Annotated in this window: 217 protein-coding genes and 4 tRNA genes (2 of these 221 cut by a window edge); 118 read left to right on the forward strand and 103 right to left on the reverse strand. The window is 67.7% G+C overall.

The window, feature by feature from the left end:
- Positions 1-2533, reverse strand: partial view of an ATP-dependent RNA helicase HrpA gene (hrpA, locus tag BJ987_RS16335; protein ID WP_209890427.1) — the 5' portion only. It extends 1550 nt beyond the left edge of the window; the window shows 2533 of its 4083 coding nt (coding positions 1-2533); the start codon lies at positions 2531-2533; the stop codon falls past the left edge of the window.
- Positions 2534-2772: 239 nt separating this feature from the next.
- Here hrpA and BJ987_RS16340 point away from each other — a divergent pair, with 239 nt between their 5' ends.
- Positions 2773-3444, forward strand: coding sequence for a Pr6Pr family membrane protein (locus BJ987_RS16340; RefSeq protein WP_209890430.1), 672 nt, complete (start codon positions 2773-2775; stop codon positions 3442-3444).
- Positions 3441-4664 carry an aminotransferase family protein gene (locus BJ987_RS16345; RefSeq protein ID WP_209890433.1) on the forward strand — a complete coding sequence of 408 codons (1224 nt, stop codon included), beginning with the start codon at positions 3441-3443 and terminating at the stop codon, positions 4662-4664. Before BJ987_RS16340 ends, BJ987_RS16345 begins: the two co-directional genes overlap by 4 nt.
- A 7-nt stretch (positions 4665-4671) precedes the next feature.
- Here BJ987_RS16345 and BJ987_RS16350 read toward each other — a convergent pair whose 3' ends face one another.
- Positions 4672-5631: a DUF1152 domain-containing protein gene (locus BJ987_RS16350; protein ID WP_209890436.1), complete on the reverse strand. Its 960-nt coding sequence runs from the start codon at positions 5629-5631 to the stop codon at positions 4672-4674.
- A gap of 43 nt (positions 5632-5674) precedes the next feature.
- A complete protein-coding gene (locus tag BJ987_RS16355; protein WP_245365990.1) occupies positions 5675-6187 on the reverse strand; it encodes a GNAT family N-acetyltransferase in 513 nt (170 codons plus the stop codon).
- A 128-nt stretch (positions 6188-6315) separates the two neighbouring features.
- On the opposite strand from BJ987_RS16355, the gene BJ987_RS16360 reads away from it, so the two are divergent.
- The gene (locus BJ987_RS16360; protein ID WP_209890439.1) at positions 6316-7947 is read left to right on the forward strand and encodes an acyl-CoA synthetase; all 1632 of its coding nucleotides are present in this window, start codon (positions 6316-6318) and stop codon (positions 7945-7947) included.
- Positions 7948-7956: 9 nt separating this feature from the next.
- Here BJ987_RS16360 and BJ987_RS16365 read toward each other — a convergent pair whose 3' ends face one another.
- Positions 7957-8685, reverse strand: coding sequence for an SDR family NAD(P)-dependent oxidoreductase (locus BJ987_RS16365; RefSeq protein ID WP_209890442.1), 729 nt, complete (start codon positions 8683-8685; stop codon positions 7957-7959).
- A gap of 315 nt (positions 8686-9000) precedes the next feature.
- Between BJ987_RS16365 and BJ987_RS16370 the strand changes: the two genes are divergently transcribed.
- The 8 genes from BJ987_RS16370 (at position 9001) to BJ987_RS16405 (ending at position 17308) form a co-directional block, all read left to right on the forward strand.
- A complete protein-coding gene (locus BJ987_RS16370; RefSeq protein WP_307869633.1) occupies positions 9001-10035 on the forward strand; it encodes an AraC family transcriptional regulator in 1035 nt (344 codons plus the stop codon).
- 124 nt (positions 10036-10159) lie between these two features.
- Entirely contained in the window at positions 10160-11197 is a 1038-nt protein-coding gene (locus BJ987_RS16375; RefSeq protein WP_209890444.1) for an AraC family transcriptional regulator, read from the forward strand.
- A gap of 66 nt (positions 11198-11263) precedes the next feature.
- Positions 11264-12304: an AraC family transcriptional regulator gene (locus BJ987_RS16380; RefSeq protein ID WP_307869634.1), complete on the forward strand. Its 1041-nt coding sequence runs from the start codon at positions 11264-11266 to the stop codon at positions 12302-12304.
- Positions 12305-12372: 68 nt separating this feature from the next.
- On the forward strand, positions 12373-13431 hold the full coding sequence (locus tag BJ987_RS16385) for an AAA family ATPase (protein WP_209890447.1): 1059 nt from the start codon (positions 12373-12375) through the stop codon (positions 13429-13431).
- Between the two features lie 58 nt (positions 13432-13489).
- Positions 13490-15310 carry a vWA domain-containing protein gene (locus tag BJ987_RS16390; protein WP_209890450.1) on the forward strand — a complete coding sequence of 607 codons (1821 nt, stop codon included), beginning with the start codon at positions 13490-13492 and terminating at the stop codon, positions 15308-15310.
- 131 nt (positions 15311-15441) lie between these two features.
- Positions 15442-16200 (forward strand): DUF5134 domain-containing protein, encoded by a 759-nt coding sequence (locus BJ987_RS37280; protein WP_209890453.1) that lies wholly within the window; start codon positions 15442-15444, stop codon positions 16198-16200.
- A 62-nt stretch (positions 16201-16262) separates the two neighbouring features.
- Positions 16263-16676 (forward strand): phage holin family protein, encoded by a 414-nt coding sequence (locus BJ987_RS16400; protein WP_209890455.1) that lies wholly within the window; start codon positions 16263-16265, stop codon positions 16674-16676.
- Positions 16673-17308: a DUF3618 domain-containing protein gene (locus BJ987_RS16405; protein ID WP_209890458.1), complete on the forward strand. Its 636-nt coding sequence runs from the start codon at positions 16673-16675 to the stop codon at positions 17306-17308. The genes BJ987_RS16400 and BJ987_RS16405 overlap by 4 nt, the downstream gene beginning before the upstream one ends.
- Positions 17309-17328: 20 nt before the next feature.
- Here the strand turns inward: BJ987_RS16405 and BJ987_RS16410 are convergent, their stop codons facing one another.
- The 3 genes from BJ987_RS16410 to BJ987_RS16420 all read right to left on the reverse strand — a co-directional run bounded on the left by BJ987_RS16410 (position 17329) and on the right by BJ987_RS16420 (position 19427).
- A complete protein-coding gene (locus BJ987_RS16410; RefSeq protein WP_209890461.1) occupies positions 17329-18003 on the reverse strand; it encodes a PhzF family phenazine biosynthesis protein in 675 nt (224 codons plus the stop codon).
- 241 nt (positions 18004-18244) lie between these two features.
- Positions 18245-18784 carry an alkylhydroperoxidase, AhpD family gene (gene ahpD, locus BJ987_RS16415; protein ID WP_209890465.1) on the reverse strand — a complete coding sequence of 180 codons (540 nt, stop codon included), beginning with the start codon at positions 18782-18784 and terminating at the stop codon, positions 18245-18247.
- Positions 18785-18839: 55 nt separating this feature from the next.
- A complete protein-coding gene (locus BJ987_RS16420; protein ID WP_209890468.1) occupies positions 18840-19427 on the reverse strand; it encodes a peroxiredoxin in 588 nt (195 codons plus the stop codon).
- A 122-nt stretch (positions 19428-19549) separates the two neighbouring features.
- Between BJ987_RS16420 and BJ987_RS16425 the strand changes: the two genes are divergently transcribed.
- From BJ987_RS16425 to BJ987_RS16445, 5 genes are all read left to right on the forward strand, one after another.
- Complete coding sequence (locus BJ987_RS16425; protein WP_209890471.1) at positions 19550-20455, forward strand: hydrogen peroxide-inducible genes activator; 906 nt, start codon at positions 19550-19552, stop codon at positions 20453-20455.
- A 40-nt stretch (positions 20456-20495) separates the two neighbouring features.
- A complete protein-coding gene (locus tag BJ987_RS16430; protein WP_209890474.1) occupies positions 20496-20918 on the forward strand; it encodes a gamma-glutamylcyclotransferase family protein in 423 nt (140 codons plus the stop codon).
- Between the two features lie 45 nt (positions 20919-20963).
- Positions 20964-21554 carry a TetR/AcrR family transcriptional regulator gene (locus tag BJ987_RS16435; protein ID WP_209890477.1) on the forward strand — a complete coding sequence of 197 codons (591 nt, stop codon included), beginning with the start codon at positions 20964-20966 and terminating at the stop codon, positions 21552-21554.
- Between the two features lie 75 nt (positions 21555-21629).
- Entirely contained in the window at positions 21630-22367 is a 738-nt protein-coding gene (locus BJ987_RS16440; RefSeq protein ID WP_209890480.1) for an SDR family NAD(P)-dependent oxidoreductase, read from the forward strand.
- Positions 22367-22570: a tautomerase family protein gene (locus BJ987_RS16445; protein WP_209890483.1), complete on the forward strand. Its 204-nt coding sequence runs from the start codon at positions 22367-22369 to the stop codon at positions 22568-22570. The genes BJ987_RS16440 and BJ987_RS16445 overlap by 1 nt, the downstream gene beginning before the upstream one ends.
- A gap of 73 nt (positions 22571-22643) precedes the next feature.
- On the opposite strand, the gene speD is transcribed toward BJ987_RS16445, so the two are convergent.
- The 4 genes from speD to BJ987_RS16465 all read right to left on the reverse strand — a co-directional run bounded on the left by speD (position 22644) and on the right by BJ987_RS16465 (position 28617).
- A complete protein-coding gene (gene speD, locus BJ987_RS16450; protein ID WP_209890486.1) occupies positions 22644-23846 on the reverse strand; it encodes an adenosylmethionine decarboxylase in 1203 nt (400 codons plus the stop codon).
- An 11-nt stretch (positions 23847-23857) separates the two neighbouring features.
- Positions 23858-24958: a type III PLP-dependent enzyme gene (locus BJ987_RS16455; RefSeq protein ID WP_209898514.1), complete on the reverse strand. Its 1101-nt coding sequence runs from the start codon at positions 24956-24958 to the stop codon at positions 23858-23860.
- A 170-nt stretch (positions 24959-25128) separates the two neighbouring features.
- Positions 25129-27627 (reverse strand): DEAD/DEAH box helicase, encoded by a 2499-nt coding sequence (locus BJ987_RS16460; RefSeq protein WP_209890489.1) that lies wholly within the window; start codon positions 27625-27627, stop codon positions 25129-25131.
- A 54-nt stretch (positions 27628-27681) separates the two neighbouring features.
- Positions 27682-28617, reverse strand: coding sequence for a PAC2 family protein (locus tag BJ987_RS16465; RefSeq protein ID WP_209890492.1), 936 nt, complete (start codon positions 28615-28617; stop codon positions 27682-27684).
- Positions 28618-28882: 265 nt separating this feature from the next.
- On the opposite strand from BJ987_RS16465, the gene BJ987_RS16470 reads away from it, so the two are divergent.
- From BJ987_RS16470 to BJ987_RS16480, 3 genes are all read left to right on the forward strand, one after another.
- Positions 28883-29029, forward strand: a complete 147-nt coding sequence (locus BJ987_RS16470) for a hypothetical protein (protein ID WP_209890496.1) — start codon at positions 28883-28885, stop codon at positions 29027-29029.
- On the forward strand, positions 29026-29730 hold the full coding sequence (locus BJ987_RS16475; RefSeq protein WP_307869635.1) for a sensor domain-containing protein: 705 nt from the start codon (positions 29026-29028) through the stop codon (positions 29728-29730). The genes BJ987_RS16470 and BJ987_RS16475 overlap by 4 nt, the downstream gene beginning before the upstream one ends.
- Positions 29731-30092: 362 nt before the next feature.
- Positions 30093-31346 (forward strand): DUF4192 domain-containing protein, encoded by a 1254-nt coding sequence (locus tag BJ987_RS16480; protein WP_209890499.1) that lies wholly within the window; start codon positions 30093-30095, stop codon positions 31344-31346.
- A gap of 5 nt (positions 31347-31351) precedes the next feature.
- Here the strand turns inward: BJ987_RS16480 and galE are convergent, their stop codons facing one another.
- Together galE and BJ987_RS16490 are read right to left on the reverse strand one after the other, a co-directional pair.
- Entirely contained in the window at positions 31352-32335 is a 984-nt protein-coding gene (gene galE, locus BJ987_RS16485; RefSeq protein WP_209890502.1) for a UDP-glucose 4-epimerase GalE, read from the reverse strand.
- Between the two features lie 3 nt (positions 32336-32338).
- Positions 32339-33025, reverse strand: a complete 687-nt coding sequence (locus tag BJ987_RS16490) for an iron-dependent transcriptional repressor DtxR (RefSeq protein WP_209890505.1) — start codon at positions 33023-33025, stop codon at positions 32339-32341.
- Between the two features lie 207 nt (positions 33026-33232).
- Here BJ987_RS16490 and BJ987_RS16495 point away from each other — a divergent pair, with 207 nt between their 5' ends.
- Positions 33233-34471: an acetoin utilization protein AcuC gene (locus BJ987_RS16495; protein WP_209890508.1), complete on the forward strand. Its 1239-nt coding sequence runs from the start codon at positions 33233-33235 to the stop codon at positions 34469-34471.
- Entirely contained in the window at positions 34464-37226 is a 2763-nt protein-coding gene (locus BJ987_RS16500; RefSeq protein WP_209890511.1) for a bifunctional acetate--CoA ligase family protein/GNAT family N-acetyltransferase, read from the forward strand. Before BJ987_RS16495 ends, BJ987_RS16500 begins: the two co-directional genes overlap by 8 nt.
- A gap of 223 nt (positions 37227-37449) precedes the next feature.
- Here the strand turns inward: BJ987_RS16500 and BJ987_RS16505 are convergent, their stop codons facing one another.
- The 4 genes from BJ987_RS16505 to BJ987_RS16520 all read right to left on the reverse strand — a co-directional run bounded on the left by BJ987_RS16505 (position 37450) and on the right by BJ987_RS16520 (position 42718).
- Positions 37450-38418, reverse strand: a complete 969-nt coding sequence (locus tag BJ987_RS16505) for a sigma-70 family RNA polymerase sigma factor (RefSeq protein ID WP_209890514.1) — start codon at positions 38416-38418, stop codon at positions 37450-37452.
- Positions 38419-38611: 193 nt separating this feature from the next.
- Positions 38612-40129, reverse strand: a complete 1518-nt coding sequence (locus BJ987_RS16510; protein ID WP_209890516.1) for a DUF7782 domain-containing protein — start codon at positions 40127-40129, stop codon at positions 38612-38614.
- A gap of 652 nt (positions 40130-40781) precedes the next feature.
- Positions 40782-41531: a VOC family protein gene (locus BJ987_RS16515; protein WP_209890518.1), complete on the reverse strand. Its 750-nt coding sequence runs from the start codon at positions 41529-41531 to the stop codon at positions 40782-40784.
- Positions 41532-41710: 179 nt separating this feature from the next.
- On the reverse strand, positions 41711-42718 hold the full coding sequence (locus BJ987_RS16520) for a GlxA family transcriptional regulator (RefSeq protein WP_209890520.1): 1008 nt from the start codon (positions 42716-42718) through the stop codon (positions 41711-41713).
- An 89-nt stretch (positions 42719-42807) separates the two neighbouring features.
- On the opposite strand from BJ987_RS16520, the gene BJ987_RS16525 reads away from it, so the two are divergent.
- Positions 42808-44100: an MFS transporter gene (locus BJ987_RS16525; RefSeq protein WP_307869636.1), complete on the forward strand. Its 1293-nt coding sequence runs from the start codon at positions 42808-42810 to the stop codon at positions 44098-44100.
- Here BJ987_RS16525 and BJ987_RS16530 read toward each other — a convergent pair.
- Entirely contained in the window at positions 44097-44450 is a 354-nt protein-coding gene (locus BJ987_RS16530) for a DUF3099 domain-containing protein (protein WP_245365993.1), read from the reverse strand. The two genes, BJ987_RS16525 and BJ987_RS16530, sit on opposite strands and share 4 nt — an antisense overlap.
- Positions 44451-44620: 170 nt before the next feature.
- On the opposite strand from BJ987_RS16530, the gene BJ987_RS16535 reads away from it, so the two are divergent.
- Positions 44621-44857 (forward strand): DUF3039 domain-containing protein, encoded by a 237-nt coding sequence (locus BJ987_RS16535; protein ID WP_209890524.1) that lies wholly within the window; start codon positions 44621-44623, stop codon positions 44855-44857.
- A gap of 67 nt (positions 44858-44924) precedes the next feature.
- On the opposite strand, the gene BJ987_RS16540 is transcribed toward BJ987_RS16535, so the two are convergent.
- On the reverse strand, positions 44925-45914 hold the full coding sequence (locus tag BJ987_RS16540) for a YihY/virulence factor BrkB family protein (protein WP_372446942.1): 990 nt from the start codon (positions 45912-45914) through the stop codon (positions 44925-44927).
- Positions 45915-46230: 316 nt separating this feature from the next.
- Here BJ987_RS16540 and BJ987_RS16545 point away from each other — a divergent pair, with 316 nt between their 5' ends.
- Entirely contained in the window at positions 46231-47994 is a 1764-nt protein-coding gene (locus BJ987_RS16545; protein ID WP_209890528.1) for a DEAD/DEAH box helicase, read from the forward strand.
- A 72-nt stretch (positions 47995-48066) separates the two neighbouring features.
- On the opposite strand, the gene BJ987_RS16550 is transcribed toward BJ987_RS16545, so the two are convergent.
- A complete protein-coding gene (locus BJ987_RS16550) occupies positions 48067-48645 on the reverse strand; it encodes a TetR/AcrR family transcriptional regulator (RefSeq protein ID WP_209890529.1) in 579 nt (192 codons plus the stop codon).
- A 123-nt stretch (positions 48646-48768) separates the two neighbouring features.
- Here BJ987_RS16550 and BJ987_RS16555 point away from each other — a divergent pair, with 123 nt between their 5' ends.
- Positions 48769-50469 carry a nitroreductase family deazaflavin-dependent oxidoreductase gene (locus BJ987_RS16555; protein ID WP_209890532.1) on the forward strand — a complete coding sequence of 567 codons (1701 nt, stop codon included), beginning with the start codon at positions 48769-48771 and terminating at the stop codon, positions 50467-50469.
- A gap of 63 nt (positions 50470-50532) precedes the next feature.
- On the opposite strand, the gene BJ987_RS16560 is transcribed toward BJ987_RS16555, so the two are convergent.
- From BJ987_RS16560 to BJ987_RS37285, 3 genes are all read right to left on the reverse strand, one after another.
- On the reverse strand, positions 50533-51081 hold the full coding sequence (locus BJ987_RS16560; RefSeq protein WP_209890534.1) for an SWIM zinc finger family protein: 549 nt from the start codon (positions 51079-51081) through the stop codon (positions 50533-50535).
- On the reverse strand, positions 51081-52832 hold the full coding sequence (locus BJ987_RS16565; RefSeq protein WP_209890536.1) for a DEAD/DEAH box helicase: 1752 nt from the start codon (positions 52830-52832) through the stop codon (positions 51081-51083). The genes BJ987_RS16560 and BJ987_RS16565 overlap by 1 nt, the downstream gene beginning before the upstream one ends.
- 186 nt (positions 52833-53018) lie before the next feature.
- Positions 53019-53213, reverse strand: a complete 195-nt coding sequence (locus tag BJ987_RS37285) for a DUF7455 domain-containing protein (RefSeq protein WP_033087939.1) — start codon at positions 53211-53213, stop codon at positions 53019-53021.
- A gap of 273 nt (positions 53214-53486) precedes the next feature.
- Between BJ987_RS37285 and BJ987_RS16570 the strand changes: the two genes are divergently transcribed.
- Positions 53487-53846 carry a DUF952 domain-containing protein gene (locus BJ987_RS16570; RefSeq protein WP_307869637.1) on the forward strand — a complete coding sequence of 120 codons (360 nt, stop codon included), beginning with the start codon at positions 53487-53489 and terminating at the stop codon, positions 53844-53846.
- Positions 53847-53882: 36 nt separating this feature from the next.
- Here BJ987_RS16570 and BJ987_RS16575 read toward each other — a convergent pair whose 3' ends face one another.
- Entirely contained in the window at positions 53883-54530 is a 648-nt protein-coding gene (locus BJ987_RS16575) for a response regulator (RefSeq protein WP_209890540.1), read from the reverse strand.
- 59 nt (positions 54531-54589) lie between these two features.
- Positions 54590-55681 carry a calcium:cation antiporter gene (locus tag BJ987_RS16580; RefSeq protein WP_372446867.1) on the reverse strand — a complete coding sequence of 364 codons (1092 nt, stop codon included), beginning with the start codon at positions 55679-55681 and terminating at the stop codon, positions 54590-54592.
- 259 nt (positions 55682-55940) lie between these two features.
- On the opposite strand from BJ987_RS16580, the gene BJ987_RS16585 reads away from it, so the two are divergent.
- Positions 55941-56354, forward strand: coding sequence for a hypothetical protein (locus tag BJ987_RS16585; RefSeq protein WP_209890543.1), 414 nt, complete (start codon positions 55941-55943; stop codon positions 56352-56354).
- A gap of 28 nt (positions 56355-56382) precedes the next feature.
- Here the strand turns inward: BJ987_RS16585 and BJ987_RS16590 are convergent, their stop codons facing one another.
- Complete coding sequence (locus BJ987_RS16590; RefSeq protein WP_307869638.1) at positions 56383-57567, reverse strand: sensor histidine kinase; 1185 nt, start codon at positions 57565-57567, stop codon at positions 56383-56385.
- A gap of 108 nt (positions 57568-57675) precedes the next feature.
- Between BJ987_RS16590 and BJ987_RS16595 the strand changes: the two genes are divergently transcribed.
- From BJ987_RS16595 to BJ987_RS16605, 3 genes are all read left to right on the forward strand, one after another.
- Entirely contained in the window at positions 57676-58371 is a 696-nt protein-coding gene (locus BJ987_RS16595) for a GAP family protein (protein WP_209890546.1), read from the forward strand.
- Between the two features lie 70 nt (positions 58372-58441).
- On the forward strand, positions 58442-58924 hold the full coding sequence (locus tag BJ987_RS16600) for a cation:proton antiporter regulatory subunit (protein ID WP_209890549.1): 483 nt from the start codon (positions 58442-58444) through the stop codon (positions 58922-58924).
- 4 nt (positions 58925-58928) lie between these two features.
- Positions 58929-60107 (forward strand): cation:proton antiporter, encoded by a 1179-nt coding sequence (locus BJ987_RS16605; protein ID WP_209890552.1) that lies wholly within the window; start codon positions 58929-58931, stop codon positions 60105-60107.
- Here BJ987_RS16605 and BJ987_RS16610 read toward each other — a convergent pair.
- The 4 genes from BJ987_RS16610 to ppgK all read right to left on the reverse strand — a co-directional run bounded on the left by BJ987_RS16610 (position 60104) and on the right by ppgK (position 64612).
- Entirely contained in the window at positions 60104-60853 is a 750-nt protein-coding gene (locus BJ987_RS16610; RefSeq protein WP_209890555.1) for a rhomboid-like protein, read from the reverse strand. The genes BJ987_RS16605 and BJ987_RS16610 overlap by 4 nt on opposite strands.
- Positions 60854-60901: 48 nt before the next feature.
- Positions 60902-62044 carry an MHYT domain-containing protein gene (locus BJ987_RS38015; RefSeq protein ID WP_307869639.1) on the reverse strand — a complete coding sequence of 381 codons (1143 nt, stop codon included), beginning with the start codon at positions 62042-62044 and terminating at the stop codon, positions 60902-60904.
- 203 nt (positions 62045-62247) lie between these two features.
- On the reverse strand, positions 62248-63606 hold the full coding sequence (locus BJ987_RS16620; RefSeq protein WP_209890558.1) for an RNA polymerase sigma factor: 1359 nt from the start codon (positions 63604-63606) through the stop codon (positions 62248-62250).
- A gap of 247 nt (positions 63607-63853) precedes the next feature.
- Positions 63854-64612 (reverse strand): polyphosphate--glucose phosphotransferase, encoded by a 759-nt coding sequence (gene ppgK / locus BJ987_RS16625; protein WP_209890561.1) that lies wholly within the window; start codon positions 64610-64612, stop codon positions 63854-63856.
- A 109-nt stretch (positions 64613-64721) separates the two neighbouring features.
- Between ppgK and BJ987_RS16630 the strand changes: the two genes are divergently transcribed.
- Positions 64722-65633, forward strand: a complete 912-nt coding sequence (locus tag BJ987_RS16630; RefSeq protein ID WP_209898530.1) for an inositol monophosphatase family protein — start codon at positions 64722-64724, stop codon at positions 65631-65633.
- A 4-nt stretch (positions 65634-65637) separates the two neighbouring features.
- Here the strand turns inward: BJ987_RS16630 and cei are convergent, their stop codons facing one another.
- The gene (gene cei / locus BJ987_RS16635; protein WP_209890564.1) at positions 65638-66312 is read right to left on the reverse strand and encodes an envelope integrity protein Cei; all 675 of its coding nucleotides are present in this window, start codon (positions 66310-66312) and stop codon (positions 65638-65640) included.
- A 424-nt stretch (positions 66313-66736) separates the two neighbouring features.
- On the opposite strand from cei, the gene BJ987_RS16640 reads away from it, so the two are divergent.
- Complete coding sequence (locus BJ987_RS16640) at positions 66737-67039, forward strand: DUF4193 domain-containing protein (RefSeq protein ID WP_194814294.1); 303 nt, start codon at positions 66737-66739, stop codon at positions 67037-67039.
- 50 nt (positions 67040-67089) lie between these two features.
- Here the strand turns inward: BJ987_RS16640 and BJ987_RS16645 are convergent, their stop codons facing one another.
- Complete coding sequence (locus BJ987_RS16645) at positions 67090-67638, reverse strand: DUF3093 domain-containing protein (protein WP_307869640.1); 549 nt, start codon at positions 67636-67638, stop codon at positions 67090-67092.
- A 186-nt stretch (positions 67639-67824) separates the two neighbouring features.
- On the opposite strand from BJ987_RS16645, the gene dut reads away from it, so the two are divergent.
- A complete protein-coding gene (gene dut, locus BJ987_RS16650; protein ID WP_209890567.1) occupies positions 67825-68301 on the forward strand; it encodes a dUTP diphosphatase in 477 nt (158 codons plus the stop codon).
- A 9-nt stretch (positions 68302-68310) separates the two neighbouring features.
- Positions 68311-69153 (forward strand): DUF3710 domain-containing protein, encoded by an 843-nt coding sequence (locus BJ987_RS16655; protein ID WP_372446943.1) that lies wholly within the window; start codon positions 68311-68313, stop codon positions 69151-69153.
- Between the two features lie 36 nt (positions 69154-69189).
- On the opposite strand, the gene BJ987_RS16660 is transcribed toward BJ987_RS16655, so the two are convergent.
- The gene (locus BJ987_RS16660) at positions 69190-69933 is read right to left on the reverse strand and encodes an alpha/beta fold hydrolase (protein ID WP_209890573.1); all 744 of its coding nucleotides are present in this window, start codon (positions 69931-69933) and stop codon (positions 69190-69192) included.
- Between the two features lie 213 nt (positions 69934-70146).
- Here BJ987_RS16660 and BJ987_RS16665 point away from each other — a divergent pair, with 213 nt between their 5' ends.
- The 3 genes from BJ987_RS16665 to BJ987_RS16675 all read left to right on the forward strand — a co-directional run bounded on the left by BJ987_RS16665 (position 70147) and on the right by BJ987_RS16675 (position 72068).
- On the forward strand, positions 70147-70524 hold the full coding sequence (locus BJ987_RS16665; RefSeq protein ID WP_194814291.1) for an OB-fold nucleic acid binding domain-containing protein: 378 nt from the start codon (positions 70147-70149) through the stop codon (positions 70522-70524).
- A gap of 202 nt (positions 70525-70726) precedes the next feature.
- Positions 70727-71311 (forward strand): DUF3159 domain-containing protein, encoded by a 585-nt coding sequence (locus BJ987_RS16670; RefSeq protein WP_245367119.1) that lies wholly within the window; start codon positions 70727-70729, stop codon positions 71309-71311.
- A gap of 112 nt (positions 71312-71423) precedes the next feature.
- Complete coding sequence (locus tag BJ987_RS16675) at positions 71424-72068, forward strand: sigma-70 family RNA polymerase sigma factor (RefSeq protein ID WP_209890576.1); 645 nt, start codon at positions 71424-71426, stop codon at positions 72066-72068.
- A 34-nt stretch (positions 72069-72102) separates the two neighbouring features.
- On the opposite strand, the gene BJ987_RS16680 is transcribed toward BJ987_RS16675, so the two are convergent.
- A complete protein-coding gene (locus BJ987_RS16680; RefSeq protein ID WP_209890578.1) occupies positions 72103-72774 on the reverse strand; it encodes a potassium channel family protein in 672 nt (223 codons plus the stop codon).
- A gap of 2 nt (positions 72775-72776) precedes the next feature.
- The gene (locus BJ987_RS16685) at positions 72777-73442 is read right to left on the reverse strand and encodes a potassium channel family protein (RefSeq protein WP_209890581.1); all 666 of its coding nucleotides are present in this window, start codon (positions 73440-73442) and stop codon (positions 72777-72779) included.
- A gap of 204 nt (positions 73443-73646) precedes the next feature.
- Between BJ987_RS16685 and BJ987_RS16690 the strand changes: the two genes are divergently transcribed.
- Positions 73647-75659: an APC family permease gene (locus BJ987_RS16690; protein WP_209890584.1), complete on the forward strand. Its 2013-nt coding sequence runs from the start codon at positions 73647-73649 to the stop codon at positions 75657-75659.
- Positions 75652-77064 carry a class I SAM-dependent RNA methyltransferase gene (locus BJ987_RS16695; RefSeq protein WP_209890587.1) on the forward strand — a complete coding sequence of 471 codons (1413 nt, stop codon included), beginning with the start codon at positions 75652-75654 and terminating at the stop codon, positions 77062-77064. Before BJ987_RS16690 ends, BJ987_RS16695 begins: the two co-directional genes overlap by 8 nt.
- Here BJ987_RS16695 and BJ987_RS16700 read toward each other — a convergent pair.
- On the reverse strand, positions 77061-77822 hold the full coding sequence (locus BJ987_RS16700; RefSeq protein ID WP_307869641.1) for an SIMPL domain-containing protein: 762 nt from the start codon (positions 77820-77822) through the stop codon (positions 77061-77063). The genes BJ987_RS16695 and BJ987_RS16700 overlap by 4 nt on opposite strands.
- Positions 77823-78055: 233 nt before the next feature.
- Here BJ987_RS16700 and dxs point away from each other — a divergent pair, with 233 nt between their 5' ends.
- Entirely contained in the window at positions 78056-79954 is a 1899-nt protein-coding gene (dxs, locus tag BJ987_RS16705; RefSeq protein WP_209890590.1) for a 1-deoxy-D-xylulose-5-phosphate synthase, read from the forward strand.
- On the opposite strand, the gene BJ987_RS16710 is transcribed toward dxs, so the two are convergent.
- Positions 79955-80287 carry a hypothetical protein gene (locus BJ987_RS16710; protein ID WP_209890593.1) on the reverse strand — a complete coding sequence of 111 codons (333 nt, stop codon included), beginning with the start codon at positions 80285-80287 and terminating at the stop codon, positions 79955-79957.
- Between the two features lie 161 nt (positions 80288-80448).
- Here BJ987_RS16710 and BJ987_RS16715 point away from each other — a divergent pair, with 161 nt between their 5' ends.
- Positions 80449-80850, forward strand: coding sequence for an SRPBCC family protein (locus tag BJ987_RS16715; RefSeq protein WP_209890597.1), 402 nt, complete (start codon positions 80449-80451; stop codon positions 80848-80850).
- Here BJ987_RS16715 and BJ987_RS16720 read toward each other — a convergent pair.
- On the reverse strand, positions 80847-82124 hold the full coding sequence (locus BJ987_RS16720) for a ribonuclease D (RefSeq protein WP_209890600.1): 1278 nt from the start codon (positions 82122-82124) through the stop codon (positions 80847-80849). The two genes, BJ987_RS16715 and BJ987_RS16720, sit on opposite strands and share 4 nt — an antisense overlap.
- A 22-nt stretch (positions 82125-82146) precedes the next feature.
- Positions 82147-82698, reverse strand: coding sequence for a DUF3000 domain-containing protein (locus BJ987_RS16725; protein ID WP_245367123.1), 552 nt, complete (start codon positions 82696-82698; stop codon positions 82147-82149).
- Positions 82699-82904: 206 nt separating this feature from the next.
- On the opposite strand from BJ987_RS16725, the gene hemE reads away from it, so the two are divergent.
- From hemE to hemQ, 3 genes are all read left to right on the forward strand, one after another.
- A complete protein-coding gene (gene hemE, locus BJ987_RS16730; protein ID WP_209890606.1) occupies positions 82905-83975 on the forward strand; it encodes a uroporphyrinogen decarboxylase in 1071 nt (356 codons plus the stop codon).
- 69 nt (positions 83976-84044) lie between these two features.
- On the forward strand, positions 84045-85391 hold the full coding sequence (locus BJ987_RS16735) for a protoporphyrinogen oxidase (protein ID WP_209890608.1): 1347 nt from the start codon (positions 84045-84047) through the stop codon (positions 85389-85391).
- A 169-nt stretch (positions 85392-85560) separates the two neighbouring features.
- Complete coding sequence (gene hemQ, locus BJ987_RS16740; RefSeq protein ID WP_209890612.1) at positions 85561-86256, forward strand: hydrogen peroxide-dependent heme synthase; 696 nt, start codon at positions 85561-85563, stop codon at positions 86254-86256.
- A gap of 93 nt (positions 86257-86349) precedes the next feature.
- Here hemQ and msrB read toward each other — a convergent pair whose 3' ends face one another.
- The 4 genes from msrB to BJ987_RS16760 all read right to left on the reverse strand — a co-directional run bounded on the left by msrB (position 86350) and on the right by BJ987_RS16760 (position 90555).
- Positions 86350-86781, reverse strand: a complete 432-nt coding sequence (gene msrB / locus BJ987_RS16745) for a peptide-methionine (R)-S-oxide reductase MsrB (RefSeq protein WP_209890615.1) — start codon at positions 86779-86781, stop codon at positions 86350-86352.
- Positions 86778-88112 carry a glycosyltransferase family 87 protein gene (locus tag BJ987_RS16750; protein ID WP_209890618.1) on the reverse strand — a complete coding sequence of 445 codons (1335 nt, stop codon included), beginning with the start codon at positions 88110-88112 and terminating at the stop codon, positions 86778-86780. The genes msrB and BJ987_RS16750 overlap by 4 nt, the downstream gene beginning before the upstream one ends.
- 51 nt (positions 88113-88163) lie before the next feature.
- Positions 88164-89726 (reverse strand): alpha/beta hydrolase, encoded by a 1563-nt coding sequence (locus BJ987_RS16755; protein WP_209890622.1) that lies wholly within the window; start codon positions 89724-89726, stop codon positions 88164-88166.
- Between the two features lie 67 nt (positions 89727-89793).
- Positions 89794-90555 (reverse strand): pyrimidine reductase family protein, encoded by a 762-nt coding sequence (locus BJ987_RS16760; RefSeq protein ID WP_209890625.1) that lies wholly within the window; start codon positions 90553-90555, stop codon positions 89794-89796.
- A 35-nt stretch (positions 90556-90590) separates the two neighbouring features.
- On the opposite strand from BJ987_RS16760, the gene zapE reads away from it, so the two are divergent.
- The 3 genes from zapE to BJ987_RS16775 all read left to right on the forward strand — a co-directional run bounded on the left by zapE (position 90591) and on the right by BJ987_RS16775 (position 93258).
- Entirely contained in the window at positions 90591-91610 is a 1020-nt protein-coding gene (gene zapE / locus BJ987_RS16765; RefSeq protein WP_209890628.1) for a cell division protein ZapE, read from the forward strand.
- Positions 91611-91652: 42 nt separating this feature from the next.
- Positions 91653-92438 (forward strand): tyrosine-protein phosphatase, encoded by a 786-nt coding sequence (locus tag BJ987_RS16770; RefSeq protein WP_209890631.1) that lies wholly within the window; start codon positions 91653-91655, stop codon positions 92436-92438.
- A gap of 64 nt (positions 92439-92502) precedes the next feature.
- Positions 92503-93258 (forward strand): alpha/beta fold hydrolase, encoded by a 756-nt coding sequence (locus BJ987_RS16775; RefSeq protein WP_209890634.1) that lies wholly within the window; start codon positions 92503-92505, stop codon positions 93256-93258.
- Between the two features lie 8 nt (positions 93259-93266).
- Here BJ987_RS16775 and BJ987_RS16780 read toward each other — a convergent pair whose 3' ends face one another.
- Complete coding sequence (locus BJ987_RS16780; RefSeq protein ID WP_209890637.1) at positions 93267-93806, reverse strand: GNAT family N-acetyltransferase; 540 nt, start codon at positions 93804-93806, stop codon at positions 93267-93269.
- Positions 93803-95032: an MFS transporter gene (locus BJ987_RS16785; protein ID WP_209890640.1), complete on the reverse strand. Its 1230-nt coding sequence runs from the start codon at positions 95030-95032 to the stop codon at positions 93803-93805. The genes BJ987_RS16780 and BJ987_RS16785 overlap by 4 nt, the downstream gene beginning before the upstream one ends.
- Before the next feature lie 189 nt (positions 95033-95221).
- Here BJ987_RS16785 and BJ987_RS16790 point away from each other — a divergent pair, with 189 nt between their 5' ends.
- Together BJ987_RS16790 and BJ987_RS16795 are read left to right on the forward strand one after the other, a co-directional pair.
- Positions 95222-96523: a cytochrome P450 gene (locus BJ987_RS16790; RefSeq protein WP_209890643.1), complete on the forward strand. Its 1302-nt coding sequence runs from the start codon at positions 95222-95224 to the stop codon at positions 96521-96523.
- Positions 96524-96605: 82 nt separating this feature from the next.
- Positions 96606-98150 (forward strand): flavin-containing monooxygenase, encoded by a 1545-nt coding sequence (locus tag BJ987_RS16795; protein WP_209890646.1) that lies wholly within the window; start codon positions 96606-96608, stop codon positions 98148-98150.
- Positions 98151-98586: 436 nt separating this feature from the next.
- Here BJ987_RS16795 and BJ987_RS16800 read toward each other — a convergent pair whose 3' ends face one another.
- Complete coding sequence (locus tag BJ987_RS16800) at positions 98587-99882, reverse strand: hypothetical protein (RefSeq protein ID WP_209890649.1); 1296 nt, start codon at positions 99880-99882, stop codon at positions 98587-98589.
- A 554-nt stretch (positions 99883-100436) separates the two neighbouring features.
- Between BJ987_RS16800 and BJ987_RS16805 the strand changes: the two genes are divergently transcribed.
- On the forward strand, positions 100437-101393 hold the full coding sequence (locus BJ987_RS16805; RefSeq protein ID WP_307869643.1) for a hypothetical protein: 957 nt from the start codon (positions 100437-100439) through the stop codon (positions 101391-101393).
- Here the strand turns inward: BJ987_RS16805 and BJ987_RS16810 are convergent.
- From BJ987_RS16810 to BJ987_RS16820, 3 genes are all read right to left on the reverse strand, one after another.
- Positions 101359-102612 (reverse strand): sigma factor-like helix-turn-helix DNA-binding protein, encoded by a 1254-nt coding sequence (locus BJ987_RS16810; RefSeq protein WP_209890652.1) that lies wholly within the window; start codon positions 102610-102612, stop codon positions 101359-101361. The two genes, BJ987_RS16805 and BJ987_RS16810, sit on opposite strands and share 35 nt — an antisense overlap.
- Before the next feature lie 151 nt (positions 102613-102763).
- Complete coding sequence (locus BJ987_RS16815; RefSeq protein WP_209890655.1) at positions 102764-103522, reverse strand: SDR family NAD(P)-dependent oxidoreductase; 759 nt, start codon at positions 103520-103522, stop codon at positions 102764-102766.
- Positions 103523-103590: 68 nt separating this feature from the next.
- Complete coding sequence (locus tag BJ987_RS16820; protein ID WP_209890658.1) at positions 103591-104430, reverse strand: helix-turn-helix transcriptional regulator; 840 nt, start codon at positions 104428-104430, stop codon at positions 103591-103593.
- A gap of 122 nt (positions 104431-104552) precedes the next feature.
- On the opposite strand from BJ987_RS16820, the gene bla reads away from it, so the two are divergent.
- Entirely contained in the window at positions 104553-105446 is an 894-nt protein-coding gene (bla, locus tag BJ987_RS16825) for a class A beta-lactamase (RefSeq protein ID WP_209898545.1), read from the forward strand.
- 84 nt (positions 105447-105530) lie between these two features.
- Positions 105531-106439: a type II CAAX endopeptidase family protein gene (locus BJ987_RS38020; RefSeq protein WP_209890661.1), complete on the forward strand. Its 909-nt coding sequence runs from the start codon at positions 105531-105533 to the stop codon at positions 106437-106439.
- Here the strand turns inward: BJ987_RS38020 and BJ987_RS16835 are convergent.
- On the reverse strand, positions 106421-109072 hold the full coding sequence (locus BJ987_RS16835) for a tetratricopeptide repeat protein (protein WP_209890664.1): 2652 nt from the start codon (positions 109070-109072) through the stop codon (positions 106421-106423). The genes BJ987_RS38020 and BJ987_RS16835 overlap by 19 nt on opposite strands.
- Positions 109073-111753: 2681 nt before the next feature.
- On the opposite strand from BJ987_RS16835, the gene BJ987_RS16840 reads away from it, so the two are divergent.
- The gene (locus BJ987_RS16840; RefSeq protein WP_209890667.1) at positions 111754-112293 is read left to right on the forward strand and encodes a hypothetical protein; all 540 of its coding nucleotides are present in this window, start codon (positions 111754-111756) and stop codon (positions 112291-112293) included.
- A 240-nt stretch (positions 112294-112533) separates the two neighbouring features.
- Positions 112534-114270, forward strand: a complete 1737-nt coding sequence (locus BJ987_RS16845; protein ID WP_209890670.1) for an ATP-dependent nuclease — start codon at positions 112534-112536, stop codon at positions 114268-114270.
- Between the two features lie 277 nt (positions 114271-114547).
- On the opposite strand, the gene BJ987_RS16850 is transcribed toward BJ987_RS16845, so the two are convergent.
- From BJ987_RS16850 to BJ987_RS16875, 6 genes are all read right to left on the reverse strand, one after another.
- Positions 114548-114763, reverse strand: coding sequence for a hypothetical protein (locus BJ987_RS16850; protein ID WP_209890673.1), 216 nt, complete (start codon positions 114761-114763; stop codon positions 114548-114550).
- A 75-nt stretch (positions 114764-114838) separates the two neighbouring features.
- Positions 114839-115156, reverse strand: a complete 318-nt coding sequence (locus tag BJ987_RS16855; RefSeq protein ID WP_209890675.1) for an HNH endonuclease signature motif containing protein — start codon at positions 115154-115156, stop codon at positions 114839-114841.
- A 363-nt stretch (positions 115157-115519) separates the two neighbouring features.
- Positions 115520-115702: a hypothetical protein gene (locus tag BJ987_RS16860; protein WP_209890678.1), complete on the reverse strand. Its 183-nt coding sequence runs from the start codon at positions 115700-115702 to the stop codon at positions 115520-115522.
- Between the two features lie 372 nt (positions 115703-116074).
- Positions 116075-116149, reverse strand: a tRNA-Val gene (locus BJ987_RS16865).
- A gap of 1 nt (position 116150) precedes the next feature.
- Positions 116151-116221, reverse strand: a tRNA-Cys gene (locus BJ987_RS16870).
- Between the two features lie 37 nt (positions 116222-116258).
- Positions 116259-116330 (reverse strand) — tRNA-Gly (locus BJ987_RS16875).
- A 458-nt stretch (positions 116331-116788) separates the two neighbouring features.
- Here BJ987_RS16875 and BJ987_RS16880 point away from each other — a divergent pair.
- The 9 genes from BJ987_RS16880 to BJ987_RS16920 all read left to right on the forward strand — a co-directional run bounded on the left by BJ987_RS16880 (position 116789) and on the right by BJ987_RS16920 (position 127258).
- Positions 116789-116860, forward strand: a tRNA-Val gene (locus BJ987_RS16880).
- A 624-nt stretch (positions 116861-117484) separates the two neighbouring features.
- The gene (locus tag BJ987_RS16885; protein ID WP_209890681.1) at positions 117485-119500 is read left to right on the forward strand and encodes a TerD family protein; all 2016 of its coding nucleotides are present in this window, start codon (positions 117485-117487) and stop codon (positions 119498-119500) included.
- 332 nt (positions 119501-119832) lie between these two features.
- On the forward strand, positions 119833-120522 hold the full coding sequence (locus BJ987_RS16890; RefSeq protein ID WP_245365995.1) for a class I SAM-dependent methyltransferase: 690 nt from the start codon (positions 119833-119835) through the stop codon (positions 120520-120522).
- A gap of 48 nt (positions 120523-120570) precedes the next feature.
- Entirely contained in the window at positions 120571-121386 is an 816-nt protein-coding gene (locus BJ987_RS16895) for an NAD(P)H-binding protein (protein WP_209890687.1), read from the forward strand.
- Positions 121387-121458: 72 nt separating this feature from the next.
- Positions 121459-122550: a serine hydrolase domain-containing protein gene (locus tag BJ987_RS16900; RefSeq protein ID WP_209890690.1), complete on the forward strand. Its 1092-nt coding sequence runs from the start codon at positions 121459-121461 to the stop codon at positions 122548-122550.
- Positions 122551-122629: 79 nt separating this feature from the next.
- A complete protein-coding gene (locus tag BJ987_RS16905; RefSeq protein ID WP_209890693.1) occupies positions 122630-124294 on the forward strand; it encodes a bifunctional 3'-5' exonuclease/DNA polymerase in 1665 nt (554 codons plus the stop codon).
- A gap of 75 nt (positions 124295-124369) precedes the next feature.
- Positions 124370-125344 (forward strand): DMT family transporter, encoded by a 975-nt coding sequence (locus BJ987_RS16910; RefSeq protein ID WP_209890695.1) that lies wholly within the window; start codon positions 124370-124372, stop codon positions 125342-125344.
- Between the two features lie 94 nt (positions 125345-125438).
- Positions 125439-126047 carry an Rv1733c family protein gene (locus BJ987_RS16915; protein WP_209890698.1) on the forward strand — a complete coding sequence of 203 codons (609 nt, stop codon included), beginning with the start codon at positions 125439-125441 and terminating at the stop codon, positions 126045-126047.
- Positions 126048-126118: 71 nt separating this feature from the next.
- Positions 126119-127258, forward strand: a complete 1140-nt coding sequence (locus BJ987_RS16920) for a serine hydrolase domain-containing protein (protein WP_209890700.1) — start codon at positions 126119-126121, stop codon at positions 127256-127258.
- A gap of 8 nt (positions 127259-127266) precedes the next feature.
- Here the strand turns inward: BJ987_RS16920 and BJ987_RS16925 are convergent, their stop codons facing one another.
- Together BJ987_RS16925 and BJ987_RS16930 are read right to left on the reverse strand one after the other, a co-directional pair.
- The gene (locus tag BJ987_RS16925) at positions 127267-127908 is read right to left on the reverse strand and encodes a response regulator transcription factor (protein ID WP_245365996.1); all 642 of its coding nucleotides are present in this window, start codon (positions 127906-127908) and stop codon (positions 127267-127269) included.
- On the reverse strand, positions 127908-128507 hold the full coding sequence (locus BJ987_RS16930) for a TetR/AcrR family transcriptional regulator (RefSeq protein WP_209890703.1): 600 nt from the start codon (positions 128505-128507) through the stop codon (positions 127908-127910). Before BJ987_RS16930 ends, BJ987_RS16925 begins: the two co-directional genes overlap by 1 nt.
- An 88-nt stretch (positions 128508-128595) precedes the next feature.
- Between BJ987_RS16930 and BJ987_RS16935 the strand changes: the two genes are divergently transcribed.
- Positions 128596-130065 carry an alpha/beta fold hydrolase gene (locus BJ987_RS16935; protein ID WP_209890706.1) on the forward strand — a complete coding sequence of 490 codons (1470 nt, stop codon included), beginning with the start codon at positions 128596-128598 and terminating at the stop codon, positions 130063-130065.
- A 168-nt stretch (positions 130066-130233) separates the two neighbouring features.
- Positions 130234-131643 carry a glyceraldehyde-3-phosphate dehydrogenase gene (locus tag BJ987_RS16940; protein ID WP_372446944.1) on the forward strand — a complete coding sequence of 470 codons (1410 nt, stop codon included), beginning with the start codon at positions 130234-130236 and terminating at the stop codon, positions 131641-131643.
- A 65-nt stretch (positions 131644-131708) separates the two neighbouring features.
- Here BJ987_RS16940 and BJ987_RS16945 read toward each other — a convergent pair whose 3' ends face one another.
- On the reverse strand, positions 131709-132518 hold the full coding sequence (locus tag BJ987_RS16945; protein WP_209890712.1) for a class I SAM-dependent methyltransferase: 810 nt from the start codon (positions 132516-132518) through the stop codon (positions 131709-131711).
- Between the two features lie 43 nt (positions 132519-132561).
- Between BJ987_RS16945 and BJ987_RS16950 the strand changes: the two genes are divergently transcribed.
- A complete protein-coding gene (locus BJ987_RS16950) occupies positions 132562-133416 on the forward strand; it encodes an alpha/beta hydrolase family protein (RefSeq protein ID WP_209890715.1) in 855 nt (284 codons plus the stop codon).
- 18 nt (positions 133417-133434) lie between these two features.
- Here the strand turns inward: BJ987_RS16950 and BJ987_RS16955 are convergent, their stop codons facing one another.
- Positions 133435-133860: a hypothetical protein gene (locus tag BJ987_RS16955; RefSeq protein ID WP_209890718.1), complete on the reverse strand. Its 426-nt coding sequence runs from the start codon at positions 133858-133860 to the stop codon at positions 133435-133437.
- Positions 133861-134114: 254 nt separating this feature from the next.
- On the opposite strand from BJ987_RS16955, the gene BJ987_RS16960 reads away from it, so the two are divergent.
- Entirely contained in the window at positions 134115-135857 is a 1743-nt protein-coding gene (locus tag BJ987_RS16960) for an N-acyl-D-amino-acid deacylase family protein (protein WP_209890721.1), read from the forward strand.
- Positions 135858-136475, forward strand: coding sequence for a TetR/AcrR family transcriptional regulator (locus tag BJ987_RS16965; RefSeq protein ID WP_209890724.1), 618 nt, complete (start codon positions 135858-135860; stop codon positions 136473-136475).
- Here the strand turns inward: BJ987_RS16965 and BJ987_RS16970 are convergent.
- The 3 genes from BJ987_RS16970 to rox form a co-directional block, all read right to left on the reverse strand.
- The gene (locus BJ987_RS16970) at positions 136456-137598 is read right to left on the reverse strand and encodes an acyl-CoA dehydrogenase family protein (protein WP_209890727.1); all 1143 of its coding nucleotides are present in this window, start codon (positions 137596-137598) and stop codon (positions 136456-136458) included. The genes BJ987_RS16965 and BJ987_RS16970 overlap by 20 nt on opposite strands.
- A gap of 103 nt (positions 137599-137701) precedes the next feature.
- Entirely contained in the window at positions 137702-138712 is a 1011-nt protein-coding gene (locus BJ987_RS16975; RefSeq protein WP_209890730.1) for an AraC family transcriptional regulator, read from the reverse strand.
- A 36-nt stretch (positions 138713-138748) separates the two neighbouring features.
- A complete protein-coding gene (gene rox / locus BJ987_RS16980; protein WP_209890733.1) occupies positions 138749-140179 on the reverse strand; it encodes a rifampin monooxygenase in 1431 nt (476 codons plus the stop codon).
- A gap of 606 nt (positions 140180-140785) precedes the next feature.
- Here rox and BJ987_RS16985 point away from each other — a divergent pair.
- Together BJ987_RS16985 and BJ987_RS16990 are read left to right on the forward strand one after the other, a co-directional pair.
- A complete protein-coding gene (locus BJ987_RS16985) occupies positions 140786-141982 on the forward strand; it encodes a glycosyltransferase family 4 protein (protein ID WP_209898552.1) in 1197 nt (398 codons plus the stop codon).
- Between the two features lie 187 nt (positions 141983-142169).
- Positions 142170-142745 (forward strand): dihydrofolate reductase family protein, encoded by a 576-nt coding sequence (locus BJ987_RS16990; RefSeq protein ID WP_209890736.1) that lies wholly within the window; start codon positions 142170-142172, stop codon positions 142743-142745.
- Here the strand turns inward: BJ987_RS16990 and BJ987_RS16995 are convergent.
- A complete protein-coding gene (locus BJ987_RS16995; protein ID WP_307869644.1) occupies positions 142727-143437 on the reverse strand; it encodes a helix-turn-helix domain-containing protein in 711 nt (236 codons plus the stop codon). The two genes, BJ987_RS16990 and BJ987_RS16995, sit on opposite strands and share 19 nt — an antisense overlap.
- A gap of 103 nt (positions 143438-143540) precedes the next feature.
- On the opposite strand from BJ987_RS16995, the gene BJ987_RS17000 reads away from it, so the two are divergent.
- Positions 143541-144212, forward strand: coding sequence for a lysophospholipid acyltransferase family protein (locus BJ987_RS17000; protein ID WP_209890739.1), 672 nt, complete (start codon positions 143541-143543; stop codon positions 144210-144212).
- Positions 144213-144231: 19 nt separating this feature from the next.
- Here the strand turns inward: BJ987_RS17000 and BJ987_RS17005 are convergent, their stop codons facing one another.
- Together BJ987_RS17005 and BJ987_RS17010 are read right to left on the reverse strand one after the other, a co-directional pair.
- Positions 144232-144867 (reverse strand): hypothetical protein, encoded by a 636-nt coding sequence (locus tag BJ987_RS17005; protein ID WP_209890743.1) that lies wholly within the window; start codon positions 144865-144867, stop codon positions 144232-144234.
- Between the two features lie 275 nt (positions 144868-145142).
- On the reverse strand, positions 145143-145610 hold the full coding sequence (locus BJ987_RS17010) for a MarR family winged helix-turn-helix transcriptional regulator (protein WP_209890747.1): 468 nt from the start codon (positions 145608-145610) through the stop codon (positions 145143-145145).
- 112 nt (positions 145611-145722) lie between these two features.
- Here BJ987_RS17010 and BJ987_RS17015 point away from each other — a divergent pair, with 112 nt between their 5' ends.
- Positions 145723-146919, forward strand: a complete 1197-nt coding sequence (locus BJ987_RS17015; protein WP_209890751.1) for an MFS transporter — start codon at positions 145723-145725, stop codon at positions 146917-146919.
- Positions 146920-146922: 3 nt separating this feature from the next.
- Here BJ987_RS17015 and BJ987_RS17020 read toward each other — a convergent pair whose 3' ends face one another.
- On the reverse strand, positions 146923-147309 hold the full coding sequence (locus BJ987_RS17020; RefSeq protein WP_209890754.1) for a VOC family protein: 387 nt from the start codon (positions 147307-147309) through the stop codon (positions 146923-146925).
- Between the two features lie 73 nt (positions 147310-147382).
- On the reverse strand, positions 147383-150535 hold the full coding sequence (locus BJ987_RS17025; RefSeq protein WP_209890757.1) for an ATP-binding protein: 3153 nt from the start codon (positions 150533-150535) through the stop codon (positions 147383-147385).
- A 122-nt stretch (positions 150536-150657) separates the two neighbouring features.
- Here BJ987_RS17025 and BJ987_RS17030 point away from each other — a divergent pair, with 122 nt between their 5' ends.
- Positions 150658-151869 carry a cytochrome P450 gene (locus BJ987_RS17030; RefSeq protein WP_209890760.1) on the forward strand — a complete coding sequence of 404 codons (1212 nt, stop codon included), beginning with the start codon at positions 150658-150660 and terminating at the stop codon, positions 151867-151869.
- Between the two features lie 28 nt (positions 151870-151897).
- Positions 151898-152089: a ferredoxin gene (locus BJ987_RS17035; protein ID WP_209890763.1), complete on the forward strand. Its 192-nt coding sequence runs from the start codon at positions 151898-151900 to the stop codon at positions 152087-152089.
- A gap of 5 nt (positions 152090-152094) precedes the next feature.
- Here the strand turns inward: BJ987_RS17035 and BJ987_RS17040 are convergent, their stop codons facing one another.
- Both BJ987_RS17040 and BJ987_RS17045 read right to left on the reverse strand, forming a co-directional pair.
- A complete protein-coding gene (locus BJ987_RS17040; RefSeq protein WP_307869645.1) occupies positions 152095-152664 on the reverse strand; it encodes a hemerythrin domain-containing protein in 570 nt (189 codons plus the stop codon).
- Positions 152665-152900: 236 nt separating this feature from the next.
- On the reverse strand, positions 152901-153413 hold the full coding sequence (locus BJ987_RS17045; RefSeq protein WP_209890766.1) for a DUF488 domain-containing protein: 513 nt from the start codon (positions 153411-153413) through the stop codon (positions 152901-152903).
- A gap of 63 nt (positions 153414-153476) precedes the next feature.
- Here BJ987_RS17045 and BJ987_RS17050 point away from each other — a divergent pair, with 63 nt between their 5' ends.
- On the forward strand, positions 153477-154496 hold the full coding sequence (locus BJ987_RS17050) for a helix-turn-helix transcriptional regulator (RefSeq protein ID WP_209890769.1): 1020 nt from the start codon (positions 153477-153479) through the stop codon (positions 154494-154496).
- On the opposite strand, the gene BJ987_RS17055 is transcribed toward BJ987_RS17050, so the two are convergent.
- From BJ987_RS17055 to BJ987_RS17065, 3 genes are all read right to left on the reverse strand, one after another.
- Positions 154481-154888 (reverse strand): hypothetical protein, encoded by a 408-nt coding sequence (locus BJ987_RS17055; RefSeq protein WP_209890771.1) that lies wholly within the window; start codon positions 154886-154888, stop codon positions 154481-154483. The two genes, BJ987_RS17050 and BJ987_RS17055, sit on opposite strands and share 16 nt — an antisense overlap.
- A 148-nt stretch (positions 154889-155036) precedes the next feature.
- A complete protein-coding gene (locus tag BJ987_RS17060) occupies positions 155037-155519 on the reverse strand; it encodes a hypothetical protein (RefSeq protein ID WP_209890774.1) in 483 nt (160 codons plus the stop codon).
- Between the two features lie 96 nt (positions 155520-155615).
- The gene (locus tag BJ987_RS17065) at positions 155616-156206 is read right to left on the reverse strand and encodes a TetR/AcrR family transcriptional regulator (protein ID WP_209890777.1); all 591 of its coding nucleotides are present in this window, start codon (positions 156204-156206) and stop codon (positions 155616-155618) included.
- Positions 156207-156269: 63 nt separating this feature from the next.
- Here BJ987_RS17065 and BJ987_RS17070 point away from each other — a divergent pair, with 63 nt between their 5' ends.
- On the forward strand, positions 156270-157112 hold the full coding sequence (locus BJ987_RS17070) for a class I SAM-dependent methyltransferase (protein ID WP_209890780.1): 843 nt from the start codon (positions 156270-156272) through the stop codon (positions 157110-157112).
- Between the two features lie 190 nt (positions 157113-157302).
- Entirely contained in the window at positions 157303-157671 is a 369-nt protein-coding gene (locus BJ987_RS17075) for a hypothetical protein (protein ID WP_245365999.1), read from the forward strand.
- Between the two features lie 31 nt (positions 157672-157702).
- Here BJ987_RS17075 and BJ987_RS17080 read toward each other — a convergent pair whose 3' ends face one another.
- A complete protein-coding gene (locus BJ987_RS17080; RefSeq protein ID WP_307869646.1) occupies positions 157703-158686 on the reverse strand; it encodes a cyclase family protein in 984 nt (327 codons plus the stop codon).
- 288 nt (positions 158687-158974) lie between these two features.
- Between BJ987_RS17080 and BJ987_RS17085 the strand changes: the two genes are divergently transcribed.
- Positions 158975-159394 carry a hypothetical protein gene (locus BJ987_RS17085; RefSeq protein WP_209890783.1) on the forward strand — a complete coding sequence of 140 codons (420 nt, stop codon included), beginning with the start codon at positions 158975-158977 and terminating at the stop codon, positions 159392-159394.
- A 3-nt stretch (positions 159395-159397) separates the two neighbouring features.
- Here BJ987_RS17085 and BJ987_RS17090 read toward each other — a convergent pair whose 3' ends face one another.
- The 9 genes from BJ987_RS17090 to BJ987_RS17130 all read right to left on the reverse strand — a co-directional run bounded on the left by BJ987_RS17090 (position 159398) and on the right by BJ987_RS17130 (position 166892).
- The gene (locus BJ987_RS17090; RefSeq protein WP_209890786.1) at positions 159398-159805 is read right to left on the reverse strand and encodes a VOC family protein; all 408 of its coding nucleotides are present in this window, start codon (positions 159803-159805) and stop codon (positions 159398-159400) included.
- Between the two features lie 83 nt (positions 159806-159888).
- Positions 159889-160419: a hypothetical protein gene (locus BJ987_RS17095; RefSeq protein ID WP_209890790.1), complete on the reverse strand. Its 531-nt coding sequence runs from the start codon at positions 160417-160419 to the stop codon at positions 159889-159891.
- A 152-nt stretch (positions 160420-160571) separates the two neighbouring features.
- On the reverse strand, positions 160572-161513 hold the full coding sequence (locus BJ987_RS17100) for a sigma-70 family RNA polymerase sigma factor (RefSeq protein WP_209890793.1): 942 nt from the start codon (positions 161511-161513) through the stop codon (positions 160572-160574).
- A 10-nt stretch (positions 161514-161523) separates the two neighbouring features.
- The gene (locus BJ987_RS17105) at positions 161524-162714 is read right to left on the reverse strand and encodes an NAD(P)/FAD-dependent oxidoreductase (protein WP_209890797.1); all 1191 of its coding nucleotides are present in this window, start codon (positions 162712-162714) and stop codon (positions 161524-161526) included.
- A gap of 79 nt (positions 162715-162793) precedes the next feature.
- Positions 162794-163516: an alpha/beta fold hydrolase gene (locus BJ987_RS17110; RefSeq protein ID WP_209890800.1), complete on the reverse strand. Its 723-nt coding sequence runs from the start codon at positions 163514-163516 to the stop codon at positions 162794-162796.
- Between the two features lie 123 nt (positions 163517-163639).
- Positions 163640-164296: an MspA family porin gene (locus tag BJ987_RS17115; RefSeq protein WP_209890803.1), complete on the reverse strand. Its 657-nt coding sequence runs from the start codon at positions 164294-164296 to the stop codon at positions 163640-163642.
- A gap of 26 nt (positions 164297-164322) precedes the next feature.
- Positions 164323-164964 (reverse strand): MspA family porin, encoded by a 642-nt coding sequence (locus BJ987_RS17120; RefSeq protein ID WP_209890806.1) that lies wholly within the window; start codon positions 164962-164964, stop codon positions 164323-164325.
- Positions 164965-165250: 286 nt separating this feature from the next.
- Positions 165251-166453: a lipid-transfer protein gene (locus BJ987_RS17125; protein ID WP_209890809.1), complete on the reverse strand. Its 1203-nt coding sequence runs from the start codon at positions 166451-166453 to the stop codon at positions 165251-165253.
- Complete coding sequence (locus tag BJ987_RS17130; protein ID WP_372446868.1) at positions 166446-166892, reverse strand: Zn-ribbon domain-containing OB-fold protein; 447 nt, start codon at positions 166890-166892, stop codon at positions 166446-166448. The genes BJ987_RS17125 and BJ987_RS17130 overlap by 8 nt, the downstream gene beginning before the upstream one ends.
- Positions 166893-167021: 129 nt before the next feature.
- Between BJ987_RS17130 and BJ987_RS17135 the strand changes: the two genes are divergently transcribed.
- Both BJ987_RS17135 and BJ987_RS17140 read left to right on the forward strand, forming a co-directional pair.
- The gene (locus BJ987_RS17135; RefSeq protein ID WP_209890812.1) at positions 167022-167741 is read left to right on the forward strand and encodes a GTP-binding protein; all 720 of its coding nucleotides are present in this window, start codon (positions 167022-167024) and stop codon (positions 167739-167741) included.
- 60 nt (positions 167742-167801) lie between these two features.
- Positions 167802-168944, forward strand: a complete 1143-nt coding sequence (locus BJ987_RS17140) for an alkaline phosphatase family protein (RefSeq protein WP_209890815.1) — start codon at positions 167802-167804, stop codon at positions 168942-168944.
- On the opposite strand, the gene BJ987_RS17145 is transcribed toward BJ987_RS17140, so the two are convergent.
- The 3 genes from BJ987_RS17145 to BJ987_RS17155 all read right to left on the reverse strand — a co-directional run bounded on the left by BJ987_RS17145 (position 168928) and on the right by BJ987_RS17155 (position 174299).
- Positions 168928-172086, reverse strand: a complete 3159-nt coding sequence (locus tag BJ987_RS17145; protein WP_209890818.1) for an acetyl-CoA carboxylase family protein — start codon at positions 172084-172086, stop codon at positions 168928-168930. The two genes, BJ987_RS17140 and BJ987_RS17145, sit on opposite strands and share 17 nt — an antisense overlap.
- A 91-nt stretch (positions 172087-172177) precedes the next feature.
- Positions 172178-173467 (reverse strand): PucR family transcriptional regulator, encoded by a 1290-nt coding sequence (locus BJ987_RS17150; RefSeq protein WP_209890822.1) that lies wholly within the window; start codon positions 173465-173467, stop codon positions 172178-172180.
- Between the two features lie 205 nt (positions 173468-173672).
- Entirely contained in the window at positions 173673-174299 is a 627-nt protein-coding gene (locus BJ987_RS17155; RefSeq protein ID WP_209890826.1) for a TetR/AcrR family transcriptional regulator, read from the reverse strand.
- A 130-nt stretch (positions 174300-174429) separates the two neighbouring features.
- Here BJ987_RS17155 and BJ987_RS17160 point away from each other — a divergent pair, with 130 nt between their 5' ends.
- Positions 174430-175803, forward strand: coding sequence for an ABC1 kinase family protein (locus BJ987_RS17160; RefSeq protein WP_209890828.1), 1374 nt, complete (start codon positions 174430-174432; stop codon positions 175801-175803).
- Here BJ987_RS17160 and BJ987_RS17165 read toward each other — a convergent pair whose 3' ends face one another.
- Positions 175804-177291 (reverse strand): multicopper oxidase family protein, encoded by a 1488-nt coding sequence (locus BJ987_RS17165; RefSeq protein WP_209890831.1) that lies wholly within the window; start codon positions 177289-177291, stop codon positions 175804-175806.
- A 176-nt stretch (positions 177292-177467) separates the two neighbouring features.
- Between BJ987_RS17165 and BJ987_RS17170 the strand changes: the two genes are divergently transcribed.
- From BJ987_RS17170 to BJ987_RS17180, 3 genes are read left to right on the forward strand one after another with little or no spacing between them, the layout of a single operon-like run.
- Complete coding sequence (locus BJ987_RS17170) at positions 177468-178640, forward strand: sensor histidine kinase (protein ID WP_307869647.1); 1173 nt, start codon at positions 177468-177470, stop codon at positions 178638-178640.
- Positions 178637-179278, forward strand: a complete 642-nt coding sequence (locus tag BJ987_RS17175; RefSeq protein WP_209890835.1) for a response regulator — start codon at positions 178637-178639, stop codon at positions 179276-179278. Before BJ987_RS17170 ends, BJ987_RS17175 begins: the two co-directional genes overlap by 4 nt.
- 52 nt (positions 179279-179330) lie before the next feature.
- Positions 179331-180569 carry an acyl-CoA dehydrogenase family protein gene (locus tag BJ987_RS17180; RefSeq protein WP_209890838.1) on the forward strand — a complete coding sequence of 413 codons (1239 nt, stop codon included), beginning with the start codon at positions 179331-179333 and terminating at the stop codon, positions 180567-180569.
- Positions 180570-180613: 44 nt separating this feature from the next.
- Here the strand turns inward: BJ987_RS17180 and BJ987_RS17185 are convergent, their stop codons facing one another.
- Positions 180614-182248, reverse strand: coding sequence for a CocE/NonD family hydrolase (locus BJ987_RS17185; RefSeq protein ID WP_209890841.1), 1635 nt, complete (start codon positions 182246-182248; stop codon positions 180614-180616).
- A 320-nt stretch (positions 182249-182568) separates the two neighbouring features.
- Here BJ987_RS17185 and BJ987_RS17190 point away from each other — a divergent pair, with 320 nt between their 5' ends.
- Positions 182569-183717 (forward strand): LLM class flavin-dependent oxidoreductase, encoded by a 1149-nt coding sequence (locus BJ987_RS17190; RefSeq protein WP_209890844.1) that lies wholly within the window; start codon positions 182569-182571, stop codon positions 183715-183717.
- Here the strand turns inward: BJ987_RS17190 and BJ987_RS17195 are convergent.
- Positions 183699-184529, reverse strand: coding sequence for a siderophore-interacting protein (locus tag BJ987_RS17195; RefSeq protein ID WP_209898573.1), 831 nt, complete (start codon positions 184527-184529; stop codon positions 183699-183701). The two genes, BJ987_RS17190 and BJ987_RS17195, sit on opposite strands and share 19 nt — an antisense overlap.
- 124 nt (positions 184530-184653) lie before the next feature.
- Between BJ987_RS17195 and BJ987_RS17200 the strand changes: the two genes are divergently transcribed.
- The gene (locus BJ987_RS17200; RefSeq protein WP_209890847.1) at positions 184654-185658 is read left to right on the forward strand and encodes an AraC family transcriptional regulator ligand-binding domain-containing protein; all 1005 of its coding nucleotides are present in this window, start codon (positions 184654-184656) and stop codon (positions 185656-185658) included.
- On the opposite strand, the gene BJ987_RS17205 is transcribed toward BJ987_RS17200, so the two are convergent.
- On the reverse strand, positions 185655-185846 hold the full coding sequence (locus tag BJ987_RS17205) for a hypothetical protein (RefSeq protein WP_209890850.1): 192 nt from the start codon (positions 185844-185846) through the stop codon (positions 185655-185657). The genes BJ987_RS17200 and BJ987_RS17205 overlap by 4 nt on opposite strands.
- 286 nt (positions 185847-186132) lie before the next feature.
- Between BJ987_RS17205 and BJ987_RS17210 the strand changes: the two genes are divergently transcribed.
- The 3 genes from BJ987_RS17210 to BJ987_RS17220 are packed head-to-tail and all read left to right on the forward strand — an operon-like array spanning position 186133 to position 187986.
- Positions 186133-186717 (forward strand): biotin transporter BioY, encoded by a 585-nt coding sequence (locus BJ987_RS17210; protein ID WP_209890853.1) that lies wholly within the window; start codon positions 186133-186135, stop codon positions 186715-186717.
- Complete coding sequence (locus tag BJ987_RS17215; RefSeq protein ID WP_209890856.1) at positions 186710-187390, forward strand: energy-coupling factor ABC transporter ATP-binding protein; 681 nt, start codon at positions 186710-186712, stop codon at positions 187388-187390. Before BJ987_RS17210 ends, BJ987_RS17215 begins: the two co-directional genes overlap by 8 nt.
- Positions 187387-187986 (forward strand): energy-coupling factor transporter transmembrane component T family protein, encoded by a 600-nt coding sequence (locus BJ987_RS17220; RefSeq protein WP_209890859.1) that lies wholly within the window; start codon positions 187387-187389, stop codon positions 187984-187986. Before BJ987_RS17215 ends, BJ987_RS17220 begins: the two co-directional genes overlap by 4 nt.
- 26 nt (positions 187987-188012) lie before the next feature.
- On the opposite strand, the gene BJ987_RS17225 is transcribed toward BJ987_RS17220, so the two are convergent.
- Both BJ987_RS17225 and BJ987_RS17230 read right to left on the reverse strand, forming a co-directional pair.
- The gene (locus BJ987_RS17225) at positions 188013-188429 is read right to left on the reverse strand and encodes a PIN domain-containing protein (protein WP_307869649.1); all 417 of its coding nucleotides are present in this window, start codon (positions 188427-188429) and stop codon (positions 188013-188015) included.
- Positions 188430-188432: 3 nt separating this feature from the next.
- The gene (locus BJ987_RS17230) at positions 188433-188717 is read right to left on the reverse strand and encodes a hypothetical protein (RefSeq protein ID WP_209890861.1); all 285 of its coding nucleotides are present in this window, start codon (positions 188715-188717) and stop codon (positions 188433-188435) included.
- Positions 188718-188927: 210 nt separating this feature from the next.
- Between BJ987_RS17230 and helR the strand changes: the two genes are divergently transcribed.
- Positions 188928-191129 carry an RNA polymerase recycling motor ATPase HelR gene (gene helR, locus BJ987_RS17235; RefSeq protein ID WP_209898579.1) on the forward strand — a complete coding sequence of 734 codons (2202 nt, stop codon included), beginning with the start codon at positions 188928-188930 and terminating at the stop codon, positions 191127-191129.
- 147 nt (positions 191130-191276) lie between these two features.
- Positions 191277-192503 (forward strand): L,D-transpeptidase, encoded by a 1227-nt coding sequence (locus BJ987_RS17240; RefSeq protein WP_245366004.1) that lies wholly within the window; start codon positions 191277-191279, stop codon positions 192501-192503.
- A gap of 59 nt (positions 192504-192562) precedes the next feature.
- On the opposite strand, the gene BJ987_RS17245 is transcribed toward BJ987_RS17240, so the two are convergent.
- Together BJ987_RS17245 and BJ987_RS17250 are read right to left on the reverse strand one after the other, a co-directional pair.
- Complete coding sequence (locus BJ987_RS17245) at positions 192563-193930, reverse strand: MFS transporter (protein WP_209898584.1); 1368 nt, start codon at positions 193928-193930, stop codon at positions 192563-192565.
- A gap of 102 nt (positions 193931-194032) precedes the next feature.
- Complete coding sequence (locus BJ987_RS17250; RefSeq protein WP_245366006.1) at positions 194033-194995, reverse strand: DUF8832 domain-containing protein; 963 nt, start codon at positions 194993-194995, stop codon at positions 194033-194035.
- Positions 194996-195182: 187 nt separating this feature from the next.
- On the opposite strand from BJ987_RS17250, the gene BJ987_RS17255 reads away from it, so the two are divergent.
- Positions 195183-196604: an MFS transporter gene (locus BJ987_RS17255; RefSeq protein ID WP_209890864.1), complete on the forward strand. Its 1422-nt coding sequence runs from the start codon at positions 195183-195185 to the stop codon at positions 196602-196604.
- Positions 196605-196677: 73 nt separating this feature from the next.
- Here BJ987_RS17255 and BJ987_RS17260 read toward each other — a convergent pair whose 3' ends face one another.
- Entirely contained in the window at positions 196678-197556 is an 879-nt protein-coding gene (locus BJ987_RS17260) for an RNA polymerase sigma-70 factor (RefSeq protein ID WP_209890866.1), read from the reverse strand.
- Between the two features lie 137 nt (positions 197557-197693).
- On the opposite strand from BJ987_RS17260, the gene BJ987_RS17265 reads away from it, so the two are divergent.
- Positions 197694-198167: a carboxymuconolactone decarboxylase family protein gene (locus BJ987_RS17265; protein ID WP_209890870.1), complete on the forward strand. Its 474-nt coding sequence runs from the start codon at positions 197694-197696 to the stop codon at positions 198165-198167.
- A 42-nt stretch (positions 198168-198209) separates the two neighbouring features.
- On the opposite strand, the gene BJ987_RS17270 is transcribed toward BJ987_RS17265, so the two are convergent.
- The gene (locus BJ987_RS17270; RefSeq protein WP_209890873.1) at positions 198210-198980 is read right to left on the reverse strand and encodes an SDR family oxidoreductase; all 771 of its coding nucleotides are present in this window, start codon (positions 198978-198980) and stop codon (positions 198210-198212) included.
- Between the two features lie 176 nt (positions 198981-199156).
- On the opposite strand from BJ987_RS17270, the gene BJ987_RS17275 reads away from it, so the two are divergent.
- The 6 genes from BJ987_RS17275 (at position 199157) to BJ987_RS17300 (ending at position 203317) form a co-directional block, all read left to right on the forward strand.
- Complete coding sequence (locus BJ987_RS17275; RefSeq protein ID WP_209890876.1) at positions 199157-200056, forward strand: helix-turn-helix transcriptional regulator; 900 nt, start codon at positions 199157-199159, stop codon at positions 200054-200056.
- A 251-nt stretch (positions 200057-200307) separates the two neighbouring features.
- Positions 200308-200754 carry an SRPBCC family protein gene (locus tag BJ987_RS17280; protein ID WP_209890878.1) on the forward strand — a complete coding sequence of 149 codons (447 nt, stop codon included), beginning with the start codon at positions 200308-200310 and terminating at the stop codon, positions 200752-200754.
- A gap of 41 nt (positions 200755-200795) precedes the next feature.
- Positions 200796-201704 carry an aminoglycoside phosphotransferase family protein gene (locus tag BJ987_RS17285; RefSeq protein ID WP_209890881.1) on the forward strand — a complete coding sequence of 303 codons (909 nt, stop codon included), beginning with the start codon at positions 200796-200798 and terminating at the stop codon, positions 201702-201704.
- The gene (locus BJ987_RS17290) at positions 201683-202303 is read left to right on the forward strand and encodes a SanA/YdcF family protein (protein ID WP_209890884.1); all 621 of its coding nucleotides are present in this window, start codon (positions 201683-201685) and stop codon (positions 202301-202303) included. Before BJ987_RS17285 ends, BJ987_RS17290 begins: the two co-directional genes overlap by 22 nt.
- A 63-nt stretch (positions 202304-202366) precedes the next feature.
- Complete coding sequence (locus BJ987_RS17295) at positions 202367-202513, forward strand: DUF1059 domain-containing protein (RefSeq protein WP_209890887.1); 147 nt, start codon at positions 202367-202369, stop codon at positions 202511-202513.
- 108 nt (positions 202514-202621) lie between these two features.
- On the forward strand, positions 202622-203317 hold the full coding sequence (locus BJ987_RS17300) for a nucleotidyltransferase domain-containing protein (protein WP_209890890.1): 696 nt from the start codon (positions 202622-202624) through the stop codon (positions 203315-203317).
- Positions 203318-203320: 3 nt separating this feature from the next.
- On the opposite strand, the gene BJ987_RS17305 is transcribed toward BJ987_RS17300, so the two are convergent.
- On the reverse strand, positions 203321-203878 hold the full coding sequence (locus BJ987_RS17305; protein WP_209890893.1) for a GlcG/HbpS family heme-binding protein: 558 nt from the start codon (positions 203876-203878) through the stop codon (positions 203321-203323).
- A 164-nt stretch (positions 203879-204042) separates the two neighbouring features.
- Here BJ987_RS17305 and BJ987_RS17310 point away from each other — a divergent pair, with 164 nt between their 5' ends.
- The 3 genes from BJ987_RS17310 (at position 204043) to BJ987_RS17320 (ending at position 206559) form a co-directional block, all read left to right on the forward strand.
- Complete coding sequence (locus tag BJ987_RS17310; RefSeq protein WP_307869650.1) at positions 204043-205200, forward strand: sensor histidine kinase; 1158 nt, start codon at positions 204043-204045, stop codon at positions 205198-205200.
- Positions 205197-205826 (forward strand): response regulator, encoded by a 630-nt coding sequence (locus BJ987_RS17315; protein ID WP_209890898.1) that lies wholly within the window; start codon positions 205197-205199, stop codon positions 205824-205826. The genes BJ987_RS17310 and BJ987_RS17315 overlap by 4 nt, the downstream gene beginning before the upstream one ends.
- Before the next feature lie 67 nt (positions 205827-205893).
- Entirely contained in the window at positions 205894-206559 is a 666-nt protein-coding gene (locus BJ987_RS17320) for a DUF899 domain-containing protein (protein ID WP_209890901.1), read from the forward strand.
- An 8-nt stretch (positions 206560-206567) separates the two neighbouring features.
- On the opposite strand, the gene BJ987_RS17325 is transcribed toward BJ987_RS17320, so the two are convergent.
- Positions 206568-207170 (reverse strand): hypothetical protein, encoded by a 603-nt coding sequence (locus BJ987_RS17325; RefSeq protein WP_209890903.1) that lies wholly within the window; start codon positions 207168-207170, stop codon positions 206568-206570.
- A gap of 478 nt (positions 207171-207648) precedes the next feature.
- Here BJ987_RS17325 and BJ987_RS17330 point away from each other — a divergent pair, with 478 nt between their 5' ends.
- The 11 genes from BJ987_RS17330 (at position 207649) to pdxS (ending at position 221469) form a co-directional block, all read left to right on the forward strand.
- Complete coding sequence (locus BJ987_RS17330; RefSeq protein WP_209890906.1) at positions 207649-209889, forward strand: SulP family inorganic anion transporter; 2241 nt, start codon at positions 207649-207651, stop codon at positions 209887-209889.
- Positions 209890-210055: 166 nt separating this feature from the next.
- Complete coding sequence (locus BJ987_RS17335; protein ID WP_209890909.1) at positions 210056-212299, forward strand: SulP family inorganic anion transporter; 2244 nt, start codon at positions 210056-210058, stop codon at positions 212297-212299.
- A 76-nt stretch (positions 212300-212375) separates the two neighbouring features.
- Positions 212376-212801 carry a TIGR02611 family protein gene (locus tag BJ987_RS17340; protein WP_307869651.1) on the forward strand — a complete coding sequence of 142 codons (426 nt, stop codon included), beginning with the start codon at positions 212376-212378 and terminating at the stop codon, positions 212799-212801.
- A complete protein-coding gene (locus BJ987_RS17345; RefSeq protein ID WP_209890915.1) occupies positions 212795-213403 on the forward strand; it encodes a (2Fe-2S)-binding protein in 609 nt (202 codons plus the stop codon). The genes BJ987_RS17340 and BJ987_RS17345 overlap by 7 nt, the downstream gene beginning before the upstream one ends.
- 151 nt (positions 213404-213554) lie before the next feature.
- Positions 213555-215612: a threonine--tRNA ligase gene (gene thrS, locus BJ987_RS17350; protein WP_209890918.1), complete on the forward strand. Its 2058-nt coding sequence runs from the start codon at positions 213555-213557 to the stop codon at positions 215610-215612.
- Positions 215609-216205, forward strand: a complete 597-nt coding sequence (locus BJ987_RS17355; protein WP_372446870.1) for an ATP adenylyltransferase — start codon at positions 215609-215611, stop codon at positions 216203-216205. The genes thrS and BJ987_RS17355 overlap by 4 nt, the downstream gene beginning before the upstream one ends.
- 5 nt (positions 216206-216210) lie before the next feature.
- Positions 216211-216879, forward strand: coding sequence for a phosphatidylinositol phosphate synthase (gene pgsA / locus BJ987_RS17360; RefSeq protein WP_209890921.1), 669 nt, complete (start codon positions 216211-216213; stop codon positions 216877-216879).
- Positions 216880-216893: 14 nt separating this feature from the next.
- The gene (locus BJ987_RS17365) at positions 216894-217832 is read left to right on the forward strand and encodes a phosphatidylinositol mannoside acyltransferase (RefSeq protein ID WP_209898590.1); all 939 of its coding nucleotides are present in this window, start codon (positions 216894-216896) and stop codon (positions 217830-217832) included.
- Complete coding sequence (locus BJ987_RS17370; protein ID WP_209890923.1) at positions 217829-218953, forward strand: glycosyltransferase family 4 protein; 1125 nt, start codon at positions 217829-217831, stop codon at positions 218951-218953. The genes BJ987_RS17365 and BJ987_RS17370 overlap by 4 nt, the downstream gene beginning before the upstream one ends.
- Positions 218953-219975, forward strand: a complete 1023-nt coding sequence (locus BJ987_RS17375) for an NUDIX hydrolase (protein ID WP_209898593.1) — start codon at positions 218953-218955, stop codon at positions 219973-219975. Before BJ987_RS17370 ends, BJ987_RS17375 begins: the two co-directional genes overlap by 1 nt.
- Before the next feature lie 591 nt (positions 219976-220566).
- Positions 220567-221469: a pyridoxal 5'-phosphate synthase lyase subunit PdxS gene (pdxS, locus tag BJ987_RS17380; RefSeq protein WP_372446871.1), complete on the forward strand. Its 903-nt coding sequence runs from the start codon at positions 220567-220569 to the stop codon at positions 221467-221469.
- Between the two features lie 461 nt (positions 221470-221930).
- On the opposite strand, the gene BJ987_RS37300 is transcribed toward pdxS, so the two are convergent.
- Positions 221931-222470, reverse strand: a complete 540-nt coding sequence (locus BJ987_RS37300; protein WP_245366008.1) for a hypothetical protein — start codon at positions 222468-222470, stop codon at positions 221931-221933.
- On the reverse strand, positions 222467-223087 hold the full coding sequence (locus BJ987_RS17390) for an RNA polymerase sigma factor (protein ID WP_209890929.1): 621 nt from the start codon (positions 223085-223087) through the stop codon (positions 222467-222469). Before BJ987_RS17390 ends, BJ987_RS37300 begins: the two co-directional genes overlap by 4 nt.
- A 960-nt stretch (positions 223088-224047) precedes the next feature.
- On the opposite strand from BJ987_RS17390, the gene BJ987_RS17395 reads away from it, so the two are divergent.
- Positions 224048-224890, forward strand: a complete 843-nt coding sequence (locus tag BJ987_RS17395) for an MHYT domain-containing protein (protein ID WP_209890932.1) — start codon at positions 224048-224050, stop codon at positions 224888-224890.
- Here the strand turns inward: BJ987_RS17395 and BJ987_RS17400 are convergent.
- Entirely contained in the window at positions 224853-225686 is an 834-nt protein-coding gene (locus BJ987_RS17400; protein WP_209890935.1) for a helix-turn-helix domain-containing protein, read from the reverse strand. The two genes, BJ987_RS17395 and BJ987_RS17400, sit on opposite strands and share 38 nt — an antisense overlap.
- Positions 225687-225773: 87 nt before the next feature.
- On the opposite strand from BJ987_RS17400, the gene BJ987_RS17405 reads away from it, so the two are divergent.
- Together BJ987_RS17405 and BJ987_RS17410 are read left to right on the forward strand one after the other, a co-directional pair.
- Positions 225774-226175 (forward strand): hypothetical protein, encoded by a 402-nt coding sequence (locus BJ987_RS17405; protein ID WP_245366010.1) that lies wholly within the window; start codon positions 225774-225776, stop codon positions 226173-226175.
- Positions 226176-226179: 4 nt separating this feature from the next.
- Complete coding sequence (locus BJ987_RS17410; protein WP_209890941.1) at positions 226180-226587, forward strand: SgcJ/EcaC family oxidoreductase; 408 nt, start codon at positions 226180-226182, stop codon at positions 226585-226587.
- Here the strand turns inward: BJ987_RS17410 and BJ987_RS17415 are convergent.
- Positions 226584-227198 carry a nucleoside/nucleotide kinase family protein gene (locus tag BJ987_RS17415; protein WP_209890944.1) on the reverse strand — a complete coding sequence of 205 codons (615 nt, stop codon included), beginning with the start codon at positions 227196-227198 and terminating at the stop codon, positions 226584-226586. The two genes, BJ987_RS17410 and BJ987_RS17415, sit on opposite strands and share 4 nt — an antisense overlap.
- Before the next feature lie 109 nt (positions 227199-227307).
- On the opposite strand from BJ987_RS17415, the gene BJ987_RS17420 reads away from it, so the two are divergent.
- Positions 227308-227805 carry a WKL family lipoprotein gene (locus BJ987_RS17420; RefSeq protein WP_209890948.1) on the forward strand — a complete coding sequence of 166 codons (498 nt, stop codon included), beginning with the start codon at positions 227308-227310 and terminating at the stop codon, positions 227803-227805.
- A gap of 489 nt (positions 227806-228294) precedes the next feature.
- Here BJ987_RS17420 and BJ987_RS17425 read toward each other — a convergent pair whose 3' ends face one another.
- Positions 228295-229110, reverse strand: a complete 816-nt coding sequence (locus BJ987_RS17425; RefSeq protein ID WP_209890950.1) for a methyltransferase domain-containing protein — start codon at positions 229108-229110, stop codon at positions 228295-228297.
- A 172-nt stretch (positions 229111-229282) separates the two neighbouring features.
- Between BJ987_RS17425 and BJ987_RS17430 the strand changes: the two genes are divergently transcribed.
- A protein-coding gene (locus BJ987_RS17430; protein ID WP_209890953.1) for an acyl-CoA thioesterase crosses the window boundary here: on the forward strand, positions 229283-229577 show its beginning. Its footprint extends 527 nt past the window's final position; only the first 295 of its 822 coding nucleotides appear in the window; it begins with the start codon at positions 229283-229285; its stop codon lies beyond the right edge, outside the window.

Below are 229577 nucleotides of genomic sequence, written 5' to 3' on the forward strand. Positions count from 1 at the left end.
GGGCCCGATGCTCCAGGTCGGCGACATCGTCGAGCAGCTCCCGATTGCGGTGGAAGAACTCGTGTTTCGTCTGCCACTCGCCCTGGACGAGGGCGTGCCGGATGAACAGCTCACGCGAGAGTTCGGGGTCGATGCGGCCGTAATCCACCGGTCGGCTCACCACCAGCGGGATCCCGTACAGCGTCACGCGTTCGTAGGCGCGCGCCGCGCCGCGCTTGCTGGACCAGTGCGGCTCAGAGTAGGTGCGTTTCACCAGATCGCCGGCGAGCTGCTCGGCCCACTCCGGTTCCACGCGCGCGGCCATGCGACCCCATAATCGCGAGGTCTCCACCAGCTCCGCCGCCATCACCCAGCGCGGCGGCTTCTTCGCCAGCGAGGAGCCGGGAAAGATCATGAACTTGGCGTTGCGCGCCCCGAGGAACTCCCGCGATTCCGCTTCCCGCACACCGATATGCGAGAGCATGCCCGCCAGCAGCGATTGATGGATCGCGGTGGAATCCCACGGCAACCCGTCGGATTCAGTGGTGCGCGGGGGATTCTTGCGCCGGTCGGCCGATTTGCCTTGGCCGGAGTCGGATATCCGCGCCGGCCGCCCGCTGTCACTCGACGTGCTCTCCGCCGACCAGCCGAGTCCCCGGGTGATCGTCCGCAACTGGCCGTGCAGATCCTGCCATTCCCGGATGCGCAGGTAGTGCAGGAATTCGTCCCGGCACATCCGGCGGAATTGGTTGGACGACAAGGACTTACGCTGCTCGGTCAGATAGTCCCACAGCCGCAGGTATGCCAGGAAATCCGAGCCCTCCACCACGAACCTGGCATGTTTGGCATCGGAAGCCTGCTGATGCTCGGCCGGGCGCTCGCGCACATCCTGAATCGACAGTGCCGCGACGATGATCAGCACCTCGGCCAGGCAGCCATTGCGCTGCGCCTGCACCAGCATGCGCGCCATCCGCGGGTCGACCGGCAGCTGTGCCATCTCGCGGCCGATGGGCGTGAGCGTCAGCGACGCATCGGCCGCGGCACTGCCGGACTCACCCTCCGGTGCGGAATCTTCTTGTCGCACAGTGCGCGTCGTGTGCCTGCCGAGCGCGCCCAGTTCCTCGAGCAGCGCGATACCGTCGCGGATCGCGCGCTTGTCCGGCGCCTCCACGAACGGGAAGTTCTCGATATCGCCCAGCCCGAGCGCCGTCATCTGCAAGATGACCGCGGCCAGGTTGGTGCGCAGGATCTCCGGTTCGGTGAAGGCGGGCCGGGATTCGAAGTCCTCCTCCGAGTACAGCCGGATGGCGATACCGTCGGCCACTCGACCGCATCGACCGGAACGCTGCCGCGCCGAAGCCTGCGACACCTCCTCGATCGGCAGCCGCTGCACCTTGGTGCGCATCGAATACCGGGAAATGCGAGCGGTGCCGGGATCGACGACATACCGGATGCCGGGCACGGTGAGCGAAGTCTCGGCCACATTGGTGGCCAGCACGACACGTCGTCCGGTGTGCGGCTGGAACACTCGGTGCTGTTCGGCCGCCGACAGCCGCGCGTACAGCGGCACGATCTCCGTGCGCGCCAGATTCAGGTCACGCAAAGCATCGGCGGTGTCCCGGATTTCGCGTTCACCGGACAGGAACACCAGCACATCGCCGTCGCCCTCGTCGAACAATTCGCGCACCGCGTCGCCGATGGCGTCGACCGGGTCGCGATCCACCACACGGGTGTCTTCGTCGTCGTCCGCCGAGGCGGCGGGCAGTTCGAGCGACAGCGGCCGGTAGCGGATCTCCACCGGATAGGACCGCCCCGACACCTCGACAATCGGTGCGGGCGTGCCCTTCGCATCAGCGAAATGCCGGGCGAACAGCTCCGGGTCGATGGTCGCGGAGGTGATGATCACCTTGAGATCCGGCCGGCGCGGCAGCAGCTGCTTGAGGTAGCCGAGCAGGAAGTCGATATTGAGACTGCGCTCGTGCGCCTCGTCGATGATGATCGTGTCGTAGCGGCGCAGCAGGCGGTCGCGCTGAATCTCGGCCAGCAGGATGCCGTCGGTCATCAATTTGACCAGGGTGCGATCGGAGGCGTGATCGGTGAACCGCACCGTGTAACCGACGACATCGCCCAACTCGGTGCCCAGTTCCTCGGCTATCCGCTCGGCCACGGTGCGGGCCGCCAGCCGGCGCGGCTGCGTGTGGCCGATGGTGCCGCGAATACCGCGCCCGAGTTCCAGGCAGATCTTGGGAATCTGAGTGGTCTTGCCGGAGCCGGTCTCACCCGCCACGATCACCACCTGGTGTTCGGCGATCGCCGCGGCGATATCGTCGCGGCGCTGGGTGACCGGTAGTTGCTCGGGGTATCGGATCGGCGGCACCGCCGCCCGGCGCGCCTCGACCCGTAGCTCGGCGGACTCGATTTCCGCCGTCACGCTCGCGAGTTCCTTGCCGCGGGCGCGGTCCAGCTTTCGGCGCAGCCGATATTCGTCGCGGAGGGAGAGGTTCGCCAGTCGGGTGCGGAGCTCGCGCGTTGCGGGGTCGGCTGTCCTGGTCATGGCATCGTCAAGCGTAGCGAACCCCGCATACGTCCCGGTCGTCAGCGGGTGCATGGGCAGTCGAGGGTGGGGCTGGTCGTCCTCGCGGTGGTGTTTGCGCCGCCGGCGGCGGCGGTCGTCGGAGTGGGCGGGGGTGGGCGCTTCGTTGTCATGAGCCGACCGCGTTCCCAGTCTGAGCAATCGCTGAGCGAATCCGGCGACGGGTTACCCGTCGGCAATGTCCGTGGAAGAATCGCCGGATGCACGCCGTCGAGGTGTCACCCAGTTCGGTGCGCTCGCCGCACTGGCTACGGGCGCTGCGGATCGCCTTCGCCGGACTGGGTCTGCTGGCGCTGATCGCGGGGTCCGTGCAGCAGGCCGGGACATATGGCTACACCACGGCGAACTATTTCAGCTACTTCACCATCCAGGCCAACATCCTGGCCATGGTGATTCTGCTGCTCGGCGGCCTGCGTGATCCGAGTGGGCGACGCTGGCAGCTGTGGCGCGGCGCCGCGACCCTCTATCTCGTGCTCACCGGGATCGTGTACGCGGTGCTGCTGTCGCATATGACGCCCCGCGCGCAAGATCCGTGGGTCGACGATGTACTGCATCGGGTGTTGCCGATTGTCATGGTCGCGGACTGGACGGTGGCGCCGTATGCCCTGGGTCTCAGCGCGAGACTGGTCGGGACGTGGCTGGCGTACCCGGCCGCGTACGGCGCGTATACCCTGTTCCGCGGGCCGATCGTGAACTGGTATCCGTATCCGTTCCTCGACCCGCGCGGCCAGGGATACGTCTCCTTGACGATCGGTCTGGTGGTTTTGGGTGTGGCGTTCGCGCTGCTCGCCGTCGCCGTCCTCGCCCTGGGCGAGTTGGCCGGCCGGTGGTGCGGCGCGGCGGAGTCCGACAAGCAGAGGTGGTTGGAATGACAGCGTTGTGGCACGGGTTCGCGGATATGGGCGCCGTCGAGCGGGACGGTGCGTTCGTGGTGGCGCGCGGCGAGGGCGCCTACGTCTACGACGAGGCGGGCACCCGTTATCTCGACGCCACCGCCGGTCTCTGGTTCACCAACATCGGGCACGGCCGCGGCGAAATCGCCGACGCCGTCGCCGCGCAGCTGCGCCAGATCGCGCACTACTCCAACTTCGGTGACTTCACCGCGCCCGCCACGCAGCAACTGGCGGAGAAGCTGGCCACCATCGCGCCCGTCCCGGGCAGCAAGATCTTCTTCACCTCCGGCGGCTCCGATTCGGTCGACACCGCCGCCAAACTGGCCCGCCGCTACTGGCAGGAAATGGGCAAACCGTCCAAGAAGATCCTCCTCAGCCGGCAGAAGGCCTACCACGGCATGCATGTCGGCGGCACCGCGCTCGCCGGTATTCCGGTCAACGCCGAGGGCTACGGCGAGCTCATGGCCGACACTCGCGTCATCGCCTGGGACGACGCCGCGGCGCTGCGCGCGCAGATCGACGACCTCGGCGCCGACAACATCGCCGCCTTCTTCTGCGAACCCATCATCGGCGCGGGCGGCGTCTATCCGCCGCCGGAGGGTTACCTCGCCGAGGTTCGCCGCATCTGCCGCGACAACGACATCCTCTTCGTCGCCGACGAGGTCGTCACCGGTTTCGGCCGCATCGGCGGATCATGGTTCGCCTCCTCACGTTTCGACCTCCAGCCGGATCTGATGACCACCGCCAAGGGCCTGACCTCCGGCTATCTCCCGATGGGCGCCGTCTTCGTCGCCCCACACCTCGCCGAACCGTTCTTCAGCGGCGGCGTCTGGTGGCGGCACGGCTACACCTACGGCGGCCACGCCGCGGCCGCCGCGGCTGCCCTGGCCAACCTCGAGATCATCGAACGCGAGAATTTGCTGGAAGAGTCCCGGCGTCTCGAGTCGACCCTGCACCGCAAGCTCGCCCCGTTGGCCGAGCATCCCCGTGTCGCCGAAATCCGTAGCGGCCTGGGCGCGGTCGCCGCCGTCCAGCTCGCCGACCCCGCCGAAGGGCTTCCCTTCGTGAAAACCCTCCGCGCCCACGGCATCTCGAGCCGCGCCGCCGGCCAGGGCGCCATGCAGATCTCCCCGTCCTTCGTCATGACCGACGACCAGGTCGACGAACTCGTCGAAGGCTTCACCAAAGCCCTCGGCTAGCGGCGGTTCAGTGCGGAAACACCCGCGGCTCGCGAAGCTGGATCCCGGCGCGGTAGCGGCCGATCCGGTGCTGGACGTCGATCATGCCGAGGGTGTCCTCGAGCATCGGCAGATAGGCGTTGTGGGCGGCCAGGCCGGGTAGGTCGAAGGTGAAGTACATCGCCATCAGCGGGTTGACGAAAAGGTTGTCGACGCGTCGGCCGCCGACCCGGACGTGGCCGTGCCGGCCGAGCGTCGCGGCGGCGATCTGCCCGTTGACCAGGCTCGGGCGCAGCGGGGTGAGCGCGGCGGCGTGTTCGACGGCATCGCGATAGCGCCGGGCCTCCGACGACGAGCCCGGTATCGAGAACGCGCCCAAATAGGCTCCGGCGGCATCCAATTCGGCGATGTTCTCCAGGACATGCACGTGGTTCACGCCATGGAACGCGTCGATCCCGAACCCGATGCCGGCGACCAGGCGGACCGGCACCTCGTCCAGACCGGCCACCGCGGCCAGGCTCGTCGCGTCTTCCTCCGGTGTGCCGAGCGTCTTCTCGTCACCGCGCAGCAGGATGTCGGTGCCGCCGTCGACCAGCACGATGGCGTCGATGCCCAGGGTCGTCAGCAGCGTGCGATAGCCGGCTCGCAGTCCGCGTACCCCGGTGCGCGGGAAGGCGTAGACGGTCGAGGGCAGGTCGTGCTCGTCCAGCCAGATCGACAGCGCTCGTTCCGGAAAGTAGCACTCCGGTCCGTCGAGGTGCGGTGTCACCGCGACGACGTGCTCGTCGATCCATCCGTAGGGATCGACGTCACCCAGCTCGGTGAACGACAGGTTCGCCAGATGCACCGTGACGCCCGCGTCGAGCAGCGCGAAAGCCACCGGGAGCCCGGCATATACGTCGAACCCACCGCCTGCCCCGGCGATCAGGACCGAGGCGCATCCGTCGAGTCGCCGGAAGATCTCCGGGCCCCGCATCAGTTCGCCCATGTCGATTCACCGGGGATGCAGGTGTGCCACGTCATGCGCCGGACTATAGGTCGGCCTGCGCCGCAACGGGATTCGCGCAGTTCAGAGGGTGCGGGTCAGGAAGATGCTGTGGGGGTCGTCGGTGTAGTCGGCGAAGGGACCGCACGGTTCGAAGCCGTGGCGCTGGTAGAGGCGCAGGGCGGGGGGCGAAGAAGTCGGCGGTGCCGGTTTCCAGACTGAGGCGGGTGTAGCCGCGGGTGCGCGCCTCGGCGATGAGGTGGGTGAGCAGGGCGGCGGCGATGCCTCGGCCGGTGTGGCCGGTGGCGGTGCGCATGGACTTGATCTCACCGTGGGTGGGGTCGAGCTCCTTGAGGGCGGTGCAGCCGACCAGGGTGTCGCCCGCGCGGGCGGCCCAGAAGGTGATCTCCGGTTTGCGGAGTTCATCCAGGTCGAGCGCGTGCACGCTGTCTTCGGGGGAGTTGGCGTACATATCCGCGAGATGCTGGGTGAGCAGGGCGGCGATGTCCGGTCCGCTGAGGTCGTCGACGGAGATGCGCAGAGGTGAATGGCTGGACATCGGTCCATCATCGCCGAATCCGGGGGACCGGTCGCGCCGGGGCATCCGGTCGACGAATCGATGTGACAGACCATACTCTGAGGGCACATGCCCGCAGGGTGGCCGTGGACAGCAGAGGAGGCCGGGTCATGCAACTCGCCAACCCGATCGGTGCCGCGGTGGGTGCCGCGCGCCGGGTGGCCGACGAAGCATATTACGCGGCGTTGGCGGTGCGGGCGGGGCTGGTGACGCCGGAGCGACCGGACCGGCTCGCGAAAATGGGTGTGGCGGTACTGCGTTCGGGCATGATGGGCGGTCTGGTCACCGTCGCCGCGCAGCGCTACCGCGATCGCGCCGCCGTCATCGACGAACTCGGCGCCGTCACCTTCCGCGAACTCGACGAGCGCACAACGGCTTTGGCGAACGCATGGCGGGCTCGCGGCCTGCGTGACGGTGAAGGTGTCGCGATCCTGGCGCGCAATCATCGGGGATTCCACTACGCGGTATTCGCCGCCGCCAAATGCGGTGCCCGAATCGTCTTGCTGAACACCGATTTCGCGGGCCCGCAGCTGCGCGAGGTGGTCACCCGCGAGGGCGCCGATCTGCTGGTCTACGACGACGAATACGCCGGAATCCTGGGCGATCTCACACCCCTGCGGGGCCGTTACCGGGCCTGGACCGACAAGCCGGGCGTCGACACCCTGGACAACCTGATCGCGAGCGGGGCGCGCACCCCACCCCGGCGCGCCACCACCTCTGCGCGCATCATTCTGCTGACCAGCGGCACGACCGGCACCCCAAAGGGCGCGCCGCGTAGTGAGCCGAGTTCCCTTGCCCCGCTGGGCGCGATCCTCGGCCGAGTTCCCTTCCGCGCGCGGGAAACCACCGAATGCCCCGCGCCCCTGTTCCATACGCTCGGTTTCGCGCACCTCATGATGGCCGTCGGATTCGGTTCCACGCTCATCATCCGCCGCCGCTTCGACCCGCAGACCGTCCTCGACAGCCTCGACAAGCACGGTGCGACGGCCCTGATCGCGGTCCCGGTGATGTTGCGGCGACTGGTCGACCTGCCCCCGGAATCCCGGTCGGAAAAGGATCTTTCGCGCCTGCGCATCATCTTCGTCGCGGGCTCGCAACTGGGCGCGGATCTGTGTCAGCGCGTCACCGAGGTGTTCGGCCCGGTGGTCTACAACGTGTACGGCTCCACCGAGGTGGCCTACGCGACTATCGCCACCCCCGCCGATCTCGCGGCGGAACCCGGCTGCGTCGGCACGCCCGCGCCGAGCACCACCGTGAAGATCCTGGACGAGAACGGTTTCGAGCTGCCTCCGGGCCGGACCGGGCGCATCTTCGTCGGCAACACCTACCAGTTCGAGGGCTATACCGGCGGCGGTGACAAGGATCGCGTCGGCAATCTCATGTCGACCGGCGATGTCGGCCACTTCGACCGCGCCGGAAGGCTTTTCGTCGACGGCCGGGACGACGACATGATCGTCTCCGGCGGCGAGAACGTCTTCCCGGGCGAGGTGGAGGAACTGCTCGCGGCACATCCGGCCGTCGAGGAGGTCACCGCCTTCGGCGTCGAGGACGCCCGGCACGGACAGCGGCTGCGCACGGTTGTGGTTGTGCGGGAGGGCCATTCGCTCACCGAGGACGAGGTGCGCGACTACGTGCAGCAGAACCTGGCCCGGTTCAAGGTGCCGCGCGATGTGCTGTTCGTCGATGAACTGCCGCGCAACCCGACCGGGAAGGTGCTCAAACGCGTCCTGCGCGATCTGTGAAGCGCTGCCTCACACCATGCCGAGCATCCGTCGCATGGTGTGCCTCAGCTGAACCGGGTCCGGAACTGCCGTACGAAACCATCCGGTGGGCGGCACGACGACCAGCCCGGCCCGCTGATGCTCGACACAGTCGACGATGGCATCGGCCACCGCCTCCGGGTCGGGCGCGTATCCGGGCGCGATGGTGCTGACGATGACGCCTTCTTCGGCCAGGCCACGGTGCAGGGCCGTGCCGAGGCCGACCACCGCGTGCTTGGTCGCCGAATACACCGCCGCGCCCAGGGATGCGGTGACCCCGATGGCCGACCCGATATTGACGATGTGACCGTGCCCCTGCTCGACGAATCGTATTCCCGCCAAGCGAGATCCGGTGATCACCGCGCGCAGATTGCAATCGATCTGCCGATCGGACTCGTCCTGCGATTCGGTGAGGAAGGTTCCGGCCGGCCCGACGTCGGCGGCGTTCACCACCACATCGAGTCCACCCAATCTGCGTTCGGCGTGCTCCAGGAATTCCGCGAACCGGCCGCTGTCGGTGACATCCACCGGCAACCCGACCACGTCGGCGCCGTGGATCCGATTCAGCTGCGCGGTGATCGCGCGTACCTTGCCCGGGTCCGGATCGCCGATGGCAACTTCGGCGCCCGCGGCCAAGAAGGCCAGTGCGGCCTCCTTGCCGATCCCGTAGGTGCCGCCGGTGATCGCGACTCGTGTTCCAGCAAGCGTCTTTTTCGGCATGTTGTTTCGCCTACCTTGGTCTGCTCGACGATAGCTACAACGTTAGGCGCGCGGGTGCGCGGTGGCCATGCGATTACAGGTCATGACCTTGCGCAAAGCGGTCACAAAGCGCGCTTTCGAACGAAATAGCTTGGCAATCAGGGGTTTAGGCCAGGAAGATACGATATTCGGCCACACCTTTCCGGCCACATTTTCGAACTTCGGCCACCCGCCGCCCCGGGTTCGCGAAAGGTTGCCGACCTGCCCAGCTCTCGACGCATGCGATGTTCGGCCAATGGCTTGCGGAAAGCGGCCATCCGCGACCACGATGTAGGCGTGACAGGGGAGCGGCGGCGGTCCGTGGCGAATGTGGCGATCCTTGCGGACGTCGCCCACCTGCACGGCCTCACCGCGAGCGATTGCCTGCGCGGCACCGGCATTCCGCCGGAGGCGATCCGTACCCCGGGCGCGGAAATCGATGCCGCTCGAGAGCTCGCGGTGATCCGCAATGTCGTGACCAGGCTCGGCGACCCGCCGGGACTCGGCCTGGAGGCGGGCTTGCGCAGTCCGGCCACCGCCCACGGCGCCTTCGGGCTGGCGATGGTGAGCAGCCCGACGGTGCGGGCGGCGCTCGATATCGCGGTGCGCTACCACCGGTTGTCGTCCTATATGCATTACTGGCACACCTACCGCGGCACCGAGGTGGTCGTCTGCCTGGACGACAGCGACGTGCCCGAGGACCTGCGCGGATTCCTGGTCGAGTGGGAGATTTCGGCGATCCTGATGAACTGGATGATCGCGCTGGGTACGCCGCCGCAGATCTTGCGCATCGAGCTGTCGGGCGGGCTGCGTGCCCGGCTCGGGCCGTTGCTGTCCGACCAATTCGAGATTCCCGTGGTGGACGGCGCGGGCCCGCACACCGCCGTCATCGACGCCACCGACTTCGACCAGCCGATGCCGTTCGCCAATCCGATGACCGCGATCCTGGTCGAGGAGCAGTGCGCGGAGCTGCTGGAACGGCGGGGCCTGCGGCAAGGATTCGCCGGATCGGTGCGTGAGGTGCTGATGCGCCGCATCAATGGCCGCGTCACCCAGGAGGAGGTGGCCGCGGTCTTGAACCTGAGCCTGCGCACCATGCGCCGGCGACTCGCCGAGGAGGGCACCTCCTATCGGCGGCTGTGTGTCGAGACCTATGGCAGCTTGGCCGAGGATCTGCTGTCGACGGGGCTCACGGTCGAGGATGTCGCCTATCGGATGGGTTATGCGGGGGCGCCGAGCTTTTCGAACGCGTTCAAGCAGTGGCGTGGTATCTCACCAGGGCGTTTCGCGCGCGACGCGGTCAGTGCGCGCTCGCATGCGGCGTGGCGCTGACGGTTCGGAAAGCCTTGCCGCGGTGCGTGATCAACTGTAGGCGGACAAGGAGGACGACACCGTGTCCTTACTATGTCCGGCCAGAAACTTGCGTGTCCCGGCCAACCGCGCGAAATCATGAGGTGTGGCCCTATGGGAATGGCAGCGTTCCGTCGCGCACGCGGCGATCCTCGTCGACGTCGCTGACGACCATCAGGTGACCCGCGCCGATCTGCTGCGTGACACCGGCATCGATCCGGTGGTGCTGAAGACACCGGGCGCGGAGATCACCGCCGCCCAGGAACTCGCGCTGGTGCGCAATCTCGTGACGCTGCTCGGCGATCCGGTCGGGCTGGGTTGCGCGGCGGGCACGCGCACCCGAGTGACAACGCATGGTGTGCTGGGCATGGCGATCCTGAGCAGTCCGACCATTCGCTCCGCCCTGGACATCGGCCTGCGCTACATCAGTTTGATGACGTCCTTCGCCCGGTTGTGGCATATCGATCGCGGTGACGAGATCTGGCTCTATTTCGACGATACCGACGTACCGGCCGACCTCCGCGACTTTCTCGCCGAACGGGATGTCTCCGCGGTGCTCACGAACTGGTATCTGCTGCACGGCGAACCGCCCCAGATCACCCGCGCCGAACTCACGCCCGAACTGTTACCCCGGATCAAGCCACTGCTCGACGACTTCGGAATCCCGTGCAGCACAGCCGAAGAGGTGACGATGGCGGTGATCGACACCAGCGATGTCGACAAGCCGATGCCGCACGCGAGCCCGATGAGCGCGCTGCTGTTCGAGGAGCAGTGCGCCGAAATGCTGCAACGCCGGGGCCTGTGCGAGGGCGTGGCGGGGTCGGTGCGGGAAGTGCTGCTGCGTCAGATGAACGGCCGCATCACCCAGGAGGACGTAGCCGACCGGTTGCACATGAGCCTGCGCACGATGCGCCGCCGTTTGTCCGAGGAGGGCACGTCCTATCGGCGGCTGTGCGTGGAAACCTACGGCGCTCTGGCCGAGGAACTGCTGGCCACCGGGCTCACCGTCGAGGATGTCGCCTATCGGATGGGCTACTCCGGGGCGCCGTCCTTCTCGAACGCGTTCAAGCAGTGGCGCGGTGTACCGCCCGGACGGTACGCACGCACGTTCAGCGATCGGCAGCGGCCGGCCGTGCACCACTGATCCCGGCGCCTACGAACTTCGGCCAAAGCCTTGCGAATATCGGCCACAGGCGAGAAGTATCGTCACGTGGCCTCATGGGAGTGGCGGCGCACGGTGACGAACTCGATCGTTCTCACCGAGGTCGCTCAGGAGCACGGCGTCGGCCGAGACGAGATCCTGCGTGGCACCGGAATCGACCCCGCGCTGTTCGCCGAACCGGACGGGGAGGTCACCGCCGCACAGGAACTCGCGCTGGTCCGGAATCTGGTCACCCGCTTCGATGATCGGCCGGGGCTCGGGATCGAGGCGGGGCTACGTACCCGCCTCACCATGCACGGCGTATACAGCCTGGCTTTGATGAGCAGCCCGACCTTGCTCGAGGCGCTCGGAGTGCTCACTCGGTACTCCGCCTTGACCACCTCGTTCGGGCGGGTATGGCACGAGATCGAAGGTGCGGAGTACTCGCTGTTCCTCGATGACACCGAGTCGCCCCGGGACTTGCGAGCGTTTCTGCTGGAGCGGGATATGGCTGCGGCACTCACCAATTGGCTGTTGGTGATGGGCGCCAAGCCGCCGCTGCTGCGGGTCGCCTTCGCGGGCGGGCTCAGCGCCCGGATGGCTCCCGTCTTCGAAAGCATCGACGTGCCCCTGCTCGACCGTGCCGATCCGCATCAGCTGGTACTCAATCTCGCCGAGCTCGGTGTGCCGATGCCGTTGGCGAGCCCGCTGACCGCGGCGCAGTTCGACAGGGAATGCGCGGAACTGCTGCAGCGCAGGGGTTTACACAAAGGCGTGGCGGGCTCGGTGCGCGAGGTCCTGATGCGCCAGATGAACGGCCGGGTCAGCCAGGAGGAGGTGGCGGCACAGTTGAATGTCAGTCTGCGCACCATGCGTCGCCGCCTGGCCGAGGAAGGTACCTCCTATCGGCAACTGTGCAGCGAGACCTACGGCAGTCTGGCCGAGGACCTGCTGTCCGCCGGACTCACCGTCGAGGACGTCGCCCACCGCATGGGCTACTCGGGCGCACCGGCGTTCTCGACCGCCTTCAAGCAGTGGCGGGGCATCTCGCCGGGCCGGTTCGCCCGCGAGGTGGCCGCGCAGAGTCACCGGTCCGGCACCCTCCGGTAGAAAATCGCTGTCCAGGCCGTGGCCGCCGCGGGTACCGTCCTCCCGGATGTCGAACGGGGAGGACAAGGATGGAGGCAACGGTCTCGGTAACACCGGACCAGCTGCCGGAATTGCTGCTGCACGTTGCCGTGGTGCGCCCGGTATTCCTGTGGGGCGCACCGGGTATCGGCAAGAGCTCGCTGGTGCGGGCCTTCGCCGAATCGCTGGGGCTGGAATGTGTCACGCTGCTGGGGACGCAGCTGGCACCCGAAGACCTGATCGGTGTACCGCAGATCATCGGGAATCGCAGCCGTTTCGCGCCGCCCGAGCTGATCGCGCGACCCGAACCGTACTGCCTGTTCCTGGACGAGTTGAATGCCGCGTCACCGGAAGTGCAGAAGTCCTTCTATTCCCTGATCCTGGATCGCCGCATCGGTACCTACGAGCTGCCCGCCGGCTCGGTGGTGATCGGCGCCGGCAACCGGGCCACCGACAACGCGCTCGCCCGGCCGATGGCTTCGGCCCTAGTGAACCGCCTGGTTCATTTGCACCTGCGCGCCGATGTCGACGACTGGCTGAAATGGGCTGCGCTCAACGACATGCACCCCTGGATCGTGCGCTACCTGACGCAGCGCCCCGACCATCTGTGGTCCAAGCCGCCCAAGACCGAGGCGCCGTTCTCGACCCCGCGCGGATGGCACATGCTCTCTGACGCTCTGCACTCGTGCGGCGACGACCTCGACGACACCATGCTCGAGGTGCTGTCCTCGGGGACGCTCACCGCCGGGCACGCGTCCGGTTTTCGTGCGTTCGTGAAGACGATCCGGCACGCCTACGATCTGGATGCCGTGCTGAAGGGGGACGCGCAGTGGCCGCGTGAGCCCGGTGACCGGGATCTGCTGTACTTCCTGTCCGAAGCCTTCCGTGCGCGGTTGCGCAAAGAGATTCCTGGTGCGCGCGAACATGTTTCGCCCGCGGTGCATCGATTCGTGTTGCGTGCCAAGACCATGCTCGTCGAACTCGCCGAGATCTCGGTGGAATGCGCGCAGTTGGTGATCGCCTCCGATGACGACGGCCGGCCGGTTCTGCCCGCGTGGTTTCTCATCGAAGTCAGCCGCGACCTGCCTCGCTTGGCGGCTCGGCGCTGATGCTGCTCGGTGGGAATCGCGCCCGAGCGACCCGGCCGCGGCCGGGCGAGCGGTACTGATGGCGCAGCGCGGAAAGAAGCCCGGCAAGATCGATCCGTGGCAGGAGGCAGTGCGCGCGGGTTGGGCGGAAGCACATGCGCACCTGGCGTTCCGGCACCTGCCGGCGTCGCTGTTCGTGCTCGATGAACACACGCCGCACGAGGTGTGGGCACGGATAGCGGACGGCAGCGTGGCCTACCATCCGAAACGACGCGCGGAAGCGGCGGAATGGGCGTGGGTGTTCGCACACTGTCTGCTGCACGCCGGGTTCGGTCATCTGGATCCGCGCACCACTGTGCCCGCCAACATCATCGGCGCGCAGGATGCTGCGCGCCGTACGGGCAGCCCGGCCGAACCGCATCCGGCTTACCGGGCGGCCTGCTGTGCTGTGGTCGACCAGTATCTCGCCACGATGAAAATCGGTCGCAGACCACTGGATTACCCTGCGGGACCGCCCGTTTCCGACGAGCACGAGACAGCGGTCCGCTGGCGCGAATCCGCCGTGCCCGCCGCCTATCAGCGCGGCGATCGGCCGGACTTCCTCCTCAGCGGCGCCGAAGCCGCCAAGCGGGCCGACTATCCGGCCCGGTTCGCCGCCGGCCTCGGTGACGCGGCCCGCGCCGCCCTGGACACCGCGGGCGGTCAGCACACGAAAGCTGGTCTGCGCCCGAAGGATCCGTGGGACAAGGCACTGGGCTGGTTCGTGTCCTCGTTCCCGCTCCTCGGTGCACTGGCCGCCGGGATGCGGGTCGTCGCCGAGGTGGATGTGGCTCGGGGCTGGAATATCTCGATCGCCGCCGTCAACGCCGAAGCGGGGGAGATCTATATCAATCCGCTCGCCGGTTTCGACACCGAGCAATGGCGGTTCATCCTCGCCCACGAAATGTTGCATGCCGCACTGCGACACGGCGAGCGGACGAATTGGCGTGATCCCTATCTGTTCAATATCGCTTGCGACTACGTGGTCAACGGGTGGCTGGTGGAGATGAATGTCGGTGTGATGCCCGAGGGCCTGCTCTACGACCCAGCCCTGAAAGGCTGCTCGGCCGAAGAGGTCTACGACCGGATCGCCACCGATATGCGGCGCTTGCGCAAACTCGCGACGCTGCGTGGCCGTGGCCTCGGGGACGTGCTCGGCGAACCCTTGCCGCACCGCGGCAGCGTCGGCCGCTACCTCGATCTCGACGAGTACTACCGCAACGCCCTCGTCACCGGACTCGCCTACCACCAGACCAGCGGCCGCGGCTACGTGCCGGCCGGCTTGGAGCAGGCGATCCGGGCCCTCGATCATCCGCCGCTGCCCTGGGACGCCGCGCTGGCCCGCTGGTTCGACGAACACATCCCCGCCGTCGACAAGAAACGCAGCTATGCCCGCGCCTCCCGCCGCCAAGCCGCCACCCCGGACATTCCGCGCCCGGCCTGGGTGCGCCCGGAGGAGAACGTGCGGCTGCCCACCTTCGGTGTCGTGCTCGACACCTCCGGTTCGATGGATACCCAGCTCCTCGGAAAGGCTCTGGGGGCCATCGCGTCCTACGCCACCGCCCGTGACGTCCCGCGCGCTCGTGTGGTCTATTGCGACGCCGCCGCCTACGACGCCGGATACCTTCCGGTGGACGATATCGCCCGAGGCGCGCGCATCCGTGGCCGCGGCGGGACGGTGCTCCAACCCGGTATCCGCCTGCTCGAACGTGCCGACGACTTCCCGGCCGACGGGCCCATCCTGATCATCACCGACGCCGAGTGCGACGTCCTGCGTGTTCGCCGCGAACACGCCTATCTCATCCCCGCCGGAGCCTCACTCCCGTTCCACCCGCGCGGGCCGGTCTTCCGCCTCCGCTGAGGGAGGCAGTCCTGCCAAGGGCGACAGAAAGGCAAGCGCGGGAGCGGGTTACGAGGAAAGGTCGGCCGATGCGTACCTGGGGTGCGAGCATGGTGAGGGGACCTCGATCGTTGCGATGAGAGGTGGTGGGCGTGACTCGATTCGTGCAGGACTACGCCGTGTTGCGGTGGTCGGTTGTCGCGGCGTTCCTGGCAGCCGCGGTGATCGTGGTCGGGCGATTGGCGGCTCCCCTCCGGCATCCGGCGAGTGCGCGATCGGCGGGAGATCTCCTGGATGACAGGGGATTCGGAAATGAGCGCGTCGTAGTGCGGGGCGGGTCGGGCTCGCCGGCTGAAATGGGGTCCCACTCGGGCGGGCGGCACGGTGGTGCCGATTGTGGGTCCGCGCAACGGGATTGGGATGCGGCCTCCGTGTTCGGTTCGGACGGCTGGGCGGGCGCGGCGCAGCACGAATCCGATGCGGCGCACCTGCTCATGTGCCTGGTGATGCTGACGATGCTGGTATTTCCGTCGAGTGCGAATCCGGAGGCGTTGCGCGGCGTGCTGATCGCCATGACCGTCGTGTTCGCGGCATTGCTCGTGAGCCGGATGACAGAGGGGCGCCGCGGTTCCCGTGCTCAGCGGGTGGCGCTCGGATATCACCTGTTTGCCGCCGCGGCCATGTGGTACGCGATGTCCGGTCATTCCGCGGCCGGGCATACCGGGCCGGTGCCGGCGGTGGCGTCCGGGCTCGCGGCGTTGTTCCTGATCGATGCTCTCGCGGTGGTCGCTACCGGCGGCCGGCAATGGCTCGGCCATCCCGGCGGGCCGGTGCTGTCCGCGGCGCTGGTGCCGCATGTGGTGATGGACCTGGGTACCGCCTATATGTTGGCCGCCGCGGTGATCACGTGAGACCGGGCGGCGTTTACCTGGCCCGACGCCGGGTAACCGGCCGACGATTGGGAGGTACCACCATGACGGAGACACAAAGTGTGCCACCGACCGAACGGCGGTCGGTTGCCGAACTGGTCAACGATGCCACCGAACAGCTGAGCCGGTTGATCCGCGACGAAATCCAGCTGGCCAAGCTCGAGCTGCAAAGCAAAGGGAAACGCGTCGGGCGGGGCGCGGGACTGGCGGGGGCCGGAGCCGTGCTCGCCTTCTACGGTGGCGCCGCGCTGATCGCGGCGATCATCTGCGCGCTGGCGATCCCGTTGGACGCATGGGCTGCCGCGTTGATCGTCGGCGCGGTGCTGCTGATCGCCGGCGCCGTGCTCGCCTTGCTGGGCAAGAAGGACGTCCAGCAGGCGGTGCCGCCGGTGCCCGAGGAAGCGGTGGCGGGCGTGAAACGCGATATCGAAAGTATCAAGGACGGGAGCAAGCGATGAACGACAAACGGCCGCACCCCAGCGAAGCCGAGACCACCCCGGCGCAGCCGGTCGTCAGCGTCCCCGCGGACGCCGAAACGGTCCGTGCCGACCGTGACCAGGCGCGCGAGGAGCTGGGCCAGACCGTTTCCGAGCTCACCGACAAACTCGACGTGAAGGCCAACGCCCAGCGCAAGGCCGCCGAGGTGAAGGACAACGCGCGCGACAAGGCCGTCGAAACCAAGGAGGCCGCGCGCGCCAAGGCCGCCGAGGCGAAGACCACGGCACAGGTGAAGGCCGCCGAGGCGAAGACCACCGCCCAGGTGAAAGCCGCCGAAACCAAGGACGTGGCCGCCCAGAAGGCGGCCGAGGCCGCCGAAGCGACACGCGCGAAGGCAGCTGAGGCCAAGGAGGCCGCGCGCCAGCAAGCCGCCCAGGCGCGGGTCGCGGTGGAGGAGAAGACCGAACAGGCCAAGGCTCAGGTGCGTCAGCTCACCGAGAAGGCCGAAGCCGCCGCACCGGAACCGGTCGTGGAACGCGGCAAGCAGGCCGCCGACTTTGCCCGCCGCCGGCCGGCGGCCCCGGTTACCGCGGCCGCCATCCTGACCGCCCTTATCGTCTGGCTGATCCTGCGCCGCAAGCAGCAGCGCTGACTAGAGGTCGACGGCGCTGACTAGAGGTCGACGACGGTTTCGGAGACGACGCGCCCGCCCAGGCGAACCCAGCCGTCGGAGTCCCACTCGGTGAAGATGTGTGAACCAGCACCCTGAGTGATGGCGAGGCCCCGGCGCAGCCGAGCGGTGATCGCGACCGCGGCCGCGCCGGTGGCCTCGTCCTCCGCGATGCCCATAGCGGGTGCGAACATCCGCGATCGCAGATGGCCGCGGTGCTCGTTGGTCCAGGTCCAGAAGTAATGCTGGCCGACGGCATAGTCCTCGGGGCGCAGCGCCGCCAGCTCGTCGGCGTCACCGACCTCATGGAAGGTGAAATCGGGCGCCCATTCGCCTCGGGCAGTGACCCAGGTCAGCGTGTCGGCATAGTCGACCGCGACGGCTCCGGCGGGCACGTCCAACGCCCGCACCGGTGTCCCCTGCTGGGCGAACCACCACGCGGTGCCCACCGACGGATGGCCCGCGAACGGAAGTTCGACAGCGGGGGTGAAGATTCGCACCGTGGCGACCTCGTCGACCGGGTCCTCGAGGAATACGGTCTCGCTGTAGCCGGCCTTGGCCGCCAGCGCCTGCCGGTCCGCGTCGGCGACCTCGGCCGCTCGGGCCAGACCGAGCTCGTTGCCGAATCGTCCCGTCGAATCGGTGAACACCCGCACGACCTCGACCCGCACGCCCATAGCCCTAACTCCTCCCGGTGCACTACTCATTCGGAGCCTACCGGGCTGCGCGGAACCACTCGAGGAGGTCCCGGGCCCGTGGTGGATAGCGCGGCCCGCCCAGCCGTGAGATCGGACAGGATGTCGGTGGCGTTGCTGTCCGGTTCGCCTGTGTGGCTCCAGCCAGGCGGGACGACAAGCGCCGACCGCGAAAACGACTCCGGCCCCGTCCCTTTCGGAACGAGGCCGGACACCGGAGCGACTACACCGTCGCCACGGCCAGGGTCTCGGTGGACTCCACCGCCTGACCGACACCGGCGACGATCGCGGCCACGCGCAGCGATTCGAAGATCACCTCGCGTGCGACGCCCGCCTCGCGCAGCGTCTTCTCGTGCGCCTCCAGGCAGTGCGCGCACCCGTTGATCGAGGACACGGCGAACGACCACAATTCGAAATCGGCCTTGTCGACGCCCGGGTTGCCGATGATGTTCATCCGCAGGCCCGCGCGCAGGTCGTCGTAGCGGCCGTCCAGAAATGCCTTGCCGCGGTAGAAGACATTGTTCATGCCCATGATCGAGGCAGCGCCGAGCGCGGCGTTGTACGCCTCCGCCGACAGGGTGTCGGCGGCTTCCTCGGCGATCTCACGCAGCGTGCTCGCCGACCGGGTCGCGGCCGCCGAAGCGAGCAGGGTGCCCCACAGCTGCTGCTCGTTCAGCACGGTGGTGCGGCTGATCGAGGACAGATTGAGCTTGAGGTCCTTGGCGTACTCGGGGAGGGAGTTCTTCAGGTTCTCAATGCTCATTCGTAGTTCATTCCTTTGCGGTTCACAGACTTCGGATCAGGTTGTGCGGACGGACTCAGACGCCGGCCGTCATGAGCTCACCGGCGTTGATCGTCGGGTCGCCCTTCTTCCAGTTGCAGGCGCACAGCTCGTCGGACTGCAGCGCGTCGAGCACCCGCAGCACCTCGTCGACGTTGCGGCCGACCGAACCGGCGGTCACCGAGACGAACTGGATCTCGTTGTCCGGGTCGATGATGAAGGTGGCGCGGTCGGCGACACCGTCGCTGTTCAGCACGCCACAGGCGGCGGCGAGTTCCCGCTTGAGATCCGAGAGCATCGGGAAGGGCAGCGTCTTGAGATCCTCGTGCTGGGCGCGCCACTGGAAGTGCACGAACTCGTTGTCCACCGAGGCGCCCAAAACCTGCGCGTCGCGGTCCTCGAACTCCTCGTTCAGCTTGCCGAACGCGGCGATCTCGGTGGGGCACACGAAGGTGAAGTCCTTCGGCCAGAAGAAGACGATGCGCCACTTACCGGCGTGGTCGTCGGAGGTGATCTGGGTGAAGTAGTCGTCAGGCTGCTGAGCGTCGACCTTCGACAGGTCACCGCCGATAACCGCGGTGAGGTTGTATGCCGGGAACTGGTCGCCAATGGTCAGCAAAGCCATGCTTGTCTCCTCGTCCTTTGTGGGGTGGGTTGAACAAAGATGTTTCAGAAGCGTGTGCTCCAGCGATCTTGCCTACGGGCCTGCGAAAGGTAAAGGTGATCAGTCGCACTACACTGATAGGCGTGACTGATCAGACTTATCAGCCCACACTGTCACAGCTGCGTGCGTTCGTAGCTGTCGCGGAGTATCGCCATTTCGGCACCGCGGCCGCCCGGCTCGGTGTGAGCCAACCCACGTTATCGCAGGCATTGGCCGCGCTCGAAAACGGACTGGGCCTGCAGCTGATCGAGCGCAGCACCCGCCGCGTGCTCGTCACCGCGGACGGCACCCGTCTGCTGCCGCAAGCGATGGCGACACTGGAGGCCGCGGACCGATTTGTCGCCTCCGCCACCGGAGATGGGCTCGGCGGGACCCTGCGCATGGGCATCATTCCGACTGTCGCACCCTACGTGCTGCCGACATTGCTGCCGGAGTTGCGGCGGCGGGTGCCGACCCTGGCGCCGCAGGTCATCGAGGACCAAACCGCCCGGCTGCTGGACGGATTGCGCACCGGAGTGCTGGACGTCGCGTTGCTCGCGCTGCCCACCGGCGCTCCCGGCCTCATCGAAATCCCTTTGTACACCGAGGAATTCGTTCTGGTGACAGCTCGCGGACATGAATTGGCGGGACGCGAGGACATCGCCGCGTCGACACTGGACACGCTGCCGCTGTTGCTCCTCGACGAGGGCCACTGCCTGCGTGACCAGACGCTGGAGTTCTGCCGTTCGAGCGACACACACCCGGGCTCGGTCGGCGATACCCGCGCGGCCTCGCTGACGACCGTAGTCCAGTGTGTCGCAGGGGGATTGGGGGTAACACTGATTCCGGAAATGGCCGTCCCCGCGGAGACGGCTCGCGGCACCCTGGACACCGCGCGCTTCGCCGACCCCGCCCCCGGCCGCACCCTCGGTCTCGCATTCCGCGCGTCGACCGCGCGCACCGAGGACTATGCGCAACTCGCGGAAATCATTCGCGACCAACGCCCCTGATGCCTCGGGGATTCCGCGCAACGGTGGACAGGCGGTGGAAATGGGCCGACGATTGGATCGGTTGCGCGGCGACGGTGACGTGCTGTTCGTCTATGGGACGCTGCGATTTCCGGAGGTCCTGACGGCGTTGCTCGGTCGCTGTCCCGAGTTGGTGCCCGCCGGACTGCCGGGCTGGCGGGTGGCGGCGCTGCCGGATCGGGTGTATCCGGGTCTGGTTCGCGAAGCGGGCGGGCTGGCGCGTGGGATGCTGCTCTACGGGCTCGATCCAGCGGAATGGCTGGTCCTCGACAGGTTCGAAGACGATGAATACGACTTGTGCCCAGTGATTCTCGATGCCGGGACTGCCTGGACATACGTCTGGACCGCTGCGGCGTTGCCGGAGGAGTGGTACGCGGCCGACTTCGCTGCCACGCACCTGGCCGCATTCCTTCCGCGCTGCGCGCAGTGGCGTCGAGTCGAGTGATCGCGGGGGGTTGAGTTTTGAGACGACCGGTCGTATATTTCAAGGATGGCCCGCCCTCGACGTAGCGACGACACCCGCCAACTCCTGGTGGAAGAGGGCGCGGCGGAGTTCCTGGCCAACGGCTATCACGGCACCGGCATCAAGCAGGTGCTGGATGCGGTCGGTGTCCCGAAGGGGTCGTTCTACAACTATTTCGACAGCAAAGAAACCTTCGGCCGAGCTGTGATCGACCATCACTCGCTGTGCATCCAGCGCAATCTGGCCGCCGCCCTGGGTCCCGCGCCGGATCCGATGACCGGTTTGAAGACCTTCTTCACCCGGCAGATGGACGAGTTCGTCGAATCCGGTTACACCGGTGGATGTTTGATCGCCAACCTCGGCGCGGAACTGGAGGGCAGCGAGGTCCTGCGTGAGTCGCTGTCGGCCGCGTTCGGAATCTGGCGCGACGGGATGGCCGAGGCGTTGCGTCAGGCGCAGGAACTCGGCACCGTTCGCGCGGATATCGATGCCGCCGAACTGGCCGACCTGCTGATCGAATCCTGGGAGGGCGCGGTGATCCGGATGAAGATCGATCGCACCCTCGAGCCGCTGCACAAGTGCCTGCGGCGATTACTGGACGACTACTTCCGGCCCTGAAAATTCCCGGCCCATCGGGCGGGGTAGACCACCTCATTCCAAGACGACCGGTCGTATACAACTAGGGAGAGCGCCATGTCAATCAAAACGGTCATCGTGACCGGGTCCTCGAGCGGAATCGGGCGCGATATCGCCCGCGGGTTCGTCGCCCGCGGCGACAACGTCGTGCTCAACGGTCGAGATCCCGCAAAGCTCGCCGCCGTCGCCGAAGCCCTGGACGCGCCGGATCAACTTGCTCAGGTGATCGGCGATATCGGTTCCGCGACAACCGCATCGGAGCTGGTGCGCACCGCCGTCGAACGGTTCGGACGCGTCGACGTCCTGGTCAACAACGCCGGAATCTTCGGCGCCAAACCCTTCGTCGATGTTACCGAGGCCGAACTCGATCGCTACCTCGACAGCAACCTGAAAGGCACCTATCGCACCACCCAGGCGGTCGTCCGCCAATTCCTGCGCCAAGGTGACGGCGGCAGCATCGTCAACATCGGCACCGTCCTGATCGATCACGCGCTCGCCACCCTGCCCGCCTCCGCGGCCCTGGTCAGCAAGGGCGGGGTACACGCCCTCACCACCAGCCTCGCCGCCGAACTGGCCGCCGAGCGGATCCGGGTGAACGCCGTCGCCCCGGGCATCATCCGCACACCCTTGTTCGGGGACGGCGACGAAAAGTCTTCCGGCCGAATGGCATTGCTGAACCGCATCGGCGAGGTATCGGAAACCACCTCGGCCGTCCTCTATCTCGCCGACGCCGAATTCGTCACCGGTCATATTCTTCCGGTAGACGGCGGATACATCTCCGGAAGGGCCGCGTAATGCCGTACGTCAACATCAAAGTCACCGACGAGGGCGTCACCCGCGAGCAGAAGGCTCAGCTGATCAAAGGTGTCACCGACCTGCTTCAGGATGTGCTCGGGAAAGACCCCGACACCACCTACGTCGTGATCGACGAAGTCGCCTTGAGTGACTGGGGAGTCGGCGGCGTCGATGTCGAGGAGTGGCGCCGGCGCAGGTCCTGATCTGCCCGTTGACCCCCGGGCGGTGGGAAAAGCGAAAGGCCCGCACCGAATCGGTGCGGGCCTCGAGCCGGGCTTACTTGCGCAGTGCGTACGGTTCGATCGAGCCGCGCAGCAGCGCCCGCGCGTCCAGGGTTTCCGGACGGTACGGCAATGTCGCCAGGCGCTCGGTCATCTGCGCGACCGGATCCGCGATCGGCTTGGCGACACCGAACAGGAACGTCCACTCGTGCTCGTCGCTGGCGTAGGGCACCACCGTGTCGAACAGGGCGTGGAAGCGGTCCCAGGAACGCTTCAGAGTTTCGTTGCGCCACATGGTCTGGCAGCCGGCCTGCGCGGCGAGCACGCCGCCCTCGGCCAGCAGCGACTTACAGCGCCGCAAGAACTCGTCCTCGTAGAGGCGGTTGTGCTGAGCGTCCTCGACCCGCTCGTCCGGCAGATCGATGATGATCATGTCGTACCGGGTGCCCGCCGCCTCCGCCTTCGCCAGGAAGTCCCAGCCGTCGGCGTAATGCATCTTGATCGGGCCCTCGTGGGCGACGGCCGCGGCCAGGTCGGCCTCGGTGTAGCCGTAGGGCAGGTGCTCGGCGCACAACTCGACCTCGAGCTGATCGATGTCGACATGATCGACGAGCGAGGCGCCCGCCGCCGCCGACATCTGCGAGGCGACACCTTCACCGGAACCGATGATCAGCACCTTGTCCAACTTCTCGGCCAGCACATACCCCGGCACGAGCATCGCCTCGTGGTAGGTGAGCTGGGAGAACTCGGTGGACTGGCGATCCTCGTCGGAGAACAGGCTGACGCCCTGATCGGTTTCGGCGATCACCATGTGCTGGTAGGGCGTGTGCGTGTCGACGATGACCTTTTTGAGATCCCAGATCCGGGTCAGCCCCTCGCCGACCGGCTCGTGGATCTTCTCGGCGCCGTGCCCGCGCTGGATGACCTGCATCCGCACATCTTCGGGCTCGAGTTTGTCTCGTAGTAGTTCGACGGCCTTCGTCGCGCCCGCACCGATGCTGCCGCAGGTGAAGACGTCGACGAAAATGTCGCCGGACTCCGGATAAGTGTGAATCGAGGCGTGAGACTCCGACAACAGCGCGAGGACGGTCACCCCCTGCGGATCGAACTTCTTGTGTACGACTTCGCAGATGGTGACGCCCGCCGCGATCAGAGACTCGGTCAACGCCGATTCGAGTCGTTCGAGATCGTCGCACAGTGCTGTGTCGACACCACCGAACTCGGCCAGCACATGCCAGCCGGTGAAATCCGCCGTCATATTTGGCAAACTCACTCTCGCTCAGCGCCCGAGACGTGAACGGTCAAGGGCGGAAAACCATTGAAGGACACCGACGAGTAACTCGCGGTATAGGCGCCGGTATCGAGGATCTGGATACGATCACCGGCACGCAACGAGGTCGGGAGTAGGACCTTCGTGCGTTGATACAGCACATCGTCGCCGTCGCAGGTCGGACCGGCGACTACCGCCTCGTCGACGGGATCTCCGTCGCGTTCGGTGACGAAGCGGTAGGCGATGTACTCGTTCTCTGTCTCGGCCATGCCGTTGTAGCGGCCGATGTCGAGATACACCCAGCGCCGGCCATCCGGCGCGTTGCGAATGCCGATGACCTCGGCATGGATGGTGCCCGCGTTGCCGACCAGGGCGCGGCCCGGTTCGACCACGACGCCGGCCCCGGCGGGCAGGAACTCGGCGACCGCGGTGTTCACCACGGTGGCGATCTCGCCCAGTTCGGGAGCGGCGGTGGCGTACGAAATCGGCAGCCCGCCACCGATGTTCACCGAGCGAACCTCGATATCCTTGTCCACCAAGGCTTTCGAGATCTCCGCGGCCTGCTCGATGCCGATCCGCCACGCGGTGGGGTCGGTTTGCTGGGAGCCGACATGGAAGTACGGGCCCGCGACGATCAGCCCCAGATCCCGGGCGCGCACCAGCAGGCGGAACGCCTCACCCGGCGTGCACCCGAACTTGGTGCCGAACGGAGTGATCGAAGCCGGGGTCGAGGCCAGGAAACGGCACTCGACCTCGACGCCCGGCGCGTGCTCGACGATGCGCAGCAGATCATCTTCGGTGTCGAAGGCGTAGCGGCGCACACCGAGCGCGTAGGCGCGGGCGATGTCGGCGGCCTTCTTGATCGGGTTGCCGTAGCACAGGACGGCCGGATCGACGCCGTGCACGAGGCAGAGCTCGATCTCACCGATGCTGGCGACGTCGAACTCGGCGCCCTCGTCGTTCAGGAGCCGGATGATCTCCGGCACCGGACTCGCCTTGACGGCGAAGCGAATTCGCGCCGCGGGTAGCGCGGCTCGCAGTGCGCGATAGTTCGCGCGGACCCGGTTCAGCTCGATGACCAGACGGGGCGATTCGAGCACGTTTCGATCGGTCAATCTAAGGGAACTCTTTTCGATCGGGCGCAGGGCGGGGAGAAGGCAACAGTCCGCGACACTACACAAGGTTGGCCTGGAAAAACTAACCGGACGCCGGTCGTCTGCGTCACTGTGCCGACGGGTATACCGGCGGGCCGGTCCGCGACGGCCGGCGCTCAGCCTGCCGCGACCGTGACCTCGTCGAATACCACTTCACCGGCGGCGTCGGACTCGGCCAGATCGACCACCGCCTCCAGTGCCCAGCCGTGATCTCCGGCCGGGTCGTCGAGGGTTTGCCGGACGTGCCAGAACCCCGGGCGTGCTTCTATCCGGAACAGTTGCGGGCCGCGCGCGTCCGGCCCGGTCCCGATGCGTTCGTACTCGCGGAAGTACGGCTCGAGATCGGCTTCCCAGTCCGGACCGGTGCCCAATGCCTCCAGGTCGTGCCAGCGGCGCAGCGCGGCCAGCTCGACCCGGCGGAACATCGAGTTGCGCACCATCACGCGGAAGGCGCGTTCGTTGGCGGTGATCGGACGGATCGATTCCGCGCCGAAGGCCACCTGGTTCGCGTCGGTCTCCGCACCGGGGCCGGTGAGCTGCTCCCACTCGTCGAGCAGGCTCGAATCTACCTGCCGGACAAGCTCACCCAGCCACTCGGTGATGTCGTCGAGTTCCTCGGTGCGCGCGGAATCCGGGACCGTGCGGCGCAGCGCGCGGTAGGCGTCGGCGAGGTAGCGCAGCACGACGCCCTCGGAACGAGCCAGCTCGTAGTGCGAGATGAGTTCGGCGAAGGTCATGGAGCGTTCGATCATGTCGCGCACCACCGACTTCGGGGACGGCGCGTACTCCGAGATCCACGGATGACCCACGCGATAGGTCTCATACGCCGGTTCGATCAGCTCGGCCAGCGGCTTGGGCCAGGTGACATCCTCGAGCAGTTCCATGCGCTCGTCGTACTCGATGCCGTCGGCCTTCATCTCGTTGATCGCCACACCACGCGCCTTGTGCTGCTGGGCCATCAGCAGCTGACGCGGATCCTCCAGGGTGGACTCGATGAGCGAGATCACGTCCAGGGTGTAGCTCTGGGACTCCTTGTCCAGCAGTTCCAGGGCGGCCAGCGCGAACGGCGACAGCGGCTGGTCGAGGGCGAAATCACGTTGCAGGTCGACGGTGAGCCGGGCACGGCGGCCCTGCGCGTCGGGCTCCGGAAGCTGTTGCACCACACCGGCATCGCGCAGCGCGCGGTAGAGCCGGATGGCGCGCAGGATGTGTTTGCGCTGGGCCGGGCGGGGCTCGTGATTGTCTTCCAGCAGATGGCGCATGGCGTCGAAACCATTGCCGGGACGGGCGATCACGTTGAGCAGCATCGAGTTGGTGACATGGAACCGCGACACCATCGGCTCCGGCTGGGCCGTCACGAGACGGTCGAAGGTTTCCTCGCTCCAGGACACGAAACCGGCCGGCGGCTTCTGGCGCTGCACCCGCTTCTGCTTGACCGGGTCGTTGCCCGCCTTCGCCATCCGCTTGGTGTTCTCCACCTCGTACTCTGGAGCCTGCACCACCACCGTGCCCATGGTGTCGTAGCCGGCCCGGCCCGCACGGCCGGCGATCTGGTGGAACTCGCGGGCCTTGAGCCGGCGGGTGCGCACGCCGTCGTATTTGGTGAGGCCCGTGAGCAGTACGGTGCGGATCGGCACGTTGATGCCGACACCGAGCGTGTCCGTACCGCAGACGACTTTGAGCAGACCCTCCTGGGCCAGGCGTTCCACCAGGCGGCGGTACTTGGGCAGCATGCCCGCGTGATGCACGCCGATACCGTGGCGGATCAGCCGCGAGAGCGTCTTGCCGAAGCCGGAGGCGAAGCGGAAATCGCCCAAAGCCACCGCGATCGCGTCCTTTTCGGCGCGCGAGGAGAAATTCACACTGGTCAGCGCCTGAGCGCGTTCCAGGGCGGCGGCCTGGGTGAAATGCACGACATACACCGGCGACTGGTTGGTGGTGACCAGGTCTTCCAGCGTCTCGGTGATCGGGGTGCGGGCGTAGGAAAAACTCAGGGGCACCGGACGTTCGGTGCCCGCGACGATCGCGGTCGGATTGCCGGTGCGACGCTCGAGATCCTCGGCGAAGAAGTCGACCTCGCCCAAAGTGGCCGACATGAGCAGGAATTGGGCATTCGGCAGCTCGATCAGCGGAACCTGCCAAGCCCAGCCGCGATCGGGGTCGGCATAGAAGTGGAACTCGTCCATCACGACCTGACCGACGTCGGCTGCCGCGCCTTCGCGCAGCGCCAGATTCGCCAGGATCTCGGCCGTGGCGCAGATGATCGGCGCGTCGGGGTTGACCGCGGCGTCGCCGGTGACCATGCCGACTTTGTCGGCGCCGAACACCTCGCACAGCGCGAAGAACTTCTCGCTGACCAGAGCTTTGATCGGAGCGGTGTAGTAGGTGCGCAGTCCGCGGGTCAGCGCGAACAAGTGCGCGCCGACCGCGACGAGCGACTTACCGGACCCGGTGGGAGTGGCCAAAATGACATTGGAGCCCGAGGCCAGCTCCATGATCGCCTCGTCCTGAGCGGGATACAGCGGGGTGCCCTGCTCGGCCGCCCAGAGGGCGAACGATTCATAGAGCGCGTCGGCGTCGGTCCCCGGTATCTCGAGCAGTTCGGTCAGATCCACTCGTTCCACCCTACGGGCCACCCGGCGGGTGGCCCGATCAGGGACGGATGGACGCTACTTGGAGCCGTCTCCGTCGTAGCCGCCCTGCTCGGCGAGGAACTTCTCGAACTCGGCGCCCAGCTCGTCACCGCTGGGCAACTCCTCGTCGCTGGCCAGCAGGGAAGTCTGCTGCTCCTGCGCCGAGACGAAACTGTCGTACTGACGCTCCAGGGCGTGCACCACGGTCTCGACTTCGACGTTGCCGGAGACATGCTCGTTGACCTGCTCGCGGACCCGCGCCGCCGCCTCGCCGAGCGCGGCCAGCGGAATCGACAGGCCGGCGTTGTCGGCGACGCTCTCCAGCAGCGTCTGCGCGGCCTCGGGGTAGGCGGTCTGTGCCAGGTAATGCGGCACATGCACCGAGAACCCGACCGACTCGTGCCCGTGCTGGGCCATCCGGTACTCCAGCAGCGACGACGCGCTGCCCGGCACCTGCAGCTCGCCCGGCCAGCGCTGATGGTCGCCGATCAGCGAACGATCCGAGGAATGCGCCGTGATACCCAACGGACGGGTGTGCGGAATCGCCATCGGGATCGCCGACAAGCCGATGCTGCGGCGCACGCCGAGCTGTTCGGCGAGCAGGCGTACCGCGGTGGTGAACTTCTCCCAGCGCAGATCCGGTTCGATACCGGCCAGCAACAGGAACGGCGTGCCGTCGGTGTCCTTGACCGCCCACAGGTTGAGCTCGGGCTCGGCGTAATCACTGAAATGATCGGTCTTGAACGTCATCAGCGGACGACGTGAGCGGTAATCGAGCAACTCGTCGACATCGAACGAGGCGACCAGTTCACTCTCCAGGCTTTCGCGCAGATGCGTGGTGGCCAGCCGCACCGCGTGCCCTGCGTCGGTGAAACCCTCCAGCCCGTGCACCAGAACCGGACCGGAGCCGTCGTCGGACGACAGCTGCGGAGCGGGGAACTCCAGTTCGTACATTCGCGACTCGTGCTCCATCGCGTACTCCTTCCTGCGCGGTCCGCTTTCCGGCTTTCCGAGTAGCTCGGACATCGGTGTCCTGGCGTTACCCGTTGTTGCACTGCGCGGTGCGTCAACCATGTCCATTGTCCCCCATGCCGGTGACAAGCACCGCGCACGGTAGTGGACACCGATCCCTACGTCGAGGCAACAGCGAATTCACCTGCGGCATTCCCGCGTCACGCGATCGGCGGTGTGCAAGGTGCGCCACAGCGTTCCCTGAGCGGGGAATTCGGATCTTTGAATGAAGGGGTTCCCGATCGGGCACCGATTCATGCGTGCATCGGCGATCCGGCCGCGAGAGACGCATCCCGGCGGCCTGCTCGCGCCCGCGACGGTCGGCGTGGCGACGATGCGCGAGCGGGCCGGTTTGGCACAGTGGGCCGGGTGAGTGTGCCGGAGTCGTCACGCACGGGGTGGTTCGGAGCCGCGTCGGTGGGCTGTGCGCTGGTGCTCACGGCATGTGGCGACACCGTGGCCGGGCATCCGGTCGCCGGCGAGGCCACCACCGTACAAACGCAGGTGGCCGCCGGTCTCGAGGATCTGCTGCCCACGCAGGAGCAGTTTCCCGCTGGATACTCGGTCGTCGTATTGCCGCCGGAAGCCGCCGCGCAGGCCGCGGGTGACCTGACCGGAATCGCGCGCGGCGCGACGGTCACGCCGACTGGTTGTGAGCCGCCCGAGCAGCGATTCGGCCCCGATCAGACCGCGGTCGCCGTCGGAACGGATGGCGATGCCCGCGCCACGGTCACCGTCGAACTGGCCCGCACTCGGCAAGCGCTGTCCGCTCTGCGCGAACAGCTCAGTGGTTGCTCGCGAATCCGGGTCAGTCAAGGCGGGGCGATCACTACGGTGGCGACCCATCTGGACCCGGCGCCGCCGGTCGACGCGGACGATTCGATCGCCTTGCGGCGCACCGTGATCCCCGATCTGGGCGGCCTCGGATCGAACCAGTCGATGCGGACGCTGCTCGGGCAGATCGGCGATGTGCGAATCACGGTCACGTACATGACATTTGGGGCGTCGAAGCCGGATACCGCGGCGCTGGACCAACTCTTCACAACGACGGTGCGACAGGTGCGGAAAGGCTGATCCGCCGGGGATCGATGGCGTGGAATGATCCCGGCGGCGGGCGATTCGCAGCGCATGGCACGCGCCGTCACGGTGCGAACAGCAACTCAATTCGTGCGCCGATTCGTGGCGGCGAGCCTGCGAGGAACGCATGCGGCGCAACCGAATTCGGGCAGCTTTGTCGTGCGGGAGTCGTGAGCGCCGCAGGACGAGGTTTACGGCGTAGAGGGCGCACCACGGTTATATCAGCGGCTACTGACAAGTGCGGGGCGGGCACGTCGGTCCCCGGTCGGTCTATCCCCAGGTTCCGGCCTATCCCCAGGTCAGCTCGAAGCCCAGGTCGCCGGGACGGTCGCCGTGCCCCTCGGGCGCATGCTCGGCCCATGACCACTTCAGCCGAACTTCCCAGCACCCTCGGGCACAGTGCCCCGAACCCCTACTGCGCCACCGGGCTGCCACGCCGCCGGGCCCGCACACCGTTGGCGAACTGCTCTGATCCGAGTCCGTTCTATCGAGGCGGAGATTGGGCGCGATCGCCGCTGCGGATCGACGACCCGGGTGAACTGATCGTGGCGTTGCCGCCCATGCTCGGGTTCGTTCCCGAACGGTCGCTGGTCGTCGCGGTCCTGCGGGCCGGTCTGGCACCTGGCATCAGCCCGGTGATCGATGCGGTCGTACGGTTCGATCTGGAACCGCCGGGCGGCAGGCGCGGGATGGCCGCGCGGGTCGCCGAGTGCCTGTCCCGGATCTGTGCCGCCGAACATGCCGAGGAAGTCCTGGTGGTCGTCGTCGATGACCGCATGGCCGAGCCAGGGCCACGGGAAGCGCATCCCCGACAGGTCGCGCGGGCGAAGTCGCACACCGCGTTGGTCGCCGCGCTCGACAAACGCCTGGCCACCCACGAGGTGATGCTGGCGGGCGCGTGGGCGGTGCCCGCGATCGACACCGGCGAACACTGGTGGCCGCTGCTGGGCGGCCCCGACGGGGGCGTGCTGCCCGATCCGGCGAACTCGCCGGTGGCGCTGGCGAGTGTGCTCGATGGACGGCCCATTCATCCCTCCCGCACCGAGTTGACCGCCGTGCTCGCGCCGGAGCCGGAACTGTGCCGGCGAGTGGCGGCCCACCTCGACGGCGCGTCCGAACGCGTCCGGGATCGATACGTCCGGGCCGTGCGGCACGGGGAACTGGACACCTACCATCGCGGGCTGCTGGAGCACGTGCTCTGGCAGATCGCGCACACCGCGTCCGGCACGTTGCCGGAGGCGCCGGAGATCGCGGAACTGGTTGGCGCCCTGCGGGAGCCGGTGGTGCGCGGCGCGCTGTACGCCTTGGCCTACACCGACCACGACGCGGCGGCCGAGCGCCTGTGGGTCCGGATGGTCCGGGCGCTGCCGGGCCCGGACCGCGCCGATGCCGCGACGCTGCTGGGGTATGGCGCCTACGTGCGCGGGGACGGCCCGTTCGCGGGTGTGGCCCTGGACGTCGCGCTGGCCGCGGATCCGGCCCACAACATGGCGGGATTGCTGGAATCGGGGCTGCGGTCCGGAATGCGGCCGGAGCCACTGCGCCGGGTGGGGCGCAGTGGCCACGCCATTGCCGCGGACCTCGGTATCGATCTCGGACCGCTGGTCCGATGAGGCCGCTACTTCGCGCTGTGCGCCCGCGCGCCCAGCGATTGGGTGAACTTCCAGGCGTCGCTGACGATCTCCTCGAGATCGTTGTGCTCCGGGCGCCAGCCCAGTTCCGCGACGGCCCGCTCGCTGGAGGCGATGAGCACCGCCGGGTCGCCGGCCCGGCGGGGCGCGTCCACCGCGGCGATCGGCAGCCCGGTGACGCGCTCGCAGGCCGAGATCACCTCGCGCACCGAGAATCCGGTGCCGCTGCCCAGGTTGTAGATGCGGTGCGCACCAGGTTCGGAAGCGGCCAGCGCCAGCACGTGCGCCTGCGCGAGATCGCGGATGTGGATGTAATCGCGGACCGCGGTGCCGTCGTGGGTGGGCCAGTCGGTGCCGAACACCGCGATGGACGCCCGGTGGCCGAGCGCGACTTGCAGCACCAGCGGGATCAGATGGGTTTCCACCACACGGTTTTCGCCCAGCCCGCCGTAGGCGCCGGCCACATTGAAGTACCGCAGACTGGTCGCGGCCAGGCCGTGCGCGATGGCGTAGGAAGTGATGGCGTGGTCGATGGCCAGCTTGGACGCGCCGTAGGGGTTCGTCGGTTTGGTCGGCGCGTCCTCGGTGATCGGCACCTGCTCGGGCTCGCCGTACACCGCGGCGGTGGAGGAGAACACCAGCCGGGCGGTACCGGTCTCGCGCATCGCCTCCAGCAACTGCAGCGTCTTCACGACATTGCCCTGCCAGTACTTCTCCGGCTTCTGCACCGATTCGCCCACCAGCGACTGCGCCGCGAAATGCAGGACGCCGTCGAAGGATTCGGAGCGCAGCAGCCGGGTGCCGGCCTCGGCGATGTCACCCTCGACGAACCGGGCCGCCGACGGCACGCCGTCGGCGTTGCCGGTGCTCAGGTCGTCGACGACGACAACGTCATGGCCCGCTTCGAGCAGCACCTGCGCGCAGACGCCGCCCACGTATCCGGCTCCGCCGGTCACCAAGAATTTCGGCACGCCTCAGACCAGCTTTACCTGGACGGCGTGGGCCATCTCGTCCGACAGCTCGAAACCGGCGTGGCCGGGCACGGTGATGACCACCGAGCCGGGCTTGGTCTCGACCGTGACGCGCGCGTCCGGCACCACACCCGCCTCGCGGAGCTGGCTGATCACCTCGGGGTCGGTCTGGATGTGCTCGGCGAGCCGGCGCACCACGACCGCGTGGCCCTGGCCGTGCGGCAGATCCGACAGCCGCACCAGCGTCTCCTCCGAGGCCGGGGGCGCGGTGATGCCCAATTCGTCCAGGCCGGGGATCGGGTTGCCGTAGGGCGAGGTGGTCGGGTGGTTGAGCACCTCGACCAGGCGCCGCTCCACCTCCTCGCTCATCACGTGCTCCCAGCGACACGCTTCGGCATGCACGTTCTGCCAGTCCAGGCCGATGATGTCGACGAGCAGACGTTCGGCCAGGCGATGCTTGCGCATCACCGCGATGGCCATACTGCGGCCCTTGTCGGTCAGTTCGAGATGGCGGTCACCGGCGACCAGCAGCAAACCGTCGCGCTCCATCCGCGCGACAGTCTGGCTCACCGTCGGACCGCTCTGCTCGAGGCGCTCGGCGATGCGGGCGCGCAGGGGCACCACGCCCTCCTCCTCGAGGTCGTAAATGGTACGGAGGTACATCTCCGTGGTGTCGACAAGATCCTTCACCTGTTACCCCTTCGTCGGCACGAATTCTACCCACGCACGGCAGCCGCACCGTGGCCGCGTCACCTGGTGTGGCGCGTCCACGATGCGATGCCGGACTTGTGGGAATCGACTTCGGCGCACGGCGTCTGGCCGTGTTCGCACGTGCTCTCTTTCTACTGCATAGGAACGTCGCACGGGTGCCACAGCTTCCCAAGTACCGTGGCAAATATGGCCACACCCGTCACTCGGGCTTCGGGAACCGTTGTCTGGACCGAGAAGTTCCTGGATTACGCCTGGACGCCGGAGCACCCCATGAAGCCGGCGCGCCTGAAGTTCACCATGGCATTGGCCGAAAGCCTGGGATTGCTCGAAGGTGTCGAGCCGGTGCGCCCGCCGCCCGCCGCGCCCGGAGATCTGCTGCGCGTGCACACCGCGGCCTATATCGAAGCGGTGGAACACGCGGTGCAGCCGCCGGGCGCGCCACTGGCGCCACCGCACGGGCTCGGATCGCCGGACAATCCGGTCTTCCCCCGGATGCATCAGGCGGCGTCGGTCATCGTCGGCGGCACACTGGCCGCGGCCCAGGCGATCGCCGAGGGCCGGACCAGGCGCGCGGTGAGCATCGGTGGCGGCATGCACCACGCGATGCCGGACGCGGCTTCGGGCTTCTGTATCTACAACGACGCGGCGATCGCCATCTCGTGGTTGCTCGACCACGGTTTCGACCGCATCGCCTACCTCGACGTGGACGTACATCATGGCGACGGCGTGCAGCGCGCCTTCTACGGCGACCCGCGCGTGCTCACCTTCTCCATCCATCAGCATCCGGCGACGCTGTGGCCGAACACCGGTTGGCCGGAGGAGACCGGGATGGGTGCCGCCGAGGGCACTTCACTCAATCTCGCGATGCTGCCCGGCACCCGGGATGCCCAGTGGCTGCGCGGATTCCACGCGGTGGCGCCCGGTGCGCTCGCGGCGTTCCGGCCGCAGATCGTGGTGAGTCAGTGCGGCGTGGACACCCATCGCGAAGATCCGCTGGCGGATCTGGAGCTCACCGTGGACGGGCAGCGGGCGGCCTTCCTCGCCATGCGCGAGCTGGCCGATCGCTACGCCGAGGGCCGTTGGCTGGCGGTCGGCGGTGGCGGATACGGCCTGGTCCGCGTCGTGCCGCGGGCCTGGACACATCTGCTGGCCGCCGCGCTGGATCGGGAGATAGCCCCGGAGACGGCGATTCCGCGGGATTGGATCGAGAAGATCCGGACCGAGGCGCCCGCCGTCGCGCCGCCCGAGACCATGGGTGATGGGGGCGATGTCACATTCCGCCCCTGGGACGGGCCGGGCGGCACGGTGGAGACTGGAGACGCACACTTCGACCGCGCCCAGCGCGCCGTCGATACGGCCGTATTGGCCACGCGCCGAGCCACTTTCGGGCTGCTCGGCCTGGATCCGGAGGACCCCCGTGACTGAGCCGACCCCCCTGCCGGATACCCCCGACACTCCCGCGGTGCCGCCGCCTCCGCCGCAGCACTGGTTCGCCGACGTGCTCGCCGCCGACGGCGGCGTGGTGCGGCTGCGGCCGGTCACCCCCGACGACGCCGAGCGGATGCAGCAATTCCACGCCGAGCTGTCCGACCGTACTCGGTACCTGCGCTATTTCGGCCCCTACCCGCGCATTTCGCCCAAGGATCTGTATCGCACCACCCATGTCGACTACCACGACCGGGTCGGTCTGGTGGTCGAGCTGGGGGAGGCGATCATCGGGGTCGGCCGCTACGAGCTGCTCGATCGGACCGGTCCGCGGGCGGCCGAGGTCGCGTTCGTCGTCTCCGACCACCATCAGGGGCGTGGTCTCGGCTCGATCCTGCTGGAGCATCTGGCCGGGGCCGCCGCGGAGAACAAGATCGAAACCTTCGTCGCCGAGGTACTCGCCGAGAACTCCGCGATGGTCACGGTGTTCCGCGACGCCGGCTACCAGGTCGAACGCAGCCGTGACGGTTCGGTGCTGCATCTGGAATTCGACATCGACCCGACCGAAGCGCTTGTCTCGGTGCGTGATTCCCGCGAGCGCGCCTCCGAGGCGCGCAGCGTCGGCAATCTGCTCGCACCGCGCTCGGTGGCCGTCATCGGCGCGACTCCCGGCGCGCGGGTCGGTGGTGTCGCGCTCGCGAATCTGCTCTCCGGTGGATTCCAGGGCCCGGTGTTCCCGGTGAATCCGAACCGGCAGTCGGTGCGCGGAGTGCGGGCCTATGCGACGGTGCGCGATATCCCGGACGAGGTCGATCTCGCGGTGGTCGCGGTGCCCGCCGCGTCGATCGATTCGGTGCTCGACGACTGTATGGCCAAGGGCGTCAAAGGCTTGGTCGTGCTGACCGCCGGATTCGCCGAGACCGGCGCCGACGGTGTGGCCGCCGAACGCGCGCTGGTCGCGGCCGCCCGCGGGCACGGTATGCGGGTGGTCGGGCCGAGCGCGCTCGGTATCGCCAATACCGATCCGGCGGTGTCGATGAACGCCACCCTGGCCTCGGTGCTGCCGGGGCGTGGGCGCATCGGATTCTTCTGTCAGTCCGGGCCTTTGGGCGCGGCGATCCTCGGTGAGGCGGCGGGCCGCAACCTGGGTCTGTCCACGTTCGTGTCGGCCGGTAATCGTGCCGATGTGTCGGGTAACGACCTGTTGCAGTACTGGGATACCGATCCCGCGACCGACGTAGTCCTGCTGTATCTGGAGAGCTTCGGTAACCCGCGTAAATTCTCCCGGATCGCGCGGCGGGTGGCGCGCACCAAGCCGATTGTCGCGGTGAGCAGCGGCCGGTTGGCCGCGCGCACGCAGCCGAGCGGCGATATGGATCGCTCCATCGTGCGGGATCTGTTCGCCCAGGCGGGAATTGTTCAAGTCGATTCGATTTCGGAGCTGTTCGACTGCGCCGCCCTGCTGGGCTATCAGCCGCTGCCCGCGGGCCGGCGGGTCGCGGTGATCGGCAACAGCGCGGCGCTGAACTGGCTGGCCGTCGACGCGTCACACGGTGAGGGCCTGGAAGTGCGCCGGCCCGCGGCGATACCGATCCCGGGAGTGCGGCAACCGCGCCCCACCGAGCGGGCGGTGGACGACGCGCCGGTCGGCGAACCGGTGGATCTCGGGCCGGACGCGACGCCGGGGGTGTACCTGGACGCCGTCGTCGCCGCCCTGCGCTCGGACGAAATCGATGCGGTCATCGTGATTTTCGCCCCGCCGGTGCCGCTGCCCATGGCCGGCTTCGCCGACGCCATCCGCGAAGCGGAGCTGGCGGTGCCCGACTCCGGCAAACCCATCCTCACCACATTCATCGCCGAACAGGGAATTCCGAACCTGCTGGCGGTGCGTGGCGTGGGCGGCACCGCGGCGCGCGGTTCGATCCCGTCCTATCCGGATCCCGAACGCGCCGCGCGGGCACTGGCTCGGGTGCAGCGGTACGCGCAATGGCGCACCACGCCGGTGTCGACGGTGGTCCGCCCGGAGGGCATCGACACCGAACGCGCGCAACGGTTGATCGCCGACTGGACGCGGGCCGATGAGGGCCGCTGGCTGACCGATCTGGAAGCCGTGGAACTGCTGGACTGCTACGGCATTCGGGTCGTCGAATTCCGTGAGGTTCGCAGTGCGGATGAAGCAGTGGCCGCCGCGGAGGAACTCGGTTATCCGGTCGCGGCCAAGGCCACCGGCGAGATGTGGCGTCGCCGCCCCGATCTAAGCGGGGTGCGGTTGGACCTGTGGCGTCCGGAGGCCGTTCGCCAGGCCTACACCCACCTGGTCGACCTGTGCGGCGACCCTGCCGTGCACATCCAGAAGATGGCCACCCCCGGCGTCGGCTGCGTGCTGCGCGTACAGGACGACCCGTCCTTTGGCTCGGTCATCGAATTCGGGCTCTCCGGCATGATCATCGAACTGCTCGGTGACCGTGCCTACCGCGCCCTCCCGCTGACCAGCGCCGAAGCCACCGCCCTCATCGACGCACCCCGCGCGGCCCCCCTTCTTTCCGGCACCCCCGCCAGCCCCCGGGTGGACAAGGCCGCCCTCGCCGAGCTCGCGCAACGCGTTTCGGCCATGTTCGACGACCACCCGGAAATCCGCGAATTGACCTGCGACCCGGTCCTCGCCTCGCCGACCTCGGCCGCCATCCTCTACGCGCGCGCCCGAATCGGCCCCGAACCCAGCCGCTTCGACATCGGCCCACGCCGATTGGCTTGAGCGGTAGATGCCGAGCGGCTCGAGCGCCACACGGTTCGGAGCGGTTCAGGCCACACCGGTTCGGAGCGGTTCACAGTGAAAGGGTTCAGATACAAGCAGGCCGACCGGTTCGCGCGAGCCCGGAGGGGACAGGACGCGCGGGCACCGGTCGGCGTGTGCAGGTGCCCCGGTGAGTGGGGTACCCGAGTTCGTGCTGCCGAGACAGCTGGGAGGTGGGGTCAGGTCAGCTGGCGTAGGCGCGCAAGCGGTCGGCCCGCTCGCCCTTGCGGAGCTTGGACATGACTTCGCGTTCTATCTGCCGAACGCGCTCACGGGACAGGCCGAAGAGCTTGCCGATCTGGTCCAGGGTGCGCGGCTGGCCGTCGTCCAGGCCGAAGCGCAGGCGGATGACCTGCTGTTCGCGTTCGTCCAGGGTGGCGAGCACGCTGCGCACGTCGTGGTGCAGCAGGCCGGCGATCACCGCGGATTCGGCGGAGGTGGCCTCGGAATCCTCGATGAAGTCGCCGAGCGGGGCCTCTTCGTCGTTGCCGACCGGCATATCCAAGCTCACCGGGTCGCGGCTGTGGTCGAGCAGATCGGAGATCTTGTCGACCGGGATGCCGGACTCGTTGGCGAGCTCTTCGTCGGTGGCTTCGCGGCCCAGCTGCTGGTGCAATTCACGCTTGATCCGGGCCAGCTTGTTGACCTGCTCGACCAGATGCACTGGTAGGCGGATCGTGCGACTCTGATCTGCCATGCCACGGGTGATGGCTTGCCGGATCCACCAGGTGGCGTAGGTGGAGAACTTGAATCCCTTGGCGTAGTCGAACTTCTCCATCGCGCGGATGAGTCCGAGATTGCCTTCCTGGATCAGGTCCAGCAGCGGCATGCCGCGGCCGGTGTAGCGCTTGGCGAGCGAGACCACGAGGCGGAGATTGGCTTCGAGCAGATGCGAGCGGGCAGCCTGGCCTTCGCGAACAACGATGGCCAGATCGCGCTTACGGGTGGCCGACAGGCGTTTGCCGGTCTCCAGCAGATGCTGCGCATAGAGGCCCGCCTCGATGCGCTTGGCCAGCTCGACCTCGTCGGCGGCCGTGAGCAAAGCGGTCCGGCCGATCCCATTGAGGTACACGCGTACCAAGTCGGCGGCGGGGCTCTGGGCGTCGAGGTCGGAATCGCTGGGGCGCACACGAGTGGTGGCGGGGCTGGTCATGACTTGCCTCCTGTCGGTGGTGTCTCATCCCGAACAACGGACCCGACATAGAGAAAGTTCCCGTTTCGGCCTGCGGTAAACCGCCCTGAGCTGCGCGTTTACCGACTTACGGCTGAGAAGTTCCTGAGAAGCATCCGTGGTCGGAACACCGGTGTCCTGATCCGGTCGCCGACGCCCACCCGTAGCTCAATGTCTATACGGGCCGCACCAATCCGTGCCGGACCAGGTCGGCCACCACGGACAACGCGTCGGCCGCGAACTCCGGTGAAACCGCTTCGGAACCGTGGGCGAGCGCCAGCAGTTCGATCAGTTCGTACAACGGCAAACCGTCGGCGCGCATTCCCGCGACCAGGGAGATCGTCGACTCATCCACCTCGTGCTGCCAGCGCGGACCGTCGCCGCGATGCAGCCGCGCAACCCGCTGATCCCAGCCCTCGGCACCGGGGAGATACACCCGTTCCAGCGCGGTCGACGGGCCGACGGTGAACCGGGCGTTCCAGGCCAGGTCATTGTCCGCCGCGGCGGCGCGCAACCAGGCCGAGCGTTCGAAGTATGCGGTGGCCTCGTCGCCGAGCGGGTCGTCGAATCCGTGGGTGAGGTCCTCGGCGAGCAGTTCGGTGGGGCCGTCGATGGCGCGCAGATAGACGAAACCAAACCCGATGCCCGCCACCTCGGCGGCCTCGAACGCGTCGAGCCACTGCTCGGCACGGGCCTGGGCGGCGGGATCACGCGGATCCAAGCCGGCATCGCGCAGCCAGGTTCCGACATAGAGGGCGGGGTCGGCGACGTCGCGCTGCACCACCCAGGCGTCGACGCCGTGCGCCGGGAGCCAGGAGGACACCCGTTGCCGCCAGTCGCCGTCCGCGGTGTGCACCCAGGCGGCGAGCATGGCCGCGGTGCCGCCGGGCGCGAGCAGATCGCTCGCCTGCGAGATGACCAGTTCGCTCGCGCCGTCCAGCGCCAGACCGGAATCCCGGTAGGTGTGTTCGATGCGCGCGGGCCCGACCACGAACGGCGGATTCGCGACGACCTGATCGAAGCGCCGCCCGGCGACCGGCTCGAACCAGGAGCCCTCCAGCAACTCGATGTCGAGCCCGTTCAATGCCGCCGTGGCCTCGGCCAGCCACAGCGCGCGTGGATTCACATCGGTGGCGGTCACGGCGCGCGCGTAGGACGCCGCGTGCACGGCCTGCACGCCGCAGCCGGTACCGAGATCGAGCACCGTGCCCACCGGGCGGGTCGGCGTGGCACGCAGCAGCGACAGCGACGCGTGGCCGACACCGAGCACGTGCTCCTCGGTCAGCGTCCGCCGCTGCATCGAATCGTCGAGATCCGACAGTATCCATCGCGTACCCGCACCCGCGTCCAGCGGCCGCAGATCCAGCGCCGCGCGAATGTCGTCCCCGGCCCGGGCGAGCAGACCTGCCGCGATCGCCTGATCGATCCGCACCGGCGCCAACGCCGCCGCCACCTCCCGTTCGGGCATCGCGTCACCGAGCAGCAGCAGCCGCACCAGCGTCCCCAACTCACCCAACTCCCGGGCGGCTCGGCGCACCGGCACCGGCTCCGAACGCCCCAGCGCCGCATGCACATCCATGCCCAGCGCCTCCACCAGCGTGTCGGCGTCATAGCCGACCCTGCTCAGCGCCGCCCGCAGATCAAAGCACAGCGCGGTCAACAGCGATTCGGTCCTCGTCGGGTTCGTAGGCACGCGGATACTCTGCCACCGCGACCCCGGAACGTCCGCACCCGCTCCGAAGCGCCCCGGGTGGTCTACCGCTGCGAAGCGCCCTGGGGCGGGAGCCGGGGCCGGGGCTGCTTGAAGCGCCCGGGGTCGGACTTACCGCGCTGAGGTGCCCAGGGCCGGACTTACCGCGCTGAGGTGCCTAAGACTGGGCCTACCGCACGGCAGCGCCCAGGGAGCACCACAGTGAGGTGCCCCGAGGCTGGGCGTCCGTACTGACAGCACCTTGGGCCGGGCGCGCTGCATCGAAGTTCTCGGAGGCCGCGCGCACCGCACGGCAGTGCCCGGGCCTACCGCACTGAAGTGTCCTGGGGGCGGCGCACCGCACTGAAGTGTCCCGGGGCGCACCGCAGTGAAGTGACACGAGGCCGGGCGCACCGCACTGAAAATTCCTTTGGGTCGGGCGCACCGTACTGACAGCGACCTGGGCCGGGCGCACTGCATCGAAGTTCTCAGAGGCCGGGCGCACCGCACGGCAGCGCCCGGGGCGCACCAAGTGAAGTGCCCCGAGGCCGGGTGCACCGTGCTGACACGCCCTGGGCCGGGCGCACTGCATCGAAGTTCTCGGGGCCGGGCGCACCGCCCTGAAGCGCCCCGGGTTGGCCTACCGCACCGAGATCTAGGCGGGGAGGCCGTTGTTGGGGTCGCGGGAGGTGACGCAGTAGTAGGCGCCGCCCGGGTCGTTCATCACGATCCAGAAGGAGTTGCGGTCGACGACGGTCGCGCCGAGGGTTTCGTGCCAGGTGGCGGTGGCTTCGATGTTGCTCGATGCGAGGTCGATGTGGGCGCTGCCGGGTCGGTCCTCGCCGAGCCGCTGGAGCAGAAAATGCACGGGCAGAAGCTCTTTGGGGCGCAGACGGGAGAACTCCGGCAGCCGGGCCGCGGAATGGTCCCAACCGGTGAGGGCGGTCCAGAAGCGGGATTCGGCATCGTAGTGGGAGCCGCCGATATCGAGACAGACCTGGTCGAGACGCGAGAGGGTGCCGTCGGGCGCGGCGACGGCCGGGGCCGGACGACTCTTGGCCGGGCCGGCGGGGGTGAAGCAGAACAGCTGGCCGGAGGGGGAGCGCAGGACCGCGTAACCGGGATGGTTCGCGACGAGTTCGGCCCCGAGGCCGAGCGCGTAGCGCACGGCGGACGGAATGTCGTCGACGTCGAAGTCCAGGTGCACGCCGCTACGGCCGGTGACCGCCTGCATCTTGATACCGGCCGCGGCGAACAGGGCGGGATCCGGGAGCAGGGTGAGGAATTCGCCGTTTTCACCGCGGCGTTCGGAGGGCTCCGTGCCGGTGATGGTGGACCAGAAGGTCACACACTCGTCGAAACGCGCCGCGGGACGGTCGAGAAACGCCCAGACCCACCTGATCATGTTGTCTCCTGAGTACTGCGGGAAGCGGGCCCGCATCCCGGCGCGACGCTCGAGGCGAGAGGACCGTCCCCGGCTGCGCATGTCGGTTTCCCGGCACACAGTAGGGGGCGCCGGTGTGGCTGTCGAGCATATTGGGGTCGGCCCGGAGGAGGTCCGGCCGGGCCGCAGCGCCGTTCGCGTCAGTGTGCGGAAGTGGTTGCGAGCGTGCTCGGTTCGGTGGGGCGGGCGCGGAAGGTGCGACGGTAGGCCATCGGTGCGATGCCGAGTTCGCCGCGCATGTGATGACGTAACGCGTGTGCGGTGCCCAGCCCGGAGGCGTGCGCGACGGCGTCGATCGGGAGGTCGGTGGTTTCCAGCAGGTGGCGGGCGTGACGTAGGCGCTGCTGCAGAATCCAGGTGCCGGGGGCGAGACCGGTTTCGGCTTTGAAGCGGCGCGTGAAGGTGCGCACGCTCATTCGCGCGTGGGCGGCCAGCGTCGCGAGATCCAGTTCCGCGTCGAGGTTGCGCAGCGCCCATGCGCGGGTGGGGGCGGTGCCGTCGGAGCCGGGGTCGGGGACTTGGCGGTCGATGAATTGGGATTGACCACCCTCGCGCCATGGCGGGACCACGCAGTAGCGGGCCGCGCGGTTGGCGATTTCGCTGCCGTGGTCGCTGCGCAGGATATGCAGGCAGAGATCGATGCCCGACGCGAGACCGGCTGCGGTGCAAAGTTTTTCGTCGTCGGCGATGAACAGCTGATTGTCGTCGAGGTCGACTCGGGGATAGAGGGCGCGGAAGTTCTCGGCGAAGTGCCAGTGCGTGGTGGCGCGGCGGCCGTCGAGATAGCCGGCGGCGGCGAGGACGAACGCGCCGGTGCAGATGGAGACGATCCGGGCGTCCGGGCGGATCAGCGCGAGTGCGGCGGCGAGATCGGCGGGCAGGGTGCCTTCGAAGCGCGGACCGGGGATTTGCGTGCCGGGGATGATCACGGTGTCGGCGATCGCCAGGAAGTCCGGGCCGTGTGCCGGGGTGATGGCGAATCCGCCGGTCGACTGGACCGGATCGGTGGACAGACCGCAGACCCGCACGTCGTAGAGCTTTGTGCCGTCCGCCGTTTTCGCCGCGCCCAGCACCATTGTCGGGATGCACATGTCGAATCCGACGACGGGTTCGAGTGCGAGTACGGCGACCAGATGCGGTGCTGTCATGACTGCCTTTCCGGGCATTGGCTAGATCTTTACGTATTGTGGCATTCAGGCCACTCGTTCGGAACCCGCGATTCCCGCACTCTGTTCCGGTGACCGAATTGCGAGACTCCCTGGCTTCCACCGAGATTCCGCCCCGCCGCAGGCTGCACCCGGCCTGGCTCGTCGCCGGGGTGACGTTCTGCACGCTGATCGGCGCGGCCGCCTTCCGATCCGTTCCCAGCGTGTTGATGACCCCGCTGCACGAGGAGTTCGGCTGGTCGCACGGCACGATCGGCACCGCCGTCTCGCTGAATCTGCTGCTCTTCGGCCTTATCTCACCGTTCGCGGCCGCACTGATGGATCGGCTGGGCATCCGGAAGGTGGTCGCTTCCGCGCTGGTGCTGGTCGCCGCGGGCAGCGGCTTGACCGTCTTCATGACCCAGGCCTGGCAGTTGGTGGCGACCTGGGGCTTGATGGTCGGTGTCGGCACCGGCTCGATGTCGATGGCGTTGGTGGCGACGGTGACCGGGCGCTGGTTCGTGCGCCAGCGCGGCCTGGTCACCGGTGTGCTCACCGCCGCGGGGGCGACCGGTCAGTTGATCTTCCTGCCGCTGGTCGCCGCCGTCGCCCATGATCACGGCTGGCGGCTGCCGTCGCTGATCGTGGCCGGGACGGCGCTGACGGTGGTGCCGCTGGTGTTGCTGTTCCTGCGCGACTACCCGAGCGACGCGGGCGTCACGGCCTATGGTGCGGAACCGGGCAGCAAGGTCGGCGTGCGGACCCCGCCGGTGGGCGGGGCGTTCCGGGCGCTGACGGTGCTGGGCCAGGTCGCGCGCACGCCGGGATTCTGGCTGCTGGCAGGCGGTTTCGCGGTGTGCGGCATGTCGACGAACGGATTGGTCGGCACGCATTTCGTCAGCGCCGCGCATGATCACGGCATGCCGCAGACGATGGCGGCGGGCCTGCTCGCGCTCATCGGCATCTTCGATGTGGCGGGCACCGTCTTCTCCGGCTGGCTCACCGACCGGGTCGACCCGCGCTACCTGCTGCTGGGTTACTACTCGCTACGCGGGCTGTCGCTGCTGATCCTGCCGTCGCTGTTCGCGCCCGAGACCGAGCCCAGCATGTGGGTGTTCATCATCTTCTACGGTCTGGACTGGATCGCCACCGTCCCGCCGACGGTGATGCTGTGCCGGGAACTGTTTGGTGACGACGGACCGATCGCCTTCGGCTGGGTCTTCGCCTCGCATCAGGTGGGCGCCGCCATCGCGGCCACCGGCGCGGGCGTCATCCGCGACCTGCAGGGCACCTACGATATGGCCTGGTACATCGCGGGCGGCCTGTGCGGAATCGCGGCGCTGATGTCCTTCGTCATCCGGCGCCCGAAAGTGCCGGCCGCCTAACCGTCGATCGCTTTGTGCGGCCGGGATTCCAACGCTGTCTGTTTACGACCGTCCCAGCGGCTGGGTTCGTCCTTGCTGCGCGGGGGACGGTCGTTGGCGATGAGCACCGCGATCCAGGGCAGCGGTACGGAGACGCCGATGATGAGCAGCGCGATGACCCAGTTCTCCCACAGGCTGTAGGCGACCGCGGCCAGTACCAGGCAGGGGATGCGGAAGGCCATGATGATCGTGTAGCGGCGAACCCGCGCGCGATGCTGGTCTTCCAGGGAGACCGCGGCCTCGGTGATCAGCACCGGATGTTTCTCGTCGTTGCCGGGGAAGAAGCCCCGCGAAGCTTTCGAATCGGGCATGGAGACATCTGGGCGAGCTGAGCTTGCCCGCCCCGTCGACTCCGTCGATCCCCCATGGCTACCGATGTCGTCGGCGTCCGAAGTGTCGCCGTACTGCTGCATACCTCGAGTCTTCCACAATCGGCGGCCGCGCTGAGCCGACCCCAACCGGATGCGGCATCATGGAATGCGTGAGTACCGACACCCTGGTTCGTCCGGATACGACGACCGACGAGACGACGGATGACGACACCCCGAAGTTCTTCCACTACGTGAAGAAGAACAAGATCGCGGAAAGCGCCGTCATGGGCACCCACGTGGTCGCCCTGTGCGGCGAGGTCTTCCCGGTGACGCGCTCGGCCAAGCCCGGTTCGCCGGTGTGCCCCGCGTGCGAGGAGATCTACAAGGGCCTCCGCAAGGGCGACTGAGCGCCGTCGAACCTAGAGCACGGCCCCGCCGTTCGGCGCGGTCGTGCTCAGTGCTGTGTGGGGTTTCTCACGAGGTGCTCCACTGCGGCGCCGGTTTGTCCGGCATGCGCGCTTCACGGTTGCCGGTGGCCGGTGCGTCCTCCTCGACGGTTTCCGAGTCGGGGTTCTCGGAGTCGTCGCCGCGCACCTGATTGGCGAGCCATTCCTTCATCTGCTCGAGCCGGGTCGCGCGCGCGGGCCAGAATTCTTGCACCGTGGCATTGAATTCGGCGCCGAGGATCACCGCGAACCCGAGGAAGTACGTGAACAGCAGGAACGCGATCGGCGTCGCGAGCGCGCCGTAGGTGACGCCGGTTTCGTTGATCCAGGACAGGTACCGGCGCAGCGCTTCGCTGGCGGCCATGAAGAACACGCCCGCGACCACCGCGCCCCAGAACAGCCGGTGCCAGGGCAGCGTCCGGTGCAGCGCGAGCTTGTAGAGCGTGGCCAGCGCGATGATCAGCAGCAATCCGACGCCGGGGTAGTAGAAGCCGTCGAGCAGTCGCATACCCGGCTCGGTCCAGGCGTCGGGCAGCACCCGTCCGGCCAGCCGCGGACCCAGCGCCACCAGTGGCAGCAGAAACACCGACGCGATGAGGAATGCCACGTACAGCAGTAGCGCGAAGATGCGCTGCCATACCGGATGTCGCGCGTCCTGCTGACCGTGCGCCTCGACGATCGCGTCGACAAAGGTCGCCATCGCCGAGGACCCGGCCCACAACGAGAGCAGGAAACCGAAGGAGACGACCGCGCCGCGCCCCTGCCCGAGTACGTCGTTGACCGTCGGTTCGATCAAATCGCTGACCACGGTGGGACTGAACAGTTCCCGGCTGAAGCTCAGAATCTTGGCTTCGACGATGGCGACGGTGTCGGGCCCGAACAGGCCGCCGACATAGCCGAGGCTGCCGAGCACTCCGAGCAGCAGCGGGGCCATCGACAGCGTCTGCCAGAACGCGGCGGCGGCGGACTTGGCGAAAATCGAGCTGTCCCAGGCCTTGTCCGCGACGCGCCGGAGCACCCGCCAGCTCAGGCGGCCATAGCGGATCACCGGCCGCGAGAGCGCTTTCGAGCGGGACGGACGCGCGCCGGCGCCACCGCTGTGGATCGGTGGTGGATCGGTCTCGGCAAGGGGGACGTCGTTCATGCTGCCTACAGCATCGCGCATGAGCCGCCGCAGCACTGCTTTGTCGGGCAGGCGACGCGGACGCGCTGAGGGCAGACACGCCGTGCCGACCGGCGGAACGGAGATGTTGTGGCTGGTCGGCATGTGATGCCTATCGCCCCCACCGCGTCGGTTTGGCAACACGCCGAGTACGCCCGCTAGGGTCTTCTGCGTGACTGGGTCGGGTGGCGCTGCGGCGGGAACTGAAGCTTCGCCGGGCGATTCGGGAGCATCGGGTAGAGGTGGCGCACCACTCCGCGCCTGGCAGCGGCGGGCGCTGACGAAATATCTGGCGACCAAGCCGCGTGACTTTCTCGCCGTCGCGACCCCGGGTGCCGGTAAGACCACTTTCGCGCTGCGCGTCGCGGCAGAACTGCTGGCCGATCGCACGGTGGACCAGATCACCGTGGTCGCGCCGACCGAGCACCTGAAGCATCAGTGGGCGCAGTCCGCGGCGCGGGCCGGGATCGCGCTGGACTCGCGCTTTTCCAACGCCACCGGTGGCACCTCCGGCGATTATCACGGCGTCGTCGTCACCTACGCGCAGGTGGCTTCCCATCCGTCCCGGCATCGGGTACGCACCGAAAACCGGCGCACGCTGGTAATTCTGGACGAGATCCATCACGCGGGCGATGCGAAGAGCTGGGGCGACGCGACCGCCGAGGCGTTCGGTGACGCGACCCGGCGGCTGGCGTTGACCGGTACGCCGTTCCGTTCCGACGACAGCCAGATCCCGTTCGTCACCTATGAACCCGGCGAGGGCGGCCTGCCGCAGTCGCGCGCCGACCACACCTACGGCTACTCCGAAGCGCTTGCCGACGGCGTCGTCCGGCCGGTCGTCTTCCTGGCCTACTCCGGTGAGGCGCACTGGCGCGACAGCGCGGGCGAGGAATACACCGCGCGCCTGGGTGAGCCGCTGAGCGCCGAGCACACCGCGCGCGCGTGGCGCACCGCGCTCGACCCGGCCGGGGACTGGATCTCGGCGGTGCTGCGCGCCGCCGACACTCGCCTGCGCCAGCTACGTAGCACCGGTATGCCCGACGCGGGCGGTCTGGTCATCGCCACCGATCAGGAACGGGCCCGCGATTACGCCGAACTGCTCGAACATATTTCGGGCGAGCGGCCCGCGGTGGTGCTCTCCGACGATCCGTCGTCCTCGGACCGGATCGGGGAGTTCGCCAACAGCACTCAGCCGTGGATGGTCGCCGTCCGCATGGTGTCCGAAGGTGTCGACGTCCCGCGTCTGGCGGTCGGCGTCTACGCCACCAGCGCCTCCACCCCGCTGTATTTCGCGCAGGCCATCGGCCGCTTCGTGCGTGCTCGCAAGCCCGGTGAGACGGCGAGTGTGTTCCTGCCCTCGGTGCCGGTGCTGCTCGACTTGGCCGCGCAGCTGGAACTACAGCGTGACCACATCATCGGCAAGCCGCATCGCGAAAAGAACGCGCTGGACGATGAATTGCTCATCGACGCGAACAAACAGAAGGACGAACCCGGCGAAGAGGAGCGCGCGTTCGTCGCCTTGGCCGCCGACGCCGAACTCGACCAGCTGATCTACGACGGCAACTCCTTCGGCACCGCGACCATCGCCGGCAGCGACGAGGAAGCCGACTATCTCGGCATCCCCGGCTTGCTCGACGCCGACCAGATGCGTGCCCTGCTGCGCGAACGCCAATCCAAGCAGGTCTCCGAACGCAGTGCCGCCGCCGCCGAACCCTCCGCCCATGTCGCGACCGCCACCGAACGCGTCGCCACGGCGGACAGACTCGGCGAGCTACGGAGAGAACTGAACAGTCTCGTCGCCATGCACCACCATCGCACCGGCAAACCGCACGGCGTCATCCACGGCGAACTCCGCCGCGAATGCGGCGGTCCTCCCACCGCCCTCGCGACCGCCGACCAACTCGCCGAGCGCATCACCGCCCTGCGCCGCCGGTAGCTTCGTTCGTGTCCGCTCGGCGGACGGGCGCGCTGTGCGCAAACGGCGAGGGCAGCCGCACGCCGCTGACGGTCAGCTCGTTCGCATCGTCCGGCCGGTGTGCTGGTTGACGAGTTCCACCAAGTGCTTGCCGGTGCGTTCGAGCGGGGCGGCGGAGCGTTCCGCGAGCGACAGCACGACCGCGCCCTCTACCGCGGCGACGATGGTCGTCGCGAGGGAGCGGGCGGTTTCGGGTTCGACCTGCTCGGCGCGTAGCCGTTCGGCGAGGATCTCTTCCCATTCCGCGAAGGTCCGTCCTGCCATGTCCGCGGCGGCGGGGGATTCGGCGCGGCCCAGGGCGGCGGCCACGATGGGGCAGCCCGCGCTGAAATCATTGGCGAGCACGGCTTCTCGCCACATGGCCGGATAGGCCGCGATACACGACGCCACATCGGCGCCGGCGGTGAAGGTGCGCATGAGGGCACTGGACGCTTCGCCCGCCACCCGGGTGGCCTCCGCGACGAGTTCCGCTTTGCCGCCGGGGAAGTTCAGGTACACCGAGCGGCGGGAGATGCCGCTGTGGTCGAGCAGTTGCGCGATGCCGGTGCCGGCGATGCCGTAGCGGCGCATGAGGTCGATAGTGCTGGCCACCAGTTTGTCCTTGGCTCCCATCGATAACCCCTTCCCGCTTCGCTGGTCCGGATCAGTCTACGGCTTGTTGTAGACCGTTCGGTGTACTACCGTCGCGGTACACCGATCGGTTTACTTCCCTCGACTTCGACGAAGGGCTCAGTGATGACAACCCTGTCCGACCCGCTACCGCTCGCCTGCGGTCAGGCGCTGCCCAACCGGATCATGAAATCGGCCCTGAGCGAGGGGCTCGCCAATTCCGGCCTCGCTCCCGACGAACGCCTGGAACGGCTCTACCGCCGGTGGGGCGGGGGCGGTTATGGGCTCATCGTCACCGGCAACGTGATGGTGGACCGCCGTCACCTCAGCGAGCCCGGCAATGTCGCCATCGAAGACGAACGACACCTCGAAGCGCTCACGCGTTGGGCGAAGGCCGGTAAAGAGGGCGGTACTCCGGTCTGGGTACAACTCAATCACCCTGGCCGCCAAGCCAATCCGATCGTCACCCGGCATCGCCCCGTCGCGCCCTCGGCGGTCGCGCTGACCATTCCGGGTCTGCCCGCGCCCCGCGCGCTCACCGAGGACGAGATCCACGAGATCATCCGGCGCTTCGGCGCCGCGGCCCGGGTGGCGCAGGCCGCGGGCTTCGACGGCGTGCAGATCCACGGTGCGCATGGATATCTGGTGTCGCAGTTCCTGTCGCCGCACTCGAATCAACGCACCGACGCGTGGGGCGGCGACGCACAGCGTCGGGCGCGCTTCGTCCTGGAGGTCGTCGAATCAGTTCGGGCGCAGGTCGGTCCGGGATTCGCGCTCGGGATCAAGCTGAACTCGGCCGATTTCCAGCGCGGCGGTTTCACCGAGGACGAATCACGGCAGGTCATCGCCCAGCTGGCTGCCGCATCCGTGGATCTGATCGAGATCAGCGGCGGCAGTTACGAATCGCCCGCCATGATGGGCCGCCCCCGGACGGCCGCGGCGAGCACGCGGGCGCGCGAGGCGTACTTCCTGGACTATGCCGAAACCGCGCGCCGCGTGGCAGGCTCCACCCCGCTCGCGGTGACGGGCGGGTTCCGGACCGAGGCGGGCATGGCCGAAGCCATCGGCGCCGGTCGCTGCGATGTCGTCGGGCTGGGCCGCCCGACCGCTGTATTCCCCACGGCGGCAGCCGATCTGCTCACCGGGCGCACCCAAGTGCTGCGGCCACCGCACATCACGCTCGGCCTGCCGCCCCGGCTGGCCGCCAACGGCAACCTGAAAGCTGTCGACGGCGCGCTCGACTTGCAATGGCACACCGACCAATTGCATCTGATCGGCGCCGGCGCGGAACCCGATCCCGCGCGGTCGCCATGGCGCACCGCGGTCCGGATGGTCCGGCACCACGGGCTGGACGCCTTGCGCGGCAAGCGAACCGCGGCACCGGTCACCGCCGACAAGGCCGCGCGGAAGTTCCGCCGCGAGCGCGCCGTGGGCCGGTACCTCATGAATCCCACTGTGCGCGTACTGAACCGAGTAGGTGTGCGCACCACTCTCGCCACCGAGATCGAAACCATCGGCCGCAAATCAGGGCAGCCGCGCCGGGTCCCGGTGTCGGTACTGTTCGACGAGGACGGCGCGTGGATCATCTGCCAGCACGGTATGCGCTCGGGATGGGGACTGAACATCGCCGCCAACCCGACGATCGCGGTGCGCCAGGGCGACCGGTGGCGCAGTGGTACCGCCGAATTCCTTCCGGACGACAATGTGGCCGCCCGCGCCGCCACCTTCGCACCCCACCCCACGCTCGCGCCCCTGGCCCGATCGATGTTCGCCGCCCTGGAGACATCACCCGTCACGGTGCGGGTCACCTTCACTGACGCGAACTAGGTTGCTTCCCTGCCGGACTCGGCTCATTCGGTAGCGGTGTTTCTCGGGACGAACTGGGCCTGGTCAGGCCGGTTCGAAATAGGCGGCCGGGTCCAATGTGTTGATCGGTGTCCAGCGCGGGATTTCGGCCGGGGCCGCCGGATCCTGGTGGGCCGCTTCGAAATAGCCCTGGAGTTCGAGGGCGACGCGGGGGTTCTCGTCGACGCGGCGGGTCAGGTCGTAGAGCACTGCCAGCAGATGGACACAGCGGGGGTTGCGGGCCGAGCAGGAGCAATCGGTGGCCGCGAGCACCGGGGTCGGGGTCAGGCCCGCGTCGGCCAGAGCGCGGTGCATTTCGTCGGTCAGGACGGTGGCGTCCGGGATTATCGCGGCGATGGCGGTGACCGCGGGGCGGGTCAGCGGTGCTACCTCGACGTGGGTGACCGAGGCCTGGCCGCCGCGATGGATGGCGGCGCGGACGTCGCGGCCCTGGATGGTGGTTTGCACGCCGTTGTTGCGCGCGATGCTGCGGGCGCGGGGGAGCAGCGGGTCCGGGCGGGTCTGGCGGAGGGGTTCGGCCAGGCGGAGCCAATCCTTGCCCCAGGCGGTGTATCCAAAGTCGTTGTCCGGCATCAGTTCTCTCGCTTCCGGCGCAGGATTTCCACGAGCTGGTCATCGTCGAGGCGGGCCAGGGCGGCGATGCCCGCGGTGTCGGACAGGTCGGTGAGGGCGGATTTGCGGTCGTGCATGCCCGCGATGTGCTCCTCCACGGTGGTGCCGGAGGTGAGGGTGGTGACGGTCACGGTGCGGGTCTGGCCGATGCGGTGGGCGCGATCGGAGGCCTGCGCCTCCACCGCCGGATTCCACCAGCGGTCGAAGTGGATGACATCCGCGGCCCGGGTGAGGGTGAGACCGGTCCCCGCGGCGCGCAGACTCAGTATCAGCACCGGCGGGCCGTCGGCGGATTGGAAATCGGTGACGATCCTGCCGCGTTCGTCCTGGTTCAGCCCGCCGTGAAAGAACGGGGCGGTGACGCCGAACTGTTCGGCCAGATGCCGGACCAGCAGCTCGCCCGTCTGCCGGTACTGGGTGAATATCAGGGTGGGAGCGTCGTTTTCGAGGTTGGTGCCGACGATGTCGGTGCACAGGTCCAGTTTGCCGGAGCGCCCGGCGAGTTCACCCAGATCGCCGGTGATCAACCCGGGATGGTTGCAGACCTGCTTGAGCGAGGTCAGCGCGGCCAGCACCCGGCCCTGCCGCTGCATGCCGGAGCCGAAGCCGTCGTCGATCGCGCGGTCGAGCAGTTGGTCGTAGAGCTTCTCCTGCTCGGGGGTGAGGTCGCACAGCAGGTCGGTGTGAATCTTCGCGGGCAGCGACGCGGCCACCTGAATCTTCTTGCGGGCCAGCACGACCGGTTCGATGGAATCGCGCAGGCGGGCCGCGGCGGCGGCCGAACCCTCCTGGATCGGCCGGACGAATCGGCGGCGGAATTGGGTGCGGTGCGCGAACAAACGCGGGGCGACCAGGTTGAGCAGCGCGAACAGCTCCTCGAGGTGGTTCTCCACCGGCGTGCCGGTGAGCGCGATCTTGGCCGACGCGGTCAAGCCGCGCGCCGCCTTCGACACCTGGGTGCGTGGGTTCTTCAAGGCCTGTGCCTCATCGAAAACGACCGTCGCCCAAGAGGACCCGGTCAGGTGCTGCCCGTGCAGGCGCAAGGTCGGATACCCGGCCACGATCACCGTGCCCGGCTCCGCGCTCACCGCGCCGCCACGCCACACGACCGGCCGCAGTTCCGGCGCGAACCGGGTGATCTCGTGCGCCCAGTTGCCGACCAGCGAGGTCGGGCAGACCACGAGCTGTGGCCCTTGCGTCGCGCGACCGACCAGGAAGCCGATGGTCTGCACCGTTTTGCCGAGGCCCATCTCATCGGCCAGCACCGCCCCGCCGAACGCGTCGGTGGTCTCCCGCAGCCAGCTGACGCCGCGCGCCTGGTACGGCCGCAACTCCGCGTGCAGCGACGAGGCCAACTCCGTAGCGACTGCCCGGGTTTCGCGCAGCACTCGCACCGCGCGCTCGGCCGAGACAACCGACGTGCCGACCGCGTCGGGGACGGCATGGGCGGCGATGGGTAGCTCGTGGACTACGTCGCCCTCGCGCATGACGGCCTGCCAGGTGCGCAGTGAGGCGCCCGCGGGCGCTGTCTCACTGGTCGAACCGGGCAGGTCCCCGAGTTCGTCGGGGGTCACCAGCGCGCAGTCGACGTCGACGATCTCGATCGCGTCCAGCGTGCTCGTCGGCACCGCGATCGGCAGCGTTTCCCGTTCGCCGACTCCGGTGGGCGCCCGCCCCGTGGTCCGCCCGCTCCATGTCCACAGCGCGAACATGTGCCGGTCGGGCAGGTAGGTGGCCTGGGTGGAAGACAGATCGATCCCCTCACGTGCAATGTGTTGTGCGGCACAAAAATTGTCCAGGGACGCCGACAGCGGGCGACTGGTGTCGCCCGCTGCCGGTGAAGACTGTGTTCTGTTGTTCGATGCTGTTGTGTCGGGACGCGAGGTCTGAACTGGTGCTTACAACGCGGGAGCGGACTCCGTGTCGATCACGGCTTCCAACTCACGCAAGCGATCCATGTGCTCGTTCGCGTGGTGCTGGCAGAAGAGCAACTCTCCACCTGCGGGAAGGGTGGCGCGCACGCGCGCTGCCGCCCCGCAACGGTCGCAACGATCGACCGCGGTCAGTGGGGTGCTTGTCAGGGTTCCTGGCATGACTCCTCCGTCCTGGCTCCCGGCACTACAGTCCGTTCACCTGGTGTGGGGCCCGTGGTCACTCCGCGGGCTCGCTACCGCTACTTCCCAGCAGTGGTATGACTACTCTGTCAGACGTTCGGGACGGGGGCTTTGTTCCCGTAAACGATTCAGTGTGTTTTCCCTAACATGACCTGGTATTTCGCTAACGGCGAACAGCTCTGCTCAGGTGCCGCACACGTCTTCGCTCACTTCTCGAACTCACCTATCCAGTTGTCTACCGGGAGATTACCCGTGATCCACGACACTCACACACTCGTTCACATTTGTGACCTGACGGAATGGACGAACGCCCGGCAAATCGGGGAGTACCGCCCGGCGTCGCTGACCGAGGCGGGCTTCATCCATCTGTCCACCCCGCAGCAGGCGCATCTGCCCGCGAACCGGCTGTTCCGGGGGAAGCGGGATCTGGTGCTGCTGCGGATCGACCCGGCCCTGGTCGAGGCCGAGGTGAAGTGGGAGCCGGGGGTACCGACCGATCCCGCGTCCATGCTGTTCCCGCACCTGTACGGCCCGTTGCCGGTGACCGCGGTCACCGCGGTCGAGGAGTTCCGGCCCGGCCCGGACGGCTCGTTCGCGCCGCTGGCGCAGTGATCACCACCCACGCCTCGAGCACCACCTACGCCTGGATCACTGCTCGCGGGATTCGCGGGCCACGATCGCGGCCTGCACCCGGGAACGCACCCCGAGCTTGGTAAGTACCCGCGAGACATGGGTTTTCACGGTCGTCTCACCGATGAACAACCGCTCGGCGATCTGCGCGTTGGACAGGCCGTCGCCCAGGCAGTCCAGCACTTCCCGTTCCCGATCGGTGAGGTCGGCGAGACCGGCGGGGGCCGGTGCCTGAGTATCGGCGGCCGAGGAGGCGAACGCGGTGATCACCGCCTTGGTCACCTCCGGCGCGAGCACGCCGTCGCCGGCGGCGACCGCGCGCACCGAATCGACCAGCGCCGCACCCGAGGTCGACTTGAGTACGAAACCGGCCGCGCCCGCCCGCAACGTCCGGAAGACGTACTCGTCCAGATCGAACGTGGTGAGAATCAGTACCCGGGCCAGGTTGCCGGCGGTGATGCGCTCGGTCGCGGTGATGCCGTCGACGCCGGGCATGCGCACGTCCATCAGCACCACGTCCGGGCGCAGCGCCTTCGTCTGCGCGACCGCGACGTCCCCGTCGGCCGCCTCGCCGACCACTTCGATGTCCTCGGCGCTGTCCAGGATCATCCGCAGCCCAGCCCGGATGGCGCCGTGGTCGTCGGCGATGAGCACGCGAATCGTCACCGAATCATCAGATCACAGGCCGGCCCGCGGGTGGATCCGCCGAAGGAATGACCGCGCGGCTACGGGCTCACCGCGAGGAACACGAAGGCGGCGAACAGCACCAGGTGCACCCCGCCCTGCAGCAGCGTCGCCCGTCCGGGGACGACGGTGAGCGCACCCACCACGACCGTGAGCGCCAGCAGCACCATCTGGGTCGCGCCCAGACCCAGGGTCAGCGGCCCGGAAATCCAGAGTGTGGCGATCGCGATGGCGGGGATGGTCAGGCCGATGCTGGCCATCGCCGAACCCAGCGCCAGGTTCAGGCTGATCTGGACGCGATCACGGCGCGCCGAGCGCACCGCCGCCAAGGTCTCGGGAAGCAGCACCAGCAGCGCGATGACCACGCCCACCGCCGAGCGGGGCAGACCGGCCGCGTGCACGCCGTTCTCGATGGCGGGGGAGACCATCTTCGCCAGCCCGACCACACCGACCAGCGCGACGACGAGCAGGACCAAGCTCAGCACGGTGGAGCGCAGGGAGGGCGGTTCGTGGTGTTCGTCGTCGTCCTCGGCCTGCTCCACCGGGCGGAAGTCGTCGGGGTGCCGGATGGTCTGCACGGTCACGAACAGGCCGTAGAGCAGCAGCGAGGCCACAGCCGCGAAAGCCAGCTGCGACCCCGAGAACTCTGGGCCCGGCTTGCTCGTGGTGAACGTCGGCAGTACCAGGCTCAGCGTGGCCAGGGTCGCCACCGTCGCCAGCGCGGCACCCGTACCTTCGGCATTGAACACCGCCACTCGCCGCCGCAACGCCCCCACCAGCAGCGATAGCCCGAAGATGCCGTTGCAGGTGATCATCACCGCCGCGAAGACGGTGTCCCGGGCCAACGACGACGCCTCGGGACCGCCGGAGGCCATCAGCGTCAAGATCAGCCCGACCTCGATCACGGTGACGGCGACCGCCAGCACCAGCGACCCGAACGGCTCGCCGACCCGGTGTGCCACCACCTCGGCATGCTGCACGGCCGCGAGGGTCGCCCCCGCCAGCGCCAAGACCAGCACGATCACCACCGGACCGGAGGGATGAGTGAACCACGCGATTGCCAGGACCACGAGGGCGATCAGCGGAACAAAGGTCGTCCAGTGTCGGGTCAGCAGTCGCATCATGACTTCCATGATTCCAGCGAATCGGCAGCGTCCAGGGTGGAGGAGACGTGGATCGCCCTCCGCACCAGCGCGAAAGCAACCGGTGGGTGGCGCGCGGCGACCGCACCCGGTAATACTGAAAGGTTAACGCTCACGCCAGAATACGGGGGGAATCATGTCGAGACGATGGCTATGTGTGGCGGCAGTGGCGGCGGCGATGGTGGTCGGCGGGTGCGGGTCACCGGACGACTCGACCGCTGGCGCGACAACGAGTCCGCAAACGAGCCGGGTGACAGCCGCCACGAGCTCGACCACAACGACCCCGCCCGCTCCGCTGCTGAATCGTCGCGCCGAGAACGGGCAGGTCGTGCAGCAGGACGGCTTGGTGGGCGCGGGCAGCCTGACCATCATCAACGACGACAAGTCCGACGTCGCGGTGGTGGTGACCAACGGCGATCCTAAGAATCCGCAGGCGACGATCTATGTCCAGGCCCACTCCAGAGCCACACTCGACGGCATCGCCGGCACCTACTTCGTGTACCTGAAGTTCGGCGTCGATTGGGACGAGACCACGCTCATGTTCACGCGCGACCGCCAGTTCCAGAAGTTCGACGACCCCTTCGACGCGGCGAGCGATTGGGAAGTCACCCTGAAGCCGTCGATCGCCGGCAACGCCAGCACCAGCGACGTGCCCGCTTTCTGATCCGGCCGGGCATACCGGTTCCCGGCGGTCAGATCACCGAAAGCGGCAGTAGCGCACGGACTTCCCAGTGGCCGTCCGACGGCTCGGCGGTGAAGCTGCCGCCCAGGGCGGCCGCGCGTTCGCGCATGTTCATCAGGCCGCGCCGCGCCGTGGTGTCGACCGGTTCCCCGGCCCGGCGGACCGAGGTCGGATTGCGCACGGTGACAACGAGACTCGCTTCCTGGGCACGCACGTCGATGTCGACGGGCTGGCCGGGAGCGTGTTTCATCGCGTTGGTCAGCGCCTCCTGGACGATGCGGTAGGCGGCCTGGTCGACCGCGCTGGGCAGCGGCGTCCCGTTCAGCGAATCCTGAACGCGCACACTGATTCCGGCGGCGCGGGCGGCGTCGATCAGGATGGGCAGCTGAGCGAGTTTACGGGGCGCGGCGACGTCCTCGTCGGCGCCGTCGTCGCGCAGCAGGCCGATCATGGTCCGCATTTCCTGGAGCGCGCTGACGCTGTTGGAGCGGATCGAGGCGATGATCCCGGCGACCTTCGGATCGCGGTCGCTCTTGCCGAGGACGCCCAGGGCGGCTTCGGACTGGATGGCGATGGCCGAGAGGTGCCCGGCGATGACGTCGTGCAGATCGCGGGCCATGGTTTTGCGTTCGTCGGCGATCGCGGCACGCCGGTCCAGTTCGGCGACCAGCGCCATGGCTTGGGCGCGGGTGTGCTCGGCGGCCGCTATCTCCTTGTGCTGGCGTACCTGGAACGCCCACCACACGGGCGTCCCGACGAAGGCGAACGACGCGGCGATGGCGACAGCGAAAGCTCGCCAGTCGCCGACGCCGATCCACACCGCCACCCCGATCACCAGCGTCCCGGCCGCACTGACCGCGGCGGTACCGCGGGACACCGCGCGGGAGCCGTACAGCACCGCGGCGTAGATCAGGTCGGAATACACCAGCCAGACCGGCAGGGTCGAGCCCAGCAATGTGTCGGCCACCAGGGGGAGGACACCGACCGCGAGCGCGGTGCCGGGAAGTCGCCGCCGGAACAGCGACGCGCAGCACAGCACCGCGAGAATGGCGAACCGCAGGGGGAGTGCGACCTGGGTGCTGGCCCCGGCCATCGGATACAACCCGGACAGGTACAGCACCACGCTGATGGTGAACAGGAACAGCGCGATCAGCACGTCCTGAGTCGTCGAGGACAACGCGTGCCACTGTCTCACCGGTCCATCACAGCACACGCTCGCCGGGCCGGGGTCCGTCGAAGTGATGACACCCGGTCGATCCGATGGCCGACGCCGCCGGAGCCCCGGTTACGCGACGCTCGGCGGGTGATACTGATACCGGCCCTGATCGGATTGGCGCTGGTGGACTCCACCAGCATAGGCACCCTGGTTCTGCCGATCTGGCTACTGATGTCCCCGGAGCGGCCGCCGGCACGCCGGCTGCTGACCTACCTGGCGGCCATCACCGTGTTCTACTTCGCCGTCGGCGTGGCGCTGCTGACCGTGGTCGGCTCCGCCCTCGACCGGTTCGCCGACCTGGCTCGCAGCCCGATAGTGCTGGTGCCGCAACTGATTCTCGGCATCGCTTTGTTCGCGGTGTCCTGGCGCTTCGACTCCAAGAAACGGCGGGAACGCGGCGAACCGGACCGCACCGCCGCCTGGCGCACCCGGGCGCTGAACTCGCAGTCGTCGGGGACCGGTTTGGCGGTCCTCGCGGTCAGCGCGGGCACGCTGGAACTGTTTTCGATGCTGCCGTACCTGGCCGCGATCGGCCTGCTGATCTCCAGCGACCTGCCCACGGTCACCTCGATCGGGCTGCTCGCCGGCTACTGCCTGATCATGGTCACCCCAGCGCTGGCGTTGATGGGCGCGCGAAAGCTGTTGCACGCGCGGATAGAACCGCTGCTGGCGCGCATCGACGCGTTCCTGTCCCGGCACGCCGACAGCGCGACCGGCTGGGCACTGGCGATCGCGGGCATCCTGCTGGTGCGCGGCGCCGTTCCCGGGCTGTTCGGAAATTGAGTTCGAGTCGACGCGATCCGGGGTGCTCGGATACGGGGGAGCGCGGCGCGGTTGGCGCTAGTGTGGACCGGTGAACATCGATGTCACCGCCCTCCCGGGTATCGGGGTACGCAAGGATTTTCAGGCGCGCTCCGGCCGCCGCATCGGGGTGGTCGACCACCGGGACGGCGGCATCGATCTGATCGTCTCCAAACTGTCCGACCCGGACGCGTGCGCGGCGCAGGTCCCGCTGAGCACCGACGAGGCCGCCGTCCTGGCCAATCTGCTCGGTGCCCCGCAACTGGTGGCGCAGTTGCAGGAAGATCATCGAGACCTGCCCGGCATCACCACCCGGCAGATTCCGCTGGAAGCGGAGTCGCCGTACGCGGGCCGCACCCTGGGCGAGACCGGAATGCGCACCCGCACCAAGGTGTCCATCGTGGCGGTGATGCGCGGCGGGCAGCTCCATCCCTCGCCGGGGCCGGATTTCCCGTTCACGCCCGGCGATGTGCTCGTGGTCGTCGGCACCCCCGAAGGCCTGGACGCGGCCGCGAAGATTCTCGTCCACGGGTGAGCCCGTGACCACTACCGCGCTCGCGCTGGTAGAACTCGGAGCGGTGCTGTTCGCCCTGGGCATGCTGGGGCGGGTCGCGGTGCACTTCGGAATGTCACCGATCCCGCTGTATCTGCTCGGCGGACTGGTGTTCGGGCACGGTGGTGTCATCGAACTGGAGACCGCCGTCGAATTCGGCCATGTAGCAGGCGAAATCGGTGTGGTACTGCTGTTGCTGCTGCTCGGTCTGGAGTACACCGCCGCCGAACTGGTGACCGGGATGCGCCGATCCTGGGCCGCGGGCCTGGTCGACCTCGTCGCCAACGCCACGCCCGGCGTGCTGGTCGCGTTGCTGCTCGGCTGGGGTGCGATCGGCGCGGTCACCCTGGGCGGCGTCACCTACATCTCCTCCTCCGGCATCATCGCGAAGGTGCTCGACGACCTCGGTCGCCTCGGTAACCGGGAGACGCCGGTGATTTTGTCGATCCTGGTGTTCGAGGATCTGGCGATGGCGGTCTATCTGCCGATCCTCACCACCATGCTCGCGGGCCTGAGCCTGTTCGCCGGGATGAAAGCGCTCGCCGTCGCTCTGGTGACGGTGACGGTGGTGCTCGTGGTCGCGCTGCGCTACGGGCGCCACGTCTCGGCCCTGGTGGAAAGCCCCGACAACGAGATCTTCCTGTTGAAGTTGCTCGGCGCTGCGCTGTTGGTAGCGGGTGCCGCTTCCTCGCTGAATGTCTCCGCGGCGGTCGGCGCGTTTCTGCTGGGCATCGCGATCTCCGGATCCACCGCGCAGGACGCCGCGAAACTCCTGGAGCCGCTGCGGGATCTGTTCGCCGCCATGTTCTTCGTCGCCTTCGGATTGAGCACCGACCCCACCGCGATACCGCCCGTGCTGGGCTGGGCGATCGCGCTGGCGTTGACCACCACGGCGACGAAGGTGGCCACGGGCTGGTGGGCGGCGAGCCGGCAGGGTATCGCCCGGATGGGCCGGGCCCGCGCGGGGGCCGCGCTGGTCGCGCGCGGTGAATTCTCCATTGTGATCGCGGGTTTGGCGGTCGGGATGGCCGCCGTCGACAAGGAGCTGGCCGCGCTCGCCTCGGCCTATGTGCTGCTGATGGCGGTGCTCGGTCCGGTGGCGGCGCGGGTGGTCGAACCTGTCGTCACGTTCGCGACGCAGCGGATATATCCAGCGCCGGGTTAACCCGTCCTGGCTCGCCGCTGTTCGATCCGTCCCCAGAACATGGTCGCGGCCGCGCCGGCGAGCAACCCGATCAGGCCCGCGCAGAGGTGGCCGTAGGCGGTGAAGCTCCGATGCGTGACGCAGGCGGCGACGAGGCTCCCGAGCACCAGCGCCGCCCACGCCGGTCGCACGACGCCGCGAAACCGGAACGCCATCGCGGCAAGCACCGCGAAGAACCCATAGCTGGTACCGACATCGGGAGCGATCGCGACCCGCAACGGAATCAACTTGTCATCGATGGCGCGTGAGATGCCGTAGACGGTGAGCAATGTCGCCCCGATGTGACCGGTGGCGAACAACAGGATCCAGCGTCCGGAGCCCAGCCAGCGTTCGGCGTAGGCCATCACGATCAGGAATTGAGCGATGATCAGCCACGGAAATCCGCCCTCGGTCCAGAACGCCGAGGCGACCAGCACCTGCACCGGATTGTGCTGCATGTTGTATAGATTGGTGGAGGCGGACAGGATCAGCCGGCGCTCCTCGACGGGGCCGAGCCCACGCAGCGTCCACCACGTGACGAACAGCGTGAAGGCGTACGCGGTGCTGGCCGGGGCGTGGGCCGGATGCGCACGCAGGGCCGGATAGATCCGGTACAGCAGACGCGGACTCCGCAACCACGTCCACGCCGCGCGGAGTTCGGCACGCGGATCGACGGTCCGGGTCCACGGTGCGTGGTAGCGACCGTCGTCCGCGGTGGAGGTAACCACAGGGCAAGTGTGCCGGGTGCGGCACTGCCGCCAGGGCTGACGCGCCGTCTACGACAGGTTCTGCCACCGCAGCCATCGGTCGCCCGGCTCGCGGGGGAGTTCGTAGCCCACCTCGGACGACTCGTGCTCGACCGGCTCGTCCTCGATGCCGGCGGCGTTGGCCAGCAGGCGTTGCCGGTCGGCTCGGGCCAGGGCCTTGCGGGTGTTGTGTGACTCGGTGATGCGGGGGCGGTCCGTCTCGTCGCGCGCGAGCGCGGGCCACTGGCCGGTCGTGGTGCCGGGCTGTGGCGGCCAGTAGGAGTTGGTGATTTCCGCGGGCGAAGGCTCGTAGGGTTTGCGGTTCGGTTGTGGCCGTTGGGGTTTCAGGCCGACCGGAGCCGGCTCGATGGGCGTGATCGCCGCGCGCGTCTCGAGCCGGCGCGCGGCCCGTCGCAGCCGCGGCAGGTCGACGATGCTGTCCTCGACCGTGGTCAAGCTGACGCTGATCAGCAGCAGCATGGTGGCGATGCTGATCACCACCAGCAGCGGAGCCAGCAGTTGCCCGGGCTCCGCGCCGGCCGGTGTCGCGGTGTGGCCGGTGTGGTGCGCGCGCATCGAGGCCATGCCGGTGTAGTGCATCCCGCATACCGCCACACCCATGATCATCGCCGCGGCTACCGTCGCGCCGACGCCTTTGACGCGCAAGGTGAACCACAGCGCCACGGTCGCCGCGACCACCGCGATCAGCATCGACACCCCGACGATCGGCAACTCGTAGCGAATGTGCGCGTTCGACTTCATCGCGTACATCCCCGTGTAATGCATGGTGCCGACGCCGATGCCGGTGATCGCGCCGCCGGAGAGCAGCGCGAACACCGTCGGTTGCGGCCGGATGACGATGAACAACCCGATCCCCACCACCACGACGGCGGTCAGCGCGCTGAACAGGGTGAGCAGGACGTCGTAGCGGATCTCCGCGCCCTCGATCGAAAAGCCCAGCATGGCGATGAAGTGCATGACCCAGATGCCGGTGCCGCCGATGGCGAGCGCGGCGGCGAACAGCCATCCGGCGCCGGCCTGTCCTTGCCGGCGCGCGCGAACCGCGCACTGCAGGCCGAGCAGTGACCCGATGACAGACATGACGTAAGCCATGAGGGGAGTGATCCACCCGTAGCTGAAGTGGTAAATATCGAGCACGAGCACCCCACCCACCGAGGCCGATTCGCCTCGTGATTGAACAAGTGGGTCGAACGATACGGCAGCGCCAGCTGATTTATACGGTGAAAGAACTCGTCGGCGAAGTGGGCTCGATCACTATTTGTTTAGTCACCGGCCGCAGTGCCGAAGGGGATTGCCCCACAACGACGATGGGCACGCGAGCCGGAGCTCGCGTGCCCATCGTCGAAGTGCCGTGCCTAATCCAGGTAGTCGCGCAGCACCTGCGACCGGCTGGGATGGCGCAACTTGCTCATGGTCTTGGACTCGATCTGGCGGATGCGCTCACGAGTGACGCCGTAGACCTGACCGATCTCGTCCAGGGTGCGCGGCTGACCGTCGGTGAGGCCGAAGCGCAACCGGACCACGCCCGCCTCACGCTCGGACAGCGTCTCCAGCACCGACTGCAGCTGATCCTGCAGCAGGGTGAAGCTCACCGCGTCCACCGCGACGACGGCTTCGGAATCCTCGATGAAGTCGCCGAGCTGGCTGTCGCCCTCGTCGCCGATGGTCTGGTCCAGCGAGATGGGCTCACGCGCGTACTGCTGGATCTCCAGCACCTTCTCCGGCGTGATGTCCATTTCCTTGGCCAGCTCCTCCGGCGTGGGCTCACGGCCCAGATCCTGGAGCAGCTCGCGCTGGATGCGACCGAGCTTGTTGATGACCTCGACCATGTGCACCGGGATACGGATGGTGCGAGCCTGGTCGGCCATGGCGCGGGTGATGGCCTGCCGGATCCACCAGGTGGCATACGTGGAGAACTTGTAGCCCTTGGTGTAATCGAACTTCTCGACCGCGCGGATCAGACCGAGGTTGCCCTCCTGGATCAAGTCCAGGAACGCCATACCGCGGCCGGTGTAGCGCTTGGCCAGCGAGACGACCAGTCGGAGGTTGGCCTCGAGCAGGTGGTTCTTGGCGCGGTTGCCGTCGCGGATGATCCAGTTGAAGTCGCGGCGGGTGGCCACGGGCAGCTTCTCGCCCGCCTCGGCCCACTCGCGCATCTTCTCCGCCGCGTACAGACCGGCCTCGATCCGCTTGGCGAGCTCGACCTCCTCCTCGGCGTTGAGCAGCGCGACCTTGCCGATCTGCTTGAGGTAGGCGCGCACCGAGTCGGCGGAGGCGGTGAGCTCGGCATCCTTGCGGGCCTGGCGCAGCGCCTCGGATTCCTCTTCGTCCCAGACGAAATCGCCGGAGGCCTTGTCGGCCGCGGTGGGCTCCTCGGCCTCGGTGGTTTCCTCGGCGGCGTCGGCGACCAGTTCCTCGGCGTCCTCGGTGAGGTCGTCCTCGGAGACTTCGAGATCCTCGAGGTCTTCGATATCGAGCGACTCGTCTTCGACGGCCTCGTCGGTGCCGGGTTCACCCTCGGCCCCGGTGGCCTTCTTGGCCCCCTTCTTCGCCGGAGCCTTCTTGGCGGCGGCCTTCTTGGCGGGGGCCTTCTTCGCCGCAGCCTTCTTGGCCGGAGCCTTCTTGGCGGCAGCCTTCTTGACCGGCCGTGCTTCGGTTACATCTGCGGAGTCGGCCTCGGCCGAGTCGGCGGTCTGACGGGTCGTGGCTACCACGTACGCCCTTTCGTGACGGTCTCGTGCGGCGTCACGCCAGAGTGGTGTTCCGGCGGAGCGGTCTGTCGGGTTGCACCGGCGAAGAGCCGGTCGGGTTTCTCCGGCTCACGACTGTGTCGCTCGCCGGTGGCGCTGTGCCTGCTGTTCACTCGCTGCGCTCCTGAACGGGCCGGCCACGTTCCATTGTAACGATCCTGCCAGGGTACTCATGCCCGCCTTGGCTTGGACGCACGACGCGCAGATTCTGTCAGGGCACCAACCCCGCTTCGATCGCCATGGCCGCGCCGACGATCCCCGCGGTGTTTCTCAGATGCGCGGGTACGACCTGAGTTCGGTTGGTGAGCAAGGGAATCCAGAGATCGGCGTCCCGGCTGATACCGCCGCCGGCGACGATGACATTCGGCCAGAAAAGATTCTCCAGCCCGATCAGCACGGTGGAGACCTCCGCCGCCCACTGTTCGAAACTCAGCCCCAGCCGGTCCTTCACCGACGCGGCGGCCCGGTGCTCGGTTTCCATACCGCCGATCTCGAGGTGCCCGAGCTCGGTGTTGGGCACCAGCGCGCCCTGATGGATCAGGGCCGAGCCGATGCCGGTGCCGAAGGTCAGCAGCAGCACCATGCCCGCGTAATCCTTTGCCGCGCCGTAGGTGTCCTCGGCCATGCCCGCGGCGTCGGCGTCGTTCAGCACGGTCACCGGGCGGCCGCCGAGTGCCGCGGAGAACAGCGCGCGGGCGTCGGTGCCGATCCAGGCCTTGTCGATGTTCGCCGCCGTGCGGGTGACGCCGTCCAGGACGACCGCCGGGAGCGTGATCCCGACCGGCCCGTCCCAGTTCGCCTCGGCGACCACCTCGGCCGCGGCCGCGGCCACCGCCTGCGGTGTCGAGGGATTAGGTGTCGCGATCTTGATCCGTTCGTGCACCAACTCGCCTGTGGCCAGATCCACCGCGGCGCCCTTGACACCGCTGCCCCCGATATCGATTCCGAACGCGTGCCCCCGAACGGACATGACTTTCCCTCGTTCCGTGTGTGATATGCGATGTGCTGGCCAGATGACGACAGTGCCCGACAAGAGTAAAGGCAGCCCGTTCCGCGCTCCGGAGAGTATCTGTGATGCGATGGACGACGTGCCCGAAACCACGAGCTCCTCTGCCCGCTCCGCCACCCTGCCACCCGAAGAAGTAGCCGAGCTGCGCCGCATCGCGGTCGATCTCGCCGAGACCGCCGCCGCCCATGTACGCACTCGCCGTCCGGAGGTGTTCGGCCCGGCCGGCGCCCAGGCCGACGACGCCGTCCAGGCCAAGGGGCATCCCACCGACCCGGTGACGGTGGTCGACACCGAAACCGAGGACCTGATCCGCACGCTGCTGGCCGAACAGCGCCCCGGCGACCCGATCCTCGGCGAGGAGGGCGGTGGCGCCCTGGCCGCCGCCGACGACGTGGTGACCTGGGTGGTCGACCCGATCGACGGCACCGTCAACTTCCTCTACGGCCTGCCCGGTTACGCGGTGTCGGTGGCCGCGATGCGCGGCGGCCGCTCCATCGCGGGCGCGGTCGTCGATGTCGCGCGGGCGGCGACCTACAGCGCCGGCGTCGGGCTCGGCGCGATGCGGGTGGACGGCGACGGCGTCGTGGAACACCTGCGCTGCAACCCGGTGGACACGCTGTCGATGTCGTTGGTGGCCACCGGGTTCGCCTACGGCGCGCATCGGCGGGCCCGGCAGGCCCAGCTGGTCGCCCAGCTGCTGCCGCGGGTCCGCGACATCCGACGGTTGGGCGCGGCCGCCCTGGACCTGTGCCATGTCGCCGCGGGACAGGTCGACGCGTACTACGAACACGGTTTGAACGCCTGGGATTTCGCGGCCGGTGCGCTGATCGCGTCGGAAGCCGGTGCGCTGCTGGCGCTTCCGCCCGCGACCGTGCCCGGGTCGGCGGGCGACCTGGTGGTCGCCGCCGCACCCGGGATCGCGGAGGAACTCGGGAAGCTGCTCACGGATATCGGTGCGACGGACTCGCTGCCGGATCAGTAGGAGCTCAGCACCTGGCCGAGCGCGCGGCGTTGAGCAGCTTCGGGTCGATGGAGCTGCCCGGCACCGGGTTCTTCAGTGACCGCAACACCTCCTCGGCGTCGGTGCCCGGCTGCAGATCGCTGCCGAACAGCGAGCCGAGTACCAGGTCGACGGTGTCGTCGGTGCGCTGGTCCTCGATCAGCTCGGCGCAGGGCGCGACCAGCTGCACCGACGCGGCCGCCGGGCGGCCCTTCACGCCGAAGCGGATCTGACCGGTGCATTCCAGGTCACCGTTCACATAGACCGGATCGTTGCCGGCCTGGGTCCCCGGCGCGCTCGCGAAACCGAGGTCTCCGAGCTGGGAGGCGATGTGGTTGGCCTGGCCACGCTGGCTGCTCGCGTTCAGCACCCGCACCTTGCTGGCCGCCAAGCCCGCCGGTTCCACGTCCTGCAGTCTGGACGCCGCGACGCGCTGCCCCAGCGGCGCGGCGGGAGCCGTGCTGTTGCCGGTGGCGGGGCTCGGCGAGTTGCACGCCATCGCGCTGCCGCTGTTGTCTGCCGTCGTCAACGCCTTGATCCACACAATCGCGCAGATCAGCGTCATGACGCCGAGCAGGATGAGCCAGGGCCGGGGGCGCCGTCGGACCCAGGGCCGACCCTGGGGATCGGTGGGGCTGCCTTCGGTGATCAGTGAAACCACCAGCACACTCTACGAAAATGTCCCGGCTATCGGGGACGGCAGGCCGACGGAGCGGGCCGGAGAGGGCCGAATATCGTGGGTAAGGTCTCGGCGAGTTCGACGGGAGGTGTCGATTCGCCCTCGATTTCGAATCGTCTGGGTTTTGATTGCGACTTTTCCCCCGTGGTCCGCTATTGTCTGGCGGCCCAGATCGAATCACCAGCGGCGAAAAACGGTGGTCGGTCGCGGGAACAAGTAGGGCATGTCCTGCGTTTACCGAGCGCTATCCCAAGTGGATCTACCACGATCCGCCCTGATAGAGCACCGGTGCACGTGTGATGTGCACCACCGGCGGGGCGGTGCATGCCACCTCGGTTCCTCCCCAGGAATCGGTGTAGCGCGAGCCGGTCCGGGATATACGGAGTAAGGACGAGGGGAAGACGACATGGCAACCGACTATGACGCACCGAGGCGTACCGAAACCGACGATGTGTCGGAAGATTCGCTGGAGGAGCTGAAGGCTCGTCGCAACGAGGCACAGTCCGCCGTCGTGGATATCGACGAATCCGATACCGCGGAGTCGTTCGAGCTTCCCGGCGCGGACCTGTCCGAGGAAGTCCTGACCGTTCGGGTCATTCCGAAGCAGGCGGACGAGTTCACCTGTTCCAGCTGTTTCCTGGTACACCACCGGAGCAGGCTGGCGGAGGAGAGTGGCGGGCAGTTGATCTGCATGGATTGCGCCGCCTGAACAAATCCCTGCGGCGGCCGGACACTACGGTCCGGCCGAGGCGACTTCTGTCAGCCCGCGCTCGGCTGCTGGCGACCGCTCGGCAGGTCGCTCGAAACAGTCGGCCCGAGCGCGGCTAGAACCTTCTCTGGTCGCCGGGTGCTCACCAGCCAGTACGGCGTGGGGTCATCCGGATCATCCAGAACCAGCAGCACCATCGCCCCGATCCAGGCGCGATGTTGGACATAGGCGGCGGGGTCGAGCTGGCGCCCCAGCGCCGCGCTCTTCGCGGTCTTCGGCACTATCGCCGCGCGGGCCACGAAATTCACCGGCAAGTGCGCGCGGTCGGCCCGCAGTTCCGGTGTCGAACTACCGGACGCCACAGTCACTTCGACCCGATGGCGGCTCAGCCACAGCAGCACCCACACCGGGACCGGCAGCATCAGCGCGTACGGCAGCCAGGCCCGCAGACCCGGTGCGCCCATATGAATTTCGGCCGCCAGCAAGCCGGCGATACCCAGTGCGACCGGCCACCACCACAGCGGCACCCACAGGCGCTCGGAATAGATCCGGGTGGTCTGGTTTTCGTGTTCCGTCACGGGGCTGGGCTGGTCCGACACGACTCAACACTAAGTCACGAGCGCAAAGCGGCTGCGCGTAGGCTCTCGCATTGTGAGGGAGCATCGCGAGCGAACCAATTACGCAGCCGCCCGTGCGGTCACGGCGGAGCCGAGCGGCAGCGAGGCGCAGGTTGACGCAGCCGCCCGTGCGGTCATGGCGGAGCTGAGCGGCAGTGAGGCGCAGGCATGAGCGCACTTTCACCTATCCCGTTGCTGCGGCTCGATTCCGGCATCCCCATGCCCGTGCGCGCCCATCATGGTGACGCCGGCGTGGATTTGTGCACTACCCAGGACGTCATTTTGGAGCCGGGGGAGCGAGCGCTGGTCGGTACCGGCATCGCCGTCGCACTGCCGGTCGGCACCGTCGGCCTGATCCATCCGCGATCGGGATTGGCTGCCAAAGCCGGGCTCTCGGTGGTCAACACTCCCGGCACCGTCGACGCGGGGTACCGGGGTGAGATCAAGGTGTGCCTGATCAATCATGACCCGCGCACACCCATCGAACTGCGCCGCGGCGACCGGATCGCGCAGCTGCTGGTGCAGCGGGTGGAACTGGTCGATTTCGTCGAGGTGGACACGCTCGACGAGACGGCGCGTGGTGCGGGCGGGTACGGGTCGAGCGGAGGCCACGCGATCCTGGCCGACGCTGGCAAGGAGGCGTGACAGATGGCTATTTTCGGCAGAAAGAAAAACTCGGACCGCTACGCGTCCGACGACTACGCGGACGCCGGCTACGACGAGCTCGACTATGACGAGCCCGTCGACGAATACGACGACGCCGCGGACGACTACGACACGGACGTCCCGCAGAGCGGCCCCTACGACTACGACGCCGTGGCCGATCTGCTGGCCGGGGTGGCCGATCAGCGGCTCGACCTCGGTTCGGTGATCGTGCCGGTGCCGCCGGGCGGTCAGTTACAGGTCGAGATGACCCCGGAGGGCACCCCGCAGGCGGTGCACCTGGCCACCGAGCACGGCCGGATCACTGTGGCCGCCTACGCCGCGCCCAAGTCGAAGGGGCAGTGGCGCGAGGTGGCCGCCGATCTGGCGGACTCGCTGCGCACCGACGGCGCCCGGGTCTCGATCGAGCAGGGTCCGTGGGGCCGTGAGGTGGTGGCACTCACTGAGAGCGCGGATCTCCGGTTCATCGGTGTCGACGGTCCGCGCTGGATGGTGCGTTTGGTCGCGGCCGGTCCGCAGGGCGCGGCCACCGACGGCGCCCCGCTGGTCGCGGCGGCTCGCGCGATCATGAGCGAGACCGTGGTCCGGCGCGGCTCCGATCCGCTGCCGGTGCGCGATCCGCTGCCGGTGGTGTTGCCGCAGGAACTGGCCGATCAGCTGGCCGCGGCGCACCAGGCTCAGGTCGAGGCGCAACAGCAGCAGATGCTCGCCGCCCAAGCCGCGCAGGCCGCGGCGGCGCAGGGGATTCACCCCGGCGTCATTCCGCCCCGGATGCCGGATGAGCCGCGTCGTAACGCAGGCGGTTCCGCTATGCAGCAACTCGGCTTGAACTGACACCGGGTCGGTCGCGTAGCCGGAACCCGGTGTGCCTCAAGGGATTCGGTCGAACGCGGCCAGCCCGAGGTGGCCCAGGACAGCGGGGTCCGCGCCGAGTTCGCCGAGCGTGATCCGGCCCAGGCCGGATCGGGGAATCAGCGCGGCCCACTCCTCGGCGACCGCGGTCGGATGCACCGGGTCGTCGACGGCGGTGATGACCACCACGGGAACCTCGACGGTGGCCAGGCGCTCGGGATCCGGCCACTTGTACTCGGCCGCCTCCCGCAGTGCCCGGGGCAGGTCCGGCCACTGGGACCGCCAGGACTGGGTGAGCGCGGTGGCGAGCCATTCCGGGCTGCCACCGCGCATTTGCTCGATGACCGCCGACAGGCCGTGGGTTCGGAGCTGTTCGGCGGTGTAGGCCGCGCTCTGCGCCGCCGGGCAGTCCGCGGTGTCGGCTCCGGTCCACGCGGGCAGCGCCGCGATGACGCCGGTCACGTCGTCTGGATGCTCGGCCGCCCATTCCAGGGCGACCGCCGCCCCCAGTGAGATGCCGGCCGCCAGCACGGGTCCGCGCGCGGCTGCTTCGTCCAGCGCGGCGCGATAACTGGCAACCACCGCCAGCGGGTCCGGTTCTACGGCGATGAGTTCGAGATCACGTTCCTGGCAGGCGGGTTCGAAACCGCGCCGTGCGAAATCGGCATCCGAACCCGTCCCCGGCAACGCCACAGCAACCCGTGGCGGGGTGAAAGGTTTCAAGCCGGCGGGTTCTGGGGATTTCCAAATAATGGGCAGCATCGCGCAGCGACTCCGTGGGGGGTGGTGGTCGGGCGACGGGTGGGCGGATCGGCGAGCAGTCACCACCGCATGTGGGGAGTCGAACACCGGGCCGAGCGTAGCGGGGCCGGGTGCGGAGGCCTACAGTGGCGGTGTGCGGCCAACAGCCGGTCGTTCGTTGGAAAACACGCTGGCGTGGGACCCACGCCACGTGCTGTAGCAGGAGAGCGTGTAATGCCATCCGCAGCCTCAGGATATTTTCGCCGACTGGGCCGCAGACTGACCGAGGATCTCGATCAGTTGGACGCCGAGGAACTGGCCGAGACCGCAGAGGCATCGGGAGCTTGCCGGGCCTCGGAGTGTCGCCGCGGCGACGAAGCCACCATGCTGGGCCGTTTGCGCAGTGTCGAAGCGTGCCCGAAATCGTCGGGCGCTAGTGTTCAAGCGGAATTCTTCGACGGCACCGACGCCATCACCCTGGTGTGGATCGGGCGCCGCCGGATCCCCGGTATCGAACCCGGCCGCCGGATCCTCGTGCGCGGCCGCGTCGGCGACCGGGACGGCCGTAAGGTGATCTTCAACCCCTACTACGAATTGCGCGGGAACAGCTGACTTTATGCCGAGCAACGACAACGGCGCCGAATTGGGCAAGCCGACCGAGATCGGGCGCCGTGCGCCGCTCGATGCTGATCAACCCCGGGAATCCGACCCCCGTCACGCGCTCGGCGCGGAGCTGCGCGAGATCGAAAACGATCTGCGCACGCCACACGCGGGTGTAGGCGCCGCCGTCACCGACGAGCCTCGTGAGCAGACCATGCTCGAGCAGATGGGCGGTTTCAGCGGCCTCATCTACTCCACGCTGCCGGTTCTGGTGTTCGTGCCCATCAACACCATCTGGGGTCTCACCGCGGCGATCTGGTCCGCGCTGGGCGTCGCCGCGGCCATCCTGGCGTGGCGGCTGTTCCGGCGCAGCCCCGTGCAGCCCGCCATCTCCGGTTTCCTCGGCGTCGGAATCTGCGCGTTCATCGCCTACCGGATGGGCGAGGCCAAGGGCTTCTTCCTGTTCGGCATCTACACCAGCCTGGTCTACGCCGGCGCTTTCTTGATCTCGATCCTGGTGCGCTGGCCGCTGGTCGGCATCATCTGGGGTTTCCTCAACGGGCACGGCAAGGAATGGCGCGGCGATCGCCGCGTGATCCGGCTCTACGACATCGCCACCGCGACCTGGGTGCTCGTCTTCGGTGCGCGCTACCTGGTGCAGTCCTCGCTCTACGACACCGATCACACCGGCTGGCTCGCTTTCGCGCGCATCGCGATGGGCTGGCCGCTGACCGCCGTCGCCTTCGGGGTCACCGTGTGGGCGGTGCGCCGCGCGGGACATATGCCCGTCAAGGGGTGATATTCACCAGGCAGGTGGGGTAGCACCCACCCCTGGGGTGTCTGGTTGGTGCGGCGTTTTCCGCCGACGATCGTTGCAGAACGAAAAATCGCAACGATCGAAAGGCCCGAAGTTGCCTACCGAGCACAAGATTTCGGCAACGAAGTCGCCCGCCCACCCCAGTCCCGCGCTTTCGGAGAGCAAGCGGGTCGCCGCCGAGCTGGACAAGCTGATCGGCGCCGCCGCGGCAGGCGACCAGCGGGCCATGTCGGAGATCGTGCGACTGGTCAGCCCGCTGGTCCGCCGCTATTGCGGTGCGCGCCTGGGCAATACCTCGCATCTGCACGTCACCGTCGACGACGTGGTGCAGGAAGTTCTCATCGCGACCGTGAAATCCGTTCCGCGCTACCAGGATCAGGGCAAGTCGTTCCTGGCGTTCGTGTACGGGATCTCGGCGAACAAGGTCGCCGACGCGTTCCGCCGCTCTCAGCTGCACCCGGCGTACCCGACCGCGGACATGCCGGACGAGGCCTGCACCGAAGCCGGACCCGAGGAGTGGGCGCTGGCCTACGAACGCCGCGCCGCCACCCGGGAACTGATGAAGATCCTGGCGCCCGCGCACCGCGAGGTGCTGGTCATGCGGATCGTGCTGGGCTGGAGCGCCGCGCAGACCGCCGAAGCCATCGGCACCAGCCCCGGTGTGGTGCGCGTGATGCAGCACCGCGCGCTGAACAAGCTACGCGCGAGAGTGCACGAGCATCGCGCGGCGATTCAGTGAGGGGTGGTGGTCGGGCGACGAGGCGGGCATGTGGTCAGGGCTTGACGCCGTGCTGGGCCAGCGCGATCCGCAGATCCTCCTCGGCCTCGAGCGAGGTGACGAACAGCAGTTCGTCCTCACCCTCGAACGGATCGTCGGCCTGCGGGACGATGACCCGGCCGCCGCGCAGGATCGTCACCAGCGCGGCGTTGCGGGGCAGCGTGAGCGCGCGCACCGGTTTGCCCGCCAGCCCCGTGTCCGTGGGCAGCGTGATCTCGACCAGGTTGGCCTGACCCTGGCGCAGCGTCATCAGGCGCACCAGGTCACCGACCGATACCGCCTCCTCGACGAGGGAGGCCAGCAGCCGCGGCGTGGACACCGCGACGTCCACGCCCCAGGACTCGTCGAACAGCCATTCGTTGCGCGGATCGTTGACGCGCGCGACCACCCGCCGCACCCCGAACTCGGTTTTGGCGAGCAGACTGTGCACCAGGTTGGCCTTGTCGTCGCCGGTGGCGGCGATGACGACCTCGTAGCTCTCCAGTCCCGCGTCCTCGAGCAGTGCGAGTTCACAGGCGTCCGCGTGCACCCAGACGGCGTCCGGGATGGCGGCCGGGTCGATGTGATCGAGCTTGCGTTCCAGCAGCATCACCCGATGCCCGCTGCGTAGCAGTTCCCGGGCGATGGATCGGCCGACGGCGCCGGCTCCGGCGATGGCCACCTTCATGATCAGTCCTCGCTCGCGGGGGGCTTGCCGGCCAGCGCGACGGCCTCGCCGACACTGCCGGAGGTCGCGGCCACGTAGACGATGTCGTCGGCCTGAATGATGGATTTGCTGTCGGGCAGCAGGCCGTTGCCGAACCGCAGGATGAACGCCACCCGGACACCGAGGCCGCGTTCCAGATCACGCACGGTCCGGCCGTACCAGTCCTCGTGCAGATTCAGCTGGGTCACCGCCACCGCGCCCGTGGGGTCGCGCCAGTTCGTGGTGCTGGAATCGCCGATCAGGGTGCGCATGAACCGATCGGTGGTCCACGGCACGGTGGCGATGGTGGGGATGCCCAGGCGTTCGTAGACCGCGGCGCGTTTGGCGTCGTAGATGCGGGCCACCACACGCTCGATGCCGAAGTTCTCCCGCGCGACCCGCGCGGAGATGATGTTGGAGTTGTCGCCGGAGGAGACCGCGGCGAACGCGTCGGCGCGCTCGATGCCCGCGCGCGTCAGCACATCCCGGTCGAACCCGACGCCGATGACGCGCTGGCCCGGGAAGTCCTGGCCGAGTCGCAGAAACGCGCTGGGATCACGGTCGATCACGGTGACCTCGTGCCCCACTCGGACCAGGGCGCGGGCCAGCGACGATCCGACGCGGCCACACCCCATGATCACTACGTACACCGTGCAACCCCATTCTCGGAACCCTGGTGTTCGGTCTGCCTGCTGCTGTCGGCAAACCGTACCGCCGATTCGTGGCGGCCTGTGCCCTAGGGATGGCCCAAGCCCCACGTTCCCCGTCCGGCTCGATGTCAAACCTGGTCCGCCGCGTGGCGCGTATCCGAACCCGGCGCGTAATCCGGCCTGCGGGGATCTATGCTCGCTCCAGTGTCCAAGTTGACGACGGCAGCCAAACGCATGCTGCTGGGCAGGCCCTTCCGTAGTGATTCACTGGGGCATACCCTGCTGCCGAAGCGCATCGCCCTGCCGGTCTTCGCCTCCGACGCCATGTCGTCGGTCGCGTACGCGCCGGAGGAAATCTTCCTGACCCTGGCGGTGGCCGGTATCTCGGCCTACATGTACGCGCCGTGGGTGGGGCTCGCGGTGGTCGCCGTGATGATGGTGGTGGTGGCCAGCTACCGGCAGAACGTGCACGCCTACCCGTCCGGCGGCGGCGACTACGAGGTCGCGACCACCAATCTGGGCCCGACCGCGGGCTTGACCGTCGGGTCCGCGCTCCTGGTCGACTACGTGCTGACGGTGGCGGTGTCGATCTCCTCGGCCGCGTCCAACATCGGCTCGGCGATCCCGTTCGTGGCCACGCACAAGGTGCTTTTCGCGGTGGTGGCGATCGCGCTGCTGACCGCGGTCAACCTGCGCGGTGTGCGGGAATCGGGCACGGCGTTCGCGATTCCGGTGTACGCGTTCATCTTCGGCATGATCGGCATGCTCGGCTGGGGGTTGATCCAGGTCTATGTCCTCGGCGAGACGCTGCACGCCGAGTCGGCGGGTTTCGGCATCGAAGCCGAGGACGAGCACCTCTACGGGCTGGCCTTCGCGTTCTTGATCGCGCGCACCTTCTCGTCCGGCTGTGCCGCGCTGACCGGCGTCGAGGCGATCAGCAACGGGGTGCCCGCGTTCCGGAAACCCAAGTCCCGCAACGCCGCGACCACCCTGCTGATGCTGGGCGTCATCGCGGTCGTGCTGCTGATGGGCATCATCATCCTGGCGCAGAAGATCGGCATCGTCTTCGCGCACGACACCTCCCATCTGATCGGCGCGCCCGCGGACTATCACCAGAAGACGCTGATCGCCCAGATCGCCGAGGCCGTTTTCCAGGGCTTTCCGATCGGGTTCTTCTTCATCCTCATCGTGACCGCGTTGATCCTGGTGCTCGCGGCGAATACCGCGTTCAACGGGTTCCCGGTGCTGGGTTCGATCCTGGCGCAGGACCGTTACCTGCCGCGGCAGTTGCACACCCGCGGCGACCGGCTGGCGTTCAGCAACGGGATCTTGTTCTTGTCGGGTGCGGCGATGGCGTTCGTGGTGGTCTTCGGCGCGGAGGTGACCAAGCTCATCCAGCTCTACATCGTGGGCGTGTTCGTCTCGTTCGTGCTGAGCCAGACCGGCATGCTGCGGCATTGGACGCGGCTGTTGCGCACCGAAACCGATCCGGCGCACCGGGCGCGGATGAAGCGTTCGCGGGTGATCAACGGGATCGGGCTCACCATGACCGCGACGGTGCTGGTAATCGTGCTCATCACCAAGTTCCTGGCCGGGGCGTGGATCGCTATCGTGACCATGGTGGCGATCTTCATCGTGATGAAATCCATTCGCCGCCATTATGATTCGGTGTCACGCGAGTTGGACTCGCAAGAGTGGGACGGAGTGCTGCCGAGCCGTTCGCATTCCATCGTGCTGGTCTCCAAGCTGCACCTGCCGACTCGGCGCGCCCTCTCCTACGCCCGCGCCACCCGGCCGGACACCCTCGAAGCGGTGACCGTGAACGTCGACGAGGCCGACACCCGGGCACTGGTGCGCGAATGGGAGCGCAGCGATATCACGGTGCCGCTCAAGGTGATCGAATCGCCGTACCGGGAAATCACCAAGCCGGTCCTGGACTACGTGAAGCGGGTCCGCAAGGACGCGCCCCGCGATGTGGTGACGGTGTTCATCCCGGAGTACGTGGTGGGCCACTGGTGGGAGCAGGTGCTGCACAACCAGAGCGCGCTGCGGCTGAAGGGCCGACTGTTGTTCGAGCCGGGAGTGATGGTGACCAGTGTGCCGTGGCAGTTGAGTTCGTCGACGCGCGCGCGTCAGCCGGGTGACATCAACGCGCCGGGCGCGGTGCGCCGCGGATACGAGGATCGGTCGATGCGCTCCGGGGCCCGCGATGAGTGACTGGCGCGGCGATACTTTCGAGATCCGGCTCGGCGCGCCGGGGCACGGCGGGTTCTGTGTCGGCCGGCACGAGGGCCGGGTGGTGTTCGTGCGGCACGGGCTACCCGGCGAGCTGGTGCGGGCCGTGGTCACCGAGGACCGCGGCGGTTCGTTCTGCCGGGCCGACGCGATCGAGATCCTCGAGGCCGCGCCCGACCGGATACCCGCGACCTGCCCGGTATCGGGGCCGGGCGGCGCGGGCTGCTGCGACTTCTCTTTCGCCACGCCGCGCGCGCAGCGGGCGCTGAAGGCGACGGTGGTCGCGGAGCAGCTGCGCAGACTGGCCGGAGTCGAACGGGACATCGTCGTCGAGCCGATCGCCGGATATCCGGCGGATTCCACCGCCGGATGGCGCACCCGGGTGCGCCTGGCGGTCGACGCGCGGGGGCGGGCCGGCGTGCACCGTCATCGCAGCACCGGCGTGATCACGGATCTGCGCTGCCCGCAACCGGTTCCGGGCGCGGTGGACGGTATCGGCGAACGCGACTGGACGCCCGGCGCGGAATTGGTGATCGCCGTCGACGGTGACGGCGTGCGTCACATCGTCGAACTGGCCCCCGTGGACGTGGAGCCGCGCGAGGGGTCGCGCCGCGGCCGGGGCCGCGCCGATTCCGACGGACGCGCGCGCGGCCGTGACGCTCGTGGCCGCGGCGGCCGACCGGGCCGCGGGCCGCGCGCGTCGGCCGCCGAGCTGTCCGGCACGCAAGGCCTGGCGAGTGCGGGGACCGAACGTCGCAACGCCGCCGCGCGCCGGGCCGCCACGCACGCGCCGCGCGAGGAATGGGTGCTGGCGGGCAGCGGTCGCGCGGTCGAATACGTGTCCGGCCGACGCTGGGAAATCGCGGCGACCGGTTTCTGGCAAGCGCATCGCGGTGCGGCGCAATGCTATTCCGATCTCATCGCGGAGTGGTCCGGGCTGGAGCCGGGTGACCTGGCCTGGGATCTGTACAGCGGCGCCGGGGTTTTCGCGGCGCGGCTCGCCGAGCAGGTCGGCGCGGACGGTGCGGTGCGTGCGGTGGAATCCGCGCGGTCCGCGGTCGCGGACGGCACCGCGGCGCTGCACGATCTGCCCTGGGTGGATCTGCGCGCCGACCGGACCGAACGCTGGATCGTCGAACACGCCTCGGGTGCGGCGCCGGCCGCCGTCGTCCTGGACCCGCCGCGTGCGGGTGCGGGCAAAGAGGTCATCGCGACCCTGACCGAGGCCGGCCCGGCGCGCATCGTCCACATCGGTTGCGACCCGGCCGCTTTCGCCCGCGACCTCGGCCTCTACCAGAACGCCGGTTACACCCTCACCGACCTGCGCGCCTTCGACGCCTTTCCCGGCACACACCACGTCGAATGTGTGGCGCTGTTGCGGCGTTAGCGCTCGTTCAGCTGCCAGGTGACGCGCACGCAGGCCGAGATCTCGCTCTCTCCGAGTTCCACCGGCATCGACGCCATTTCGGCGATCATGCCGACCGCGCCCTTGGCGCGGCCGCCGGATCGTGGACGTGCGCCCGTTTCCTCGGAGATCGTCAGCACCGGCCCGACAGCGCCGCCGGCGCGGGCCGCGTACTGCTCGGCCTTGGCCAGCGCGTTGTCCCAGGCGGCGTCGCGAGCCTGACCGAGCAGGCTCTCCTCGTCGGCGAAACCGAGGGTGAGTCCGTTGAGCCGGACTACGTCCCCGCCCGCCTCCACGCAGTGCGCGATGATGTCGGCGGGGCTGGGGTCGGCGTTCTCGCCGATGTCGCGCAGCGCCACCGTGAGGTCGGTGCCGGCGACGTAACCGGTGATCCGCTGGCCCTTGCCCTCGGTCCATTCGGTCTCGGTGCGCACCGACAAACCCGTGGTCGCGATATCGGCGCCGGGCACCCCGTCCCCGCGCAGCGCTCCCGTGATCGCGGTGACGCGCGCACCGGCCTCGGCATAGGCCGAGGCGACCTTGCCGGCCTTGGCCTCCACGGTGATGGTGACCCGCATCAGGTCGGGCGCGGCGCTCGCGGTGCCCACGCCGAAGGTGGTGATGGTGCCCGCCACGGCGTCCGGTTCCGCGAAGCCGCAGCATCCGGCGCCGCAATCCGCGATGGCTATGTCCTTCTGCTTGTCGTCCCTCTGCTTGTCCTTCTTCTTGGCTTTGCTCACAGCGCTCTCCTTACCGTCGAGGATCACGGTTCTCTCGCTCAACGGATGAGATCGCGTGATCGTCCCCGAGCGAAGCGAGTACCGTGTGGGCCGGGCCGCAGCGCGTAGATTCGTGTGGAGACTCACATTTCGCGGCCGTGACCGCTGGTGACAGGCTGATGTGGAGCGAGGGCACCGCTACTGCTCCGTAGACTGATCGGATCAGATGCGCTATCCGGAGGGAGCGAGTTCAGGTGGGAGTGCTTTCCCGGGTCGATACGCCCGAAGATCTGCGTGAGCTGACCGTGCCGCAGCTACGCGAACTGGCGGCGGAGATCCGTGAGTTCCTCGTCCAGAAGGTCGCGGCCACCGGTGGTCATCTCGGGCCGAATCTCGGTGTGGTGGAACTGTCCATCGCGCTGCACCGGGTCTTCGACTCGCCGGCCGACCCGCTGATCTTCGACACCGGGCATCAGGCCTACGTGCACAAGATCCTCACCGGCCGCAAGGACCAGTTCGATTCGCTGCGCAAAGAGGGCGGGCTCTCGGGTTACCCGAGCCGCGCCGAGAGCGCGCACGACTGGGTGGAGTCCTCGCACGCCTCGGCCGCGCTGTCCTACGCCGACGGGCTGGCCAAGGCCTTCGCGCTGACCGAGCAGGACCGCCACGTGGTCGCGGTGGTCGGTGACGGCGCGCTGACCGGCGGAATGTGCTGGGAGGCGCTGAACAATATCGCCGCCGGGACGGATCGTCCGGTGGTCGTCGTGGTCAACGACAACGGGCGCTCCTACGCCCCGACCATCGGCGGCCTGGCCGACCGGCTCACCGCCCTGCGCACCCAGCCCGCCTACGAGCACGCCCTGGACGCGGGCAAGCGCTTCATCAAGAGCATCCCGCGGGTGGGAGAGTCGGCGTACTCGATGGTGCACGCGGTCAAGGCCGGGATCAAAGATGCGGTCAGCCCGCAAGAGCTGTTCAGTGATCTCGGGCTCAAATACGTCGGCCCGGTCGACGGCCACGACATCGTCGCGGTAGAGGCCGCGCTGCGGCGCGCCAAGGATTTCGGCGGCCCGGTGGTGGTGCACGCGGTCACGCAGAAGGGCCGCGGCTACGAGCATGCCGAGAATCACGTGGCCGACCAGATGCACGCTTGCGACCCGATCGACCCGCTCACCGGCCGGCCGCTCGCCGGGAAGAAGAAGCTGGGCTGGACCGCGGTGTTCTCCGACGAGCTGATCGCCCATGCCGAACGCCGCGACGACATCGTGGCGATCACCGCCGCCATGCCCGGCCCGACAGGTCTCGCGCCGTTCGGGGAGCGTTTCCCGGAGCGCATGTTCGACGTCGGTATCGCCGAGCAGCACGCCATGACCTCGGCCGCCGGCCTGGCGCTGGGTGGCTTGCACCCGGTGGTCGCCATCTACTCGACCTTCCTCAACCGCGCCTTCGATCAGCTGCTGATGGACGTGGCGTTGTTGAAGCAGCCGGTCACCGTGGTGCTGGACCGGGCGGGCATCACCGGCCCGGACGGCGCCAGTCACAACGGCATGTGGGATTTCTCGCTGCTCGGCATCGTGCCGGGTATCCGGGTGGCCGCCCCGCGCGATGCCGCCACCCTGCGTGCGGAACTGTCCGAGGCGCTCGCCGTCAATGATGGGCCCACCGTCATCCGGTTCCCGAAGGGCAGTGTCGCCGAGGACATCTCGGCGATCGAACGGCTCGACGGCGTCGATGTGCTGCGCCTGGCCGCCACCGACGGCGGTTCCGCGCAGACCGCGCGCGGTGACGTGCTGCTGGTAGCGGTCGGTCCGTTCGCGGAGACGGCGATGCGCGTCGCGGAAGTGCTGGAGCCGGAGGGCATTTCGGTGACAGTCATCGATCCGCGCTGGGTGCTGCCGGTGTCGGACACCATCGTCAAGCTCGCCGAGAACTACCGGCTGGTGGTCACCCTCGAAGACGGTGGCCTGCACGGCGGTATCGGTTCGACCGTGTCCGCCCGCATCCGCGCCGCCGGAATGGACGTGCCGACGCGGGATCTCGGTGTGCCGCAGCAGTTCCTCGACCACGCGTCCAGGGATTCGGTGCACCAGGAGCTCGGCCTGACCGCTCCCGATATCGCACGGCGGATCAGCGGCTGGCTCGACGCGAGCTGATCAGGCCACGGCCGGTATGGCGTCCCAGAGCACCGGTTGCCGCAGCATGGAATTGACCGAGGTGCAGTAGACATAGGAGGTGGCGCCGGCTGCCGCCGGCGCGCCGCTGAGCAATTGGCCGTTCGCGCAATGGGCTGTCGGCAGGAACGATCCGCCGTCGCACCGGATACCGGCGGTGTTCTGGTCGTGCCACACCAGGGAGCAATTCAACCAGGCCGGGGCGACGCCATCCAGGCCGAAGTCACCGGCTTGCGCGATGCCGGGGTTGCCCAGGGCTATGGTCAATCCGATTGTGGCGGCGGCGATTCCGGTGAATCGTGGGATTCGTATCATGGGCTCGAAATTAACGCGGACCGGACTCGCGGGCGACCCCCAGGATTCTGGGGCATAAACGGCGATGCGATGGCATAATAGTCCGAACGATCGTTCGGAAACGCTGCGCGTGGCGTCTCGACGCCGTACCGTTTCTGCTACCTAGTGGAGGAGAAACGGGCATGGCTTGGGTCAAGAAGGAAATCGTCATCGAAGCACCGGCCGAGGAAGTGTGGGCGGTCATCGCGGACTTCGAGAAGGGGCCGGTGCTGATGGGACCGGGTTTCGTGACCGACAGCAGGCTCGCCGAACCCGACGTCCGCGTAGTCACTTTCGCCACCGGCGCGGTGGTGCGCGAGCGGCTCATCTCCTACGACGCCGCTGAGTATCGGTTCGCCTTCTCGGTGATCGGTGACAGCGTCACCCCGGCGCACGACACCGCGAGCATGCAGGTCTTCCCGCTGGACAACGGGCACAGCCGGTTCGTATGGATGCACGATGTGCTGCCCGCCGAGCTCGCCGCTGCCTTCGCCCCCATCATGGAGCGCGGGATCGCGCTGTTCAAGCAGACGGTGGAAGGCTAGTCGGCCTGCTGCGGCGTCAACGCGACGGTCAGCACGGGCACCGACAGCTCGCGCTGCCACGGCCGCGCCCCACCGGACTTGAGGAAGCCGTCGATCGCGGCGGCCAGGTCGTCGGGGGTGCCGACCCGGTCGTAGGACGGCAGCCCGTCCCAGCACAGCCGCCGCACCAGGTCGGGGGACAGCAGGTTCTCCACCGGAATGGCGTGCTCGGTGGAGAGTTCACCCATCGCCGCGCGCGCCCGAGTCAGCCGGGCGGCGGCGATCGGGTCGCGTCGCTCCCAGCGGTTCACCGGGGGCGGGCCCTCGAATGCTTGGGTGAGCGAGGGTAGCTCGTCATCGGGGAGCGCGCGGGCGCGGTCGATGGCGGCCAGCCATTCGCGGGAGTAGCGGCGCTGGCGCGGGCCGCCGAACACCGGCAGGGTGCGTAGTTGCGCGATGGTGCGCGGGTCGGCCGTCGCGGCGGACACGATGGCCGCGTCCGGCAGGATGCGGGCCGGGGCGACGTCGCGGGCGCGGGCCAGAGTGTCCCGCGCGATCCATAGCTCCCGCACCACGGCGAGTTGCCGAGCCTTGCGCAGGGTGTGGATGCCGGAGGTGCGCCGCCATCGATCGGCCTTGGGGGCGGCCGGTTCACTGGTCCGGATGTGCTCGAACTCCTGTGCCGCCCAATCGGTCTTGCCCTGCGCTTCGAGCGAGGCGGCGACCTCGTCGCGCAGTTCCAGCAGCAGTTCCACATCGAGAGCCGCGTAGTTCAGCCACTCGTCGGGTAGTGGGCGGGTGGACCAGTCGGCGGCGCCGTGACCCTTGCGTAGCGCTCGTCCGAGTAGCTTCTCCACCATCGCGGCCAGCCCGACTCGCTCGAATCCGGCGAGTCTGCCGCCCAATTCGGTGTCGAACAAGCGGGCCGGGCGCAAACCCAGCTCGGCCAGGCCGGGTAGGTCCTGGTCGGCGGAATGCAGCACCCATTCGAGGTCGTTGATCACCGCGGCGAGCGGGCCGAGCGCGTCGGTCACCGGAATCGGATCGATGAGGAAGCTGCCCGCACCGGCCCTGCGCAACTGGATCAGATAGGCCCGAGCCGAATAACGGAAGCCGGAAGCGCGTTCGGCGTCCACCGCCAGCGGGCCGGTGCCCGCGGCGAGCGACGCCGCGGCCTCGGCCACCTGCTCGGGAGTCACGAGAACCGGCGGCACACCATCGGTGGGAGCGAGCAGTGGTTCCGCTGTATCTTCTTCCACACTGCGCCCCTCGATGGGCTCGTCAACAACCGGCATAGACGTGCACTTTACGTTGCTGTCAGCTCTGTTCGTCGCTGGTGTGCGAGTCCGGTCGAAGATCTGTGATTCCGGCCGGGGGCAGACCCGCCGAGTAGGCCAGAACTTCGCAGAACGCCTCGACATGCGGAGCCATCTCGGTGGAGGTCGCGGTCCACGACGCGCGCAACTCCAGTTGGTGCGCGCGCGGCGGGCCCGCGATATCGCCGTAGCGGACCGAACTGGTCGAGGTGACGGTGCCGCCGAGCGCCGTGAACGGCTCGGATCGGGACTCGAGCGCGTCCACCAGCCAGCTCCACGCCACCTCCGGCAGCAAGGGGTCGCCGGCCAGGGAAGCGTCGATGTCGGCCTGGATGTAGGCCACCAGCCGGAAGACGCCGTGCCAGGCGTCGTCACCGTCGGGATCGTGCAGCAGGATCAGCCTGCCGAACGCGTCGCCCTCGGAATCGACCGGCACATTGGGGGTTTCGGCGTGTTTGACTTCGGCGCCGACGGCATAGGAGTACGGGGCGAGCCGCTGCGGCGGCCGGATCGGCGCGAGCTCGATTCGGGGGTGCACGGATGCGGTGCCCATCGCAGCGACCGCGGCTCGAAATCCAGCTGGTTCGGCGGGGGAGCCCTCGGTCGATGCGGCGCCGTCGCGGAAGTCGAGCGGTGTCACGGAAGCGACGGTAGACCGTGTGCCCCCAACCCCGAGGGAGGCGCGCCGCACAGGAAGCGGTTCGCGATAGGGCGTTCGCGTGGTGTGAGTGTTCGGCCGGATGGATATCATTCGCGGTGATGACTACCTACACCCGCCGCCGATTGACCGATGCCCCGTTCTTGGCCGCCGCCACCGGCGCCACGCCCAGCCGGCGGCCGGTGTGGTTCATGCGCCAGGCCGGTCGTTCCCTGCCCGAGTACCGCGAGCTGCGCAAGGGCATCGGGATGCTGCAGTCCTGCTTCGATCCGGAACTGGTCTGCGAGATCACCATGCAGCCGATTCGCCGGCACGACGTGGACGCGGCGATCCTGTTCTCCGACATCGTGGTGCCGTTGAAGGCCGCGGGGATCGATCTGGACATCGTGCCCGGCGTGGGCCCGGTCGTCGCCGCACCGGTCCGCACGTCCGCGGATGTCCGAGCGCTGCCCCGGTTGCGCCCCGAGGATGTCGGCGCGGTCACCGAGGGCGTCCGGTTGCTCACCGCCGCGCTCGGCGACACCCCGCTGATCGGATTCGCGGGCGCTCCCTTCACCCTCGCGTCGTATCTGGTCGAGGGCGGGCCGAGCAAGCATCACGAGCGGACCAAGGCGATGATGCACGCCGACCCCCAGACGTGGCATGAACTGCTCGGCGCGCTCACCGACATCACCATCGCGTTCCTGCAAGCGCAGCTGGCCGCCGGTGTCGACGCGATGCAACTGTTCGATTCCTGGGCCGGTGCGCTGTCGCTGGCCGACTACCGCACCTTCGTGCTGCCGCATTCCGAGCGTGTCTTCGCCGAGCTCGCCGACGCGGGCGTCCCGCGGATCCACTTCGGTGTCGGCACCGGCGAACTGCTGGGTGCGATGGGCGAGGCGGGCGCGGATGTCGTCGGCGTCGACTGGCGGGTGCCGCTGAACGAGGCCGTGCGCCGGGTCGGTCCCGGAAAGGCGTTGCAGGGCAACCTCGATCCGGCCGTCCTGTTCGCGGGTGCCGCGGCGATCGAGTCCGAGGTGCGCCGCATCTGCCGCGAAGCCGACGAAGCGGTCACCCTGGGCGCGACGGGGCACATCTTCAATCTGGGTCACGGCGTCATGCCGGAGACCGACCCGGGCGTCATCACCGCGACCGTCGAACTGATCCACAGCCTGCCCGCGCCGACCGCGTGATGTGAGCCGGACAACGCTGATGCGGACCGGACGGCGGCGCCCGGCCGGGCGAGGGATACCGTCGCAACCATGAGAATCGCGGTCGTCGGCGGGGGAATCACGGGGCTGGTGGCCGCGTACCGGCTACGGGCGTCGCTCGGTCCCGGACCCGACATCGTGGTGACCGACCGGGCCGACCGGGTCGGTGGGGTGCTGCACACCGGTGAAGTAGCCGGGGAGCCTTTGGATCTGGGTGCCGAGGCCTTCGTCGGCCGTCGCCCGGAGGTGCCGCAGCTGCTGCGCGAACTCGGACTGGAAACCCAGCTGGTGCTGCCCGCGGGTAAGCGCCCGCTGCTCTGGTCGGGCGGTGTCGCGCATTCGCTGCCCGAGCGCACGCTGATGGGCATTCCGACTCGGGCCGAGCAGATGCGCGGACTCGTCGACGAGGACACCCTCGCGTGGATCGACGGTGAGACCAAGCGCCCGTTCGCCTGGTACGCCGACTCCGATATCGACGTCTACAGCCTGATCGCCGACCGCTTCGGGGCCCAGGTCGCCAAACGCAGCGTCGACCCGCTGCTGGGCGGGGTCTACGCGGGCAGCTCGCGTTCCATCGGTGTCCGTGCGGCGCTGCCGACGCTGGCCGCCGCCCTGGACGCGGGCGCGCCCAGTCTCACCCACGCGGTGGCCGCCGCGACACCGCCGCCGTCGAACGCGCCGGTGTTCGGCGGCATCCGGGACGGCTACCGGGTGCTGATCGACGCGTTGATCGCCAAGTCCGGCGCGCGCGTCGTCACGGGAACACCGGCCACCCGCTTGGCGCGGTCGAGCTACGGCTGGGTGCTCGATCCGTTCGGCACGGTCGACGCGGTCGTGCTCGCGACACCCGCCCCGGTGACCGCCCGGCTGTTGCGCACTCTCGCCCCCGCCGCCGCGGCGGCCGCGGGGGGTATCGAACTGTCGTCCTCGGTGGTCGTCGCCCTGGCGCTACCCCGCGACACCCCGCTTCCCGACAATTCCGGCATTCTCGTCGCCACCGGAGAGTCCTTGCGCGCCAAGGCTTTCACGCTCTCCAGCCGCAAGTGGCCGCATCTGGCCGCGCGTGCCTCCGCGCTGGTCCGGGTCTCGTTCGGCAAGTTCGGCGACGACGCCACGCTGTCCTGGCCCGACGACAAACTCGCCACCGTCGCCGCCGAGGATCTCGCCCAGGTCACCGGTATCCCGATCGAGCCGCTCGGCGCGACCGTCCAGCGCTGGCCCGGCGGCCTGGCCCAATACGCTCCGGGCCACACCGACCGCGTCGCCGAAATCGAAGCCGCCACCGCCGAACTCCCGAATTTCGCCGTGGCCGGCGCCTACCTGCGCGGCGTCGGCGTGCCCGCCTGCGTCGCGTCCGGCGACGCCGCCGCCCGCCGGATCGCCGCGCGATTGTCCTAGCCGCGCGCGTCAGCCTCGGGTGGCCAGCAGGACCGACGTCGGCCGCCCGGACCAGAGGTGCTTCCGCGGGGACCGCTCGCGTGCGAGCACTCGGCGGACTGGATACGCCGCCTGGGAAACCCGGGGAGCCGGGAACTGTCGCCAGGTGGCGCAGTGGCACGATGGGGGTATGGCGCGACTCGATTTCCAGGCCCTCAATTCCAGCATCCGGTATCTGATGTTCTCGGTGTTCCAGGTGAAACCGGGTGTGCTCGGGGAGGATCGGGCCAAGGCGATCGCCGACGCGCAGGCGTTCTTCGACGGGCTCGAGGACAAGGGCGTCGTGGTGCGCGGGCTCTACGACGTGGCCGGGATGCGAGCCGACGCCGACTTCATGATCTGGACGCACGCCGAGCGCGTCGAGGACCTGCAGGCCGCCTATGCCGATTTCCGGCGCACCACCGAACTCGGGCGGGCCAGTAACCCGGTGTGGAGCAATGTGGCGCTGCATCGCCCGGCCGAGTTCAACAAGAGCCACATTCCGGCGTTCCTCGCGGGCGAGGACGCGGGTAACTACATCTGCGTGTACCCGTTCGTGCGCTCCTACGAGTGGTACCTGCTGCCCGATGACGAGCGCCGCAAGATGCTCGCCGATCACGGCAAGGCCGCGCGCGGCTACCCCGATGTGCGCGCCAACACCGTGAGCTCGTTCGCCCTCGGCGACTACGAGTGGATCCTGGCCTTCGAGGCTCCGGAACTGCACCGCATCGTCGATCTGATGCGCGACCTGCGCGCCACCGAGGCGCGGCTGCACGTGCGTGAAGAGGTCCCGTTCTACACCGGGCCGCGGGTCGAGGTGGCCAAGCTCATCGAAGCCCTGCCCTGACCGTCGGTCGCGAAATCAGGCATGCCCCGAAATCCCGGGGCATGCCTGTTTCGTGTCGCTAGCCGTACGCTGCACGCAGCGCGGACGGCCGGTTCAGTCGGCTGCGGTGTCCGAGGGGTGCAGCCGCAGCGAGATCGAGTTGATGCAGTAGCGCTGGTCGGTGGGCGTGTTGTAGCCCTCGCCCTCGAAAACGTGTCCGAGGTGGCTGTGGCAGTTCGCGCACAGCACCTCGACCCGGTGCATGCCCAGCGAATCGTCCGGACGCAGGATCACCGCGTCGGACTTGGCCGGATCGAAGAACGACGGCCAGCCGCAGTGCGAATCGAACTTCTCGCTGCTGCGGAACAGTTCGGCGTCACACGCCCGGCAGGTGTAGACGCCCTCGGTCTTGGTGTCGGTGTACTCGCCGACGAAGGGTCGTTCGGTCCCCGCCTCACGCAGGACCCGGTACTCATCGGGGTTCAGCTTCGCCTTCCACTCCTGGGGCGTCAGCTGAATCCGCGGCTCAGGAAGATCGGAACTCATGGCTCCACGCTAATACGTTTCTCGCTAGAGGCGGTTGACCCGTTAGCGGCACCCCGAACAGACTCGGAATCCTCGGCTTGGTCCCGGGAGTCCGGAGCGTGCTTCATCCAGGCCGGATCCAGGCTCTGCCCGACGACCAACCGCCCTTCACGGCGTGCGTTGAGGTATCGGTCACCCAGTACGCAGAACACCACGAGCAGCATCAGCCCCCAGCCGAAGGTGATGCGCAGGTATTCGAGATCGCGTCCGATGCTCTGCCAGCGGTCCGACAGCCATTTGTCGTAGGACAGGAACCCGAAGGCCGCCAGCCAGGCCGGCCAGTTCCGCAGCACTGAATTGCGCAAGACCACCGACATCATGAACGGGAACACCATCATCGAGTAGTACATCTGGCCCAGCGAGGGCAGCAGCCACGACGCGATCAACAGCACGCCGGAGGACGTGGTGATGAAGAACAGCTCGTCCTCGCGGTAGTACCGGTACAGGATCCACAAGGTGAGCGCGACGACGACGCCCATGGCCAGCCGGATACTCCAGGTCAGCCAGACGGGCAGGCCATAGTAGGCCGCGTTGCCCTCGATGGCGCTGTTGAAATAGTCCCGGGTGTGCCCGATATAGGGCAGGGTGCGCCGGACGAAGTCCATCGGGTCTTTGATCAGCGGCCAGGCGATCGCGTTCAACACCAGTGGCACGCCGATCGCGGTGAGGAACACTTTCCACTGACCGCGCACCAGTGCGATCAGCAACATCGGGGCGAGCGTCGGTTTCACCGCGATGCTCAAACCCATGATGACGCCGGCCCACAGATCGCGGCGTGCCAGCAGCAAATGGATGAACAGCAACTCGCACAGCAGCAGACAGCCGTTGACGTTCGTGAAGACCAGCGTGTTGGTGACCGTCTCGGACATGAACATCGCCAGCAGCAACACCGGCGCGGCAACGGATTTCACGCTGTACTTGAACAGCCGCAACAGCAGATACCAGGCGAGCAGGATGGCGATGACGTTCAACAGGATGAACAGCCAGCGCGCCTTCTCGTAGTCGATGATCGCGACCGGCGCGAACAGCAACGTACCGCTCGGGTAGTACAGGTAGTGCGGGTCGACAGAGTCGAAGTTCGCGGTGTAGACCGGGCGGCCGTTGAGGAACGCGAAGGAAGCGTCGTACACGGGCCGGAAATCATCGGTGACGAATCCGTTGACAGCCTTGATGAAGACCCGGTTCAGCACGGTCATGACCGCAATCGGCCACAATGCGAACTTGATCACCTCGGCGGTAGTACGAGCGGTGCGTGGCTCGATCTGTCGAAGTAACACTGGCGCACCGTACACCGGATTCGGCGGCGAGCAATTGCCGGGCGGCTGTTCGAGTCTGCCCGAAGATCAAGCCGGGCAGGCGGTACCGTCCGCGGGCAGCTTGGCCTCGGCCAGGTATTCCAGCAGCGACCGCTGCGCGCAACCGGAGTGGGTGAACACCGGGTGCCCCCAGCCCTGCCAGTTCACGGTGGCGTGCCGCGCGCCCGCCGCGCCGAGCGCGCCGGTGACCGAGGCCGTGCCGCCGTTGCCTTTCACCGGATCGGCGACCGAATTCAGCACCAGCACCGACAGATCCAGCTTCTCCGGCATGGGCGCGGGCGAGGGCACCGGCCATGCCGAGCAATCCAGCAGACTCAGGGCCGCGGTCTTGCCGAACACCGGGTACTTCTGCGCCCACAACATGGCGAGCTCGGTGGCCTTGCCGGGTGTCGGCGGCTGCTGGGTGTCGGTGCAGCGGTTGACGAATTGCCCGTCGCTCGCGGTGGCCGCGGATTCCCGCAGGATCAGATTGCCGAGCGCGGCGCCGTCACCGCGGCCGGCGGCCGACAGCGCGTCGGCGAGTTCGGTGACGCGGTTGGACTGATCGGCGCGCGGACTGCCCAGGAAACCGGTGATCGCGGTGAGCAGCGCTTTAGCGGACACATCGCCGAGCCCGCCCGTGCTCGCCTTGTTCACCAGGTCGGCGATGGCGGCGCGCGGGTCCGCGCCGAGCGAGCAGTTCATCGCCTTGCAGCGTTGCGCGAACGCGGTCAGCGCCGCTTCGGCGCCTTGCAGCCGCTGTTCCTCGCGGGTGACGGAGTCGGTGTTGACGGCTTCGGGGGAGTCCAGCACCAGCCGGGACAGGTGATCACCGAATTTGCGCGCGTAACTGAGCGCGACCTTGGCGCCGTTGCCGGTGCCGAGCAGATCGATGTTGTCGACCTGCCACTGTTTGCGCAACTGCTCGATGTCGTCGGCCGCGTGCGGTGCGTCGAACAGGCCTTCGTAGGGCTGCAGGAAGTCGCGGCACGAAATGGTGGCTTCTTGACTGAGCGCCGAAATCGCCTCGGCGGGATTGCCCGCGCCCGCGTCGAATTGGCCGTTGTCGGCGAGTCCGCGGCGGATTTCGGCGGGCAGGCAATCGACCGGCTGCGAGGTGCCCAGGCCGCGCCGGTCCACCGCGACGATGGGCCGCGTGGTGAGCAGACCGGCGCCGCCGCTGCCGACCGCCAGCCCGGCCAGGGTCGCGGTGGAGGAGCGGTCGGTGCCCGAGGTGAGGACCAGCGGCGCCGCGTCGGGCGGGGTCTGCGGCACCCGCGCGCGCATGGCGCCGGTGCGGAAACTGCCGATCACGGTGCCCTGGGTGTCGATCGGGGTGGAGTACTCGGCGCACTCCAGCACCAAGCCCGCGGGAGCCGGACCGAGGCCGAGCAGGTTCAGCGTCGGGGTGGTGCATTCGCGCCAGCTCAGATCGGTTTTGGGCACCGTGGCCTGTTTCGGCGGTGCGACCGGAGCTTTCGAGGTGGTCGCCGCATCGCCGACGGCCGGACGCTCGACGGCGACACCGGGGCGGTCGGAGGGGCCCGCCCCGCACCCGGTCAGAACGATCGACAGTGTCGAGGCCACTACGGCGGCTCGAGTCCAGCGCATGCGATACAGCCTGCCACAGGCGGTATCCGGTGGCGGTGTGCGCTACGGCCTGAGCGCGCACCGCGGGTCAGCGCCGGACCCACCGGGTGAGAATGGTGCCGTCCTCGTCGAGCAGGAGATGGCGGCGGCTCATCGCGCACTGGAACTCGTGCGCGGACAACGCTATTCGCCGCGCGGTGCCGCCGATCAGCAACGGCGCGGTGGTCAGGGCGAGCTCGTCGACCAGGTCGGCTTCCAGGAGTTGACCGAACAGATGCGGCCCGCCCTCGCACAGCACCCGATGCAGTCCGCGCTCGGCCAGCACGTTCAGCAGCGCCTTCGGAGTGATGGCCACACCCCCCGCTTCGATCACCTCCGCGCCCGCGTCGGCGAGCGCGCGTTTGCGGTCGGCGGGCGCGGTGGCGGTGGTGATGATCAACGGCGGTACCTCGGTGTCGGTGAACAGCCGGCAGCCGGGTTCCAGCGCGGCGCTCGCGGTGACCACGGCGATCGGCGGCGGCGACCCGTCCCGGTGCCCGCCGAAGCTTCGACCGTGGAGCGCGCGCCGGCGTCGCGCGTCGGTGCGCGCGCCGCCGTAGTTCTCGGCGCGCACCGTGCCCGCGCCGACCAGGATCACGTCGGCCAGCTCGCGCAGCAGCAGGAACACCTGTTTGTCGGCCGGGGTGCCCAAGCCCGCGGACTTGTCGCCCGCCGTGGCGGCGCCGTCGATGCTGGCGACGAAGTTCGCCCGCACCCAGGGCTCATCGAGGCTGGTCGGGTAGGCGTAGAGCTCCGCTAAGCCGTCGGGGTCGAGTTCTGTGAGCTGGATCGCATTGGGGATACGCTGCATGACTACCGATCACACCACGTCCGTACGCTTTGTCCATGCAGGAACGCCTCGTCGACCGTCACCCTGAGGTGCCGGCGGACCAACTCGTCGCCCAGATGGTCCCGCCCCCGATGTTCGATGAGGTCAGTTTCGCCTCCTACATTCCCGACCCGAACGAGCCCAGCCAGGCCGCCGCGGTTGCCAAGGCCGAGCAGTTCGCCGGTCAGGTGGCCGCGATTCACAAGGCGGCCAACAAGAAGAGCCTGTTCGGGAAGAAGAAACAGGTCAGCGGCGCGGGACTGTATCTCGACGGCGGGTTCGGCGTCGGCAAGACCCACCTGCTCGCGTCGATCTTCCACAGCGCACCCGCGCCCAAGTCCTTCGGCACCTTCGGCGAGGTCACCAACCTGGTAGGCGCGCTCGGCTTCAACAACGCGGTCGAACGCCTGTCCGCCAACAGCGTGCTGTGCATCGACGAATTCGAGCTCGACGATCCGGGCGACACCATGCTGGTCTCGCGTCTGCTGACCGAACTGTCGGCGCGCGGCGTCTCCATCGTCGCGACCTCCAACACGTTGCCCGGCCAGCTCGGGGAAGGTCGTTTCGCCGCACAGGATTTCCTGCGCGAGATCAAGAAGCTGGGCGCGATCTTCGAGTCCGTGCGGGTCGACGGGCCCGACTACCGGCACCGCGATCTGCCGCCCGCCCCGGAGCCGACCTCGCCCGAGACGCTGGCCGAACGCGCCGGCGCCACACCGCATTCCACGCTCGATGATTACGACGAACTGCTGAAGCACTTGAGTACGCTGCATCCGTCGAAGTACGGCGCGCTGATCTCCGGTATCTCGGCGGTCTACATCAACGGCGTGCATCCGGTCACCGACCAGGCCGTCGCACTGCGCATCGTCGTGCTCGCCGACCGGCTCTACGACGCGAGCATTCCGGTCACCGTGTCCGGCGCCAAGTTGGACGAGATCTTCTCCCAGGAGATGCTGGACGGCGGTTACCGTAAGAAGTATCTGCGCGCGATCTCCCGGCTGCTCGCGCTGTCCCGGTTCGAAGCCGCGAAGGCGTGAATCAGCGGCTGCCCCTGCCCGACTCGACGTAAGGACTCCCGCGTGTCTCGAGATCGTGTTCTCCGCGGCTGTGTCGCCGCAGCCACCGGCCTCGCCATCGCCTTCGGGCCGGTCGCCGGAACTACGCTGGCGGCGCCGGCCGCGGCCACCGAGTTCGACCGCTCGCTGCACCTGACCGGTGTCCAGAACGGTCGCGACGTGGGCGGCTACCGCACCGTCGACGGGCGTCTGGTGCGCACCGGCTCGGTGTTTCGCACGGGGCAGCTGAACAACGCCACCCCGGCGGATCTGGCCGCGCTGGGCACGGTGCGCGTCGTCGAGGACCTGCGCACGGTCTACGAGCGGGCCCTGGCGCCGGACCGGGTGCCCGCGGGCGCGACCGAACGCTGGGTCGACGTCATCGGCCAGGCTCCGCCGCAGACCATGATGAGCACCCTCACCGGCGGTGACGACCTGTACCGCGCGTTCATCACGGCCCCGGGGGCGAACACCGCCTTCGCCACGGTGCTGCGCGACATCATCGACACCGCCGACGGCGCGGTGCTGTTCCACTGCACCGCGGGCAAGGACCGCACCGGCTGGGCCGCCGCGGTGCTGCTGACCATCCTCGGCGTGGACCGCGAGACCGTCACCCAGGATTACCTGTTGTCCAACGTGTATCGCGGCGCCGCCGAAGGCGACGGACTCAACGGCGTGCAGCAGGCTTGGCTGGACGGCGCGTTCGATCAGGTCGACCAGTCCTACGGCAGCTTCGACAACTATGTGCGCGAGGGCCTGCGGCTCAGCGACGCCGACGTGGCGGCGCTGAAAGCGAAGTTGCTCGTCTGAGTGGCGGTTTCGCGGTAGCACTCGGTGCGGAACGCGACGAGATCGCCGTCACTATGCTGCGGACATGACGAAGTTCGAAACCTGGGACGGGCTGGAGCTCAGCTATCGCGTGTGGGACGGCGACGGCACCCCGGTTGTGTTGCAGCACGGCATAGTCGCCGATACCGGCGCCAACTGGATCGGGATGGGCGTGGTCCGCGCATTGCGGGCGGCTGGACACACCGTGGTCTCCCTGGACGCACGCGGGCACGGCCGTTCCGCGAAACCGCACGACGCGAGCCGCTACTCCTGGGCGGCCATGGCCAAGGACGTGCGCGCGCTCTATGACGAGCTGGGACTGGATCAGGTTGCGCAGGTGGGCTATTCGATGGGCGGGGTGATCTCGCTGCTGGTCGCCGCCTCGGACGCGCGGGTACGGAAGCTGGTCGTGGGCGGTATCGGGTCGGGTGTCATCGATTGCGGTGGCGTCGACCGGCGCGTCGTCGATGTCGCGGACCTGCAGGAAGCGATGACCGGGGACGGAGCCGGGGCGCCGCCCGTCGCCCGGATGTTCCGAGTGCTCGCCGACGCGGTGCACGCCGATGTCGACGCGATCAAAGCGGTCGCGCGGGGACTCGACGAGGAGCCGATCAAAACACTGGACGACATCACCGTCCCCACGCTGGTTCTCGCCGGTGACGCCGACCCGTTCGCCGCCGAACCCGAACGTCTCGCCGCGGCCTTACCCGACGGTCGCGCCGTCGTCGTGCCGGGCGATCACCTGATGGCCGTAGCGGATCCGGGCTTCTCCGCGGCGCTGGTCGACTTCCTGAAGAACTAGCGCCGCTGTCAGAAAACGAGCCGCAGCACGAAATCGTGGTGCACCTGCCGCCCGACCATGAACGTCTTCGTGCCGACACGCTGGAACCCGTGCTTGGTGTAGAACCGCTGGGCGCGTTCGTTGCTCTGGTTAACCCCGAGCCAGACCCCGGCCGCGCCCTCTTCCCGGGCCCGCTCCAGCGACGCGCGCATCAGCGCCGTGGAGATGCCGCTGCCGTGGTGTCCGGGCAGCACATACATTTTGCTGATTTCCACCACCGGGCTCAGGTTCACCGCGGCCGCGACCTCCGGGTCGGCCGGGACGCCCGCGTGCAGCATGGCGTAACCGACGATGTTCCCGTCCGCGCAGGCTTTGAGCACGGTGTGGGCGGGATCGGTGAGGTATTCGCCGAACCGTTCCCCGGAAAGCACTTCGGTGATGAAGATGTCGATATCGTCGGCGGTGGCGTCGGGCGGGCACGCGAGCGGAAAGGTCGCGGCCGCAACGTCACTGAGGGCTTCCGCGTCCCACAGTCCGGCCCGGTCCACGATGACCGGTGAGTGACTCATTCCTCCAGTACAGCACGTCCGTGATCGTCATCGAGACGCTCGGTCCCTTCCGGACGAGAATGGAACACACTCGCCAGCACGATCAGGATCGCGGCGAACACCGTCGGGATGACGAATCCGGCGCGGTGCCCGAACCCGGCCGCGACCGCTCCGATGACGCCGCCGCCGACCAGTGTGCCCGCGTAGTTGAACAGGTTGAGCCGCGCGATGAGGGAATCCAGCGCGCGCCCGCTGGTCAGCCGTCCGGCCTCGCTGAAGCACAGCGGCGCGAGCACCGGCAATCCGAGGCCGGCCACGAAGAATCCACCGATCGCGGTGGCGGGGTTGGGTGCGACAACCGCGACGGCGAGCCCCACGACGCCGACGCACGCCGCGACCCGCACGACACTGCGTGGTCCGAAGCGGCGCACCCAGATGTCACCGGTGAGCCGGGCCAGCAGCGACGCGCCCTGATAGGCGGCCAAAGCCAGCGCCGCGGTCGCGGAGCTGGACTTCAGGTCGTCGCCCTCCAGATACAGCGCCGACCAGTTGCCGACGGAGAAGTCGATGGCGAACACCAGCGCCATCACGATGCCGATGGCCAGATAGGCCCGCAGCGCGACGGATTCGGCCGCGGCGCGCACACCGGCTGCGGACTCTTGCGGGCCTGTCTCGGCCCGATCGGCGTCGAGCAGGCGCGGGCCGAGCGCGAGTCCCAGTACCAGCACCACGCCCACCGCGCTCAGCAGTGACGTCCGCAGTCCCACCTCGAGTGTCTCGAAGCTGGAAACGAACAGCGCACCGGCGATCGACCCCGCACTCCAGGCCGCGTAGAACGACGCCAGAATGAAGCGCCCATATCCGTGCTGGATGAAGACCGCCTGCATGTTCGTGCTCGCGTCGACCATGCCGAGTGCGATCCCGTAACAGCACAGCGCCACCAGCAGTCCTGGTGTATTGGGCGCCAGGGCGATCGCGGTGCCGGTGCCGGCGATCAGCAACAGGCCGATGCGCAGCGTGGTCCGGCTCGACCACCGCAGGGCCAACTGCTCGGCCGCCACGCTGCCCGCGCCCGCGAGCAACGAGACCACCACCACCGATCCGACGATCAACCCGTCCGACAGGCCGAATTTGTCCTTCTGCTGCGGCAATTCGGTGAGCACGACGGCGAAGAAGAAACCCTGCAGCGCGAACGCGAACGAATTCGCGATTCTGGCACCCCGCAGGATCGGGGCGATGGAGCTCATTTCCGGAGGGTAGCGGCCGATACCACGCACTGCCGCGGAATCGGCAGACCTCTCCCTGTGCGCGGCGTGGACTACGTCGCCGGGGCTGGCCGCGCTTCCCAGCGCATGCCAGTATCGAAGGGGCACGGCCCGATCCGGCTACGGAGCGGCCGAGGAGTGCCGACAGTCGTCGGACAGCAGGGAGGCTCGATGACCGTGACCTATCCGCCCGGACCGCCACTGCCCCCGTTCGTCCAGACCGCTCTTTATCTGCGTCGTCGCCCGCTGTTCCTCGGTGCGTTGCGGCGGCGCTACGGCGATGTCTTCGCGGTGCGGGTGCCGCCGTTCAACGACAACGTGGTGGTGTTCTCCCGTCCCGAACACATCAGGGAGGTCTTCGGCGGCGACCCGCGCACCATGCACGCGGGGGAGGCCAACAACATTCTCGGGCCCGTCATGGGCGCGCACTCGGTGCTGCTCACCGACGAGGCCGAGCACGCACGCACCCGGAAGTTGCTGCTGCCCGCGTTCAACAACGCGTCCCTGCGCGGCTATCGAGAACTGGTCGCCGAGATCGCCGCGGCGGAAGTCGCCGCGTGGCAACCGAATTCCACGGTGACCACGCTGGACCGGATGAACGCGCTCACCCTCGAAGTCATCATGCGTGTGGTGTTCGGCGTCACCGACGCGGCCGTCCGCGCCGAACTGGTGCCGCGCCTGCGTCGCATCGTCGATGTCGGAGCGCTACAGTACGCCGGGCTGCGTACGCCCGCGCTGCGGCGCTATCAGCCGTGGAAGGCGTTCCACGCCAACCTGACGGCCGTCGACGATCTGCTGTATCGAGAGATCGCCACGCGCCGGGCCGCACCCGATCTCGCCGACCGCGCCGATGTGCTCTCGCGTCTGCTGCAGGTCGGTTCCGCGGGCGCCGACCCACCGCTGACGGACGCGGAGCTGCGCGATCAACTCATCACCTTGCTGCTGGCCGGACACGAGACGACGGCCGCGGCATTGTCCTGGGCGCTGCACGAACTCGCCACGCACCCGGCGGTCCAGCGGGCGGCGTTCGAGGCGGCGCGCGACGAGGACGACAAAGCGCTGGAGGCCGTGCTGAAGGAGGCGATGCGCCTGCATCCGGTGATCCCCGGCGCGGTCCGCCGCCTCACCACCGAGACCACTGTCGCCGGGTGGACGCTGTCCGCGGGCACGACCGTCAGCTGTTCCATCACCCTGGCGCACCGCAGTCCGGAGAATTACACCGATGTCGAGGTCTTCCGCCCGGCGCGGTTCCTCGAAGGGGAGGTCGAGCCGCACACCTGGCTGCCGTTCGGTGGCGGCGTGCGCCGGTGCATCGGCGCGGGCTTCTCGATGATGGAGGGGACGGTGGTGCTGCGCGAAATTCTCACCCGCTACGCGCTCACCCCGGCCACCGGGAAGCCGGAACGCGCTCGGGTGCGCAACATCACCACGGTGCCGCGCGGCAAGGCTCGAATCGTTGTGACCGCGCGGTAAACGCCGTTCTAACCTGTTGGTATCCGCCGAAATCGGGCGCGCGGGCATTACGGGTGCCCGCATACGGGTAATCTCGGTGCCCATGACGAGCGGGAACCGCATCGCGATCGTTGGTGCGGGTGTTGCAGGCCTGGCCAGCGCGAAGGTTTTGAGCAGGGAAGGGTTCCCGGTCGAGGTGTTCGACCGGGCCCCGGACGTGGGGGGTGTGTGGAGCGCCACCCGGCGCTACCCGGGGTTGCGTACGCAGAACAGCCGCAACACCTACCACTTCTCCGACTTCCCCATGCCCGAGGACTACCCGCGCGTCCCCGACGGGGCGCAGATGCAGGCCTACCTCGAACGATATGTCCAGCAGTTCGGTCTGCGCGAGAATCTGCGGTTGGGCACCGAGGTGGTCGCCGCGGACCCGGTCGACAGCGGCTGGCTGCTCGAGATTCGCGACGACACCGGGATCCACCGCACCTCCTGCGATCACCTGGTGATCGCCAACGGCGTCTTCAACGAACCCGCCATGCCCGACTACCCGGGCGCCGACAAGTTCCAGTCGGCCGGCGGCTACCTGTGTCACTCGACCGATTTCCACGACGCCGAATGGGCCCGCGGCCGCAACGTCGTGGTCGTCGGCTACGGCCAGTCCGCCTGCGATATCGCCGAAGCCGTCAGTCATGTCGCGGCGTCGACGACGGTGGTGGCGCGCCGGCTGCTGTGGAAGCTGCCGCGCAAGGTCGCGCCCGGTTTCGACTACGAACGTCTGATGCTGACCCGCATGGGCGAGGCGCACTTCCGCTACCAGCGGCTCGGCTGGTTCGAACGTTTCCTGCACGGCGGCGGCGTCTCCTTCCGCGACAGCAACTTCGATCTGCTGCGCGAACTCGCCACCAAGCAGACCCGGCTACGCGAGCTCGACCTGATGCCGGACACCCGTTTCGAGGAAATCGCGCAGAGCACCTTCTCCCTGGCCACCGAGGGCTTCTACGAACAGGTCCGCGACGGTCGCATCTTCGTCGCCCGGGACACCTCGATCACCGAAATGTTCGGCACGCCACAGGGTCCCGCGGTCCAGCTCGACACCGGCGAGCAGCTGCCCGCCGACATCGTGGTGTGCGCCACCGGTTTCCAGCAGCGCGTCCCCTTCCTCACCCCCTACATCCAGCGCCAGCTCACCGACGACGACGGCAATTTCCGCCTCTACCGCCACATCCTCCCCGTCACCGTCCCCAACCTGACCTTCGCCGGCTACAACGCCTCCACCGTCGCCACGCTCAACGCCGAAGTCGGCGCCCACTGGACCGCCGCTTTCCTGCAGGGCCGCATCCAACTGCCCGCCCCCGAGGACATGGCCGCCAAGGTCGACGACCGCCTGCGCTGGATGGACGCCGGTACCGCGGGCCACCACGCCCACGGCACCGCCATCACCCCCTTCTCCCTGCACAACATCGACGAAATGCTGTCCGACCTGCGTTTCCGACTACCGTTGCGAACCCGCCTCGTCCAATGGTTCCGCCCCGTCAAGCCCTCGTCCTACCGCGGCCTGGGCGAACGCCGCCACTCCAGCACCGAAAAGCGAACCCCACCCACCGAACCCCTCTACCCCCAACCCCAGCGCCCCCACGCCGACCACCGCTGACCGAGCCGGGCGAATCTCCGTTCGGAGAACCCCGGCGCGGGGCTGAGACGGGTCTCGCTACGACTGGTCGTCTGGCGGGGCAGGTCTCTCGGCAGGACCGGTGGTCTTGCCGGAATCGTCGTCCGACTCGAACGGGTCGCTCGCTGGAGCCGGTCGCGTCACTGAAACCGCATTGCCTGGCTGAGGGCCGGTCGTCGCGCTGGAACCGTGGCTTCGCTGGAACCGGTCGGCGCGATGTGCCATCACCCTGCCGGAACTGGCTACGCCACTGGACGAGTGTGGTCGACGCGAAGTCCTCGAACCCCGCCCGTCCGGAATAGCTGCTGCCCGCAGGACGCGGCTCCAGTTCCCTTGCGCCGCTGTGCGAGTAGTGGCTCTGATCGGAACCGCTGCAAGGTCGGTGAACTCGACTTTCCGGGTTCCGCCGGGCCTCCGGTCAGGGTAGGTCGCCGGGCGGGTTGCTCAGGGGGCGGCCGAAGGGGCCGTGGGGGTTTCGCTTGAGTTCGTCGAGCATGGCTTGGAGTTTGTCGACGTGGGCGTTGTCGTCGATGGTCGGCCGTTGCGGGGCGGTGGTCGAGATGTCGGGGTCCGGGCGGGGCGAGGTGAGGCTTGATTCGTTGCGGCCGTTGGTAGTTGGGTTGGGCGAGTCGAAGCTGATGCTGGGTGGGGGTTCGAGACGGCCGCTACCGGTGATGTGGGTGGAGGTGTCCGCGCGGCCGGTGAAATGGGAGTTTTCGGGTCGGTCGGCGGAGTTGGTGAGGTTTTCCAATCGGCCGTTCAAGCCGGTGGAGGTAAAGGTTTCGGAGCGTCCGGTGATCTCCGTGCGCCCGTTGATTTCCCCGCCGCGTCCGTTGAGGTTCGCGGGCGACTGCGGTGTGCGCGTCGGAAGATCGGTGAGACCTGGCGGGCGTGCTGTTTCCTGGTTTTCGTTGCGGGCGCGCAACGCGGCGTAGTCGATGCCCTGCGGAGTGGTGTTCGGCGCGGCCTCGGTGATGCCGGAGGGGGTGAAGCGTTCGTCGCGCGGGGTGATTCCGACCGGCTCGAGGCGTTCGGAATGGCCTGCGGGCGCGGCGGATTCGGAGCGCGGGGTGGGCTCGGGTGTGGGCTCGACCCAGTCGTTCAGGGCTGCGGGCACTGTCGGCAGCCGCCGTTCGCTGCTGAAAGCGGTGTCGGCGACGGGCGCGGTACCGCGCCCACCGACCGGCTCGGGCTGGTCGGCGCGGGCCGGGGGCTGCGAGCGGTTGGCCACGGCTCGCGGTAGCGGACGCTCGGCGGATTCTCCTTCGGCGCGCGCGGGTGTGGCCCCGCGCTGCGGCATGGCGGTGCGTTGGGGGAGGTCGTTCTGGGCGGGTGCCGGCGCGGGATTCTCGGCGCGGGCCCGCTCCCGGCGTTCGGCCCGGGTCGCGGGTTCCTCACGAGCGGGTTCGGGCCGGTTGACCGGTTGGGCGTGCGGTGCGGGTTCCGTCGGAGCGGATTCGGTGCGCGTGACCGATTCGGCACGCGTGCCGCTCTCCACGCCGTCGATTCGCGACCCCAGCTTCGAAATGTCTTGGTCGGTACGGAAAGCCCAGGCTTCCAGCTTCGCCAACCGCGCGGCCACCGAACTCTCGTCGCGAGCTTCGTCGACCCGGGCCGCCACCGCGTCCAGCTTGTCGCTGACTTCACGCAAAATCTCCGCGATGCCCGATATGATCTCGCCGATCGACTCGCCGCCCTGCTGGCCGTGCTCCATCCGTACCTTCTTCCCCGTCGAGTGCGCGATCACGCCCGTGGCCCGGGCGATTCTATCCGCGAACCCAGGGGTGTGCGGGGCGAGAGCCCAACCTCACGTGCCCCCTGGGCCTTTCGCGCGGGCGCAAGTTCTCCAGTTACTTGCCCGTCTGGCCGGATTGTCCGGATTCGCGCGCCAATGATCCTGTCGGCGATGTCGGCCGGGCCATGCCGGGGTTGCCCGGAATTGGCTGGCGCGCTTACCCGGGCTGGACTGGGCGTTCGCCCGCGAAGAGCGCCGGTCGGGGGCGGTTTGGTCTCGAAATCATCACTGTGCCGTTTCCTGCGATTGGCTGGAATTGTCAATCCGGCGGAATTTCTGTGGCGATGATCTCGCATGTCGCTGCGAAAACCCTTGTGATGCACCACACATCGGCTGGTCGAACGGTTTTCAGCAGTTGTGGCGCACCCGGGCGCGGGGTATAGGGGGCTGGCGAGCGGCGCGCATCTGACGCACTCTTGATCTATGGATTAGGTCGCAAGACCAAGGTGTTTATTGGGCAGGGGAGTGATCGCGTGCGAACCAAGCAGCGTGCGGACAAGGCTTGTGGGCGTCGAGCGGTGCTCGCCGAACTCGGGATCGGCGACGCCCCCGAGGACACCGGTGGAACTTCCGTGGGTATTTCCCGGTACAGCTGCCGATGCGTGGAATGCGCTGACGCCCAGTGGGATATCCAGCGCCTCAAATACTGGCTCTGCGCCCGCCTGCTCGCGTTGGGCGTCGACGAGGCCGAAGTAGATCGCCGCATCGGCGACCTCCCGGTCGACATCTACTACCGGATCGGCGAACGTCAGTTCGCCATCGAGGTGCGTTCCGGGCCGCTGGATCGCGCCGGCGCGGTGGAGCACATGCAGCGGTTGCGTGCGGCGGGCTGCGAAAGCGTGCTGTGGCTGTGCCAGCCCGGCTACTGGGTCGCGCACCTGCCCGCACTCGGCATCGCCAATTTCGCGCCACCGGCCTGCGATTATCTGATCGAATCCGGCATGCTCACCTCGGATGGCCGCGCCCTGGCCGCGCCGCGCTCCACCCCGTTCGAGCTACGCGATTTCTTGGCCGGTTTTCTGTCGGGCACGATCGTCTGGGGATACCGCGACGAACTGACCGGAGGCTGGGGCACCGTGACCGACTGGACGCACCATACGCACGCGCAAGCGATGGTGATCGCCCGTCAGCGGCAGGAGCTGGTAAACCAGCGCACCTCGCTAGCCCTTTCCCGGAAATCCGTGCGGGACAAGCAGAAACAGATCATGAAGCTCACCTCGCGGTTGGAGCGCGCCGAACTCGACACCGAGGAGCGAGCCGACTCCCTGGCCGAAGCGAACCGCAAACTGGCCGACCATCACCGCGTCGACGCCTCGCTGCGTGCCACCATCAAGGGCCTCCAGGACACCATCAGCCACTGGCAACTGGTCACCTATTGCTCGATGATGCTGATCGTCACCTTTGTCGCCGGGGCGATGGTGGTGCGCTGAGGGCGGCGGTTGTCGTCGCGCTGTCGCCGGGGCGGAGCAGGAACGGCGCGCGGTCCCAGCGCCATTCGTTGCGGAGCACCAGAGCGGTGAAATCCAGCAGATCGAGGTCGGTTTCGTCACGGAGTTGACGGACCGCGGGCCAGAACACCGGTCCGCGGTCCAGCAGCTCCTGTAGTCGCGCCCCGAGGTGTGCGTCTACCTTGCGGTGCAGCAGTTCCGGTATGCCGATATGGCTACCTGTCCACACGAGCCAGCCCCACCCGTTGCCGTGCGCGTGCGCTCGGGCCGCCGCCGACGCAGCACGGTTGACGTGGAATCCGACGTGCCCCAGCGGCTGCACATCGATCAGCGCTACCCGTCCGTCGGTGAACCGCGCGGCGATCGTCGGATAGGTAACCTGTTCGGCCCCATCGAGGTCGAACGTGATCGCGCTGGGATGCTCCTGGAAGGTGTCGACGAGCGCGCTGGCGTTGAGCGTCTGCAACAACCGCGCCTGCAATGCCGAATCGAACCGCACGTCCCGCCCCACCTTGTCCAGGTAGAACCGGCCGCGTCCGTCGTCGTCCCCGTCGATGGTGCGTGCCGACCGTATCGGCAACGCCGCGGCTTTCCCGCCGGGCCAATCGACGTGCCCGAGCCAGGAGTTCACCTGACTCGTCGCCAGTGCCCCGGCGTCGTGCAGCTTCGCCAGCCGCCGATTCGTCTTCTTCTGCCACGCCATGATCCGCTGCATGACGTAGCCCGCGACCCGCTTCGCGTCCTCGGGCGGATGCCCGGCGAGCCGGAGTTTCAAATACGCCAGCTCGTTGCCGACGAGGTCGGTCTCGGTCGCATACGTTTCCACCAGCAGCGCCCGGGTCAGCGCCGGATCTCGCGCCCGCAGCGGATACCGTCGCGTGAATGCCGCCAGCCGCGATCCGCTGAGCTGCGTTTCCCGCAGCATCTGCCCGACGGACCGGGTGTGCAACTGCCGCACCCGGTCTCGCGCCAGGTCGTACCGTGCTCCGATTCGAGCGAGTGTCTCCGGCCGGGCCCCGCTCACCCCTAGCCGCAACCTGAGGATGTCGGCGTCGCGTCTACTGCGCTCGGCTTGTCCGTCGATCAATTCGGCCAGCACCTCGTTGATCTCTTCCAGCCCGAAGGACACGTCGGTTTCGAGATCGTCGGCGAATTCGGGGTCCGCACTCGCCTCGGGCGCTGCCTGCGCATCAGCCGTCACCGGTGCCCCTTCCCTCGACTTCGCCTCTGTCCGGCAAAGCCTAGTCGCGGACACCGACAACTCCCGGTTGTACGCGTCTCCTCGACCGGTTCGATGCCCAGCACCCGGCGACAGCACCGACTTGATTCCCCGCGCGCTCCGAGTCGGGCCGCTACACCATCGCGGACGGAATCACCGTGGTCAGACCGCCGTCGACGAGCAATTCGTGCCCATTGATGTAGGAGGCCTCGCCGGACGCGAGGAAGGCGACCGCGGCGGCGACCTCCTCGGGCGTCCCGACTCGCCCGGTAGCGACGCTGGAACCCGCCGCCGCCCGGATTTCGGGCGAGGCTTCGGCGCGGAACGCCGGGGTGTCGATATAGCCCGGGCTGATCGAGTTGACCCGGATGCCGCGGGGCGCCAATTCGGCGGCGAGGGTGCGTGTGAGGTTCTGCACCGCGGCTTTACTGGCGGAATACAGAGCCGCGCCGGGCGATCCCCGATGAAGGGCGAACGACGCGTTGATGACGATGGCTCCGCCGTCGGACAGCAGCGGCAGCGACTTCTGAATAGTGAAGAACGCTCCCTTGAAGTTGCTGTCGACCACCCGGTAGAACTCGTCCTCGGTGACCGCGTCGAGGGGTTGGAACGCGCCGATCCCCGCGTTGGCGAAGACGACGTCCAGTCGCCCGAACCGATCGCGCACCGCCGCGACGAGGTTGTCGAGATCGGTAAGGTTCGTCACGTCTCCGGGCACGCCCAGCACCCGGTCGCCGAGTTCGGCCACGATCGCGTCGAGCCGGGCCTTGTCCCGCCCGGTGACCACCACGTGCGCGCCCTCGGCAACGAGTCGCCGCGCCGCGGCCGATCCCATGCCGCTGGACCCGCCGGTGACGAGGGCGATCTTGTCGTGGAATCTGTTGTGCGTCATGGCTTCAGCGTGCCGAGCCCGGTTCACGGCAACCAGAGCTCGCTTATCGTAGGTCCGCCAGCACCAGGCTAGGCCGACAGCCGAAGCCGATGCAGTCGTTCCAAACGCCCGGCGGTGTCGGTGCCCGCCTGCGGGTTGTAGAGAATCAGCGACCATTCCGGATGGTGGGCGACCGTCAGGGTGGTCGTCTCGAAATACAGCTCGCCGACCTCGGGATGTCGCAGCGCATTCACCGCCTGCTCCGGCGCGGCCACCTCGTGCCGCTCCCACAACTCCTCGAATTCAGGGCTCGCCGCTTTGAGTTTCGCTACCACTCTGGCGAAATCGCTGTCACCCGAGAAATGTGCCGCATCCGCTCGATAGGCCCCCGCCACCGCGGGTGCGGCCGCGGCCCACACCTCGGGCATCGCGCGATAGCGCGGATTGGTGAAGAAGGTCTCGAGGCAATTGTGCTGTCCGCCATCGAATCCGAACACCGCACGCGCGGAGTCGTTGAACGCCAAGATATTCCAGGAACGGTCGCGCAACACGGCCGGTCGCTGCCCCCACGCCTCGAGCAGGCGCAGTACCTCCGAGCTCACCTCCTGCCGCGAATGAGATACCGCGACAGGCGGATTCAGCCCCGCCAGCAGATACAGATGCGCTCGCTCCGCCTCGCTCAACAGCAGTGCGCTCGCCACAGCGTCCAGCACCTCGCCCGAGACCGAGATCTCGCGCCCCTGTTCCAACCACGTGTACCAGGACACCCCCACCCCGGCCCGCATCGCGACTTCTTCCCTCCGCAGCCCCGGCGTCCGCCGCCGCCCCGCCACCGGCAATCCGACCTCGGCCGGAGAGATCCGTGCCCGGCGAGCACGCAGGAACTCTCGGAGCCGTTCGCGGCGGTGGGCCGTGTCCTCGCTGGTCATAGCAACGTCAACAAGCTGTCGTACCGATATCGTCCCGCGCCGCGTTGCGTGCGTAGCGGGTGGCTGGGAGAGTGCGTCCGGTGCCCATCGGGACGATCGACAGCATGACGGGAGAGGGAATCATGCCGCAGCCGTGCATCAACCGCCGGACCCTGCTCAGCGCGGCACTGCTATCGCTGGCGGCATGCGCGACCGAGACCGCGCCCACCGAGGTGCGCCACGACAGCCCCGCAGAGGTGCCGCACGACGACCTCGTCGCCCTGGAACAGAAATTCGACGCCCGCCTCGGCGTCTACGCCCTGTCCACCGCGACCGGTCGCACCATCACCCACCGCGCCGACGAACCCTTCGCATTCTGCTCGACCTTCAAAGCCCTCGCCGCGGCCGCGATCCTGCACCGAAACCCGCTGTCCCACTTGGACACCGTCCGCGCATACACCCCCGCCGACCTGATGAAAAGCTCCATCATCACCCGCGACCACGTCGGTACCGGCATGACCCTCCGTGCCCTGTGCGACGCCGCCGTCCGCTACAGCGACGGCACCGCCGGCAACCTCTTGCTCCGCGAACTCGGCGGCCCCGCCGAACTCACCGCGTTCGCGCGCACTCTCGGCGACACCGTCACCCGGATGGACCGCACCGAACCCTTCCTCACCGAGGCCACGCCCGGCGACCCCCGCGACACTTCCACCCCCCGCGCCCTCGCCGCCGATTTCCACACCCTGCTCCTCGGCGACATCCTGCCCATCGACAAACGCGCCTTCCTGCTCGACCTCCTCGAACGCAATCGCACCGGTGACCAACGCATCCGAGCCGGCATCCCCCCGGAGTGGCGTGTCGCCGACAAGACCGGCACCGGCGACTACGGCACCCTGAACGACATCGCGGTTCTCTGGCCCCCGAGCACACCACCCATCGTCCTGGCGCTCATGTCCAGCAAGTCCGCCAAAGACGCACCCTACGACCAAGCCCTGCTCGCCGAGGCTGCCGAGTACGTCGCGGCAACACTGGCCTGACGGTCATCGCGCGGATTGTCACCGCTGCGTATGAGGCGAATTCGATACTGCGGTCTGAGTTGCGACGAGGCCGCGCTGCATACGGTGCCAGCATGGCAACACATCGAGCGACAGTCGCAACACGACAAGGGGCTCCGCCCCGTCCTCGTCTTCTTCGCGCTGGCCTTCGTGCTCACCTGGATGTGGTGGATACCGGCCGCCTTGATCGAGCGCGGCACCCTGCCCCTGGACCTGCCCTGGATCGTCCTGATGATCCCCGGCGGCCTCGGCCCGCTGCTCGCGGCTCTGATCTGTTCCAGCACAGCCTCCGGCGGTCCCGGCGTCCGGCCGTTCCTGCGGCACGCCTTCCAATGGCGTTCCGCCCCAGGGTTTTACGTCCTGGCCACCTTCGGTATGGCCGCGATGGTGCTGGGCACCGTCCCCGTCCATTTGATCGCCGGAGCGACCTGGGACTCCTCCGGCGCCCTCGCCGGGCTGATCGCCCTCGCCCCGATGTTCGTGTTCACCTTCATCCTGGGCGGCGGCATCGACGAAGAATTCGGCTGGCGTGGCTACGCCCTCCCGCGCCTGCAAGCCGAACTCCCACCCTGGTCGGCCAACCTCCTCCTCGGCGTCGCCTGGTCACTGTGGCATCTACCCCTCTGGTGGAATCCCGCTGTCGCACAATCGAACCTGAACTTCCCCCTGTACCTGCTGTCGACGACCGGCTTCAGCCTCGTCCTCGGCTGGCTGTACAACACCTCGGGCGGCAACGTCATGCTCATCGTCACCGCCCACACCTGCTCCAATCTCGCCTACGGCCTCCAATCCGCCGCCATCGACCCGGTCTACCAGTGGATCAACGTGGCCGTCATGGCCGGTTCCGGCCTGCTCGTCCTCGTTCTCACCCGCGGGCGGATCGGCTACGCCCGTGACACCACTTCCGAACGACGCCGCAATCGGTATGTGACGGTGCCGGAATGGCGACGTCGTTCTCAGTCGGGGGATCGCTGACTACGCAGCCGGTCGATTGCGTTGCGCGAGCTGACGGTGTCCGGATGGTCAGTGCCCAGAATTCGGGTGCGGTCGGTGAGGTTGCGCTCGTGCAGGACAATGGCTTCGGCCGTTCGCCCCGTTTTGTGGTAAGCGCTGGCGAGGTTGTTGCGGCAGGTGAGCGTGTCGGGGTGGTCGGGACCAAGGATTCGTTCGCTATCGGCGATAGTCCGGTCGTAGAGGGGGATGGCGTCGGTGGCCCGGCCCGCTTTGCTGTAGGCGCTGGCGAGGTTGTTGAGCGAGGACAGCGTGTGCGGGTGGTCGTCGCCCAAGATCCGTTCGCGGTCGGCCAGGTTCCGCTCGTGCAAGGCAATGGCTTCTGTGGACCGTCCGGCCCTGCTGTAGGCATCGGCGAGGTTGTTGCGGGAGGTGAGGGTGTCCGGGTGGTCGGGGCCCAGGATCCGTTCCCGGTCCGCGAGATTGCGTTCGTAGAGCGGGATGGCCTCGATGACTCGTCCCGCCGCGCCGTAGAGGCTGGCGAGGTTGTTGCGGGAAGTAAGGCTGGTCGTGTGGTCCGGGCCCAAGATCCGTGCGGTATCGGCGAGATTGCGCTCTAGCAAGGCAATGGCTTCGGTGTTTCGTCCGGTTCTGCGGTAGGCGCTGGCCAGGTTGTTGCGAGCGGTGAGGGTGTCGGGGTGGTCGCTGCCCAGAATGCGTGCGCGGTCGGCGAGGTTCCGCTCGAGCAAGTCGATGGCTTCGGTGAAGCGCCCCGCTGATTCGTAGGCGCCGGCGAGGTTGTTGCGGGAGGTGAGAGCACTCGGGTGGCCAGGGCCCAAGACCCGTTCGATATCGGTGACAGTGCGTTCCAGGACCGGGATGGCCTCGAGGGTTCGCCCCGCCGAGCCGTAGACGCTGGCCAGATTGTTGCGGGAGGCGAGCGTGTCTGGGTGGTCGGAGCTCAGGATTTGTTCGCGGTCGGTGAGGGTGCGCTCCAGCAGGGGGATGGCTTCGGCAATTCGTCCCGCTTTGCTGTAAGCCTCGGCGAGGTTGTTCTGGGAGGTGAGCGTGTCGGGATGGTCGGTGCCCAGGACCCGTTCGCGGTCGGCGAGATTGCGTTCGTAGCGTGAGATGGCTTCGGTCGTTTCGCCCGCTGAGCCGTAAGCGCTGGCGAGATCGTGGCGGGAGCCGAGCGTGTCCGGGTGGTCGTTGCCCAGGATTCGCGCACGGGCGGCAAAGGCGCGGTGCGCGTACGCGATGGCCCGATCATGTCCGCCCTGACCCTCGAGAAACTTGCCCGCCCGGCTGAGGATCTCCGCTGTGACGACCGTGTCGTCGCCGGAGCGGGCGAGCAGCACATCGACATGCGGCAGCAGAAGGCGCCACGTCGGCCAGGTCGCCGGATCTCCCCAGTCCGGCAACGCTTTCCGCAGCATGACGGCAGCGCGAGCGTGTGCGTGCTCGATCACCGCCGGCATCCGTTCCCCATCGTCGAGATCCGGCGTCCGAGCCACGGCCTGCACCAGCCGATGGATGGCCAGGGTGCCCCTTTCGGGGTTCGGGGTGATCATGTTGTACGCCACCAGGGCACCGAGTGCGGAGTGCAACGCGGGCGGGTCTGCCAAACCTTCGAGCAGCGTGACCGGGATGGTGTCGGGGGCATACCAAGCCAGTATCCGCAGCACGTCCGCGGCTAATGGATGGTCCGTGATGATCCGGTCCAGCGTGACGCGCCAGATCCGGGCGATCGTGCGATCCGGATCAGCGGCCTCCCCGGTCTGCCGATACATATCCCCGGGATACTGCGACAACAGGTCGAGATAGCCACGTGGAGTGATGAACGGGTTCTGCGCGAGATACGCGCCCGCCTGCTCGACGGCCAGCGGCAAATGCCCTAGGACCGCGCACAATTCGACGACTCCGTCGAGCGAGCGCGGCCCGTCCGCGGTGACGAGGCCGGTGAGCAAAGCCTCCGAGTCGGAGGACTCCAGGACATCGACCCGAACAATGGCGGCCCCGACGCTTTGCCATCCCGTGCCGAGGCGACTGGTGATCACGATCCTGCCACCGCCGTGAGCGCGAGCGAGCACGTCCGCGATATCGGCCGGGTTGTTGACGTTGTCCAGCACCAGCAACCACCCGCTGTGGGTGGCCAGCCATTGCAGAGTCCGTTCGGCGAGTTGCTCCACGGTCAAGACTTGCGCCAACGCCGGTTGCAGAGCACCGGCAAACTCCGCCAGCCCCCGCTCGACGCCCGCGGACGTATCCGCGGTAACCCACCGGACCGGAGCACGCCCACCCCTCGCAGCCCACTCCGCCACCAACGTCGTCTTGCCGATCCCACCCAAACCATGGACCGCCAGCACCACTGGCCCCGCCCCGGACAATGCCGAATCCAAGCGAGCCAGCTCCCGCTCACGTCCCACGAAATGAGCCGAGCGCGCGGGCACATTATCGATGCCCGGCGGTGCCTGAACCTGTGCGATCGGCCGGAACGCCTCTACGGGCAGCTGTATGGCGCGGGCGTTGTCCCCGGTAAAGGCGGCACCGACAAACGAATGCTCGCCGATCGCGATCGACCGCTCACCGGAAGCGTGCGTGTCGGTCACCGAGTCCGTGGTCTTCGCGGACCGGCCTTCCCAGCGCCAGCGGGGCATCCGTCCCGCCTTATCAGCTGCGGTCGCCGGTTGAGATGTCCCCGCCCGTGGCGCCTTCCACAGCCACGGACCGACTACCTGACGCTGTCACGCTTGCCTGCGCCGTTGTCCCGGAACCACCCGGCGAAGCCGTACTCGTGCCGTTGATATTTCCAGTACTGATAGAGCCAGCGGTATCGCCCCGTACAGCCACACTCCGTTCGCCCGATGCGACAACCGCCGATGTCGTTGCCCTAGTGCTGTTTTGGCGCACGAACTGCCACAATGACGCCACGAACCCGAGCACCGTCAACGCGCCGACAAACAGCCACCACCACCACTGTGCCTCAGCACCTGTGGCCATATTCACCGCGATAGCCGAAGCAGTCGCGACGACCGCCACCAGCGCCGTCGGCGCTGCTACCCGAACCAGCACTGCCCCCGTGGAAGCCACCTCGAATCCTTCCTGAGCACTTCCGCCACGCGCGAATCCCGTATGTGACAAGGCTAAACCGCCATCCACTCCGGTACCGCGATATAGAACATGCTTGGGGCGGCACGAGGGATCGGTTACTGGAACTGTCGTCAGGTCTTGCTCGCCGATGGGCCAGCTGGGCCGCGTCAGGGTGACTCTTTGGTCGGGCAGCGGTGGGCACAAAAATCAGCCCCCAGTGAGAGCGAGGAGCAATTCCGGTGAACTCGGTACGGATTCACGGTGCGGGATCGGTTGAACCCACTCATGAAGTCCCCCCGGCTACGGTCCAGGAGCTCGCGATCATCGTGTCGAAAATGCCTGCGCGACTATAGCTTATGGTCGAACTCGCGGCTTGGTGCGCGCGCTTCTGTTTGGCGAGCTGACCGAACTGCGGCGGGAAACGTCGTAGTGGCGAAGGATCGAATAACGCTCAAGATCCGTCTTGGCGTCGTGAGGACGAAGGAAGACGGACGGAAGGTCGAGACCACCAAGTCCCGCGCTGGCGTGCGACCGGTAACCGTGCCACCGCTAGTTCATCTAGCTGAACCCATAACCGCCTGGAATCAGCTATCCGGTTGGTCACTCCGCCGCAATCCGTACAGGATTCTGTAGCCAAACATCGGCTGGTGTATCTGATCGAGGATGACGGGGATGCGGTTGTGGTGCATGCCTGCGGCATCACTACCGATGACGCGATCAACCTCGCGACAAGTGGCACCAGCCTCATGGGATGGCACAGCTAGTCGAGGAGAGCCAGACCTGGTTCCAGCGATTCTTGCCGCGGTGTGAGTACCGCTCGGCGGTTTGACCAAGGCCTGACCGAGGAGCTGGGAGACCTCATCGATCGGCACTCCTTTTTCGAGCAGCCTACGGGCGTACGTTGGCCCGTTGCAGTAACCGGACATCCGGCCAGTATCTTTCGAGACCAACGATGCGCACGAGGTTGTTCAGAATTGTCGGGTATAAAGCTGTACAACCGTGCCGGAATTCGCTGTGGCTATGTCCGTGAAACGCGAAAAGGCGAACCCGTCGATAACGAAGCTATGGTCACTGTCGAGCAGTAACGACGCACTGTAACCTCTACATACTCAGTCTGTAGTGGTTTGAACGCAATATTGCGAATGCAATGTCTGTAATGAGGGTAAGTTGATTCGTAACGGTCAGGGGATCGGGGGCAGCGAATCCATTGTGTCCCATGGAATCTTTCGGCCGAAACGCACTGTTGCGAATTCACTCCACGGCGGCGCTTGATGAGTACACTCATCACCGTTCGATCACAGTTGCTCCGAACCTGCTGTGGCACCTCCACTTTCGTCGTCCTCGCTCTCGGGGGACGGCGGGGTTCGTCAGGGTTGTGGTGGCCGAAGCCGCTCCACGCTATGTGGGGCTGCTTCGGCCGCCGCAACCAATCGGCGGGTCCTACAAGTGAAGAGCGAGGTATTGGTGCAATCACGTGAACCGGACGCGTCCCGGCAGCTTGACCGGTGGGGCGGGAAGAAACGCTGGCTGGAGTGGCTTCTGTGGCTGCGAGCCGGAGTGACCGGGACAGACCTGGCGGTGCGGGTAATTCCGCATATGAAAGAAGCCGCCAGCTCGCTGGTCATGACGACCAAAGAGCTGGCGGCTTGGTTGCTGCGCACGTAGGTCCCTGAAAGATCAACCGTGTCAGCTGTTTCGTGGTAGGAGGCTTGGATCGTGCTGCGCAACAGCCGGTTCCGGCCTCCTATCACGCTCAGGCTTCACCTGAGTGGCGTGCGGAACGATGTCCAGCACGACTCCGCACTCTACAGTCGGCATGTTCCATATGGACTGATTTGTTGCCATATGGCAAGCGGACCGCGGTCACGAACCCTCGCAGACAGAAGTCCGGACTGGCTAACGCGTCCTGGATGTGCGATCGAGAGCGTCCACCCTGGCCTTCGCTACCCGGGCGTAGGCGCGCCAGGACGGTCTGCCGCTGCGGATGAAGGCCGGCGGGCTCATTGTCCGGGCAGTCCCAGGGCTGCTGTGTACGTGGGTTCGCGCCAGTGACCGGGGGCTCGCGTGGTGTCTTCGATCACCTAGATAGCCGACGGCCGCGGTCGAGAGGAGGCTCGCCGGTGGCTGAATTGGTCGGGACGGTTCGCCCGAAAAGGCGATGTCTCAGGTGCTCGGTTCCGCCCGGTCCGAAACGCGCCGCCGACTGTCGAACCTCGGTTATCGAGCAGGCCGTGCCGATACTGGACCGATGAGCGAACCGAACCATGGTTGTGAGATTCGGCGGTGCCTCCTGAAACCTGAAGGGCTGCGGCAGAAACATGCTTGGGTCGCCGTGGATGATCAAAACAATGCCCTATCGGTCTTTGTTGCGATCCAGGCCGGCAAGCTGGCGATGGTGGATTGCGCCCTGTACACCACTCCGTCGCGACGAGGACTGAAGCTGGCCCGGGATCTGGTATCTCAAGCACGCAGGGACCTCGCTGCCGAGGACCCCTCGATGGCTCTGCGCTGGAGCGGTAAAGCAACGCCGGACGGTTATCGGATAGCCGCGTCGTTTGGATTCAGTATCGGTGACGAGGAGTCCGCAGAGTTGGGTGCGCGGCTCGATAAAAAGCTTGCTACAAAGCCTAACGACGATAATCTTCTAGCGTTCGCGGCGCTCCGCGCGCAATACGATGGTCGGCTACCCTGCGACCCGGTCAGGCAGGAGAGGGCGGACCATGATGGCCGGGAAGCGCTTCGAGAGGCTGCCCATGTCCTCGGGGCGCAGGTGATCGAGGAGGGGTAGCGCGGTGGTCAGCTCGCATAACTAGACCGATTGAGCCTCTGGCGCGCGAACTGTGTCGATGATGCCCCCACAAGCACCATCATTCGCACCTACAGAATATAACTTGAGTCGAACGCGTGTTCGATATCGAGCGTCCCTTCGGATGCGCCGTAGCAAAAGGTCCCGTTCGTACGAATGCTATTAGACAGGATGCTCGTCGACACCTTGCTCGAAATGGGTCACTCGGAAGAAGGCGGTTAAATGAGGTATTCGCAGGCAATCACGACCAGCGGTGATGCGATCGAGCTTGACGGTCTTACTGTTCTAGTCGGGCCAAACAATTGCGGAAAGTCGACTACGCTCCGAGATATTCGCCATATCATCACTGGAAAACTCGAAAACATATTTCACGCGGTCCAAGAGTTGAGTACGGAGTTTTCCCCTGGATCATCCCTTTACGATTCTATACAAAATGACAAGGCTCGTTTCAGTGGAAACGGTTTGAACTATGTCGGTCTCGGGGTTGACTTGAATTCTCGGGCTGAATTTACGGTCGACGACGGCTCCGCGCATATATGGGCAGCGAACTCTATACTCGGTAAATCGAGTGCTTCTCGGGAACAAACTACTTATAGCCAAAACTTCGGGCAGCTTCACGTTGCGCACCTTACAGCGGGAAGTAGGCTCGACCTCGCGAATTCTTGCCCGTCAGTAGATATTCAAGACGATGCGGCATCGCCAGCAAAGCTCCTCCAGTGGCTTCTTCCTCGGAGGGAGGTGCGGGCTGAGCTCGCTGCTGCATTCAAGGAAACCTTCGGGTTGGATCTCGAATTTGACCCCTACGGGTTGGCGAAGGTTCGACTGCGAGTTTCTGAAAGCTTCCATGCGGCTCCTATACAGGTCGATGAGGCGGCGCAGTATTATCGGATGTTTCCTGAACTCGAGGAGCAGGGCGACGGGATGAGGAGCTTTGTGGGCATTGTGCTCGGCCTACTGCTCGCAGGCGATCGTCTGATTTTGATCGACGAACCGGAAGCTTTCCTGCATCCTGAACAGGCTAGGCGACTGGGCTTATGGATCGCGCGCAATTCCGGCAAGCGGCCCGGTCAACAGATCATGTTGGCTACTCATAACGCACACTTTCTGCAAGGGTTGATTTCCGAAAACGCGGCTGTGAAGATTATTCGACTTCGCAGAGATGGCGTTGGCCCGATACGGTTCTCGCCGATCAGTGGGAAAACTGTTAGCCAACTCGCCAGGGATCCGCTCCTTTCAAGCCAGCGGGTAATTGAAGCTATCTTTCACAATCACACGGTAATTTGTGAGGCGGATAGCGATAGGATAATATACCAGGCAGTCGCAGCGAAGATATTCAATGTCACTGACACTCTTTTTGTAAATGCTCAAAATAAACAAACATGCGGTCGCATAGCATCGGTGCTGATCGAAGCAGGCGTAGTACCTCGAACGGTTGTGGATATTGATATACTTCGCGATGCTGTGGACCTCAAGAAGCTCATGGAAGCTTATGGAGTAGATGATCCGGCGCAGGCTGAGATACTCGAATTGCGCAGCAGGATCGCAGCGGAAATTGAGGATTCAATCTCGGAAGGGGAAATATTTCAAAGTAGAACGGAAGCATTTCGTAAGCTGGCGGAAGAATCCGCAACCCTAAGCAAGGGTCAGCTACGATCAAAGGTGGATGAAATCCTTGGATTAAGTAAATGGTCCGCACTTAAGAAGTGCGGGATTGCGACGCTATCCGGGCCAGCTAAAGAAGAATTTCAGGAACTGCTGAACAAATTAACAAAAAGGGGTATCGACATTGTGCCAGTCGGTGAACTGGAAAGTTGGATAGAGCTCGGGAGGAGCAAAGGCCGGTGGGTCGAACCCGCCCTTGAAATAATTTACGCGAAGCAGGCAGGAAAACCGTTGGAAGACTTCGTCGAGCGCATTCTGCAACCAGTTACCGCCGATCCGGGAGCCGCCACGATTTAGTCTGCGGGCTGCTTTGAGCCGACCAGCTCTATAGCTGATCGCCGAGCTTGGCTGGGCGGTGCGCATCGAGTGCGCTCATCAGCGACCGAGGATCCGTACCGGCCGACCATTTGCCGTAAGTGCCAGCCTGCCAGGCGCATAAGGTCGTTGTCTTGGCGCAGCCGGACAGCACCACGGTGGCCTGGCGGGCGTGTAGCGCGGGCAGCCAGCTCCCGGTGCTCGGTCTCGCGTGGCGGTAGTTGCGGTCACGGATGCTGGCCAGGTGGGGGCGGATCCACTACAGCAGCGCGCTGCGGTGACGACCGTATGCGGTGATCAGTTCAATACCGGCCGCGATTCCAGGAGACCGCGGCAGTCGTTCGGCGGCGGGCAGCATGCGGCCGAGGTAGGCGGCGAGGTAACCCGGCATGGAGACATTCGATCCGTTCGGTTCGACGTAGTAGCGCCAGCCAGTGCGGCGCAGGGTTTCGTTACGGTACTGGGTGATCCGCACCCATGCGCTGGCTCGTCCACGAGACCGCCGAGTTATCAAGTGGTCCGGTGGCACCAACCCTATGAGATGGCACAGCTAGTCAGCGGTGCGGTGCAGTGCCCAGTGCATCCGGAACCATTCTCGCTGCGCTGGTTCCATGGCGATGGTCAGTGGTTTGCCGTGCAGGTCGCCGTAGAGCGGAATGTCCCGGAACGGTTGGCGCACATTGATAGGGTCGTCGGGATCCACGGCCAGGTCGCCGCTGTCGAACAAGGTATGCAGGTCGCGACGCAGCAAGATGCCTCCGTGGTCGTGATGTTGACCGACCTTGGCGTAGCTATAGAGGTGACAGGCGTCGAGTACCGAGGGATGCAGGTCGCCGGAGAAGGCACACCGTTCCTGATACTTGGCCAACAGGAGCTTCCGGAACTTCGTTTGTCCCAACCGTGCTCGCACCGTCTGCTGTGTATGCCCGCCCTGGATCTGTATTTGGGTTGCATCCAACGGCGCCAGCTGGGCACCGCCCGACTTGGCAGCGACTGCGGCTCGGAAACCCGCCCAATCGATCTCACGGATACTAAGTTGCGACTTGGGCTGCCTGCACAACGCTCGAACTCACTGCCGCCGAGCATTCCGTCCAGGTCGACCCAGCCTTGCTCATGGCTGGATCGGAAATGCGTCGCAGGGACTTCCTCGATCACCGGGTCCTCGAAGATCGCTCCGCAATCGCATCGAAACGTCGGCTTTGCCTGGACGCGTCGTTTAGAACCCGTGTCGTCAGCCCGGACAGCGACCACGGGGTTTGGTGCCCTCCCACGAGTCGATCGTCTCGATCACCGACGCGCCGACCAGCTCTTCGTTGTCCCACACCGCGATCGCGTCCCCGACGCGGATCTGGCGGAAGTTCGGAACGTAGTTGTCCCAGTAATAGTGCCGTGAGGGGTGGTCGTCATATTTCAAGCCTCGACCCAGTCTCGAATACACAGCCTTCGAGAGCACCAACCACGCCCTCTACCCCTCTCCCGTCACCGACAGACCGGAACCATCGCTATCGATCATCGCTCTCTGCACTTCCCGACCACCACATCCACCGACGTCCGGGACAGTATGACCTCACCCACCGACATGTCGCTTTAACGCACATCAACGGCGTCCGGAACGCATACTCGGGCCGTCGGGGGAGAGGTAGCTCTCGCCGTCCACCACGTTGGATCCAGTGGGACGAGTGACCTTCGAGGGGGTCGTCACATGCTGAGTTGCATCTGATTGGGCACACGTTGGGCACAAACAAAATCAGCCCCGGTGAAAACCGGGGCTGATCAAGTAATACGGTGGTGCGCGATACTGGGATTGAACCAGTGACCTCTTCCGTGTCAGGGAAGCGCTCTCCCGCTGAGCTAATCGCGCGAGGTGGAGACGGGAATCGAACCCGTGTGCACGGCTTTGCAGGCCGTTGCCTCACCACTCGGCCACTCCACCGTACATAAAGGGGGAAGGCGTACTGCCCTACCTCTCGAGCGGATGACGGGATTTGAACCCGCGACCCTCACCTTGGCAAGGTGATGCGCTACCACTGCGCTACATCCGCATTTCGCCTCGGGTGCCTTTCGGCTGTCCCTCCGACGAGAGAGAACATTAGCCGACCATCGCCTCGAGCGACAAATCGCCTGGTCAGCCGGGGTGAATTACACCTTTGTAGTTCGTATTGCGACTGCTCTGCGTCGCTGGAAACGGCCCGCGCCGGCCGTGCAAGCACTCGCCGTCCCAGCCGTCGAACCGTCATCCCTTGCATCGCTAGCGGTCGTCGCCACGGTGACCGAGGTCGACCTGCGCGCAGTGTCGACCTGCGCGCAGTACTGGCACTACGTCGGCTGGCTGCCGCCGCGACGCTGTGTCGCCTCCTTTGGTCGCCCGGGATCCCACGCGCTCGCTTGCACCGCACAGCGTTTCGCCACGTCCGGATGGCGATTTGGTGACTCCCCAGAGGTGCGTGCTAAAGTTCCATCTCGTTCGGAACGACCGTAAACGCCGCCCGAACGCCCGTCAGGTCCTATAGCTCAGCGGGAGAGCGCTCGCCTCACACGCGAGAGGTCGCTGGTTCGAAACCAGCTAGGACCACCTCCATATCCCTTAGAACCGCCGAGCACTCTAGTGTCGGCGGTTTTTTTATTTGCCGTTGCCTGCATCGATTGAGACGTAGGTCTGCGAGGAACCCACTGCGTGGGTGCTCGCGACATCTCGGAGTCGTTCGGCTACTGCGGCGGATGACCGACTCTGCGCAGCTTTGGCGAGTGTGCGCCCGACGTATGAGCGGCGAACAACGTGGTGATGGTTGGCTGCGGTTCGATCGCCGAGGTGACCCGCGCTAGTTTGTCGGCCTCGCTGTCTTCCGCGCTGTGGTATCCGCGGCGGACGCATCCCGGGTGGTCGTTGCGGCACGCTGCCAGCGCCTACGCCGATGCGCAGGCGGCCACCTCTGATTCACGCGCTGGGTGGTACGAAAAGCCCATGCGTGGCGCCGATTTCGATAATTGGCGTACGCGGCCCATGGGCGGTCGCAATCAGAAACATTCGTAGTGGTCGGTTGGATTTGGGGCTCATTCTGAACCTGTAACAAGCACCTCACTTTCCCCGAATCCCATGTGTCACGGCCGATGTGAGCTGCCGTTTCATCGGCGGACGCAAGCCCGACCGTCGGAATCTCTATTGCCAATCGCGTGCTGAATCCAGAAGGGCGACGCTTTGACGTCATCGATACTTTCCAAAGGCCAGAATATTCCGTTGCCGGATGACGTCGAACGTATCGATGTCGTAGTCGGCTGGACTGAGCCGGAGATCGATGTCGATGCGTCGGCGCTGCTGCTCGGGGAAGAGCGAAAGGTGCGTTCCGACAGCGATTTTGTGTTCTACAACCAGCCGGAATCAGCGGATGGGGCGGTGCGGTTTCTGGGCGCGAGCGCTATCGAGGAGGGTGCACAGGCGAGGATTGCCATCGATCTGGCGGCCGTTCCCGAGGATGTCCATGTCATAGCGTTCGCGGGCAGTGTCGGCACCGGGACGTTCGGGCAGTTGGGCAAGATCGCGTTCTGTGTCGTGGACGGCGCGGGGCAGTCGTTGGCTGAATATGTGACGGCGGATGTGGGGACCGAGTCGGCGTTTCTGTTCGGTGAGGTCTATCGCCGTGCCGGAGTATGGAAAGTCAGGGCGGTAGGGCAGGGCTGGGATTCCGGCTTGTCGGGGCTCGCAACGGATTTCGGTGTAGACATCGATGATGAGGTCGAGGACGGGACTGCCGACGGGACGTTGGAAGTGGTGCCGTCGGGTCCGGTCTCGGTGGCCGAGATCGCGGTCGAGGAGCCCGCGCAATCAGAGGCGCCGAAGGCGCGGACGGCACCTCGGCGGCGTGGCGTGCGCACCACCAAACAGGTGGTGCGGAAGACGAAGCCGATGGAGTTCAAACTCGCGGAACAGGACACTTGGCAGACGGCGCGTCTGTTCTCTGTCGTCGGGGTGGGTACCGGTGAAGAGCAGGAGCGGCGGGCGACGTCCGCACTGATCGCGACGATGCAGGCGGTCCGTCCGTTCGCGCGGGCGCTGTGTGCCCGGATGGGGGCTCCGGCAGGCGTTTTCGAGGGATATGTGGAGGTGCAGTACGAGCGGGGTGAATCGAAAGTCATTCCGGATGCTGTGCTGAAGGTGATTCGCGGCAGCCGCGTTTGGACGGGACTGCTCGAGGTCAAAACCGGAAATGGCAGGCTCAAGCGCGAGCAACTGGAGAGTTATCTCGACGTGGCGCGCAAGAAGAAGTACGACGCGGTGGTCAGTCTGTCCAACGATATTCCGGCCGCGCCCGGCGAACTTCCGGTCGAGGTCGATCGGCGCAAACTCACGAAAGTGGCTCTGCGGCATCTGTCGTGGGCGGAGGTGGCGCACGAGGCGCGGATGCTGCTCTCGCACGGCGGGGTGGAGAGCGAATTGCAGGTATGGATGCTGGGGGAATTCCTGCGCTATCTCGATCACCCACGCTCCGGCGCGACGGAGTTCGACGACATGGGCCGGCACTGGGTGGCGGTCCGGGACGCGGTCACCGCGGGCACCCTGCGGGCGGGTGACGCGAAAGCGCTGGCGGTCGCTGAGACCTGGGTTTCGTTGTCTCGGCACTTGGCTCTGCGGCTGACGGCGGAGCTCGGGGTGACGGTGAAGCACCTCCTGCCGCGCAAGCACCGGGCCGATCCAGCTGCCCGCAATGCCGCGGTCGCGGAGCGTCTTGCCGCCGAAGGGGTGTTCGAGGCTGTCCTTCAAATCCCGGATACTGCAGGCGATCTCGTCGTCATGGCCGATATGCGCACGAACCGGGTTCGCTGCCGGACGACTTTGCCGGCGCCGGATGAAGGGCCGGCCGGTCGGCGGGTTTCCTGGCTGCTGAGACAACTTCCGGACGCGCCGGGCGACGTCCAGGTGGAGGCCGTTTTCGCCGAGCCGGGCAACGAGGCATGCGAGCACCTCAGCACGCTGCGCGCGAATCCGAAGGCGTTGACGGCGAATCGGGCGGGTGCGGTCGTGTCGTTCACTGTGGAAAAGGCGTTCCCCATGGGTAATCGGCGATCCGGGACGGCGGCCAGCTTCATCGCCAGCGTGACCTCGGCGACCGACAGCTTCTACGGTTCGGTGGTGCAACCGCTGCGGGGATGGGTGGTTGCGGCTCCGAAACAGCCCGAACCGGTGCGCTTCGATGCCGGAGCCGACGTCGTGCAGTGAATCGACACGTCGATTGGTCCGGGTACGCCACCAGGTCGAACAACTCGGTCGTCGTGACCTGCCAGGTGTCGGCGGCGCGCATCACCCAGACGGGGTGGGGAGCGGCCTGCCGTCCTGGCGGCTCAGCCTTCCGTGCCGCGATTCGGCCCCGGGGCAGCCCGACGCATCATCACCCGACGGCTCGCCGGATCGGATCGGTTCCCCCTCTCCACACCCGGGATAAAGTCCTTTGCCCTGGTCCGGCTTGTGCCAGGGCCGGGCGGACCGGCGGAGAGGGATGCATGGATTGGGAGTCGTGGCAGGGAAGCTGGGATCGGCAGCAGGAGTTGTATATGCCCGATCGCGAGGATCGGTTCCGGGTGATGCTGGATGTGGTGGAGGCCGCGGTGGGGCCGTGTCCGCGTGTGCTGGATTTGGCGTGTGGGACCGGAAGCATCAGCAGGCGGTTGTTCGCGCGGCTGCCGCGGGCGAATTCGGTTGCGGTGGATATGGATCCGACGTTGATGGCGATCGCGAAGGGATCGTTCGCGGGTGATCGGCGGATCATGTTCGTGACCGCTGATCTGGCGGAGCCGGGATGGCTGGAGGAGTTGCCCGCCGAGCCGTTCGATGCGGTGCTCACCGCCACGGCGCTGCACTGGATGCAGCCGGAACCGCTGGTGCGGTTGTACGCGGACCTGGCGAAGCTGGTGCGGCCCGGTGGGGTGTTCGTCAATGCCGATCACATGCCGGATCCCGGTACGCCGATGCTCAATGCGATCGACGAGACCATGCAGCGCGGATATCAGGCACGGGCGCGGGCCGCGGGAGCGGTGGACTGGGACGAATGGTGGGCGCTGGTTGCCCGCGAGCCGCGGTTGTCCGACGAATATGCCTCCAGCCGTAGGATTTTGGACGAGCACACGCAGGGTGTGACGCATCCGGTCGGATGGCACATGGACGAGTTGGTCGCGGCCGGGTTCCCGGAGGCCGGTGTGGCGTGGCGTTCGATTACCGATGCGGTGCTGGTCGCGGTGCGGTGAGCCCGCCGCCGGCGGCGAAATCAACCGACTGGTGCCAGAATCGGCGAAATGATTCTTGTAACTGGAGCCAGCGGCAATGTCGGTGCGGAAGTGGTGCGGGCGCTGGCCGGGGGTGACGAACCGGTGCGCGCGCTGGCGCGTGATCCACGGCGCATCGCGGTGCCGGAAGGAGTCGAAGCCGTGGCGGGCGATCTCGGCGCACCGGACGCGTTGAGCTTCGACGGGGTGCGCGCGCTGTTCTTGCTGCCGGGGTATCCGGGTGTTGCCGAGGCGGCGGGGAAGGCGGGCGTCGAGCACATCGTGCAACTCTCGGGTGTCTCCGCGCAGACCGGTGACACCTCCAATGCCGTCACGCGGTACATGATGGCCTCCGAAGCGGAAGTCATCGGGTGCGGTGCGGCGTGGACCATCTTGCGGCCCTCCGCCTTCGCGTCCAACGCGTTGCGCTGGCTGCCGCAACTGCGCGACGGGGACGTGATTCGGGTGCCGTTCCCCGAGGTGCGTACGGCGGTCTTGGACCCGCGGGATCTAGGGGAAATGGCTGCCGTCGTGCTGCGCGGCAACAGCCGGCACGGCGAAACCCTCTGGCCCACCGGCCCGGAACCGCTGACGCCCGCCGAGCAGGTGGCGATCCTGGCGTCGGTGCTCGGTCGTGAGCTGACCTGCCACGGTCTCACCGACGCGGAAGCTCGTGCGGACATGCTCGAAACCACTCCGGTCGAATATGTCGACGCGTTCTTCGATTTCTATGTGCACGGAGCGATCGACGAATCCGTCGTTCGTCCGGCGGTGCGGGAAATTCTGGGCCGCGCACCACGCACATTCGAACAATGGGTGACGGCGCACGCCGACGCCTTCCGTTGATTGCGCGGCTATTGAGAACAGAGCCCGCGTGTCGCCGATACCGGGCGGATCGGGCCCAGTACTGTCCGCGAAATGCGTCGAGTGCTGCTCGTCCTGTCTGCCGCGGTGTTGTTGGCGGGTTCTGCTCAGACCCCTGCCGTGGCCGAGGCGGGTGATTGGCAGCGGGCGTTGGACGACATTGTCGCCTCGGGGGCGGCGGGTGTGCAGGCCCATGTGCGAACGCCCGCGGGAGTGTGGGACGGTTCGGCCGGGGTGGTGCGATTGGGTCGGCCGGAAGCGATTCCGGCCGGTGGTCGCTTCCGCATCGGCAGTATCACCAAGACCATCACCGCGACCGCGTTGTTGCAGCTCGTCGGGGACGGGCGTATCGGATTGGACGATGCCGTGGCGGGCTGGCTGCCCGAGTACGGTATCGACCCGCGGATTACGGTACGCATGATTCTGGGGCAGACCAGTGGTCTGCTCGACTACCTCAATGGCGGGGCGGGTTTCGCGCCGATGGTGGGGGATACGTACGCCGATATCCGCCGCACCTGGCGGCCGCCTGATTTCGTGCGATGGGCGACGGAGAAGCCGTTGAATTTCGCGCCGGGTACCGGCTGGGGCTATTCGAATACCAATTACATCGTCGCCGGAATGCTGATCGAGCGGGTCTCGGGGTTGCCTTATCATCTCAATGTCTATGCCCGGATCACCGTGCCGCTGTTGATGTTCAGCACGGGTGTTCCGCACACTTTCGATCATATTCTCGGTCCGCACGCGCACGGTTATTACGACTACGGCGACGGTCTGATCGATGTCACCGATCAGAATCCGTCGTACGTGTGGGCGGCGGGTGGCATCGTCTCCTCCACCCGGGACTTGCACACCTTCCTCGCCGGTCTGCTGGACGGCCGCCTGCTGCCGCCGCACCTGCTGGCCGAGATGCGCGCCTTCCGGCACGTGAACGATTCCTACGGTTACGGTCTCGGTCTCTACGAGTTCCGCATGGACGACCACGGGTGTCTGGCTCATGGGCACAACGGTTACGTCAATGGTTTCAGCTCCCTCGCGTTGCGCAGCCCCGACGGCCGCTATGCCGTCACGCTGTCGGTCACCGACGCCAGCAGTGACTTCAGCGCGGCCTTGGATCGGTTCGTCGAAACAGCTATGTGCACGCCCTGAGTGCGGTGCTATACCGGCTGGTCGCAGTCCTGCGGTGCGGTGGCGAAGTATGTCGGTGGCGGGTGCGAAACTCTCGGACATGAGGTGGGCGATCGCGGAGACGGGGGACGGGGGTGCGTCTCTGTGTCCGCTGGATCAGAAGGGCCGGCCCGCGGGGCCGGTGCTGCGGGAGGCGTCGCCGGCCGAGGCGATCCGCTCCCGGCCCGAGGTCGAGCGCTGGGTGTGGCGCTCGACGGCGGAGATCTACCGGCATCTGCTGGCGGCCGGCGTGCGGGTCGAGCGATGCTATGACGTGGAGGCGGCGGAATCGCTGCTGATCGGCCACGAGCAGGGGCAGTCGGGGCAGGCGCGGTCGCTCGCGGCGGCGTGGGCGCGGCTGCACAACCTGCCGGTCCCGCCGGACGCGCCCGCGCGGGCCGCGGAGACGCAGCCCTCGCTGTTCGAGTCGGGTCCGGTGCCGTTGCCGACCGGCGCCGACGAGTTCACCGCACTGCTGGAGGTCTACGCCGATCAGGTGGCGCGCACCACCGAGACGGAATATCCCGAGCGCATGCGACTGCTCCTGGCGGCGGAGTCGGCGGGCATGCTGGTGGCCACGGAGATGTCCCGAGCCGGAATTCCGTGGCGCGTGGACGTGCACCGGGAATTGCTGGAACGGCTGCTGGGGGAACGTATCGCGGGCGGGGAGCCACGCCGGATGGTGCAGCTGGCCGACGAAGTGTCGCGGGCCTTCGGCGCGCGGGTCCGGCCCGATCTGCCCAGTGACATCATCAAAGCCTTTGCCCGAGCAGGGATTTCGCTGACCTCCACCCGGAAATGGGAGCTGCGGGAGATCGACCATCCCGCGGTCGCGCCGCTGCTGGCCTACAAGTCGCTGTATCGGCTGTACACCGCGAACGGCTGGTCCTGGCTGGAACAGTGGGTGCACGACGGCCGCTTCCGGCCCGAATATCAACCGGGCGGCACGGTCACCGGGCGGTGGACCACCAATGGTGGTGGCGCGCTGCAGATTCCGAAGGTAGTCCGGCAGGCGATCCGCGCGGATCCGGGCTGGCGGCTGGTGGTCGCCGATGCCGACCAGATGGAACCGCGCGTGCTCGCCGCGATTTCCCGGGATCCGGGGCTGATGGAGGTGGCGGGCCGGGGCGAGGATTTGTACGCGGATCTGGCGGCCCGCGCCTTCGGCGGTGATCGGGCCCAGGCCAAGATCGCGCTGCTGGGCGCGATTTACGGCCAGACCTCGGGTGACGCGCTCACCCACATGGCCGAACTGCGCCGCCGCTATCCGGCCGCGGTGGCCTATGTCGACGACGCGGCCCGCGCCGGCGAGGAGGGCCGCCTGGTGCGAACCTGGTTGGGCCGCACCTGCCCTCCGCTGTCCGCGTCCGCCGACCAGGCGGACGCCGAGGAGGGCGGCACTCCCAGCGGATACGGCAGCACGCCCAGGGCACGGGCTCGTGGTCGCTTCACCCGTAACTTCGTCGTACAGGGCAGCGCCGCCGACTGGGCGCTGCTGCTCCTGGCGGGCCTGCGGCACGCGATGATTCGAGCCGGACTTCGGGCCGAACTCGTCTTCTTTCAGCACGACGAGGTCATCGTGCACTGCCCCGCCGACGAGGCCGATACGGTCGCCGAAGCGATCACCGCCGCGGCGGCAGCGGCGGGCCGTATCGCCTTCGGTGAGATACCGGTCCGGTTTCCGTTCACGACGGCCGTGGTGGAGTGCTACGGCGACGCCAAATAACGGCGCTTCGGCTGGCAGGATTTTGATGGCCGAAAACCTCTTGCCGCGTACAGGGGTTCGCTCTACTTTCGACAAATGGTGCAGAGCGTTCGGTCGAGCGGTCGGTGGGCCGTGGTCGCCGCCGTGGTGACGGTGGTGCTGTGGGCTTCGGCCTTCGTCTTCATACGGTCGGCGGGCGCGGAATTCTCGCCGGGCGCACTGGCATTGGGCCGGTTGCTGAGCGCGTCCATCGTGCTGGTGGTGATCTTGGTCAGCACCGGCGGCGGTCTGCCGCCACGGGCCGCCTGGCGCGGCATCCTGATCTCCGGTGTGCTCTGGTTCGGGGTGTATATGGTCGCGCTCAACTGGGCCGAGCAGCATATCGACGCCGGTACCGCCGCCATGGTGATCAATGTCGGCCCGGTGCTGATGGCGCTGCTGGGCGGATTCATTCTCCGCGAGGGATTTCCGGTTCGCCTGATGGCGGGGATCGCCGTGTCCTGCACCGGCGCGATCGTGATCGGACTGTCGAACTCCGGGGGCGGCAGTTCCGGTGCGCTCGGGGTGCTGCTGTGTGTGCTGGCGGCGACCAGCTGGGCGATCTCGGCGATCGCGCAGAAGCCCGCGCTCGCGCACGCCTCGGCCCTGCAGGTCACCACCTTCGGTTGCCTGATCGGCACGCTTCTCTGCCTGCCGTTCACGGGCCAGTTGATCACCGAGGCGGCCGCCGCACCGCTGCCCGCCACTCTCAGTCTCATCTACCTCGGTGTCTTCCCGACGGCGCTGGCCTTCACCACCTGGGCGTACGCCCTGGCCCGCACCACGGCCGGAAAAGCGGGTGTCACCACCTACGCGGTGCCCACCCTGGTGATCCTGATGGCCTGGCTCGCCCTGGGTGAAGTCCCGACTCTGCTGGCCGTAGCGGGTGGCTTGCTCTGCCTCGCGGGTGTCGCGATCACCCGGTCCGGTCCCAAGGATCCCCGCACCGCCGACGCCGCAACGGAAATCGAATCCACCACGAATCCCGCGGCTACCGGAGCCTCCATCACCTCCGGATCGGACCCGAAATAGCGAAATCAGCCGATAAGGAACGCGGCGAAGGGTAATAACGATCACAGTAGTACCGGGCGATCAGGGTGCCGGGTGGTGAAGTGAGGTGATCGTGGTGCCGGAGCAGAGCCGATCGATGGCGCGCATGTGGCAGCTGCGTCCGTGGAATACCAACCCGCTGATGCGAGCGTCGGACCGCTGGGAGGCCCTGGTCTGGGTCGTGGCGATCATCGCGGTCCTGGCCGCCGTCCCGCTGGCCGGCGCTGTCGGCACCGCGAGCTATACCTCCGCCACGGCCCGGATCAGCGCGGAGAACGCGACGAAAGTCGCTGTGACAGCCACCATCACCCAGGCGCCGCGGCAGATGGCGGCCCCGATGAACCGCAATACGGCAACCTTGGATGTCTACACCGCACCGGTGCGGTGGACCTGGCAGGACCGGACGGGCACCGCGACGGTCGGCGTGCCCGGCGACGCGGCCCTCGGCGACGAGATACGAATCTGGCTCGGCCCGGACGGGAATCCGGACGCGGAACCGCTGCCCACGAGCGCCGCCGCCACCGAAGGGATCGGTTCGGCATTGACCGTGCTGTGCGCCATCTGGGCCGCGGCGCTGGCGGCGGTCTGTGCCACCGCGTGGCTGCTCAGCTCGCGCCGGGCCGCGCACTGGGAGCGGGAATGGCGCGAGATCGATCACCGGATCGGCGGCGAGGACCGGCGGTAACGCCAGCGCTACCGGATATTCGGGTGCGCGCATGATCGTTTGCCGCGTTCGTCGTCACTAGCGTTTTCCAGGTGAACCCTGGACAGTTCGTACTTCGCACCGCCCTGGTGGCGGCATTGATCACGACGGCGGTGGCGTGCGGTCGTGCCGACGAACCACCGGCTCCGCCCCCGGCCGAACTCGCCCAGGCGCTGGATCGCGTGCTGCGGGAAGAGATTCCCGGCGTTCAGATCGTGGTGACCGAGGACGGCACGGACACCGTCCACAGCGCCGGGGTCGGCGACGTCGCGACCGCCGCGCCGATTCCCGATGACGCGCGTGTGCGTATCGCGAGCAATACCAAGGCTTTTGTCGCCACCGTGATGCTGCAACTCGTCGACGAGGGCAAGGTCGGACTCGACACCCCGGTCGAGCATTACCTGCCCGGGATCGTGGCGGGCAACGGGTACGACGGCACTCGGATCACCGTGCGAAACCTTTTGCAGCACACCGCCGGACTACCCAATTACATCGACCCGGCCAAGATGGCGAAGAGTATCGGCAACCATTCTCGCCAGCCGTTCGACGCGGAAGAGGTGGTCCGCGAGACCTTACGGACAAAGGCTCCGCTCGCCGAACCCGGTGCGCTGATGGAGTACTCGAACACCGGCTACCTGGTGGCGGGTTTGGTCATCGAGCGGGTCACCGGCCGGTCGATCGGGGCCGAACTCGGCAAGCGGATCATCGAACCGCTGGGCTTGGCCTCGACCTATTATCCCGAGCCGGGTGAATCGATGCTGCGGGTGCCGGCTATCCACGGCTACGACATGGTCGAGGGCAAGCTCACGGACGTCACCGAGTTGGACGACTACGGAATCGGGGGTGCCGACGGCGCACTGGTCTCCACCGGAGCGGACCTGAACCGTTTCTTTCTCGCGCTGCTGGGCGGGCGGCTGCTGCCGGCGGGGCTGCTCGCGGAAATGCAGCGCACCGTGCCGACTGAGCTGCCGCTACCGGGTCTGCGCGGGGCGGGTCTGGGATTGTTCCGCTACGAGACCTCGTGTGGCACGGAGTTCTGGGGACATGGTGGCGGCGCTCCGGGTTTCGGGACGCTGGGCGGTGCGACCCCGGGCGGTCGCGCGGTGACCCTGACCGCCAACTTCATGCCGTCCACGGAGCAGGCGCTGACCGCTCTCGGTGCCGCGCGCGACGCCGCGTTCTGCGCGCGGTGACCGCGATGTCAGGCGTTCAAATAGGCCAGTACCGCCTGCACCCGGCGGTGACCGCGATCGGCGCCGGTCAGGTCGAGCTTGGCGAAGATGGCGCGAATGTGTTTGTGCACGGCCGCCTCGCTGACCACCAGCCGTTCGGCGATGGCGGCGTTGTTGTGTCCTTCGGCCATGTGCCCCAAGACTTCTCGTTCCCGGGCGGTCAAGCCGACGAGTGGATCGCGGCGGTTGCCGAGGATGACGGCGATCACCTCGGGATCGAAGACCGTCGCACCGCCCGCCACCCAGCGCAGCGTGTCGACGAATTCCGCGACCGCGCCCACTCGTTCCCGGCGCAGGCAGCCGACGCCGCCGGCGCGGTCGGCGAGCAACTCGCCGACCGCGGCCACGTTCTCGATTCCGGACGACAGCACCAGCACGGGCAGCCCGGGATGTCGCTGTCTGGCGTGCCGCGCCGCGCACGTCCGGTCATCGGTGATCACCACGTCCGGCCGGTTCCGCTCGACGGCGGCGAGGAAACCGGCGTCGTCGCCGACCGCGGCGACCTCGAACCCGCGCGCGAACAGCAGCGCGGCGAGCCCTTCCCGCAGCAGTGCGTCCTCGGCGGTGATCACGACCCGCAACCCCGCACTCCCCGTGCGATTCGCGCCCATCAGACGATCAGCGCGATCAGCGCACGCATCGATTCGGTGAAGTATTCCGCGCTGACCTCGGTGATGCCGAGTGCGACCAGCTGGGCCAGGCCGGTAATCAGCCCCTCCACCGCTGGTTGCAGGCGCTGGGCCTGTTCCGGTGTCGTGGTGGCGCCGGAGGTGTCGATGCGGCGGCCGGTCAGCAGGTCTGTCATCGCGTCGGTGATGTCCTGGGACTGCGTGATCGTGGCCATCAGTTCCGGCTCCCGGAACGCGACCGCCATCGCCTCCAGTTGGAATGCCATCTGCATGCCGCGCAGTTCCGCGGTGGCCATCCGGTGGGCGTACCCGGCCAGCCCGTCGAGGACCTCGGTCAACGAGAGTTCGGGGTCCGACAGTGCCGCGAGGGCTTCCACCTGTCCGTCGAGCAACCGCCGGCTGGCGGCGAGCAGCAGGCCGCGCTTGCTGCCGAAGATCGAGTAGATCGCGCCGGTGGTGAGATCGGCGCGGGCGGCGATGTCTTCCAGGCGGGCGGCCTGATACCCCTTCGCGGCGATCTCGGCGACCGCGGCGTCCATGAGCGACTCCCGATTGCGTTGGCGCGACTGGTCTCGGCGCATCCATTCCTCCGCTCATTCGATGGCCGGGTACGCCCCGACTTCGATAATCCTATTACTAAAATAATCAGATTACGAAAGGGGATCGTCGATGATGCGACGTACCGTGCTGAGCGCAGCCCTGGCCATGTCGATCCTGGTCCCTGTTCCGGCGACGGCGACCGGCTCCGCGTTGGATCGGTTCTATGACCAGGTGTTGGACTGGAAGCCTTGTGGCACAGCCGATCTGGACGACGCGGGCGCGCACTGCGCCGATGTCACGGTGCCCCTGGACTACGCCGAGCCCGAGGGGCGCACCATCACCGTGACGATCTCCCGGCTCGCCGCCACCGACCCGGCCCGCCGCCGGGGAGTCATGCTGTCCAATCCGGGCGGGCCGGGCGGCGCGGGCCTCGACATGCAGTTGTTCCTCCGCCCGGACTACACCCCGGACGTGCTCGCTCAGTACGACCTGATCGGTATGGATCCCCGCGGCGTCGGCCGGTCGACCCCGATCACCTGCCGCTGGCCCGTCGCGGGGCTGCGCGCCGCGGGCGCCGATGCCGCAGACTACGCGGAATCCGTTGCCTTACAAGCCGACCTGGCACAGCGCTGCCGAAGCGCCACCGGTGACGCGCTGCCGCATTTCACCACCCGCAATACCGCCCGCGACATGGACGTGATCCGCGCCGCGCTCGGCGAACAGCGGATCAACTACTTCGGCGGCTCCTACGGCACCTACCTCGGCGCGGTGTTCACGCAGATGTTCCCCGAACGCGCCGACCGCATGGTGTTCGACAGCGCGGTCGATCCGCGGCGGTACGGCGTCACCATGCTGCGAGATATGGGCCCGGCCAACGAGGCGGCGCTGGACGCCTGGGCCGGCTGGACCGCCGCGCGGGACGGCGAATACCACCTCGGTACGGACCGCGATCAGGTACGCGCCGCCGTCACGACGCTGATCGACCGGGCCCACCGGCAGCCGATCCGGATCGGCGCGCACCAGGTCGACGACGCGGTGTTGCCCGCGCTGCTGTTCGATCCGCTGGCGAACCCGAAGACATACGGCGAGCTGGCGGCCCAGCTGCGTCAGCTCACGGACGCCGCTGACGGCCTGCCGGTGCGGCCGAGTCCCACATTGGACGAAAAGCTCAACCACCTGGTCGCGGGTCAGCCGGACGACGCGCAGACCTGGGCCATCATCTGTAACGACGTGCCCGCCCCGCGGGACCCGCTCGAGTACTGGCACGCCATCCAGGCCAGTCGATCGACACTGCCGGTTTTCGGCCCGCTCGTGCACAACATCCGGCCGTGCGCGTTCTGGGCCGACCCGATAGAAACCCCCACCGAGGTGCGCAACGCGTCGCCCGCACTGATCCTGCAGGCCACCGGCGACACTCGCACGGTCTACGAATCCGGCGTCGCGCTGCACCGGGAGCTGACCGGATCCCGGCTGATCACCGTGCCGGAACTGCGCGTGCACGGCGTGTTCGGGAAGGCCCCGTGCGCGACCGCGGCCGTGAACGCCTACCTCGGCGCCGGCGTCCTACCGGACCGCGACGTCACCTGTGCAACGAATTGACGCCGGGGTCACCAGGGTTGCGAAGATCTCACCGGCGGGGATCCGGCGTCGGTGAATTTCCGGCGCTCATTAGCATCGATGCGGCGAACATATCGACGAACCCGAGGATCTGTGTTGACAACCGAACAACTTGACCGCTGGAACGCTCAGGAAGCCGCCGCGGAGGCGATGATTCCCCTCATCGGCACGTTGTATCGGGGGAAGGGTGTGACCACCCTGCTGCACAGCCGTCCACTGGTGAACAAGTCGGTGATCAGCATCCTGCGCACGCACCGTTTCGCGCGGCAGATCGAAGGCGAGGAGCTGTCGGTCGACGAGACGCTGCCGTTCCTGCAGGTGCTCAGCGAATTGGATCTGGGTCCGTGCAAGGTCGATCTCGGTCATCTGGCCGTGGGCTACCGCGCCGACGACCGCGGCCTGTCGGTCCGGGAGTACGCCGAGACGGTGCTGGCCGATGTCACCAACGGCAATAAGGCGCGGTCGGCGGGCCCGCGCGACGTCGTGCTCTACGGCTTCGGCCGCATCGGCCGCCTGGTCACCCGCCTGCTGATCGAGAAGGCCGGTTCCGGCAACGGGCTGAACCTGCGGGCCGTGGTGGTGCGCAAGGGCGGCGAGGACGACCTGATCAAGCGTGCGTCGCTGCTGCGCCGGGATTCGGTGCACGGCAAGTTCGACGGGACCATCAAGGTCGACGTCGAGAACGAGACGATCACCGCCAACGGCAACGTGATCAAGTTCATCTACAGCAACGACCCGACCGCGATCGACTACACCGCGTACGGGATCAAGGACGCGATCCTGGTCGACAACACCGGCCGCTGGCGTGACCGGGCGGGCCTGGAGCAGCACCTGCGCCCCGGTATCGCGAAAGTCGTGCTGACCGCGCCCGGCAAGGGCGACGTGCCGAACATCGTGCACGGCGTCAACCACCGCGATCTGGATCTGTCGCAGCAGATCTTCTCTTGTGCGTCCTGCACGACCAACGCGATCGTGCCGCCGCTCAAGGCGATGGATGACGAGTTCGGCATCACCCGCGGCCACGTGGAGACGGTGCACTCGTTCACCAACGACCAGAACCTGCTGGACAATTACCACAAGGCCGATCGCCGCGGCCGGTCCGCGCCGTTCAACCTGGTGCTCACCGAGACCGGCGCCGCGTCCGCGGTCGCCAAGGCGATGCCGGACTTCAAGGCCAAGATCACCGGAAACTCGATTCGCGTTCCCACACCGGACGTTTCGGTCGCCATCCTCAATTTGCAGCTGAAGCAGGAGACGACGCGGGCCGAGGTGCTGGCCTACCTGCGTCAGGTATCGCTGTCGGGGCCGTTGAGCCGCAACCTCGACTACACCGCCGCCACGGACGTGGTCTCCAGCGATTTCATCGGCTCGCGCGCGGCGTCGATCATCGATGCCAATGCCACGATCGTCGAGGGTGACACCGCGATCCTCTATGTCTGGTACGACAACGAATTCGGCTACTCGTGCCAGGTGGTGCGGACGGTGCAGTACATCTCGGGCATCGAGTACCCGACCTACCCGCAGCTTGACGCTCGGGTGCTGACCGGGGCCGGGACGTAACCGTCCGGTGGAATATCGAGGCCCCCTGTCTTTTCGGCAGGGGGCTTTCGTCTCTCGCGGCGCGCTCAGCGCCACCCGCGCGGCTCCGCCGGACCCGGCTCCGCCTCGGAGAGTTCGGTGACGGCGATCGATATGCGTTCGCCGGGCGCGAGCCGGCCGTCCGGTGCGAGCCGGGGCGCGCGGGCGATGAACTCCGCTCGGAGTTGATCGAGTTCACCGGCTTCGAGCAGCGCTGTATCGCAATACGTTTCGACCGCCGCCTGCCATACCTGTTCCACCGGGACCGCCGTGCCCAGGGTGATCTGTTCCCAGTGCACGACTGCCAGGCCCGCCGGTGTCAGCAGCTCGTTCAAATCTTCGCGGGTGCACGGGTCGCCGAGCCGGTGCAGGGGATGCTCGGCCCGGCAGGCGGCGAAGTGTGATCGGGTCAGCGTGAGAAACAGGTCGTACCCGCTCGCGGGCTCGGGTCGCGCGGCCAGCGATGTCACGAAGCGACCGTTCGGGGTCAGCACCCGGGCGGCCTCGGCGATGACCTGCTCGACATCCGGCATCCGCAGCAACGTCATGTGCGATACGACGGCGTCGAAGGTGTTGTCGGCGAAGGGTAGTTCCTCGGCGCTGCCCAGATACAGTGCGGCCGAGGCCAGTTCGGGGCGGGCGTGCGCCGAGGACAACTCGCCTTCCGACAAGTTGACGCCCGCAAGGTGTTTCGCGCCTTGCCCGGCCAGTAACGCGAGCAGTGAGCCGTCACCGCAGCCCAGATCGAGGAACCGCTGCGCCCCCGCGACCCGCTCGGCCAGGAGGTGATAGCTGGCGCGGCCGTCGGGGAGCGGGTTGGTGTGGACGCCGGCGGAGGCTGTGCACGCTGACTGCATGCTGACAACCTAACGCCTCGCACCGCCCAACAGTGTTGATGCGGTGCGGATTTCAGCTTCACCTAACATTCTCTTCGCTGTGCCGCCGGTGCGATCCGGTCCGGCCGCCACCCGGCCCGCCCGCCGCCGGAGCCGTCTTCCCGGCGAGCGAACATTCCGTTATGGCAAAACAACTCTGGCCGAGGTAACCGTTTCATCGAGAATCAAGAACACCAGCAATTCTCGGGAACACCGTGTTCAAGCCGGGCGCGCCCCGGAGGCACGAAAATTAAGAAGTTCTATTATGCGTAGAGCAACGGCGCTCTTCGCCGCATTACTGTTGGCCATCCTCTTTTCCATCTCGCACGTCGCCGTGCCCACCGCGAACGCCGACCCCTGTCCGGGGGAGTGGGCGATCGGCATCGGCGGTCTGGGCGACAACACGTCGTCGGTGTTCGTCCCCTTCGTGCATCAACCTGTCGGCTACAACTCGGCCGACGCACTGTCGGGGCTGCACGAACTGAACCGGCTGTTCTGGTGGCATCGTAACCACTGTCCGGGCGATCATATCCGGCTGATCGGGCACAGCCAGGGCGCCGCCATCGTGCACGCCTGGGTTACCGCGAACCAGCACGTCGGCAATGCGAACGCCATTCTGCTGACCGATCCCAAGCGCGCTCCAGGGCCCGGTTGGGGTGGATTGGCCTCGACCCCCGGCAGCGGGATCGTCGGCTATCCACTTGCCGGCGTGGACGATTGGTTCGGACCGTTTCCGACGTTGAGCGTGTGCAACCGTGACGACCAGATCTGCGATACTTCCGCAGGCTGGTGGGGCTACCTCTTCGGCGGCGCGCACAGTCGCTACGATTTCAACGTATGGAATTACGGCGCTTGGGATTCCGGCGTCTGGTATCGGTAATCGCCGCGGCGATGGGGATCAGTAGCCGTGCGGCACTGGTCCCCATTGGCTGAATCCATGCCCCATCGAGGTACACACCGCCACGCCTTTGAAAGTGATTTGGCAGGTGGCTCCGGCATGGGTGACCGAGTACTGCGGATCGTGCGGACCCACGGCGTCGATCCGCGGTAAGGGGGGATTTCCGCCCGGTAGTGTGTGGCTGCCGCGGGAGTTCCAGTGCGGGCGGGCAGGTAGGGCCACGGAATCGATAATGATGGCGGGCACGTTCGGTATCGAAACCTGCATTCCGGCGTACAGCACATTCATGGATGGGGCCGGGACGGCCAGGTCGCACCCCACGGTCCCGTTGCCCGCGATCGAGCAGTTCCATTCGCCGAGGGCGAAATACACGATGTCGCCGACCCGCGCGGGGCCGGTGGGTTCCGCGGCGTGCGCGCCGCCCACTCCGTATCCGCACGCGACAATCCCGAGAATTGTTCCGCAAACGTGTGCGACGGTACCCCGAACGGCCCTGGACACCGGAATCTCCCTCGATCGAGCGGATATTCGGCCTGGTCGGCTACAGAGCAAATTATCACTTTACGGCGCAAAAGTAATAGAGATGTCCAGGGACCTTTCCAATAATCGGTGCACTGCGGGATGGATGCGAGAGCGGGCCACCCTTGACACTTAGTGACCGATCGGTCACAGTATGGACTGTGAGCTACGACACGATCATCAAAGGCGGCCGGTGGTTCGACGGCGCCGGTTCCCCGTCCGCCGTTCGGCACCTGGGCTTGCGGGGAGATCGTGTCGTCACGGTCTCGGCGACCCCGCTGGACGAAGCTGGTTGCCCCAATGTCATTGAAGCCCAGGGCAAATGGGTGCTGCCGGGCATGATCGACATTCACACCCACTACGACGTGGAGGTGCTGCGGGAGCCCGAACTCGTCGAGTCGGTGCGGCACGGCATGACGACCATCGTGCTGGGGTCGTGTTCGCTGTCGACCGTGCATGCCGCCCCGACCGACGCCGGCGACCTGTTCGGCCGGGTCGAGGCGATCCCGCGGCCCTATGTGATCGAGACGGTCGAGCGGAAGAAGACCTGGAACTCGGCGCGGGAGTACGCCGAAGCCCTGGAGCGGCTGCCGCTGGGCCCGAATCTCGCGGCGATGATCGGGCATTCGGATATCCGTACCGCGACCATGGGCCTGGATCGCGCGACCCGCGACGACGTGCGGCCCACGGCGGACGAGCAGGCGCGCATGGAAGCCGCGCTCACCGAGGCACTCGACGCCGGGTTCGTCGGAATGTCGGCGCAGCAGTTGCTCTTCGACAAGCTCGACGGTGCGGTGGCGCGTTCCCGGACACTGCCCTCGACCTACGCCCGCTGGCGGGAACGGCGGCGGCTCAACGCGATTCTGCGGCAACGAGGCCGGCTGTTGCAGGGCGGACCCGACATCGGCAACCCGCCCCGGCTGGCCGCGATGATCTTCGCCAGCGCGGGCCTGTTCCGCAAGCGGCTCAAGACGACGCTGATCTCGGCCGCCGACCTCAAAGCGAGCCCGTGGATCGTGTACCTGATGGGCGCGCTGGCGCGCACCGCCAACGCCCTCAACGGCGATTTCCGCTGGCAGCACCTCCCGGTGCCGTTCGAGGTCTACGCCGACGGCATCGATCTGGTCATCTTCGAGGAATTCGGCTCCGGCGCGGCGGCTTTGCATCTGGCGGATCAGGTGGAGCGGAACGCGCTGATGCGAGACGAGTCCTACCGCCGGCGCTTCCGCAAGGACTACGACGCCAAGTTCGGGATCCGGGTCTGGCACCGGGACTTCTTCGACGCCGAGATCGTCGAGTGCCCGGACGGCAGCGTCCTCGGTAAGACCTTCGGCCAGGTCGGCGTGGACCGGGGCGGCATGCATCCGGTCGACGCGTTCCTCGACCTCGTGGTCGAGCACGGTACCAAAATGCGCTGGCGTACAACGATTTCCAATCATCGCCCGGAGATCTTGAACAAGCTGAGCGTGCATCCCGGCGTGCAGTTGGGGTTCTCGGACGCGGGGGCGCACCTGCGGAACATGGCGTTCTACAACTTCGGCCTGCGCTTCCTGCGCCGGGTGCTGCACGCCGAACAAGCCGGAACCCCGTTCATGACACTGGAACACGCGGTGCACCGGCTGACCGGCGAACTCGGCGACTGGTACGGCATCGACGCCGGACACCTTCGCGAAGGCGACCGCGCCGACCTGGTCGTGGTCGATCCCGCGGGCCTCGACGACTCCCTCGACGCGTACGCCGAATCCCCGGTCGCCATGTACGGCAACCTGCCTCGTATGGTCAACCGGAACGACAAAGCCGTCTCGGCCGTGTTCGTCGGTGGCCAGTACGTATTCGGCGACGGGAAGCCCGCCGAGGTCCTGGGCACCCGGCGCACCGGCCGCTTCCTGCGAGCCGGAGGGTAATTGACAACCGCGCGACGAACGCAAGCCGAGCGCAGTGCCACCACCATCGCCAAACTGGTCGACGCCACCATCGAGGCGATCGAGCAGGTGGGCTACCACAGCACCTCACTCGGCGAGATCAGCAGCCGCGCGGGCGTTTCCAAGGCCGCGATCTTCCGGCACTTCGATTCGCGCATGGATCTGGTGGTGGCGGCGGCGGACGAGGTCCGCCGCCGCCACATGGCAGCCGTCGCCGACCTGCGACTGCCCGAAAACACCACCCGACCGATCGATCTGGCCGCGCTGCTGCACCTGATGCGCGGCCAGATCCGCAGCGACATCAATACGGTCTGGCTCGAACTGCTCATCGCGGCGCGCACCGAACCCGAACTACGGGTGCGGATCGAGCCGGTCCTGCGGGAGCTGTACACCCAGGTGGAGGAGGTCGCCGTCAGCACCCTGGCGCCAGACCTCCCGCCGGAGACGGCACGGCTGCTGGTCACCTCGCTGATTCACATGTTCGACGGCGAGGCGATCCTGCGCACCACCTATCCGCGGCCCGAGCTGGAGGACGCGCGGATCGAGCAGGTGGCGGCGGCGTACCGGACGCTGACCGGGTCTACAGTCCCCGGCCGATGATCAGTTTCATGATCTCGTTGGTGCCGCCGTAGATCTTCTGGATCCGGGAATCGGTGTAGAGCCGCGAGATCGGATACTCCTCCATGTACCCGTAGCCGCCGAACAGCTGCAGGCATTCGTCGACGACCTTGCACTGCTGCTCGGTCAGCCACCACTTCGCCTTGGCCGCGGTGGGGATATCCAGTTCGCCGCGCACGTGTTTGGCGAGACAGTCGTCGAGGAAAGCCCAGCCGACGGTTTTGACGGTGTCCGCCTCGGCGAGGGTGAACTGGGTGTTCTGGAAGTTCAGGATCGGCTTGCCGAACGCCTCCCGCTCCTTGGTGTAGGCCAGGGTCAGATCGACGGCCGTCTCGATGGTGGCGGCGGCCGCGACCGCCAGGATCAGTCGTTCCTGCGGCAGCTGCTGCATGAGCTGAATGAAGCCCAGGCCCTCGGCGCCGCCGAGCAGGTTCGTCTTCGGCACCCGCACCTCGTCGAAGAACAGCTCACAGGTGTCCTGGCCGTGCTGGCCGATCTTGCGCAGATTGCGCCCGCGGCGGAAGCCCGCGCGATCGGTCTCCACGGCGATCAGCGAGACCGTGTCCGCGCCTTTGCCTTCGGAGGTCTTCGCGGCCACGATGACCAGGTCGGCGAGCAGACCGTTGGAGATGAAGGTCTTGGCGCCGCTGATCAGGTAGTCATCGCCGTCGGCTACCGCCTTGGTCTTGATGTTCTGCAGGTCCGAACCGGTGCCGGGTTCGGTCATGCCGATGGCGCCCACGATCTCGCCCGAGGCCATCTTCGGCAGCCAGGCGCGCTTCTGCTCCTCGGTGCCGTAGCTGTTGACGTAGTGCGCGATGATCGTGCTGTGCACGGGGTTTCCGAGGCTGGGGGCCAGGGCGCGGACCTGCTCGATCGCCACTACGGCCTCGTGCCGGAAATCGCCACCGCCGCCGCCGTATTCCTCGGGGATGCTCAGGCAGAGCAGGCCGAGTTCCCCGGCCCGGTTCCAGACTTCGCGATCGACATGCTGCTGCCGTCCCCAGCGTTCTTCGTTCGGCGCGCACTCCTTGTCGAAGAACCGGCGCGCGAGATCGGCCAATGCGTCCAGGTCGTCGTTCATCCAGGACGAGCGGTGGGCCACGGGAACTCCTTTGTTCGAAAACGGCTGGCCTTTTGACGGTAGGGGGCGCGCGCCGCCCCGCCGATGACCGTGCCGATCAGATCCTTGACCGGACCGCTCGAGTTCAGCGCTGGTAGGACCCGGGCGGACTGCCGGTCCAGCGCCGGAAGGCGCGGGAGAAGGCGCTGGGTTCGGAGAAGCCGAGCCGCCGGGACAGGGCCGCCACGGTCTCCTCGCCGCGCACCAGGCCGGCGATGGCCGCGTCACGCAGTATCTGCTCGCGAATCTGCCGCAATGCGGCGCCTTCCTCGCCGAGTTTGCGGCGCAGCGTCTGCGGACTCATGGCCAGCTCGGCGGCGATGTCCTCCACGCCGGGCCAGGTACCGGTGAGTCCGCGTTCGAGAATCTGGCGGACCTGCGCGGCCACCGACAGTGCGTAGTCGCGCCGGCCCATCACACCGGAGGGCGCGTTGCTCAGGAATTCCAGCAAGTCCTTCTCATCGCGTACCAGCGGTGCCTCGAAGTCCTCGGTCGCGAAGACCAGCGCGGGTGCGGGCGCGTCGAAAACGACTGGCGCCCCGAACATCTGGTCGTAATCGTCGAGGCCGGGAATAGGCGAGTAGGGCACCTCGACCCGGCGCAGCGGCAGCCACTTGGCCGCCGCCCAGGACACGAAGCGGTGGCAGGCGGCCAGCATGGTGTCGATGGGCAGCGCGACGGGCGCGACGACTTCGCTGATGTCGAACGACACCCGGACCTCGTCGCCGACCTCGCGCACCGACACCGGCGGGACGCCGGGCAGCGAACGCTGGAAATTGGTGTAGCGCACCACCGCCGCCCGCGCGGTCGGCGCGCCGAGCAGGCCGAAGCACACCAGCCGGAAAGTGCCGAGCGGGACCGGACGCAGCCCCAGCCCGAGCAGTTCGTCACCGGTCTCGCGCCACAGCCACTGCACGATCCGCACGGCCTGATCGAGGGTGACCCGGGAACCGCCGTGCGCCAGCAACTCCGGCGCGACACCGGCGTCGGCGAGCGCGGCGGCGATATCCCAGCCCTTGCTCGTGGCGACCTCGATCAGGCCCTGCACGCGCTGGATCGGCAGCGTGTACTCGACATCGGCGGGAGCGGGTGACACTCTTCCGACCCTATACAGCGCCGCCGAAACCCCGGTTTACCGGTGTCCGGCGGCGCCGAACCAGCGCGGCAGGTGTGCGAGCAGATCCTGTTGTTCGGAGCCCGCCCACGCGATATGGCCGTCCGGACGCAGCAGCACGGCCGGGGCCGTCAGCTCCTCGCTGACCTCGACGACGTGGTCGATCCGGTCCGCCCAGTCCGCCACCGACAGCGCGCCGGTCTGGTCGAGCAGCAGACCGCGCCCGTGGTGCATCCGCTCGTAGAGACGGCCGCGTTTCAACGGCAGGTCACGCAGTCGGCGGCCCACCAGTGGATTGTCGTCGCCGAAGTCGTACCGGATGCCGATCGCGGTGATCTTCTCGATCAGAAACCGGTTGACCTCCTCGAACTCCATCAGCTGCGCGAACAACCGCCGCACTGCCCGCGGGCCCGGCTCGAGCAACATCAGCTGCACCTGCGCGCGCGTGTTGTCCAGCACGTCGGCGGCCACCGGGTGCCGTTCGGTGTGATAGCTGTCCAGCAGGTCCGGCGGCGCCCAGCCCGCGATCTCGGCCGCCAGTTTCCAGCCGAGGTTGAACGCGTCCTGGATGCCCAGGTTCAGGCCCTGCCCGCCCAGCGGCGGGTGGACGTGCGCGGCGTCACCGGCCAGCAGCACCCGGCCGACCCGATAACGTTCGGCCTGGCGGGTGGCGTCGCCGAAACGGGACAGCCAGCGCGGCGAGTGCGGGCCGAGGTCGACGCCGGCCGTGGCCCGCAGCTGCCGGGTGAACTCCTCGAAATCCGGTGCGACCGAACGATCCTCGGCCACGGTCGCGGCGGGCACCACGATGCGGTAGCCGCCGCCCGGGAGCGGCCCCGCGCCGAAACGCAACTGGGTCTTGCGCACCTCGGCGTTGACGGCGGCGACGGTCTCCGGGTCCGCGGTCAATTCCAGCTCGCCCAGCAAGGTGTCGACCGTGCTCGACTCGCCGGGGAACTCGACGCCGAGCAGCTTGCGCACCGCGCTGTGGCCGCCGTCGCAGCCGACCAGGTAGCGCGAACGCATGCGGGTGCCGTCGGCCAGTTCGACGGTCACGCCGCTGTCGTCCTGCGCCAGTCCCGTCAGTTCCGCGCCGTGCCGGATCTCGGCCCCGACTTCGGCGGCATGCTCGTACAGCAGCCGGTCGGTGATGTTCTGCGGGATACCCAAGAGGTATTCGTGCGCGGTATCGAGCCGCTCCGGCGCCGCTCCGGTGATCCCGGCGAAGGCGGCGCGCAGCGGATAACGCTGACCCGCCGCCAGGAACCGCTCGAGCAGACCACGCTGATCCAGCACCTCGATACTGCGCGCGTGCAGTCCGAGGCCCCGCACGATCTTCGTGGGCTCGGCCTCCTTCTCCAGCACCACCACTCGCACACCGTGCAGCCGCAACTCGGCCGCCAGCATCGTCCCGGTCGGACCGCCACCGGCGATGATCACGTCGAACATGAAACCCCTATCCCTAGCGGACCCACGTTTTCGCAGGTTATCGGCTTCGGCGGACGATTGTGCGCCATTCCCGGGGTCTTGCCGCAAGCCCCGGGGTGCGATATATGTTGAAAAGGGAAGGGGATTGCGTGGCCGGCCGGTCCTGCCGCCGGCAGCTGAAAAGCCTTGCTATTCGATTCGATTCGGGGCCGCATGCTCGCCCCCTCCGCCATCGCATAGCGGATGTCAGAAGGCCGGTCGCGGGCCGCGTTCGGCGGCATCGAGCAGCGTTGCCAGATCCGGTGTGGCGCCGGGCGGTACGAACGTGTCCGGGTAGTGGTGCTCTACCAAGTCCGCAGGCGCGCTCCGCGCCGGACACTGCTTGGTGTTACTTCACCCTCACGGCGATATTCAGTTGGTCGGCCATACTTACCACCGTAGGCGGAAACATCCCGGCCACGGCGGTATTCACGGATCAGAATCGGACAGCGATGGTTAGCCGACTCTGTGCTGGGTATCACACTTGCGGGTAACTGCCCCCTGATGAAGCTGCCGGAGTCGCACAAATGCGACAAATCCGTCGCGTTCCTTTTTGGTCGCAGCTTCACACCGTTGAGGAGGCAGTCCATGATCAGCACGCCGTCCGGTTCCGGTTCGTTGATTTACAACATCCGGGAATCCGGTGCGCCACTAAATATCGTTATGGTGGCTCCGCCCTATTTCGAGATTCCACCCGCTGGATACGGCGGCGTCGAAGCAGTGGTGGCACAGTTGGTCGACGCACTGGTCGCGCGCGGGCACCGGGTCACCCTGCTCGGCGCGGGCCGGCCCGGAACCACTGCCACCCGCTTCATCCCGGTGTGGGACAAGATTCTCGCCGACCGGCTCGGCGATCCGTTCCCCGAGGTGGTCAACGCGCTGAAGGTGCGCGAAACCATTATGGAGCTGGCCCGCACCGAGCACATCGACGTGATCCACGATCACACGTTCGCCGGCCCGCTGAACGCGCCGGTGTATCGGTCGCTGGGTATCCCGACGGTCGTGACCGTGCACGGTCCGGTCGACGGTGAGGAGCAGGAATACTACGGCGCGCTCGGCGATGCCGCGCAGCTGATCGCGATCAGTGACCGGCAGCGCAGTTTGGCGCCTCGGTTGAATTGGCTGGGACGCGTTTACAATGCGGTCCTGCCGAGTGCCTGGCCTTTCCAGAAGGAAAAACAGGACTATGCCCTGTTCCTAGGCCGTTACGCGCCCTACAAGGGCCCGGACCTGGCATTGGAGGCAGCGCATATCGCGGGCATTCCGCTGGTTTTGGCGGCGAAAATGAACGAGCCTGCGGAAAAAGCGTATTTCCAGCGTTCTGTCCGGCCGTTGTTGAGTGAAAAGGACTTTGTGTTCGGCGAGGCAGACGCGATTGCTAAGCGATTACTGTTATCGCAAGCGCGATGCTTGCTTTTCCCGATCCGCTGGGAAGAGCCATTCGGCATCGTAATGATCGAGGCCATGGCCTGCGGTACCCCGGTCGTCGCGCTGCGCGGCGGCGCGGTGTCGGAGGTCGTCGAGCACGGAGTCACCGGTTTCATCTGTGACGACCCGGCCGAACTTCCCGCGGCGATGGCCGCGGCGGCCGAACTGGACCCAGTCGCCTGCCGCCGCCGGGTGATCGAGCACTTCTCGGTCGACCGGCTCGGCGCCGGCTACGAGGCGTCCTACTACGCCGCGATGGAACGCGCCGAACTGCCGCGCATTTCGTCCGGCTCCCGCGTCACCGCGGCGACCGGCCGCGTGCTCGACCGCGACCTGTCGGTCGTGGCGAACAAGTAGCTCCACCAACACATCGGTCGATCTCGGCAAAGACGCGCCGCTCCAGGCGCGGGCTGGGCCGAGATCGACCGGTGCGTTGGGCGGGCTCGTCATGCCGGACGCCGGTGTCGAGGTCGGCCGGTGTCGGTTCTGTCCAAGACCACCGAGGGTGCCGTCGATAGGCTGTCGTCGGATCTGAGGAGGAACTTTGACACGTGAACTGGTGTACACGGGCTTCATGTCGCTCGACGGTGTTGTGGACTCGCCGGGCGGGCAGGTGGAGGGACACCGGAGCGGCGGCTGGGTGATGGAAACCGAGTTCGTGCCCGAGGCGTTCGCGCTCAAGGGCGAAGAACTCGCCGACACGACCGCGCTGATGTTCGGGCGGCGCAGCTACGAGGCGTTCGCCCCGACCTGGCGCGACTCCGCGGATCACGCCGGGTACAAGGAATTGCCTAAGTACGTGGTCTCGACCTCGCTGGCCGAGGACGACCTGATCGAGGGCTGGGGTCCGATCACGATCCTGCGGTCGGCCGAGGACGTCGCGGCGCTGAAACAGGGCGACGGCGGCGCGATCTTCATGCACGGCAGCGCCGAGCTGGCCCGGCGATTGGCCGACGCGGACCTGATCGACCGATACAACCTGCTCGTGTTCCCGGTGCTGCTGGGTGCGGGCAAGAGCCTGTTCAGCCGGGCGGACCGGGACAAGCAACAACTGCGTCTCCGCGAGTCCGCGACCTATGCCAACGGTGTGGCCAAGCTCGTCTACGACGTCACGCGCTGACCGGGGTCCAGCGCGAGCACGCCACCGGTGCCCGCACGTAATTGCCGGGCGGTACGTCCGACGTAGCGGCGCAGTGCGCGAGCCAGATGGGGTTCGTCGTAGTACCCGAGCTTGTCCACGACATCGCTCGGGTACTCGCCCGCGCTCAGCGACAACGCGGCGGCTCGGGCGCGTCCGATCTGCCGGACGGCGCCCTGGGTGAGGCCCGTCGCCGACCGGAAGCGACGTTCGAGCGTGCGATCGGTGATCGCCGGGCATTCTCCGCGCAAGACGCCCTCGATCAAGGGATCGCGAACCACCACGCCCGCTCGCACAAGCCGGTCTACCAATGCTTCGGCGTCGTCCGGGTGCGGCGTTTCCCAGCGCGCGCCCGTCAGCCAGAAAGACCGGCTGGTCACGTCCGGCAACAGAATCCCACTGTCGACCAGGGCCGGTGCCGCTACCGCGCGCAGTGACGTGCCGACCGCGAACTGGATCCCGACGAACTTCGCGTCCTCGGGCACCGGCGCGGTGCCGCAACGGCTTTCGGGCCCGGTGATGGCCGCGCACGCCACGCCCCGCTGTGCCCAGAAGACCAGGCCCCAGGTCTCGGTCGCCACGCTGGTCATCTCCGAGACCTGCTCGCTGCGGCAAGTCCAGACCGAGTCGATCCACCGCGAATCCGACGCACGAGTTTCGAACAGCAATCCCACCGTCGGCATCCTAAAGAGCTGGCGCCGACGAGTGTGTTCCCGGTGCCTCCTCGAGTAGTTTCCCCGTGCCATCGCGGGGTGCGCGACCGCCAAACTGGACCTCATGCATAAGAAGGCACCGCGTCGGCCCAGGGGCTTGGGAAAGCGAGCCTGGGTGATCACCCAGTTCGTGCGCCGCATCCTGCGGGCGCTGGCCTGGTCGAACATCGTGCGGGTCACCGTGCTCGGCCGCGAGCTGGTCCCGGAGACCGGTCCGGTGATCGTGGCGAGCAACCACCTCTCGATGCTCGACGCCGTCTTCCTGTGGGGTGCCCTGCGCCGGCGCGCCGTTGCCATCGCCATGGCCGAACTGTGGTCGTGGCCGCTGGTCGGATGGCTGGTCCGGCGACTCGGCCAGATCCCGGTGGTCCGCCGTGACAGCGCATCAGGCCGATCCGCCATGGCACAGGCCGAGCAGATCCTGCGGCACGGCGGCGTGTTGATCATCTACCCGGAAGGCCGGCTGGTCGGCCCCGGCGAATACGAACCATACAAACCCGGTGTCGCCCACCTCGCTATGACCACCGGCGTCCCGATCATCCCGGTCGCCACCACCGGCACCGACCGGGTCCTCCCCATGCGGCGGACGCGCGGCGACGGACCCGCCTTCGACCGCCGCCACCCGGTGACCGTTCACTTCGGCCGCGCCATCGATCCCACCGACTTCGATGACCCGGACAAACTACTGGACCACCTCCGGCACCGAATCGAAGCGCTGCGGGAGAACCCCGCCTGACCGCGTTACGGGCCTCGGGTTACACCAGTTGAACGACGATGCCGCCGAAGCGTGCTTCGCTCATGGTGGCGGGGCGGCCGTCGAGGTAGCAGGTGCCGGTGCGGGTGACTTCGGCGCATTCTTCGTTTCGCCGGCTCGAGTCGGGGGCGAGGGTGTCGGTGTAGTAGGCGATCATGCCGCCGCTGAGGTGGGTGTTGAACCCGGTGACTCGGCGGCCGGTGTGGTCGGTGGTGCGGTTCGCGCAGTCGTCGCAGACCGCGCGGGGGTAGCGGCCGGTGTAGAAGGTGAGCTGGTCGCAGTGCGGGCAGGGCTGGGTGTAGCGGCGGCCGGGAGTTGGCGGCTGGAGCAGCGAGTCGTTGCGCGCGAGGGCTTTGCGGCCGGAATCCGCTCGATTGCCGGAACGTCGTAGGGCGAGCAGGACGAAGTTGGCGTAGTCGACTGTTTCGGCGTCGAGCGGCACGCGGCCGGTTCTCTCCTCGACGCGTGGGGCGTCGGCATCGTAGGCCTGCAGTGCCAGCCGTTGGGCCGCACCGAGTTCGCTGTCCGGGATGTTCCGGTTGGCGTGTTCGGCTCGGGCCAGGTGATCGGCGATCACGGTGTCGATGGTGCGTTCGGGTGCGGACAGTAGACCGCTGCCGTAGCTGGTCGTGGTCACCAGGACGTAGCCGTCCCGTTCGCCGCGGTCGGTGGCGAGGGTCTCCAGGAAAGCGAATCCACCGCCGTAGCGGGCGTTTTCGAGCTCCGGGTGGGTGTAGGGAATGAGGCTTCGGCATTCTGCGCCAGTTCGCGCGCGACTCGCAGCGCTTCGTCGTAAGTCAGCGGCTTGTCCGGGTCCGGCCGTTTCATGGTCGCAAGCCTATCGGCCGGTCCGCGCCTGGCTCGTGGGCATTGTTGTGCGGCAAGGGATTCCGCAGTGAGGAAACCAGCGGGTCAAACCCGGGCGCTGCCGCGGGTGTTCAGGGCTTCGACCGCGGTGACCAGGGGCGCCAGCTCGGGGTCGGCGGCGGCTCGGCGCAGCGCGCCGGAGAGGGCGGCGTCGTGGGTGGGGCGGGCCTCTTCCAGCAGGTCCAGGCCGGCGGGGGTGACGTCGGTGTAGATGCCGCGGCGATCGTCGGGGCACAGGTAGCGCTGGAGCAGGCCGCGATCTTCCAGCCGGGTGACGAGCCTGGTGGCGGCGCTCTGGCTGAGTACGACGGCCTCGGCGACCTGGTTCATGCGCAGGTGCCCGCCCGGTCCGTCGTGCTGGCGGCTGAGCACGACCAGCAGTGAGTACTCGCGCACGCTCAGCTGATGTCCGGTTTGCAATGCGCGCTCGATTTGCGCCTCGATCCGGTCGTGCAGCAGGGACAGGGCGTACCAGCCGTCGGCCAGGCCGGTCAGCGCGGCATCTGCGGTCATCTTCCCAGGATAGACGACGTCTGCAATAGCACGCGCTTGCAACTAAATGCGCATGCAATTATTGTGTGCGCTTGTTAAAGGTTCGCGCAACAATCCTGTGGAGGCTTCGCTCATGCCACTCGCCCTGCTCGCCCTGACCCTCGGGGCCTTCGGGATCGGGACCACCGAATTCGTGGTCGTCGGGTTGCTGCCCGACATCGCCGACACCTACGCGGTGTCCATTCCGACCGCCGGGCTGCTGGTCACCGGGTACGCCCTCGGTGTCGTCGCCGGAGCGCCGCTGATGACCGGTCTCGGCACCCGCGTCTCCCGCAAGCGCATGCTCCTGGGCATGCTGCTGCTGCTCATCGCGGGCAACGTGCTGTCCGCGGTGGCACCGACTTTCGCGGTGCTGCTGACCGGCCGTGTCGTCGCCTCGCTGGCACACGGCGCGTTCTTCGGTATCGGTGCGGTCGTGGCGGGCACCCTGGTGAGCCCCGATCGCCGAGCCGGCGCGATCGCGATCATGTTCACCGGCCTGACCGTCGCCACCATGGTCGGCGTGCCGCTGGGCACGCTGCTCGGGCACAGCTTCGGTTGGCGGCTGACGTTCCTGTTCGTCGCGTCGATCGGACTGATCGGCCTGGTGGGCGTCGCCGCGCTGGTGCCCGAGCAGCCCGCTCCCCGGGACGCGAGACTGCGCAGCGAACTCGCCGTCTTCCGCAATCCGCAGGTGCTGCTGGCGATGGCCATGACCGTGCTCGGGTTCGGCGGAGTCTTCGCCGCCATCACCTATCTCGCGCCGATGATGACCGAGGTCACCGGCTACGCCGAGAGTTCGGTCACCTGGCTGCTGGTGTTGTTCGGTCTGGGTTTCTTCCTGGGCAACCTCATCGGCGGAAAATACGCCGACCGGCATCTGATGCCGATGCTCTACAGCACCCTCGGCGGGCTCGCGATCGTATTGGCCCTGTTCACGGTGACGGCGCACAACAAGATCGCCGCCGCCGTCACTGTGGTGCTGATCGGCGCACTCGGCTTCGCGACGGTGCCGCCGTTGCAGAAGCGGGTGCTGGACCACGCCGCCGGGGCGCCGACGCTCGCCTCCGCCGTCAATATCGGCGCGTTCAATCTCGGCAACGCCATCGCGGCCTGGCTCGGCGGTGTGGTCATCGCGGCGGGCTTCGGCTACACCGCCCCCAACTGGGTCGGCGTCGCCCTGGTGGTCGCCGCCCTCGTATTGGCCGTGGTGTCAGGACAATTGGAGCATCGCGCGGCGGACCGCTCGGCCACCCCGGACCGGCGGTTGGTCACCGCGGGCGAGGCCTGAACGCTACTCGACCGGCTCGACCCGGCGCCGGAGCAGGCAAAATTCGTTGCCCTCCGGGTCGGCGAGGACATGCCACGAGGCCGCGCCGGGCTGGCCGATGTCGACCCTCCGCGCACCCAGGGCGAGCAGTCGTTCCAGCTCGGCGTCCTGATCGCGGTCGGTGGGGTTCACGTCGAAGTGCAACGGCAGTTTGCCGCCCCCCGGCGCGCTGCCGCCCGCGAAGACGAGGGTGGGCTGCGGTCCGCCGAAACCGGCTTCGGGCGGGCCGATCTCCAGGTGGGTGTCGCCCTCCCAGCCCAGCTCGACGTAGCCGAGGACTTCGCACCAGAAGTCCGCCAGCCGTTGGGGATCGGCACAGTCGATGACCAGTTCGGTGATCCTGCAAGACATGCGCGCGACATTAGCGGGCGAGGCGGTGCGAGGCGACAGGTTTTCGGCGGGCGGGGCCGGTGTGCCTCCCGTATCAGCCGCGGCCGTCGGGGACCTGCGCGACCGACGATCCGAGCGTGGCCGCGGCCAGTTCCCTCCAATTCGCCTGCGCGCCTCCGGCGCTCACCTCGGCGAACCTGTCGGCCCCGAGCCGGTCGCGCGTGGTCTGCTCGATCCGCGTCACGTCGGGCTGGGAACGATCCGGGAGACCGAGCACGCCGGTGCTCGCCGCCAGCAGCCGCGCGGCCTGCTCGTGCCGGTCCTCGCGCAGTGCCAGGTCCGCGAGCCCGAGCAGCGCGCGGGCGAGCAGCACCGGATGACCTGCCTCGGTGGCCGCCTGCAACGCCGCGGCGCGGTGCGCGCGGGCGGTGTCGAGATCCTCGGTCACGTAGCCGAGCAGGTCTCGCAGTATGCCGCGAACGTTCGGTTGCTCGACGTCATCGCCCAGCAGGGTTGTGGCGGTGGCGATTTGCCGATGTGTCTGCTCGGAGTCGCCACTCCAGCGGGCGAGTTCGGCTTTCGTCAGGGCCAACTCCGCCAGCGCGTTCGGCCACGCGACCCGTTCCGCGGACCGCTGCGCCTCGGCCATGGCGGCGGCGCTGGACGCCGAATCGCCCAGCAGCCAATACAATTGGGCCTGCCGCGACCGCATCGGCACCACATCCTCGGTGGCGCCGAGTTCGACGACGACCGCGATCGCCTGCTCGTAGTGTTCGCACGCGGCCGCGAATTCGCCGCGCATGGCGATTCGGTTGGCCAGTTCGGTCTGGGCGAACGAGATCCCCCAGCGGTCACCGATCACCCGGAACTCGGCCAGCGCCGTCGCCAGATAGCCGTCGGCGTCCGTGCCGCCGTCGCCGAGCTGGGTCCGGATCTTGCCGAGATGTAGCCGTCCCATGGCCCGCACCCAGGGGTCCGCGTCCTCCAGCAGCACCTCCCATGCGGGCAGAAACTCCTCCGGCGAGCGCAGCATGCGTTCCAGCGGAGCCGCGAAGCTCACCGCCGGGTGCCAGCCCGGCACCCGGCGGCTGATGTCGTAGGCCTTACGAATCCATTCCGCCGCGTAGAACTGGTCTGCCTGCCGCCCGGCGGACAGGAATTGGACGACCAGCCCGTACACCACGCCCCGGGTCTCCTCGGGCACCTCGCCGGGCAGTGCGACGGCGGCCATGATCAGCTCGCTGCCCTCTGTCTTGTGCCCGCCGAGCCACCAATACCAGCCGGCGGCCGCGGCGAGCCGCATCGCCTCCTCGGCCGCACCGGCCGCGAGCGCGCCCCGCATCGCCGCGCCGATATTGTCGTGCTCGGCCTCGAGGACGGCGAGCCATTCCAGTTGCTCGGCCCGGCGTAAACGCGGTTCCGCTGTTTCGGCGAGCTCGGTGAAGAAGGCGAGGTGTGCGCGGCGGGTGAGTTCCGCTTCGCCCGCCTCCACCAAACGCTGTGCGGCGTACTCCTTGATGGTGCCGAGCATTCGGTAGCGCGGCGTCGGATCGTCGACGGTGAGAATCAGCGATTTCTCGGTCAGGGCGGTCAGCAGGTCGAGCACGTCACCCGTGCCGTCCGCGCAGACTCGTTCGGCCGCCTCCGGGCTCGCGCCGCCGGAGAACACCGAAAGTCTGCGCAGCACAACGCGTTCGGCCTCGGAAAGCAGCTCCCAGCTCCAGTCGACCACCGCGCGTAAAGTCCGATGCCGCGGCAGCGCGGCCCGGCTGCCGCCGGTCAGCAGGCGAAATCGGTCGTCGAGCCGGTGCGCGAGCTGATCCAGGGACATGCCGCGCAACCGGGCCGCGGCGAGTTCGATCGCCAGCGGCATGCCGTCCAGTGCCCGGCACACGCGCGCCAAGGTCGACAGCGTGTGCGGATCGGTCGTGAGATCTTTGCGCACCGCGGCGGCTCGGGCGAGCAGTAGCTGGGTGGCGGGAGCGGACAGGATCGCACCGGGGTCGGCGTCCGCGGCGGGCAGGTCCAGCGGCGCCACCGGCCACAGCGCCTCACCGGTGATGCCGAGCGGTTCGCGGCTCGTCGCCAGGATTCGCAGCCGCGGGCACTCGCCGAGCACACGATGGGCGAAGGTCGCCGCGGATTCGATGACATGCTCGCAGTTGTCCAGTATCAGCAGCATCGACCGTTCGCGGACCGCGGCGATGAACCGTTCCACCGGCTCCGCGTCGGGCGCCTCGCCGAGCAGCGCGTCCCGGAGCTTGAGCGCGCCCAGCGCCGCTTGCGCCACGTCACCGTCGGCGCCGATCGCCGCGAGTTCGACCATCCAGGCGCCCTGCGGGAGTTCGCCGAGCATCGTGTGCGCGGTCTCGGTGGCCAATCTGGTTTTGCCCGAGCCGCCCGGCCCGACCAGGGTGGTGAGCCGATGGCTGCCGATGAGCTCGCGGACCGCGGCCAGATCGGCGTCCTTGCCGATGAAACCGGTCAGCTCGGCGCGTAAGTTGTGCTGCCGCTGCACCTCCCGCCGCCCGAGCTCGCCGCGCAGGAGTGCGACGTGCAGCGCGGACAGCTCCGGGGAGGGGTCGACGCCGAGTTCGTCGGCCAGTGTCTCCCGGGCCCGCTCGTAGACCTGGAGCGCGTCGGTGTCGCGACCGGTCGCGATCAGCGCCCGCATCAATGCGGCGATCAGCCGTTCCCGCATCGGGTGCGCGGCTACCAGATCGGTCAGTTCGGTGACCAGCTCCGCGCCGTGGCCGAGCTCGATCTCGGCATCGAACCGGTCCTCCATGGCGGTCAGGCGCAGGGCCTCGAGCCGGGTGACGGCCGCGTCGAACGCCGCGCTTTCCGCCAGACCGACGTCCTGCATGGCCGGACCGCGCCACAGGGCGAGCGCTTCGCGTAGTCGCCGCGGCTGCTCCGCACCGCGAGCCTGGGCGACGAGTTGTTCGAAACGGACGGCGTCGACGGCGTCGGGGCGCACCCGTAGCCGGTAGCCGTCGGTCTGGCCCTCGACCACGCCGTCGGGGAGGGCCTTACGCAGCCGGGATACCAACCGGTGCAGGGAATTCGCCGCGTCGGCCGGTGGCTGCTCGCCCCAGACCCAATCGATCAGGGTGGCTTTGGCGACCGCGTGACCCGGTTCGAGGGCGAGCGCCACCAACAGCCCACGTAGCCGCGCGCCCGGCACGTCGGCGAAACCGCCGTCGTCCGTGCGGACTTCGAAAGGTCCCAGAATCCCGATCTGCACCAGCCGATCTTGCCACGGGCGGTCGGACGCCTCCGATCGCCGACCGGAGCTGGTGTCAGGGCCGTGACAGTCCGGTGTCAGGCCCGGCGGCGAGTGTTGTCCCAACGACGAAAGGACATCCGATGACTCAGCCGGTTTCCCTCCCGAACGGACTGCCCATGGAGCGCAACGCGGGCCCCTTCGACCCGCCCCGCGAGATCACCGAGTTGCGCGCGGTGCGACCGGTCAGTCCGCTGGCTTTCCCCGACGGCCACCAGGGCTGGCTCGTCACCGGATACGACGCGGCCCGCGAACTCATGGCCGACACCCGGTTCAGCTCCCGCCAGGACATCGGCATCGTCCATGTGCCGTACGAGGTTCCGGGCATGCCCGTCCAGACCGAGCCGTCCCCGCAGATGCCGGGTCTGTTCATCGCCATGGACCCGCCGGACCATACGCGGTTGCGCCGCAAGCTCACCGGCGCGTTCACCGTCAAACGCATGAAGCAGCTCGAAGACCACATCGTCGAGATCACCGAGCGGCAGTTGGACGAGATGGCGCGGATGACCCCGCCGGTCGACCTGGTGTCGGCGTTCGCGCTGCCGGTGCCCTCGCTGGTGATCTGCGAAATGCTCGGCGTCCCTTACGAAGACCGGGAGACCTTCCAGGTCAACTCCGCCCAGTTCCTGGTCAAGGACCAGACCCTCGAGGAGAAGATGGGCGCGCTCATCGCGATCAACACCTATCTGGCCGGGCTGGTCACCCGCAAGCGCGCCGAACCCGGCGACGACCTGCTCTCCGATCTGGCCGCCGATGACGACCTCACGATCGAGGAGCTGGTCGGCATCGCCTTCCTGCTGCTGCTAGCGGGCCACGAGACCACCGCGAACATGCTGGCGCTGGGCACTTTCGCGCTGCTCGAGCATCCCGACCAGCTGGCCGAACTGCGCGCCGACCCCCAGCTGTTTCCCGGCGCTGTCGAGGAACTGCTGCGCTACCTGTCGGTCGCCGACATCTTCTACCGCTACGCCACCGAGGATCTCGAACTCGGCGGCGAACTGATCGGCAAGGGCTCGACCGTCGTCGTGTCCCTGCTGGCCGCCAACCGCGATCCCCAGCGTTTCGACAACGCCGACGCCCTGGACCTCCGCCGCGACACCCGAGGTCGTCTGGCCTTCGGTCACGGTGTGCACAGTTGCCTCGGTCAGCAGCTGGCGCGCATCGAGATGCGTGCCGGTTTCGAGGGATTGCTGCGCCGCTTCCCGACCCTGGCGCTTGCCGTCCCCGCCGCCGAGGTGCCACTCCGGACGGACATGAACATCTATGGCGTCCACGAACTTCCGGTTACCTGGTAGCCCGGTCGAGTACGGAAGGAGGGGGATGATGCGAATCTCCGCGAACTACGAACGCTGCATCGGGGCGGGCATGTGCGCGCTGCTCGCACCGGATGTCTTCGATCAGGACGAGGACGACGGCCGGGTCCGGGTGTCCGGCGCCCGACCGCAGGGCAGCGACTCGGCGGTACGGGAGGCGGTGGAGGCGTGTCCGTCCGGCGCGCTCACCATCATCGAGTGATTCGATCAGTTCCGTTTCAAGCTGCCGACACTCAGTGATCCGGGCGCCGCCGGACGCACCTCCTTGGTCACCTCTCGGACGTAGGTTTCGGGATCCTTGTCGACGGGCGTGACACCGGCGAAGTTGCGCGCCTCGTAAGCCGCGAAGGTGACAGCCAGCTGGTGGCGTCGCGACAAACCGGCCAGGCGCCGGAAGTCGGTGAGACCCTCGCGTTCTTCCTCGGCCATATGATCGCTGTTCGCCAGGTTCGCCGCCGCGACAGCCGCGTACCAGTTGTCGGTGCCGACCTGATGACGCGCCACCTCGGCGACCGCGTCCCGGATCTCGTTATGGTCGTGGATGGCGTCGAGCGTCTCGTCCTTCACCCCACTCGCCTTCCGGGCCGCGATACCGACCTCCAGCAGCGCCGGGTAGAAGATCTCCTCCTCTGCCAGCGCGTGCAGCTCCAGGAACGCCGCCAGCCTGTCCCAGATCGCGGCGAGCACAGCGGTCTCGGACCGATCGATCTGCTCCAGCATCGCGAACAGCCGCCGCTGTTCGCGATGGTCGTCAAGGATCAGCTCGGTTATATCCACCAATTCCTCCCTTGATTCCGCCCCTTGGATCGACGATAACCCACCGGCTTCCGTGCAAACCTCCTCCACAGACGGCTCGGCGGGTTGGATCCGCGGGTTGCCGTCGCCCGCGGCACCGGCAAGTTCGCTGTCGCTCGCGAAACCTGCTGTTGCCCAGCGGGTCTCGTATACCGAGATCCGTCTGCCGTGTGTCGATCGCGAGGGACCCGCGACGCCGCTGGTACTGGTTCGCCGGTTCAGTCCGGGCAGAGGTGCGTGATCGGCAGGCCGTGCCGGGCGCGCAGGCGCTCGGCCACCAGCGAGCGGTGGCACGCCGCCGGATCGCGTTCGACACAGAGCAGGGCGGTCACCGTATCTGCCGGCAGGCCGGCCACGAGTCGGCCGAGATCGAACTGGTCGAGGATCTCGCGGGTGTAGCGCTCGGTGTAGTCGGCCGCCAGCTCGACACGGTTGCGCTTGCCGACACCCCGGCGGTCGTCTTCGCGGTACTGCAGCAGGCGTAGCTCGGTCGTCGGGGCCAAGTCCTTTACGTGCCGGTAGTCGATGGCCGACGCGGCGAGTGCGCGCTGGAGCCGGGCCGAGTTGGCCCAGGAATAGTCGGGGCCTCGGACGCCGCGACGCTGGCGCAGGTCGAGCAGCACACCCACGCCCGCGCCGGTGAGTTGATCGAGGAAGCCCGCGGCCGTGAAGCCGTAGACGCCGATCGTCACGAGGTGCCGCCGCGCCGCCCTCGACGGGGTCTCTGTCATGCGGAACAGCCTCGCAGCGAATCACGACATCCTCTGTCGGGTATTGCTGGCATAGTTTTTCGTATGCGCGCCGATCGGTTGGTTTCGCTGGTGCTGTTGCTGCGCCGGCACGATCGGCTGTCGGCGACCGAGCTGGCCCGCGAACTGGAAGTGTCCACGCGCACCGTGTTGCGTGATATCGAGGCGCTGTCCGCGGCCGGGGTCCCGGTCTACGCCGAACGCGGCCGGCACGGCGGTTTCGCTTTGCTGCCGGGCTTCCGGACCGAGCTCACCGGACTCAACCACGAGGAAGCGCTCGCCTTGCTGGTCGCCGGATCCCGGCGTGGCGCACAGGCATTCGGCCTCGGCTCGGCGCTCGCCTCCGCCATGCGCAAAGTGGTCGACGCGCTGCCGGAAAGCTATCGGGACACCGCGAACGACGCCGCTCGGCGGCTGCTCATCGACCCCGAGATCGACCTGCTCTCGCGACGGCTGGACGCCGAGGAGGTGCCCGGCACCATGACCGAGATCCGCCGCGCCGTCTTCGCCGGACACAAGCTGCGCATCCACTACGCCGCTGTGAACGAGAGCCCGCGGTGGCGCACGGTGGACCCGATCGGCCTGGTCACCGTGCGCGGCCGGGGCTACCTGCTGGCCACCAGGTCGGGCGCGGACCGCACCTACCGGTTGTCCCGGATCGCGGCCGCCGAGGAACTCGCCGAGCCGGCACAGCGACCCGATCGAGTCGACCTGGACCGGATCTGGCAGGAACGCAGCACACGGTTCCGGACCGGCGGGGACCAGGTCACCGTGCTGGTGCGGATGAACCCGGCGCGCCGGGAACAACTCGTGGGCACCGCGCTGTCGGTCCGTACCGAAGAAACCGATCCGGAGGGCCGGCTGCGACTCGAGGTGACCTTCCAAGATCCGGCGCACGCGGAATGGGCGCTGTGGCAGCTCGCCGCGGATGCGGAAGCCCTTGCCCCGCAATGGTTGCGCGCCGCCATGCGGGACCGGGCCGCTGTGATCGCCGCTCGGTACCAGGAGCCGGACCGGGTCGGTGGGGAGACGGACCGATTTGGCGGGGACTACTCCGCTGGGTGAGGCTCCGACGGGTCGCGCGATGTGCGGGTCCGGACGAACGCGAGGAGGAAGGCCACCGCGAAGGCCGCGTGGATGACCAGGAATACCCGTGCGAGGTCGCGTGCGTGACCGGTCGCCACACCGACGACGTCGTTGGCGGCGACTACCCCGAAGCCGATCAGGTTGGCCGCCAGTACGGCGTCGCGGACCGGTGACGGTGTCGCGTTGCGGCACAACCAGTTCAGTGCCGCGATCCCCAGGAACGGACCGCCGAGCAGACGAAGTAGTGCGACGAGCTCCGAAGGCGGGTTCTCGGGCACGGCGTCTATCCCGAACCGCACGGGGACGATCAGCAGTGCGAGCCCGATGGCGAGCAGATAGCTGGCGGCGATGATGAGAAGCGGTTTGATCATGTGTACGGCTCCCGTCTGAACAAGCCCGGCTCGTCCTGATCCTAAGGCAGCGGAGGCATCCGTGTAGCCGACTTACGGGCTGCTGGGTTCGAGCCGGGCGGGTGCGGCAGCGCATACTTCGCGCGTCACGCTGCCGCGATAGTCGGATTCAGCGCTGTTTGGCGGGAATAGGCTCTACCCCAGCGGATTTCGCGGCCGCCTCGAGATGCTCTCGCGCCTTCTGGTCCGCGATATCGGTGGGATAGTCCGGCAGCGGAACCCCCTTCTGGATTTCTCGGACCTGTCGCGGATCGAGCTCCAGCACCCCGCAGACCCGCTCTCCGCCCGGGGTGGCGATGCCGCTGCGATACAGCGTGACCGGTGGACTCAGCCTGCCGAGGTCCTGCCGGGCGTGTGCCAGCAACCAGTCACCGACCGGGCCCCGCCGAGCATGAATGATGCGAACCACCGCGAAAGGGCGACGCGAGTCGGGTGTGACTGGGTGAATCCGTTCGGTGGTGAGAACACCGATGGCTTTCGAGTCCCGGCGGTCGATCACCACCCACCCCCAGTCCCACTTCACCGGTTGGTCAGCGGGTGGGTCGACTGGCTGGATATCCAGATCATCCAAGCTCGGCGGTGGTAGGGGCACGCCTCGAGTCTGAGCGAGAACGGCCGAAGAATCGCTACGCCACGCAGAGCGCGCGGACGCCACCTTCGGCGGACGCGGTAGCCCCGCCGCGTCCGGTCAGCGCACGACACCCGAGATGGCCGCTGTCACGAACTTGTCGACGGCGGCTGCGGTCGGGGGACCGGGGTCGCGGTCGGCGAACAATAGATGCGCGCCACCGACCAGCGAGAGGGTGAGGGACTCGATGTCGGCATCGGCGGCCAGGCGGCCCAGCTCCCGCTCATCGCTCAGGTAGGTGGAGATGGCGGTCGTCGCCTCCGCGAGGATCGCCATGCCGCCGCCGGGCCTGGCTTGACGGAGCCGTGCGCGCAGTCCGTCACGAAAGGTGATGAGCGGGATGATCGCCACCGGCACCGGTCCGAACAGGACGGTCAGCGCGCCGGTCAGATTGGCGGCCACGGTGCCGGTGCCGGCGGCCGTGCGCAGCGCGCTCGCCTCTGCCTCGAGCCGTGTGGCGCGGTCGAGGACGAGGTCGGTGAGGAAGGCGTCGAAGTCGGTGAAGTGGCGGTGCAGCACACCTTTTGCGCAGCCCGCTTCGTCGGTGACGGCGCGGCTGGTCAGTCCGTTCGGCCCGTCGCGTAGTAGCACGCGCTCGGCGGCGTCGAACAATTGCTGTCGTACGTCGCGAATATGCACCCCAGTCGGCACGGAAATCCTTTCGTGAGTCGATCGATTATTGCTTAGTGGGCACATGCCCACTAAGGTGGGCGCATGCCCACGACACCGCCTCGGCATTCAGCACCCACGTCGGCTCGACCGGAGGAGGCCCAGCGGATCGCCCAGTCGTTCGGCGCGCACGCGCAGCGCTACGACCAGGCCAGACCGAGTTATCCCGACGACCTGGTGGCGCGGATTCTGGCCGGGATTCCGGGGACCGAGGTGCTCGATGTCGGCTGCGGGACCGGCATAGCGGCCCGTCAATTCCAGGCCGCGGGGTGCGCGGTGCTCGGCATCGAACCCGATGCGCGGATGGCCGACTTCGCGCGAGCGCGCGGCCTGCCGGTCGAGGTGGCGACCTTCGAAGCGTGGCAACCCGGCGACCGGAAGTTCGATGCGGTCGTGGCCGCGCAGTCCTGGCATTGGGTGGATCCGGTCGCGGGCGCCGCGAAGGCCGCTGCGGTGCTGCGTCCCGGAGGACGGCTGGCGATCTTCGGTCACGTCTACGAACCGCCCGCCGAACTGGCGGAACCGTTCGCGGCCGCCTACGGGCGAGTGGTGCCGGACTCCCCGTTCGATGGCCGACCGGCTCGCCGTCCGCTCGAGCTCTATCGAGCGGGATACGCGCAATTCGCCGACCAGATCCGCGCGACCGAACAATTCGCCGATCCCGAACAATGGCAATTCGACTGGCAGCGGTCCTACACCCGCGAGCAATGGCTCGAATTGCTGCCCACCACCGGCGGCCTCACCCGACTTCGTCCCGAGCAACTGGCCGAGATACTGGACGCCGTCGGCCACGCCATCGATTCCCTCGGCGGCACCTTCACCATGGACTACACCACCTTGGCCGCGACCGCTGTACGTGCGGGCGCGTCGGCGATCTCGCGACGCTGAGATCGCTTCGCCTAGTGGGGCTTCGGGATTGCTGACTCGAATAGTGACGCGACGTTCGAAGCTTCGTCCAGCGAGGGCCGGGCACTCGACAATTTCCTGATCACCGAAAAGGCACTCGTAACAAATAGGGGCGATAAGCCGACATTCACCGGACCGCGTTGTGGAACGATTTCCCATGAGAGGGACTCGAATGAGTAAGCCGATTGTCGCCACCGCACGAGTCACGGTAGCCGCGGTGCTGGGTCTGGGCGTTGCGGCGGTGATCGGCTCCGGTACGGCTCAGGCCGCGCCGCAGGACTGCGCCATCACACGGGATCTGGTCAGTGCGACCGCGACGTGCCGAGACCACGATGCTCCCGCGGGCCGGGAGTACGCGCTGATCGTGGACTGCTTCGGCCTGCACGGCATACCGAACGCGTTTCCGTTGCTGGCCATCGGTCCTTACAGCGGCTCGTGGAGCGGTTCGTTCAGCCCATCGGGCCAGGGCTCGGCCTCCTGCTTGGGTCCCTACAGTGTCGGCACCGCCACCGGCGCTCGGGTAGTGATCTACCGCGACTGACCGGGTGCCCCGGCGCGGTCGAGTTGCTTCGCTACTTGATCGCGACGGGACTGATCGGGGTGCCCACCGCGCCGGGAATGCGCAAAGCTGGTGCGCACAGCAGGAATTCGTGAATTCCGTCCTCGGCACAGTCGCGACCCAGCGCCTCGAGATCCCAGATCTCGCCGAGCGGCATGCCCATATCGCGCAGGGCGAGCATGTGCAGCGGCATCAGGACGCCGTCCTCGGGAATCAGCACCTCGACGGCCGGGTTGTCGACGGCCACGGCGGCTATCTCGTTCTCGTGCAACCACTCCGCGCATCGCCAGCTCAGGCCGGGACTGCCACCGAACCATTCGGACTGCTTACGGGTTTCCAGAAACCTTGTCCACCAACCGGTCCGCACCAGCACGATATCGCCGCCGGCGAAGCCGACCCCCTGCGCATCGGCGACTGCCTGCAACTCGTGCGGCGTGATGACGCTGCCCGGCTCGAGCCGAGCCACATTGCGATGCCGGGCGATATCGAGCAGCACCCCGCGTCCGACCACTCCGCCACGCTCGGCGACCCGCTCGATCCCGAGCTGGGTCGCTCCGAAACTGGTCACGGTGGCGGCCGGGACACCGTTGTAGAGCAGTCCGTCGTAGTAGACGTGGGAGAGTGCGTCCCACTGGGTCGCCGCCTGCAGCGGCATCATGATGTAGTCGTCGTTGAACCGCATCGGACCGTTCGCGTACATGCCGGCTACCTGGGCTTCGCTGCGCCCGCCCCAGCCACCGAGCACCTCCGCGAAGTTCGCGTCTCCACCGTCGACAGCCATCAGGTGAATCGGGTTGCGCCGGAACCCACTCGACCCCTGCGGCCCATAGGCGTCGAACGGAACACCGAGGGAAATGGCCCGCCCCTGCCGGGCGCACGCGGCCGCCGCGGCGAGCCGCGCGGGAGTGATCAGGTTCAGCGTCCCGAGTTGGTCCGCCGCACCCCATCGACCCCAATTGCGCACTCGCTCAGCGACTTCGCGCCACGCATCGGTCACCGGACACCTCCACCTCGCCGTGTCGGACGATTGTTGCCCGCGGCGGGCGAAGTCGCCAAACATTCGTCCCACCAGGAGAGACGGCCGATCCCATCGAGCCGCCACCCATATCGTCCGCTACGCCCGAGGCCGGCCGCTTCGACAACGGCCGCGCCACCGTTCCAGGTGCAGGCGATAGGGATGTTGCGGGGTGTGCCGTGTTTGTCGCATGTCCCCGCCGCGTATCGGCGGTGCCGCGTGCGACCATGTGCCGCGTTGCGTCCCTCCGATCGGTCGAAGGAGTTGCTGTTGCAAGCAGTCAAGTTCGCGGGTGTGCCCGTCGTCCTCGGCTCGGCGCTGACGGTCGTCTGCGCGGTCGCCGGATTCCCAGTGCCCGCACCACACGACCTCGTCGCGAAGAACACCATCACGCTGACCGACGCCGACAACGGGAAGACGATCGAAGCCGCTGTGGGCGACGAGATCACGGTGCGCCTGCTGGCCTATGACGAGCCCGGCCGGCGCTGGGAATGGAGTGCGCCGAAAAGTTCCGACCTGTCGGTGCTCAATCAGGTGCGCAGCAGCCCGCCGCCCTCCGGCGACGCGTCGGCGCGTTTCGCGGTCGCCGCATCGCGGACCGCCGAGATCACCGCCGTGAGCAGTTGCCGTGGGTCCGGTCAGTGTCCCGGCGGCGTCCGAATGTGGAAGGTCACCGTCCAGGTCGACTGAGCGCTACCCGCGCGAGGAGATCTGCTGTACGCCCCAGCTGTTGCCGTCCGGGTCCTCGAAGAAGACGAAGCCGACATTGTCGAGGGGATCCGGTGTGGGCGAAGGGTTTTGGCCCAGCACCTGAATATCGGTGACTGCGACGCCGCGTGCCACCAGTTCCCGGTGCGCCTGCTCGATGTCGGGCACGACCAACTGGAGGCCCTTCACGGAGCCGGGTTCCATCGCCGGAACCGCGCCTTCACCGATCACAATGGAGCAGCCGGAACCCGGCGGCGTCAGCTGCACGATGCGCATACCGTCGCTGATCTTCGTATCGTGGTCGACTGTGAAACCCAGTTGCGCACTGTAGAACTCCTTGGCGCGGTCGATGTCCGAGACGGGAACGATGACGACCTCGAGCGTCCAGTTCATGGGTGTCCTTCCGGTTGGTGACAGACCTCGTCCATAGAGACGTCCGCACCCTTCGAAAGTCATCGTCACCCGACCGCCGGACGTCAGTCCTGCTCAGCAGGTCCCTCGGCAGGTGTGGTGTCGGTGCCGGATTTTTCACCGGGGTTCTTGCTGATGCGGCGGGGTTTGGCCATGCGCCGGATGCCACCGGCCGGGCCGCCCTCACCCGCGCGCCGCCGCCGCAATGCGTCGAGATCGACGACCGTCCCGTCATTCACGGCACCGCCCGGATCGCCCTCCGGCACGTGGTGCCGCGTCGCGCCCGGGTCGAGCGGCCACCAGCCGGTTTCACGCTGGAGTTCCGAGCGCAGCACGGGCCTGGTGGGCGCGGGATCGTAGACCGAGCCGCCGTCGGAGAGCCACGTCTTGTGCGGACGTTCGTCCGCTTGCCCGGTGATCCGCCGCGGGCGGCGCGGCAGCCGGGTGACTTTCGACATGCCCTCGGTCGGCTCGCCGGCATCCGGGTCGGCGGCCTTCGTCCCGTCCAGTTTTCTGCGCAACCGTTCCAGCGCGTCGAACTTCTTCTCGCCAGGTCCTGGCAGGGATCCCGGTTCTGGCGCTTCCCGGTCCGACATCGAACTAGCCGCCGACGAGTGCCATCGCACCCGTCGGCGCGACCGCGGCCGGTAAATCGGGCCGATATCTGGGCTTATTGCTGATAGTTGTCTCGCTCACGTCCTTATTCTCCCTCGAGGCCGCCGCATTCGGTTATCGCGTCACCTCAGAGCTACCACGATTCGACCAGCGGGGCATCATGTGCGCGCCGCCGCCAGTACTCGGTGAGGCGAACGAGCCGCTCCGGCGTGGCGATGCTGTGCATGCTCGCGATCTTGTCGTCCCGGATCTCCAGGATCGCGACGCCCAGGATTCGGTCGCCGAGCGTGACGAGCAGGGCCGGGGCGCGATTGACCACCACGGCATGCATCGAGGGCGTCCCGCCGGCGAGCTTGCGCTTGGCCGCTGACGGTTTGAACCCGTTCCGCAGCGCGTGCGCGAGCCGCTCCGGAGTGGGGTAGCGAATCAACTTCGTTGCCAGGCCCAGCCCGGCGCCGTCGGACAGGCCGGTCGCGTCGGCGGTGAGCAGCGCGATCAGCTGTTCGGTCTGTCCCGAGGAGGCGGCCTCGACGAAGGCCGCGACGATGCGGCGGGCGGCGGCCGGGTCGGCGTCAGCGCCGTTGCCGGCGGCGTTGATTCGACGACGGGCTCGGTGCAGGTGCTGCTGACTCGCGGATTCGGTGATGTCGAGGATGTCGGCGATCTCGGCGTGGCCGTACGAAAAGGCCTCGCGCAGAACGTAAACCGCGCGCTCGATCGGTGACAGCCGTTCCATGAGCGTGAGTACCGCCATGGACACCGATTCGCGCTGCTCGACGGTATCGGCCGGACCGAGCATCGGATCGCCGTCGAGCAACGGCTCGGGCAGCCAGGCGCCGACCGCCCGTTCCCGCCGCACGCTCGCCGAACGGAGCCGATCGAGTGCCAGATTCGTGACGACTTTCGTCAGCCAGGCCTCGGGCACCTCCACATAGTCCCGGTCGGCGGACTGCCACCGCAGGAACGCGTCCTGCACCGTGTCCTCGGCGTCGGCCGCCGAGCCGAGCAGGCGATAGGCGAGTGCGGCCAGCCGATTCCGGCTGGCCTCGAAACGCGCCACGGTGGCAGTGTCCATGCGCACGACTCTAGGCGGCGGCCGCCGTGGTCGAGGGTGCGCGCCCGGCAGTCGAGCGGTACCGGTGACCCGGTTTTCCGAAGGTCGGATGCGCCAGGCTCCAGGCGGCCATGCTGAGGATCGCGGACTTGATCCGCGCCGCCGGCCGGCCGCGCAGCGCCCACGACTTCGCTCGCGCGTCGCCGTCGACCAGTTGGAAGAGCCCGTCCTTGCGACCGAGACTGATGTGGTTGCCGACATACGACAGCGCGGTCGTGGCGATCTCACGTCCGGTCCGGTCACCGATGATCGCCGCCGTCGCCTGCATGCTGGTGTAGCCAGCGGACGCGCACGACATCGGCAGCGGCCGCCCGTTGTCGCCGATGACGAACGCACTGTCACCGGCGACATAGACATCCGGATGCGAGATCGATCGCATCTGCCGGTCGACGCTGATCTGGCCGTTGGGTCGCACCTCGAGTCCGCTGGCGGCGGCGATCGGGTGCACCGCGAAGCCCGCGGCCCACACGGTCGCGTCGGCGGCGAAGACGGTGCCGTCGGCGGCGACCGCCGCCGCCTGCTCGACGCGCTCGACAGTGGTGTGCTCGTGCAGGGTGATGCCGAGCCGGTCGAAGGTCCGCAGCAGATGCCGGCGGGCCTTCGCGCCGAGCCAGCCGCCGAGTTCGCCGCTGGTGACGAGGCGGACCCGGAGTCCTGGACGGGATTCGGCAATTTCGGTGGCGGCCTCGATCGCGGTCAGGTTGCCGCCGACCACCAGCACTTGACCGTTGTCACCCAGTTCGTCCAGCCGTGCGCGCAGGCGCAGCGCCGCCGGTCGTGCTGCCACGTGGAAGGCGTGTTCGGCGACGCCCGGCACGCCGTGTTCGGCGACGGTGCTGCCGAGCGCGTAGAGCAGGGTGTCGTATTCGAGCCGGTCGACGCCCGCGTCGTCGGCGAGAGTGACGGTCCGGCGCTCGGGGTCGATATCGGTCACCCGCGCCAGGCGCAGCCGGATGCCGGTGCCCGCGAACACCTCGGCCAGCGGGCGGTGCCGCAGAACCTGCCCGGCGGCGAGCTGATGCAGGCGCAAGCGCTCCACGAAATCGGGCTCGGCGTTGACCACGGTGATCTCGAAGTCGTCGGAATGCAACTGCCGGGCCAGGTATCCGGCGGAAAAGGCTCCGGCGTATCCGGCCCCGAGAACGACGATGCGGTGCTTCATGATTCGCTCCTGTCTGGTTCGCGTGTTCCTTGAACGAGACAGGACCCGATTCCCTGACAGCGTCATCCAGTGATGTGGGTCACTCTCGACCGGCCAGCTCGGCGAGGGCATCGGTGATGACGGCGGTGACCTCGTCGGGGTGCGTCTGCATCACCAGGTGCGGTGCGTCGATCTCGACCACCGAGCGCAGTCCGGCCCGCTGGTAACCGAACCGTTCGACCTCGGGATTGATGGTGCGGTCCGCGCTCGACACGATTCCCCAGCCGGGCTTGGTCTGCCAGGCCGCCGCGGTGGCCGGCTCACTGAACGCGATCGCCGACAACGGCCGCTGCGAGACCGCGAGCACTCGTGCCCGCGCCTGGTCGAGGCCCGCGGCGAAGACCTCGGGAAAGGCCGCGACGTCGACCGACACGTCGGTGCCCGGCTCGCCACTGGTCGGATACGGCGCGTAGACGAGGTTGGCGGCCAGATCGGAGTCCGGGAAACCACCCTGCAACTGCCCCAGGCTCTCGCCGACCTCCAGGACGTAGCCCGAGACGAAGACCAGTCCGACGACATTGGCGGCCACCCCGGCGACGGTGATCACGGCACCGCCGTAGGAATGACCGGCCAGCAGCACCGGGCCGTCGATCTGCTCGACGAAAGACCTGATGTAGGCCGCGTCCTCGGCCAGGCTGCGGTTGAACACGGGCGGCGCCGCCACCTTGTGACCTTGCGCGAGGAGTCGCTCGGTGACCGGTGCCCAGCTGGCGGCATCGGCGAAGGCGCCGTGCACGAGAACAATGGTGGTCGGGGAAGACATGGGTGTCCCTTCGGATCGCTCGGATCGATGGCGGTTGAGCCGCACTCAGTTTCCGCCGGGCAATCGACCGGTCGCCCCTCCACACAGGCCGCGAAAACCCCGGATCCGGACACCGGACCCCGCTCAGCCCATGCTGAAGGGCTGACCCCACAGCAGCACGTTCCCGATGTAATTGGAGCTGTCGATCTCGGCGGCCACGAAAGCGCGGGCTTGCGCGTATCCGCCGCAGCCGTCCACCGAGAAGGTCTCGTCGATCCAGGTCACGCTGGTACGGGGTCCTGGAACCTTGTTGTAGCGCTTGTGCGATTCCTGGCCGTAGTCGTCGGGTCGCTCCAGATCCAGCATCAGGCGGGCGACGGCTTGACCGGGTCCGAGAGTGATTCCGGCGCCGAACGATTCGGTCGGCGCGATCGGCACCGTGTTCGCGGACGCCGTCGCGGTCTCGTTGTTGGTGCCGGTAACTCCGCTGATATCCAGCTGACAGCCGACGAGATAACCGGGACTGATCTTGATCGTCGCGGTCGAGGCGCTCGGGCCGGCGAGTTCCACGCTCGCGCGGCCGGTTACCCAGACATTGCGGTGCACCGGCGTCGCGCCCATCGAGGGGCTGATCTTGGCCGACTCGCCGTCGATGCGGACGGTGACCGTGGTTCCGTCGGCCAGTTCACGCGTGATCGTGCCGCCGGGCAGCGGGATGAAGGTGTCGGCGCCGGCGACTGCCGTCTGACCGATCCCGAATACCGTCGCGGCCAGCGCCGCTCCGAGAATCTTGCCGAACATGCGATCCCTTCTGTCGGAACGGACCGTCAGCCGAGGCTGAACGGCTGACCGTAGAGCGTGGCCTTCACGTATTCGCCGCCGATGATCTCCACCACCGAGGCCTGGCGCGCTTGCGCCTGACCGGCGCACCCCTGGATCTCCATCGGGACGTCCTGATAGTTGATGGTGTAGCTGCCGCTCTTGACCAGCTCGATGTTGTTGATCGCGACCCACAGCACCTGGCCGGGGGACAGCGGAAAGCTGAAACCGCCGGTGAGACTGGGGGTGGCGCTGATGGTGAACGCCGTGTTCGCACTCAAGGTGCTCAACGCCACCTGACAGCCGACGATATATCCGACGGTGAGGTTGGACGCGCCGTGCGTCCCCGAGTTGTTGGTACCCGGGAAGTTCTTGGGTCCGTTGTTCGGTCCGACGACACCGTCGGGTGTCTCCACCTCGGTCGTCACATCGCCGGAAACCCACGAGGTGCGGCCCGCGCCATTGGCGGCCATGGACGGCGAAATGACGGCGCGCTCACCGCGACTCGTGATTTTCACGCCGGGGCCCTCGATGTGCCCGTCCGGCAACGGCACCACGACGTCGGCGGATACGGCGGCCGACGGCGTGCCGAGTCCGACGCAGACGGCGATGACCGGCACCGCCCACTTGCCGATTCGATTCCTGCTCATTCACCCCTCGCTCATTGTCGCGAGGCCGCACCCGACCGAACCGGAGTGTGACCGCGCTGCGCCAACATTCACTGAGGTAAAGCCTGGAGCGCCGTGACAGCCGTGGAGATATCGCGGGAGATGTGCGCGCGGTCCGGCGTCGGCGATTGATCTAACCACAGACTCTGCCGCCGAAGCCGTAAGGAGGCGTCGCCGAGCTCGCCGCGCCGGTAGCCGCCCGCGCGAACGGCGAACGGCGAACGGCGGCCCAGGCTTCGGCCGGGGCCGCCGACGTGGAGCGGGATGCTCAGCGAGTGGCGATGATCGCCGATCCGTGGCCGAAAAGGCCCTGGTTCACAGCGATTCCGGCGCGCGCGTCCTCGACCTGCCGCCCGTCGGCCTGGCCGCGCAACTGCCAGGTGAGCTCGCAGACCTGAGCGATCGCCTGTGCCGGTATCGCCTCACCGAAACTGGCCAGGCCGCCACTGGGATTCACCGGCACCCGGCCGCCCAATGTGGTTGCGCCACTGCGCAGTAGCTGTTCCGCCGCGCCTGTTTCGCAGAGTCCGATGTCCTCGTACCAGTCCAGTTCCAGCGCCGTGGACAGGTCGTAGACTTCCGCGAAGGACAGATCCGCGGGTTCGATCCCGGCCTCTTCGTAGGCGGCGTGGGCGATGGCGGATCGGAATGTCCCGGGTGTGGCGGCGACCGCCACCGCGGAGTCGGTCGCGAAATCCGGCAGATCGAGCACGGTTTTCGGGAAGGTCGGGGTGACCGTCGACAGTGCGCGGATGCGCACCGGGTCGGTGATGCCGTGCCGCCGTGCGTAGTCCATCGAGGTCAGCACCAGGGCGGCCCCACCGTCGCTGGTCGCGCAGATGTCGAGCAGCCGCAGCGGGTCGGAGACGACCGCCGAGGCGGCGACCTCCGCCGCCGAAACCTCTTTGCGGTAGCGGGCATACGGGTTGTTCAGTCCGTGCTTGGCGTTCTTCACCTTCACGGCGGCGAAATCGTCGAGCGTGGCGCCGTGTATCGCCATCCGGCGGCGCGCGTAGAGCGCGAAGTAGATCGGGTTGGTGGCGCCGAGCAGGTGGAAGCGCAGCCAGTCCGGATCGTCGCGCCGTTCGCCGCCGACCGGCTGGAAGAAGCCTTTGGGGGCGGCGTCCGCGCCGATCACCAGTGCCACGTCGGTCAATCCGGCGAGGATCTGGGCGCGAGCGTTGGCGATGGCCTGCGCGCCCGAGGCGCAGGCGGCGTAGCTGCTCGAGATCCGCGCGCCGGACCAGCCCAGGGCCTGGGCGAAGGTCGCTCCCGAGACGAAACCGGGGTATCCGTTGCGGATGGTGTCCGCACCCGCGATATAGCCGACATCGCGGTGCTCCACTCCGGCGTCGGCCAATGCCGCGCGGGCGGCGACCAGGCCGTATTCGACGAAATTGCGTCCCCACTTGCCCCACTGGTGCATGCCCGCACCGAGGACGGCGATGTCGCGATCATTCGTGTCAGTCATTGACCGGCCTCCACATCCACACCGTGTGTTCCGCTTCCTCGTCGGTGTACAGCGTGCCGAGGGCCAATTCGACCGGCATGTCGACGGCCAGGTCGTCCACCGTGAAGCCGGGAACGACCTGTCCGAGGATCACCATCTGCTCGACCTCGAATTGCACCGCCGCGACGACATACGGCTGGAACGGCTCGGCGGAGACGTAGGGCGCGGGTGGTTTGTAGCGAGCGTCCGCGTACGACCAGATCCGGCCCCGGGTGGAGAACAGGTACTCGGCAAGCTCGGAGCCGTCCTTGGGGGCCGCACAGTACGGGTTGCGACAGGCGAGGGTGTTCCGCGGGAAATACGGTGTGCCGCACTCGTTGCAGCGTGTCCCCTGGAGACGTATCGCGCCGTCTGCCGTGGTGAACCAGTCCGCCACGGCGGGGCGTTGTTCTTTCTGCACACGCCGACGGTATAGGAACACGTTCTATTTTGGGGCCGGAATCGGCTCCGATGCCGTGCGGGCGGCGGTACGGTGAGGGCGCATCGGGGATGTGCCGCAGGCCCGAGCCGAACTGGAGTACCTGACGCGATGGGCACCGAAGCTGTCGAACCACTGGCGATCCGCAACGTCATCCTGATCGGGGATGAGGACGGGGTGGCCGGGCTGGCGCACCGGCTGCGCAGATTGTCCGGCAGCCCCGGGACTTCGATCCGCTGGGTCACCGACCGGGTGGAGCACACGCTCCGGGTCGCCGAGGTGTCGAGCCGGTCCCCGGAACGGTCCATCCGGGTAGCCGAGGGCGTGATCGCGGTCGTCGACGCGACCGTGGGCAGCACCCCGCGACTCGAGGCGATGTTGCGCGCCGCCGACGACTACCAGGTGGCCCGGTTGTGCCTGGTCACCGGCCTCGACCGGCCCGGCGCCGATTTCGACGGCTGTGTCCGCGCGATCGCCGATATTCGCGGCGCGGTCCCGCTGCCGGTGCATCTCCCGCTCGGTGTGGGCGCCGGGTTCCGGGGTGTGCTCGACCTGGTCCAGCCGGTCGCCGAAAACCCGGGCGGCCCTGGGCGAATCGCCGCGCAGCGGCATCGTGAACTGGTGCACACGGTGAGCGGGCAGGCGAGGGCTATGTCACCCGGACGACTGCGCCATGGCATCGCCCGGCTGACCCGGCTCGGCGAGGTCGTGCCCATCCTCTGCTGTGCGGCGCCCGGGGTCGATGACCTCGCGCCGCTGCTGGACGCCGTCGTCCGCTACCTGCCCTCGCCCATGGAGGTCTGTCAGCCCGAACACGCCCTCGACCAGTGACCCCGACACGGGTGATCAATGGGCTCGCGGAATCGGAACGCACACGGCACTATTCGAGCGGTGTCCTACACGCTCGCCGATGTCCTGCCGTCCGTCGCCGCGTCCTTCGGGTTGGCCGATCCCAACCGCCTTGGGCTCGAACCGAATCGAGATGTCGTACTGCTGCTGATCGACGGATTGGGGGCCGAACTGCTCGCGCGGCACACCGATATCGCCCCCACGCTGGCGGCGCGTGTCACCCACACGCTGACCGCCGGGTTCCCGGCGACCACCGCGACCAGTCTGGCCAGTCTCGCGCTGGGCGCGCCGTGTGCCACGCACGGCATCATCGGGTACTCCTTCGCTCTGCCCGACACCGGTGGCCGCCGACTGTTCAACTCGCTGACCTGGCGACTGGACGCCGCCACGGGAGCCGATGCTCGCGAAGAGTTTCCGCCGGAGCGGGTGCAGCAGCGGACCAGCCGTCTACAGGATCTCGCCGCGCACGGGGTGGAGGTGCACTATGTGATCCCGGTCTTCCAGCGCACCTCGGGCCTGACCCGCGCCGTCTTCCGCGCCGCGGGCACAATGCATCCGGCCGCGACGCTGGAGGAGGTGCGGGACGGAATCCTGGATGTGGCAACGCATTCCGATGCACGGCCGCGATTCGCCTACGCGTATTTCTCGGAGCTCGACGCCACCGGCCACCTGTGCGGGCCGGAATCCGAGCAGTGGCTGACGGTCCTGCGCGATGTCGACGCCTTCGTCGCCGGTCTGCTGTCCGATCTGCCGCCCACGTGCACACTGCTCATCACCGGCGATCACGGAATGATCCACGCGGACAACGTGATCGACCTCGACGCGCGGAGCCGGCTGCACGACGGCGTGCACCTGATCGCGGGTGAGGCCAGGGTGCGGCACGCCTACCTGGACCGGCCCGCGGCACTACCCGATGTGCTGGCGGCGTGGAGCGACGAATTGGCCACGCACGCACGGGTTGTCACACGCGAGCAGGCGCTCGACGAACACTGGTTCGGTCCGACCCCGCCCCAACCCGTCATCGCCGACCGCATCGGCGACCTGCTCGCCGTGGCCGAGGGCCGCAGCGTGCTGGTCTGCCCGGCCCGCGAACCGCTGGAATCGACGCTGATCGGCCACCACGGCGCCTGGACCGCCGACGAGCAACTGGTTCCGTTGATCAGCGGTGTCAGTACAAGGTCGTGATCCAGCGCCGGGTGTCGGCCGGGTCGATGACGTCGTCGAGTTCGAGGACGGCCGCGGCGTTGAGCGCCTTGCTGTTGGCGTAGGCGAATTGCACCATGGCGTCGAAGGTGCGCTGGCGTTCGGCGAGGTCTTCGATCGCTTCGAGTTGTCGGCGGAAGCCCAGCCGCACCGCGCCTTCCAGGCCCATGCCGCCGATTTCGCCGGTGGGCCAGGCGATGACGAAGCGTGGACTGCGGAAGGAGCCCGCCGCCATCGCCTGGGCGCCCAGCCCGTACCCCTTACGCAGGACGACGGTGCCGAAGGGGACCGACAGGGCGGCGCTGTCGATGAACAGCCGGGCGAACTTGGTGACGGTCGCTTCCCGTTCGGCCTCCGGCCCGACCATGAAACCCGGTGTGTCACAGAGCGAGACGATCGGCAGGCCGTGCGCGTCGCACAGCCGCAGAAACGCGCTGAGCTTCTCGGCGGCCGGTGCGTCGATGGCTCCGCCGAGATGGTGGCCGTTGTTCGCGATCAATCCGAGCGGCCGTCCTTCGACCCGGGCCAGGGCGGTGACGACACCGATTCCCCAGTCCGCCCGCAGTTCCAGCACCGAATCCACATCGACGACGGCCTCGATCGCGGCCCGCACGTCGTAGGCGCGTAACCGGTTCTCCGGCACCACATGCCGGGCCAGTCGCGGGTCCGGTGCGGTCCAGTCGGCCACGCCGCCGCGGAAGTAGGCCAGGTAGCGTCGCGCGACTTCGACGGCGTGCGCCTCGTCCCGGGCCACCACGTGCACCACGCCGTTGCGCCGCTGCACCTCGATCGGCCCGATGTCCTCGGGCGCGTACACCCCCAGCCCGCCGCCCTCGATCATCGCGGGGCCGCCCATCCCGATATTGGCGTCCGGAGTGGCGATCACGACGTCGCACATGCCCAGCAGCGCGGCGTTCCCGGCGAAACAGCGACCGGACACGATGCCGATCAACGGCACTCGCCCGGACAGCGCGCCCATGGCGCGGAAGGTGGTGACCTCCAGACCCGAGACGCCGGTGTAGTCGGTGTCGCCGGGCCGTCCGCCGCCGCCCTCGGTGAAGAACACCACCGGGAGTTGTTGCTGGTGCGCCTGTTCCAGCATCCGGTCGGCCTTGCCGTGGTTGCGCATCCCCTGGGTCCCGGCGAGGACGGTGTAGTCGTAGGACAGCACGACCGCACGCGCGGAGTCGATGGTGGCGACACCGGCGATCAAGCCGTCCGCGGGGGTATTCGCGATGAGGTCGGCGTCGTTGCGGCGCTGCCGTTGCGCGGCGATCGCGAGCGCGCCGTATTCCCGGAAGCTGCCCTCGTCGACAAGGTCGGCGATGTTCTCCCGGGCGGTGCGCCGGCCCAGTCGATGGCGTTTGGCGACCGCCTCCGGTCGCGCGTCGTCGTGGCCGGCGCGGTGCCGTTCGCGCACCTCGGCCAGGTCGGGGCGGATCGCGTCGAGGTCGATTTCGGTTGTCGCGGAGCCGGTTCCGTCATGCTCGGCGGCGGTCCAGCTGACGAGCAGCGCATGCGGGTCGACGATCGCTCCGGCGGCGGCGAAGGCGCGCCGCACCAGCAGCGGCGTCTCGGCGCGCAGCACGTGCTCCATTTTCATCGCTTCCAGCACTGCGACCTCGCCGCCGGCCGCGACGAGTGTGCCCGGTGCGGCGATGCTGACGATCGTGCCGCCCATCGGGGAGCGGAGGGCCTGCTCGCCATCTAAAAGGTCTGGGGTGGAACGGTTTTCGGGCTGCGAAGACGCATCGACCGGGATGGGCGCATAGCTCGCGGCGTCGGCGATCAACTTCTCCGCGTTCTGCTCGAACCAGGAGGTGGATACCGGTCCGGCTTCCCCGAGCTGATCCAGGACCGCCTGAAGCAGAGGCGCGTTCGTATCCACTCCGGCGATCACGGTCTCCGCCAGCGCGTCCGCACATCGTCGCAGCGCGGCGGGATACGACGTCCCGCGAGCGATCACCTTCGCCAGCAGCGAATCGAAGTGCGCTCCTACGCGCAGGCCCGGCTGGGCCGCGGTGTCGACTCGGACGCCCGCACCGGTCGGCGCGGTGAAATGGGTGAGCGTCCCGGTGCTCGGCAGCAGGTCGCCGCCGGGCGTGACGAGCTCGGCGTTCACCCGGGCCTGAATCGCGAAGCCGCGCGGTGCGGTATCCGGCAGCTGGAGTTCGTCGAGCGTGCCGCCCTGCGCGAGATCCAATTGCGCCGCGACCAGATCGAGCCCGATGGTCTCCTCGGTGACCGTGTGCTCGACTTGCAGGCGCGGATTGACTTCCAGGAACCATGCCTCGTCGTCGCGGACCAGGAATTCGACGGTGGCCAGTCCACGAAGGCCGACCGACTCGGCGAGCCGGACGGCATCCGCGTGCAACTGGTTCCGCGGCGCGGCAGCGAGATTCGGCGCGGGTGCGATCTCGATGAGCTTCTGTCGGCGGCGCTGCACACTGCAATCGCGATCACCCAGCGCCGCCGCGCGGGTTCCGTCCCCGATGACCTGAACCTCGATGTGCCGGGCGCCGGGCGCGAGCGCCTCCGCGTAGAGGGTGCCGTTGCCGGAACTGGCGAGCGCCTCGGATCGACAGCGCTCGTAGGCGTCCGCCACTTCGCCGGCGGCGCGGACGACGCGCTGACCACGCCCGCCGCCACCGTGCGTCGCTTTGATCATCACGCCGTGCGGGTGCTCGGCGAGCAGCGCTTGGATCGCGGGCAGGCCGGGGTCGGCGGCCGTCGCGGCCAAGACCGGCAGACCTGCCTCCAGCGCCGCCTGCCGGGCCGTGAGTTTGTCCGCGAAGATCCGCAGCGCCGCCGGATCCGGCCCGGCGAACACCAGTCCCGCGGCCGCGCAGGCCGCCGCGAAATCAGCGTTCTCGCTGAGGAATCCGTATCCCGGGTGGACCACCGCACCCGGCCCGGCCGCGGCGGCCGCCTCGACCACCGCCGCCACGTCCGAATACGCCGCTGCTCCCGTACCGGGTAGCAGCACCACCTCGTCGGCGAGCCGGGCCGGCAGCGCCGAGCTTTCGGCCGCGGTGCACAGCGCATACGTCGTGTATCCACGCTCCCGGGCGGTGCGCAGCACCCGGACCGCGACTTCGCCCCGATTGGCGATCACTACCTTCACGCCGCCCAGTCTGCGTCGCCGGTGCCGCCGATGTCACGCCGCGGTCGCCGAACGGCATGCCCCGATGTGCTGTTCGGTGCCACCTGTCCGGCTAGCGGTGCGGGACCGGTTTCGCGGTATCCGGCTGGTCGCGATAGCTGCGTGCGACGAGCGCGGAGCGCAGATACCACAATCCGCTGGCCTGACTCGGATCGAATCCGGTGATCGCGGCAATGCGTTTGAGCCGGTAGTCGACGGTGTTGGTGTGCACATGCAGCGCGTGGGCGGTGCGCTGGCGATTGAGGTTGTTGCTGATGTGCAGGTGCAGGGTGCCGAGCAGTTCGGGGTGCGCGTCCAGCGGGTCGAGCAGCGTGCACAGCTGTTCCCGGCCCGGACCGGGCCGGGTCAGTTGATATTCCAGGGCGAGGTCGTCGAATCGGTACAGGCCCCGTTCGAGCCGCAACCGCTGCACCATGTCGAGCAGTTGGTGGGCTTGGTCGGAGGCGGTGGGGATGTCGGCCGCCGCCGCGGCGACCACGGCCGCGGTGATCGGCACCTGCCCGGCCTGGGACAACGTAGCCACGAGCCGGTCCAGGTCCACCAAGTCGGCGGTGTCGGGAATGAGCAGGGTCCCGCCGTCGACGCTGAGCAGCGACAACACGGTGTCGCCGACGGCGGCGAGCGCGGCCTGGACGCGCCGCAGTTTGCGGCGGGCGACCACCGTGCGGTCCACCGCGGGGTTGGCCTCCTCCGGATGCGGGGGGATGGACAGCGCGAGTACGTGGTACCGGGCAGCGATCTCGATGCCGGATTCGCGGGCCATGGTGGAGGTGGGATGCCCGGCCAGCAGGGCGGAAGTCATGGTGTGCACACCGTGGTGGTGTTCCCGGATGACCGAACGAAGTTCCCGCACATAGGCTTTCGAGACGGCGGTGGTCATGGTGTCGAGGATGTCGACGACGATGCGCGCCCCGCCGACGAGATCGTCGTAGTCGCCGCGGCGCAGCACCAGCAGATCCTGGTCGCCGTCCTCGGTGTAGCCGGTGGCCGCGTTCGTGACGACGAGATCGAGTCCGAGGCGGAACCCTTCGTGCATGGCGCGGTGCACGGTGTCGATCGGCACGCCTTCACGCGCCCACTGTGCCGCGGTGTGCTCGAGCCGGCGGATCTTCTCCGGCGCGTTGGTGCCGTCGAGCATGCTGACCGCCAACTCCAGGCACACGCGGGTGACGGAGGTGACGTCGCCGTCGAGCGATTCTCCGGGCAGGGTGCGGCACGCGACCACCGTCTCCAGGAAATGGTTGACCATCTCCCGGGACAGGGCGCGGACGTTCCGGAGCGGCTCGGCCAGCGATGTTCCGGTGCGCGTCCGGCCCGGATTATGCGATGTGTCCACGGTCATCGGTGACCTCTCTCCCGACCTGCTAGGAGCGGTTGATGTAACCCGCTCTCTCAGAAACCGTAAACTGCAAACGAACTCACCTTCTACTCCTCTTCGGAATCTCGGTGTTTACCGCGAAAGATGCCGATCTACCTGGGTGGATGCCGGTCGCCGCAGTGGACTGCGGAGTGCCCGCAAGACCAATTACTGGGGTGCCGCTCACTTTTCACGCGGCTTGCGCGCGCTCCGCGTCGGTCCAGGCCGCGATCATGCGCGCCGTCATCCGGATGGCCTCCTGGCGCGCCTGGGCGTCGACCTCCAGTGCCGCGGACCGCAGCACCGCCGCGAAACAGGTGTTGATCAGGACAAAGGTCATTACGTCGTACTCGTGATCGTCGCCTGGACCGAGCAACTGGATCACCATCACCTTGACCAGCAGCCGTAGCCGCGGCTCGAATTCGGGGATGCCGCTGCTGTAGAACTGCACGCCCTCGACCAGCGCGCGCACCAGCCGGGCCTGGGCCGCCAGTTCCTCGGCGAGCACTTCGAGAATGCCGGTCACCATCTCCAGCGTCGACCGATCCGAAAGGCCGAAAATCTGCTGGGTGAACCGTTGTTCGATGTTTTCCAGCAGCCGCCGCAGCAACTCCTCGACGATGACGCCGCGGTCGGAAAAGTAGCGGTAGACGGTGCCGATGCTGACCCCGGCTTCGGCCGCGATGCGGTTGGTCGAGGTGTTGGCGATACCGCGTTCGCCGAACAGCGCCGCCGCGGTATCCAGAATGTGCTCCCGGGTTGCCTTCGCGCGTTCCTGGGCGGGACGACGCCGCTGACCCGAAGCTTTCGACGGCATCGAATCCTCCTGCCGACTCGAGAAAAATGAGCGGCGCTCAGCTTAGGCATGGTCCGCGCCGCCGCGTGGGCGAATTCCTGATCATGAGCCGCCCTCATAGGGTGAAATGTGGTGGATCAACGGAGGTGTGATGACCGGGCGAGTACCGAAGAGCAGGCTGGCGCGCGGCGGCAGGATCGGCGCGATGGTGGCGGGCCAGGCGATTCGCGGCGTCGGAACACGCCTGTCGATGATCGGACGCCCGGAGCAGGCGCGCGAGCTGCTGGCCGAGCGATCCACGTTGCAGGCCGCACAACAGCTGGTCACCGTACTCGGCGGCCTCAAGGGCGCGGCGATGAAAGTCGGGCAGATGCTGTCGGTGCTCGACGTCGACCTGATGCCGGAATCGCACCGGGAGATGTTCCGGGTCAAGCTCGCCGAGCTCCGGGACCAAGCGCCGGAGGTGCCGTTCGCGGGGATGCGCAAGGTGATCGAGGATGATCTGGGCCCCTTGACACGGGTGTTCGCGGATTTCGACGAGACCGCGATCGCCGCGGCCTCGATCGGCCAGGTCTATCGGGCGCGGCTGCGCGACGGCCGCGAGGTCGCGGTGAAGGTGAAGTATCCGGGCGTCGACGACGCCGTCGAGGCGGACATGCGCAATCTGGCGATGTTCAGCCGATTATGGAAGTCGGTGCTGCCCAGCGCGGCCGACAACGAGGTGCTCGACGAGATCTCCCGCAGTATCGGCAGCGAACTCGACTACGAGCGCGAAGCCCGGACCCAGCATCGCATCGCCGAGCGCTACCGCGGCCATCCGTTCAGCACGGTCCCGGACGCGATCGAGGAACTGTGCCGTCCGCACGTGCTGGTGACGGAATACATCGCGGGACAGTCTTTCAAGGAGATCCGGAAGCTACCGGCCGCTGACCGGGACCGGATCGGGGAACTGGTGTACCGCTTCTATGTCGGGTCGATGTTCTCCGACTACGAATTCTGTGGCGACCCGCATCCCGGCAATATCCTGTTCGCCGATGACGGCCGGGTCGGCTTCGTGGATTTCGGGCTCTACAGCCACATGGAACCCGAGCACGTCGAACTCGAGCGTGAATGTCTGCTCGCCGCAGGCGAATACCGCGCCCAGGACCTGTACGACGCCTGGGTCGGGCGCGGCATCCTCGACCCGGAATCCGAGGTCTCCGAACAGGAAGTCCTGGACTACGTGTGGGCCGCGGCGGGCTGGCACCTGCTCGACGAGGAGATCACCATCACCCCCGAACTCGCCACCGGAGCGGTGATCATGGCCGTGGATCCGCGGGCGGCCGAGTTCAAAGGCATGCGCACCCAACGCCTTCCACCCGAGCACGTCTTCTCGCGCCGCACGGACCTGTTCACCTTCGCCGCCCTCGGCCAGCTGCACACCACCAACAACTGGCACCGCATCGCCCGCGAATGGCTGTACCGGGAACCGCCGTCCACCGAGATCGGGCGCGCGGTGGCCGCGTGGCAGCAGGCACGGCACTGATCATCCGTGCCCGCCGTGGGACATCGGCATCGGAACGGGTTGCTGACCAGGCCCGAGCACGAGGAACTGGCCCATCATGCCGCGATCTTCGTGCAGCAGCAGGTGGCAGTGATACATGTAGGGATAGGTCGGGTCGGTGTGCTCGGAGAACCGCATGACCAGGGTGTAGGTGGAGCCGGGTCTGGTGTAGACGGTGTCCTTCCAACCGGCGAGTACCGGTGGCGGTGCCGCGCCGTCGATGTCGGTGATCCGGAACTGGACGTCGTGCACGTGGAAGTTGTGCGGCCAGTTGTCGGCATTGCGTACGGTCCATACCTCCGTGCTGCCGGCCGCGACGGTGAAGTCGATGCGGTTCATGTCCATCCGGGCGTGGTTGATCTGGAACCATTGCAGGTCGAAGCGTCGGTGGGCGACCGCGGCCGCGGTCGGAATCGCCGCACCGGGGATCAGCGCGTCCGGCACGGCGGCGGCGTCGGCGACCGACGTAGTGCCGCGTAACTCCAGAATGTCGAAGCTGTCGTCGAAGCCGAACTCGCGAGCTTCGGCGACGTCGATGTCGCCACGATTCTCGATCGGCAGCGCCCGCAGCATGACTGTGTCACCGGCCCGGATCGGCACCACGATCTCGGCTCGCTCACCCGGGCTGAGCTGAATCCGGTTGAGCGATAACGGCTTCGGTAGCAATCCTCCATCGGTGCCGATGACCTGGAATTGCCGGTTGTCGGCGAAGCCTAGGTGGTAGAGCCGTCCCGAGAATCCATTGAGCAGGCGCAACCGGATTCGGGACGTGCGTGCCCGAAGATAAGCCCCCGCAATGCCGTTCGTGATGACGGTGTCGCCGAGCAGGCCGATATCGGTCGGGGCGGCTTCGTCGAGGGCACCGTCCGCGGTGAATCGCCGGTCCTGGATGACCAGCGGGATATCGTCCACCCCATAGTCTTTCGGCAGATCGAGTCGGTCCGCGGCGTCGTCGTCGACCAGGAAGAATCCGGACAAGCCGCGATAGACGTGTTTCTCGGTGCCGCCGTGTGGATGCGGGTGGTACCACAGGCTGGCCGCCGGTTGATCGATGGTCCACGAGGGGGCCCAGGTGCCGCCGGGGGCGATCGTCTGATGCGGCCCGCCGTCCATCCGGGCGGGCACCCGCATACCGTGCCAGTGCAGCGTGCTCGGTTCGGGCAGGTCGTTGCGCACCTCGATCGCGACCGCCTCGCCGCGCCGGGCGCGGAGCGTCGGGCCGAGGTGCGGCCCGTTCACGCCCCATGTGGGCGTGTGCTTGCCGGGCAGGATTTCGGCCGCGCCCGGTGCCATCGTGAGCCGGAACCGGCGCACACCGTCCGCGTCGACGGTCGAGTCGGCCAGCGGTGGGATCGGTAGCGGCCGCGGTCCCGGCACGGGAGCGTCCGAGCGGCCGAGGGCGCAGCCGGTGCCGAGGACGATCGGCGTGGCCGCGAGCCCGGCCAGAAACCCCCTTCGCGAAAAAGTCATATCGAAATCCTGGTCGGCGGCGGTCTGCGTCTCCTCCGCCCGCGGGCCGCTGTTTCGCGGCGAGACGGTCCTGCCACCGGCCCTTGCCGCGATGCTTGCTGTGTGGTAACCGATAGCTCGCCGTCTCCTGCCGGGGGAGGAGGCGGCGGACCGATAACGTCCCCTACCGTGGATCGGTGACCGAAACCGTCCCGCGCCGTGACCAGTGGCTGCTGCTGCGCTGCGTCCCCCTGGCGTTGGTCCCGCTGCTCCTGCTCGCGAGCACCTTCCCCGGCCAATACCGGGTGCCGATGAGTTACTGGCTGCTCTCGATGACGGCGGCGGCGCTGCTCGTGCTCGGCGTCCGGTGGCCGCTCGCGGTCTCGGTGGCGCTGTCCGCGCTGGCGATACCGATGTTCCTGGCCGACGCGTGGGGATTGTCGGGTCTGGTGCCCTACCTCGGTGCCGTCGCGCTCACCGACGCGGTGATGCGCACCCACCATCGCGGCGCGGTGGCGCTGGCCGCGGCGTGCTGGGCCGCTTCGCTGCTGATCGGACTCTGGTTCGACCACATGCCGTTCTGGCGCGCGGCGACCGCCGTCGAGACCGTCGCCTATGCCGGACTGCCGCTGCTGCTGGGGTTGTATCTGCGCGCCCAGCGCGATCTGGCCGAGAAGTTTCGCCTGGAGGCCCTTGCCGCCGAAGCGCGCCGGGCGGAGGCGGAATCGCACACCCGCGCCGCCGAACGCAGCGCGCTGGCCCGGGAGCTGCACGATCTGGTGGCGCACCACATGGCCTCGATCGTGTTGCGGGTGGAGGTGGCCCGGCACGTGCTGGCCGATCCCGATCCCCGCGTGAGCTCGGTGCTCGACGATGTCCACGGGGCGGCCGCGGATTCGCTGGCCGACATCCGGCGGCTGCTGGTGGCGTTGCGCGATCCCGACCTCGGCGCGGTCGCGCTGGTGGAGTCCGAGACGCTGGGTCGTGAGGTCGCCGCGGCGGTGGAGCGGGCACGGGCCGCGGGGTTCGTCATCGACGCGGACCTCCTCGCCGACCCGTCCGGGCTCGACGCGGTCGGGCGGCTGACGCTGCTGCGGATCGTGCAGGAGTCACTCACCAACGTGATGAAGCACGCCGACCGTGCGCTACCGGTCGCGGTGACGGTGGCGCGCGGCGACGGCGGCATCACGGTGCGGATCGGCAGCGGCGGTCGCGGCGTGCCGCCGAACCCCTTGGGGCACGGCATCATCGGGATTCGCGAGCGCGTCGATATCGCGGGCGGTCTGGTCCAAGCGGGCCCGGCGCCGGACGGCTGGATCGTCGAAGCCTGGTTGCCCGCGACCGCCACCCGGGAGTTGACGCCGCGATGATCACGGTGCTGCTGGTCGACGATCAACGCCTGATCCGCACCGGCCTGCGGATGCTGCTCGAATCCACCGCCGATATGCGGGTCGTCGGGGAGGCCGCCGACGGTGTCGAGGCGGTGCGGCTGTGCGCGGAATCGGCTCCCGCTCTGATCCTGATGGATCTGCGGATGCCCGGTATGGACGGCGTGGCGGCGACTCGCCAGATAGTCGGATCAGGTTCCGCGGCAAAGGTATTGGTGCTGACCACCTTCGACGACGACGAGCACCTCTATCCCGCGCTGGCCGCGGGCGCGGCGGGCTTCCTGGTCAAGGACACCGCCGCCGCCGACCTGCTCAGCGCCATCCGGCGCACCATCGACGGCGACATGCCCTTCTCGCCCGCGCTGGTGCCCAGACTCGTCGGCCGCGCCCTGGCCGGCACGCCGGAAGCCGCACCCGACACTGTCGCGATCACTCCCCGCGAGCGGGAGGTGCTCGCCCTGGTCGGCACGGGCGCGAGCAATCAGGAGATCGCCGACCGCCTGCACCTGGGCGTCACCACCGTGAAGACCCACGTGGCCAACCTGATGGACAAAACCGGCTGTGACAACCGGGTCCGCCTGGCGGTCTACGCACACCGCCGCGGCGCGGACACCGGCTAGAACGTGTTCTAATCGAGGGCACCGTTCCGGCGATCCCGTGGGAGTTTGCACGATGTACCAGTGGTCCGACACCGACCTGATGTTCCGCGACGCCCTGCGCGGGTTCATCGACAAAGAGGTCAAGCCGCACGTCGAGCAGCTGGAGAGCGGTGAGCTGCCGCCGTTCGACATCATCCGCAAGCTCTACGCCGCCTTCGGCATGGACGAGATGGCCCGCGAGAGCCTGGCGAAAGCGATCGCGCGCGCGGAAGCGGAGGAGCGCGGCGAAACGCCCGTGGCCGCGGCGAAGTCCGGCTTCAGCGGGGCGGGCAGTATGGGCGTGATCCTCAACAGTGAGCTCGCCGGCGTCAGCCTCGGACTCGTCGCGTCGATGGGTGTTTCGCTGGGCTTGACGGTCGGCACCATCCGCAGTCGCGGCACGCTGGCGCAGCGCAAGCGCTGGCTGCCGGAACTGGTCACCTTCGAGAAGGTCGGCGCCTGGGCGATCACCGAACCCGACTCCGGCTCGGACGCGTTCGGCGGTATGAAGTCCTACGTGCGCCGCGACGGCGAAGACTACATTCTCAACGGGCAGAAGACCTTCATCACCAACGGACCCTACGCCGATGTCACCGTCGTCTACGCCAAGCTGGACGAGGGCGACGCCGCCGTCGACCGCCGCGATCGGAAGGTGCTCAGTTTCGTCCTGGACCGCGGGATGCCCGGCTTCACTCAGGGTAAGCCGTTCAAGAAGATGGGCATGAATTCCTCGCCGACCGGCGAACTGTTCTTCGACAACGTCCGCATCGGCAAGGACCGGCTGCTCGGCGAAACCGAGAACCCGGCCAAAGGCGACGGAAAGGACAGTGCGAAAGAATCTTTCGCCGCCGAGCGCATCGGCATCGCCTCGCTGGCGCTGGGCATCATCAACGAATGCCACCGCCTCTGCGTCGAGTACGCCAAATCGCGCAAGCTGTGGGGCCGGGAAATCGCCCAGTTCCAGCTCATCCAGCTCAAGCTCGCCGAGATGGAGATCGCCCGAATCAATGTGCAGAACATGGTCTTCAACGCCATCGAACGCACCGCGGCCGGCGAGCAGGTCTCCCTGGCCGAGGCTTCGGCCATGAAGCTGTACTCCTCGCGCGCCGCCACCGAGGTGGCCATGGAAGCCGTGCAGCTGTTCGGCGGCAACGGCTACATGCGCGAGTACAAAGTGGAACAGCTCGCGCGCGACGCGAAGTCGCTGATGATCTACGCGGGCAGCAACGAAATCCAGGTCACCCATATCGCCAAGGGCTTGCTGGGGGCGTGATCCGGGCAGCGGCCGCGGGCTCGAGCCCGCGGCCGCACCGACGGCTAGGCGTCCATCGGGACGTCCACATAGGCCGGACCGTGCTTGTCCGAGAGCGTGACGGTGCCGCCCGTGTCGGGTTGGTCGGGATAGAAGTAGAGCAGGTCCCGGGCGTCGACGACGAGGACCAGTTTGTGGCCGATCGGAATGTGATAATCGGTGGCTTGCAGGCGCATTCGGACCTCGGCCGGTTGACCCGCCTCCTGGTTGTGGACGGTGCCGGCGGCGTGGGTGATGATCCGCATGGCGCCGGTGAAGGCGTTCAGGTCGAAGAGGTAGGCGATGACGGTGACTTCGCGGCCGGAGGGTGTGACCGTCAGCCCGATTTCGGGCGTGCCGGCGATATGCTGCGGCCGCGCGAATCGCGCGGTGTTCCAGACGGCGGCGGCCGTGCGGTCGACCTCGGGGAGTTGCTGCCGAACGGGCATCAGCAGTCGTTCCCGGAATCCGTCCATGACCAGCGCGGTCACGGCCTGGACCTGTGCGCCGGCGGCGTCGAACTGCTGGCTGAATTCGGACGGGGCTTCCGAAGTCAAGGTGCCGTCGGACGATTGACCCGTCGGCGCCGTCAGGTAGAAGCGTCGCACGGCGCGTGACCAGGAACTCAAATCCGCGGCGGCGGCGTTGCCGAAGCTGTGCATGGTCTCGGTGTGCACGACGCCGTCCCGGTCGATGCCGTTGTCTACGCCGAGCAAGTAGCGGTCGAACCAGTCGTAGGCGGCTTCGGTGGTGCGAGTGTGCACCCCGAGCAACAGGCCCGGCACCTCCACCGCCCCATGGTCGCCTATGGCGAGGTCCAGGCGTTTCGGTCCGGGATACCGCTCGAAGAATTCCAGCAACTGGTTCTGCGGGAAGATCGTTTCGTGCCAGAAGCTGGTGAAGAAGGTGGGCACGGGGCGCAGTTCGGGCAGCAGGGCGGGGGAGCGGTGGCTCGCGTACTCCAGGACCGGCTCGATATTGTTCGCCCGGAATTCCTCGAGCACCTTTTCCAGCCCGACGCTGGGACGGTCGCTGATCGCGGCCAGTGCTTCCGCGGCCGCCGTATGGCGGGTGCCGTTGTCATAGAGCGCCTCGCCCAGGTCGGCCCAGGTGCTCAGTGCGACAACAGCTTTCACGCGCTCATCGGCGTGCGCGACGAGCTGGCTGATGCCGGAACCGTAGGAGATGCCCGCCATGCCGATCCGCTGCGAGTCCGCGTTCAATTGCTCGTGCTCCAGCGCCCAGTCGATAACGCAGCTGCCGTCCCGGACGTCTTCTTCCCCGGCGACGGTCAGCTTCCCCTCGGAACCGGGCAGGCCGCGTTCGGTGTATGCCACCACCGCGTAACCGCGCATCAACAGCCGAATGATCGCCCCGGAGTACATCTTCCATCCGGCCGGATCCAGGCCGGCCGGCAGGACGATCAGCGGATGCGGGCCGCCGGTGCGCGGCCACGCGGCAATGCCGTCGAGCAGGACGCCGTCACCGGGGATCAGCGCTTTGCCCAGGACGCTGTGCGCCCGCACGGCGGCGACGTCCTCGGCGACATAGTCGGGAACACCGGTGGCCGTGCCGGTCAGCAACCCGTTCGCCACGGCCTCGACGAGGGCTTCCTGATCGGGGGCCAGCAAACGCACTTGATTCGAACGCGCAGGGGACATGTTCGTATCCTTTCGAGACCGGCTTCGGTCTCTGCGGCGAGCAGTGAATCCGCGAACAACGTTGGCGCGGAGGGGATTCCGTCAAAACGGCAAGGGTGAATCACGCCGGCGAATGCGGTGGCGGCGCTCGTGATGATCGAAATGAGTTCGAACACAACGGCTTTGATGAAAGATTACCGCCTTGTTTCCGCAGCCGATGCGAATTCGGATTCGATACCGGAAGTCGGGTTTTACCGCCGGCGTTCGGATTCGCCGGACGTGCGACCGGACCGCCGGGATAATCGGATCTTCGGGGATTTCCCGGTCGAGAGGAGACCACGGTGTCGGAGTCGCGATCGTTCTCGGTGGGCACCATGGCGGGCGTCAATCCGCCCCTGGGCGCGGCGCGGTTCCTGGTGCGGCTGGCCCGGCTGGGGCGGCTGGATTCGGTGCTGGCGCCGGATCATCTGATCAGCGTGTTCCCGAAAGCGGTGTGGGACAGCGACTTCACGCCGCAGGCGAAGACCGTGCCCAGCCCGGACGCCCAGTTCGATTTCGCGCCGTTGCTGGCGCATCTGGCCGGGGGAGCGGGCGGGGTACAGCTGGGTGTCGGGGTGACCGATCCGCACCGCCGGCATCCGGTGCTGCTGGCGCAGACCTTCCTGACCTTGGCCCACATGACCAAGGCGCCGCCCATCCTGGGTATCGGCTCCGGTGAGAAGGAGAACCTGGACCCGTACGGATTCACCTGGGATCGCCCGGTGAGCAGGCTCGAAGAGGCATTGCAGGTGCTGCGTGCCTGTTTCGACGCCAAGGGTCCGATCGACTTCGACGGCAAGTACTACCGCATCGAGCAGGCCCCCATGGATCTGACCGTGCCGCCGGATCGGCTGCCGCGGATCTGGATCGGCGCGCACGGCCCGCGGATGCTGGAGCTAACCGGGCGCTACGCCGACGGTTGGTACCCCTGGGAGGCGCTCACCCCGCAGGAGTACGCGGGCAAACTCGAGGTGGTCCGCGCCGCGGCTGCGGCCGCCGGGCGCGATCCGCTGGCCATCGTCCCGGCGCAGATGATCGCGATGATCACCGCGCGCACCCGGGACGAGATCAAGCGTCAGCTGCGCGCGCCCGCGGTCCGCTATCTGGGGCTGATGGCACCGGCCGCCGTATGGGCTCGCTGCGGTGCGAAACACCCGTTCGGCGCGGACTATCGGGGACTCGTCGAGATGATGCCGCACCGGTTGACCAGAGCCGAGGTGCTGGACGCGATCGCCGAGGTCCCCGAGGAGGTGCTGCACGAGTGGCTCGTGATCGGTACTCCCGCCGAAGTTCTGATCCGTCTGCGCGCGCAAGCCGACGCGGGCTTACGGCACGCGATCGTCTTTCCGAGCTCGGCCCTGGTCTCCAACGCGGACGCGGCCTTCGGCTACGGCGTGGTGCCCTGGCTGGCGGCGCGCATGCGCCGGCAGAGTCATTCGTCCCGGTCGTAGTCGGCGATGCCGCGCTTCCAGTATCCGGCGATCAAGCAATCCTTCGGGCCCACACCCAGGTCGGTGCGGACCCAGCGGCGTAACGGGCGCAGCGCGCCGGCCTCCCCGGCGATCCACACATAGATCCGTTCGCCGGCGGGCGCTCGCACGTCGCGCAGCGCCTGCGCCAAGGCGTCACCGCTGCCCGGTTCCGCGGCGCCGCGCGGCACCCAGCGCACCTGGACACCCGGCGGCGGGTTCAGCTCGATCTGCTCGCTCTCGGCGCCCACCTCGATGAACGCCCAGCCGGCGGCCTCGCGGGGCAACCACTCCAGCCAGCGGGCGATAGCGGGCAGCGCGGTCAGGTCACCGGCGAGCAGATACCTGTCGTAGGTGCGCGGCACCACCACGCCGCCCGGCGGGCCCGCGATGTGTACGCGGGTGCCCGGAGTGGCGGTCAGTGCCCACTCCGAGGCGAGGCCGCCGGGATGGATCGCGAAGTCGATGTCGAGTTCGCCGTCGCCGTACCGGCGCACCGTGTATTCGCGCGAAACCGGCCGGGGCGCACCCCATTCCAGCGACATCCCGTCGCGCCGCGGTAGCCGGAGGACACCGTCGTCGCACGGAAAGATCAGGCGCACATGCTCATCCGGCACGTAGCTGTGGAAACCGTCCAGCTCCGGACCGCCGAAGGTGATCCGCAGCAGTCCCGAGCCCACGGCAACGCTGCGCCGCACCTCGACTTCGCACAGTCCGATCGGGTAGCCGACTTTGGCCCCGTGCGTTCCCGCCAGGACTTCCCGGATGCGTTCGGCGTAGGCGCTGCGGTCCATCATGCACCGAAGATAGCCTAACCTGATTTCAGGGTAGAAAGTCCGCCGAATTCGCGCTCTGGAACACTGTGTGCGGTATAGCGTTTCCGCACGATCACGGTTGGCGACGGTGTGAGGAGGGTTCTTGGGAACAGATCAGACACTGCTGCATCGGTTCGCGATCGCCCAGCTGACGGCCGCGGGCATCGATCGGAACCGGCTGATCCGCGAATGCGGCATTCCCGAATGGACGCTGACCGGCGACGGCGTGCACCTACCGAGCGAAACCTTCTGGCGCGTCTGGGAAATCGGGGCGCGCTGGCTCGACGATCCCGATGTGGCATTGCGCGTGGCCAGCCGCTACCAACCCAAAGTGCTTCGGCTCTACGACTATCTCTTCATCAGCGCGCCGACGGTCGGAGCCGGGTTAGCGACCTGTGGCCCGTACATCGCCGCGGTCACCACCAATCATCGGTTCGATCTGTTCGACACCGATAGCGGTCCGACGCTGCGGGTCGACATGGTCGACGGGGCGGGCCGGGCCCGAGATCAAACCCATCAGTGGGGATTGGCGGCCGTGCTGTCCCGAGCGCGCCGCGTGGTCGACGCACCGTTGATCCCGGCCAAGGTCTCGTTCCGCCAGCGCGCGCCACGTCGGCTCGACGTCTATCGGGAGGTCTTCGGCGACACCACCTTCGACTTCGATGCCGACCTGGACGCGATGACCTTCCGTGAATCCGATATGCGGCTGCCGCTCACGACGGCCGACCCGGATTTGGCCGAGGTGCTGCGACCGCTGGCCGCGGCGCTGCCGCCGCCTCCGCCGCTGACGAGCGCGTGGCCCGAGCGCGTCGCCGTGGCGATCGGCGAGGTGCTCGGCGAGGGCGAGGTGTCACTGGAACAGGTGGCGCGCCGGCTGGCGACGAGTCCGCGCACTTTGCAGCGCCGGCTGGCGGAGGCGGGCACGACCTGGCGGCGCGAATTGGACCGGGCCCGGCACGCCCGGCTCGCGAGCGCGACGGCCCGGGGCCCGCTGAGCCGGGGCCGGCAGGCCGAACTATTGGGGTATGCCGACGCGACTTCGATGCGCCGGGCGGCGTTGCGCTGGTCGGTGGCCAGTCACGCGCAGCGTTCGGACAGCCGGGGCTAGACCTTCAGATGGCTGGCGGCGATATTCCAGAACATCGCGCGGTCCATGGCCCCGAGATCCCAGGTTTCGACGATCGCGCGTGAGGTGGCGACGATGCCCGGTACGTCGAAATCCTCGCGCGTCGCCGTACCTTTGGCCTCCAAGGCTGTGATCACGTAGGCGATGGCGCTTTCGTGCGAGTGGGGCACAACATCTCCAATCCGGCATCCGACGAGCTACGCGAAACGTGCATCAGGTTGGCGTGCAACGGAATCCGTTGCGGAGCACCCCGGCCCCGCACGACACTGCCGCCTGCCTTCCGGCTCGGAGGGCAGGGCCACGGGGGTGCGGATCCTCAGTGTCGCCTCGGCGATCGGCAATCGGCCAGCGCGGAACATGTCAACGTCGGGCAAACGCGCCAAGGTTCGTCGGCGGCCCGGTACTGGTCGTTTGCTATCTTGAACGTCGTTCAACCAGGCAGTGGAGGAAAGCGTCGTGGATCGTGTCGAGAACACCCGTGCGTCGAAGGTCGGCTTCGCCGCCCGGGACTTGGCACAAATCGCCGTCTTCGCGGCGCTGATCGCCGCGCTGGGTCTGCCGGGCACGATCACCGTCGGTTTCAGCGGGGTGCCGATCACGGTTCAGACGCTCGGTGTGATCCTGGCCGGCGCGGTGCTCGGTGCACGCAAAGGCACGGCTGCGGTGCTGGTATTCATCGCATTGACGCTGATCGGTTTGCCGTTGCTCTCCGGGGGCCGCACCGGGCTGACCGCGCTGGCCAGCCCGACCGCCGGTTACCTGCTCGGCTGGATCCCGGCCACCCTCGTCATCGGCCTGCTGACCGCCCGGATCCTGCCGAAGTACCCGATCGCGCTCGGCCTGCTGATCAACGCGTTCGGTGGTCTGGTCGTCATCTATCTCTGCGGATCCCTGGGCCTGCTGCTGCGCACCGACCTGGACCTCGCGCACGCCATCTCCACGAACTTCGCGTTCATCCCCGGTGATCTGGCGAAAGTTGTCGTCGCGACGGTCGTCGCCAAGGGTGTGCACCGGGCGTACCCGGGTTTGATCCGTGCCTGAGATCGTCTTCGACTCGGTGCGCCACGCCTTCGGGGACCGCACCGTCCTCGCCGGTATCGACCTGCGCATCACCGAACGACGCGTCGGGATCATCGGCGCGAACGGGTCCGGCAAATCCACGCTGGCACGCATGATCAACGGCTTGCTGATCCCCGCGGCGGGACGCGTCACGGTCGACGGTCTCGACACCGCCCGCAAAGGCGGCCAGGTGCGTCGCAAGGTCGGGTTCGTCTTCACCGACCCCGACACTCAGATCGTCATGCCCACCGTCGCCGAGGACCTGGCCTTCTCCCTGCGCCGGTCCGGCCTGAGCAAACCGGAGATCGCCGCCCGCGTCGAGGAGATGCTGGTGCGGTTCCAGCTCGCCGACCACGCCGACCACCCGTCCCATCTGCTCTCCGGTGGGCAGAAACAACTGCTGGCCATCGGCGCGGTCCTCATCCGCAAGCCGGAACTGATCATCGCCGACGAACCGACCACCCTGCTGGATCTCCGCAACGCCCGCGTCGTCGCCCACGCCCTCGACACGATGGACCAGCAGGTCATCGTCGTCACTCATCAGCTGGCCCTGCTGGACGGCTTCGACCGGGTCATCCTCGTCGACAACGGCGCGGTCGCCTTCGACGGGGCTCCGGCCGACGCCGTCCACACCTACCGGGCCCTGGTCGGATGATCGGCCTGTACCGGCCGGGAACCTCGCCGGTGCACCGGCTTTCGCCCGGCCCGAAACTCCTGCTGCTGCTCGCGGCCGTCGTCGCCGCGACAGTGTTCGCGCGCACCCCGCTACGCGTCGCCGTCGCGGCCCTGATCGTCGCGGGTTTGTTCGCGACCGCCCGCATTCCGGTCGGAGTCGCTGCGGCTCAACTACGTCCGTTGACCTGGATGCTCCTGATCATCGCGGCGTTCCAGGTACTCCTCACCTCACCCGCCCAGGCTTTCGTCGTGTGCGGCCTGCTCCTGATCTCGGTCGCCCTCGCCGCCCTGGTCACTCTCACCACCCGGGTGACCGACATGCTCGACACCGTCACCCGCGCCCTCGGCCCCCTGCGCCGCTTCGGCGTCGACCCCGACCGCATCGCCCTCCTCCTGGCCCTCGCCATCCGCTGCGTCCCCCTCCTCACCGCCATCGTGCAGGAGGTATCCGAAGCCCGCCGCGCCCGCGGCCTGCAATGGTCCATGACCGCCCTGGCAACCCCGGTCCTGGTCCGCGCCCTGCGCACGGCCGACGCCATGGGCGAGGCCCTCGCCGCCCGCGGCGTCGACGACTGAGCCGTGGGCGGTCAGCACTTCGAGTGCTACACGGCAACCACACGTACCTGCTTGCCACAGAGCATTGCCATGTCGTCGGCATCGGAGGTCAGGATGACGGCTGGTTTCGAGGCACGGAGAGCGGTCGCCGCCACCACGGCGTCGATCGCGTACTTGTGCCCGTGCAGGCCTGCGGCACGCAGCAGATCGATGGCATGAAACGCGATCTCGTCGGTGACAGGCTCGATGCGCAAACGGGACAGGTACCAGCGAAAGCGGTCGTTCTTCGCCCGCATGTTGTACCCCTCGACAGGAGTGAGAGCGCTGATCGCGACCCGGAAATCATTGTCCTGCGCTTCGCGGACGTACGCGGTGACTCGCTGGTCCGCGGCACACCACTTCGACAACCCTTCGCTGTCGAGAATCAACGTCCCCGCAGACAGCCGGCTTCGCGTTCGCGCCACCCCTCATTCCCCCTGCAACTCGGGCGCGGACCGCACCTCGCGGAACAGCGCTGCCGCTTCGTCTTTGAAGTCCGGTGGTATCGGCGCGGCTTGTGCCTCGTTGGCGAGCAACGCCTCTTCGAGCAGGTCTCGTTCGATCTGGCGCTCGACGGCGGCGTCCACGTAGGCGGAGAATCCACGCGCGCCGACGCGGTCTTTGATCGCGCGGATGTTTCCGGCTCGCAGGGAGACGCTCACCTTGGCCGCCGGCCCCTCTCCCGGCGGGAAGTCCGCAGGTAGTGCACTCATGACCCGAGTTTACTACTCCGAGTAGCAAACGGCCTGGGCGCTGGGTGCTGGTCGTCGCGTGGAGCGGGCAAAAAGAAAGGGCAAGGAGTGTGTTTCTCCTTGTCCCTTCTCACTGTATAGCGCACCCCGGGGCTTGCGGCAAGGGCGGGGTGAGGGCGCATAATCGCTGGCCGAAGCTTGGACCTGCGGAAATGGGAGTTGCGAATGCCTGTGTCAACTCAGGGGTACGAAGACGAATTGCGGTCCGAGCAGGATTATGTGGCCGGGCTGTACGAGTGGCTGGATGCCGAACGCGCGCGGGTTCGGGGTCGCCACAGCGAGGCGCTGCGGGGGACCGGGGTGTCGGCGATGGAACGGGACTTCGAGGTGCGCGCGCTGGCCAAAGAGGTCAAGCGCCTGGACGTGGCCGACAACGGGCTGTGTTTCGGCCGGTTGGACACCGTGACGGGTGAGCGTTCCTACATCGGCCGGATCGGGATCTTCGACCAGGCGAACGAGTTCGAACCGCTGCTGCTGGACTGGCGCGCGCCGGCCGCGCGCCCGTTCTATGTGGCGACGGCCGCGAGTCCGGAGAACATGAGCCGGCGCCGTCAGTTCCACACCCGCGGGCGCACCGTGGTCGATTTCACCGACGAGGTGCTCGGTCGTCCCAGCGGTGACGAGCACGGGGCCGACGCGGCGCTGCTCGCCGCGGTCAACGCGCCGCGCGGGCAGGGGATGCGCGACATCGTCGCGACGATCCAGGCCGAGCAGGACGAGATCATCCGGCTGGATCATCCGGGCGTGCTGGTGATCGAAGGCGGTCCCGGCACCGGCAAGACGGTGGTGGCGCTGCACCGCGTCGCATACCTGCTCTACACCCAGCGCGAGCGGATGGAACGGCAGGGCGTGCTCGTCGTCGGACCGAACCCGGCGTTCCTGAACCACATCGCGCATGTGCTGCCGTCGCTGGGCGAGACCAATGTGGTGTTCATGACCGCCGGCGATCTGCTGCCCGGTCTGCGCGCCACCGCCGAGGACGCGCCGGATGCCGCGCGGATCAAGGGCTCGCTGCGGATCCTGGAGGTACTGCGAGCGGCCGTCGCCGACCGGCAGCGGCTGCCCGCGGAGCCGATCTCGATCGAACTCGCGGACACCACGGTGCGGATCGACGCCGAGACCGCGGAGTGGGCCAGGGACGAGGCGCGCGCGACGGGCCTGCCGCACAACGCGGCGCGCGCGAAGTTCACCGAGATCATCACCTACGTGCTCACCGAGCGGGCGATCGCCCGGATCGGCAAGGGCTGGCTGACCCGGTCGGACAAGGAGGCGTGGGAGCAGCTACGCGAGGACCTGCTCACCGAACTCGCCGAGCACACGGTCTTCGCCGCCGCGCTCGACCAGCTGTGGCCCACGCTGACCCCGAAAACGTTTCTGGCGGAGCTCTATTCGTCGCCCGAACGACTGAACGCGGCGGGCGCCGACGTCGCGCTGTACCGGGCCGACGGCGCCGCCTGGACCGTGTCGGACGTCCCGCTGCTGGACGAACTGTTCGAGCTGCTCGGCCCCGACAAGCCGGTCGACGACACCGCCGAGCGGGAACGGCGGAAGGAGGCCGCGTACGCCGCCGGAGTGCTGGAGGAGCTGCTGGTCAGCCGCGAGGACCACATGGACGACGAGGATCACCTGTTCGCCTCCGACATGCTCTTCGGCGCGGATCTCGCGGAGCGGTTCATCGAACGCGATACCCGCGAATTGGCCGAACGCGCTGCGGCGGACCGGGATTGGACCTACCGGCACATCGTCGTCGACGAGGCGCAGGAGCTCTCCGAGATGGACTGGCGGGTGCTGATGCGCCGTTGCCCCGGTAAGTCCTTCACGATCGTCGGCGATCTCGCGCAGCGCCGGTCGGCGGCCGGTGCGACCTCGTGGGACGCGATGTTCGAGCGGTACGTGCCTGGTCGCTGGGTGTACCGGTCACTGACGGTGAACTATCGCACCCCGGCGGAGATCATGTCGGTCGCGGCCAAGGTGCTCGCCGAGTTCGCGCCCGAGGTCCAGGCGCCGGAATCGGTCCGCTCGTGCGGCGTCCAGCCCTGGTCCAGGGAGCTCACGGCCGACGAATTACCCGCTGCCATCGAGGAATTCGTGCGTGCCGAAGCCGACCGCGAGGGCACCAGCATCGTGATCGGACCGCCCGGCGTGCCGGGGACGGTACCGGCGTCGGAGACGAAGGGACTGGAGTTCGACGCCGTTCTGGTCGTGGAACCGGAGCGGATCCTCGCCGACGGACCGCGCGGCGCGGCCGAACTCTACGTCGCCCTGACTCGAGCAACGCAGCGTCTCGGAGTGCTCCATCAGGGCCCGCTCCCGCAGGCCCTGACCGGGCTCGCGGCTGTCGGGCCGACCGCCCAGGCCGGAAATCGGCTGTAGGCCCTGCGATTTCACGCTTCAGCTCCAGCCTTCCGGGAATCGCGGACCGCTGCTCCGGTGGACGGATGGTGTCGGTTGCGCGTCGGAACGGTCGCGGGCCGCGTACCCGCGCCGTTGTATTGCCGAAGTTTTGCTATACAGCATTCGATGCTCGATCCGTTTGCTGTTCGGCGAAGGGAGTTGGCGGTGGCGATGCGGCGCAGACAGGTGCTGGCCGGATTGGCCGGTGCGACGATCCTGACCGGTTGCGGGACGGCGCGGAAGGATCCGCCGCCGCGGCCCGTGCCGGCGGTCGTCGCCTTCGACCCCGTGCCGGGCAGTGTGGAGGTGGACCCGCGCGCGTTCGCCGCGGTGGCGGTTGCCAGTGGAACGCTGAACGCCGTGGAGTGGATCGACGAGACCGGCCGCGTCCTTCCGGGCGTCCTGGCCGCCGACAAACGGAGCTGGCGCAGTACCGAACCGCTCGGCTACGGCCATACCTACACGGCGAAGGCGGCGGCGGCCGGGGAAACCGGCGAGGTCGCCGCGACCGCCACCTGCGCCACGGTGCTGCCCGGCCGGCTGACCGACGTGTCGCTGCGTTCGGCCAGCCTCGAGGATCTGGTGGACGGCGACACCCACGGCGTCGGTCTGATCGTCGTCGCCGTCTTCGACGAACCCGTCGACCGCGTTGCGGCAGAACAGAATTTGAAGGTCAGCACCGACCCGCCGGTGTCGGGCGCCTGGTATTGGGTCAGTGACCGCAACGCGCACTGGCGCCCGGAGCGATACCACCGGGCCGGTACCACGGTGACCGTCGCCGCCGACCTCTACGGCGCCCGCCTCGGCGACGGTCTATATGGTGCGCGTAACCAGCGAGTGTCGGTCACCATCGGACCCGAGCGCATCGCGATCGCGGACGACAACACCAAACATGTCGACGTCTTCGAGAACGGGCAGCTGGTGCGCTCGATGCCGACTTCCATGGGCAAGGGCGGCACCGCCTACGCCGGGAACAAGTTCCTGTCCTTCTGGACCCCGCCCGGCGTCTACACCGTTCTGCAACGCCAGCATCCCGTGGTCATGGATTCCGCCAGCTACGGCCTCACCGGTTCCGGTGGTTACAAGGTGACGATCAACTACGGCGTCCGCATCAGCCACGACGGCATCTTCCTGCACGAACTCGCATCCAGCGTCTGGGCGCAGGGCAACACGAACGTCTCGCACGGTTGCCTCAACCTCGGACCCGGTGACGCGCAGTGGTTCTACGAGTTCATCGGTCAAGGCGATGTCGTCGAGGTCCGCAACACCGGGGGCGAACCCCTCAGCATTTGGCAGGGCGGCGACTGGGGCGTTCCGTGGAGCGAGTGGGTGGCGGGCTCCGCCCCGGCTTGACGGTTCGTTCAATCGCGCTCCCGCACCGGAACTGCCGGTGCGGGAGCGCGATTGCGGGGTCAGGCCGCGGCGAGGATGTGCTGTCGGTCCGGCCAGCGCGGGTGGTCGGTGTCGATGACGTAGGGGTGGGTGTGCCGGTAGTGGGTGGCGTCGACGCGCTCGGCATCGGTCAGGCGGGCCGGGTCGATGGTGCCGGCTTCGTGCAGATGGGTCAGTAATTCGGGGTCGTGGCGGGGCCAGGTCCGCAGCGTCACGGCGAGGCCGGCGGTCGCGAGGACGATGAGGGTGAGCCACGTGGTCGTGAAACCCGCTGTGGTGGTGAGCCATCCGGCGATGGGATAGGTGAGCAGCCAGGCCAGGTGGGAGAGTGAGAACTGGGTGGCGAAGAGGGCGGGGCGGTCGGCGGCGTGGGCCGAGCGGCGCAGGACCTGGCCGGTCGGGGTCAGGATGGCGGCGGTGCCCGCGCCGATGAGGGCCCAGATCGCGATCGCGGCGGGCCGGCGCCAGTCGCCGGACGGTGCGGTGGAAAGCGCGATCGCCGCGGCCAGACCGAGAATGAGCATCGTTGCGCCCGTGAGCATTACGGGACGCGCGCCGGTGCGATCGAGAATGCGCGGCAGGGCGAGAGCGACCAGCATGGTGCCGAAACCATTGGCGGCGAGCAGTATCGCCACCCCGGATTGCGTGCCGCCCAGGGTGTCGCGCACGTAGTTCACAGTGTTGACCATGATCACCGAACCGGCGGCGGCGACCACCAGGTTCAGGCCGAGCAGACCGCGCAGGCGAGGCGTCGCGGCGAAGATACGCATGCCGACGGTGCTGCGCTCCCGGAAAGTACCCGCGGCGACGGTGCCCGCCTCGGGGATATGGGTGGTCAGCACCAGCACGGCCGAGACGGCGAATCCGATTGCCGTGCCGATGAACAACCAGTGGAAGCTGATCAGCATCAGGGCGGCCGCGGCGAGCATCGGACTCAGCAGGGTTTCCATGGTGGCCGCCAGCTGGGCAGCCGACAGAGCCCGGGTGTACTCGCGTTCGTCCGGCAGGATGTCCGGAATGATCGCCTGGTAGGTGGGAGTGAAAGCGGCGGAAGCGGTTTGCAGGACGGCGATCAGCAGGTAGATCTGCCACACCTGATCGATGAAGGGCAGGGCGAGCACCACGGTGGCGCGGATGCCGTTGAGTCCCACCAGGAATGGGCGGCGCGGTAACCGGTGCGCGAAGCCCGCCACAATCGGGGCGACCGTGACGTAGACGAGCATCTTGATGGTCAGTGCGGTGCCGAGCACGGCGGCGGCGTCCGCGCCGGCCAGCTCGTAGGCGAGCAAACCCAGCGCGACGGTGGTCAATCCGGTGCCGAACAGCGCCGACACCTGGGCGGTGAACAGTCGCAGATAGTCACGGTGGCGGAACAGCGAGGTAAACATGGGCGTGGACATCGGTGGTGTTTCCTCGAAATAGGCTGGACAGTGGCGGATCTCGCGGTCGGGGACAGTGGCATTCGCACACGGTGTTTTCTCCTCTGACAGTCAGGCGCGGAGCGTGAAGGCGGCAGTGCGGACAACCTCACCGTGCTTGAAATCCAGGAACAGGCGATAGGTGCCGGGGCCGGGGACAGCGGTGTGGAAGGTGATTTGCGGGCCGGGCGCGGTGACGCCGTCGCCGGGCGCACCGTTCGGGTGCACGTGGACATAGGCCAGGTCACCCGCGCGGATGACGACCAGATGTCCGAAGGCGGCCAGATAGGGCTGGAGGTCGGTAACCGGCTGCCCATCCTTGTGCACAGTGAGCGTGAGCAACCGGCCCTCGCCGGCAACCAGATCACCATCGAGGGTGACCTCGTAACCGTCGACGGCGGCGGTGCGCACGGCCTGCGGGGTGGGCTGCGGCAGGTAGGCGCCCGCCAGCGCGAGATCCGCGCCGAGCGTGATGGTCTTGCCGAGGGCTCGCGGCGCGATATCGGTGAAGACGCGATACGCACCGGCATCCGGAAGATTCAGGCGCACAACCCAAGTCCCGTCCGCGGTGAGTTCGGGATGCACATGCCAGAAACCGGTCAACTCGCGCCGCACCACGATCAAATGCAGCCGACGGTCATGAATATCGTCGTACTCGGTGACCGGCGCGCCATCCGGACCGAGGATCCGGAACCGGAAGTCGATCTCGCCGGGCGCGCCGATCGGCTCCGCCAGCTCCAATGTGTAACCGTCCTGGGTGATTTGGAGCCCACCCGGAAGCCCGCCACCGTGCCCGGCGTGCGCGTCGTGCCCAGCGTGCGCTTCATGTGCGGCGTGGGTTGCTGCATGGCCGTGTCCGGCGTGCGGATCGTGTTCGGCAGGTACTCCGTGCGCGGCGTGTGCCGCTGAACCGCCGTGTCCGGCGTGCGCTTCGTATGCGGCGTCTACGGCTGCCCCGCCGTGCTCAGCATTTCGGACGTGAGCGGTGTGGTCTGCATGCGCGCCGTGGCTGATGTGGTTTCCGGTGGTGGTCATTGTCCTGGCCTTTCGATCATGTTTGTCCGACGACCTGAAATTTATACCCCCTGGGGGTATCTATCAACCGGATGTGACGCAGCCCACCGCGACGCAAACTACCGCCGTGCAGCATTGACAATCACATACCATAGGGGGGTATGGTTCCAGCCCTCAGCTCGAACACATCCGGAAGGACGGAACCGAAATGTCAACCCAGACCCCACCGGCCACGCGAAAGTGGTTGGCGCTGGCGGTAATCGCCGCCGCGCAGTTCATGGTCATCATGGACACGTCGATCATCGGCATCGCACTACCGAAGATGCAGGCCGACCTCGGCTTCTCCCAGGAGAACCTGACCTGGGTCTTCAACGCCTACGTCATCGCTTTCGGCGGCCTGCTCCTGCTCGGCGGCCGGCTCTCCGACCTGCTCGGCGCGCGCCGCGTGTTCGGCGCGGGTTGGCTTGTCCTGCTTGCCGGTTCGGTGATCGCCGGCGCCGCGGGCAATGTCGCGGTCGAGCTGACCGGTCGCGTAATCCAAGGCGCGGGCGCGGCATTGATCGCGCCCGCGGCACTGACCTTGCTGATGATGCTGTTCGGCGCCTCGCCGAAAGAACTGACCACAGCCCTGGCCGTGTACGGCGCCGCGGCCCCCGCCGGTGGTACGGCCGGTGTGTTCCTCGGCGGCGTCATCACCGAATACCTCAGTTGGCCATGGGTTTTCTACATCAACGTCCCGATCGCGATCCTCGCGCTCATCGCCATCCCGGCGCTGATGCCCAGCGCACCGGCACGGCCGGGTTCGATCGATCTGCTCGGCGCGATCACCGTCACCGCCGGCCTGGCCGCCGCCGTCTACGGCATCGTCCGGGCTCCGGAGGTGGGCTGGGGATCCGGTCAGACCTGGGGCGTCCTCGCCGCCGCGGCCGCACTGCTCACCGCGTTCGTGGTGGTGCAGACCCGGCACCGCGCACCGCTGATGCCGCTGAACATCCTCCGTGCCCCGAATCTGGCCGCCGCGAATATCGCTCAGCTTCTGCTCGGCGCGGCCTGGGTGCCGATGTGGTTCTTCCTGAACCTGTATCTGCAACAGGTACTCGGCTACAGCGCCTTCCCGTCGGGCGCGGCGCTGCTGCCGATGACCACCTTGATCATGCTCGGCATGATCGTCTTCGCCCCGCGGGCCATGCGTCGATTCGGCGCCAAGCCGATGATCGTCACCGGCCTGGTCGTGCTGGCTATCGGGCTGGGACTCCTGTCGCTGGTCCGGCCGACGGGCAACTTCTGGGTCGACGTGCTCCCGGCGTCGCTGGTCGCCGCGGGCGGCATGGCCCTGGCCTTCATACCCTCCCTCGGTACCGCTATCGCCGCGGCCCGGCCGGAGGAAGGCGGCCTCGCCTCGGGCCTCGTCAACGTCAGCTACCAGGTCGGTTCCGCGATCGGGCTGGCCGCGATGACCGCGGTGGCAACGGCTTTCGGCGCCGACCGGCTCGGTGACCTACCTCGGCTCACCGATGGTTTCGCGGCCGCCTTCCTCGGCGCCGCGGTCATCGCGCTGGCCGGTGCGGGCATCGCGGCGGTCACCATGCGCAGCCCGGTTCCGGCGGAGTCGGTGCCCGAAACCGTCTGAGGGTGACACCCGCACAATTCGGGTGGTCGTGGTTCCGCCACCGCGACCACCCGAATTACGCTGGGGGACAGGTTCATCGACGCAACAGCGTCTCCGCTGCCATCCGCGACAGTTTCTCCGGGTTGCGCACCGCGTACAGCCCGGAGATCCGCCCGCCCTCGATGCGCACCGCCACCACGGTGTCGATTTCGCCGTCGAGCCGCAGTACCAGCGCCGGATAACCGTTGACCTGCGCGCGCGTCACCACCGTCTCGGGGTCGATCCGAACGAGGATCGGCGCTACCCGCTCCGCGCCCACAATCGGGTGCGGCGCAGCCTGTTTCACGCCGCCGCCGTCACCCAGGAAGACGACCTCGGGCGCGAGGATGTCGAGCAGGCCCTGGAGGTCGCCGGTGCGCACCGCGCGCTGGAACGCGTCCAGCGCGTCGGCGGTCTGCGCGGGCGAAGCGACATCGCGCGGTCGCCGGGCCGCCACATGCGACCTCGCCCGGTGGGCGATCTGGCGCACCGCCGCCGGAGATTTCTCGACGGCTTCGGCGATCTCCTCATAGTCCAGATCGAACACCTCACGCAGCACGAACACCGCCCGCTGGGTCGGGGTCAAGGTCTCGAGCACCAGCAGCATCGCCATCGACAAGCTTTCGGCCAGTTCGATGTCCTCGGCCACGTCCGGCGCGGTCAGCAGCGGTTCGGGTAGCCACGGACCGACATAGGACTCCTTGCGCCGGCCGAGCGTGCGCAGCCGCCCGAGCGCCTGACGGGTGGTGATTCCGACCAGATACGCCCGATGCTCCCGGACGGAATCGAGGTCGACCCCGGCCCAGCGCAACCAGGTCTCCTGCAGCACGTCCTCCGCGTCGGCGGCCGAACCGAGCATTTCGTAGGCGACGGTGAACAGCAGATTGCGGTGGTTGACGAACGCCTCGGTGGCGCGATCTCTGAACTCTGGCACGTACCCAAGATGCCGCCCACCCTCGTCCTGTGACACCCCGGCGCGGTGGCATAGGTCACAGTTCGGTGTCGTCACAGGGTTCGGATGTCCGGCATCTCATGGTCGTTCACCACAACGCAACGAGTTGGGACGATGTCATGGAACCCCGTATGAACTTGGTAGACAACGAGATCGGCGCGAAGTTCGCCAAACGCTTCGGTAATGCCAGCCTGGTACTCGCACAGTCCTCGCTGTCCAAAACCGTCCAGGAACTGGTCGCGCTGCGCGCCAGTCAGATCAACGGCTGCGGCTGGTGCTGCGACGTACACACTAAGGAACTCGCCGCCGCCGGCGAATCCGCCGTGCGGATCAACCTCGTCGCCGCCTGGCGTGAGGCGACAGTGTTCACCGCCGCCGAACAGGCCGCGCTGGCTTTCGCGGAGGAAGGCACCCGACTCGCCGACGCCTACCTCGGCGTCGCCGCGGAGACCTGGCAACTGGTGCGCGAGCACTACGACGAAGAGCAGGTGGTCGTGCTGGTCGGCGTGGTCGCCATGATCAACGCGGCCAACCGGCTCGGGGTGATTTTGCACCAGAAGGGCGGCTCCTACGAGGTCGGCATGTTCGGCTGACGAGCACGGCTGGGCCCCACCGGTGGGGCCCAGCCGTCCGGTTTACGACGCCTGCCGGGTCGGCATGATCGTGACCTGTTGCAGGTTGACGTGCGCGGGCTGCGTCACCAGGAACTCGACCGCCGCGGCGACGTCCTCCGGATTCAGCCAGGTAATCGTCTCCTTGACACCGGCCAGCCACTCCAGCGCACCCGGATCGGTGACGTGCTCCTGCAATTCGGTGCTGACAATGCCCGGTTCGACCACGCAGACCCGGACATCCTTGGCCCCGAGCTCCGCGCGCAGGGTGCGCGACAGATGTGTCACATAGGCCTTGGTGCCCGAGTAGACCGCGAAGCTCGGGAAGATATTCTGCGCCGCGATCGAAGACGTGTTGACCAGATCGGCGACTCCCTTCGCCGCGGCCGACGAGATCAGCTGCGGCAGGAACGCGGCGATAACGTTCATCAACCCGGACACGTTCAAGTCGATCTGCTGCTGCCACTGCTGGACCGCCAGTTCCTCGGCCGGTGCGGGCAACATCACGCCGGCGTTGTTGAACAGCAGGTCGGCGGTGCCGAGTTCGGCGGCGACACGGTCGGCCGCGGCGGTGAGGGCCGCGGCGTCGGTGACGTCCACCGGCAGCGCCAGGGCGGTCCCGCCGGACTGCTCGATCTCTGCGACGAGCCGCTCCAAGCGGTCGGCGCGGCGGGCCAGCACCGCCACTTTCGCGCCCGACGCGGCCAGCCGCTTGGCGGTTGCTTCGCCGATGCCGCTGGAGGCGCCGGTCACAACGGCGACACGTCCGGTCAGGGCGGAGGCATTCTGGGTCATCTGGGTTCTCCTCGGTGTCGTTCGCGGCGGATCGGCCGCACATTCGAGACAACAACGTGGAGCGGGCCTTCGGTGGGTCTAAACGAGCCCTGCTCGACCTCGGTCCGTCGAACCTCGGTCCAGCAGACCCACCTTGGTCGCCCCCGTCGCCCCCCCGTGCCCGGCACACTGGAACCGTGGAGCACAACGCCGAGCTGAAGGAATTCCTGCGCAGCCGTCGCGCGCGCCTGAACATCGATGACATGCGGATCGGCGGGACCGGTGGCGTGCGCCGGGTCCCGGGCTTGCGTCGCGAGGAAGTCGCGCAGCTGGCGGGGGTGAGTGTCGACTACTACAGCCGGCTCGAACAAGGCCGCAACCTCAATGTGTCCGACGAGGTGCTCGACGCGGTGGCCCGCGCCTTGCGTCTCGACGACACCGAACGCTCCCACCTGTTCCGGATCGCGCGTACCGGTACGCGGCGTACTCGCCGCCGCCCTCCAGCGCGCGTGCAGCGGGTCCGGCCGGGCGTGCGCCGCATCCTGGAGACACTCGATGACGTGACACCCGCGTTCGTCTTCGGACGGCGTATGGACATCCTCGCCACCAACCATCTGGCCCGCGCCCTGATGACCGATTTCGAGGCCCTCGCGCCGCGCGACCGAAATATGTTGCGCTACTGCTTCCTCGATGAATCCGCCCGGGAACTCTATGTGGATTGGGAGGAGGTCGCCCGCGACAATGTCGGCGTCCTGCGTCTGGACGCGGGCCGCCATCCCGATGACCCGTTGCTGGCCGAACTCGTCGGCGAGCTATCGATCAAAAGCCCGGAATTCCGCCGCTGGTGGGCTGACCACAACGTCCGTGAGCGCAGCTTCGGCACCAAGCGCTACCACCATCCACTGGTCGGTGATCTCACTATCGACTACGAAAGTGTCACGCTGCCAGGCGATCCCGATCAAACCCTGTGCATCTACACCGCCGAAGCGGGGTCGTCATCGGAGACCGCACTCCAGTTGCTCGCCAATTGGTCGGCGAGCACAGCCGCGGTGACCGAACCGGCCTCTGACGGTCGAGAACAGAATGCTCGGCACTGACGTCACCGTTGTTCACATCGGGTATCCGGGCATCTCCGCACGAGTGGGCACGAAATCTACTCGCTCCCAGCCGATCCCCGATCAGACGCTGTGATTCCGCCCTGCCGAGGCCGATCGGCGTCGGAGACCGCGCTAGGGTTGCTCGCCAGTTGGATCGTGACCGCGCCTTCGATAACCGAACCCCGCGTCTTCGTGTCCGCGGGCGCGGCGAAATGGAATGCTGGTGGCCTGGACTCGTCGAGGAGGTGTGCGTGGTTTCCGATTCGGAGTTGGATCCTGCCGCGGTCGAGATCGGCAGCTTCTTCCCGCAGCCGCCGCAGGCTGTCTGGCGGGCGTTGACCGAGCCGGATCTGATCGAACGCTGGTTGATGCGGTCGATCGGCTTCGCCCCCGCCACCGGAACGCATTTCATTTTCATTCTGCCCACCAACCCCGGTTCCAGCGAGATCGCCTGCGAAATCCTGACCGCCCGGCCCGCGGAACAATTGACCCACACCTGGTTCGACCTGCGCGCCGATCACCCGGCCCGCTGGGTCCTCGACTGGACGATCCAACCTGAGGGCCGCGGCACCCGGCTCCTGCTGACCCAAACGGGTTTCGACATCAGCGACCGTCGGCAGAAGATGGTCCGCAACGCCATGGAGCGCGGCTGGAAATCGACCTTGCAGCGGCTGCGCACGGTGCTCGACGACGCTTGAGCCCGGTTCCGAGGATTCACACCGATTTCGGGTGGGTGAGGATGCATCCAGGACAGCTGACGGTGTCGACCGCGACGGTGCGCGGACTGGTTGATCGGCAGTTTCCCGAATGGCGGGGGCTGCGGGTCAGGCGCGTCGAAGGGGCCGGGACGGACCATGCCATATTCCGGATCGGCGATCACCTGGCGGCCCGGTTCCCGCTGAAGCCAGGTGACGCTGACCAGGTGCGGCGGACGTTGTCGGCGGAAGCGGCGGCAGCGCGGGAGCTGTTCGGCCGCACGCCATTCCCGACACCGGAGCCGATCGCGATGGGTGAACCAGGCGAAGACTATCCGCTGCCCTGGTCGGTGCAGACCTGGCTGCGCGGGCAGGCGGCCATCGACGAAGACCCCGGTGAATCCGCGGATTTCGCAAGAGATCTGGCCGAGTTCGTGCGTGCGGTGCGGGCGATTCCTACTGCTGGGCGGAGGTTCACGGGCAACGGCCGGGGCGGTGAATTGCGCGCGCACGACGACTGGCTGCGAACCTGTTTGCGCAACAGCGAGCGGCTGCTGGATGTCGGTGTGTTGCGACGGCTCTGGCGCGACATGAGTGAACTGCCGCGCGGGACGGACGCCGACGTGATGAGCCACCGTGACCTGATCCCCGGCAATGTGCTCGTCTCCGGGGGACGGCTGACCGGCGTGCTGGATGTCGGTGGATTCGGCCCGGCGGATCCGGCGGTGGATCTGGTCGGCGCGTGGCATCTGCTCGAGGCAGGCCCGCGCCGGGTGCTCCGCACCGAGCTCGGCTGCGACGACCCGGAGTGGGACCGGGGCCGCGCCTGGGCTTTCGCCCAAGCGATGGGGCTGGTCTGGTACTACATCGACAGCAACCCGGCGATGAGCCGGATGGGTCGCCGGACTCTGGACCGTATCGTGGCGGATCTATGGGAATCAAAAGTCAGTTGAGGGTGCGGCGTCGCCCGGTGTTGTGGTGGGGCGGTTCGGCGGTCGCCGGATTGCTGGTGCTGGTCGTCGGGGCGAACGCGTGGCTGTGGCTGGTGTCGTCCGGGCACCGGTCGGAGGTGGCGGACGCGCCGGCCGCGCCCGTGGTGATCGTGCCGGGGGCCAAGGTCGCCGAGGACGGCACGCCGATGTCGTATCTGCGGGGCCGGCTGGATGCCGCGATCGATCTGGTGCGCACGGGTAAGGCCGCGGGCATTCTGGTCTCCGGTGACGCGGGCGGCGTCTCCGGTGACGAAATCGCCTCGATGACAAGCTATCTCGCGCGGCAGGGCATCGAACCGGGGTTGGTCCGTTCCGATCCGGAGGGCCTTTCCACGCGTGCGACGTGTGAGCGGGCCCAGCAGCTGTTCGGCGTCGACCGCGCTCTCATCGTCACCCAGTACGAGCACCTGCCGCGCGCGGTCGCCCTGTGCCGGTCCGCCGGGATCGACGCCCACGGCGTCACGGCGTATTGCGAATGCCGTCGAATCACGGTGCTGCGCAACAACCTCCGGGAATGGTTCGCCGCACCCAAGGCGATCTTCGCCATGCTCGTCGGCTAGGGAACCGGGTCGGCGCGGTCCGGCGTCCCCGCCTAGACTTTCGAGGGAAAGGAGGGCCCGCTGGTGAAACGAAACCTGAACTGCCCCTGCGGCGAGACCATCGTCGGGACTGACGAGGACGACCTGGTCACGAAGACGCGCAAGCACCTCGCCGACAACCACCCCGGACACGACTACTCCCGCGACGAAATCCTCTTCATCGCTTACTGAGTCCTGGCCCGCGAGCGGCGTCGGGGTGCCGCTCGCGGACCGGAAAATGGCTTGCCGCGGGCGCGCCGGTCTTGCGATGGTTGTCGCGACGGTAGCGGAGGGGGAAGCATGGGTGACCTGCTTTTGGAGGGTGTGGTCGGGTCGTTCGCCTACGGGCTCGATACGCCCGCCAGCGATGTCGACTATCTCGGTGTGTACGTGGAGCCCACCCGCTCCTTCCTGGGATTGAAGCCGCCTACTCGGGACAAAGGCACCCGCCACGGCCGTGACGGCGCCGACGCCACCTATCACGAGGTCGGCAAGGCGATGGGGCTGATTCTGTCCTGCAATCCGACGGTGACCGAGATCCTGTGGCTGGACGAGTACACCGTGGTCACCGATTTCGGCTCGGAACTGGTGGGCCTGCGGTCGAGTTTCCTTTCGGCGCAGCGGGTCCGGCATTCCTATTTCGGCTACGCGATGGCGCAATTCCGCCGGATGCTGCATCGCCGCGAAACCCAGGGCCTGCACGATCCCCGCCTGGCCAAGCATGCCCGGCACACCATGCGGTTGCTGTGGCAGGGATATGAGCTCTACACGACCGGAGAACTGCCGGTCCGGCTGCCCGACCCCGAACCGTACTTCGAGTTCGGCCGCCAGCTGACGACGGACTCCGGAGACGCCGCGGCGAAGGCGCTGATCGCGGAGTACGAGCGGAAATTCGACACCGCGACGACGGCCCTGCCGGAACGCCCGGACGAGGCGCCGCTCGAGTATTTCCTCCAGCGGGTGCGCCGGGCGAACCTGGACGACTGGCCGTCCTGACCGTCAGCGGGCGAGTTCCGCGGCGCCCGCGCGGGCGAATTCCTCGTCGAGGTCACCGCTCGGGGCGCCCGCGACCCCGATGCCCGCGATCGGGGCGTTGCCGGCGGTGACGGGGACGCCGCCGCCGAGGAACAGGGTGCCGGGAATGTCGGCGAGCCGGGGAGTGGACGCGAGCCGGTTGCCGAGGTCGGAGGTGGCGGCGTTCCAGGAGACGGCGGTGAAGGCTTTGCGGGTGGCGGACTCGTAGGACTGGGGTCCGGCCCCGTCGCCGCGCAGGGTGACCAAGGTGTTGCCGTCGCGGTCCACGACGGCGACGCTGACGCGCTGGTTCTTCTGTGCGGCGGCGTCGAGGGCGGCTTCGGCGGCGCGGGTGGCGGCATCGAGGGAGAGGTGGGTGGTTTGCCGCAGGTTGGCAGGTGTGGCGTCGGCGGCCAGCGCGACCTGGGCGGTGGCGGGGGAATCGGAGCCGGTCAGGTCGACGGCGACGGCGCCCGCGCCGAGGGCGGCGAGGACGGCGGCCCCGGCGAGCAGGCCGGTGCGGGTGCGACGAGAGGTGGGCACAGTGGGTGTCCTTTCGGAGGGTGGTTCGGTGCTGGTTCGATCCTGCGGCAGGACCCGGGCCGGCCGAATCGGTGAGCAGGTCGGGGATCGGTGGTAGCCCGGTGGATGCGGGGGTCGTCCGAATGGCTGATACGGGGCCCGCTGGTGCGGGGCAGAATGGGGCGGTGACCGAGAGCGCGGAGGCCGACGGCGACCGGATCGTCGGCGTGATCATGCACGTCGCTTTCCTGTTGCTGGTCGCTGCTTCGCTTACCAGGTTCCTGCTCCGGCACCCCGACTCGGCGCGGACACCGGCGATTGCCGTCCTGTCGGTGGCGATGGCCGGGCTCTACGCGCTCGGTGCGCGCCGGGGCCGGGTCGGGTGGCTGGCGCTGGTGGTCGCGCTCTGGATCGTGCTGGTCGCGCTCGCGCCGAGTTTCGCCTGGTGCGCGGTGCCGCTGCTGTACACCGGGTTGCGAATCCTGCCGTTGCGCACGGCGTTGTTCCTGGTCGCGGTGCTCACCGCGTTCGTCGCCGGCGCGCAGATCCGGCTGGCCGGGTGGGCCGATCCGGCTGTGCTGGTCACGCTGCCGACCGTGGTCGTACTCGCCACCGCTGTTTTCGTCTATATGCGACGGCAATCCGAGCGCCGGCGGATGCTCATCGACGATCTGATCCGGACCCGCCGCGAACTCGCCGAGACCGAACGCCGCGAAGGTACTCTCGCCGAGCGGGAACGTCTGGCCATGGAGATCCATGACACGCTCGCGCAGGGGCTGTCCAGCCAGCGAATGCTCCTGCAAGCCGCCGACCGCATCTGGGCCACCGATCCGCGACGCGCGCTCGCGCACGTTCGTTCCGCCGAATCCATAGCCGAGCAGAACCTCACCGAGGCAAGGCAATTCGTGCGTGATCTGGCCCCGGCGGACTTGGCGGCCAGCGGGTCGCTCGGCGCGGCGCTGGACGCGCTGGCGCAACGCGAGAGCTCCGAGGCGCTCACGGTCCGTTTCCGCGCGGAGGGGAATCCGCCACGGTTGCCGGACCGGGTCGAGGCGACTCTGCTGCGGATCGCGCAAGGTGCGCTGGCGAATGTCCGTGAACATGCCCGGGCGAGCACGGCCACACTTACCCTCACCACCCTCGATGATCAGGTGGTACTCGATATCGCCGACGACGGTATGGGTTTCGATGCCGCGGCGTCCGTCTCCGGAAACGGTGACCGCGGCTACGGACTTGCGGCAATCCGCGCCCGGTTGCATCAGTTCGGCGGCACTTTGACGATCGAGTCCACGCCGGGCGAAGGGACGGTGCTCTCCGCCGCGATCCCGTGGGGACCCGCATGAATAGCCCTGTGCGCGTGCTTGTTTGCGATGACCACGCCGTTGTGCGCGCCGGTCTGCTAGCCCTGCTGGCCAGCGCTCCCGGCATCGAAGTGGTCGGCGAAGCGGGCACCGGTGCCGAAGCTGTCGCCCTGACCGCCCGGCTCGCTCCGGACGTCGTGCTCATGGACCTGCAACTCGGCACCGGCATCGACGGAATCGAAGCCACCCGGCGGATCGTGTTGTCCGGCAACAACGCTCATGTTCTTGTACTGACCACCTACGACACCGACGCCGACATCTCCCGCGCCATCGCGGCCGGTGCGACCGGTTATCTCCTCAAAGCCGAGCGCCCCGAAGAACTCTTCGCGGCAATCCACGCCGCCGCCGCGGGCCGCCCCGCACTGTCTGCACCAGTCGCCCAGCGGGTCATGGCCCGGATGCGAAACCCGGTGCCTACTTTGACCGCTCGCGAACTGGACATCCTCGGCCAACTCGCCCACGGGCTCGGCAACCGGGAGATCGCCCGTGCCCTGCACATCAGCGAGTCCACGGTGAAGACCCACCTGGGCCGGATCTACGAAAAGCTCGGTGTCGACACCCGCGCGGCGGCGGTCGCGGTCGCGACGGAACAGCGCCTGCTCGGCTGAGCCGCGATGAATTCGCCGCGCTCGACTCGTCCATATAGGTGAGGTCCACACAGCGGAAGGATGAGTCATGCCCATGCACGATGCCGGCACTCGCGAGCAGTGGCGGGCAGCTTACGAGAAACTGCGCGCGGCGGAAAAGGAACTGACCCGCCGTGGCGACGAAGTGACCCGGCAACGCCAGGCGCTGCCCTGGGTCCCGGTCACCAAGGAGTACCGGTTCCACACCAACACGGGGGAGAAGACGCTGGCCGAACTGTTCGACGGCCGCTCCCAGCTGATCATCCGGCACTTCATGCACGGCCCGAAAACGCCGGAGGGCTGCTCGGGCTGCACCTTCGAAACCGACAACTTGGTCGGCGCGGTACCCCACCTGGCCCATCGGGACGTGACTTTCATCCTCGCCTCGCGGTCCCCGCTGCCCGTCCTCAACGACTACAAGCGGCGCTTCGGCTGGGACATCGAATGGGTGTCGCTGGGCGACAACGGCTTCAACGAGGACTTCTACGAGCTGATGCACGTCCCGACGGAGCGTCGCCCCGGCAACATGCTCGACGTCATGGAACTGATGGCCCTCAGCAGTTTCGCCCGGGTCGGCGACTCGGTCTTCCACACCTACTCCACCTACGACCGCGGCACCGAAGTGCTCAACGCGACCTGGCAGCTACTCGACCGCGCCCCGCTGGGCCGCGGCACCGGGTTCGACGACTGGCCGCGTAAACGCGACGAATACTGACCGGCGCGTCACTTGCCGCGCAGGCCCAGGGCACGAAGTTCCAAGGCCGCCAATCGGCGCACCGTGTCCTCGTCGCCGCGCCGCCAGGCGTCCACCACCTCCGGGTCGATGCGGTGCAGCCGGCGCAGCGGCTGATTGGTGAGGGCGCGCAGCGCGAGCAGATCCCGTCCGCTGGGCGCGGCGCGCAGGGCCTGCGCCGCTGCCGCCCGCCGCATCCAGCGCAACCGGCGCGGTAGCCAGACGAACAGCACCAGGCCGATCGGGAAGATCAGCAATCCGATGGCGAGAGCCACGGCGAGATCGTCGACAAGCCCCTGCTGGTCGTGTCCGGCTTCGGCGATCGATCGGGCTGCGGCGGCGGCCTTGTCGAAGGGTGTCGTCAGTTCGTCACCGACGACGGGTACTCGTCCGACTTTGTCCCCGACATCCCCGAGATTGTCGGCCATGCCGTTGCCCGCGCCCTCCAGTTTCTGGCCGGGCACGGCGAGTTTGCGCACCAGATCGTGCACCCACCACGCGCCTCGGACGGCGAGGTAAACCCACACCAGCACAAGCAGATCCGTAAGCAGCTGACGAACGGCAACCGTCCCGCGGTCGGCGTAAATCTTCACCTGCCCAGCGTCCCCGGTACCCGGCGCCGCCGGGGCGCTTCGCAGCTCCGGTTGGCCAGAACTCGGCGTGTCGGTCGGTAAGTCGCGCTGAAATCCAGGCTTGCCCAATCACGGTTGCGGTCTGCATTGCGGCTGCGCGATCCTGATGGGCACCGGCTGTGCCGCGTTTTACGGCGGTGGGAACCGCCCGCGTCCGTCGCGGCCGCTATGACTGGCCGGGGCCCAGTCCGCCGGACCAGACGCGGCTATTCTGGTGTGACTGCGATCACATTTTGATAGCGATTTCCGGTCAGGGCCACGTAAGCCCTTTCCAACAGCTTTGCGAAGTCTTTACTATCACCCAGTTCTCTGCGTAACCGGGTGGTTGCTCCAAACCAGCGTTTCGAAGTCCTCGCTTCGCCCGCCGCTCGTTTTCGATGCCTGTACATGTTCGACCGATGAACCGAATCCGGCGCTGCCGGTTCGGCGAAGGAGAAATATGTTCACCGACACCGATTCCGCACCACGGACGTCGCCGCGTTACACCGCGCAATGGTTCTTCGACCTGCTACGGCCGGTGCTCCGACACGATCTTCCCGCCTCACTCGTGGTCTTCCTTGTCGCCCTTCCGCTTTCGCTCGGCATCGCGGTCGCCAGCGGCGCGCCGGTCGCCTCCGGATTGGTCGCCGCGGTGGTCGGCGGCATCGTGGGCGGAGCACTGGGTGGCTCGGTGCTCCAGGTGAGCGGGCCCGCCGCCGGGCTCACCGTGGTGGTCGCCTCGACGATTGCCCAATTCGGTTGGGCCACGACCTGTTTCATCACCGTAGCGGCCGGTGTGCTGCAGGTGCTGTTCGGCTTCAGCCGCATTGCGCGCGCGGCACTGGGAATCGCGCCGGTGGTGGTGCACGCGATGCTGGCGGGTATCGGTATCACCATCGCGCTCCAGCAGATTCATGTACTGCTCGGCGGTTCCGCGCGCAGTTCGGCCTGGCACAACGTCCTCGAATTGCCGGGTCAGCTGGTGCACTCGCACGGTCCGGCGGTCCTGATCGGCGGTGTGGTCATCGCGATCCTGCTCGGCTGGCGCTACCTGCCCGCCCGGGTACGCGTCGTGCCCGGTCCGCTGGTCGCGGTGACCGTCGGCACCGTGCTGTCACTGGTGCTGCCGGTCGATGTGGGTCGAATACCCCTGAACGGCAGCCTTTTCGATGAAATCGCGCTGCCGCGCCTCCCGGAGGGCGATTGGTTCGCGGTGTCGGTGACGGTGCTGACGGTGGCACTGATCGCCAGCGTGCAGAGTCTGCTCTCGGCGGTGGCCGTGGACAAGATGCACGGCGGCGAGCGCACCGATTTCGATCGCGAACTACTCGGGCAGGGGACCGCGAACGTGATCTCGGGGTTGTTCGGTGGCCTGCCGGTGGCGGGTGTGATCGTGCGCAGCTCCGCGAATGTCGACGCGGGAGCGCGCAGCCGGGCTTCCGCGGTGCTGCACGGGATCTGGATCCTGGTGTTCTCGGTGGCCCTGGTCGGGGTGGTGCGTCAGATCCCGACCGCCGCCCTGGCCGGTTTGCTCATCGTGATCGGCATCCAGCTGGTGAAGCTGGCCCATATCCGGCTCGCCCATCGGACCCGTGACCTGGTGGTCTACACCGTCACCGTCGCGGGCGTGGTCTTCCTGAACCTGCTGCAGGGCGTGCTGATCGGCCTGGCGCTGGCCTTCGGGCTGCTGCTGTGGCGCGTGGTCCGGGCGCACATCGTGGCGAAGCCCTGGCCCGACGGTGAATTCGGCGACCAGTGGCTGGTGACGATCGAGGGCAGCTGCACCTTCTTGGCACTGCCGAAGCTGACCTCGGAGCTGGCGAAGGTGCCCGCGGGTGCGGTAGTCCGGCTGGAGATGAGTGTCGACTTTCTCGACCACGCGGCCTACGAGATGATCGAGGAATGGGTCGGCCGGCACCGAAACAGCGGCGGCGTAGTGGAATTCGTGGAGCTCGGCCCGGTGCGCATGGCCACGGCGACGGCGGGTCCACCCACACGCGGGCACGCCCGCAACGACGAGGGGACCGGGCCGGCCCGGCGCACCGGCCACCGAGACGATCCGGTGGTCGCCGGGATCTCGGCGTATCACCGCGCGCACGCGCACCCGACGCGTCCGCACGTGGACGGCCCGCGTGACCATCACGAAGCCGAAACCCTGTTCCTCACCTGCTCCGACGCTCGGATCGTGCCCAACGTCATCACCAACAGCGACCCCGGCGACCTGTTCACGGTGCGCAATGTCGGCAACCTGGTGCCCATCGGCAACGGCGACTCCTCGGTCGAGGCCGCGCTGGTCTACGCGCTGGAAAAGCTGGACGTCCGCACCGTGGTGGTGTGTGGCCATTCCGGTTGTGGCGCAATGGATGCGCTGCTTCGCGCGGTGCAGACCGGCCAGGCGCTGGGGGAGTGGCTGGCGCATGCGCGCCCGAGCCTGGCGCAGTTCCGGGTCGGGCATCCGGTCGCGCGCGCCGCGGCCGCGGCCGGGTTCGGCGAGGTGGATCAGCTGGCGATGGTGAACGTGGCGCTGCAGTTGGAGACCTTGCACGCGCATCCGGCGGTGCATCGGGGGATGCGGGAACGCGGTGTCGAGGTCCGCGGATTGTTCTTCGATATCGCTACCGCGCGGGTCATCGAGGTGACCGTCGACGGCCTCGCTCACTTCGATGAGACGCCCAGTCCTATTGCGGCAGAGTCCGTTTGAACGTCAACTGTGGTCAGGCTCACACCATTGCAGCGCTATGGCTCCAGCCACTTCGAGGCAACTTCTTAACCTTTGCTAAGTCTTTACCAATATTCTCGAGCGGATTTACCTGCCGACCCAACGGCGCGTCGGCGATCGCCTCATCATCGCTGGACCTGGAGGAGCCATGGCTGTCGAAATTGACCCAGCCCCACCTGTGCCCGGACCCGGAACGGGTACCCGATCACTGACTGATCGTCTGAATTCCATTGCGCGCCACGACTTTCCCGCGTCGATCGTGGTCTTCCTGGTCGCGCTGCCGTTGTCACTCGGTATCGCCGTCGCCTCCGGTGCGCCGGTGGCCGCGGGCCTGATCGCCGCCGTCATCGGCGGCATCGTCGTCGGTCTCATCGGCGGATCCACTCTGCAGGTGAGCGGCCCGGCCGCCGGCCTGACCGTGGTCGTCGCCGAATCCATCAGCCAATTCGGCTGGCGCACCACCTGTTTCATCGTTGTCGCGGCCGGTGTGCTGCAAATCCTGTTCGGGCTGAGCAGAATCGCCCGCGCGGCGCTGGCGGTCGCGCCGGTCGTGGTGCACGCGATGCTGGCCGGCATCGGTGTCACCATCGCGCTGCAGCAGATGCATGTGCTGCTCGGCGGTTCCTCGCACAGCTCGGCCTGGAACAACATCATCGAACTGCCCGGCCAGCTGCTCGATCTGCACGGCGGTGGCGTGTTCGTCGGCGGTGTGGTCATCGCGATCATGCTCGGCTGGCGCTACGTCCCCGCGCAGATCCGCGTCGTCCCCGGCCCGCTGGTCGCCGTGGTCGCGGCCACTGTGCTGTCGCTGCTGCTGCCCACCGGTGCGGAGCGCATCGTGCTGGACGGTTCGCTGTTCGACGCCATCGGCCTGCCCGAGATTCCGGACGGCGGCTGGTCGGCGGTCGCGCTCATGGTGCTGACCATCGCGCTGATCGCCAGCGTGGAGAGCCTGCTCTCGGCGGTCGCGGTGGACAAGATGCACAACGGCCCGCGCACCAATTTCGACCGCGAACTCGTCGGGCAGGGTTCGGCCAACGTGTTGTCGGGTCTGGTCGGCGGCCTGCCGGTCACCGGCGTGATCGTGCGCAGCGCCACCAACGTGCAGGCGGGGGCGCGGTCGCGGACCTCGGCGGTGCTGCACGGCGTGTGGATCCTGCTGTTCTCGGTGGCGCTGGCCGGACTGGTGCAGCAGATTCCGCTCGCCGCGCTGGCCGGTCTGCTGATCGTGATCGGCATCCAGTTGGTGAAGCTGGCACACATCCGGCTGGCCCGGCGCACCGGTGACCTGATGGTCTACGCCGTGACCATCGGCGGCGTGGTGTTCTTGAACCTGCTCGAAGGCGTGGTCATCGGTCTGGTCCTGGCCTTCGCGCTGCTGCTGTGGCGCGTGGTGCGGGTCGCGATCGTGGCCCGGCCGATTCCGGCTTCGCGACGCTGGCTGGTCACCATCGACGGGTCCTGCACCTTCCTCGCGCTGCCGAAGCTGTCCGGTGAGCTGGCGAAGGTGCCCGTCGATGCCGACGTGACGGTCGAGATGACCGTCGACTTCCTCGATCACGCGGCCTTCGAAGCGCTCTCGGAATGGGTGCGGCAGCAGGAAAACCACGGCGGCAGTGTGGAATTCGTCGAAATCGGCAGTGCGCGCATGGCGGACGCGTCCAGCGGCCCGCCGGCGCGTGGTTTCGGCCGCGCCATGTTCGACGAGGTGCTCGGCCCGTGGCAGCGGGACGGGCGGGAGCGGCGGGATCCGATCACCGCCGGCGTCGCCGCCTATCACCGCAGCCATGCCCATGTGGTGCGCCCGCACCTGGACGAGTTGCGCGACCACCAGGATCCGGATTCGTTCTTCCTCACCTGCGCCGATTCGCGGGTGGTGCCGAACGTGATCACCAACAGCGGCCCCGGCGACTTGTTCACCGTCCGCAATGTCGGCAACCTGGTGCCCGAGCAGGGCGATGTCTCGGTCGAGGCGGCGCTCACCTTCGCACTGGAGAAGCTCAACGTGCGCTCGGTCGTGGTGTGCGGGCACTCCTCCTGCGGTGCCATGGCGGCATTGCACCGTGGCGATCACGAACAGATGGGCCAGACCGGTATCGGCACCTGGCTGGCGCACGCGCAGCCCAGCCTGGACCGGTTCCACCTCGGCCATCCCGTCGCGCGGGCCGCTGCCGCGGCCGGTTTCGGCGAGGTGGATCAGCTGGGCATGGTGAACGTGGCCGTCCAGTTGGAGACGCTGCACCGGCATCCGTCGGTGCGGGCCGCGATCGCCGAGCGCGGCGTGACGGTCTCGGGTCTGTTCTTCGATATCGCGACCGCGCGCGTCATCGAGGTCACCGTCGACGGGCTCGCGCACATCGCGGATGAGCACCCGACACCGGAACTGGTGTAAGCCGAACCCGAACCCGCTCGAACCCTTCGGATTCGAGCGGGTTCGGGCGCTGTCCGTTGTCTCGTACGCTGGCTGTGTGAGTACCGAGTTGGAACAGTCCACCGAAGCCGGCCGCTGGCGCGCCTTCCGCGACGCGATCACCGAGCGCCCTACGCTGAACCTCGCCTACCGGATCGGGGTCGCGGTGGTCGGTGCCGCGGTGCTGGTTCTCGGCGTCCTGGCTATCCCATATCCCGGACCCGGCTGGGCTATCGTGTTCGCCGGACTCGGCATCCTCGCCACCGAATTCTCCTGGGCCAGAGAGGCTCTCGGCTGGCTGCGGGCCAAGTACCGGCAGGGTATGGCCTGGTACTCCAGTCGGGGTCTGGTCATGCGGGTGTCGGCGGCGGTACTCACCGGCTTGCTGGTCGTCGCGACGCTGTGGTTGCTCGGCACATTCGGGATGATCGGCGGCTGGATCGGAGTCGAATCGAAGTGGTTACACAGTCCCCTGACATGGTGACGGTTCCCGGGAGCACACTCACCCAGCCGGAATGGCTGGCCGCGCGAATCGCGGAGATGGGCGAATCCTGGGGCACGGGCACACCGCGGATCGCGGGCACGCTGTGGTGGTGCATGGTGGCCTCGGCACTGGTCGAGCAGCCGGCGCGGGCTTATGCGCAGGGCCGGCCGGCGCCGGAACCCACGCTGGACCGGCTCGACTGTGAGGTCCGGCCCGATGGCGGCATCGAACGGGTCCATATCCTTTCCAGCGACAGCGCGGACCCGGCGGGCGCGCTGCGCGAAACCTTGTCGGCGGTGATCCCGGCGGTCGCCGCGGTATCCGGTGCGGGCGTACCCGCACTATGGGCGATCGTGGCCGACGCCGTCGGCAACCGCGCGCTCGACGCGGGCGGCCCGGACGCGGGCGCACGGCTCGCGAAAGAGGTCGGCGGCAAACTCCCGGTCCCGCGCTTCGTCGACATCGGCGGCCGCACCTACGTTCGGCGTATCTCCTGCTGCCTCGTCTACGAGGTCCCCGGCTGTGACATGTGCACCAGCTGCCCGAAACGGTCTGCCGCGGAGCGGAAGACGCTGCTGGCGAAGCTGGCGGCCGAGAGCTGACCCGGCCCGACCCGACGCGCGGCCTGCCTGACGCGGCGACGCGCCGCCGGTGCGGTGCCGATAGCATGGTCGCGCCGGAGCTCTACGCCGCCGGTGATGACGCGTGCGGGAAAGACCCGCACAAGAAAACAACGCCAAGGAGAAGGCCGCCGTGAACGCCTCAGCCCCCCAGACCCTCGCCGTGCGCATCCTGGTGCCGGCCGGGACTACGGCCGGCGCTGCGGTGCGGGAGGCGGGTCTTCCCACCAAGGGCCCGGACACCATCGTGGTGGTCCGGGATGCCGAGGGTGCGCTCAAGGATCTGTCCTGGATCCCCGAGACCGACACCGAGGTGGAACCGGTCGCCGCCGACACCGAGGACGGCCGCAGCGTGATCCGGCACTCCGCCGCGCACGTGCTCGCCCAGGCGGTGCAGCAGGAATTCCCGGAAGCCAAACTCGGCATCGGGCCGCCCATCAAGGACGGCTTCTACTACGACTTCCAGGTCGAGCGCCCGTTCACCCCGGAGGATCTGACCAAGCTCGAATCCCGGATGAAGAAGATCATCAAAGGCGCGCAGCGCTTTTCGCGCCGGGTGATCGAGATCGAGGACGCCCGGGTCGAATTGGCCAAGGAGCCGTTCAAGCTGGAGCTGATCAGCGACAAGTCCGGTATCGACGATCCCGAGGTGATGGAGGTCGGCGGCAACGAGCTGACCATCTACGACAACCTGGATCCGCGCACCGGCGAACGCGTGTGGGGCGATCTGTGCCGGGGCCCGCACATCCCCACCACCAAGTTCATTCCCGCGTTCAAACTGACTCGTTCCTCGGCCGCGTATTGGCGCGGCGACCAGGACCGCGAGGATCTGCAGCGCATCTACGGCACCGCCTGGGAATCGACCGAGGCCCAGGACGAGTACCTGCGCCTGCTCGAAGAGGCCGAACGCCGCGACCACCGCAAGCTCGGTTTGGAGCTGGATCTGTTCAGCTTCCCCGACGAGCTCGGCTCCGGCCTGCCGGTGTTCCACCCCAAGGGCGGCATCATCCGCAAGGAGATGGAGGAATACTCGCGCCGCCGGCACGTGGCCGCGGGCTACGAGTTTGTCAACACCCCGCACATCACCAAGGGCCACCTGTTCGAGGTCTCGGGCCACCTCGATTGGTACCGGGACGGCATGTTCCCGGCCATGCACCTCGATGCCGAACTGAACGAGGACGGCACCGTCCGCAAGCCCGGCCAGGACTACTACGTCAAGCCGATGAACTGCCCGATGCACAATCTGATCTTCCGGGCGCGCGGCCGGTCCTACCGGGAATTGCCGCTGCGGATGTTCGAGTTCGGCTCGGTGTACCGCTACGAGAAGTCCGGCGTCATCCACGGCCTCACCCGGGTGCGCGGTATGACCCAGGACGACGCGCATATCTACTGCACCAAGGAGCAGATGCACGCGGAGCTCACCAGCACGCTGGAATTCGTGCTCGGTCTGCTCAAGGACTACGGCCTGGACGATTTCTACCTGGAGCTCTCCACCAAGGACCCGAAGAAGTTCGTCGGCTCGGACGAGCTGTGGGAAGAGGCCACCGAGACTCTGTCGAAGGTCGCTTCGGCCTCCGGTCTGGAGCTGGTCCCGGATCCGGGCGGCGCCGCGTTCTACGGTCCGAAGATCTCCGTGCAGTGCAAGGACGCGCTGGGCCGCACCTGGCAGATGTCGACGATTCAGCTCGACTTCAACCTGCCCGAGCGTTTCGAACTGGAGTACACCGGTCCCGACGGCGGTAAGCATCGCCCGGTCATGATCCACCGCGCGCTGTTCGGCTCCATCGAACGGTTCTTCGGCGTGCTCACCGAGCATTACGCGGGCGCCTTCCCGGCCTGGCTGTCGCCGGTTCAGGCCGTCGGCATCCCGGTCGCGGAAGCCTTTGCCCCGCACCTGGACTCGGTCATCGAGCAGTTGCGGGACCGCGGTATCCGCGCCCAGGTCGACCGCAGCGACGACCGGATGCAGAAGAAGATCTTCAACAACACCGCGCAGAAGATCCCGTTCATGCTGCTCGCCGGCGAGCGCGACGTGAACGCGGGCGCTGTGAGCTTCCGATTCCGGGACGGCACCCAGGTCAACGGGGTGCCGACCGCCGACGCGGTGGCCACCATCGAGGCATGGGTGCGCAACCGGGTCAACGATTCGCCGACCGCCGAGGGCTTCGAAATCGTTCAGGCCGGGCAATGACCGGTAGCGACTTCGAGGACTGGGGGATGGCGGACGGCGAGGCGGGCGCGGACCGCATCGTCGACCGGGGTGCCGGCGAACCCGATCGGCTGCAACGACTGTGGACGCCGTACCGGATGTCCTACATCGCCGAGGCGGCCGCCGCGCCGCGCCCCGCGGACGCCTCCGGACACCCGTTCACCGACATCCCCAAGATGTCGGACGAAGACGGACTCATCATCGCCCGCGGCGAACTGGTGTACGCGGTGCTCAACCTGTACCCGTACAACCCGGGCCACATGATGGTGGTGCCCTATCGCCGGGTCGCCGACCTCGAAGAGCTCACCGACGCGGAAAGCCTCGAACTGATGGCGTTCACGCAGCGGGCCATCCGGGTGATGAAGAGTGTGTCGCGTCCGCACGGCTTCAACGTCGGACTGAACCTCGGCGGGGTGGCGGGCGGTTCGCTCGCCGACCATCTGCACCAGCACATCGTGCCGCGCTGGGGCGGCGACGCGAACTTCATCACCGTCGTCGGTGGCGTGAAAGTGATGCCGCAGCTGCTGCGGGAGACCAGGGCGCTCCTGGCTGCCGCCTGGAAAGAGACGGACTAACAGGGGTGCTCAGCTTCTTCGGTCGCGAGACGTTCGCGAAAGCGACTGCGCCGCTGGGCCGGGCGCTGGTGCGGACCGGGCTCACTCCGGACGCCGTGACCGTCATCGGAACCACCGCCTCGATCGCCGCGGCCCTCACACTGTTCCCCAGCGGACACCTGTTCTGGGGGACCATGGTGATCTGGCTGTTCGTCATGTTCGACATGCTCGACGGCGCGATGGCCCGAGCACGCGGCGGCGGCACCAAATACGGGGCGGTGCTGGACGCCACCTGCGACCGGGTGGCCGACGGCGCGATCTTCGGCGGACTCGCCTGGTGGGCGGTGTATCACGAGCACAACAGGTGGTTGTTCTTCGCGACCCTCGTGGTTCTGGTTACCTCCCAGGTGATCTCGTACGCGAAGGCACGTGCCGAGGCCAGCGGGCTGTCCGCCGACGGCGGCTGGATCGAGCGGCCGGATCGGCTGGTCATCGTGCTCGTGGGGGCCGGGCTCACCGGCATCGGCGGGCACTGGGGTATCGAATGGCTCACCTGGGCAGTGCATGTCGCGATGTGGATCCTCGCGGTGCTGAGCATCGTGACGGTGTTCCAGCGCGTGCTCGCCGTTCGCAATTCGCCGGGCGCGCGCGATGTGATCGCGCCCGCGCGGCCGCAGGCCCCGGAGGCACAGTGAGTAAGTTCCAGGCCATGCTGACCGATCGCGCCTACGCGGCCGGCTGGCGGTTGGTGCGGGCGCTGCCGGAGACGACCGCGCGCAAACTCTTCAACGCGGGCGCGGACCGGTTCGCCGCCCGCGGCGGGCCGAAACAGTTGCGGCGCAACCTGGCCCGGGTGCTGGGCGTCACGCCGGAGCACGTACCGGACGAACTCGTCCAGGCCAGTATCCGGTCCTACGCCCGGTACTGGCGGGAAGCGTTCCGGCTGCCGGGGATGGACCATGCCGCGCTGGGGCGTGAGCTTTCGGTGCAGGACATCCATCACCTCGAGGAAGCGCTGGCCGCCGGGCGCGGTGCGGTCTGCGTGCTGCCGCACTCCGGAAACTGGGATATGGCGGGGGTGTGGCTGGTGCAGAACCACGGCACCTTCGCCACCGTCGCGGAACGGTTGCAGCCGGAATCATTGTTCGAGCGATTCGTCGCGTACCGGGAAAGCCTCGGATTCGAGGTATTTCCCCTCACCGGCGGAGAGCAGCCGCCGTTCGCGGCCCTCGCCGAACGGCTACGCGAGAACAAGGTCGTGTGCTTGCTGGGGGAGCGAGACCTCACCGGCCGGGGCGTGCCCGTGGACTTCTTCGGTGAACGCACCTGGATGCCCGCCGGTGCGGCGAAGCTGGCGATCGAAACGGGAGCGGCGCTGATCCCGGTGCACACCTGGTTCACGGCTTCCGCCGACGGCCGCGAAGGCTGGGGCATGAAGACCGAAGCGCCGCTCGATGTTTCGGCCGGTGTCGAGTCCGCGACCCAGGCGCTGGCGGATCGCTTCGCCGCGAATATCGGTGCGCACCCGGCGGATTGGCACATGCTGCAACCGCTATGGGAAGGCGATCTATCAGCCGAACGGCTGGCGCGGATCGCCGCGGTGCGCAGCTCGTCCACCCCGCCGGCCGGCCCCGGGCGGACTCGATGAAAATCGGCATGGTCTGCCCGTATTCGTTCGACGTGCCGGGCGGCGTGCAAGCTCATGTGGTCGAGCTGGCCCGGGTGTTCATCGAACGCGGGCACAAGGTCAGCGTGCTCGCGCCCGCCTCCGAGGAGACTCCACTACCGGACTTCGTGGTGTCGGCGGGGCGCGCGGTGGCGATTCCCTACAACGGGTCGGTGGCGCGGCTGTCGTTCGGACCCATGGCCTACACCAGGATTCGGCGCTGGATCGACGGCAACGACTTCGATGTGCTGCACATCCACGAGCCGAACGCGCCATCGCTGTCCATGCTCGCGTTGAAGATCGCCGAGGGGCCGATCGTCGCGACATTCCATACCTCCACCACGAAGTCGTTGGTGCTCAGCACGTTTCAGGGTGTGTTGCGGCCCTACCACGAGAAGATCAGCGGCCGGATCGCGGTGTCGGAGCTGGCGCGGCGCTGGCAGGTCGAGGCACTCGGATCCGATGCCGTCGAGATTCCCAACGGAGTGGATGTGCCCGCGTTCGCGCGCGCGCCGATGCTGCCGGGCTATCCGAGAGCCGGTGGGACAGTGCTGTTCCTGGGTCGCTACGACGAACCGCGCAAAGGGATGTCGGTGCTGCTCGGGGCGCTGCCCGAGCTGGTGCGGCGGCATCCGGACGTGCAGGTCCTCATCGTCGGCCGCGGCGACGAGGACAGACTGCGCCGCGAAGCCGGGCCGCTGGCGAAACATCTGCGGTTCCTGGGGCAGGTGTCCGACGGCGAGAAAGCCTCGGCGATGCGCAGCGCCGATGTCTACGTGGCACCCAATCTCGGGGGTGAGAGCTTCGGCATCATCCTGATCGAGGCCATGGCCGCCGGAACCGCCGTGGTGGCCAGTGAATTGGACGCGTTCCGCCGGGTGCTGCGTGACGGCGCCGCGGGAATGCTTGTCCCCGTGGGTGATTCGGCTCGCGTCGCCGAAGCCCTGGACACTTTGCTCACCGACGGTGCACGCCGGGAGGCGCTGGTGCACACAGCGAATCAAGTGGTCGGCGAATACGACTGGCCGGTGGTCGCCGAACAGATCCTGCGGGTCTACGAGACCGTCACCGTCGGCCACACCCGGGTGCGGGCCGCCGGATGATCACCTTCTCCGCCACCACGGTCCTCGTTCTCGCGCTCATCGCGGCGGTCGTTCTCTCCATCGGTGTGTGGGCCTACTCCACCGCCAACCGGCTGGACCGCCTGCATGTGCGTTCCGACCAGTCCTGGCACGCCCTCGACAGCGCCCTGGCCCGGCGCGCGGTCGTCGCCCGTTCGGTGGCGCTCACCATCGCCGACGCGGACCTGGCCAAACGTCTGTCCACCTTGGCGGCGCAAGCCGAACGCGCCTGCCGCACCGACCGCGAAACCGTCGAGAACCAGCTGTCGGCAGCCCTTTCCACGGTCGACATCGGCACCCTGGCCCCGCAGCTGGTCGCCGAACTCGCCGACGCCGAAGCCCGCGTCCTCATCGCCCGTCGCTTCCACAACGACGCCGTCCGCGACACCCTGGCGCTGCGCACCCGCCGCTCGGTGCGCCTGCTGCACATCGCCGGCACCGCACCGCTGCCCACCTATTTCGAGATCACCGAGCGCGTCACCCCGGCGGCGTCCACCGGCCTCGAGGTCGACACCGTGCGCACCTCCGCCCGGATCGTCCTGCTCGACGCGGACGACCGCGTCCTGCTGATGCGCGGCCACGACCCCGCCACCCCCGACATCTCCTTCTGGTTCACCATCGGTGGCGGCGTCGAACCAGGAGAGTCGCTGCGTGCCGCCGCCGTCCGCGAACTGTGGGAGGAAACCGGCTACGAAGCCAACCCCGCCACCTTGCGCGGCCCGATCTGGCGTCGCGTCGCCGTCTTCCCGTTCAACCGCGAACTCATCCGCGCCGAAGAACTCTTCTTCGTCCTGCGCGTCACCGCCTTCGACCCGAAACCCGGCAACTTCACCACCATCGAACGCCGCTCCATTACCGGCAACAAATGGTGCACCCCCGCCGACATCGCCGCCCTCGACCGCTCCGGCGAAACCGTCTACCCCTACCACCTCGACGAACTGCTCCCCGCCGCCATCGCCGCCGCGGCCAGTGAATCCGAACTGGAAGTCACCTCCATTCGGTGAGTTAGCAGGCAATTCCGGTCGGTCGGTGCTGGCCTCGATCGGCCACGAGACCCTCCGTCCCTCTCGTCGGCGCGACGTGGGTTTCGTGAGTGGCGTGCGCGTCGAGGACCTGGCCCCGTCGTGAACGCCCGCGTGAGCAGACTCGCTTTCTGCGACGTGTCCGCAGCCCTGGGCACTGGATTTCCGGAGTTCCGCCGTCGAAACGATTCCGCGGGGTGTGACCCAGCGCGCTGTGATCTGGTTCACGATCGTGCTAGCTTCGGACTGGATCGGCCCCCGGCGGGTAAACCATTGCGGACGTGTTCAAAATTCGGCGTCGGCGCTCCAAATGTCTTGGGGCGGTCCCCTGTTCGGTCTGTGGAGGTAACTAACTCATGTCGTACCTGCTCTACGATTTCCTGTTGCCGCTCATGGGCCCGGCGGCCGCGCAGTACTGGGCGACGCTGCTGGTGGTCGCGCCGCTCTAGGCAGGCCCTCGGGTACCAGGCCAGTGGTGTGCAACTGGCTATCTAGTGGCTTTTCGGGCGGGCCTAGAATTGGGTCGATAGTTCTTCAGCGATCCGATTGGCACACATGACTCAGGAGACAGCCGTGACCACGCCCGAGACCACCAACACTGTCGGCACCGCGCGCGTGAAGCGCGGCATGGCCGAGATGCTCAAGGGCGGGGTGATCATGGATGTGGTTACCCCCGAGCAGGCCAAGATCGCCGAGGACGCGGGCGCAGTCGCCGTGATGGCGCTGGAGCGCGTCCCCGCCGACATCCGCGCCCAGGGCGGCGTTTCCCGGATGAGCGACCCGGACATGATCGAGGGCATCATCTCCGCCGTCTCCATCCCGGTGATGGCCAAGGCGCGCATCGGCCACTTCGTCGAGGCGCAGATCCTGCAGTCCCTCGGCGTCGACTACATCGACGAGTCCGAGGTGCTCACCCCGGCCGACTACGCCAACCACATCGACAAGTGGCAATTCACCGTGCCTTTCGTCTGTGGCGCCACCAACCTGGGTGAGGCGCTGCGCCGCATCACCGAGGGCGCGGCCATGATCCGTTCCAAGGGAGAGGCCGGCACCGGCGACGTCTCCAACGCCACCACCCACATGCGCCAGATCCGCGCCGAGCTGCGCAAGCTGCAGTCGCTGCCCAAGGACGAGCTGTTCGTCGCGGCCAAGGAACTGCAGGCGCCGTACGAGCTGGTGTGCGAGGTCGCCGAGACCGGCAAGCTGCCGGTGGTCCTCTTCACCGCCGGCGGCATCGCCACCCCGGCCGACGCCGCGATGATGATGCAACTCGGCGCCGAGGGCGTCTTCGTCGGCTCCGGCATCTTCAAGTCCGGCAACCCCGCCGAGCGCGCCGCCGCCATCGTGAAGGCCACCACCTTCTACGACGACCCGGACGTCCTCGCCAAGGTCTCGCGCGGCCTGGGTGAAGCCATGGTCGGCATCAACGTCGACGAGATCCCGCAGCCGCACCGCCTCGCCGAGCGCGGCTGGTAATCAGCTGGGGCGCTGGGTAATTCAGCGCCGAGTATTACGAACCGCCGGATGGTCTCTCGGACTGTCCGGCGGTTCTTTTTGTGTGGGTGTCAACCGCGAATGCTTACCGCAACCGGCTGGGGTGACTTGCGAGCGAGTTTGGGGCCGATGCTCCCTTTGGCGACTTGCGGCTGCGAGGTCAGGAATCTGGTGTTCCTCGGTTGTCGAAGAAGACCTAGTCGAGCACGTCGCTATCGTGGTCCGAAACGGCGTTTGTCTACGGGGTGGGGAATGAATGGCCGCGAAAAGCCCGACCCGTCCCGCGCGGCGACCGAAGGCCGCGCGGAGTCCTTGCTCAGTGCGCACGAAAGGGCGGCGATTCGCCTTTATGCCTGTGCGTCAGCAGCGCTCACGTTCGCGGACATCGACCCGATTCTGCTCGATGCCGCAGACCAGCTTCAAGTTCGATCCCGAGTAGCGGCTCAGCCGTGCCACTGATCGAGCCGTTCCTTGCGGGGGATACCGCCAGGTCCAGCTGCGGGGGACTCGTCTTCGTGGCGTTCAATATAGCGTTTGGAGAGCAGGATGACAGCTTGCTGCCAGAGCATGTCCAGCTGTCCGGCGAGTGCCGCTATGCGGTCGTGAACAGTGCGGTTGTGGACTGAATCGGTATCGCTCAGGAGTTCGTCGAGTTCCATTCCGGCCCGTGCTTGTTCGCGGGTCAGCGGTCGGTCGGGCAGCCAGCTCAGATGCCAAGTGCCCGTTTCTGCATCGCGCCATGCCGATTCGGGGGTGATGCTGCTGGTTATGGACGAACTGCCCTCGCGCAACGTTCCAGAACCCGCCGACGCTGTGATACTTGGTGAGTCGAGTTCGAGGGTGGCCTTCAGACGAGCTAGACCAGCCTCAACGTTGTAATGGTGTTCGGGAAGGTTTTGGGTCAGGAGATCGTCCAGTGCACCGAACATCTGCTCGACAGGAATGGGGGTTGCGGCCTGCTCGCGCGACTTGTCGTCGGTCATGCCTGCACCTCGCCTTCGGCCCTTGCACCGAGCACGCGGTATCCCGGCGCGATGAATCTTTCCTCGGACGGGAACAAGATCTGAATTCCTGCACCCTCCATAATGTGTCTGATTTTCCGCCGTGCTCTGCTCTTATGCGAGTACACCGTGGACACGGTCACCGCAAGGGCGGCTGCGATTTCCTCGTCGGGGCGTTGCAGCGCCCACGCCAGCAGCGCCACCTGGTATTCGGTGTCGGTCAGCTCACGCGACACCGCGAACCAGAACCGTCTGATCGCGTCGTGGCTAGCCACTCGATCCGCCGGATCTGATAGGGCAGACCCAGTTTTGTCCACCGCCGGCAAAACAGCGTCGTCGAGCGGGGTCATCCCGTTGCTCCGAGAGGCGGCTTGCTTGCGTCGCACGTCGATCACACGTCTGGCTGCGATTTTCATGATCAGCTGCTGGGCGTGTTGGTCGGATATTCCAAAGAAATCCCGACCGTACTGCTCGGTGACAGCAACGAAGACCTGTTGCACGATGTCTTCCGCCTGGACTGTGTCGCCCCGTAATGCCTTGTGTGCGTAGCGATACACCGCAGCGGAGTGCAACCGGAACAGCCTCTCGATCTCGACCACCGCGCCTGGGCCCATCTCATGTACCTGTCTCGTTCGGGCTGTCAGCATCTGACGGTTGCGCTGTGGCCCGCTCGCCTACCTCGACCACGAGTTCTGACACCACGCCTCCGGCGCGCCGGATTGTGCTCGTGACAGTGGTGCCTGCCGGTGCTTTCTGCACAAGCATCCGAGTTGTCCGGTGCTGCTGAAAGTTTCGCACGCAAGCAGCGACCTCGTAGCTGATTAGGGTGCAAACCGGCGCCAGCACAATCCATGCTCCATGGCTGGTCACGCTCTGCCATGCATCCAAGGCCCACTGCAGCGTCATAATCATCTACTCGCGGCGCCCCCGCCGAACCTTGAGGCTCCCGCGCGTCGTCCATGTGGGCTCTGCGCTCGCGTCCTGCATATGAAGGATTTGCGGACGCTGACTGCGATGTTCCCTGGCGCGCCCGTCATGCGGGCGCGCCGAGGTGGTTCGCTGGATTGTGCCCCTGGAAGTCAGGTCGGGTCGGGCATTGCGGTGCTCGGTCCGGTTCCTGTCATCCACTCCGGAACCGGTGGATTCCCTCGCTCCAATTCCACACCGCGAGGCAGGAATTTCTGCACTATTCGTTGGTCTTTGGCGTGTGGAAACACTCTGATGGTGATCAGGTCCAGCGAAGAGGAGTCGGATGCTCGTCAACACCGCGCAGGCAGTGTCATCACCAGGGAGTTGAACCAACCGTGGGCCACTTTGATCGCTGCAACCCGCGGTGATTGCTGGGTGGATGCGAAATGTCAAGGGCCGCATACATGGATCCAGAGCGTCGTGATGGCTGAGCCACGCGCCCGCTACCAGCGCGCATACCCCGCAGCAAACGCCAGCTACTTTTCCAGGAGGTGGGTGCGGCAAATTTACTACCTGCTGGTTCGTCGCTAGTGTTGGCACTGAATCACCGGTGAGCACAGTCGAATACCTGCTTCTGGCAAGGAGTCCGCATGCTGGAAATCGACCAGTTCGCCTATGGCTGGCTTACTCCCGTTCTCGCCTATGTCATGTCGGTCACCGGCTCGTTGCTGGCGCTACGCTGCATGGTCCGGGCGCGCCACGGCGACGGGCACGGTGGCTGGGTGGCGACCGGGGCGGTCGCCTTGGGCGGCACCGGCATCTGGGTCATGCATTTCATTGCGATGCTTGGCTTTTCGGTGCGCAACGCCACCATTCGCTATGACATTCCGGTCACTCTGTTCAGCGCCGCGATCGCGATGGGCGTGGTGTGGGTCGGTTTGTCGATCGTCGGGCGACGGCACGGGGATCTGACGGCGCTGTTGACCGGTGGCACGATCACCGGGCTCGGTGTCGGCGCCATGCACTACTCCGGGATGTACGCGATGAAAACCGATGCGGCAGTTCGGTACGACCCGTGGATCGTGCTGCTCTCGCTGGTGATCGCGGTGGTGGCCGCGACGGCCGCGCTGTGGTTCACCCTCCATGTGCGGGGCCTTGCCGCCACCGTCGGTGCGGCGCTGATCATGGGGATCGCGGTGTGCGGAATGCATTACACCGGCATGTTTTCCATGCGAGCGCACGTGGCCGAGCACATGCACGCGCCCACCGGCGCGCAGGCCGGGCAACTGCTCACTCCCCTGATCGTGGCGGTGAGCATGGTGACGATGGTGACGCTGCTGCAGGTCGGACTCAGTGATATCGACGAACCGGACCTGAGCCGGATCGCGGGACAGCGCGCGAGCCGGTACTGGCCGAGTCATGAGAACGGCGACGCCGGGCACCCGGATGGGAACGCTAAGGGGACATTCCGGCATCGGCATCGGCGGTGGTGAGGTCGAAGAGCCGGGCCAGCGTGATCGCGGTGAAATCGTCCAGGGGATAGAACAATTCGATCGCCAACTCCGACAGCGTGACATCGGCGGGTGCGCCGAAGGTGACCATGGTGCTGAACATCTGGAGCTCTCCCATCGGGGTGGCGATGCGCAGCGGGACCGCGAAGGGCGTCGGGGCCCGCAGATCGGATTCCGTGCCGGGCGGCACCGGATACCCGGAGACCTCGTCGTACAGTTCGCGCAGGATCGGATCTCCGGTGGCTTGGACCTGGCGTAACAGCCTGTCCAGCAAGAACTCTCGGACCTGGCCGTGATTGACCATGTACGTGGTGGCATCCGGGCTGCCCGGGTGCAGGGCGAGGCGATACATGTTGGGACACTCCATGAGCCGGTCGTCGACCTCGCCTTCGAACAGGGCCATCGCGCGGTTGGTGGTGACTACGTTCCAGTAGCGGTCGACCACCACGGCCGGGTACGGCTCGTGTGCGCTCAGCATGGCTTCCAGCGCCGTTCGGGCCGAGGAGAGCTCCTCGTCGTCGAGGCTGCTCTCGCGGTACTCCGGGGCGAAGCCACCCGCCAGCAGCACCGTATTGCGTTCGCGCAGCGGCACCTCCAATACTTCGCACAACTTCAACACCATGGCGCGGCTCGGCTGCGCCTTGCCGGTCTCGACACAGGACAGATGCCGCGCGGAACTGTCGGCGGCCAAGGCCAGCTCGAGCTGACTCAGCCGCCGCCGCTGCCGCCACTCTCGTAGCAGCGCGCCGACCGGAGATTCCTGCACCGAACGCGTCATTCCGACAGGCTATCGGCCTGCGGGTCGGCACCTCCATGACCTCTGAGGTCATTGAGACCATGACCGATGGCTGGCACCGTCGCTTCCATGACGACCTCGACGAACCTCGATACCGGCCCCGGTTTACGAACCGCCCTGCGCGTGGATGGTTGGAGCACCGGCGCGTTCGGACTCTTCCTACTGGCCACCGCTCCGGCCCTGAGCGAACCACTCGGCTTGCCCACCTCCTGGTCGGTCCCGTTCGGTGTGGCGATGCTGGGCGGCGCGGCGGCACTGTTGCTCATCGCGGGATATCGGGAGATTCCGGCGCGGTTGGCGGGGGCCGTCGTGGCGGTCAATGCCGCTGCCGCGGTGGTGATGGTCGAGCTGGCCTGCACCGATCTGATGCCACTGACGGGCTGGGGCCGTGCTTTCCTGGTGGTGGGCGCGGTGTTCGTCGCCGCTTTCGCCGCCCTCGAGTACGCGGGCCTGCGCCGCGGGGATCGGTGACGTGATGTCCGACGAAACCTCTGTCCTCGCACTGCTTCGCGCCCAGATGGACGCCTGGGCCGCCGGTGACGGCGCTGCCTTCGCCGCTACGTTCACACCGGATGCCGACTTCGTCTCGGTCATCGGTGAATTCGTCCGCGGCCGGACCGAACTCGCCACCGTCATGCAGGCGGGCTTCGACGGGTTCATGAAAGGCACCCGCATGGCCGAACCGGATAGCTGCACGATCCGCTTCCCGACGCCCGACACCGCGGTTCTGGTCACGGTTGGCGACCGTCCGATGCCGCCCGGCGAACCGGCCCCGCCCGGGGCTCGATCGGTGCAGACCCGGGTGGCGGTGCGCACCAAGGGAACCTGGTTGTTCACCACCTTCCAGAACACGCGCATCAGCGAGTTCCCGCCAGGTGGCTAAGCCTGGACACGCACTGCCGGACGATCTGGGTGGTCCCAGGCGACGAGGATGTCGGGCTCGGCGTCGTGCGTCTTCTCGTGCTCGAGTATCGCCTTGATGGTGAACAGGTCGGCGGGTGCGGTGCGGCGGCGCAACGCCCCTTCCGACATACGCAGCGACACGGCGAGTTCGAAGGCGAGATTCCGTCCGAGCAACATCGGACCCGCCACCAGCAGCACAGTGTTCGGCGCGGCGGCTCGGATCCGGGCCCGCGCCGACCGATCGGCGCGCTCGTCCCACAGGGCGGGCAGCCAGCGGCCGTACTGCCGAAGTGCCACCAGCACTTCGCGATTCAGCGAGTCGAAGTCGAACCAAGCCGTGCGGTAGGTGAATTCGTCGGTCGGATCGTATTCCAAGCGCAGGGAAGCCGGGCGCACGAAATCGTGCAGCGCCACCACCTCGGCGGGCCGGCCGCCGGTCCGCAGCCGCTCGGCCACCTGCCGCGCCAGGGTGATCGGGTCGGCGGCGTCGGCCCCGTCGATCGCGATCACCGCATGCCCCGGCAGTTCGGCCGCGCGCGCGGCGATCAGATCGGCCAGGGCGGGCGGCGTGATAGCGGTGAACTCGGGCACCGGACCATCATGCTCGAACTCTTCGACCGGGCTCACAGCTGTCTTACTCTTCCCACAGACCCGCTGGATAGCTTCAGGATTCGACTCTGACCGAACAAAGGACGAGCAGTTGAAGCTTCGCAACACCGGACGTATCGCCATCGCCGGCCTGGCCATGGTGGCCGCGCTCGGCCTGACCGCCTGCGGCAGTGACGACAAGCCGGACTCGAAGCCGACGCGCACCACGACCAGCGCCCCGGCCACGAGCGCCGCGAACCTGCCCGCTGTTCCGACCGCCGCCGAGCTCAACGCTCAACTCCAGAAGGCACTCGATCCGAACGTGCCCAACGCTGACAAACTCGAGTGGATCCAGGGCGCGGAAGCGGACCCGGAACTCCCGAACCGCCTCGCCGAGGCCTACAAGAGCACCAACGCCAGCATCGAAGTCACCGACGTCACCGCCTTCGGCGACACGGTGAACGCGAAGGCGAAACTGGTATTCAACGGCCAGGAGAACATCGCCGACGTCCCCTTCGTCGCCGAAAACGGCCAGTGGAAGGTCCAGAAAACCTGGGTCTGCCAGATGCTCCAACTGGCCAACCAGCCCTCGGCCGCCTGCCCCGCCTGATCGCAACCAGCGATCTGACTGTTCCGCTCGATCGCGCGACCAGCGATCTGACTGTTCGCGCGACCGGGCGACCTGAGGTCCGGCCTGCGCGCGACCAGCGATCACCTGCCCCTTTTGGCGGCGCGACCGGTGATCTGTCCTCAGCTTGGTGGCGTGACGGGTGATCTGATTGCCCGGTTTGGTTGCGCGATCAGCGATTAATTGCTGGTTTGGTAGCGCGGCCGCTGATGAGGTTGTTCCGCTTGGTGGCGCGACCGGCGATCTGAATCCCGGCCTGATCGCGCGCCGCCCGATCTGACTGCCCGGTTTGGTCGCTGCCGCCGCTCAGTCTGTCCGCTTGATCGCGTTACCAGCGGTCTGAGGCCTCGCCTAATCCGCCCGACCAGCGGTCTGAGGCCTCAGCTACTCCGCCCGACTAGCGCCCCTGATCGATCCGACCCCGATTACTTCATCGAGCCCACATGCTCCGCACCCGCCCGTAACTCACCGCTACGGCCGGTGCGCGAGGACCGCGAACATGGTCACCGAGAAGTGGAAGTCGCCGATATCGACGCCGTGACGCAGGTCGGCGATCAGTTCGTCCCGCTGCGTGGCGGTGATGACACCACCGGCCACGGCTGCAGCGGTGCTGGCGTGGAACAAGGTGTCGATGACGCCGGGATCCCAGATCACCGCATCGGCGCCGATGTCGTCGACGATCAGGCCCGCTGCGGTGAGCAGTCCGCGGAGGTGGCGTCCGGAATGGCGATTGGTGGTGTTGCTGAGCCACGCATCGTGTAGTGCCCGAACCACTTCGGGGTCGCCCGGATGGATGATGCTGGTGGACCAGTCGCTGTCGATGAGGACGACACGGCCACCCGGGCGCAGGATGCGGGCGATCTCGGCGGTCGCGCGGGCGGGTTCGTCGAGATGCTGGTAGACCCGCTCGCAGCGCACCACGTCGAAACTGGCGTCGGGGAAGGGCAGGTCGTAGGCGTCGCCTTGCACGAACTCGGCCGCGACGCCGAGCGCCGCCGCTCGCGCAGTGGCCTCGGCCACCATGGCCGGGTTGGGGTCCACACCGGTAGCGGCACCGCTCGGCCCGGCCGCGGCGGCCAGCGCCACCACCTCCGAGCCGGTTCCGGAGCCGATGTCCAACGCCCGATCGCCTGGCCGCACGCCCAACGCGTCCAACGCCCAGCGCCGAAGCCGGCGCACACCCGGCAATTCCGATTGCGCGTCCAGGATGCTGACGAGCAGCGCGTGCTGTTCGGCGTCACTTGGCTGATCGGAGCGGAACGACGGTATGGACTCGGGCTCGGCCATGCTCCAGTTCTACGCCGACTTCCGGCGGTCGCACATCGTAAAGCGACTCGCCGACCCGTGACAGGTGTCGGCTGTTTGCCCGGCTTGTCCGAAAACGGTGTGCGCGTGTCGGCGCGGCGGCAGCGGGCAGTCGGGCAAATGTGACGTAACCCGGCCGGATAATGTGGCGCGCATGGCGACGATCGAAGAGGCGCTGGAAATCGAGCGGCTCGAACGCGACATTTTCCGCGGGGCATCCACCAAGACTCAGTTGCCGCGCACGTTCGGCGGACAGGTGGCCGGCCAGGCGCTGGTGTCGGCGGTGCGGACGGTCGAGCCGCAGTTTCAGGTGCATTCCCTGCACGGCTATTTCCTGCGTCCCGGCAACCCCGCGGAACGGACCGTGTATCTGGTGGACCGGATCCGCGACGGGCGCTCGTTCTGCACGCGGCGAGTCACCGGCGTACAGGACGGCAAAGCGATCTTCA

It is taken from the genome of Nocardia goodfellowii (genome assembly GCF_017875645.1).
Lineage (GTDB): Bacteria > Actinomycetota > Actinomycetes > Mycobacteriales > Mycobacteriaceae > Nocardia > Nocardia goodfellowii.

Coding starts and splice junctions, on each gene's coding strand:
- BJ987_RS16470 (WP_209890496.1), top strand. CDS start 28,883: ATGAAGGGGTTCCCGATCGGGCACCGATTCATGCGTGCATCGGCGATC.
- BJ987_RS37285 (WP_033087939.1), bottom strand. CDS start 53,213: ATGCCAGGAACCCTGACAAGCACCCCACTGACCGCGGTCGATCGTTGC.
- BJ987_RS17120 (WP_209890806.1), bottom strand. CDS start 164,964: ATGAGCAGGAATCGAATCGGCAAGTGGGCGGTGCCGGTCATCGCCGTC.
- BJ987_RS17050 (WP_209890769.1), top strand. CDS start 153,477: ATGCGCGCCGATCGGTTGGTTTCGCTGGTGCTGTTGCTGCGCCGGCAC.
- BJ987_RS16725 (WP_245367123.1), bottom strand. CDS start 82,698: ATGGGCACCGCATCCGTGCACCCCCGAATCGAGCTCGCGCCGATCCGG.
- BJ987_RS16345 (WP_209890433.1), top strand. CDS start 3,441: ATGACAGCGTTGTGGCACGGGTTCGCGGATATGGGCGCCGTCGAGCGG.
- BJ987_RS16435 (WP_209890477.1), top strand. CDS start 20,964: ATGGCCCGCCCTCGACGTAGCGACGACACCCGCCAACTCCTGGTGGAA.
- BJ987_RS17035 (WP_209890763.1), top strand. CDS start 151,898: ATGCGAATCTCCGCGAACTACGAACGCTGCATCGGGGCGGGCATGTGC.
- BJ987_RS17320 (WP_209890901.1), top strand. CDS start 205,894: ATGCCCATGCACGATGCCGGCACTCGCGAGCAGTGGCGGGCAGCTTAC.
- BJ987_RS16670 (WP_245367119.1), top strand. CDS start 70,727: ATGCTCGAGCAGATGGGCGGTTTCAGCGGCCTCATCTACTCCACGCTG.
- BJ987_RS16715 (WP_209890597.1), top strand. CDS start 80,449: ATGGCTTGGGTCAAGAAGGAAATCGTCATCGAAGCACCGGCCGAGGAA.
- BJ987_RS17070 (WP_209890780.1), top strand. CDS start 156,270: ATGCCCACGACACCGCCTCGGCATTCAGCACCCACGTCGGCTCGACCG.
- BJ987_RS17010 (WP_209890747.1), bottom strand. CDS start 145,610: ATGACCGCAGATGCCGCGCTGACCGGCCTGGCCGACGGCTGGTACGCC.
- BJ987_RS16890 (WP_245365995.1), top strand. CDS start 119,833: ATGCCCGATCGCGAGGATCGGTTCCGGGTGATGCTGGATGTGGTGGAG.
- BJ987_RS16820 (WP_209890658.1), bottom strand. CDS start 104,430: ATGACCAGCGAGGACACGGCCCACCGCCGCGAACGGCTCCGAGAGTTC.
- BJ987_RS16480 (WP_209890499.1), top strand. CDS start 30,093: ATGACCACTTCAGCCGAACTTCCCAGCACCCTCGGGCACAGTGCCCCG.
- BJ987_RS16800 (WP_209890649.1), bottom strand. CDS start 99,882: ATGGAGCACGGCCAGCAGGGCGGCGAGTCGATCGGCGAGATCATATCG.
- BJ987_RS16505 (WP_209890514.1), bottom strand. CDS start 38,418: ATGACCAGCCCCGCCACCACTCGTGTGCGCCCCAGCGATTCCGACCTC.
- BJ987_RS16495 (WP_209890508.1), top strand. CDS start 33,233: ATGGCCACACCCGTCACTCGGGCTTCGGGAACCGTTGTCTGGACCGAG.
- BJ987_RS16840 (WP_209890667.1), top strand. CDS start 111,754: ATGAGCGAACCGAACCATGGTTGTGAGATTCGGCGGTGCCTCCTGAAA.
- zapE (WP_209890628.1), top strand. CDS start 90,591: ATGCAGGAACGCCTCGTCGACCGTCACCCTGAGGTGCCGGCGGACCAA.
- BJ987_RS17195 (WP_209898573.1), bottom strand. CDS start 184,529: ATGGACCGCAGCGCCTACGCCGAACGCATCCGGGAAGTCCTGGCGGGA.
- BJ987_RS16350 (WP_209890436.1), bottom strand. CDS start 5,631: ATGGGCGAACTGATGCGGGGCCCGGAGATCTTCCGGCGACTCGACGGA.
- BJ987_RS16895 (WP_209890687.1), top strand. CDS start 120,571: ATGATTCTTGTAACTGGAGCCAGCGGCAATGTCGGTGCGGAAGTGGTG.
- BJ987_RS16710 (WP_209890593.1), bottom strand. CDS start 80,287: ATGATACGAATCCCACGATTCACCGGAATCGCCGCCGCCACAATCGGA.
- BJ987_RS17175 (WP_209890835.1), top strand. CDS start 178,637: ATGATCACGGTGCTGCTGGTCGACGATCAACGCCTGATCCGCACCGGC.
- BJ987_RS17105 (WP_209890797.1), bottom strand. CDS start 162,714: ATGAAGCACCGCATCGTCGTTCTCGGGGCCGGATACGCCGGAGCCTTT.
- BJ987_RS16925 (WP_245365996.1), bottom strand. CDS start 127,908: ATGGGCGCGAATCGCACGGGGAGTGCGGGGTTGCGGGTCGTGATCACC.
- BJ987_RS16550 (WP_209890529.1), bottom strand. CDS start 48,645: ATGGGAGCCAAGGACAAACTGGTGGCCAGCACTATCGACCTCATGCGC.
- BJ987_RS17055 (WP_209890771.1), bottom strand. CDS start 154,888: ATGATCAAACCGCTTCTCATCATCGCCGCCAGCTATCTGCTCGCCATC.
- BJ987_RS17160 (WP_209890828.1), top strand. CDS start 174,430: ATGACCGGGCGAGTACCGAAGAGCAGGCTGGCGCGCGGCGGCAGGATC.
- BJ987_RS17115 (WP_209890803.1), bottom strand. CDS start 164,296: ATGTTCGGCAAGATTCTCGGAGCGGCGCTGGCCGCGACGGTATTCGGG.
- BJ987_RS16385 (WP_209890447.1), top strand. CDS start 12,373: ATGGAGGCAACGGTCTCGGTAACACCGGACCAGCTGCCGGAATTGCTG.
- BJ987_RS16520 (WP_209890520.1), bottom strand. CDS start 42,718: ATGACAGCACCGCATCTGGTCGCCGTACTCGCACTCGAACCCGTCGTC.
- BJ987_RS16405 (WP_209890458.1), top strand. CDS start 16,673: ATGAACGACAAACGGCCGCACCCCAGCGAAGCCGAGACCACCCCGGCG.
- BJ987_RS37300 (WP_245366008.1), bottom strand. CDS start 222,470: ATGACCGACGACAAGTCGCGCGAGCAGGCCGCAACCCCCATTCCTGTC.
- BJ987_RS16910 (WP_209890695.1), top strand. CDS start 124,370: ATGGTGCAGAGCGTTCGGTCGAGCGGTCGGTGGGCCGTGGTCGCCGCC.
- BJ987_RS17335 (WP_209890909.1), top strand. CDS start 210,056: ATGGCTGTCGAAATTGACCCAGCCCCACCTGTGCCCGGACCCGGAACG.
- BJ987_RS16560 (WP_209890534.1), bottom strand. CDS start 51,081: ATGCCGGACAACGACTTTGGATACACCGCCTGGGGCAAGGATTGGCTC.
- BJ987_RS16755 (WP_209890622.1), bottom strand. CDS start 89,726: ATGCGCTGGACTCGAGCCGCCGTAGTGGCCTCGACACTGTCGATCGTT.
- BJ987_RS17075 (WP_245365999.1), top strand. CDS start 157,303: ATGAGTAAGCCGATTGTCGCCACCGCACGAGTCACGGTAGCCGCGGTG.
- BJ987_RS16410 (WP_209890461.1), bottom strand. CDS start 18,003: ATGGGCGTGCGGGTCGAGGTCGTGCGGGTGTTCACCGATTCGACGGGA.
- BJ987_RS16340 (WP_209890430.1), top strand. CDS start 2,773: ATGCACGCCGTCGAGGTGTCACCCAGTTCGGTGCGCTCGCCGCACTGG.
- hemQ (WP_209890612.1), top strand. CDS start 85,561: ATGGCGCGACTCGATTTCCAGGCCCTCAATTCCAGCATCCGGTATCTG.
- BJ987_RS17330 (WP_209890906.1), top strand. CDS start 207,649: ATGTTCACCGACACCGATTCCGCACCACGGACGTCGCCGCGTTACACC.
- BJ987_RS17220 (WP_209890859.1), top strand. CDS start 187,387: ATGATCGGCCTGTACCGGCCGGGAACCTCGCCGGTGCACCGGCTTTCG.
- BJ987_RS16365 (WP_209890442.1), bottom strand. CDS start 8,685: ATGCCGAAAAAGACGCTTGCTGGAACACGAGTCGCGATCACCGGCGGC.
- BJ987_RS16905 (WP_209890693.1), top strand. CDS start 122,630: ATGAGGTGGGCGATCGCGGAGACGGGGGACGGGGGTGCGTCTCTGTGT.
- BJ987_RS17185 (WP_209890841.1), bottom strand. CDS start 182,248: ATGTCCCCTGCGCGTTCGAATCAAGTGCGTTTGCTGGCCCCCGATCAG.
- BJ987_RS17400 (WP_209890935.1), bottom strand. CDS start 225,686: ATGACGCGTTCGGTGCAGGAATCTCCGGTCGGCGCGCTGCTACGAGAG.
- BJ987_RS17135 (WP_209890812.1), top strand. CDS start 167,022: ATGGGCACCGAAGCTGTCGAACCACTGGCGATCCGCAACGTCATCCTG.
- BJ987_RS16390 (WP_209890450.1), top strand. CDS start 13,490: ATGGCGCAGCGCGGAAAGAAGCCCGGCAAGATCGATCCGTGGCAGGAG.
- BJ987_RS16985 (WP_209898552.1), top strand. CDS start 140,786: ATGATCAGCACGCCGTCCGGTTCCGGTTCGTTGATTTACAACATCCGG.
- ahpD (WP_209890465.1), bottom strand. CDS start 18,784: ATGAGCATTGAGAACCTGAAGAACTCCCTCCCCGAGTACGCCAAGGAC.
- BJ987_RS17265 (WP_209890870.1), top strand. CDS start 197,694: ATGGAACCCCGTATGAACTTGGTAGACAACGAGATCGGCGCGAAGTTC.
- speD (WP_209890486.1), bottom strand. CDS start 23,846: ATGACGGCGGATTTCACCGGCTGGCATGTGCTGGCCGAGTTCGGTGGT.
- BJ987_RS17240 (WP_245366004.1), top strand. CDS start 191,277: ATGCTCGATCCGTTTGCTGTTCGGCGAAGGGAGTTGGCGGTGGCGATG.
- BJ987_RS17410 (WP_209890941.1), top strand. CDS start 226,180: ATGTCCGACGAAACCTCTGTCCTCGCACTGCTTCGCGCCCAGATGGAC.
- BJ987_RS16930 (WP_209890703.1), bottom strand. CDS start 128,507: ATGCGCCGAGACCAGTCGCGCCAACGCAATCGGGAGTCGCTCATGGAC.
- BJ987_RS17100 (WP_209890793.1), bottom strand. CDS start 161,513: ATGGACACTGCCACCGTGGCGCGTTTCGAGGCCAGCCGGAATCGGCTG.
- dut (WP_209890567.1), top strand. CDS start 67,825: ATGAGCGCACTTTCACCTATCCCGTTGCTGCGGCTCGATTCCGGCATC.
- BJ987_RS17370 (WP_209890923.1), top strand. CDS start 217,829: ATGAAAATCGGCATGGTCTGCCCGTATTCGTTCGACGTGCCGGGCGGC.
- BJ987_RS17315 (WP_209890898.1), top strand. CDS start 205,197: ATGAATAGCCCTGTGCGCGTGCTTGTTTGCGATGACCACGCCGTTGTG.
- BJ987_RS16940 (WP_372446944.1), top strand. CDS start 130,234: ATGATTCCCCTCATCGGCACGTTGTATCGGGGGAAGGGTGTGACCACC.
- BJ987_RS17345 (WP_209890915.1), top strand. CDS start 212,795: ATGGTGACGGTTCCCGGGAGCACACTCACCCAGCCGGAATGGCTGGCC.
- BJ987_RS16355 (WP_245365990.1), bottom strand. CDS start 6,187: ATGTCCAGCCATTCACCTCTGCGCATCTCCGTCGACGACCTCAGCGGA.
- BJ987_RS16775 (WP_209890634.1), top strand. CDS start 92,503: ATGACGAAGTTCGAAACCTGGGACGGGCTGGAGCTCAGCTATCGCGTG.
- BJ987_RS16760 (WP_209890625.1), bottom strand. CDS start 90,555: ATGCAGCGTATCCCCAATGCGATCCAGCTCACAGAACTCGACCCCGAC.
- BJ987_RS16935 (WP_209890706.1), top strand. CDS start 128,596: ATGATGCGACGTACCGTGCTGAGCGCAGCCCTGGCCATGTCGATCCTG.
- BJ987_RS16900 (WP_209890690.1), top strand. CDS start 121,459: ATGCGTCGAGTGCTGCTCGTCCTGTCTGCCGCGGTGTTGTTGGCGGGT.
- BJ987_RS17030 (WP_209890760.1), top strand. CDS start 150,658: ATGACTCAGCCGGTTTCCCTCCCGAACGGACTGCCCATGGAGCGCAAC.
- BJ987_RS17125 (WP_209890809.1), bottom strand. CDS start 166,453: ATGACTGACACGAATGATCGCGACATCGCCGTCCTCGGTGCGGGCATG.
- BJ987_RS17095 (WP_209890790.1), bottom strand. CDS start 160,419: ATGTCGGACCGGGAAGCGCCAGAACCGGGATCCCTGCCAGGACCTGGC.
- BJ987_RS16720 (WP_209890600.1), bottom strand. CDS start 82,124: ATGCCGGTTGTTGACGAGCCCATCGAGGGGCGCAGTGTGGAAGAAGAT.
- BJ987_RS17165 (WP_209890831.1), bottom strand. CDS start 177,291: ATGACTTTTTCGCGAAGGGGGTTTCTGGCCGGGCTCGCGGCCACGCCG.
- msrB (WP_209890615.1), bottom strand. CDS start 86,781: ATGAGTTCCGATCTTCCTGAGCCGCGGATTCAGCTGACGCCCCAGGAG.
- BJ987_RS16565 (WP_209890536.1), bottom strand. CDS start 52,832: ATGTTCGCGCTGTGGACATGGAGCGGGCGGACCACGGGGCGGGCGCCC.
- BJ987_RS17255 (WP_209890864.1), top strand. CDS start 195,183: ATGTCAACCCAGACCCCACCGGCCACGCGAAAGTGGTTGGCGCTGGCG.
- bla (WP_209898545.1), top strand. CDS start 104,553: ATGCCGCAGCCGTGCATCAACCGCCGGACCCTGCTCAGCGCGGCACTG.
- BJ987_RS17110 (WP_209890800.1), bottom strand. CDS start 163,516: ATGTCTTCCCCGACCACCATTGTTCTCGTGCACGGCGCCTTCGCCGAT.
- BJ987_RS16630 (WP_209898530.1), top strand. CDS start 64,722: ATGGACGACGTGCCCGAAACCACGAGCTCCTCTGCCCGCTCCGCCACC.
- BJ987_RS16580 (WP_372446867.1), bottom strand. CDS start 55,681: ATGGAAGTCATGATGCGACTGCTGACCCGACACTGGACGACCTTTGTT.
- BJ987_RS17270 (WP_209890873.1), bottom strand. CDS start 198,980: ATGACCCAGAATGCCTCCGCCCTGACCGGACGTGTCGCCGTTGTGACC.
- BJ987_RS17355 (WP_372446870.1), top strand. CDS start 215,609: ATGACCGGTAGCGACTTCGAGGACTGGGGGATGGCGGACGGCGAGGCG.
- BJ987_RS16660 (WP_209890573.1), bottom strand. CDS start 69,933: ATGCTGCCCATTATTTGGAAATCCCCAGAACCCGCCGGCTTGAAACCT.
- BJ987_RS17045 (WP_209890766.1), bottom strand. CDS start 153,413: ATGACAGAGACCCCGTCGAGGGCGGCGCGGCGGCACCTCGTGACGATC.
- BJ987_RS16640 (WP_194814294.1), top strand. CDS start 66,737: ATGGCAACCGACTATGACGCACCGAGGCGTACCGAAACCGACGATGTG.
- BJ987_RS17230 (WP_209890861.1), bottom strand. CDS start 188,717: ATGAGTGCACTACCTGCGGACTTCCCGCCGGGAGAGGGGCCGGCGGCC.
- BJ987_RS17365 (WP_209898590.1), top strand. CDS start 216,894: ATGCTGACCGATCGCGCCTACGCGGCCGGCTGGCGGTTGGTGCGGGCG.
- BJ987_RS16465 (WP_209890492.1), bottom strand. CDS start 28,617: ATGGAGCACGAGTCGCGAATGTACGAACTGGAGTTCCCCGCTCCGCAG.
- BJ987_RS17180 (WP_209890838.1), top strand. CDS start 179,331: ATGTACCAGTGGTCCGACACCGACCTGATGTTCCGCGACGCCCTGCGC.
- BJ987_RS16555 (WP_209890532.1), top strand. CDS start 48,769: ATGACAACCCTGTCCGACCCGCTACCGCTCGCCTGCGGTCAGGCGCTG.
- BJ987_RS16400 (WP_209890455.1), top strand. CDS start 16,263: ATGACGGAGACACAAAGTGTGCCACCGACCGAACGGCGGTCGGTTGCC.
- BJ987_RS17250 (WP_245366006.1), bottom strand. CDS start 194,995: ATGACCACCACCGGAAACCACATCAGCCACGGCGCGCATGCAGACCAC.
- BJ987_RS16515 (WP_209890518.1), bottom strand. CDS start 41,531: ATGATCAGGTGGGTCTGGGCGTTTCTCGACCGTCCCGCGGCGCGTTTC.
- BJ987_RS16530 (WP_245365993.1), bottom strand. CDS start 44,450: ATGCCCGATTCGAAAGCTTCGCGGGGCTTCTTCCCCGGCAACGACGAG.
- BJ987_RS17090 (WP_209890786.1), bottom strand. CDS start 159,805: ATGAACTGGACGCTCGAGGTCGTCATCGTTCCCGTCTCGGACATCGAC.
- BJ987_RS16790 (WP_209890643.1), top strand. CDS start 95,222: ATGACCGTGACCTATCCGCCCGGACCGCCACTGCCCCCGTTCGTCCAG.
- BJ987_RS16445 (WP_209890483.1), top strand. CDS start 22,367: ATGCCGTACGTCAACATCAAAGTCACCGACGAGGGCGTCACCCGCGAG.
- BJ987_RS16680 (WP_209890578.1), bottom strand. CDS start 72,774: ATGAAGGTGGCCATCGCCGGAGCCGGCGCCGTCGGCCGATCCATCGCC.
- BJ987_RS16695 (WP_209890587.1), top strand. CDS start 75,652: ATGAGTGACTGGCGCGGCGATACTTTCGAGATCCGGCTCGGCGCGCCG.
- BJ987_RS17155 (WP_209890826.1), bottom strand. CDS start 174,299: ATGCCGTCGAAAGCTTCGGGTCAGCGGCGTCGTCCCGCCCAGGAACGC.
- BJ987_RS16835 (WP_209890664.1), bottom strand. CDS start 109,072: ATGCCCCGCTGGCGCTGGGAAGGCCGGTCCGCGAAGACCACGGACTCG.
- BJ987_RS16945 (WP_209890712.1), bottom strand. CDS start 132,518: ATGCAGTCAGCGTGCACAGCCTCCGCCGGCGTCCACACCAACCCGCTC.
- BJ987_RS17300 (WP_209890890.1), top strand. CDS start 202,622: ATGGGTGACCTGCTTTTGGAGGGTGTGGTCGGGTCGTTCGCCTACGGG.
- BJ987_RS16665 (WP_194814291.1), top strand. CDS start 70,147: ATGCCATCCGCAGCCTCAGGATATTTTCGCCGACTGGGCCGCAGACTG.
- BJ987_RS16845 (WP_209890670.1), top strand. CDS start 112,534: ATGAGGTATTCGCAGGCAATCACGACCAGCGGTGATGCGATCGAGCTT.
- BJ987_RS16785 (WP_209890640.1), bottom strand. CDS start 95,032: ATGAGCTCCATCGCCCCGATCCTGCGGGGTGCCAGAATCGCGAATTCG.
- ppgK (WP_209890561.1), bottom strand. CDS start 64,612: ATGTCCGTTCGGGGGCACGCGTTCGGAATCGATATCGGGGGCAGCGGT.
- BJ987_RS17285 (WP_209890881.1), top strand. CDS start 200,796: ATGCATCCAGGACAGCTGACGGTGTCGACCGCGACGGTGCGCGGACTG.
- BJ987_RS17290 (WP_209890884.1), top strand. CDS start 201,683: ATGGGAATCAAAAGTCAGTTGAGGGTGCGGCGTCGCCCGGTGTTGTGG.
- BJ987_RS17015 (WP_209890751.1), top strand. CDS start 145,723: ATGCCACTCGCCCTGCTCGCCCTGACCCTCGGGGCCTTCGGGATCGGG.
- BJ987_RS17245 (WP_209898584.1), bottom strand. CDS start 193,930: ATGTTTACCTCGCTGTTCCGCCACCGTGACTATCTGCGACTGTTCACC.
- BJ987_RS17425 (WP_209890950.1), bottom strand. CDS start 229,110: ATGGCCGAGCCCGAGTCCATACCGTCGTTCCGCTCCGATCAGCCAAGT.
- BJ987_RS17020 (WP_209890754.1), bottom strand. CDS start 147,309: ATGTCTTGCAGGATCACCGAACTGGTCATCGACTGTGCCGATCCCCAA.
- BJ987_RS17405 (WP_245366010.1), top strand. CDS start 225,774: ATGACGACCTCGACGAACCTCGATACCGGCCCCGGTTTACGAACCGCC.
- BJ987_RS17150 (WP_209890822.1), bottom strand. CDS start 173,467: ATGACCGTGGACACATCGCATAATCCGGGCCGGACGCGCACCGGAACA.
- hemE (WP_209890606.1), top strand. CDS start 82,905: ATGACTACCTACACCCGCCGCCGATTGACCGATGCCCCGTTCTTGGCC.
- BJ987_RS17395 (WP_209890932.1), top strand. CDS start 224,048: ATGCTGGAAATCGACCAGTTCGCCTATGGCTGGCTTACTCCCGTTCTC.
- BJ987_RS16440 (WP_209890480.1), top strand. CDS start 21,630: ATGTCAATCAAAACGGTCATCGTGACCGGGTCCTCGAGCGGAATCGGG.
- BJ987_RS16360 (WP_209890439.1), top strand. CDS start 6,316: ATGCAACTCGCCAACCCGATCGGTGCCGCGGTGGGTGCCGCGCGCCGG.
- BJ987_RS16780 (WP_209890637.1), bottom strand. CDS start 93,806: ATGAGTCACTCACCGGTCATCGTGGACCGGGCCGGACTGTGGGACGCG.
- rox (WP_209890733.1), bottom strand. CDS start 140,179: ATGTTCGACGTGATCATCGCCGGTGGCGGTCCGACCGGGACGATGCTG.
- BJ987_RS16430 (WP_209890474.1), top strand. CDS start 20,496: ATGGGCCGACGATTGGATCGGTTGCGCGGCGACGGTGACGTGCTGTTC.
- BJ987_RS16815 (WP_209890655.1), bottom strand. CDS start 103,522: ATGACGCACAACAGATTCCACGACAAGATCGCCCTCGTCACCGGCGGG.
- BJ987_RS17000 (WP_209890739.1), top strand. CDS start 143,541: ATGCATAAGAAGGCACCGCGTCGGCCCAGGGGCTTGGGAAAGCGAGCC.
- BJ987_RS16420 (WP_209890468.1), bottom strand. CDS start 19,427: ATGGCTTTGCTGACCATTGGCGACCAGTTCCCGGCATACAACCTCACC.
- BJ987_RS16735 (WP_209890608.1), top strand. CDS start 84,045: ATGAGAATCGCGGTCGTCGGCGGGGGAATCACGGGGCTGGTGGCCGCG.
- BJ987_RS16795 (WP_209890646.1), top strand. CDS start 96,606: ATGACGAGCGGGAACCGCATCGCGATCGTTGGTGCGGGTGTTGCAGGC.